This window comes from Streptomyces bullii (genome assembly GCF_042657145.1).
GTDB lineage: Bacteria > Actinomycetota > Actinomycetes > Streptomycetales > Streptomycetaceae > Streptomyces > Streptomyces bullii.
On sequence record NZ_JBHSNY010000005.1, the window covers coordinates 224,693 to 455,378 of the forward strand.

At 72.1% G+C, this 230,686-nt stretch carries 186 protein-coding genes and 7 pseudogenes (2 of these 193 cut by a window edge); 71 read left to right on the forward strand and 122 right to left on the reverse strand.

Features of this window, described 5'->3' with window-relative positions; all coding sequences use genetic code 11:
• From ACFPZJ_RS15715 to ACFPZJ_RS15730, 4 genes are all read right to left on the reverse strand, one after another.
• A protein-coding gene (locus ACFPZJ_RS15715; RefSeq protein WP_381021619.1) for a hypothetical protein crosses the window boundary here: on the reverse strand, positions 1-41 show its start. 283 nt of this gene lie to the left of the window's left edge; the window shows 41 of its 324 coding nt (coding positions 1-41); it begins with the start codon at positions 39-41; its stop codon lies beyond the left edge, outside the window.
• The gene (locus ACFPZJ_RS15720; RefSeq protein WP_381021620.1) at positions 38-406 is read right to left on the reverse strand and encodes a WhiB family transcriptional regulator; all 369 of its coding nucleotides are present in this window, start codon (positions 404-406) and stop codon (positions 38-40) included. Before ACFPZJ_RS15720 ends, ACFPZJ_RS15715 begins: the two co-directional genes overlap by 4 nt.
• A 175-nt stretch (positions 407-581) precedes the next feature.
• Positions 582-902 (reverse strand): hypothetical protein, encoded by a 321-nt coding sequence (locus tag ACFPZJ_RS15725; protein WP_381021621.1) that lies wholly within the window; start codon positions 900-902, stop codon positions 582-584.
• A 163-nt stretch (positions 903-1,065) separates the two neighbouring features.
• Positions 1,066-3,321, reverse strand: a complete 2,256-nt coding sequence (locus ACFPZJ_RS15730) for an ATP-dependent DNA helicase UvrD2 (protein ID WP_381021623.1) — start codon at positions 3,319-3,321, stop codon at positions 1,066-1,068.
• 124 nt (positions 3,322-3,445) lie between these two features.
• Between ACFPZJ_RS15730 and ACFPZJ_RS15735 the strand changes: the two genes are divergently transcribed.
• The gene (locus ACFPZJ_RS15735) at positions 3,446-3,688 is read left to right on the forward strand and encodes a mycoredoxin (RefSeq protein ID WP_110630344.1); all 243 of its coding nucleotides are present in this window, start codon (positions 3,446-3,448) and stop codon (positions 3,686-3,688) included.
• A gap of 42 nt (positions 3,689-3,730) precedes the next feature.
• Here ACFPZJ_RS15735 and ACFPZJ_RS15740 read toward each other — a convergent pair whose 3' ends face one another.
• The 7 genes and pseudogenes from ACFPZJ_RS15740 to ACFPZJ_RS15770 form a co-directional block, all read right to left on the reverse strand.
• Positions 3,731-4,096 (reverse strand): hypothetical protein, encoded by a 366-nt coding sequence (locus ACFPZJ_RS15740; protein ID WP_381021624.1) that lies wholly within the window; start codon positions 4,094-4,096, stop codon positions 3,731-3,733.
• A gap of 73 nt (positions 4,097-4,169) precedes the next feature.
• Positions 4,170-4,346: pseudogene (locus ACFPZJ_RS15745) on the reverse strand (methyltransferase domain-containing protein); the annotation flags it as partial.
• A gap of 8 nt (positions 4,347-4,354) precedes the next feature.
• Positions 4,355-5,311, reverse strand: a complete 957-nt coding sequence (nudC, locus tag ACFPZJ_RS15750) for an NAD(+) diphosphatase (protein ID WP_381021625.1) — start codon at positions 5,309-5,311, stop codon at positions 4,355-4,357.
• 144 nt (positions 5,312-5,455) lie between these two features.
• Positions 5,456-6,868 (reverse strand): dipeptidase, encoded by a 1,413-nt coding sequence (locus ACFPZJ_RS15755; RefSeq protein WP_381021627.1) that lies wholly within the window; start codon positions 6,866-6,868, stop codon positions 5,456-5,458.
• Between the two features lie 10 nt (positions 6,869-6,878).
• Positions 6,879-10,505 carry a UvrD-helicase domain-containing protein gene (locus ACFPZJ_RS15760; RefSeq protein WP_381021629.1) on the reverse strand — a complete coding sequence of 1,209 codons (3,627 nt, stop codon included), beginning with the start codon at positions 10,503-10,505 and terminating at the stop codon, positions 6,879-6,881.
• 100 nt (positions 10,506-10,605) lie between these two features.
• Positions 10,606-13,914 carry an ATP-dependent helicase gene (locus tag ACFPZJ_RS15765; RefSeq protein ID WP_381021631.1) on the reverse strand — a complete coding sequence of 1,103 codons (3,309 nt, stop codon included), beginning with the start codon at positions 13,912-13,914 and terminating at the stop codon, positions 10,606-10,608.
• Between the two features lie 257 nt (positions 13,915-14,171).
• Positions 14,172-14,558, reverse strand: coding sequence for an MGMT family protein (locus ACFPZJ_RS15770; protein ID WP_381021633.1), 387 nt, complete (start codon positions 14,556-14,558; stop codon positions 14,172-14,174).
• A 186-nt stretch (positions 14,559-14,744) separates the two neighbouring features.
• On the opposite strand from ACFPZJ_RS15770, the gene ACFPZJ_RS15775 reads away from it, so the two are divergent.
• From ACFPZJ_RS15775 to ACFPZJ_RS15790, 4 genes are all read left to right on the forward strand, one after another.
• A complete protein-coding gene (locus tag ACFPZJ_RS15775; protein WP_381021634.1) occupies positions 14,745-17,558 on the forward strand; it encodes a lysylphosphatidylglycerol synthase domain-containing protein in 2,814 nt (937 codons plus the stop codon).
• A 292-nt stretch (positions 17,559-17,850) separates the two neighbouring features.
• Complete coding sequence (locus ACFPZJ_RS15780) at positions 17,851-19,398, forward strand: alpha/beta hydrolase (protein WP_381021635.1); 1,548 nt, start codon at positions 17,851-17,853, stop codon at positions 19,396-19,398.
• A 139-nt stretch (positions 19,399-19,537) separates the two neighbouring features.
• Positions 19,538-21,028 (forward strand): alpha/beta hydrolase, encoded by a 1,491-nt coding sequence (locus ACFPZJ_RS15785; RefSeq protein ID WP_381021636.1) that lies wholly within the window; start codon positions 19,538-19,540, stop codon positions 21,026-21,028.
• A gap of 220 nt (positions 21,029-21,248) precedes the next feature.
• On the forward strand, positions 21,249-22,124 hold the full coding sequence (locus ACFPZJ_RS15790; protein WP_381021637.1) for a hypothetical protein: 876 nt from the start codon (positions 21,249-21,251) through the stop codon (positions 22,122-22,124).
• A gap of 276 nt (positions 22,125-22,400) precedes the next feature.
• Here ACFPZJ_RS15790 and moeZ read toward each other — a convergent pair whose 3' ends face one another.
• From moeZ to ACFPZJ_RS15825, 7 genes and pseudogenes are all read right to left on the reverse strand, one after another.
• Complete coding sequence (moeZ, locus tag ACFPZJ_RS15795) at positions 22,401-23,579, reverse strand: adenylyltransferase/sulfurtransferase MoeZ (protein ID WP_381021638.1); 1,179 nt, start codon at positions 23,577-23,579, stop codon at positions 22,401-22,403.
• Between the two features lie 62 nt (positions 23,580-23,641).
• Positions 23,642-24,460 (reverse strand): annotated as a pseudogene (locus tag ACFPZJ_RS15800) (spherulation-specific family 4 protein).
• A complete protein-coding gene (locus tag ACFPZJ_RS15805) occupies positions 24,448-25,407 on the reverse strand; it encodes an NAD-dependent epimerase/dehydratase family protein (protein WP_381021639.1) in 960 nt (319 codons plus the stop codon). Before ACFPZJ_RS15805 ends, ACFPZJ_RS15800 begins: the two are co-directional and overlap by 13 nt.
• A 208-nt stretch (positions 25,408-25,615) precedes the next feature.
• On the reverse strand, positions 25,616-26,938 hold the full coding sequence (locus ACFPZJ_RS15810) for a hypothetical protein (RefSeq protein ID WP_381021640.1): 1,323 nt from the start codon (positions 26,936-26,938) through the stop codon (positions 25,616-25,618).
• On the reverse strand, positions 26,935-28,641 hold the full coding sequence (locus ACFPZJ_RS15815; protein WP_381021641.1) for a DUF3492 domain-containing protein: 1,707 nt from the start codon (positions 28,639-28,641) through the stop codon (positions 26,935-26,937). The genes ACFPZJ_RS15810 and ACFPZJ_RS15815 overlap by 4 nt, the downstream gene beginning before the upstream one ends.
• 437 nt (positions 28,642-29,078) lie before the next feature.
• On the reverse strand, positions 29,079-30,683 hold the full coding sequence (locus ACFPZJ_RS15820; protein WP_381021642.1) for a DUF3152 domain-containing protein: 1,605 nt from the start codon (positions 30,681-30,683) through the stop codon (positions 29,079-29,081).
• Between the two features lie 8 nt (positions 30,684-30,691).
• Entirely contained in the window at positions 30,692-31,774 is a 1,083-nt protein-coding gene (locus ACFPZJ_RS15825; RefSeq protein WP_381021643.1) for an alpha/beta fold hydrolase, read from the reverse strand.
• 279 nt (positions 31,775-32,053) lie between these two features.
• On the opposite strand from ACFPZJ_RS15825, the gene ACFPZJ_RS15830 reads away from it, so the two are divergent.
• From ACFPZJ_RS15830 to ACFPZJ_RS15845, 4 genes are all read left to right on the forward strand, one after another.
• Positions 32,054-32,278 carry a hypothetical protein gene (locus ACFPZJ_RS15830; protein WP_381021645.1) on the forward strand — a complete coding sequence of 75 codons (225 nt, stop codon included), beginning with the start codon at positions 32,054-32,056 and terminating at the stop codon, positions 32,276-32,278.
• Positions 32,279-32,485: 207 nt separating this feature from the next.
• Positions 32,486-33,130: a TetR/AcrR family transcriptional regulator gene (locus ACFPZJ_RS15835; RefSeq protein ID WP_381021647.1), complete on the forward strand. Its 645-nt coding sequence runs from the start codon at positions 32,486-32,488 to the stop codon at positions 33,128-33,130.
• Positions 33,131-33,295: 165 nt separating this feature from the next.
• Positions 33,296-33,523, forward strand: coding sequence for a DUF3107 domain-containing protein (locus ACFPZJ_RS15840; RefSeq protein ID WP_030232462.1), 228 nt, complete (start codon positions 33,296-33,298; stop codon positions 33,521-33,523).
• A gap of 209 nt (positions 33,524-33,732) precedes the next feature.
• Positions 33,733-34,002, forward strand: coding sequence for a hypothetical protein (locus ACFPZJ_RS15845; RefSeq protein WP_381021649.1), 270 nt, complete (start codon positions 33,733-33,735; stop codon positions 34,000-34,002).
• 443 nt (positions 34,003-34,445) lie between these two features.
• Here ACFPZJ_RS15845 and ACFPZJ_RS15850 read toward each other — a convergent pair whose 3' ends face one another.
• Positions 34,446-35,201: a ferritin-like fold-containing protein gene (locus tag ACFPZJ_RS15850; RefSeq protein WP_381021651.1), complete on the reverse strand. Its 756-nt coding sequence runs from the start codon at positions 35,199-35,201 to the stop codon at positions 34,446-34,448.
• Between the two features lie 507 nt (positions 35,202-35,708).
• Between ACFPZJ_RS15850 and ACFPZJ_RS15855 the strand changes: the two genes are divergently transcribed.
• Together ACFPZJ_RS15855 and ACFPZJ_RS15860 are read left to right on the forward strand one after the other, a co-directional pair.
• On the forward strand, positions 35,709-38,408 hold the full coding sequence (locus ACFPZJ_RS15855; protein WP_381021652.1) for a DEAD/DEAH box helicase: 2,700 nt from the start codon (positions 35,709-35,711) through the stop codon (positions 38,406-38,408).
• Positions 38,409-38,795: 387 nt separating this feature from the next.
• Positions 38,796-39,674: an alpha/beta fold hydrolase gene (locus ACFPZJ_RS15860; protein ID WP_381021654.1), complete on the forward strand. Its 879-nt coding sequence runs from the start codon at positions 38,796-38,798 to the stop codon at positions 39,672-39,674.
• 116 nt (positions 39,675-39,790) lie between these two features.
• Here ACFPZJ_RS15860 and ACFPZJ_RS15865 read toward each other — a convergent pair whose 3' ends face one another.
• A complete protein-coding gene (locus tag ACFPZJ_RS15865) occupies positions 39,791-40,684 on the reverse strand; it encodes an NYN domain-containing protein (protein ID WP_381021656.1) in 894 nt (297 codons plus the stop codon).
• Positions 40,685-40,912: 228 nt separating this feature from the next.
• Between ACFPZJ_RS15865 and ACFPZJ_RS15870 the strand changes: the two genes are divergently transcribed.
• Positions 40,913-41,065 carry a hypothetical protein gene (locus ACFPZJ_RS15870; protein ID WP_125504360.1) on the forward strand — a complete coding sequence of 51 codons (153 nt, stop codon included), beginning with the start codon at positions 40,913-40,915 and terminating at the stop codon, positions 41,063-41,065.
• A gap of 63 nt (positions 41,066-41,128) precedes the next feature.
• Here the strand turns inward: ACFPZJ_RS15870 and ACFPZJ_RS15875 are convergent, their stop codons facing one another.
• From ACFPZJ_RS15875 to ACFPZJ_RS15885, 3 genes are all read right to left on the reverse strand, one after another.
• Positions 41,129-41,734, reverse strand: a complete 606-nt coding sequence (locus ACFPZJ_RS15875) for a MarC family protein (RefSeq protein ID WP_381021657.1) — start codon at positions 41,732-41,734, stop codon at positions 41,129-41,131.
• Between the two features lie 93 nt (positions 41,735-41,827).
• On the reverse strand, positions 41,828-42,685 hold the full coding sequence (locus tag ACFPZJ_RS15880; RefSeq protein ID WP_381021659.1) for a PHP domain-containing protein: 858 nt from the start codon (positions 42,683-42,685) through the stop codon (positions 41,828-41,830).
• Positions 42,686-42,804: 119 nt separating this feature from the next.
• A complete protein-coding gene (locus ACFPZJ_RS15885) occupies positions 42,805-43,446 on the reverse strand; it encodes a DUF6758 family protein (RefSeq protein WP_381021660.1) in 642 nt (213 codons plus the stop codon).
• A gap of 64 nt (positions 43,447-43,510) precedes the next feature.
• Between ACFPZJ_RS15885 and ACFPZJ_RS15890 the strand changes: the two are divergent.
• A pseudogene (locus tag ACFPZJ_RS15890) lies at positions 43,511-43,878 on the forward strand (MFS transporter); the annotation flags it as partial.
• Between the two features lie 30 nt (positions 43,879-43,908).
• Here the strand turns inward: ACFPZJ_RS15890 and ACFPZJ_RS15895 are convergent.
• Entirely contained in the window at positions 43,909-44,493 is a 585-nt protein-coding gene (locus ACFPZJ_RS15895; RefSeq protein ID WP_381021662.1) for a suppressor of fused domain protein, read from the reverse strand.
• Between the two features lie 509 nt (positions 44,494-45,002).
• Here ACFPZJ_RS15895 and ACFPZJ_RS15900 point away from each other — a divergent pair.
• Together ACFPZJ_RS15900 and ACFPZJ_RS15905 are read left to right on the forward strand one after the other, a co-directional pair.
• A complete protein-coding gene (locus tag ACFPZJ_RS15900) occupies positions 45,003-46,118 on the forward strand; it encodes a magnesium and cobalt transport protein CorA (RefSeq protein WP_381021664.1) in 1,116 nt (371 codons plus the stop codon).
• Positions 46,119-46,142: 24 nt separating this feature from the next.
• Positions 46,143-46,655, forward strand: a complete 513-nt coding sequence (locus tag ACFPZJ_RS15905; protein WP_381021666.1) for a hypothetical protein — start codon at positions 46,143-46,145, stop codon at positions 46,653-46,655.
• A 6-nt stretch (positions 46,656-46,661) separates the two neighbouring features.
• Here ACFPZJ_RS15905 and ACFPZJ_RS15910 read toward each other — a convergent pair whose 3' ends face one another.
• Entirely contained in the window at positions 46,662-47,414 is a 753-nt protein-coding gene (locus ACFPZJ_RS15910; protein ID WP_381021667.1) for a hypothetical protein, read from the reverse strand.
• Positions 47,415-47,615: 201 nt separating this feature from the next.
• Between ACFPZJ_RS15910 and ACFPZJ_RS15915 the strand changes: the two genes are divergently transcribed.
• The 3 genes from ACFPZJ_RS15915 to ACFPZJ_RS15925 are packed head-to-tail and all read left to right on the forward strand — an operon-like array spanning position 47,616 to position 50,662.
• Complete coding sequence (locus ACFPZJ_RS15915) at positions 47,616-48,899, forward strand: magnesium transporter MgtE N-terminal domain-containing protein (protein ID WP_381021669.1); 1,284 nt, start codon at positions 47,616-47,618, stop codon at positions 48,897-48,899.
• Entirely contained in the window at positions 48,889-49,485 is a 597-nt protein-coding gene (locus ACFPZJ_RS15920) for a DUF1003 domain-containing protein (RefSeq protein WP_381021670.1), read from the forward strand. Before ACFPZJ_RS15915 ends, ACFPZJ_RS15920 begins: the two co-directional genes overlap by 11 nt.
• A 43-nt stretch (positions 49,486-49,528) precedes the next feature.
• The gene (locus ACFPZJ_RS15925; protein ID WP_381021671.1) at positions 49,529-50,662 is read left to right on the forward strand and encodes an Mrp/NBP35 family ATP-binding protein; all 1,134 of its coding nucleotides are present in this window, start codon (positions 49,529-49,531) and stop codon (positions 50,660-50,662) included.
• A gap of 102 nt (positions 50,663-50,764) precedes the next feature.
• On the opposite strand, the gene ACFPZJ_RS15930 is transcribed toward ACFPZJ_RS15925, so the two are convergent.
• The 5 genes from ACFPZJ_RS15930 to sigE form a co-directional block, all read right to left on the reverse strand.
• Positions 50,765-51,436 (reverse strand): hypothetical protein, encoded by a 672-nt coding sequence (locus ACFPZJ_RS15930; protein ID WP_381021672.1) that lies wholly within the window; start codon positions 51,434-51,436, stop codon positions 50,765-50,767.
• 256 nt (positions 51,437-51,692) lie between these two features.
• A complete protein-coding gene (locus tag ACFPZJ_RS15935; protein ID WP_381021673.1) occupies positions 51,693-52,124 on the reverse strand; it encodes a sec-independent translocase in 432 nt (143 codons plus the stop codon).
• Positions 52,125-52,351: 227 nt separating this feature from the next.
• On the reverse strand, positions 52,352-54,496 hold the full coding sequence (locus tag ACFPZJ_RS15940; protein ID WP_381021674.1) for a trypsin-like peptidase domain-containing protein: 2,145 nt from the start codon (positions 54,494-54,496) through the stop codon (positions 52,352-52,354).
• A 134-nt stretch (positions 54,497-54,630) separates the two neighbouring features.
• Entirely contained in the window at positions 54,631-55,578 is a 948-nt protein-coding gene (locus ACFPZJ_RS15945; RefSeq protein ID WP_381022134.1) for an anti-sigma factor, read from the reverse strand.
• Between the two features lie 68 nt (positions 55,579-55,646).
• Positions 55,647-56,432 carry an RNA polymerase sigma factor SigE gene (sigE, locus tag ACFPZJ_RS15950; RefSeq protein WP_381021676.1) on the reverse strand — a complete coding sequence of 262 codons (786 nt, stop codon included), beginning with the start codon at positions 56,430-56,432 and terminating at the stop codon, positions 55,647-55,649.
• Between the two features lie 162 nt (positions 56,433-56,594).
• On the opposite strand from sigE, the gene ACFPZJ_RS15955 reads away from it, so the two are divergent.
• Positions 56,595-57,293, forward strand: a complete 699-nt coding sequence (locus tag ACFPZJ_RS15955; protein WP_381022136.1) for an O-methyltransferase — start codon at positions 56,595-56,597, stop codon at positions 57,291-57,293.
• A gap of 93 nt (positions 57,294-57,386) precedes the next feature.
• Here the strand turns inward: ACFPZJ_RS15955 and ACFPZJ_RS15960 are convergent, their stop codons facing one another.
• Both ACFPZJ_RS15960 and ACFPZJ_RS15965 read right to left on the reverse strand, forming a co-directional pair.
• Positions 57,387-57,554, reverse strand: coding sequence for a DUF3117 domain-containing protein (locus ACFPZJ_RS15960; protein ID WP_003966491.1), 168 nt, complete (start codon positions 57,552-57,554; stop codon positions 57,387-57,389).
• A 149-nt stretch (positions 57,555-57,703) separates the two neighbouring features.
• Positions 57,704-57,868, reverse strand: coding sequence for a hypothetical protein (locus ACFPZJ_RS15965; protein ID WP_381021678.1), 165 nt, complete (start codon positions 57,866-57,868; stop codon positions 57,704-57,706).
• A 67-nt stretch (positions 57,869-57,935) separates the two neighbouring features.
• On the opposite strand from ACFPZJ_RS15965, the gene chcB reads away from it, so the two are divergent.
• On the forward strand, positions 57,936-58,739 hold the full coding sequence (chcB, locus tag ACFPZJ_RS15970; protein WP_381021680.1) for a 2-cyclohexenylcarbonyl CoA isomerase: 804 nt from the start codon (positions 57,936-57,938) through the stop codon (positions 58,737-58,739).
• 15 nt (positions 58,740-58,754) lie between these two features.
• Here the strand turns inward: chcB and ACFPZJ_RS15975 are convergent, their stop codons facing one another.
• The gene (locus ACFPZJ_RS15975; RefSeq protein ID WP_381021682.1) at positions 58,755-59,339 is read right to left on the reverse strand and encodes a DNA-3-methyladenine glycosylase I; all 585 of its coding nucleotides are present in this window, start codon (positions 59,337-59,339) and stop codon (positions 58,755-58,757) included.
• A complete protein-coding gene (locus ACFPZJ_RS15980; protein WP_381021684.1) occupies positions 59,336-59,695 on the reverse strand; it encodes a DivIVA domain-containing protein in 360 nt (119 codons plus the stop codon). Before ACFPZJ_RS15980 ends, ACFPZJ_RS15975 begins: the two co-directional genes overlap by 4 nt.
• Positions 59,696-59,868: 173 nt before the next feature.
• On the opposite strand from ACFPZJ_RS15980, the gene folP reads away from it, so the two are divergent.
• Positions 59,869-60,729 (forward strand): dihydropteroate synthase, encoded by an 861-nt coding sequence (gene folP, locus ACFPZJ_RS15985; RefSeq protein WP_381021686.1) that lies wholly within the window; start codon positions 59,869-59,871, stop codon positions 60,727-60,729.
• A 38-nt stretch (positions 60,730-60,767) separates the two neighbouring features.
• Here the strand turns inward: folP and ACFPZJ_RS15990 are convergent, their stop codons facing one another.
• Both ACFPZJ_RS15990 and dapE read right to left on the reverse strand, forming a co-directional pair.
• Positions 60,768-61,526 carry an LOG family protein gene (locus tag ACFPZJ_RS15990; protein ID WP_381021687.1) on the reverse strand — a complete coding sequence of 253 codons (759 nt, stop codon included), beginning with the start codon at positions 61,524-61,526 and terminating at the stop codon, positions 60,768-60,770.
• Between the two features lie 119 nt (positions 61,527-61,645).
• A complete protein-coding gene (gene dapE, locus ACFPZJ_RS15995) occupies positions 61,646-62,725 on the reverse strand; it encodes a succinyl-diaminopimelate desuccinylase (protein WP_381021689.1) in 1,080 nt (359 codons plus the stop codon).
• Between the two features lie 84 nt (positions 62,726-62,809).
• Between dapE and ACFPZJ_RS16000 the strand changes: the two genes are divergently transcribed.
• Together ACFPZJ_RS16000 and ACFPZJ_RS16005 are read left to right on the forward strand one after the other, a co-directional pair.
• Complete coding sequence (locus tag ACFPZJ_RS16000; RefSeq protein WP_381021691.1) at positions 62,810-63,823, forward strand: VldE C-terminal domain-containing protein; 1,014 nt, start codon at positions 62,810-62,812, stop codon at positions 63,821-63,823.
• A 327-nt stretch (positions 63,824-64,150) separates the two neighbouring features.
• Complete coding sequence (locus tag ACFPZJ_RS16005; protein WP_381021692.1) at positions 64,151-64,585, forward strand: ATP-binding protein; 435 nt, start codon at positions 64,151-64,153, stop codon at positions 64,583-64,585.
• Positions 64,586-64,755: 170 nt separating this feature from the next.
• On the opposite strand, the gene ACFPZJ_RS16010 is transcribed toward ACFPZJ_RS16005, so the two are convergent.
• Both ACFPZJ_RS16010 and fdxA read right to left on the reverse strand, forming a co-directional pair.
• Complete coding sequence (locus ACFPZJ_RS16010; protein ID WP_381021694.1) at positions 64,756-65,853, reverse strand: bifunctional succinyldiaminopimelate transaminase/glutamate-prephenate aminotransferase; 1,098 nt, start codon at positions 65,851-65,853, stop codon at positions 64,756-64,758.
• A 125-nt stretch (positions 65,854-65,978) separates the two neighbouring features.
• On the reverse strand, positions 65,979-66,299 hold the full coding sequence (gene fdxA, locus ACFPZJ_RS16015; RefSeq protein WP_014674796.1) for a ferredoxin: 321 nt from the start codon (positions 66,297-66,299) through the stop codon (positions 65,979-65,981).
• A 140-nt stretch (positions 66,300-66,439) separates the two neighbouring features.
• On the opposite strand from fdxA, the gene ACFPZJ_RS16020 reads away from it, so the two are divergent.
• Positions 66,440-67,453 (forward strand): GNAT family N-acetyltransferase, encoded by a 1,014-nt coding sequence (locus tag ACFPZJ_RS16020; protein WP_381021696.1) that lies wholly within the window; start codon positions 66,440-66,442, stop codon positions 67,451-67,453.
• A 57-nt stretch (positions 67,454-67,510) separates the two neighbouring features.
• A complete protein-coding gene (locus tag ACFPZJ_RS16025) occupies positions 67,511-68,362 on the forward strand; it encodes a transglutaminase family protein (protein ID WP_381021697.1) in 852 nt (283 codons plus the stop codon).
• Between the two features lie 75 nt (positions 68,363-68,437).
• Here the strand turns inward: ACFPZJ_RS16025 and ACFPZJ_RS16030 are convergent, their stop codons facing one another.
• The 4 genes from ACFPZJ_RS16030 to ACFPZJ_RS16045 all read right to left on the reverse strand — a co-directional run bounded on the left by ACFPZJ_RS16030 (position 68,438) and on the right by ACFPZJ_RS16045 (position 72,582).
• Positions 68,438-70,888 (reverse strand): hypothetical protein, encoded by a 2,451-nt coding sequence (locus tag ACFPZJ_RS16030; RefSeq protein WP_381021699.1) that lies wholly within the window; start codon positions 70,886-70,888, stop codon positions 68,438-68,440.
• A gap of 156 nt (positions 70,889-71,044) precedes the next feature.
• Positions 71,045-71,458, reverse strand: coding sequence for a DUF6113 family protein (locus ACFPZJ_RS16035; protein WP_381021700.1), 414 nt, complete (start codon positions 71,456-71,458; stop codon positions 71,045-71,047).
• Positions 71,455-72,342, reverse strand: a complete 888-nt coding sequence (mshB, locus tag ACFPZJ_RS16040) for an N-acetyl-1-D-myo-inositol-2-amino-2-deoxy-alpha-D-glucopyranoside deacetylase (RefSeq protein WP_381021702.1) — start codon at positions 72,340-72,342, stop codon at positions 71,455-71,457. Before mshB ends, ACFPZJ_RS16035 begins: the two co-directional genes overlap by 4 nt.
• Positions 72,343-72,387: 45 nt before the next feature.
• Entirely contained in the window at positions 72,388-72,582 is a 195-nt protein-coding gene (locus tag ACFPZJ_RS16045; protein WP_003992731.1) for a hypothetical protein, read from the reverse strand.
• Between the two features lie 177 nt (positions 72,583-72,759).
• Here ACFPZJ_RS16045 and ACFPZJ_RS16050 point away from each other — a divergent pair, with 177 nt between their 5' ends.
• A complete protein-coding gene (locus ACFPZJ_RS16050) occupies positions 72,760-74,880 on the forward strand; it encodes a S9 family peptidase (protein ID WP_381021704.1) in 2,121 nt (706 codons plus the stop codon).
• Positions 74,881-75,030: 150 nt separating this feature from the next.
• Here ACFPZJ_RS16050 and ACFPZJ_RS16055 read toward each other — a convergent pair.
• From ACFPZJ_RS16055 to ACFPZJ_RS16115, 13 genes and pseudogenes are all read right to left on the reverse strand, one after another.
• Positions 75,031-76,064: pseudogene (locus ACFPZJ_RS16055) on the reverse strand (ABC transporter ATP-binding protein).
• The gene (locus ACFPZJ_RS16060; protein WP_381021706.1) at positions 76,057-77,031 is read right to left on the reverse strand and encodes an ABC transporter ATP-binding protein; all 975 of its coding nucleotides are present in this window, start codon (positions 77,029-77,031) and stop codon (positions 76,057-76,059) included. Before ACFPZJ_RS16060 ends, ACFPZJ_RS16055 begins: the two are co-directional and overlap by 8 nt.
• A 9-nt stretch (positions 77,032-77,040) precedes the next feature.
• On the reverse strand, positions 77,041-78,027 hold the full coding sequence (locus ACFPZJ_RS16065; protein ID WP_381021708.1) for an ABC transporter permease: 987 nt from the start codon (positions 78,025-78,027) through the stop codon (positions 77,041-77,043).
• Positions 78,020-78,943, reverse strand: a complete 924-nt coding sequence (locus ACFPZJ_RS16070; RefSeq protein ID WP_381021710.1) for an ABC transporter permease — start codon at positions 78,941-78,943, stop codon at positions 78,020-78,022. The genes ACFPZJ_RS16065 and ACFPZJ_RS16070 overlap by 8 nt, the downstream gene beginning before the upstream one ends.
• A 9-nt stretch (positions 78,944-78,952) precedes the next feature.
• Entirely contained in the window at positions 78,953-80,584 is a 1,632-nt protein-coding gene (locus ACFPZJ_RS16075; RefSeq protein WP_381021712.1) for a peptide ABC transporter substrate-binding protein, read from the reverse strand.
• Positions 80,585-81,853: 1,269 nt separating this feature from the next.
• On the reverse strand, positions 81,854-83,002 hold the full coding sequence (locus ACFPZJ_RS16080) for an ABC transporter ATP-binding protein (protein ID WP_381021714.1): 1,149 nt from the start codon (positions 83,000-83,002) through the stop codon (positions 81,854-81,856).
• The gene (locus ACFPZJ_RS16085; protein WP_381021715.1) at positions 82,995-84,053 is read right to left on the reverse strand and encodes an ABC transporter ATP-binding protein; all 1,059 of its coding nucleotides are present in this window, start codon (positions 84,051-84,053) and stop codon (positions 82,995-82,997) included. The genes ACFPZJ_RS16080 and ACFPZJ_RS16085 overlap by 8 nt, the downstream gene beginning before the upstream one ends.
• A gap of 11 nt (positions 84,054-84,064) precedes the next feature.
• Complete coding sequence (locus ACFPZJ_RS16090) at positions 84,065-85,027, reverse strand: ABC transporter permease (RefSeq protein ID WP_381021716.1); 963 nt, start codon at positions 85,025-85,027, stop codon at positions 84,065-84,067.
• Positions 85,020-85,949 carry an ABC transporter permease gene (locus tag ACFPZJ_RS16095; protein ID WP_381021718.1) on the reverse strand — a complete coding sequence of 310 codons (930 nt, stop codon included), beginning with the start codon at positions 85,947-85,949 and terminating at the stop codon, positions 85,020-85,022. Before ACFPZJ_RS16095 ends, ACFPZJ_RS16090 begins: the two co-directional genes overlap by 8 nt.
• 133 nt (positions 85,950-86,082) lie before the next feature.
• Positions 86,083-87,696 carry a peptide ABC transporter substrate-binding protein gene (locus ACFPZJ_RS16100; RefSeq protein WP_381021719.1) on the reverse strand — a complete coding sequence of 538 codons (1,614 nt, stop codon included), beginning with the start codon at positions 87,694-87,696 and terminating at the stop codon, positions 86,083-86,085.
• Positions 87,697-88,373: 677 nt separating this feature from the next.
• Complete coding sequence (gene typA, locus ACFPZJ_RS16105; RefSeq protein WP_381021721.1) at positions 88,374-90,281, reverse strand: translational GTPase TypA; 1,908 nt, start codon at positions 90,279-90,281, stop codon at positions 88,374-88,376.
• Between the two features lie 187 nt (positions 90,282-90,468).
• On the reverse strand, positions 90,469-91,128 hold the full coding sequence (locus ACFPZJ_RS16110; RefSeq protein ID WP_381021722.1) for a hypothetical protein: 660 nt from the start codon (positions 91,126-91,128) through the stop codon (positions 90,469-90,471).
• A 150-nt stretch (positions 91,129-91,278) separates the two neighbouring features.
• The gene (locus tag ACFPZJ_RS16115) at positions 91,279-93,684 is read right to left on the reverse strand and encodes an ABC transporter family substrate-binding protein (protein WP_381021723.1); all 2,406 of its coding nucleotides are present in this window, start codon (positions 93,682-93,684) and stop codon (positions 91,279-91,281) included.
• Positions 93,685-93,972: 288 nt separating this feature from the next.
• On the opposite strand from ACFPZJ_RS16115, the gene ACFPZJ_RS16120 reads away from it, so the two are divergent.
• The 4 genes from ACFPZJ_RS16120 to ACFPZJ_RS16135 all read left to right on the forward strand — a co-directional run bounded on the left by ACFPZJ_RS16120 (position 93,973) and on the right by ACFPZJ_RS16135 (position 97,919).
• A complete protein-coding gene (locus tag ACFPZJ_RS16120) occupies positions 93,973-94,263 on the forward strand; it encodes a hypothetical protein (RefSeq protein ID WP_381021725.1) in 291 nt (96 codons plus the stop codon).
• A 77-nt stretch (positions 94,264-94,340) separates the two neighbouring features.
• Positions 94,341-95,177, forward strand: a complete 837-nt coding sequence (locus ACFPZJ_RS16125) for a hypothetical protein (RefSeq protein WP_381021726.1) — start codon at positions 94,341-94,343, stop codon at positions 95,175-95,177.
• A 28-nt stretch (positions 95,178-95,205) separates the two neighbouring features.
• Entirely contained in the window at positions 95,206-97,146 is a 1,941-nt protein-coding gene (locus tag ACFPZJ_RS16130) for a fumarate reductase/succinate dehydrogenase flavoprotein subunit (RefSeq protein ID WP_381021727.1), read from the forward strand.
• On the forward strand, positions 97,143-97,919 hold the full coding sequence (locus ACFPZJ_RS16135) for a succinate dehydrogenase/fumarate reductase iron-sulfur subunit (RefSeq protein WP_381021729.1): 777 nt from the start codon (positions 97,143-97,145) through the stop codon (positions 97,917-97,919). Before ACFPZJ_RS16130 ends, ACFPZJ_RS16135 begins: the two co-directional genes overlap by 4 nt.
• Before the next feature lie 3 nt (positions 97,920-97,922).
• Here the strand turns inward: ACFPZJ_RS16135 and ACFPZJ_RS16140 are convergent, their stop codons facing one another.
• From ACFPZJ_RS16140 to ACFPZJ_RS16150, 3 genes are read right to left on the reverse strand one after another with little or no spacing between them, the layout of a single operon-like run.
• A complete protein-coding gene (locus tag ACFPZJ_RS16140; RefSeq protein ID WP_381021731.1) occupies positions 97,923-98,840 on the reverse strand; it encodes a class I SAM-dependent methyltransferase in 918 nt (305 codons plus the stop codon).
• 56 nt (positions 98,841-98,896) lie between these two features.
• On the reverse strand, positions 98,897-99,946 hold the full coding sequence (locus ACFPZJ_RS16145) for a phosphotransferase family protein (protein WP_381021733.1): 1,050 nt from the start codon (positions 99,944-99,946) through the stop codon (positions 98,897-98,899).
• Complete coding sequence (locus ACFPZJ_RS16150; protein WP_381021735.1) at positions 99,943-101,022, reverse strand: glycoside hydrolase family 18 protein; 1,080 nt, start codon at positions 101,020-101,022, stop codon at positions 99,943-99,945. The genes ACFPZJ_RS16145 and ACFPZJ_RS16150 overlap by 4 nt, the downstream gene beginning before the upstream one ends.
• A gap of 94 nt (positions 101,023-101,116) precedes the next feature.
• Here ACFPZJ_RS16150 and ACFPZJ_RS16155 point away from each other — a divergent pair, with 94 nt between their 5' ends.
• On the forward strand, positions 101,117-102,715 hold the full coding sequence (locus ACFPZJ_RS16155) for a hypothetical protein (RefSeq protein ID WP_381021737.1): 1,599 nt from the start codon (positions 101,117-101,119) through the stop codon (positions 102,713-102,715).
• A gap of 126 nt (positions 102,716-102,841) precedes the next feature.
• Here the strand turns inward: ACFPZJ_RS16155 and ACFPZJ_RS16160 are convergent, their stop codons facing one another.
• From ACFPZJ_RS16160 to ACFPZJ_RS16185, 6 genes are all read right to left on the reverse strand, one after another.
• Positions 102,842-105,505: a SpoIIE family protein phosphatase gene (locus ACFPZJ_RS16160; RefSeq protein WP_381021739.1), complete on the reverse strand. Its 2,664-nt coding sequence runs from the start codon at positions 105,503-105,505 to the stop codon at positions 102,842-102,844.
• Between the two features lie 315 nt (positions 105,506-105,820).
• Positions 105,821-106,246, reverse strand: coding sequence for an ATP-binding protein (locus tag ACFPZJ_RS16165; RefSeq protein WP_381021740.1), 426 nt, complete (start codon positions 106,244-106,246; stop codon positions 105,821-105,823).
• A gap of 83 nt (positions 106,247-106,329) precedes the next feature.
• Positions 106,330-106,755, reverse strand: a complete 426-nt coding sequence (locus ACFPZJ_RS16170) for a (deoxy)nucleoside triphosphate pyrophosphohydrolase (protein WP_381021742.1) — start codon at positions 106,753-106,755, stop codon at positions 106,330-106,332.
• Between the two features lie 94 nt (positions 106,756-106,849).
• Positions 106,850-107,041 carry an SPOR domain-containing protein gene (locus ACFPZJ_RS16175; RefSeq protein ID WP_381021743.1) on the reverse strand — a complete coding sequence of 64 codons (192 nt, stop codon included), beginning with the start codon at positions 107,039-107,041 and terminating at the stop codon, positions 106,850-106,852.
• Positions 107,042-107,383: 342 nt separating this feature from the next.
• Complete coding sequence (locus tag ACFPZJ_RS16180; protein ID WP_381021745.1) at positions 107,384-108,136, reverse strand: GntR family transcriptional regulator; 753 nt, start codon at positions 108,134-108,136, stop codon at positions 107,384-107,386.
• 146 nt (positions 108,137-108,282) lie between these two features.
• Complete coding sequence (locus tag ACFPZJ_RS16185; RefSeq protein WP_381021747.1) at positions 108,283-109,431, reverse strand: DUF4190 domain-containing protein; 1,149 nt, start codon at positions 109,429-109,431, stop codon at positions 108,283-108,285.
• A gap of 91 nt (positions 109,432-109,522) precedes the next feature.
• On the opposite strand from ACFPZJ_RS16185, the gene ACFPZJ_RS16190 reads away from it, so the two are divergent.
• Complete coding sequence (locus ACFPZJ_RS16190; protein ID WP_381021749.1) at positions 109,523-109,972, forward strand: hypothetical protein; 450 nt, start codon at positions 109,523-109,525, stop codon at positions 109,970-109,972.
• Positions 109,969-110,121, forward strand: a complete 153-nt coding sequence (locus ACFPZJ_RS16195; RefSeq protein ID WP_381021751.1) for a hypothetical protein — start codon at positions 109,969-109,971, stop codon at positions 110,119-110,121. Before ACFPZJ_RS16190 ends, ACFPZJ_RS16195 begins: the two co-directional genes overlap by 4 nt.
• A gap of 3 nt (positions 110,122-110,124) precedes the next feature.
• Here ACFPZJ_RS16195 and ACFPZJ_RS16200 read toward each other — a convergent pair whose 3' ends face one another.
• From ACFPZJ_RS16200 to ychF, 4 genes and pseudogenes are all read right to left on the reverse strand, one after another.
• Positions 110,125-111,705 carry a S8 family peptidase gene (locus tag ACFPZJ_RS16200; protein ID WP_381021752.1) on the reverse strand — a complete coding sequence of 527 codons (1,581 nt, stop codon included), beginning with the start codon at positions 111,703-111,705 and terminating at the stop codon, positions 110,125-110,127.
• A 192-nt stretch (positions 111,706-111,897) separates the two neighbouring features.
• Positions 111,898-112,272: pseudogene (locus tag ACFPZJ_RS16205) on the reverse strand (Rossmann-fold NAD(P)-binding domain-containing protein); the annotation flags it as partial.
• Between the two features lie 19 nt (positions 112,273-112,291).
• Positions 112,292-114,469, reverse strand: a complete 2,178-nt coding sequence (locus tag ACFPZJ_RS16210; protein ID WP_381021754.1) for a DEAD/DEAH box helicase — start codon at positions 114,467-114,469, stop codon at positions 112,292-112,294.
• A 233-nt stretch (positions 114,470-114,702) separates the two neighbouring features.
• The gene (gene ychF, locus ACFPZJ_RS16215) at positions 114,703-115,791 is read right to left on the reverse strand and encodes a redox-regulated ATPase YchF (RefSeq protein ID WP_381021755.1); all 1,089 of its coding nucleotides are present in this window, start codon (positions 115,789-115,791) and stop codon (positions 114,703-114,705) included.
• Positions 115,792-116,223: 432 nt separating this feature from the next.
• Here ychF and ACFPZJ_RS16220 point away from each other — a divergent pair, with 432 nt between their 5' ends.
• On the forward strand, positions 116,224-116,616 hold the full coding sequence (locus ACFPZJ_RS16220; RefSeq protein WP_381021757.1) for a DUF6542 domain-containing protein: 393 nt from the start codon (positions 116,224-116,226) through the stop codon (positions 116,614-116,616).
• A 364-nt stretch (positions 116,617-116,980) separates the two neighbouring features.
• On the opposite strand, the gene ppgK is transcribed toward ACFPZJ_RS16220, so the two are convergent.
• Entirely contained in the window at positions 116,981-117,727 is a 747-nt protein-coding gene (gene ppgK, locus ACFPZJ_RS16225; RefSeq protein WP_381021759.1) for a polyphosphate--glucose phosphotransferase, read from the reverse strand.
• A 46-nt stretch (positions 117,728-117,773) separates the two neighbouring features.
• Positions 117,774-118,799, reverse strand: coding sequence for a 4-hydroxy-3-methylbut-2-enyl diphosphate reductase (locus ACFPZJ_RS16230; RefSeq protein WP_381021761.1), 1,026 nt, complete (start codon positions 118,797-118,799; stop codon positions 117,774-117,776).
• Positions 118,800-118,908: 109 nt separating this feature from the next.
• Here ACFPZJ_RS16230 and xseA point away from each other — a divergent pair, with 109 nt between their 5' ends.
• From xseA to ACFPZJ_RS16245, 3 genes are all read left to right on the forward strand, one after another.
• Positions 118,909-120,117: an exodeoxyribonuclease VII large subunit gene (xseA, locus tag ACFPZJ_RS16235; protein ID WP_381021763.1), complete on the forward strand. Its 1,209-nt coding sequence runs from the start codon at positions 118,909-118,911 to the stop codon at positions 120,115-120,117.
• Positions 120,118-120,126: 9 nt separating this feature from the next.
• On the forward strand, positions 120,127-120,378 hold the full coding sequence (locus ACFPZJ_RS16240) for an exodeoxyribonuclease VII small subunit (RefSeq protein WP_381021764.1): 252 nt from the start codon (positions 120,127-120,129) through the stop codon (positions 120,376-120,378).
• A 124-nt stretch (positions 120,379-120,502) separates the two neighbouring features.
• Positions 120,503-121,093, forward strand: coding sequence for a malonic semialdehyde reductase (locus ACFPZJ_RS16245; protein WP_381021765.1), 591 nt, complete (start codon positions 120,503-120,505; stop codon positions 121,091-121,093).
• 85 nt (positions 121,094-121,178) lie between these two features.
• Here the strand turns inward: ACFPZJ_RS16245 and ACFPZJ_RS16250 are convergent, their stop codons facing one another.
• On the reverse strand, positions 121,179-121,703 hold the full coding sequence (locus ACFPZJ_RS16250) for a DUF4245 domain-containing protein (protein ID WP_381021767.1): 525 nt from the start codon (positions 121,701-121,703) through the stop codon (positions 121,179-121,181).
• Positions 121,704-121,828: 125 nt separating this feature from the next.
• On the opposite strand from ACFPZJ_RS16250, the gene glpX reads away from it, so the two are divergent.
• A complete protein-coding gene (glpX, locus tag ACFPZJ_RS16255; protein ID WP_381021768.1) occupies positions 121,829-122,863 on the forward strand; it encodes a class II fructose-bisphosphatase in 1,035 nt (344 codons plus the stop codon).
• A 121-nt stretch (positions 122,864-122,984) separates the two neighbouring features.
• Here glpX and ACFPZJ_RS16260 read toward each other — a convergent pair whose 3' ends face one another.
• Together ACFPZJ_RS16260 and ACFPZJ_RS16265 are read right to left on the reverse strand one after the other, a co-directional pair.
• On the reverse strand, positions 122,985-123,362 hold the full coding sequence (locus tag ACFPZJ_RS16260) for a WhiB family transcriptional regulator (protein WP_381021770.1): 378 nt from the start codon (positions 123,360-123,362) through the stop codon (positions 122,985-122,987).
• A gap of 164 nt (positions 123,363-123,526) precedes the next feature.
• Positions 123,527-124,213 carry a DUF1707 SHOCT-like domain-containing protein gene (locus ACFPZJ_RS16265; RefSeq protein ID WP_381021771.1) on the reverse strand — a complete coding sequence of 229 codons (687 nt, stop codon included), beginning with the start codon at positions 124,211-124,213 and terminating at the stop codon, positions 123,527-123,529.
• 146 nt (positions 124,214-124,359) lie between these two features.
• On the opposite strand from ACFPZJ_RS16265, the gene ACFPZJ_RS16270 reads away from it, so the two are divergent.
• The 6 genes from ACFPZJ_RS16270 (at position 124,360) to ACFPZJ_RS16295 (ending at position 132,502) form a co-directional block, all read left to right on the forward strand.
• The gene (locus ACFPZJ_RS16270; RefSeq protein ID WP_381021773.1) at positions 124,360-126,039 is read left to right on the forward strand and encodes a fumarate hydratase; all 1,680 of its coding nucleotides are present in this window, start codon (positions 124,360-124,362) and stop codon (positions 126,037-126,039) included.
• A 380-nt stretch (positions 126,040-126,419) separates the two neighbouring features.
• On the forward strand, positions 126,420-127,829 hold the full coding sequence (locus ACFPZJ_RS16275; protein ID WP_381021774.1) for a class II fumarate hydratase: 1,410 nt from the start codon (positions 126,420-126,422) through the stop codon (positions 127,827-127,829).
• A gap of 82 nt (positions 127,830-127,911) precedes the next feature.
• Entirely contained in the window at positions 127,912-128,604 is a 693-nt protein-coding gene (fomD, locus tag ACFPZJ_RS16280) for a cytidylyl-2-hydroxypropylphosphonate hydrolase (RefSeq protein ID WP_381021776.1), read from the forward strand.
• Between the two features lie 280 nt (positions 128,605-128,884).
• Complete coding sequence (locus ACFPZJ_RS16285) at positions 128,885-131,050, forward strand: SpoIIE family protein phosphatase (RefSeq protein WP_381021777.1); 2,166 nt, start codon at positions 128,885-128,887, stop codon at positions 131,048-131,050.
• A gap of 411 nt (positions 131,051-131,461) precedes the next feature.
• Positions 131,462-131,935: a hypothetical protein gene (locus ACFPZJ_RS16290; protein ID WP_381021779.1), complete on the forward strand. Its 474-nt coding sequence runs from the start codon at positions 131,462-131,464 to the stop codon at positions 131,933-131,935.
• A 69-nt stretch (positions 131,936-132,004) separates the two neighbouring features.
• Positions 132,005-132,502 carry a hypothetical protein gene (locus ACFPZJ_RS16295; protein ID WP_381021781.1) on the forward strand — a complete coding sequence of 166 codons (498 nt, stop codon included), beginning with the start codon at positions 132,005-132,007 and terminating at the stop codon, positions 132,500-132,502.
• 76 nt (positions 132,503-132,578) lie between these two features.
• Here ACFPZJ_RS16295 and ACFPZJ_RS16300 read toward each other — a convergent pair whose 3' ends face one another.
• The 3 genes from ACFPZJ_RS16300 to ACFPZJ_RS16310 all read right to left on the reverse strand — a co-directional run bounded on the left by ACFPZJ_RS16300 (position 132,579) and on the right by ACFPZJ_RS16310 (position 136,022).
• Positions 132,579-133,142 carry a hypothetical protein gene (locus ACFPZJ_RS16300; RefSeq protein ID WP_381021783.1) on the reverse strand — a complete coding sequence of 188 codons (564 nt, stop codon included), beginning with the start codon at positions 133,140-133,142 and terminating at the stop codon, positions 132,579-132,581.
• Between the two features lie 74 nt (positions 133,143-133,216).
• Entirely contained in the window at positions 133,217-133,456 is a 240-nt protein-coding gene (locus ACFPZJ_RS16305) for a hypothetical protein (protein WP_381021784.1), read from the reverse strand.
• A 232-nt stretch (positions 133,457-133,688) separates the two neighbouring features.
• Positions 133,689-136,022 (reverse strand): transglycosylase domain-containing protein, encoded by a 2,334-nt coding sequence (locus tag ACFPZJ_RS16310; protein WP_381021786.1) that lies wholly within the window; start codon positions 136,020-136,022, stop codon positions 133,689-133,691.
• A 243-nt stretch (positions 136,023-136,265) separates the two neighbouring features.
• Between ACFPZJ_RS16310 and ACFPZJ_RS16315 the strand changes: the two genes are divergently transcribed.
• From ACFPZJ_RS16315 to ACFPZJ_RS16335, 5 genes are all read left to right on the forward strand, one after another.
• Positions 136,266-137,201, forward strand: coding sequence for an SPFH domain-containing protein (locus tag ACFPZJ_RS16315; protein ID WP_381021787.1), 936 nt, complete (start codon positions 136,266-136,268; stop codon positions 137,199-137,201).
• The gene (locus ACFPZJ_RS16320; RefSeq protein WP_381021788.1) at positions 137,198-137,455 is read left to right on the forward strand and encodes a type II toxin-antitoxin system antitoxin; all 258 of its coding nucleotides are present in this window, start codon (positions 137,198-137,200) and stop codon (positions 137,453-137,455) included. Before ACFPZJ_RS16315 ends, ACFPZJ_RS16320 begins: the two co-directional genes overlap by 4 nt.
• Positions 137,456-137,560: 105 nt before the next feature.
• Positions 137,561-138,085, forward strand: a complete 525-nt coding sequence (locus tag ACFPZJ_RS16325; RefSeq protein ID WP_381021790.1) for a PadR family transcriptional regulator — start codon at positions 137,561-137,563, stop codon at positions 138,083-138,085.
• The gene (locus ACFPZJ_RS16330) at positions 138,082-138,768 is read left to right on the forward strand and encodes an ABC transporter ATP-binding protein (protein WP_381021792.1); all 687 of its coding nucleotides are present in this window, start codon (positions 138,082-138,084) and stop codon (positions 138,766-138,768) included. The genes ACFPZJ_RS16325 and ACFPZJ_RS16330 overlap by 4 nt, the downstream gene beginning before the upstream one ends.
• Positions 138,765-141,095 carry an ABC transporter permease gene (locus ACFPZJ_RS16335; RefSeq protein WP_381021793.1) on the forward strand — a complete coding sequence of 777 codons (2,331 nt, stop codon included), beginning with the start codon at positions 138,765-138,767 and terminating at the stop codon, positions 141,093-141,095. The genes ACFPZJ_RS16330 and ACFPZJ_RS16335 overlap by 4 nt, the downstream gene beginning before the upstream one ends.
• Before the next feature lie 6 nt (positions 141,096-141,101).
• On the opposite strand, the gene ACFPZJ_RS16340 is transcribed toward ACFPZJ_RS16335, so the two are convergent.
• Positions 141,102-142,049 (reverse strand): LysR substrate-binding domain-containing protein, encoded by a 948-nt coding sequence (locus ACFPZJ_RS16340; RefSeq protein ID WP_381022138.1) that lies wholly within the window; start codon positions 142,047-142,049, stop codon positions 141,102-141,104.
• A gap of 139 nt (positions 142,050-142,188) precedes the next feature.
• Between ACFPZJ_RS16340 and ACFPZJ_RS16345 the strand changes: the two genes are divergently transcribed.
• Both ACFPZJ_RS16345 and ACFPZJ_RS16350 read left to right on the forward strand, forming a co-directional pair.
• Positions 142,189-142,743 carry a peroxiredoxin gene (locus ACFPZJ_RS16345; RefSeq protein WP_381021794.1) on the forward strand — a complete coding sequence of 185 codons (555 nt, stop codon included), beginning with the start codon at positions 142,189-142,191 and terminating at the stop codon, positions 142,741-142,743.
• A 3-nt stretch (positions 142,744-142,746) separates the two neighbouring features.
• The gene (locus tag ACFPZJ_RS16350; protein ID WP_381021795.1) at positions 142,747-143,280 is read left to right on the forward strand and encodes an alkyl hydroperoxide reductase; all 534 of its coding nucleotides are present in this window, start codon (positions 142,747-142,749) and stop codon (positions 143,278-143,280) included.
• 93 nt (positions 143,281-143,373) lie between these two features.
• On the opposite strand, the gene ACFPZJ_RS16355 is transcribed toward ACFPZJ_RS16350, so the two are convergent.
• The 7 genes from ACFPZJ_RS16355 to ACFPZJ_RS16385 form a co-directional block, all read right to left on the reverse strand.
• Positions 143,374-144,726 (reverse strand): AI-2E family transporter, encoded by a 1,353-nt coding sequence (locus ACFPZJ_RS16355; RefSeq protein WP_381021796.1) that lies wholly within the window; start codon positions 144,724-144,726, stop codon positions 143,374-143,376.
• A 136-nt stretch (positions 144,727-144,862) separates the two neighbouring features.
• On the reverse strand, positions 144,863-145,561 hold the full coding sequence (locus ACFPZJ_RS16360; protein ID WP_461095477.1) for an aggregation-promoting factor C-terminal-like domain-containing protein: 699 nt from the start codon (positions 145,559-145,561) through the stop codon (positions 144,863-144,865).
• A gap of 418 nt (positions 145,562-145,979) precedes the next feature.
• Entirely contained in the window at positions 145,980-147,305 is a 1,326-nt protein-coding gene (locus tag ACFPZJ_RS16365) for a PhoH family protein (protein ID WP_381021798.1), read from the reverse strand.
• Between the two features lie 338 nt (positions 147,306-147,643).
• A complete protein-coding gene (locus ACFPZJ_RS16370) occupies positions 147,644-148,417 on the reverse strand; it encodes an isoprenyl transferase (protein ID WP_381021800.1) in 774 nt (257 codons plus the stop codon).
• Positions 148,418-148,555: 138 nt separating this feature from the next.
• Entirely contained in the window at positions 148,556-149,233 is a 678-nt protein-coding gene (locus tag ACFPZJ_RS16375) for a hypothetical protein (RefSeq protein WP_381021801.1), read from the reverse strand.
• Between the two features lie 536 nt (positions 149,234-149,769).
• The gene (locus tag ACFPZJ_RS16380) at positions 149,770-150,567 is read right to left on the reverse strand and encodes a class I SAM-dependent methyltransferase (RefSeq protein ID WP_381021803.1); all 798 of its coding nucleotides are present in this window, start codon (positions 150,565-150,567) and stop codon (positions 149,770-149,772) included.
• A 222-nt stretch (positions 150,568-150,789) separates the two neighbouring features.
• Complete coding sequence (locus ACFPZJ_RS16385) at positions 150,790-151,665, reverse strand: LLM class flavin-dependent oxidoreductase (protein WP_381021805.1); 876 nt, start codon at positions 151,663-151,665, stop codon at positions 150,790-150,792.
• A gap of 165 nt (positions 151,666-151,830) precedes the next feature.
• Between ACFPZJ_RS16385 and ACFPZJ_RS16390 the strand changes: the two genes are divergently transcribed.
• Positions 151,831-152,202 (forward strand): DUF192 domain-containing protein, encoded by a 372-nt coding sequence (locus ACFPZJ_RS16390; protein ID WP_381022139.1) that lies wholly within the window; start codon positions 151,831-151,833, stop codon positions 152,200-152,202.
• A gap of 117 nt (positions 152,203-152,319) precedes the next feature.
• Here ACFPZJ_RS16390 and ACFPZJ_RS16395 read toward each other — a convergent pair whose 3' ends face one another.
• The 14 genes from ACFPZJ_RS16395 to ACFPZJ_RS16460 all read right to left on the reverse strand — a co-directional run bounded on the left by ACFPZJ_RS16395 (position 152,320) and on the right by ACFPZJ_RS16460 (position 164,209).
• Complete coding sequence (locus ACFPZJ_RS16395) at positions 152,320-152,964, reverse strand: OmpA family protein (protein ID WP_381021807.1); 645 nt, start codon at positions 152,962-152,964, stop codon at positions 152,320-152,322.
• 7 nt (positions 152,965-152,971) lie between these two features.
• Positions 152,972-153,550, reverse strand: a complete 579-nt coding sequence (locus tag ACFPZJ_RS16400; protein WP_381021808.1) for a hypothetical protein — start codon at positions 153,548-153,550, stop codon at positions 152,972-152,974.
• A 34-nt stretch (positions 153,551-153,584) separates the two neighbouring features.
• Complete coding sequence (locus tag ACFPZJ_RS16405; RefSeq protein WP_381021809.1) at positions 153,585-154,178, reverse strand: pilus assembly protein TadG-related protein; 594 nt, start codon at positions 154,176-154,178, stop codon at positions 153,585-153,587.
• Positions 154,178-154,375, reverse strand: coding sequence for a hypothetical protein (locus tag ACFPZJ_RS16410; RefSeq protein ID WP_381021810.1), 198 nt, complete (start codon positions 154,373-154,375; stop codon positions 154,178-154,180). Before ACFPZJ_RS16410 ends, ACFPZJ_RS16405 begins: the two co-directional genes overlap by 1 nt.
• A 139-nt stretch (positions 154,376-154,514) precedes the next feature.
• Positions 154,515-155,456, reverse strand: coding sequence for a response regulator transcription factor (locus ACFPZJ_RS16415; protein WP_381021811.1), 942 nt, complete (start codon positions 155,454-155,456; stop codon positions 154,515-154,517).
• Positions 155,457-155,496: 40 nt separating this feature from the next.
• Positions 155,497-157,155 carry a sensor histidine kinase gene (locus ACFPZJ_RS16420; RefSeq protein ID WP_381021812.1) on the reverse strand — a complete coding sequence of 553 codons (1,659 nt, stop codon included), beginning with the start codon at positions 157,153-157,155 and terminating at the stop codon, positions 155,497-155,499.
• 127 nt (positions 157,156-157,282) lie between these two features.
• A complete protein-coding gene (locus ACFPZJ_RS16425) occupies positions 157,283-158,170 on the reverse strand; it encodes a DUF5936 domain-containing protein (protein WP_381021814.1) in 888 nt (295 codons plus the stop codon).
• A gap of 24 nt (positions 158,171-158,194) precedes the next feature.
• Positions 158,195-159,139, reverse strand: coding sequence for a type II secretion system F family protein (locus ACFPZJ_RS16430; protein WP_381021815.1), 945 nt, complete (start codon positions 159,137-159,139; stop codon positions 158,195-158,197).
• Between the two features lie 11 nt (positions 159,140-159,150).
• Complete coding sequence (locus ACFPZJ_RS16435) at positions 159,151-160,488, reverse strand: CpaF family protein (RefSeq protein WP_381021817.1); 1,338 nt, start codon at positions 160,486-160,488, stop codon at positions 159,151-159,153.
• A gap of 60 nt (positions 160,489-160,548) precedes the next feature.
• Positions 160,549-160,902 carry a TadE/TadG family type IV pilus assembly protein gene (locus ACFPZJ_RS16440; protein ID WP_381021819.1) on the reverse strand — a complete coding sequence of 118 codons (354 nt, stop codon included), beginning with the start codon at positions 160,900-160,902 and terminating at the stop codon, positions 160,549-160,551.
• 1 nt (position 160,903) lies between these two features.
• The gene (locus ACFPZJ_RS16445; RefSeq protein WP_381021820.1) at positions 160,904-161,293 is read right to left on the reverse strand and encodes a TadE/TadG family type IV pilus assembly protein; all 390 of its coding nucleotides are present in this window, start codon (positions 161,291-161,293) and stop codon (positions 160,904-160,906) included.
• A complete protein-coding gene (locus ACFPZJ_RS16450; protein WP_381021821.1) occupies positions 161,290-162,543 on the reverse strand; it encodes a CpaE/TadZ family protein in 1,254 nt (417 codons plus the stop codon). Before ACFPZJ_RS16450 ends, ACFPZJ_RS16445 begins: the two co-directional genes overlap by 4 nt.
• Before the next feature lie 6 nt (positions 162,544-162,549).
• On the reverse strand, positions 162,550-163,254 hold the full coding sequence (cpaB, locus tag ACFPZJ_RS16455; RefSeq protein ID WP_381021823.1) for a Flp pilus assembly protein CpaB: 705 nt from the start codon (positions 163,252-163,254) through the stop codon (positions 162,550-162,552).
• 97 nt (positions 163,255-163,351) lie between these two features.
• Positions 163,352-164,209, reverse strand: coding sequence for a hypothetical protein (locus ACFPZJ_RS16460; RefSeq protein ID WP_381021824.1), 858 nt, complete (start codon positions 164,207-164,209; stop codon positions 163,352-163,354).
• 436 nt (positions 164,210-164,645) lie between these two features.
• On the opposite strand from ACFPZJ_RS16460, the gene ACFPZJ_RS16465 reads away from it, so the two are divergent.
• Entirely contained in the window at positions 164,646-166,337 is a 1,692-nt protein-coding gene (locus tag ACFPZJ_RS16465) for a chitinase (protein ID WP_381021826.1), read from the forward strand.
• A gap of 57 nt (positions 166,338-166,394) precedes the next feature.
• On the opposite strand, the gene ACFPZJ_RS16470 is transcribed toward ACFPZJ_RS16465, so the two are convergent.
• Together ACFPZJ_RS16470 and ACFPZJ_RS16475 are read right to left on the reverse strand one after the other, a co-directional pair.
• Positions 166,395-167,711, reverse strand: a complete 1,317-nt coding sequence (locus ACFPZJ_RS16470; RefSeq protein ID WP_381021827.1) for an Nramp family divalent metal transporter — start codon at positions 167,709-167,711, stop codon at positions 166,395-166,397.
• 425 nt (positions 167,712-168,136) lie between these two features.
• Positions 168,137-169,048 (reverse strand): anti-sigma factor RsbA family regulatory protein, encoded by a 912-nt coding sequence (locus tag ACFPZJ_RS16475; RefSeq protein ID WP_381021828.1) that lies wholly within the window; start codon positions 169,046-169,048, stop codon positions 168,137-168,139.
• 437 nt (positions 169,049-169,485) lie between these two features.
• Here ACFPZJ_RS16475 and ACFPZJ_RS16480 point away from each other — a divergent pair, with 437 nt between their 5' ends.
• A complete protein-coding gene (locus tag ACFPZJ_RS16480; RefSeq protein WP_381021829.1) occupies positions 169,486-170,871 on the forward strand; it encodes a M14 family metallopeptidase in 1,386 nt (461 codons plus the stop codon).
• Here ACFPZJ_RS16480 and ACFPZJ_RS16485 read toward each other — a convergent pair whose 3' ends face one another.
• The 5 genes from ACFPZJ_RS16485 to ACFPZJ_RS16505 form a co-directional block, all read right to left on the reverse strand.
• Positions 170,872-171,405 carry a hypothetical protein gene (locus tag ACFPZJ_RS16485; protein WP_381021830.1) on the reverse strand — a complete coding sequence of 178 codons (534 nt, stop codon included), beginning with the start codon at positions 171,403-171,405 and terminating at the stop codon, positions 170,872-170,874.
• 54 nt (positions 171,406-171,459) lie between these two features.
• Positions 171,460-172,947: a GntP family permease gene (locus tag ACFPZJ_RS16490; protein ID WP_381021831.1), complete on the reverse strand. Its 1,488-nt coding sequence runs from the start codon at positions 172,945-172,947 to the stop codon at positions 171,460-171,462.
• 113 nt (positions 172,948-173,060) lie between these two features.
• Positions 173,061-173,480, reverse strand: a complete 420-nt coding sequence (locus ACFPZJ_RS16495; RefSeq protein WP_381021833.1) for a RidA family protein — start codon at positions 173,478-173,480, stop codon at positions 173,061-173,063.
• Positions 173,477-174,238 carry an IclR family transcriptional regulator gene (locus tag ACFPZJ_RS16500; protein ID WP_381021834.1) on the reverse strand — a complete coding sequence of 254 codons (762 nt, stop codon included), beginning with the start codon at positions 174,236-174,238 and terminating at the stop codon, positions 173,477-173,479. The genes ACFPZJ_RS16495 and ACFPZJ_RS16500 overlap by 4 nt, the downstream gene beginning before the upstream one ends.
• Positions 174,235-175,701 (reverse strand): sugar kinase, encoded by a 1,467-nt coding sequence (locus ACFPZJ_RS16505; protein WP_381021835.1) that lies wholly within the window; start codon positions 175,699-175,701, stop codon positions 174,235-174,237. The genes ACFPZJ_RS16500 and ACFPZJ_RS16505 overlap by 4 nt, the downstream gene beginning before the upstream one ends.
• A 151-nt stretch (positions 175,702-175,852) precedes the next feature.
• Here ACFPZJ_RS16505 and ACFPZJ_RS16510 point away from each other — a divergent pair, with 151 nt between their 5' ends.
• Complete coding sequence (locus ACFPZJ_RS16510; protein ID WP_381021836.1) at positions 175,853-177,130, forward strand: amino acid deaminase; 1,278 nt, start codon at positions 175,853-175,855, stop codon at positions 177,128-177,130.
• 11 nt (positions 177,131-177,141) lie between these two features.
• Positions 177,142-178,761 (forward strand): N-acyl-D-amino-acid deacylase family protein, encoded by a 1,620-nt coding sequence (locus ACFPZJ_RS16515; protein ID WP_381021838.1) that lies wholly within the window; start codon positions 177,142-177,144, stop codon positions 178,759-178,761.
• A gap of 27 nt (positions 178,762-178,788) precedes the next feature.
• Here the strand turns inward: ACFPZJ_RS16515 and ACFPZJ_RS16520 are convergent, their stop codons facing one another.
• The 7 genes from ACFPZJ_RS16520 to ACFPZJ_RS16550 form a co-directional block, all read right to left on the reverse strand.
• Positions 178,789-179,715, reverse strand: coding sequence for a S1 family peptidase (locus ACFPZJ_RS16520; protein WP_381021839.1), 927 nt, complete (start codon positions 179,713-179,715; stop codon positions 178,789-178,791).
• A 166-nt stretch (positions 179,716-179,881) separates the two neighbouring features.
• The gene (locus tag ACFPZJ_RS16525) at positions 179,882-181,387 is read right to left on the reverse strand and encodes an AMP-binding protein (RefSeq protein ID WP_381021840.1); all 1,506 of its coding nucleotides are present in this window, start codon (positions 181,385-181,387) and stop codon (positions 179,882-179,884) included.
• On the reverse strand, positions 181,384-181,686 hold the full coding sequence (locus ACFPZJ_RS16530; protein ID WP_381021842.1) for an acyl carrier protein: 303 nt from the start codon (positions 181,684-181,686) through the stop codon (positions 181,384-181,386). The genes ACFPZJ_RS16525 and ACFPZJ_RS16530 overlap by 4 nt, the downstream gene beginning before the upstream one ends.
• A gap of 65 nt (positions 181,687-181,751) precedes the next feature.
• A complete protein-coding gene (locus ACFPZJ_RS16535; RefSeq protein ID WP_381021844.1) occupies positions 181,752-182,795 on the reverse strand; it encodes a 3-oxoacyl-[acyl-carrier-protein] synthase III C-terminal domain-containing protein in 1,044 nt (347 codons plus the stop codon).
• A gap of 58 nt (positions 182,796-182,853) precedes the next feature.
• Positions 182,854-184,158, reverse strand: a complete 1,305-nt coding sequence (locus ACFPZJ_RS16540) for an amidase (RefSeq protein ID WP_381021846.1) — start codon at positions 184,156-184,158, stop codon at positions 182,854-182,856.
• 82 nt (positions 184,159-184,240) lie between these two features.
• Positions 184,241-186,289, reverse strand: a complete 2,049-nt coding sequence (locus ACFPZJ_RS16545; RefSeq protein ID WP_381021848.1) for an MFS transporter — start codon at positions 186,287-186,289, stop codon at positions 184,241-184,243.
• A gap of 195 nt (positions 186,290-186,484) precedes the next feature.
• Positions 186,485-187,480, reverse strand: a complete 996-nt coding sequence (locus ACFPZJ_RS16550) for a LuxR C-terminal-related transcriptional regulator (RefSeq protein ID WP_381021850.1) — start codon at positions 187,478-187,480, stop codon at positions 186,485-186,487.
• Positions 187,481-187,664: 184 nt separating this feature from the next.
• Here ACFPZJ_RS16550 and ACFPZJ_RS16555 point away from each other — a divergent pair, with 184 nt between their 5' ends.
• Together ACFPZJ_RS16555 and ACFPZJ_RS16560 are read left to right on the forward strand one after the other, a co-directional pair.
• Entirely contained in the window at positions 187,665-188,336 is a 672-nt protein-coding gene (locus ACFPZJ_RS16555) for a 4'-phosphopantetheinyl transferase family protein (RefSeq protein ID WP_381021851.1), read from the forward strand.
• Between the two features lie 396 nt (positions 188,337-188,732).
• On the forward strand, positions 188,733-190,148 hold the full coding sequence (locus ACFPZJ_RS16560; protein ID WP_381021852.1) for an ATP-binding protein: 1,416 nt from the start codon (positions 188,733-188,735) through the stop codon (positions 190,146-190,148).
• Positions 190,149-190,184: 36 nt separating this feature from the next.
• Here ACFPZJ_RS16560 and ACFPZJ_RS16565 read toward each other — a convergent pair whose 3' ends face one another.
• On the reverse strand, positions 190,185-191,924 hold the full coding sequence (locus ACFPZJ_RS16565) for an acyl-CoA dehydrogenase family protein (RefSeq protein ID WP_381021853.1): 1,740 nt from the start codon (positions 191,922-191,924) through the stop codon (positions 190,185-190,187).
• A complete protein-coding gene (locus ACFPZJ_RS16570) occupies positions 191,921-192,265 on the reverse strand; it encodes an acyl carrier protein (RefSeq protein WP_381021854.1) in 345 nt (114 codons plus the stop codon). The genes ACFPZJ_RS16565 and ACFPZJ_RS16570 overlap by 4 nt, the downstream gene beginning before the upstream one ends.
• 148 nt (positions 192,266-192,413) lie before the next feature.
• On the opposite strand from ACFPZJ_RS16570, the gene ACFPZJ_RS16575 reads away from it, so the two are divergent.
• Positions 192,414-193,202, forward strand: a complete 789-nt coding sequence (locus ACFPZJ_RS16575; RefSeq protein ID WP_381021855.1) for a thioesterase II family protein — start codon at positions 192,414-192,416, stop codon at positions 193,200-193,202.
• An 87-nt stretch (positions 193,203-193,289) separates the two neighbouring features.
• On the opposite strand, the gene ACFPZJ_RS16580 is transcribed toward ACFPZJ_RS16575, so the two are convergent.
• From ACFPZJ_RS16580 to ACFPZJ_RS16600, 5 genes are all read right to left on the reverse strand, one after another.
• Positions 193,290-194,528 (reverse strand): cytochrome P450, encoded by a 1,239-nt coding sequence (locus ACFPZJ_RS16580; protein ID WP_381021856.1) that lies wholly within the window; start codon positions 194,526-194,528, stop codon positions 193,290-193,292.
• A gap of 55 nt (positions 194,529-194,583) precedes the next feature.
• The gene (locus ACFPZJ_RS16585) at positions 194,584-195,354 is read right to left on the reverse strand and encodes an SDR family NAD(P)-dependent oxidoreductase (RefSeq protein ID WP_381021858.1); all 771 of its coding nucleotides are present in this window, start codon (positions 195,352-195,354) and stop codon (positions 194,584-194,586) included.
• A 60-nt stretch (positions 195,355-195,414) separates the two neighbouring features.
• Positions 195,415-196,527: a guanitoxin biosynthesis L-enduracididine beta-hydroxylase GntD gene (gene gntD, locus ACFPZJ_RS16590; RefSeq protein ID WP_381021860.1), complete on the reverse strand. Its 1,113-nt coding sequence runs from the start codon at positions 196,525-196,527 to the stop codon at positions 195,415-195,417.
• Positions 196,528-196,841: 314 nt separating this feature from the next.
• Positions 196,842-203,333, reverse strand: coding sequence for an amino acid adenylation domain-containing protein (locus ACFPZJ_RS16595; RefSeq protein ID WP_381021862.1), 6,492 nt, complete (start codon positions 203,331-203,333; stop codon positions 196,842-196,844).
• Positions 203,330-209,758: an amino acid adenylation domain-containing protein gene (locus tag ACFPZJ_RS16600; RefSeq protein WP_381021864.1), complete on the reverse strand. Its 6,429-nt coding sequence runs from the start codon at positions 209,756-209,758 to the stop codon at positions 203,330-203,332. The genes ACFPZJ_RS16595 and ACFPZJ_RS16600 overlap by 4 nt, the downstream gene beginning before the upstream one ends.
• A 282-nt stretch (positions 209,759-210,040) precedes the next feature.
• Here ACFPZJ_RS16600 and ACFPZJ_RS16605 point away from each other — a divergent pair, with 282 nt between their 5' ends.
• A complete protein-coding gene (locus ACFPZJ_RS16605; RefSeq protein ID WP_381021866.1) occupies positions 210,041-211,672 on the forward strand; it encodes an AMP-binding protein in 1,632 nt (543 codons plus the stop codon).
• 736 nt (positions 211,673-212,408) lie between these two features.
• On the opposite strand, the gene ACFPZJ_RS16610 is transcribed toward ACFPZJ_RS16605, so the two are convergent.
• Complete coding sequence (locus tag ACFPZJ_RS16610) at positions 212,409-213,425, reverse strand: diiron oxygenase (RefSeq protein WP_381021868.1); 1,017 nt, start codon at positions 213,423-213,425, stop codon at positions 212,409-212,411.
• Positions 213,426-213,605: 180 nt separating this feature from the next.
• On the opposite strand from ACFPZJ_RS16610, the gene ACFPZJ_RS16615 reads away from it, so the two are divergent.
• The 8 genes and pseudogenes from ACFPZJ_RS16615 (at position 213,606) to ACFPZJ_RS16650 (ending at position 224,589) form a co-directional block, all read left to right on the forward strand.
• Positions 213,606-214,457 (forward strand): thioesterase II family protein, encoded by an 852-nt coding sequence (locus ACFPZJ_RS16615; RefSeq protein ID WP_381021870.1) that lies wholly within the window; start codon positions 213,606-213,608, stop codon positions 214,455-214,457.
• Between the two features lie 80 nt (positions 214,458-214,537).
• The gene (locus ACFPZJ_RS16620) at positions 214,538-215,470 is read left to right on the forward strand and encodes a TauD/TfdA family dioxygenase (RefSeq protein ID WP_381021871.1); all 933 of its coding nucleotides are present in this window, start codon (positions 214,538-214,540) and stop codon (positions 215,468-215,470) included.
• Between the two features lie 247 nt (positions 215,471-215,717).
• Positions 215,718-216,983, forward strand: a pseudogene (locus ACFPZJ_RS16625) (condensation domain-containing protein); the annotation flags it as partial.
• A gap of 171 nt (positions 216,984-217,154) precedes the next feature.
• Positions 217,155-218,525, forward strand: a pseudogene (locus ACFPZJ_RS16630) (amino acid adenylation domain-containing protein); the annotation flags it as partial.
• A 3-nt stretch (positions 218,526-218,528) separates the two neighbouring features.
• Positions 218,529-222,638, forward strand: coding sequence for a condensation domain-containing protein (locus ACFPZJ_RS16635; RefSeq protein WP_381022141.1), 4,110 nt, complete (start codon positions 218,529-218,531; stop codon positions 222,636-222,638).
• 136 nt (positions 222,639-222,774) lie between these two features.
• On the forward strand, positions 222,775-222,987 hold the full coding sequence (locus ACFPZJ_RS16640) for an MbtH family protein (RefSeq protein ID WP_381021873.1): 213 nt from the start codon (positions 222,775-222,777) through the stop codon (positions 222,985-222,987).
• 37 nt (positions 222,988-223,024) lie between these two features.
• On the forward strand, positions 223,025-223,396 hold the full coding sequence (gene panD / locus ACFPZJ_RS16645; protein ID WP_381021875.1) for an aspartate 1-decarboxylase: 372 nt from the start codon (positions 223,025-223,027) through the stop codon (positions 223,394-223,396).
• A 53-nt stretch (positions 223,397-223,449) separates the two neighbouring features.
• The gene (locus tag ACFPZJ_RS16650) at positions 223,450-224,589 is read left to right on the forward strand and encodes a glycine amidinotransferase (RefSeq protein ID WP_381021877.1); all 1,140 of its coding nucleotides are present in this window, start codon (positions 223,450-223,452) and stop codon (positions 224,587-224,589) included.
• Between the two features lie 48 nt (positions 224,590-224,637).
• On the opposite strand, the gene ACFPZJ_RS16655 is transcribed toward ACFPZJ_RS16650, so the two are convergent.
• Complete coding sequence (locus ACFPZJ_RS16655) at positions 224,638-225,429, reverse strand: hypothetical protein (RefSeq protein ID WP_381021878.1); 792 nt, start codon at positions 225,427-225,429, stop codon at positions 224,638-224,640.
• A gap of 126 nt (positions 225,430-225,555) precedes the next feature.
• Between ACFPZJ_RS16655 and ACFPZJ_RS16660 the strand changes: the two genes are divergently transcribed.
• Together ACFPZJ_RS16660 and ACFPZJ_RS16665 are read left to right on the forward strand one after the other, a co-directional pair.
• Positions 225,556-226,767: a pyridoxal phosphate-dependent aminotransferase gene (locus ACFPZJ_RS16660; protein WP_381021880.1), complete on the forward strand. Its 1,212-nt coding sequence runs from the start codon at positions 225,556-225,558 to the stop codon at positions 226,765-226,767.
• Between the two features lie 109 nt (positions 226,768-226,876).
• Positions 226,877-227,299: an SCO4983 family protein gene (locus ACFPZJ_RS16665; RefSeq protein ID WP_381021881.1), complete on the forward strand. Its 423-nt coding sequence runs from the start codon at positions 226,877-226,879 to the stop codon at positions 227,297-227,299.
• Between the two features lie 671 nt (positions 227,300-227,970).
• Here the strand turns inward: ACFPZJ_RS16665 and ACFPZJ_RS16670 are convergent.
• Entirely contained in the window at positions 227,971-229,791 is a 1,821-nt protein-coding gene (locus tag ACFPZJ_RS16670) for a phosphoenolpyruvate carboxykinase (GTP) (protein WP_381021882.1), read from the reverse strand.
• Between the two features lie 330 nt (positions 229,792-230,121).
• On the opposite strand from ACFPZJ_RS16670, the gene trhA reads away from it, so the two are divergent.
• Positions 230,122-230,686 carry the 5' portion of a PAQR family membrane homeostasis protein TrhA gene (gene trhA / locus ACFPZJ_RS16675; protein WP_381021884.1) on the forward strand. 149 nt of this gene lie beyond the right edge of the window, so 565 of the gene's 714 nt are visible here — the first part of the coding sequence; its start codon is at positions 230,122-230,124; the stop codon falls past the right edge of the window.

A 230,686-nucleotide genomic window follows, 5' to 3' on the forward strand; every position in this document is an offset into this window, starting at 1 on the left:
TCGTGCGTGAGGGGACGGTCGATTGTTCCTGCGGTGTTCATGCCGTGACCGGGTTCTTGCGCGGGCGGCCACGCGGCCGCTTCCGGGCGACGACGACACCCTGGACGAACAGCTCGCCACCCCAGACGCCCCAGGGCTCACGCCGCTCCTTGGCGCCGGCGAGGCAGGCCTCGATCAGCGGGCAGGTGCGGCACAGGGACTTGGCGTACTCCACGTCCGCGGGCGACTCCGCGAAGAAGACCTCCGGGTCGTTGGAGCGGCAGGGGACGGGGACGCCGAGGTTCTCGATGGCGTCGTCGAGCGCGGTGAGCGCGGTGAGCGGAGTCAAGGTGGAGTCCTCCGTGGGGCCGGGCTTGGGGATCGTTTCGGAAGGCGGTACGGACGGGGCGTGCGCTTCGAGTTGCACGGTTCGTCTTCCTCGTCTGGTCATTTCCGGCCGGTTGGCCGGGGGGCGGCTTGGTACCGGGTTCTTTTCTTGTCCCGAGGCCCCTTCGGTCTGCCGTCCCGCTTGAGGGAAAACAGAAGGGCCGCGGATCCCGGATGGGGTTCCGCGGCCCTGAAGGCGCCGGCCTGATCGGCGATCAGGCTGGATCACTCCAGGGTTCTGGCCCACGGAAGGCCCACATCAGGTGGTGCTGCGTCGTCAGCTTCCGGAATCCGGCACCGGTCGCCGCGAAGGCATAGGCCTGTGCCTGTGCCGCTGCCGCTTCCAGTGCCTTGGTCGGTCGCTCATTGCGCTCACGGGCGACAAGGCCCGCAGGAGCAACGGAGGACGCCGGACGCACGGCACGAATGCCGGACAGACCGGTGCCCAGGTTCGAAACGCCGAGCATGCACAGGGAGACGGCCGAGCGATCGGTCATTTTCACGATGCTGGTGGAGCTGGTGTTGATGCTGATCACTGGACTCGCCTCCTCTCGGCGTCTCGGGGGACCGGATGAACCAGTCCGACGGATATGCAAGTACAACACGGAGCCAGGGCCTTCGAGAAGGCCGCCGCTCTCGTGCCTAGAACCTATGGGGATTGCTGGGGCGTGCGCAAACTATTTTTTCCACGAGTTGGCGTCAGTCCTTTGAGTCGTCCCCGCCGGTGTGCTGGCCTGCGCAGATGGCCAGGACATCGGCTCCGTAGCGGTTGAGCTTGCGCATCCCCACCCCGGGGATGCGGGCGAGCTCGTGCTCGTCCTCGGGGGCGGTCTCGGCGATCGCCATCAGCGTCTTGTCGGTGAAGACGCAGAACGCGGGCTGCCCGCTGTTTCTTGCCTGGTCAGCGCGCCACTCACGCAGCCGTTCGTAGAGGCCCTCGTCCATGTCGGAGGGGCAGTCCTCGCACCGCATCAGCTTCATCTCGCCCGCGTCGGTCAGGGTGCGGCCGCAAACCCTGCAGCGGGCGGGAGTTCGCTGCGTCCGGCGCGGGGCGGTTGCCCCGGTTCCGGTCGAGCCGCGCTCGACACCGGCACCCGAGCCTCCGGTGGCGGGGCGTCCGCCGGTGGCGACCGAACCGGGGCGCAGTCCGTCCAGGAAACGGCTGGGGCGGCGGTTCGGGCGGCCGCCTGGCGAGCGGGCCAGCGCCCAGGAGACATGGAGGCGCTCGCGCGCGCGGGTGACACCGACGTAGAGGAGGCGGCGCTCCTCCTCGATCTGCTCGTCGGTCTTCGCGTAGGTGATCGGCATCATCCCCTCGGCGACGCCGACCAGGAAGACGACGTCCCACTCCAGGCCCTTGGCAGAGTGCAGGGAGGCGAGGGTGACCCCCTGGACGGTCGGGGCGTGCTGGGCGTTCGCCCGCTCGTCGAGTTCGGCGACGAGGTCGGCCAGGGTGGCACCGGGTTTGGCGGCGGCGAAGTCCTGGGCGAGGTTCACCAGGGCGGCCAGGGACTCCCAGCGCTCTCGTACGGCGCCGGAGCCGGCCGGGGGCTGGGGGGTCCAGCCCTCCCCCGACAGCACGGCGCGTACCTGGGAGGGCAGGTCGACGGTGTCGTCGAGGAGGGAGTCGTTGCCGCCGAAGCGGGCCGCGCCGCGCAGGGCGATGCCCGCCTTGCGGACTTCGGGGCGGTCGAAGAAGCGTTCCGCACCGCGCAGTTGGTAGGGGACTCCGGCGTCGGCGAGGGCCTGTTCGTAGGTCTCGGACTGCGCGTTCGTACGGAAGAGGACGGCGATCTCGCCGGCGGGGACTCCGGCGTCGATCAGCTCGCGGATGCGGCGGGCCGCGCCCTCGGCCTCGGCGGGCTCGTCGGTGTACTCGGCGAAGGCGGGCTCGGGACCCGCGGGGCGCTGGGAGACCAGCTCCAGGCGGTGGTCGGCGGCGCGGCCGCGGGCCTGGGCGAGCAGGCCGTTGGCGAGGTGGACGATCTGGGGGGTGGAGCGGTAGTCGCGGACCAGTTTGACGACGGTGGCACCGGGGTGGCGGACGCGGAAGTCGAGCAGGTGGTCGGGGGTCGCTCCGGTGAAGGAGTAGATCGTCTGGCTGGCGTCGCCGACCACGCACAGGTTGTTCCGGTCGCCGAGCCACAGCTCCAGCAGCCGCTGCTGGAGAGGGCTGACGTCCTGGTACTCGTCGACGACGAAGTGCTGGTACTGGGCGCGGACCTGTTCGGCGATGTCCTGCCGGTCCTGGAGGATGGCCACGGTCAGCAGCAGCACGTCCTCGAAGTCGATGACGGCGCGCTCGCGCTTGAGGTCCTCGTAGGCGGAGTACAGCTGCGCGATCTCCGCCGGGTCACGGGGGGCCTCGCGGCCGGCCTTGGCGGCGGCGGGAGCGTAGTCGGCGGGGACGGTCTGGGTGACCTTGGACCACTCGATCTCCGCGGTGACGTCCCTCAGCTCGTTGCGGTCGAGGCGGATGCGGCAGGCGGCGGCCGCGTCGGCGACGAGCTGGATCTTGCGGTCGACGAGCCGGGGCATGGAGCCACCGATCGCTTTCGGCCAGAAGTACTGGAGCTGCCGCAGGGCCGCCGAGTGGAAGGTGCGGGCCTGGACGCCGACGGCGCCGAGCTGGCGCAGCCGGCCGCGCATCTCCCCGGCGGCACGGTTGGTGAACGTGACGGCCAGCACACTGGAGGGCTGCAGGACCCCGGCACGCACCCCGTAGGCGATGCGGTGGGTGATCGCCCGGGTCTTGCCCGTGCCGGCGCCCGCCAGCACGCACACCGGACCGTGCAGGGCGGTGGCCACCTCGCGCTGCTCGGGGTCGAGCCCTTCGAGCACCGCGTCGGCCGAGTCCGGTACCTGCGGGAAGAGCGTGGAGTGCGTTGCTGCTGTCACATGGCCATGCTGCCAGGTCGCCGGAGACGGGTGAGGCGGTTGTCCACAGGCAGGCACCGATTGTCGTACTAATGCGGCAGGCGTCACGTGACGAGGCACCGCCCGTGGGAATGGTGGCCCTTTCAAGTACGTTCCAACAGCGAGCACTCATTCCCCGAACCGCCGAAGGAGCACGAGAGACATGCCGGGCACTGTGACGATGTACAGCACGACGTGGTGCGGCTACTGCCGTCGGCTGAAGAGCCAGCTGGACCGCGAGGGCATCGCGTACACCGAGATCAACATCGAGCAGGACCCGGAGTCGGCGGCGTTCGTCGAGAAGGCCAATGGCGGAAACCAGACGGTGCCGACCGTGCTCTTCCCGGACGGTTCGACGTTGACGAACCCGTCGCTGGCTCAGGTGAAGCAGAAGATCGGCGCGTAGGTGCTCGGCGGCTTCCGCGCGGAAGGCGGTTCCTGAGATTGCTCAGGGGCCGCCTTCTCGCGGTTTGTTCCATACCACGGTGTAGCGCCACAGCAGCCTGCGGCGGAACCGGCAGCCGGCCAGCAGACGGCGGGCGGCGTGCCGGACCTCGCCCCAGGACATGGTCGCGTCCTCCATCGGCATGCCGGCGGGGCCTTGCGTCCCGGCGTGGAGCGGAGCTCCGAACCTGCTCGCGGGCACCCCGCATCCGCTGAACACCCAGTCGAGCAGGGTGCGGTTGCACGCCAGGCCGACGATCGCCAGGCGGCCGCCGGGCGCCAGGAGGCCTACGAGGTGGGCCACCGCGTCCTCGAACACCGTGTGGTGGACGACGGCGACCGCGCTGACGAAGTCGTACGCGCTCGCCAAGAGAAGTGTCGTCGAGGTAGTCCACCTCCAGGAACGTGACGTTCCCGGGCTGGTTCTCGCGCGCGAGGCGGATCATGTCCGGCGAACGGTCCGCGCCGGTGACGGTTTCCGCCCGCGTCGCCAGCTTGCGGGCCGGCAGACCGTCCCCGCATCCCACGTCCAGCGCCGCCCGGCAGCCGTCCGGCACGGCGGCGAGCACCGCCCGGTGGTAGTGGACGTTGTGGTTCCAGTACGGGTCGGTCGTGCCCATGCAAAGTGTCAGGCGACGGTCCTCGTCGGCAGCGGCTTGCCGTACCAAAGCTCGATCAGGCGGGCCGCGATCGAGATGCCGTACGGCGGGAGGACCTCGCCCGACTCGAAGGCCGCGCCCAGTTCGTCGCGGGAGAACCAGCGGGCCTCGTGGATCTCGTCGCCGTCGACGTCGATCTCGGTCGACGTGGCGCGGGCCATGAAGCCCAGCATGAGGCTGGACGGGAAGGGCCAGGGCTGGCTGGCGATGTACTCGACCTGGCCGACGGTGATGCCGACCTCCTCGTGGACCTCGCGGCGCACCGACTGCTCGATGGACTCCCCGGGCTCCACGAAACCGGCGAGCGTCGAGAAGCGGCCCTCGGGCCAGTGGACCTGGCGGCCGAGCAGGATGCGGTCGTCCTCGTCGGTCACGGCCATGATCACGGCGGGGTCGGTGCGCGGGTAGTGCTCGGCGCCGCAGGCGGGGCAGCGGCGGATGTGGCCGGCCGCGGCGATGACGGTGCGCTCGCCGCAGCGGGAGCAGAAGCGGTGGGTGCGCTGCCAGTTCTCCAGGCCAACCGCGTGCACCATCAGGCCCACGTCGCGGGGCGACAGCAGCAGGCCCGCCTCCCGCAGGCCCGCGGGGCGCGCGGAGTCGTCCATGCGGCCGGGCAGGGAGTCCTTCTGGAGGGCGAAGTAGCTGACGCCGTCCTCGTCGATGCCGAGGAAGTAGCGGTGCGCCTCGGTCAGCGGGGCCTCGAACGAGGGGGTCATCACGAGTTCGGTGCGCCCGTCCGCCGTCTCGTCGATGAGGACCTGGCCGCCGGAGACCACGAAGCAGCGCGTCGAGGGGTGGCTCCACGCCGCCGCCAGCCAGGCCTCGTCGAGCCGGTGGTGCGCGGCCCGGTCGATGCCGCTGGGAGCGGTCAGCGAGATCGGGCGGTCGGCGTGGTGGTCGGTCCAGGTGGTCACGGGTGCTTCCAACTCCCCCGGTGGAACGGTTGGTTTCGGCGGGCGGTTCAGCGGGACGTGCGGCGGGATGCGACCGGGTCCGGCCGGGCTCTGCGGTGCGGGGCGGTCCTTCCAGTGTGCCCCGGGCGGTCGGCCGGTTGGGACGGCGCAAGGGGCTCAGGGCGCATGGCGCCAGTGCTCGGCGAGGTCGCCCCACAGGTACGCGGTGGTCTCGACGCCCTTGAGCAGCAGGTCGAGCTCGACCTTCTCGTTCGGGGCGTGCCAGCCGTCGGAGGGGACGGAGATGCCGAGGAAGAGCACCGGTGCGCCGAGGACGTCCTGGAGGTCCGCGGCAGGTCCGGACCCGCCCTCGCGCGTGAAGCGGACGGGTGTGCCGAAGGCGCGCCCCATCGCACGGACGACGGACTGGAGGGCCGGGTGGTCCAAGGGCGTCAGGCACGGGCGCGTGGCCGCGCCGAAGGTGATCTCGCAGCGGATTCCGGCGGGCACCTGCGCCTCGGCCCAGGCGCGGACGGCCTTCTCGACGTGGTCGGGGTCCTGGCCCGCTACCAGTCGGAAGGACAGCTTCACCAGGGCGGAGGACGGGATGATCGTCTTGCTGCCGGCGCCCTGGTAACCGCCGCCGATGCCGTTGACCTCGGCGGTGGGGCGGGCCCAGATCCGCTCCAGGGTGGTGTATCCGGCCTCGCCGTGGGTGGCGTACGACCTGGCGGTGCGCAGCCACTGCTCCTCGTCGAAGGGCAGCTGTGCGAACAGTGCCCGTTCGCGGTCGGTGAGTTCGACGATGCCGTCGTAGAAGCCGGGGATCGCCACGCGCCCGTGCTCGTCGTGCAGGGCCGCGACCAGGCGGGCGGCGGCCGTGGCCGGGTTGGGGACCGCGCCGCCGAAGGAGCCGGAGTGGATGTCCTGGTCGGGGCCGTACAGCCGGATCTCGCACTCGGCGAGGCCGCGCATGCCGGTGCAGACGGTGGGGGTGTCCTCGGACCACATGCCGGTGTCGGAGACGATCACGGCGTCGGCGGCCAGCCGGTCGGCATGCTCCTCGACGAGCGCCCGGAAGTGCGGCGAACCGGACTCCTCCTCGCCCTCGACGAGCAGTTTCAGGTGTACGGCCGGGCTGGTGCGGCCGGTGACGGCGAGGTGGGCGCGGACGCCGAGGGTGTGGAAGAACACCTGGCCCTTGTCGTCGGCCGCCCCGCGCGCGTACAGGCGGTTTTCCCGGACGACCGGCTCGAAGGGCTCGCTGTGCCAGCCGTCCTCGCGGGCGGCGGGCTGCACGTCGTGGTGGCCGTAGACGAGGACCGTGGGCGCCTCGGGGTCGGCGGAGGGCCACTCGGCGAAGACGGCGGGGGCGCCTGGCGTCTGCCAGACCTCGGTGGTCGGGAAGCCGGTCCCCCCCAGCTTGGCGGCGAGCCAGTCGGCGCTGCGCCGGACGTCGGTGGCGTGCTCGGGCTGGGCCGACACCGACGGGATGCGCAGCCACTCGGCGAGGTCGTCGAGGAAGGCGGCGCGGTGCCGCTCTATGTACGTGCGGACGGCGCTGACGGCACTGTCAACGGGCTGGCTCATGTCCACGAGCCTATCGGCCCGCGCCGACGTCCTGATCGTGCGGTTCGTCACCGGACGTCTGACCCATCAGCAGCCGCTCCAGCGCCGCGCGGTCGGGCAGGTCGTCCGGCCGTACGACCTCACCGCTGCGCACGTAGAGGAACGCGGCCGTGACCGACTCCAGGGGCACGCCCTGCTGCTCGGCCCAGGCGAGCCGGTACACCGCGAGCTGGAGGGGGTCGGCGGTGCGGCCCCGGCTCGTCTTCCAGTCGACGATCTCGTACGTCGCCGCCTCTCCCTCGCCCTCCTTGTAGACGGCGTCTATGCGGCCCCGTACGACCCGGCCGGCGAGGGCGAGCTGGAAGGGGGCCTCCACCCGGTAGGGCGTGCGGTGTGCGTACGGGGTGCGCTCGAAGGCGTCCTTGAGGGCTTCCAGGTCGCGCTCGTCGGCGATCTCGGCCTCGCTGCCGGGCAGGTCGTCCGGCTCCAGCATGGGCAGCGTCAGCTCCTCGAATCGGGCCTCGACCCAGGCGTGGAAGCGGGTGCCGCGGCGCGCCGCGGGCTGCGGCGGGCGCGGCATGGGGCGGGCCAGCTCCTGTGCGAAACCGTCCGGGTCGGCGGCCAGACGCAGCAGCTGGGAGGCGGTGAGCGACGCAGGCAGGGGCACCTCGGTGACGCTCTCCCGGGCGCGCAGGAGCTCTCCGGTGAGGGCGTCGAGGTCGCGGTCCCAGGAGGCGACGATTCGGGCCTCCTCCGGGGTGAGGCGGTCCGGCCGCCCGGCGTTCGGGCGCGCGCCCGGGGCGTCCGGTGCCGCCGCCTGGCGGGGGATGGTGGGGCGCTGCGCCGGCCAGGCGTCCGCGTCGGCGGGAGCGTTCTCGAAGGGCGCGGGTTCGATGGACCCGGGGCCGAAAGAACCGGAGTCGGACCGCGCGGAGTCGGAGGAACCGGGGTCGGAGGAACCGGGTTCGTACGGGTCGGTTCCGATGGCGTCGAATCCGACCGGATCAGCATCGAGCGGATCTGCATCGAGCGGGTCGGTTCCGAACGGGTCGGGTTCGTCGTACGGAGGCTCGTCGTCCTCCGGTGGCGGGGGCCAGTCCGGGTCGTCGTAGGTGTCCGGGTCGTGCACGGCCGCGGGGTGGCCGTCCTGGTGGGCGGCGAGGTCCTCCAGGTGGGCCAGGACGGTCGCGGCGGCCGCCCTGCGCCGGGCGAGGGCCGTCTCGTCCAGGGGCAGGGGCCACGCCTGGTCGGCGGTCGCCCGGTGCAGGGCGGGGTTCTCCTCGTCCTCGGCGGGCTCGTCGGCCCAGGCCTCGATCTCGCCGTGCCCGGCGGCGCAGTGGTCGTACAGCGCCCACAGGAACGCGGACGGGCCCCGCGGCTTCTTCTGGGTGGGGCCCCACCAGTGGCCGGAGCCCAGGAGCAGGGAGCGGGGCCGGGTGAAGGTGACGTAGCCGAGACGGAGTTCCTCGGTGTGCTGGTGGTCCTTCATGGCCTCCTGGAAGGCCTTCAGGCCACGCGGGTCCCAGGACTCGACGTCGGGCAGTGTGTCGGCGTCGCCCCGCAGGCCGTGCGGCAGCACCTTGCCCTGGGCGGTCCACTTCTCGCGGCCCTGGGTGCTGGGGAACGTGCCGGTGACGAGGCCGGGCACGACTACGACGTCCCACTCCAGGCCCTTGGACTTGTGCGCGGTGAGCACCTTGACGGTGTTCTCGCCGCCGGGCAGCGCGTTGTCGAGGCCCTTCTCGTACTGGGCGGCGGTGCGCAGGAAACCGAGGAAGGCGAGCAGGGTCGCCTCGTTGTCGCCGGCGGCGAAGGACGCGGCTGTGTCCAGGAAGTTCGACAGGGTCTCGCGGCGGCGGGCGGCCAGGGCCTGCGGGGACGCCGACAGCTCGACCTCCAGGCCGGTGACGGCCAGGACGCGGTGCAGGACGTCCATCAGCGGGTCGGACAGGGAGCGGCGCAGGTCGCGCAGTTCGGCGGCCAGGCGCGCGAAGCGCACGCGCGCGTCGGGTGAGAAGGGCAGCCCGTCGTCGTCCCCGTGGCCGTCCAGCGGCGTCTCCAGGAACGTGTCGAGGGCGTCGGCGAGCGAGATGACCTCGGACGGGTCGACTCCCTCGACGGCCTCGGCGAGCCGCCGGTCCGGGTCGTCGTCGCCGTCCACGCGCGCGTGGGCGACGAGCAGCCGGGCGCGCCGCCCCAGAAGGGCGAGGTCGCGCGGGCCGATGCGCCAGCGCGGGCCGGTCAGCAGCCGCACGAGGGAGGCGTTGGCGCCGGGGTCCTGGAGCACCTCGCAGACGGCGACGAGGTCGGCGATCTCGGGCAGGTGCAACAGCCCGGAGAGGCCGACCACCTCGACCGGGATGTCGCGGGCCACCAGCGCGCCCTGGATCTCGGCGAAGTCGGTCGCCGTACGGCACAGGACGGCGATCTCGCCCGGTGCCGTTCCGGTGCGGACGAGGTGGGCGACGGAGTCGGCGACCCAGTCGATCTCCTCGGCGTGGGTGCGCAGCAGGGCGCAGCGCACGATGCCGTCGTCGTCGGCCCCGGGGGCCGGGCGGAGGGCCTCCACGCCCGCGTGCATGGCGCGCAGGGGTTCCGCAAGGCCGTTGGCGAGGTCGAGGAGGCGACCGCCGCTGCGGCGGTTCTCACTGAGCGCCTGGCGGGTGGCGGGGCGCCCGTCGGCGCGGGCGAAGTGCTCGGGGAAGTCGTCGAGGTTGGCGACGGACGCGCCGCGCCAGCCGTAGATGGCCTGGCAGGGGTCGCCGACGGCGGTCACCGGGTGGCCGGTGCCGCCGCCGAACAGGCCTGCGAGGAGGACGCGCTGGGCGACGGAGGTGTCCTGGTACTCGTCGAGGAGGACCACGCGGAACTCGTCGCGCAGGAGGCGGCCCACCTCGGGGATCCGGGCGAGCTGGGCCGAGAGGGCGATCTGGTCGCCGAAGTCGAGCAGGTCGCGCTCGCGCTTGGCCGCCCGGTAGCGGAGCACCAGGTCGGCCAGTTCACGGCGGGCGGCGGCCGCATCGGGGACCTTGCGCAGGTCGGCGTTGGTGAGCTTGACGTTCTGCAGAGTGCGCAGGAGTTCGGCGTCCCACGCGCGCAGGTCCTCGGGCCGTACGAGGTGTTCGGCGAGCTCGGCGTCGAGGGTCAGCAGGTCGCCGACGAGGTCCGGGAAGGAGCGGGTCAGGGCCGGGTAGGGCCCGGGCGCCTCACGCAGTACGCGCGCGGCGAGCTGGTAGCGGGTGGCGTCGGCGAGCAGACGGGACGTCGGTTCCAGCCCGATGCGCAGACCGTGGTCGGTGAGCAGACGGCCCGCGAAGGCGTGGTACGTGGAGATCACCGGCTCGCCCGGCGGGTTGTCCGGGTCGATCACGTCCGGGTCGGTGACGCCGGCCTTGACCAGTGCCTTGCGGACACGCTCGGCGAGTTCGCCGGCGGCCTTGTTGGTGAAGGTGAGGCCGAGCACCTGTTCGGGGGCGACCTGGCCGGTGCCGACCAGCCAGACGACCCGTGCCGCCATCACCGTCGTCTTGCCCGAGCCGGCTCCGGCCACGATCACCTGCGGGGCGGGCGGCGCGGTGATGCAGGCCGTCTGCTCCGGAGTGAAGGGGATGCCGAGGAGCTCCTTGAGCTGATCGGGATCGGTGAGACGAGCGGACACCCCAGAGAGGCTAGCGGCGGCCACTGACAGCGGGTGCCCGATCACCGGCAGGAGAAGCAGAAGCGCAGCTCAGCACGTGTGGTGCGATGTACCACAGCCGTTACTCGATCACGTGCCGCCCCTCGGGCCGCGCGCTGCACGACGCCCGGAACGCGCAGTGGGTGCAGTGCTGCCCGGCGGTGGGTGTGAACCGTTCGTCGAGAACCTTGCCGGCGGCCGTGGCGAGCAGTTCGCCGATCCACTCCCCCTCCAGCGGCTGCTGCGCCTGCACCTTGGGGACGGTCTCACCGCCGTCCCGCTGGGCGGCGCCCTGTCGCAGGTGGACCAGCTCGGCGCCGCCGGGTTCGGGGCGGACTCCGTCGAAGACCTCGTCGACGGCGCCCTCGCGGACGGCGAGCTGGTAGACGGCGAGCTGAGGGTGACGGGCCACGTCGGCGGCGCTCGGGGCCTGCTTGCCGGTCTTGAAGTCGACGACGTAGGCGCGGCCGTCAGCGTCGGCCTCGACGCGGTCCATCTGGCCACGGATGCGCACCTCGTAGTCGCCCGCTTCGAGGGTGACGTCGAAGTCGTGCTCGCTGGCGACCGGGGTGCGGCCCGCGCGGTCCATGACGTGCCACCTCAGGAAGCGTTCGAGTGCCACGCGCGCGGTCTCCTTCTCCTGCACCGACTTCCAGGGCGCGTCGAAGGCCAGCGCGTTCCACACGGAGTCCAGGCGTTCCATGAGGACGGCCAGGTCGGCCGGGGTGTGTCCGGAGGCGACCTCGTCGGCGAGGACGTGCACCACGTTGCCGAAGCCCTGGGCGGCGGTGGCGGGCGCGTCGGCCTTCACCTCGCGGCCGAGGAACCACTGCAGGGCGCAGGTGTTCGCGAGCTGGTCGAGGGCGCTCCCGGACAGCACGACGGGCTGGTCGCGGTTGCGCAGCGGCACCTTGGACTCGGTGGGTTCGAACATGCCCCACCAGCGGTAGGGGTGCGCGGACGGCACCAGGGGGCGGCCGTCCTCGTCGGCGAGTGCGGCGAGCCGGGCCAGGCGGCGGGCGGCGGCCTCGCGGAGGGTGTCGGACACACGCGGGTCGACCGTCGTGGCGCGCAGCTCCGCGACCAGCGCGGCGACGGACAGCGGGCGGCGCGGGCGGCCGGTGACGTCCTTCGGTTCGACTCCGAGCTCGGTCAGGAAGCGGGAGGGCTGGTCGCCGTCGTCGGCGGGCGCCTTCACGGCGGTGACGACGAGGCGTTCACGCGCGCGCGTGGCGGCCACGTAGAACAGGCGCCGCTCCTCGGCGAGCAGCGCTCCCGGGGTGAGGGGTTCGGCGAGTCCGTCGCGGCCGATGCGGTCGGCTTCCAGTAGGGAGCCGCGGCGGCGCAGGTCCGGCCACAGGCCCTCCTGGACGCCGGCCACGACGACCAGGCGCCATTCCAGGCCCTTGGCGCGGTGCGCGGTCATCAGACGGACGGCGTCGGGCCGTACGGCGCGTCGTGTGAGGGTGTCGGCGGCGATGTCCTCGGCGTCGATCTCCTCCAGGAAGTTCAGGGCGCCCCGGCCGCCGGTGCGCTCCTCCGCGCGCGCGGCGGTCGCGAACAGGGCGCACACGGCGTCGAGGTCGCGGTCGGCGTTGCGGCCCGCAGCGCCGCCGCGCCGGGCGGCTCGCTCCAGGCGGCCGGGCCACGGTGTGCCCTCCCACAGGTCCCACAGCGCGTCCTCCGCCGTGCCGCCGCCGGCCAGGCGCTCGCGGGCCTTGCGGAGCAGCGCGCCGAGACGCTGGGCGCCACGCGCGTACGTGGGGTCGTGCACGGCCAGGCGTTCCGGTTCGGCCAGTGCCCGCGCGAGGAGTGCGTCGGAGGGCGGCGGCAGCGGGTTGCCCGCGGCGCGCTCCTCCTCGCGCAGCGCGCGGCCGAGGCGGCGCAGGTCGGCGGCGTCCATGCCGGCGAGCGGGGAGGTGAGCAGGGTGAGGGCGGTCTCGGTGTCGAGCCAGCAGGAGTCCTGCTCGGGTTCCTCGTCCCCGGGCTGCCGGGCGGCCTCCGCCGTGGCCACCGCCCGGAGCGCCGTCAGCAGCGGTGCCACGGCGGGCTCGTGGCGCAGGGGCAGGTCGTCGCCGTCGACGTCCAGGGGCACGCCGGCCGCGGTGAGCGCCCGGCGGACGGCCGGGATGGTGCGCGAGCCCGCGCGCACCAGGACGGCCATCTCGCTCCAGGGGACGCCGTCCTCCAGGTGCGCTCTGCGGAGGATGTCGGCGATGTTGTCCAGCTCCGTGCCGGGCGTCGGATACGTGTACACCTCGACACGGCCGCCGTCCGTGACCGGGGCGAGTTCCCGGTGGGCGCGGGCCTTGTCGGCGGGCAGACGGGGCAGCGGCATGCGCTGGGTCAGCAGCCGGGTGGCGGCCAGCAGGGCGGCGCCGGAGCGGCGGGAGGTGCGCAGCACCTCGACGGGCGCGGGACGGCCGTCCGCGCGCGGGAAGGCGTACGGGAACTCCAGGATGCCGTTCACGTCCGCGCCCCGGAACGTGTAGATCGACTGGTCGGGGTCGCCGAACGCGACGAGCGTGCGGCCGCCGCCCGCCAGGGCGTGCAGCAGCCGCACCTGGGCCGGGTCGGTGTCCTGGTACTCGTCGACGTAGACGGCGTCGTACCGGGCGGCGAGCACCTCTGCGACGTGCGGACGGTGGGCCAGCAGCACCGCGCGGTGGACGAGCTCCGCGTAGTCGATCACGCCCTGGAGGTCGAGCACGTCGAGGTACTCGGCGAGGAAGGCGGCCGCGGCGCGCCAGTCGGGGCGGCCGATGCGGCGGGCGAAGGCGTCCAGGGCCTCGGGGCCGAGGCCCAGTTCGCGGCTGCGGGCCAGGACCGCGCGGACCTCGTCGGCGAAGCCACGCGTGGTCAGACAGGCGCGCAGCTCGTCCGGCCACCGCACATGCGCGAGACCGAGCCGCTCCAGGTCGGTCTGGCCGGCAAGCAACTCCCGGACGGTGACGTCCTGCTCGGGGCCGGACAGCAGCCGCAGCGGCTCCACGAACAGGTCGCTGTCCTGGTGCGCGCGGACCAGGGCATAGCAGAACGAGTGGAACGTGGTCGCCTGGGGCGCGCGCGCCGCTCCTATGCGCAGCGCCATGCGGTCCCGCAGCTCGACGGCGGCCTTACGGCTGAACGTCAGCACGAGGATCCGCTCGGGGTCCGCGCCCCGGGCGATGCGCGCGGCCACGGACTCGACGAGCGTGGTGGTCTTTCCGGTGCCCGGACCTGCGAGAACGAGCAACGGACCGCTCGGGTGGTCAACCACGGAGCGCTGTGCGGCGTCAAGAGAAGGGGGATCGACTCGGGCCGGCGGGGTACGCACCAGTCGGTAAGCGCCACGGTTCCCCCGTCGCACCTGGGAGTGCGACAGGCCGTTGGTGGAGGAAGAGGAGCTCACGTGGTTCGCCGGTCCTGGTGGGTGTGCTGTGTGCGGGGCCGTCGCGCGGTAAGAGCGGTGGCCGGGGGGTGAGGGGGACAGGTGCGGCCGACGCTACGCCGACGGGTGGAGCGGAAGCAGGGCTTCCGCCTTTCCCCTCCGGGCACTCCTGCCACGCGAGTCCCTCGACTCACGAACGTACGTCATGTCACGGACGTGCCCGCCTTCGCTCAAACGGATCACAGGTCACACAGTGGTCCGTCCGATGGCGGAAGCTGTCAGGTGTGACCCTCCGCGCGTTCACCGCCGTCCCACCGCGCCCGCCTCAGGTCGATGCGCGGCAGATGGCCCTCGGCGGCCCGGCCGGCCTCCTTCAGGGGCGTGCCCTCCGCGCGGTACCGGTCGAGGGCTCTCAGCTCGTGCCCCGGGAGCAGGACGCCGTCCGCGCGCACGACGCGCCACCACGGCACGCCGCCCCCGTACAGCGACATCACGCGGCCCACCTGACGGGGGCCGCCCTCACCCAGCCACTCGGCCACGTCTCCGTACGTCATGACACGGCCCGGCGGAATCAGTTCGGCGACGTCGAGGACCCGCTCGGCGTACTCGGGCAGGGCGTCGGCGTACTCCGCGCGGGCGTCGTCCGGAAGGCTCTCCTGGCTCATCCGGACCATCCTGCCGCACCCCACCGACAATGTGACGCGCTCGCGACCGTGCGTGACCCTCGCCCGGGAGCGGCGCTTCGGGCAGACTGTCCGACCCCGCATGTGCACCCTGATGCCCCCGTGTGTCGGTGCGGCATGCCACCATCGTGCGGGCGGTGACCGGTGATACGAGACCAAGAAGAGACGATGAAGCAGCAGGGTGCGCACCCCGAGGGCACGGAGGGCACCTCTGACGCTTCGTCGCGCCCGGACACCGCGGATGCCCCCGCCGAGAGCCCCGAGGACGTCGGCACGCGGGACGTCGGCACGCGGGACGCCGGCGGCGAGGCAGCCGGGAAGAAGGCCGCTGTGCACGCGGACGACTCCGACACGGCGCACGTCGACGAGGTGGAGGGCGACGAACCGCTGCTCCCCGCGCGCGTGCACCGCCCCTCCGACCTGATGCGGCTCCTGGTGGGCGTGCTCGCCGTCGTCGTGCTGCTCGGGATCGCGGCCTTCGCGCACGGCACCACCTCGGGCCTGGAACAGGACATCAACAAGGGCACCGGCCAGGCACCCGACCTGCTCATCAAGATCGCGGGGCTGGCGTCCAGCATCGCGATCCTCCTGGTGCCCGTGGCCTTCGCCATCGAACGGCTGATCAAACGGGACGGACTGCGCATCGCCGACGGTGTGCTCGCGGCGGTCCTCGCGCACGGTGTGACCCTCGCCACCGACCTGTGGGTCGCCCGGGCCGCACCCGGCTCGATCCAGGAGGCGCTCACCCAGCCCTCGCCCGGCGACATCCACGCCCTCACCGACCCCGTGCACGGCTATCTCGCACCGGTGATCGCGTACATGACCGCCGTCGGCATGTCGCGCAGGCCCCGGTGGCGTGCGGTGCTGTGGGTCGTGCTGCTGCTCGACGCCTTCTCGATGCTCGTCACCGGGTACACGACCCCGTTCTCGATCATCCTGACGGTGCTGATCGGCTGGACCGTCGCGTACGGCACGCTGTACGCGGTGGGCTCCCCCAACGTCCGCCCCACCGGGCGGACTCTCATGGCGGGCCTGCGGACCGTGGGCTTCCGCCCGGTCAGCGCGTCCCGCGAGGAAGCGCAGGACGCCTCGGAGACGGGCGACCGGGGCCGCCGTTACTTCGTGACCCTGGAGGACGGTCCGCCGCTGGACGTGACCGTGGTCGACCGGGAGCAGCAGGCGCAGGGCTTCTTCTACCGCGCCTGGCGCAACCTCACCCTGCGCGGCTTCGCCACCCGCAGCAGCCTGCAGTCGCTGCGCCAGGCCCTGGAGCAGGAGGCTCTGCTGGCGTACGCGGCGATCGCGGCCGGCGCCAACGCGCCCAAGCTGATCGCCACCTCTGAGCTCGGCCCCGACGCCGTGATGCTCGTCTACGAGCACACCGGTGGGCACACCCTCGACTCGCTGCCGGACACCGAGATCACCGACGAGCTGCTGCGCGACACCTGGCACCAGGTGAAGGCCCTGCAGTCGCGGCGTATCGCGCACCGCAGGCTGGTGGGCGACGCGATCCTGGTGGATCGTTCCGGCACGGTGATCCTCACCGACCTGCGCGTCGGCGAGATCGCGGCCGGTGATCTGCTGCTGCGCATGGACATCTCCCAGCTGCTGGTCACCCTCGGCCTGCGGGTGGGCGCCGAGCGCGCGGTGGCCTCGGCGGTGAACGTGCTCGGCCCCGACGCGGTGGCGGACTGCCTGCCGATGCTCCAGCCCATCGCGCTGAGCCGCTCCACGCGCGCGACCCTGCGCAGGCTCGCCCGGGAGCGGGCACAACGCGAGCGCGAGGCGGTGCTGGAGGCCTCCCGGCACACCAAGCAGACCCGCCTGGAGGAGTCGCCCCCGGACGACGGCGTGCCGACCCTCGAGCAGTCCGAGAGAGCCGGCAAGGCCGACAAGGCCGACAGGAAGGCCGCACGCGCGGAGCAGCGGGCCGAGAAGCGGGCCATCGACGAGGCGCTGGAGGAGGCGCGCGAGGAGGATCTGCTCACCCAGATCCGGCACGAGGTGCTGCGCATCAGGCCGCAGGCCCCGGTCGAGCCGGCGCGCCTGGAGCGGGTCCGTCCGCGCACCCTGATCAGTTTCATCGCCGGCGCGATCGGCGCGTACTTCCTGCTGACCCAGCTCACACACATCGAGTTCGGGCCGCTCATCGCCAACGCCGAGTGGGGCTGGGTCGCCGCGGCCGTGCTGTTCTCGGCGGGCAGTTACATCGCGGCGGCGATGGCCCTGCTGGGGTTCGTGCCCGAGCGGGTGCCGTTCGTGCGGACCGTGGCGGCGCAGGTGGCCGGGTCGTTCGTGAAGATCGTCGCCCCGGCGGCGGTGGGCGGTGTCGCGCTGAACACGCGTTTCCTGCAGCGCGCGGGGGTGCGCCCGGGGCTCGCGGTGGCCAGTGTCGGCGCCTCGCAGTTGTTCGGGCTGGGCTGCCACATCCTGATGCTGCTCGCCTTCGGTTATCTGACCGGTACCGAGAAGACGCCGTCGCTGTCGCCGTCCCGGACGGTCATCGCCGGTCTGCTGACGGTGGCGGTCCTCGTGCTCGTGGTGACCTCCGTGCCGTTCCTGCGGAAATTCGTCGTCACGCGCGTGCGGTCGCTGTTCGCCGGTGTCGTCCCGCGCATGCTCGACGTGCTGCAGCGGCCCCAGAAGCTGGTCACCGGCATCGGCGGCATGCTGCTGCTGACCGCGTGCTTCGTGATGTGCCTGGACGCCTCGATCCGCGCGTTCGGCGACGAGTCGACCTCGATCAGTCTCGCCAGCGTCGCCGTGGTGTTCCTCGCGGGCAACGCGCTGGGGTCCGCCGCGCCGACACCGGGTGGTGTGGGCGCGGTGGAGGCGACCCTGACGGTCGGCCTGATCGCCGTCGGCCTCCCCAAGGAGGTCGCCGCTCCCGCCGTGCTGCTGTTCCGGCTGCTGACACTGTGGCTGCCGGTGCTGCCCGGCTGGCTCGCCTTCAACCACCTCACGCGCAAGCAGGCGCTCTAGGAGGGCGCCTCCCCGGTTCACCGCGGGACGGTCCGCGACCTGCGCGCTCCGCGCTGCCCCGCGGAGCGTCAGGGGGCGCCTGTGCGCCCCGCGGCTCACCGCAGGATAGGCACGCGCACACCCCGGGCTTCACCGCAGCGCGGTCCCGAACCGACACACCAGCGCTCACTCCAAGGCGGTCCCGAACCCGCACACCCGCGCTTCACCCCAGGGCGGTCCCGGACCCGTACGCCCGTACCTCCAACGGCCCGTGCCCCGCGCGGCCCGCCCGGCGTGCGCGCAGGATGGGAGCATGCCCAACCCCTTCCGGGCGCGCGCCACTGCCCTGACCCTCACCACCGCGCTGCTGCTGTCCGCGCTGCTCGCGGGCTGCACGGACGACACCGAGGACGAGGACCTGACGCGGCAGAAACTGAGCTGGACGGACTGCCCGGCCCCCTCCGACGAACAGGGCGGAGGCAACGCCCCCTCGCCGCTGCCGAACGGCGGCGAGTGGCAGTGCGCCACCATGAAGGCGCCCCTCGACTGGGACAAACCCCGGGGCGAGACGATCGAGCTCGCACTGGTCCGGGCGCGGACCAGCGGTGACGCGAGTCGGCGCATCGGCTCGCTCATCTTCAACTTCGGCGGTCCCGGCGGTTCCGGCGTCACCGCGCTGCCCGCCTTCGGCGAGGACTACGCGCAACTGCGCACCCGCTACGACCTGGTCAGTTTCGACCCGCGCGGGGTCGGCCGAAGCGCCCCCGTCGTCTGCGAGGACGACGAGCAGCTCGACGAGTACTTCCAGCAGGACGCGACCCCCGACGACGCCGCCGAGCGCACCGAGTACCTGGACGAGACCACGGACTTCAACGAGGCCTGCGAGAAGAACTCCGGGAAGATGCTGCCGCACGTGCGCACCACCGAAGCGGCCCGCGACATGGACCTCATGCGCCAGGTCCTCGGCGACGCCAAGCTGCACTACTTCGGCATCTCCTACGGCACCGAACTCGGCGGCGTCTACGCCCACCTCTTCCCCAGGAAGGTGGGCCGCGCCGTCTTCGACGCGGTCGTCGACCCCACGCAGACGCCCGAGCAGGGCTCGCTCGGTCAGGCCAGGGGGTTCCAGCGCGCGCTCGACAACTTCGCCGAGGACTGTGCGTCGAAGGCCGACGACTGCCCTCTCGGCGACAGCGCCCAGGACGTGAAGGACCGTATCGCCAGACTGCTGAGGGACCTGGAGGCCAAGCCGATCCCGGGCGTCTTCCCACGCGAGCTGACCCAGACGGCGGCGATCAACGGCATCGCGCAGGCGCTGTACTCGCAGGACTTCTGGGAGTACCTCACCGAGGGGCTCCAGCAGGCGTACGACGGCGACGGCAGGATCCTGATGCTGCTGTCCGACTCCCTGAACGGACGCAACGAGAACGGCGAGTACAGCAACCTCGCCGCGGCCAACGTCGCCATCAACTGCGCCGACGACAGGCCGCGCTACGACGTGCGGTACGTGGAGCGGAAACTGCCCGAGTTCCGGGCCGCCTCCCCCCTGTTCGGCGACTTCCTCGCCTGGTCCATGCTCAGCTGCACCGACTGGCCGGTGCGGGGCGCCGCGGTCCATCCCGACGTCAGCGCGCCCGGCGCGCCGCCGATCCTGGTGATCGGCAACACCGGCGACCCCGCCACCCCTTACGAGGGCGCGCGGAAGATGGTGCAGGCACTGGGCAAGGGCGTGGGTGTCGAGCTGACGTACCGGGGGCAGGGGCACGGTGCGTACGACAGCAAGAACAAGTGCGTGCAGGACGCGGTGAACGGCTACCTGCTGGACGGGAAGGTGCCGGCGTCCGGGACCGTGTGCTCCTGACAACCAACCCACGTTCGACATAAAAACCGCAGGTCACAGCGTTATCCACAGGCTGAGGCAGTCGGCGGGCGAGCTGTCTACCATGGCCTGACAGCCATCCGCGGCACGGCGCGGACGGCCTGCGAGGGGGGACGGGCCCATGAAGCGCTTCGTACGGTGGACGGCTCTGGCGGTGGCCGGCGTACTGCTGGGGGCGGGCTGCGGCGGTGGGTCGTCCGGCGACGGCAAGGGCGGCGGACCGCCGTCCTCACAGCAGTTGGACTGGGGGCGCTGCAAGGCCACCCGGGACGGCCCCGCGCCGAGCAGCGACTGGCAGTGCGCGACGCTCAGGGTGCCGCTGGACTGGTCGAAGCCGGACGGCGAGACGATCGGGCTCGCGCTGATCCGCGCCAAGGCGCGGGGCGGCAAGCGCATCGGTTCGCTGCTGTTCAACTTCGGCGGTCCCGGCGCTTCGGGCGTGTCCATGATGCCGTCGTACGCCACCACGGTCTCCCAGCTGCGCGAGCGGTACGACCTGGTGAGCTGGGACCCGCGCGGGGTCGGTGCCAGCCAGGGCATCCGCTGCCGCGACGACAAGGAGATCCAGACCGCCGAGTCGGTGGACGCCACCCCGGACACCCCGGCCGAGGAGCAGGCCTACCTGCGGGACGCCGCCGACTTCGGCAAAGGCTGCCGGAAGACCGCCGGAAAGCTGATGGAACACGTCTCGACCACCGACACCGCCCGCGACATGGACCTCATGCGCCAGGTGCTCGGTGACGACAGGATGCACTACTTCGGCATCTCCTACGGCACCGAACTCGGCGGCGTCTACGCCCACCTCTTCCCGAAGAAGGTGGGCCGGATGATCCTCGACGCGGTCGTCGACCCCACGGCCGACACGGTGGGCCACGCCGAGAACCAGACCCGGGGCTTCCAGCGGGCGCTGAACGACTACCTGAAGTCCACGGGCCAGGACCCCGCACAGGGCTCACGGAAGATCGCGCATCTGCTGCGGCGGATCGACGCGCGGCCGTTGCCGACGTCGTCGCCCGGGCGGAAGCTGACGCAGACCCTCGCGCTCACCGGCATCGTCCTGCCGCTGTACAGCAAGTCCAGCTGGCCGACGCTGACCAGCGCCCTGGAAGCGGCGGAGCAAGGGGACGGCTCCGAACTGCTGGCGCTCGCCGACGGCTACAACGAACGCGACCCGTCGGGCACGTACGGCACCACGACGCACTCACAGCGGGTCATATCGTGCCTGGATGACAGGCGGCGGCCGACGCTCGAGGAGACCAGGAAGCTGCTGCCGCGGTTTGAGAGCATCTCGCCCGTCTTCGGGGCCTTCCTCGGCTGGGACACGGCCGGCTGGTGCCACGACTGGCCGGTGGCCGGCCAGCACGACACCCCGCAGGTGAGCGCTCCCGGAGCGGAACCGATCCTGGTGGTCGGCAACACCGGCGACCCGGCGACCCCGTACGAGGGCGCCCGGAAGATGGCGGACGAGCTGGGCAAGGGCGTCGGAGTGGTGCTCACCTGGCAGGGCGAGGGACACGGTGCGTACGGGAGTGGCAGCGACTGTGTGGACTCGACGGTGAACGCGTACCTGCTCGACGGCTCAGTGCCGAAGGACGGCAAGGTCTGCTCGTGACGACGGCGGCCCAAGTTGCTTCGGGACGAAGCGGTCTCGTCGCCAAGGGTGGTGAGAGGGGGCGGTGCGCTGGCGCGACTGAAATCCCGAGGCGAATGCGGGGACGATGCAGACGGTGTCCGCCAGCCGGTTCACGGTGACGGCCGCTCCCTGGTGGCGACTACGTGGGATGCTTTGAGTGCTCGTGCCACCCCCTCCGGATCCAACGAAAGAGGTCCTGATGTCCCGTCGGCATGAGCCGTCACCGCCGTTGTCGCCACTGCCGTCGATCACGCTGCGTGGGTATGGCGAGACCATGTGGCTGGAGGGCCGGGCCGTAGTGCTGGAGCAGAAAGGGCTGCGGCGGCGGATACCGGTCGAGGCCATGGAGGAGGCGCGGGCCGTGGGCCGGGGGCGGCGCTCGGTCGAGATCGCGCTGTGGGGCGTGGACGGCGCTCCGGGGCCTGTATTCACCATGGAAGGCCGCGACGCCGCCTCGGCGGGCCGGCTCGTCGAGGCGGCCAACCGAGCACGGTCCAGGAGCGGTCCGCCGCAGGGCGGGGCGGCCCTGATCGAGGAGCGGCCGACGAGCACCCCCGGTCGGAAGAAGGGGCTGGGACTGACACGCAGGGAACGCGCCGTGGGGATCGCTCTCCTTCCCGTGTATGTCGGCGGGTTCGCCCTTCTGGCGTGGGCCGGCGAACCGCAGCAGGCGGCGTTGTGGCTGCTCGGGGTGGTGCCCGCCCTCTTCGGTTTGTTGATCGTGGTGCCCTCGCTCCAGTGGGCGTGGAAGCGGTGGACCGTGCGCAGGCGGGGTGTCATGGTCGTCGCGGTGTTCACCCGGAGAGAGCGCAAGCGGACGTTCTTCCGGTACACCGACCTGGAGGGCAGCACGCATGAGATCGAGTCTGACTACGCGGCCAGGGGCATCGGCGGCGACCCGAAACGCATCGAAGTCGTCTACGACCCAGAGCAACCCGACAGAGCTATCTGCTCACTGGCAGCCTCGACCCTGCTGTGGCGCACAGCGGGCGTGACACTGGTCGGCGGACTGCTGCTATCGCTCGCGTTCATCATGATGCCCCTGCAACTGATCCTCCTGGTGCTCTCTGGATGATCTGAATGACATCCAACGCTGACATCAACGGCTACGAGCAGCCGCGGATGTCAGCGGTTGCTCGTGACCCCAGTGCACGCAGGAAGGCCCCACCGTGCCGAGGGCGGATCGAACTCGTAAAGCGGTGCTTCCGAATGGCGCCTCGGCGTGACCTCTGGGCCGTCTCAGGGCCGTCCACGGACACCCGACGCCGACCAACAACGACAGAAGCCCACGGCATCCGACCTGGTCAGAGCCGTGGGCTTCTTCTACCCCGCTGGTCAGCGGAAGGGCCGATCAGTACACCGGCTTCTCCGGCTCGATCTGGTTGACCCAGCCGATCACACCGCCGCCGACGTGGACCGCGTCCGCGAAGCCCGCGGACTTCAGCACGGCCAGGACTTCCGCACTGCGGACACCGGTCTTGCAGTGCAGGACGATCTTCTTGTCCTGCGGGAGGCCCTCCAGGGCAGTGCCCATGAGGAACTCGTTCTTCGGGATCAGACGGGCGCCCGGGATGGAGACGATCTCGTACTCGTTCGGCTCGCGGACGTCGATGATCTCGATGTTCTCGCCGTCGTCGATCCACTCCTTGAGCTGCTTGGGAGTGATCGTGGAGTCGGCGGCCGCCGCCTGGGCCTCCTCGGAGACGACGCCGCAGAAGGCCTCGTAGTCGATGAGCTCGGTGACGGTCGGGTTCTCGCCGCAGACCGCGCAGTTCGGGTCCTTGCGGACCTTGACCTGGCGGTACTGAATCTCCAGGGCGTCGTAGATCATCAGGCGGCCGACCAGCGGCTCGCCGATGCCGGCGAGCAGCTTGATGGCCTCGTTGACCTGGATGGAGCCGATGGACGCGCACAGCACGCCCAGGACGCCGCCCTCGGCGCAGGAGGGGACCATGCCGGGGGGCGGGGGCTCCGGGTAGAGGCAGCGGTAGCAGGGGCCGTGCTCGGACCAGAAGACCGAGGCCTGGCCGTCGAAGCGGTAGATCGAGCCCCACACGTACGGCTTGTTCAGCAGCACGCAGGCGTCGTTGACCAGGTAGCGCGTGGCGAAGTTGTCCGTGCCGTCGACGATCAGGTCGTACTGGCTGAAGATGTCCATCACGTTGTCGGCCTCGAGCCGCTCCTCGTGAAGGACCACGTTCACGTACGGGTTGATGCCCTGGACGGTGTCACGGGCGGACTCGGCCTTGGAGCGGCCGATGTCGGACTGGCTGTGGATGATCTGGCGCTGCAGGTTCGACTCGTCGACCTCGTCGAACTCCACGATGCCGAGCGTGCCCACGCCCGCGGCGGCCAGGTACATCAGCGCCGGCGAGCCCAGGCCGCCGGCGCCCACACACAGCACCTTGGCGTTCTTCAGCCGCTTCTGCCCGTCCATCCCGACGTCGGGGATGATCAGGTGGCGGGAGTACCTGCGGACCTCGTCTACGGTGAGCTCGGGGGCCGGCTCGACCAGGGGTGGCAGCGACACGGGGACTCCGTTGGTCGGTCAATCACTACAGTTGTTTTCCCGTAACACTGCCACGGCCTTTTTCATTCCGAGACACCTGTTCCGACACGCGAGACGATGTCGTCCCAGTAGCCGGGCAGGCTTTCCCAGGGGCCCACGCGGCCGCCGCGATCCGTGCGGTCGGTGAAGTAGATCGTCGCGGCGCCCTGCCAGCGGGCGATGCGCAGCGCCTCGTCGAGGTGGGGGCGGGGCACGCCGTGGACGAAGTGGCAGAAGCGTGCGGGGCTGTGGTCCGCGGTCCACTCGGGCGCCTGCGACCAGCGGTAGTCGCTCCAGGGTCCGGCGAAGGTGACCAGCTGGTCGGCGATCTCGGCGTAGCCGGGGTCCGGGTGGGTGCCGTGGCCGAGGACGATGTGCGCCTCGTCACGGAGGGTGCGGAGCGCGGCGACCGTGCGGCGGATTTCGGGCAGCGCGGCGGGTCCGGTCGGGCAGCGGTCCAGGAGCTATCCGTCGACCAGGTACCACTCGAGGTACCGGTGCGCGTCGGAGACCAGCTCGGCGAAGGTGCGGGCGCCGGAGGTGACGGCGAGGTGGCCGAGCACGCGGACGCCCGCGTTGCGCAGCCGGCCCGCGGCCTCCAGGCAGTGCCCGTCGGGCCGGGTGCCGGGGCCGTCGGCCACGTTGAGGACGACCCAGTCCAGCGGTGTGCCGGGGCGGGTCAGTTCGGCCCACTCGGTGCGGGCGAGGAGGGGGTGGGCATAGCCCGGGATGCCGAGAGCCGTGCGGGTCCCGGTGCCGACGGTGCCTGCGGCGCGGGCGGCGGTGGTCGTCGCCGTGCCGGTGGGGTGGTGCGGGGAGGAGAAGGTCGTGCGGTGGGTGGGTTTCCTGGTCAGATGCGGCATGCCGCCTCCATCCAGATGTCCGCGAGGGACTCTTCGAGGTTGATGCGGGGGCGCCAGCCGAGCCGGTCGCGTGCGGTGCGTACGTCGGCCTGCTGCCAGCTGCCGCAGCCGTCCGGGTACGGGTACGCCACGGGGGTCGCGTGGTCCGAGTCGACGCGGGGGTGTCCGATGGCCGGGCGCAGGGTGCCGGGGGGCGCGTCGAGTTCGTGCAGGGCGCCGCCGTAGCCGGCCACGCGGGCGAGGATCGCGGCGGCGTCGCGCAGGCGCACGGCGCGGCCGGACCCGATGTTGATGACGCCCTGCGCGGCGGACAGCGAGGCCGCGTGGACGGCGCGGGCCACGTCGCGGACGTCGACGAAGTCGCGCTGCGCGCCGAGGCCGCCGAGTTTGAGATCGCCGTCGCCGGATTGCATGGCGCGGCGCAGGGCCTCGGCGAGGCGGCCGAGCGGGGAGCCGGCGGGTGTGCCGGGGCCGACGGGTGAGAAGACCCGCAGGACGACGGCGTCCAGGCCGGAGCCGAGGACGAGCTCGGTGGCGGCGAGCTTGCTGACCCCGTACGGGCCGCCCGGGCGCGGGACCGCGTCCTCCGCCGTGGAGGAGCCGGGCTGGCTGGGGCCGTACTCCGAGCCGCAGCCGATCTGCACGAGGCGGGCGCCGCAGCCGCTGCGGCGCAGCGCCTCGCAGATGGTGGCGACGGCGACGGTGTTGTGGCGGGTCAGTTCCCGCGCGCCGCCCCGTGTCGCGCCGGCGCAGTTGATGACGACGCCGGGGTGGACGGCGTCGAGGAAGCGGGTGAGGGCACCCGGGCTGCCGGTCGCCAGGTCGAAGCGGACGTCGGCGTCGTCGCCGCGGCCCAGGGCGGTGAGCTGGACGGCCGGGTCGGCGAGGAGGCGGTCGGCGACGAAGCGGCCGAGGTAACCGTTGGCTCCGATCAGCAGGACTCTCATCGGGCGGCTCCCTGGGCCGGGGTGCCGGGGTGGGTGATCATGTGGGTTTCTCCTTCGGATAACAGGAGGGAGCAATAGACAGCCAGGAAGAGCGGGACGCGGCCGGCCGGCCCGTGCGGGTGGCCGCGACGGCCGGTGCGGCGCGGGTCGGGGAGGCGCCACGCGCGTGTGCGGGCGCCTGGGGCGTCCCCCCAGGGCGGCGGCGCGGTCATGACGGGCGCTCCGGCTCAGCGTGGGCCGATGCCCTGGGGAGTTTGCGGGCTGCGTGGACCAGGAGGACAAGGGCCGCCGCTCCGCAGGTGAGGGCGGGCAGGCTGCCGGGTCCCCAGGCGGTCACGAGGGTTTCCGTCGGGACGGCCAGCGCGGCGCAGCCGGGGAGGCGGGCCGCGAAGACGGCAGCCAGGGCTGCCGCCTGGGCCGTGGCCGTGGCGGTCAGCACCACGGCCGGGGCATGGGTGAAGCCGTGTGCGGTCAGGAGGCGGGCCAGGAACAGCAGGGCGCCCAGGGTGAGGGTCTCGGCATGGGCGGCAGGCTCGTCGAGGGCTGCGGCGCAGACGGTGAGCAGGGCCGCCAGAGCGCCCAGGAACAGGGCGCACATGGCGAACAGGAGCGGTCGTACGGCGGCTGCGAACTCGGCGAGGCCGCGGCTGGTCGCGAGCCTGCGGCGGGCGCGGACGGCGAAGAGGTGGGCCGTCCAGGCGGCGGGCGCACAGGAGAGGGTGACGGCCAGGACCGGGGCGAGGGTGACGGGCCAGGGGCCGCCGGCCCTGCCGGTGGGCAGGCCGTCGGGGCCTCCGGTGACGGCGGCGTGAAGCAGACCGTTGCCGAGGAGGGCGTAGCCGACGAGCCAGTAGACCCAGGTGGCGGACGCACCGGACGGGCTGCGGTCGGGACGGCTCAGCGGGCCTCGGCGCAGGGCCACGCGCAGGGCCAGGGTTACGGCCGCTGTGCCGACGGCCGCCGCGACGAGCCGGGGCCGGCCGTCGGTGAGGCGCAGGGCCGCCACCGTCGCCGCGCACAGCGTGCCGGGCAGCAGGGTGAGGAGGAGCCAGCCGGCGTGTGGCCGGGAGGCGGTGGCGGGGGCCGGACGCGCCGGGGTGTCTCCGTCACGGGACACGCGCGCGTACATCTCCTCGGCGAGGGAGAAGACGTCCCGGTGGCGGAAGCGTGCGGCGGTCCGGTCGGTGACGCCGTGGGCTTCCAGGCCCGCGGCGATCTCCAGCGGGTCCACGGCGCGTTCGCACAGCTCCCGGTGGTGGTGCATGAGCGCCTTCACGGGATCGGCGCCGCGCCGAGGGCTGACCGGCTTGCGTTCGTACGTCTGGGAGGCGGCCGGGGCGGCCCTGTCCCCGTCCTGGCCGGCGGCGGGTGTCCGCGCCGGGGTCGCCGTCGCGGCCGTCGGCCGCGGCGCGGCCAAGGCGGGCCTGTCGCGCTCGTCCGTCCCGCCCGCTGCCCACTCCTCGGAGCGCGCGTCCCATGCCCCGGGGCTGTTCGGGGTCCCGGGGCGGTCCCGTTCGCCCAGGTCGCTCATCGCGCTCCCTCCGTCGCGGGTACCGCCGTCGCAGCCCGTGCCGTTGTGACCGGCACCGGCGCGTCCGTCGCCCAGCGCGGGCCGCCGCGCGGCGTCGGGTCGGCCCATCGGCCCGGGACATGGGCCTCGGCCGGCGTGGCGAACGGCAGGGGCTCTCCCGCCGCGTCGACCACCATGCGACGGACCGGGCTCCGCGCGACGATCTCCAGGTAGATGCCGTGGAATGCCGCGATGTTCTGCTCGACGGTGAACAGTTCGAGGGCGCGGGCGCGGGCGGCGGCGCCCAGGCGCTCGCGGCGTGCCGGGTCGCGCAGCAGCGCCAGACACGCCTCGGCGAGCGCCCGTGGGTTGCGCGGGGGGACGACGAGGCCCGTGCCTCCGATGACCTCGACGACCGCGCCGACGTCGGTGGAGACCGTCGCCCGGCCGCACAGCATCGCCTCGACGAGGCCGACCGGGAATCCCTCCACGACGCTGGACAGGACGGTCACGGCGCCCGAGGCGTATGCGTCGGCGGTGGTCGGCAGTTCGGGGCCGCCGATCTCCTCGAAGGACACCGGGTTGTCGCCGACGGTGTGCGGGCCGTCGGCCTCGTCGGGGAAGAGCTGCGCGGCCAGTGCCCTGCAGTGGCCGAGGTAGTCCGCGCCCTCGGGACCGGAGGGAGCTCCGACCACCCGCAGGCGTGCCCTCGGCTCCTCTTTCCGGATCTCCGCGAAGGCGTGCAGCAGGGAGATCAGGTCCTTGGCGGGCTCCACGCGGCCGACCCAGACGAGGGTGTCCGGAGCCGCGCACTGCGGGGACTCGCCGACCTCCGCGAAGGGCGTTGCGTCCATGCCGGGGTAGACGGTGCGGATCTTCTCGCGGTCGGCGCCGCAGCGCTCCTGCCAGCGGCGGGCGTGCGCGTTGCCGGGCGTGAGGAACGCGGCCCGTGCGTAGGTCTCGGCGGCGAGTCCGCCGTGGAAGGCGGCGAGCAGGGACCGTACGGCCGGTGAGGCGTCCGGGCGGGTCAGGTAGTGGGTCCGCAGTTGCACGCCGTACTCGGTGACCAGCAGCGGCACGCCGCAGAAGTGACGGGCGAGCAGGCCCGGCAGCGCGGCCGTGCCGCCGGACGCGGCGTGGCACAGGTCGACCGCGCCGAGTCCGTCGTCCTCGTACCAGTCGAGGGAGAGGGGGCGCAGGGCGCGTTCGAGGTACGTGGCGACGGCGAGCAGTTCCGGCACGCGCGCCTCGCGCGCCGTGCGCAGCGCGCCGGGCGCACGACAGGCGCGCTCCAGCGCGCGTACGGCGGTCTCGGAGCGCAGTGCTCCCACGAGTCCGCCCTCGTCCCGGGCGAGTTCGGCGAGACCGTACAGAGCGTTGCCGAAACGGTCCGCCTCAGGAGTCGGCACACCCTCCGCAGCGTCCGCCGGGCCGCCCGTGCAGAGCACGGCCGCCAGTTCGCCGTAGCACTCCGCGAACCGCCGGCGCGCCCGGCGCCCGTACCCGACCCCGTCGTCCTCTGCCGTCCACAGGGGTGCCGTGCGGACCCGGCTGACCTGCGGCGGCAGCGGGAGCCAGCCCTCGTCCTCCTGGCGTTCGCTGCGGCTGAGCGCGTAGACGTCGAACTCGTGCTGCGCGAGTCCGCGCACGAGCCGGTCGCACCAGAGCCTGGCGTCACCGCTCACATACGGATAGCCACCCTCCGTAACCAGTCCAATGCGCACGAGTGCACCCCCGATCTCCCGTATGGGGAGCCGCCGTTGCGTCGGCGGCTCGCAGCGAGGACGAACGTATGCGGACCAGGCGGTGGCGCGACGGACGGTTGTCCGTCGCGCCACCAAAAGGGGTGAACGGTCGTAACTTTCCCGCGCGCATCGCGTTTCGTCGCGCTAGGAGATCAAATAGACACGCACCGTCATGCGGCGGCCAACTCTCGTCGGACCACGTCGTGCGCGGCGAACAGCAGACCCATACCGACTCTCCTCGCGCAGCGAGTGCGCAGGTCGAGGATCTGGACCTGGACGGTCACGGCCGAGCCGGCCGGAGCGTCCGGGGGCGAAGGAGCGCTCGATGCCCTCTTGGTGTCAGCCGAGGTGAGGGGCGCAGGCGCCGGCGCGCGGCCAGGACCTCGCCGCCGGTGCCCCGGCTTCCCCGACTTCGGTCAACTCCCCGGATACGCCCAGGGGTTGGGCCGACAGCGGATCCCGTCATGGTCGAGGAACTTGGTCTGCTGCTGCATGACCGGGGCGAGATCGCCGTTCTTGTCGCAGGTGACGTGGCTGTAGCCGAGGCGGTGGCCGACCTCGTGGTTGATCAGCATCTGCCGGTAGGCGTGGATCTGGTCGCCGTACGTCTTCGAACCCTGCGCCCACCGGTAGGCGTTGATCATCACGCGCTCGGTCGCGGCCGAGTCGCAGGAGACGTTGTCCACGGTGGTGTCCAGACCGGACATGGCGCACCAGTCGGCGGTGGTGCCGGGGCTGGCGAGGGTGATCACGAAGTCGGGCCTGCCGGAGTGGATGCGCTCGAAGGCACGGGCGCCGTTGTGGGCCCAGCTGCGGTCGTCGTTGAGCGTCTTGTGAACGGCCTCGGCGAACAGTTCGCCGTCGAGCCCGAGGCCCTGTTCCACGTCCACGCGGTAGGTGAACTTCTGCCCCGCACCGGGCGCCTCGTCGATGCCGGGGATGGCGTCGAACCTTCCCGGCCCCTTGAGCGTGGCGCTGAGCGGGTACTTCTTGTCCATCTTCTGCTCGTAGGTCAGCGCTGCCGCAGTACCGGGCGCCTCCGAGGGCGCCACCCGTCCGCCCGCACGCGATACGGAGTCCCGGGCGTCGGCCTGGTCGGTGGCGGACTGCGACTGCACGGCGGCGTCGTCGCGGTCGTCGGCGACCTGCCCGGCGACGACGACGGCCAGCACGGTGGTGACGGCGGCGGCCGCGATCCCGGTGAACGTCCGCCCCTTGGCACCCTTGACGGGCGCGGGCGCACCGCTGGGCGACGCACCGTCGTCGTCGGCGTCCTCCTCGACGCCGGTGCCGGCGCCGATGCCGGGACCGGCGCCAGTGACGGTGCCGGTGGTCCAGCCGGTGACGGAGGCGTGGGGATCGGCGGGCATACGGGCCGTGTCGGCACGCCGGGGCACGAAGACGTCGTCGTCCTCGGCGAAGGCGTCGAGGTACTCCTGTCGCGGCCCGCCCGGAGGCGCCTGCCGCTGACGCGGTATGGGAGGGGCGCTCTCGGCGGCGCTGCCGTACCCGCCTGCGGTCCTCCCCCTCAAGTCGCCCCAGGCGCCCCCGGGCTCGCGCTGCTCGGGGTGGGCCCCACGGACTCGGGGCACACCCTGCGCCGGGGTGCCGTCCGGCAGACGCGGGACACCGTCGACGGGAGTCCCCTCCGGCAACCGGGGCACCCCACGCGCGGGCGCACCGTCCGGCAGCCAGCCGTCGGGCAGGCGCGGCGCCCCGTATCCCGGCATTCCGCCGCCCGGCCTCCCGCCTCCAGGCATCCCGGCACCCGCAGGCGTCGGCGCCGGTCGCGGACCGGACAGCGGACCGGACATCCTCGGGCCCGCTCCCGGCGGCGGAGCCGGTGTCCGTCGGGGACCGGGCCCCGGCGGCCAACTCCCCTGTGCGGCACCGGAAGCCGCCCCTGGCGCCGCCTGGCCGCCCCGGGTCTGCTCGTCCGTGCCCGGCCGGCCGTCCTGTACTGCGGTTGTCTGCGCGGCGTCGCCCTTCGGGGCGGGTCCGCGGCGGCTGTGGCGTCCCACGTCGCGCCTCAGCCCCTCACGGTCCGGGCGGCGGCTCCGCCCTCGGCGTCCTGGTCCGGGCGGACGCCCGCCCCAGGGGCACCACTCGCGCCCCGGGCGCGCGGCTCACGAGCGCCGCCCTCGTCCCGGGCACCCGACTCCCCCGCCCCCGCGAGGAGTTCACTGAAGGCCATGGCGACCGTCTCCGGGTACTCCATCATCGCCACGTGGCCGGCGTCCGGCAGGGTCACCAGGCGGGAGTCACGGAAGGCCCGGGCCGCCCTCTGGGCCATGCGGAAGCCGACGAGCTGGTCCCGACCGCCGTAGACGAGCAGCGTCGGGGCGAGCACCCGCTCGGCCTGGCGCCACAGCCCGTGCTGGCCGCCCAAGGTGTAGGCGTTGACGATCCCGCGCGCGGAACGGGCCATCGCGTCCCAGAAGTACGGCAGTCGCATCCGCCGTTCCATCTCCTGGACGGCGTTGCGGAAGCCTTCCGGCGTCACGCGCCCGGGGTCGCCGTAGCAGAGCGCCATGACGCCTCGGACCCGCTGCTCGGCCGTCCAGTCCTTGGTGAGCCGGGTGAAGAGCGGCGCCACTCCGGGCACCGCCAGCAGCCCTGTCGGCACGGCGGAGCGCTGGACGCGGATCTCGGGAAGCGCGGGGGACACGAGCGTGAGCGTACGCACGAGGTCGGGCCGCACCGCGGCGACGCGCGTGGCGACCGCACCACCCAGCGAGTTCCCGAACAGGTGCACGGGAGCGCGTCCGGCGGCGTCGAGATAACGGATGACCGCGCGCGCGTGCCCCGTGATCGAGTAGTCGCCGTCGTCCGGCGGCGGGGAGTCGCCGAAGCCGGGGAGATCGACGGCCTCGCTGTCGACGACATCGTCGAGCAGCGGCATCAGCGCCGACCAGTTCTGCGAGGAACCGCCGAGTCCGTGGACGTACAGCGCCGGTGGCAGCCCGTCACGGGCGGGTGGTCTCGAACGGACCGAGAGGGTGACCCCCGGCAACCGCACCGACCTGAGCCGCTCTCCCTCCGCGACCCTGACGGCCGCCACTTTGGGGAGCACGTTGGCGGGCGGCACGAACGGCAGCTCGGTCGAAGACATGCGGCAATGTTACGAGACGATCACGTAGTGGTTCACGTGTTCGCCGTCACAGGTACCTGTCAACTACGGCGGCACGCGCGCGCGTACCGAGAGCCGCGCGCATGCACGTGCCGAGAACGGCAACCCAGCCTCTCGGACCGCGGCAGGGGATGCGCACCGCGTCACCTCCCGTACGCGGATCGCATAGCGTCCGGATCGGGTGTCTCCTAGGCTCGTACTGAGGGCACCCGCATGTGGCCCCTGCATGTTTCAGGGACGTTCGTAGGAAGGGAGCCCAACATGGCCGTAGACCCCACCGACCCCGAGACGTTCGAGGACGACGACGCCCAGGAGGTCCAGGAATTCGGCGTCGAGGCCCCGGAGGTCGACGCGGCCGAGCAGCACGCGGACATCAAGCCGGACCGCGACGACCCGCTGACCCAGGTGGACCCGGACCGCGCCAACGAGGCCGACCTGGCGGAGCAGGCCAGGATCGTCGCGCTCGACGAGGACGACTACCGGTGAAACGCGGCGACGGGAGGCGGCGCGGGGCGCCGCTGAGCAGGAGAGAGGCCACGTCTTGCCTGCTCTGATCCCCTTTGCAACCTTCTGTGCCGCAGTGCTGACTGTCCGGTCCGTGAAATTCTGCGCTCGCACCGCGCACACCTCGGTTACCGAAAAGTACGATGGCGACGCGGCCGAGACCGCACGTGGACGACTATGGGAGGCGGCGTGACAGCCATCGAGCAGACAGAGGCGGTTCGCCCGCGGGGCACGCGCCTGCCGCGCCGTGCCCGACGGAACCAGCTGCTGGGCGCCGCCCAGGAAGTCTTCGTGGCCCAGGGCTACCATGCGGCCGCGATGGACGACATCGCCGAGCGCGCCGGCGTCAGCAAGCCCGTGCTCTACCAGCACTTCCCGGGCAAGCTCGACCTCTACCTCGCTCTGCTGGACCAGCACTGCGAGTCGCTCATCCAGGCCGTACGGAACGCGCTGGCGTCGACGACCGACAACAAGCAGCGCGTCCGGGCGACGATGGACGCCTACTTCGCGTACGTCGAGGACGACGGCGGCGCCTTCCGCCTGGTCTTCGAGTCCGACCTGACGAACGAGCCCGCCGTGCGCGAGCGTGTCGACAAGGTCACCAACGAGTGCGCGGAGGCGATCTGCGACGTCATCGCCGAGGACACCGGCCTGTCCCGCGCCGAGTCGATGCTGCTCGCCTCGGGCCTGGGGGGCCTGGCCCAGGTCGTGGCACGGTCCTGGCTGCACAGCGACCGCAGCGTGCCGCGCGACCAGGCGGTGCAGTTGCTGACCTCGTTGGCGTGGCGCGGCATCGCGGGTTTCCCGCTGCACGGGAGCGATCAGCACCACTGACCGGCAGTACACCCGTGACCGGCGGTACACCCGGGCTTTTGTTCCCGGCGGCTGTTCGCTGTTGGCGTTCCCGGCGGGAGCGTGTACGTCCCCTCGCCGGGCTAATGTGTGCTGGGTACGGCGCGGAAGGTCGCGCACTTCACTGACCGTCGGAGGGACATAGCCGTGGAGGTCAAGATCGGCGTGCAGCACGCGCCGCGCGAGATCGTTCTGGAGAGCGGTCAGAGCCCCGAGGAAGTCGAGCGCGTGGTGGCCGAGGCACTCGCCGGGAAGTCCCAGCTGCTGAGCCTCGTGGACGAACACGGCCGCAAGGTCCTGGTTCCGGCCGACCGCCTCGCCTACGTCGAGATCGGCGAGCCGGCCCCGCGGAAGGTGGGCTTCGGCGCGCTGTAGGCAGGCGCACCTGACACGGAAGGGCCCAGCGGTCTCGCACCGCCGGGCCCTTCCGTCATGGCCCGCACCTTTGGCCCCCGGTTCACCTACCGTTCTCCTTCACGGATGGAGCACAGGTCCCTCACAGAGGAGGATTGGATTCCGCAGGTCACGGGTAAGACGGGCTACGACCGATGTGGGCAGGCCGGCCATGTGGGAGGAACCCCGACATGCTTTTGGAAGCGCTCAGCTCCGCCATCCTCGGCCTGGCTCTGGCGTGGACGGCGGCGCACCGCCTGCCGCATCGCCTTCCGGCCCGTGCCCTGGTTCTGTCGACGGGTGTCGCCGGAGCCCTCTTCGGCGCCTTCGTCATGCACAGCGCGCTGGACGCCGGGAACCTGCTGCTGATCCTCCTCGGCGCGGCGATCGTCTCCGTGTCGTCGCTGTCGCTCCTGCTGCGCCCCTCGGGAAGACTCGGCCGCCGATCGGCGACGGCCTGAGCCGCCGCCGCGCCAGGCGCCGCCGTTGAGCCCCTTTGACGGGTAGCGGGCCAGGGGCCCGGCCGGAGCGTCCTTCGCCGGCGCCGGTCCACGAGGCCCGGCATTGATCCGCTGGCGGGCATCGGTCCGCGAGACGCGGTGCTGAGTCGCTCATCGGTCACCGCCCTACCGTTCGGTCACCGCTCCCCGGTCGCCGCTCACTGCTCAGCGCTCACCGGTCCGCAAAGCCCGGCAACGGGCTTTGCGGACCGCAAAGCCCGGCAACGGGCCCGTATGTGACCACAGCCCGCAAAGCCCCGCCACGCCCGCTCGCGGTCACCGTCCACAAGGTCCGGCCCCGACCCGCTCCCCGACACAGCACGGCACGCACCGCTCCACAGAACGCGACCTGCCCTCGCCGCAAACCCGGCCGGGACGACCGGCCGCCCAAGCCCACGGAGGGATCAGGCGGCGAGTCCCAGCGCGGCCATGCGCTTGGTGTGTGCCTCGGTGATGCGGGAGAACATCTTGCCGACCTCGGCGAGGTCGAAGCCGTCCGCGACGCCGCCCACCAGCATCGTCGACAGCGCGTCCCGGTCGGCGACCACCCGCTGGGACTGCGACAGGGCCTCCCCCATCAGCCGCCGCGCCCACAGGGCGAGCCGTCCGCCGACCCGCGGGTCCGCGTCGATCGCGGACCGTACCCGTTCGACGGCGAAGCCGGCGTGCCCCGTGTCGTCGAGCACCGCCAGCACCAGGCCACGGGTGTCGGAGTCCAGCCGCGCCGCGACCTCCCGGTAGAAGTCGCTGGCGATGGAGTCGCCGACGTACGCCTTGACGAGACCTTCCAGCCAGTCCGAGGGGGCCGTCTGCTTGTGGAAGCCGTCGTAGGCGGCGACGAACGGCTCCATGGCCGACGTCGGCTCCTCCCCGATCTCGGCGAGCCGGTCCCGCAGCCGCTCGAAGTGGTGGAACTCGGCGGACGCCATCTTCGCCAGCTCCGCCTTGTCCTCCAGCGTCGGCGCCAGCTTGGCGTCCTCCGCGAGGCGCTCGAACGCCGCCAGCTCCCCGTACGCGAGCGCGCCCAGCAGGTCCACGACCGCGGCACGGTACTGCGGGTCGGTGGAGGCCGTCGCCCAGTCCCGGGCCGCGACCCCGGTGTGCTCGGCGTGGGCGTCAGGGGCGTCCGTGGCGTTCTCAGGCGTGTCAGAGCTCGTCATGAAGCGCACAATAGCCCGCTCGCCGCCGGGCGGAAGGGCCTGGTCAACCAGTGTGACGACGACTACGTGACCAAATCGGCCATCGCATGTGCGCGAATCCGGGGTATGGTGGTAATGAGCCTGCTGAGTAGGTCCGTCCGTCCGTGTGGACGCGACGACGTATTCGACGGGCCGCACGTATGAGGATGCCCGGTCGGTGGCCCGATCGGCTCCGACCCGACAGCCCTCCTCGTACGCACGCAGAGTGTGCGTACGGAACCCGGAGGGACACCCTCAGCGGTACGAGCGCTAGAGCGTCGGATGTGGTCCCGTGCCACACGGCCCGCCCGCGTGGGCACGCCTACGTCCCCGGCACGGTCACACGACACGACCCCCGCGTTCGCCTCGCGCCGCACACACAGAAGAGGCAGCACCCTGACTACGACGTTTCGAGAACTCGGGATCCTCCCCGAGACCGCCGAGGCCCTGGAAGCCGTCGGCATCACCACTCCCTTCCCCATCCAGGAAATGACGCTGCCCGTGGCCCTCTCGGGCGCGGACGTCATCGGCCAGGCCAAGACCGGCACCGGCAAGACGCTGGGCTTCGGCCTTCCGCTCCTCGAGCGCGTCACCGTCCCCGCCGACGTCGAGGCCGGCCGCGCCAAGCCCGAGGACCTGACCGACGCCCCGCAGGCGCTCGTCGTCGTCCCCACGCGCGAGCTGTGCACCCAGGTCACCAACGACCTGCTGACCGCGGGCAAGGTGCGCAATGTGCGGGTCCTCGCGATCTACGGCGGCCGGGCGTACGAGCCGCAGGTCGAGGCCCTGAAGAAGGGCGTCGACGTGGTCGTCGGCACCCCGGGCCGCCTGCTGGACCTCGCGGGCCAGAAGAAGCTGAACCTCAAGCACATCAAGTCCCTCGTCCTCGACGAGGCCGACGAGATGCTCGACCTGGGCTTCCTGCCCGACGTCGAGAAGATCATCAACATGCTGCCGGCCAAGCGCCAGACCATGCTGTTCTCGGCCACCATGCCGGGCGCGGTCATCGGTCTCGCCCGCCGCTACATGTCCCAGCCCACCCACATCCGCGCCACCGCGCCGGACGACGAGGGCGCGACGGTCGCGAACATCAAGCAGTTCGTCTACCGCGCCCACTCCATGGACAAGCCGGAGATGGTCGCCCGCATCCTGCAGGCCGAGGGCCGCGGACTGGCGATGATCTTCTGCCGCACCAAGCGGACGGCCGCGGACATCGCCGAGCAGCTCGAACGGCGCGGCTTCGCTTCCGGCGCCGTCCACGGCGACCTGGGCCAGGGCGCTCGCGAGCAGGCGCTGCGCGCCTTCCGCAACGGCAAGGTGGACGTCCTCGTCTGCACCGACGTCGCCGCGCGCGGCATCGACGTCGAGGGCGTCACGCACGTCATCAACTACCAGTCGCCGGAGGAGGAGAAGACCTACCTCCACCGTGTCGGCCGTACGGGCCGCGCGGGCGCGAAGGGTACGGCGATCACGCTGGTCGACTGGGACGACATCCCGCGCTGGCAGCTGATCAACAAGGCGCTGGACCTCGACTTCAGCGATCCGCCGGAGACGTACTCCACCTCCCCGCACCTCTTCACCGACCTCGGCATCCCCGAGGGCACGAAGGGCGTCCTGCCGCGCTCGGAGCGCACGCGCGCCGGGCTGGACGCGGAGGAGCTGGAGGACCTGGGCGAGCCGGGTGGCCGGGCTCCGCGCGGACGCGGCGGCCGAGGCGGCCGCAACGACCGCAACGACCGCAACGACCGCGACGAATCCCGATCCGCCGACCTCGAGCGCCCGGCCCGTACACCGCGTCGCCGCCGCCGTACGCGCGGCGGGGCGCCGATGGACGGCGCTCCGGAATTGGCCGGCACCACCGCGCCGCAGACCACGGTTCCGGAGGCTACCGAGGCGGAGGCCGTCACGGCTCCGCGCACGCCGCGCCGCCGTCGCCGGATGCGCGGCGGGCTTCCGACCGAGGCGGCGCCGGCCACGGCAGCCGCGTCCCCGGCGTCCGAGGCCGCGGAGACCGCTGTGACGACCGCGGAGGGCACGACCCCGGACGCCGCCGAGTCGGCGCCGGCCACGCCGCGCCGCCGCCGTGTCCGCCGGTCCGCTGAGACAGCGGTCCAGTCGGGCGCCACGACCGCCACCGAGACCCCGCTGGCCGTGGACGCCGCGTCGGCCGTGGACACGAACGTGGTCACGGAGACCCGGCCCCGGCCGATCGCGGACATCCCCGCGGCCACGGAAGCCGCGCCGGTCACGGAAGCCGCTCCCGTCGCGGAGGCCGTGGTGGCCGCCGAGCCGGAGGCTCCCGCCGCCAAGCCGCGCCGCCGCACCCGCAAGGCGACCACCGCCGCCGAGACCGCGGTGGGCACGGCCGAGGGCACCACCGAGTCCACCCCGGACGAGGCCGAGGCCAAGCCGCGCCGCCGGACCCGCAAGGCCGCGGTGCAGGCCGAGGCGCCCGCCGAGCCGGCCGAGGCCACGGAGGCCAAGCCGCGCCGGGCCCGCAAGGCCACGGCGAAGGCCGAGGAGGCCGTCGAGGCTGCCGAAGCCACCGAGGCCAAGCCCCGTCGCCGCACCCGCAAGGCCGCCGCCACGGCGGAGACGAGCGTCGACACGGCCAAGGCCGAGGAGGCCGTCGACACCGCCGAGACGACGGAGGCCAAGCCCCGTCGCCGCACCCGCAAGGCCGCCGAGCCCGCCGCAGCCGTCGCCGCCGACATTCCGGCCCAGACGGTTCAGGCCCCGGAGGCCGCCGAGGCCAAGCCGCGCCGCACCCGGAAGACGGCCGCCAAGGCGGAGGCCGGCGCAGACACGGCCAAGGCCGAGAATGCTGTCGACACCGCCGAGACGGCCGAGGCCAAGCCGCGCCGTACGCGCAAGGCGGCCGCCGCGCCGGAGCCCGGGGCCGCCGAGGCCACGCCGCGCCGCACCCGCAAGGCCGCCGCCACCGCTGAGGCCAGCGTCGACACCGCCGAGACGGCGGAGGCCAAGCCGCGTCGCCGCACCCGCAAGGTCACCGAGCCTGCGGACATTCCGGCGCAGGCCGCGCCGGAGCCGGAGGCCGCCGAAGCCACGCCGCGCCGCACCCGCAAGGCCGCCGCCACCGCGGAGGCCAGCGTCGACACCGCCGAGACGGCGGAGGCGAAGCCCAGGGCGCGCCGCATCCGCAAGGCCACGGCCGCCACGGACGCCTGACGGTCCGCCAGACGGCATCCCGAAGGCGCTGACTGCCCGATGGCCCGGTCCCACCCCGTGTGGGCCCGGGCCATCGGCGTCCCTCCGCCGGATGGCATCTCCGAAGGCTGACCGCCCGACGGCCCCACCCCACCCCCGTCCCATCGGCGTTTCCTCACCAGACGACATCCCACGAAGGCTCACCGCCCGACGGCCCGGCCCCACCCCGTCCAGCCCGAGCCATCAGCGTCCCCCACCCCACGACACCCCACGAACCCTGACCGCCCAACGGCCCCACCCCCACCTCCTGTCAGCCCGGGCCGTCGGTCGTTGCACGGTCCCCTCGGACAGCCCCCACCGCCCGCCGGACTACCACCCGGCCCCTCCCCCAGCAGTTACCCTCGCCACGTGACGATCCAGCCCGCCCCCACGCCGCCCCCCAACACCCGCACGTACCGCCTGGCCACATCCCGCGGCGCCTTCGCCGTCGTGGACTCCCCGGCGGCGCCAGGCGCGGAGTTCAAAGGCGTGGCCCTCCTGCTCCCCGGATTCACCGGCAGCAAGATGGACTTCGCGCTGCTGCACGGGCCGCTCGCGGCGCGCGGGTACCGCAGTGTCGCCGTGGACGGGCGGGGACAGCACGAGTCGGACGGGCCGGAGAGCGACGAAACCGCCTACGCGCAGAAGGAACTGGCGCGGGACGTGCTCGCGCAGGCCGAGGCCCTCGGCGCCCCCGTGCATCTCATGGGGCACTCCCTCGGCGGGCAGATCGCCCGGGCCGCCGTGCTGATCGACCACTCCCCGTTCCTGTCGCTCACCCTCATGGCGTCGGGGCCCGCCGAGATCTCCGTCTCCCAGCAGCAACGCGTGAAGCTGCTGCGGGACGCGCTCGCGGTGATGTCGATGGCCGAGGTCTGGGAGGTCATCCAGGCGATGGGCCCGCCCGAGGAGGTCGGCGGCCCGGCCCGTGGCATCGGTGACCAGGAGCAGCTGCGCCGCCGCTGGCTCGGCACCAAGCCCGCCCAACTCCTCGCAACGGGCCGCCAATTGTGCACCGAGCCGGACCGTGTCGCCGAACTCGCCACCGTGCCGCTGCCGTTCCATGTGCTGTCGGGCGCGCACGACGACACATGGCCCGTCGCGCTCCTCGACGACATGGCCGTACGGCTCCACGCGCGCCGCACGGTCATCGCCGGGGCCGAGCACTCCCCCAACGCCGACCAGCCCCTGCCCACCGCCCACGCTCTCGCCGACTTCTGGGACAGCACGCGCCGACAGCAGCCCTAGTACGGACTGCTCGATCACCGACTGCTCGGCGTACCGACTGCTCGGCGGCAGGTCCCGTTCAGAACTCCCCGCCGGCCGGCCCAGCACCGCCCGCCCCTGCCGGCCCGGCCTCAGTCCTAATACTGCGTCTGCAGGTGCTCCCAGAAGCCGTCCCGCAGCGCGCGCCGCAGGTCCGCCTGGCCGCGCAGCGAGTACTGCAGCAGGCCCTCCGCCTCCACCAGCAGGTCCTGGTCGACCGAGCCGGGCAGGTAGGGGTGCCCGGGCAGCAGTTCCACGAGCGTGTCCCGGCCCCGGGCCGCCAGCCACTTCGCGGCGATCTGCGCGCCCACGAAGCGGACGGCCTCGCGGGTGGGTCGGCCCGCCGCCGACTCGTACGCCGGGGCGGTGCGCCGGGAGACGTACGGCTTGAAGAAGTCGAGGTCGAAGGTGCGCTGGCTGTCGACCTCCCAGAGCAGCGGCTCGGCCTGGTTGCGGCCCTCGGGTGCCTCGATGCCCCAGAGGTGGACCCGGGCGCCGTACCCCTGGGCCGCCTCCACCGCCGACACGAGGTCCTCGTCGCCGCCGAGGAGGGCCGCGTCGCTGATCGCGCGGTGCCGGGCCAGTGACTCCAGGTCGGAGCGGATCAGGGAGTCGACGCCCTTCTGCTGGTTGTTGGCGTTCAGGTTCCCCAGCCGCACCTTCACATCCGGCAGTTCGGCGATGGACTGCTGCTCGGCCGTGTGGATGCGGCGCCGGGCGCCGTCGTACCAGTAGACCCGCAGCAGTCTGCTGTCCGCGAAGATGGAGCGGGCCCGGTCGATGAGCGCGTCGATCAGTCCCTCGGCGTCGAGGTCGAAGGCCCGCCGGTCCTCGGTCCCGGCCACGAGCCGCCCGGCCGCCGCGTACAGATAACCCGCGTCGACGAAGATCGCGTGAGTCGAAGGCGTCTTCGCCACCTCGGCGAGCATGCGCTGGAGCAGCTCGTTGGTGCGGTCGATGCGGGCGCTGAGGGCCGCTGGGTCGTCGTTCATCGGTTCCATTGTCCCGGCCGTCACGCTGCGAACACAACCGGTCCCGGTCGGTCCGGCACCGGACACTTACCGGTCAGTATTTAGCCGTTCGAAAAATTTCCTTAGCGTAGGGAATGTTTGTAACACACAGCTCGTTGACTAGCTACGGAACACGGGGCACCGCTGCCCCGTGGGCCACCCACCAGTAGTTCTCCTTCAGGAGGATGACCAGACGAAGGGAGAAGCCCCTTGCGCTTCGAAATCATGCGACTCGACGACGTCGACGGCACGCCCGTGGACACCACCGTCGTGGACGCCGCCTCCGTCAACCGTATCGTTCAGCAGGCCGCCGCCATCGGGCAGCGGCTGTGGATCCGCCCGGCCGAGACCTCGGCGTCGTAACGGCGGAGCCCCTCTACATACGCTTGAGAGCCCCCGGACGCGGATGCCGTACGGGGGCTCTGCTCATGCGCCCCGGATCACCTGGGTGACGCCGTTGATGATCTGCTGCACGGCGATCGCGGAGAGCATCATGCCCGCGAGCCGGGTCACCAGCACCACGCCGCCGTCCTTGATGACCCGGATGATCAGCAGCGAGTACCGCATCACCAGCCACAGCACGATGTGGATGGCGAGGATCGCCGACCACACCGACACCTGCGTGGCGACGCTGTCGGCCTTCTGCACGGCGAGGATCACCGACACGATCGCGCCCGGCCCGGCCAGCAGCGGCATGCCCAGGGGGACGAGGGCGACGTTGACGTCCTTGGTCTGCTTGGGCTCGTCCGACTTGCCGGTGAGCAGGTCGAGCGCGATGAGCAGGAGCAGCAGGCCACCGGCGATCATCAGGGCCGGCACGGAGACGTGCAGGTAGTTCAGGATCTGGTGGCCCAGCAGGCCGAAGACGGTGATCACGGCGCCGGCCACGCACACGGCCTGGAGCGCCATCCGCTTCTGCACCCGGGCGGGCCGCCCACCGGTCAGCGCGAGGAAGATCGGGGTGATCCCAGGGGGATCCATGATGACAAAAAGGGTCAGAAACAGAGAGCCGAAGACGGCGACGTCGAACATGACTGCCTTGCGAGGAGAAGAACGAGGAGAGACGGGCGAAGAGAGGGAGGGGCGACGCACGGAGACGGGCGCAGGCCGACTGAGCGGCGGACCTCAGGCTCCGCCGGCGCCCGGGACGGGGAACGCCCCGAACGCCCGGCGCGTGATCTCCCCGTACACCTCCGGGTCGGTGGTGAACTCCCCGAGCACGCAGGTCTTCCGGCTGCCGTGGTAGTCGCTGGACCCGGTCACGAGCAGGCCGAGCTCCTTGGCGAGCCCGCGCAGCCGGGCCCGGGTGTCGGCGTCGTGGTCCATGTGGTCGACCTCGATGCCGTCGAGCCCGGCGGCGGCCATCTCGGCGATCGCGGACTCCGGCACCGTACGGCCCCGCTTGCTCGCGGCCGGGTGGGCGAACACCGCGACGCCGCCCGCGCCCTTGATGAGCCGGATCGCCTCGAAGGGGTCGGTCTCGTGCTTCTCCACGAAGGCCCGGCCGCCGTCGGCGAGCCAGTCCTGCGTGAACGCGTCGCTCACGGTCGGCACGACGCCCAGTTCGACGAGCGCGGTCGCCACGTGCGGGCGCCCGACGGATCCGTCACCGGCGATCCGCGCCACCTGCTCCCAGGTCACGGGCACGCCCAGCCCCTGGAGCTTGGTGATCATGCCCTTGGCCCGCGGCACCCGGTCGTCGCGGACCAGTTCGCGCTCGGCGAGCAGGGCGGGCTCCTCGGGGTCGAAGAGGTAGCCCAGCATGTGCATGCTGATGCCGTCGGCACGGCAGGAGAGCTCGGCGCCGGTGACCAGCGTGAGCCCTTCCGGCAGCGCGGCGATCGCCTCGGCGTGCCCGCGGGTGGTGTCGTGGTCGGTCAGCGCGACGACGTCCAGGCCGGCCGCCGCGGCCTTGCGCACCAGCTCGGCCGGGCTGTCCGTGCCGTCGGAGGCGGTGGAGTGGGTGTGCAGGTCGATGCGCACGACGCGGACTCCAGGCGGTGACGGGACGGACGGGGACGCTCCAGGATAACCGGGTTCTCGCCCTCCCCTGTCACACCCGCACCTCACGAGCGCCCCCTACGCAGCCCCCCTGACCGGGACTACGGCTGGAGCAGACGCGGGGACAGCGCCCCGCACGGCACGAGCTCCACCTCGGCCCCGGCGTCGCGCAGATCGGTCAGCACCAGCTCGTCGTACATCAGCAGCCCGGACTGCTCGGGCCAGACCACGGCCCACAGCCACATGCCGAGCGCCTCGCCCGCGAAGACGGCACGATCGTCCGGGGTGCCGGTGACGAGCCAGAGAGGGGTCGGACGGCCGGCGGCCAGCACCTTGGTCTGGGCCGGTTTCTCGACGTCCAGATACGGTCCCGGGTCCGGCCCGTCGATGCCCGCGTACCGGGCGCCCAGGCCCACGCCGAGTTCCTCGGCCACCAGGATCAGCTCCCCCATGCCGCCGAGCGGGCCCGGGCCCGAACAGGCCACGGCCGTGGCACGACCGCCGCTGCGGTCGTCGCCCGCGCAGGCCACACCGGTGAACAGCCAGCCGACGGGCAGCGGCCACGGCATCCACACCGGCACCTGCGTGCGGTGCACCACGACGGTGAGGGCGTCGACACTGGGTGGTATCACGGGCTGCACCGGATGCACGGTGCCGTGCACAGCACACTGCCACGAGTCGGAGAAGAGGCCGGGAGCCCTGACCCGGCCACCACACTTCGGGCAACTGGGTTCGCCCCTCATAGGCCCCCACGGTCCTACCACTGTCCCGTCACGTCAAGGACGATCACCCGTCCGGGCGGAGCCGGCCGCCGACGTACTGGTGCTCGGATACGGCGACCGCCCCACGGCGGCCCTCTGCACCGTCCTGTCCGGCGCCTTCATCGGCGTGAACAAGACCGTGTACAGCGAGCCGGCCTCGGGGGCTCGGACGCGCGGCCGGTGGCGAGCGCCGCCACGACTTCGTGCGCTCGGTTCGCGGCGACCGCGGCTCCCTGCCTCGCGCCGAAGATCGAGGAGTGGAGCGACATCCACCTGCCGTTCGTGGTGGCGGCGGTCACCGCGGTCGTCGGCGCGCTGGTGATCGTCGTACGCGGGAAGGCACTGGGGCACCAAGCCGAGGACCTCCCGGTGCGGCACGCGACCGAGGGCGGTGTCACGGTCTTCGCCAACTGACGATTTCCAGCCAGGGGTTGGTGAGGTTCCTCACTCCAGCGGTACGGATCGCCGGGCCGGATCCCTCAGGTCCGTCCCGTGCGTCAGCCAGCGCTCCTGGAGGGCCTGGGCGCCGTGCACCCGCTTCCAAGCGGACTCGTTGGGGGTCATCGGCAACAGCGGCAGGAACCGTACGGGATCCATCGGCGCGTCCAGCTCCAGGTCCTCGACCAGGCCGCCCGGCTCGGCGACCAGGACCGAGGTGAAGGGGGCGCCCGGCCACAGCGGTCCGCCGACGTCGAGGGAGGCGCCGGGGGTCACCACCACGCCCTCCACCTGCGGAGACGCGGCGAGGACGGCCAGTGGGCGAAGCACCTTGTCGGTGTCGGCGAGCCCGGTCCGGACGGAGAGGACCAGCTCGGCGCGCGGACCCTTGACCGGGTCGGCGAGCATCGCCGTGGGGTCCGTCATGGGCTGCGCGGACATGCCGAGCGTCGCGTAGCGGACGATGTCGCCCTCGTGGAAACGGAGCACCTCGACGCGGTCCGTACCGAGGAAGGTGACCGCGGCGCGCGCGTCCGGCTCGCCCAGCGCGGTACGCAACCGGGCCTCGACCAGAGGAAGAACATCAGACATGCGGCGAGCATAGAACTCGTCAGCAGCGGGCAAAGCAGCACCTTGACACCATGGTCGGCTGATACTCTTGCCCGGTGTTCGGGGCAGCACGCAGAAGCGTCGCGATCGAGTCCCGACGCCGTAAACACTCCCCTACGGGGAACCCCTGAAAGGGGAACGATCGTCCCTCACGAGGGACCGGCCGGAGGAGGTGGGGCTGTCATGGATCGAAGTCGACCGTGCAGTACTACCCGCTCTTCCGACCGCTGATCTCGCTGGTCTCGCTCTAGCCGGCTGTCACCTCTCGCATTCGCGTCGTCATCGCGTCTTCGTACGGAAGAGCACTTCGTTTCGTCTTGCCTGATCTGCCTCAGTAGCTGAATCAGTAACGAAGCTCGCCACCGCGACGGTGCGGTGCTCCCCGCTTTGTGGACGCGCCAAACATCCGCATCCAAGGACGTCCCCATTCCGGGTAGTTCCACCCGTCGCCGAGGCGGCCTCTCGTTGCCCGTTGCGAAGGAGCCCTGCCCATGTCGATGATCCGCGACCTGCGCGCCGTGGTCCGTCCCTCCCGTGTCTCACTGCGCAAGGACAGCGGCACGTACGACACCACGCGCGACCGTGCCACGACCTCCGCCGTCGTCGACTGCGCCGTCTACCGCGACGGCCGGCGTCTCGTCACCGAGGAGCCGCTGAGCCCGCAGGAGGCCATGCGGCTGGTGCGCCGCGACGGAGGCTTCGTGTGGATCGGCCTGCACGAGCCGACCGAGGCCGAATTCGCCGGCATCGCCGGGGAGTTCGGGCTGCACCCGCTGGCCGTCGAGGACGCCGTCCAGGCCCACCAGCGCCCCAAGCTGGAGCGCTACGACGACTCCCTGTTCACCGTCTTCAAGACCATCCACTACATCGACCACGACCGGCTCACCTCCAACAGCGAGGTCGTCGAGACCGGCGAGGTGATGTGCTTCACCGGCCGGGACTTCTTCATCACCGTCCGGCACGGCGGGCAGGGCTCCCTGCGGGCCCTGCGGCACCGCCTCCAGGACGACCCCGAACTGCTGTCCAAGGGCCCCTCGGCCGTGCTGCACGCCATCGCCGACCATGTCGTCGACGGGTACATCGCGGTCGCCGACGCCGTCCAGGACGACATCGACGAGGTCGAGACGGAGGTGTTCTCGCCGGGCCGCAAGGGCGCCCCGCGCGGCACGGACGCCGGCCGGATCTACCAACTCAAGCGCGAGGTGCTGGAGTTCAAGCGGGCGGTGTCGCCGCTGCTGCGGCCCATGCAGCTGCTGAGCGAGCGGCCGATGCGGCTGATCGACCCGGACATCCAGAAGTACTTCCGGGACGTCGCCGACCACCTGGCCCGCGTGCAGGAGCAGGTCATGGGCTTCGACGAGCTGCTCAACTCCATCCTCCAGGCCAACCTGGCGCAGGCGTCCGTCGCGCAGAACGAGGACATGCGCAAGATCACCTCCTGGGCCGCGATCATCGCCGTACCGACGATGGTGTGTGGTGTGTACGGCATGAACTTCGACTACATGCCGGAGTTGCGGTGGAAGTTCGGCTACCCACTGGTGCTCGGCGTCACGGCGCTGATCTGTCTCGGCATCCACCGCACCCTCAAGCGCAACGGCTGGCTCTGACAGCCGCCTGGTTAGGCTGAGCCCATGACAAGCGAGCTGCTCGACCAGGCCCTCGTCGAGGAGGCCACCAAGAAGTCCGGCCTCGTCTGGGTCAAGGGACCCGGCGTCCCGGCGCGTGCGCTGTGGCACGTGTGGCACGAGGGTGCCGCGTGCGTCGTGGGCGACGGACCGGGCGAGCAGCCCCTGCCGGGGCTCGCCGACGGGGCCACGGCAGAGGTCACGGTCCGCAGCAAGGACAAGGGCGGCCGGCTGGTCACCTGGACCGCGAGGGTCGTCGAGCTCCGCCCGGGGTCCGAGGCGTGGGAGGCGGCGGTCGCCGAGCTCAAGGGCAAGCGGCTCAACGCGCCCGACGGTGAGGCGGTGCCGCAGCGGTGGGCCCGCGAGTGCCGGGTACTCCGCCTGGAGCCGACCGGGTCCCTGGCACCGCTGCCGGAGGGTTCCCTGGCCGAGGCGCCACTGCCGACGCCGGCGACGACGCGCCGCCCCGTTCCGGCGGGCCTGCCGCGCCTGCTGCTGAAGAGGCGCAAACGCGGGTAGCGGCCGTCAGGACGTCGGCAGCTGCTTGCCGTAGTCCACGGTCTCGTCCTTCGACGGCTTCTTCACGGGGAAGTCCTGGCCCCAAGCGGAGAACCGGAGGGTACCCGCCCCACCGGCCCGCACCAGACGGAGCGGGTACGGCTTGCCCTCCAGGGAGACGTCCAGCGTGCCGCCGGAGCCCTTGTCGCCGGTGATGCGGATCGTGCGGACGCCCGCCTGCTCGTGGTGGCCGTCCGTCTCCAGCGTGCCGTGCAGTGTCAGCAGACCGTCGAGGAGGACGTCCTTGTCCGTGAAACCGCTGAACTTCTGGTACGAGGGGTCGCCCTGCGGCACCTTCACGTACTTGCCGTCGAGCTTGCCGGCCGCTGCCGCGTCCGCCCTGCCGCCGTCCTGGCCGTCGCCATGACCCCAGAACTCCGCGTCCGCCTTGAGGTAGAGCTGCTCGCCGACCCGCAGCAGCTGGAAGGTCGCCCCCTGGGCGGTGACCGACCCGGTCGCGCCGTCGGGCTTCAGCTGCATGTCGAGCGTGTAGGTGCGCCCGCTGCTGACCACGCTGCCGTGCAGACGGACCGCGGTGGCGGACTGGGCGGCCGCACGGGTCCGGCTCTGGATCTTCTCCGCGGACAGTCTGCCGACCCCGTTGGTGCCCTCGTCGGGGTCCTCGGCGCACCCCGCGAGACCCGTCGCCGCCACGACCAGCGCGCACATCGCGCGCACCAGCGCGGCCCTGCGGTTTCGGCCCTGGGGAATCGGAGTCACAGGTGGGGCTGCCTCTCTGACGGAGATCCTCGACGGCGTACCGCAGAGTACCGGTGCCGTACGGGCCGGAAGGAGCCAGTCCGTCCGGACCCCTCGCCGACGCACACACGATCGGGACGGGCTAGCCTGAAGCCCATCCGAGCGGGCAATTCGGAAAACACAGTCACCAGGAAACACCCCGCACGAAAAGGAGCCGCGGCCATGGCAGCGGGCGCCCCCCGGATCTTCGTCTCGCACCTCTCCGGTGCCGCCGTCTTCGACCCGGCCGGCGACCAGGTGGGGCGCGTACGCGATCTGGTCGTCATGCTGCGGGTCGGCCGGAAGCCGCCGAGGCTGCTCGGTCTGGTCGTCGAACTCGCCACCCGCCGACGCATCTTTCTGCCCATGACCCGGGTCACGGCCGTCCAGTCCGGCCAGGTCATCACCACCGGCGTGCTCAACGTCCGGCGCTTCGAGCAGCGGCCCACCGAGCGGCTCGTCTTCGGCGAACTGCTGGACCGGCGCGTCCGGCTCGTCGAGACCGGCGAGGACGTCACCGTCCTCGACCTGTCGGTGCATCAGCTGCCGGCCCGCCGGGAGTGGGAGATCGACCGGATCTTCGTCCGCAAGGGCAGGAAGGGCGGTGCCTTCCGGCGCGCCAAGGGCGAGGCGCTGACCGTCGAGTGGTCGGCCGTGACCGGCTTCTCGCTGGAGGAGCACGGGCAGGGCGCGGAGAGCCTGCTGGCCACCTTCGAGCAGCTGCGCCCCGCCGACCTGGCCAACGTCCTGCACCACCTCTCCCCCAAGCGCCGCGCCGAGGTCGCCGCCGCCCTCGACGACGACCGCCTCGCCGACGTCCTGGAGGAGCTGCCGGAGGACGACCAGATCGAGATCCTCGGCAAGCTGAAGGAGGAGCGCGCCGCCGACGTCCTGGAGGCGATGGACCCGGACGACGCTGCCGACCTGCTCGGCGAGCTGCCGACGGATGAGCAGGAGCGGCTGCTGAGCCTGATGCAGCCGTCCGACGCGGCCGACATGCGCCGCCTGATGCAGTACGAGGAACGCACCGCCGGCGGTCTGATGACCACCGAGCCGATCGTGCTCCGTCCGGACGCCACCGTCGCCGACGCGCTCGCCCGCGTCCGCAACCCCGACCTGTCCCCGGCCCTCGCCGCCCAGGTCTACGTCTGCCGGCCACCGGACGAGACACCGACGGGCAAGTACCTCGGCACGGTCCACTTCCAGCGTCTGCTGCGGGAGCCGCCCTACTCCCTGGTCAGCTCGATCGTCGACAGCGACCTGCAGCCACTGGACCCCGAGGCGGCGCTGCCCGCCATCGCCGGGTTCTTCGCCACGTACGACATGGTGGCGGCGCCCGTGGTCGACGAGGCCGGTTCGCTGCTGGGCGCGGTGACGGTGGACGACGTCCTGGACCACATGCTGCCGGAGGACTGGCGGGAGACGGAGTTCCAGCTGACCGAGGAGGTGGCGACCGATGGTTCCTGAGCGTGAGACCGTCCGCGAGCGCGTACCGGCCGGGGCCACGGCCGCGACCCGGCACCGCACCCGGCTCGACCAGCCGTTGCCGCGGCGGCCGAGGCTGTTCCCGGAGTACGACCCGGAGGCCTTCGGCCGAATGTCGGAGCGGATCGCCCGTTTCATCGGCACCGGGCGGTTCCTGGTCTGGATGACGGTGGTGGTCATCGTCTGGATCGCCTGGAACACCCTCATGCCGCGGCACCTGCGGTTCGACGAGTACCCGTTCATCTTCCTGACGCTCGCGCTGTCCCTGCAGGCGTCCTACGCGGCCCCGCTGATCCTGCTCGCGCAGAACCGGCAGGACGACCGCGACCGGGTCAATCTGGAGCAGGACCGCAAGCAGAACGAGCGGTCGATCGCGGACACGGAGTACCTCACCCGCGAGGTGGCCGCGCTGCGCATCGGCCTCGGCGAGGTCGCCACCCGCGACTGGATCCGCTCGGAGCTGCAGGACGTGGTGAAGGAACTGGAGGAACGGCAGAACGGTCACCGCCGCGAGCACGTCGTATTCCCGGCGGAACGGTCACGGGGACGTGACGCAGACGACCGCTGACGGGCTTCGCCAGGCCCCCGCGCGGCGCCGTACCATCGTCCCTATGGCTACGGAAGACGCGGTGCGCGAGGCACTGGCGACGGTGAACGACCCCGAGATCAACCGGCCCATCACGGAACTCGGGATGGTCAAGTCGGTGGAGATCGGCGCGGACGGGGCGGTCGCGGTCACCGTGTACCTGACGGTCTCCGGCTGCCCCATGCGGGACACGATCACGCAGCGTGTGACCGAGGCGGTCTCGCGCGTCGAGGGCGTCACGCGCGTCGACGTCACCCTGGACGTCATGAGCGACGAGCAGCGCCGGGAACTGGCGGCGGCCCTGCGCGGCGGCCAGGCCGAGCGCGAGGTCCCCTTCGCCAAGCCGGGCAGCCTCACCCGCGTCTACGCGGTCGCCTCCGGCAAGGGCGGCGTCGGCAAGTCCTCGGTGACGGTGAACCTGGCAGCGGCGATGGCGGCCGACGGCCTGAAGGTCGGTGTCGTCGACGCCGACATCTACGGCCACAGCGTGCCGCGCATGCTGGGCGCCGACGGCCGCCCGACCCAGGTCGAGAACATGATCATGCCGCCGTCCGCCAATGGTGTGAAGGTCATCTCCATCGGCATGTTCACCCCGGGCAACGCCCCGGTGGTCTGGCGCGGGCCGATGCTGCACCGCGCCCTCCAGCAGTTCCTGGCGGACGTGTACTGGGGCGACCTGGACGTCCTGCTGCTGGATTTGCCGCCCGGCACCGGCGACATCGCGATCTCCGTGGCCCAGCTGGTCCCGAACGCCGAGATCCTGGTCGTGACGACCCCGCAGCAGGCCGCCGCCGAGGTGGCCGAACGGGCGGGCTCCATCGCCGTCCAGACGCACCAGAAGATCGTCGGCGTGGTCGAGAACATGTCGGGCCTGCCCTGCCCGCACTGCGGCGAGATGGTCGACGTCTTCGGCACGGGCGGCGGCCAGCTGGTCGCCGACGGCCTGACCCGGACCACGGGCACGAACGTCCCGGTCCTCGGCAGCATCCCCATCGACGTCCGCCTCCGCGAGGGCGGCGACGAGGGCAGGCCGGTCGTCCTGACGGACCCGGAGTCCCCGGCGGGCGCTTCCCTGCGGTCCATCGCGGGCAAGCTGGGCGGCCGGCAGCGGGGTCTGGCGGGACTGTCCCTCGGGATCACGCCGCGGAACAAGTTCTAGAGCACGAACTCCCGCAGTGAAGGGGCGCCGGACATCGACGGCGCCCCTTCACTCACGCACCTGCGCCTCTTGACTCACGCCGGCGCCTCTTCGCTCACGCACTCACGCGTACGCGGCGATGTCCTTGACCACGGCGAAGCCGAGCCCGTACGCACTCATGCCCCTGCCGTACGCGCCCAGATGAACACCCGCCGACGTGGAGCCGGCCAGCACCCACCCGAACTCGGACTCCCGGTAGTGGAACGGCGTGGGCACCCCGTCCACCGGCAGCGACAGCGTCGACCAGTCCGGCCCGTCGAGGTCGTCCGCCAGCACCCACGCCGTCTCCGTCTGCTGCTCCAGCCAGTCGTCGCGTAGCGCGTGGTCCATCTGGCCGGGCCAGGTGAAGGACAGCAGCCCGACGCCCGCCAGCCAGGCCGCCGAGGAGACCGAGGTGGCCTCCAGCACCCCCGTGCCGTCCGGACTGCGACGGACGGGATGGGACGCAAGGGTCACCACGACGGCGAACTTCTCCTTGGCGTCCAGCTCGCCCCCGGCCGCGTACTCGCTGCGCACCGAGGGTTCGTCACCATGGCCGATCGAACCGTGTTCCACGGCCCCGTCGGCCGCCGTTGCGACCTGCATCAGCCAGCGCGGTCCCGTGAACGCCTCGTCGAGGCCGTACCACGGGAAGGGCGCACGCAGGTAGCCGTCGACCGTACGCCGGGCGGAGGGAACGTGTTGTTCGCCCTCCGCGGCCGGCGCCTGCGCGACTGCCCGACTCGTCGTCTCCATGTGCCCGGACGCCTCCTCGCTCTCGTCGAACCGGAGCGGCCCGCCCCCCATCGGGCGGCGTTGCTCGTTCAAGTACGGTCCGCACAACAACTTGGCAGCATAGCCACACCGCTCGGAGCAGCAGGGAAACCGCCCGGCGCGTGGGGCGCCCGGGCGCCCGGTTCAGGCCGTACACAGCCCGTGCGGAGTATGAAACGCGTCACGCGCGCCGGGCGTACGCCCGTCCCCGTGCGGGCGAGGGAGACCGCCGTGCGGGTCAGGTGGCGTCCGGGTCGAAGGCCGGGCGGTCGTCGCGGGCCGGGGTCTCGGGCTTCTTGGTCATGTCGACCCGCCCGGAGGAGCCCGAGGCGGACGACGGCTCCGTGTCGCGGCCGTGGACGGCGTCCGTGACCTCGGCCATCTCCTTCTTCAGGTCGAAGCCGTTGCGGATCTCCTTGAGCCCCAGGTCGTCGTTGTCCAGCTGCTTGCGGATGAACGTCTTGGGGTTGAGGTCCTCGAACTCGAAGTCCTTGAACTCCGGCCCCAGTTCCTGCCGGATGTCCTGCTTGGCGCTCTCCGAGAACTCACGGATCTTGCGGACCGTGCGCATCACGTCCTGGATGACCTTCGGGAGCTTGTCCGGACCGAAGACGAGCACGGCGAGGACGATGATCGTCACCAGCTCGAGCGGTCCTATGTCATTGAACACCTGAAGCTCCTTGCGATGTCCGCGGTCCTCGGCCCTCGGTGGTCTGTGCGGGTCTTGCCGTGGTCCGGGCCGGCTCCACGGTACCCGGCCATCCCGTACGACCGGTACTGTCCCGTGGCCTCCGAGTGCCTCGATGCGAGCGCTTTCCCGATTGTTTGCCTTCCTGGTCCAAGGTGGGTCGGGGCGCGGGGCGGTCCGCGTGCCCGGCTGTGAGGCCCCTGTGCGTCTCAGTCGCCGCCGGAGGAGCCGAGCCGCAAAGAGACCTTCCGTTCGGCGCCGTCGCGTCGCAGGGTCAGTTCCAGACGGTCGCCGGGGCGGTGGGCGCGGGTCTTGACGATGAGTTCCTCGCCGGAGTGGACGCGCCGTCCGTCGACCTCGGTGATGACGTCGCCCGGCCTGATGCCCGCCCTGGCGCCGGGGCCGCCCGGGGTGACCGGGGGTCCGCCGTCGCTGCCCTTGGTGCCGACGCGGGCGCCGTCGCCGGTGTAGTCCATGTCGAGGGTGATACCGATCACGGGGTGGGTGGCCCTGCCGGTGTTGATCAGTTCCTCGGCGACGCGCTTGCCCTGGTTGATCGGTATCGCGAACCCCAGGCCTATGGAACCGGACTGACCGCCCTCCGGGTCGGAGCCGGTGTCGGCGGAGCGGATGGCGGAGTTGATGCCGACGACGCGGCCCCTGGAGTCGAGCAGGGGCCCGCCGGAGTTGCCCGGGTTGATGGGCGCGTCGGTCTGCAGCGCGTCGACGTACGACACATCGCTTCCATCGCCCTTCTCGCCCCCGGCCGTGATGGGCCGCTCCTTGGCGCTGATGATGCCGGAGGTGACGGTGCCCGCCAGGTCGAAGGGTGCGCCGATGGCGACGACGGGGTCGCCGACCTGCACGTTCTCAGAGTTGCCGAGCGGCAGCGGGGACAGCCCGCGCACCCCCTTGACCCGCACGACGGCGAGGTCGTAGCCGCTGTCCCGGCCGACGAGGGTGCCCTTGGCGGTGTCTCCGCTGTTGAAGGTCACGGTGATCTCACCGCCGGTCCCTGCGGGCTCCACGACGTGGTTGTTGGTGAGGATGTGGCCGCGTGTGTCCAGGAGGAATCCGGTGCCGGTGCCCTGCTCGTCGGAACCGCTCACATGCAGGGTGACCACGCTGGGCAGGGCCCGGGCGGCGATCCCCGCGACACTGCCCGGAGCCCGCCCGGCGGGTTCCTTCCCGGCCTGCGGCAGTTCGACGGTCCCCACACCGCCGTTGCGCTCCAGATACGCGCCCGCGACGCCACCGACGCCCCCGGACACGACCGCGAGCAGCACGGCTCCGACGAGCAGCGCCTTCCTGGCCCGCCTGCGCCGCTGCTCCGGCGTGGCGACGGCGGCCCCGTTCTGCTGCAGGGGACCACCGGCCGCCTGCGCCGCCCAGGGGTCGTAGCGCTGCCACGGGTTCAAAGCGGTGGGCGTGGGGGGCGGGGCGTCGGCGTAGGGGGGCGGGGTGGGCGCGCCCGGAGGGTGGGGCGCTGCGGGGGTGGCGGGAGCGGGTGCGCCGGATGCGTGGGCCGGCGGGGTGGCTGGGGGCGGGCCGGACGGGGAGGCCGCGGGGGTGGGGGCGGGCGGGGTGGGCACGGCAGCCGCCGGGGCCGCGGTGGGTGCGGCGGTGGTGGGGGCCGCGGCTTGTGTGCCGGGCGTGGGGGCCTGCAGGCCATGCGGCGGCGTCGCCAGGGCCGGCGCCCCGGCAGTCGGCGCCGCAGCAGGCGTACCGGGCGGGCCCGGCACGGGCGCCGCAGGTGCCGGAGCCGGCGTCGCCGTGCCGTGCGTGGGTGTGACCGCCGGGTGCTGGACGGGAGGCGCCGGCGCCCAGGGGCCGGGTTCGCCGTACGGCGGGGTGTTGTACGGGTCCGGGTCGTGCAGGGGCTTCACACGCTCGGCGTCGACAGCCGGCGCGGCGGCTACGGCCTCTGCGCCGACCGGCGTGGTCACCGTGACGGGCGTGGCCGACGTGGCCCCAGGGGTCTGACCGGTGCCGGGAGCCGCCGAGGAGTCTTTCGATGCGGCGTCGCCGTCGGCCGCGACGGGCCGCTCCAACTCGTAGTCGCCGTCGCCGCCCCGAGGCACCAGGGGCCGCGCCAGCTCGTAGTCACCGTCGTCGCCGTCGACCGGGCGAGCAGCCACCCCGGGTGGTTCCAGCCGGAAGTCCCCGCTCGGCTCCGCCTCGGCAGCCCCGGGCGCCGCCTCCTGGGCACCCGTCGCCCCGCTCGGACCCGGCACGCCGGTCTCGCCCGGCACCGTCTCGGCGGACCCCGGCGCAGCCCCTTCCGGCTCCCCTGGAGCGTCCTGCGTGCGAGGACGGCTCCACCACTTCGCCTTCGTGGGCTTCCCCTCGTTCATGCTCTCCCCACAGCTGGCCGTGGCACGGCGCGTCGGCGGTGCCCGCGGCAGTCGACTCGGCACCCGACCGACCGCCTGGCCGTGGGCGCATCCCCGGATTCAATCAGGTTCGCGCGCCGGTGCGCAGAGTGCGGTCAGGGAGCCGGGTGCGAGGACGCGGAGGGAGAGGGCGGCGAGGCCGGGCCGGGGGCCGTCGCGTCGAGCAGGTGGGGGCCGGGGAGCCCTGACGCGGCGGACCACGCGGTCAGCACGAGCGGCGGTGTCGCGGTGAGCGGACGTATCAGGGGGGACACGGCGGCGGCGCCCGCGACGACCGGTGTGGTGAGGGTGTGCAGCACGCCCTGGTCATGCGGTGCCACGGGGGCCGGAATCGGCGCGGGTACGCCGGGCAGCAGCGGGGCGGAGACCTCGGTCGGGGCGACCGGGGTGTGGCCGAGCATGCCCTGGCCCTGCGCCTGTCCGAGCAACGGCCCCACGCCACGGCGCCGCTGATTCTCGGGTGCCGCCGCGGCTCCGGTGCCCTGCGTGCGCATCGGCGTGACGTTGCTCCCGGTTCCGGAGCCACCGCGCGCCTCCGTGTCGGTCGGCATGCCGGCGGTGACCCCACCGAGCGCGACCGCGGCCAGCGACACCGCCCCGGCGGCCACGAACGCGAACCGCAGCCGCGGCGAGGACCTGTCCGTCTCGTGGCGGCCGACGTCGTGGATACGAAAGCCCCGGTGGGCCGACGCGGCCGAGGACGGCAGCACGGGAGCGTGCCGGCGGGTGGGGGCGTAGTCGAACTCGAAACGCTCGCCCCGCTTCACGCCGAAGACTCCCGAGGCTCCGGACTGCCCGAGGCGCCCGGACAGTCCCCCGGGGAGTCCTCCCCCGCCCAGCGGCGTGCCCCCGCCGTCCGGGTCACCTCCCGCGGGAAGGCCCTGGAGACGGGCCAGCAGGCTCGCGGAGGGCGGCGGAGGAGCCGCCTCCGCGAAGACGTTCTTCAGCCGGCGCTGCGCGTCCACCTCCGCCTTGCACTTCGCGCAGGTGGCCACATGCGCCAGCACGCGCTCACGCGCGTCATGACCGAGCTCTCCGTCCACCAGGGCGGAGAGTCGGTCTCCCAGGTGCTGTTCCGCGAGGTGTCCCTCGGATTCGGGCCGTGAACCGCTCACGCGCTCGCGCCCCCTCCTCCCAGTGCGGGAACACGGGGCACGAAGGAGCGGCGCTCGGCGCGCGCCTCCGGTGAGCGGTGCGCGAGGGCCTTGCGCAGCTGGGAGCGCCCGCGGTGGATCCGGGACCGGACCGTGCCGAGCTTCACGCCGAGGGTCGCGGCGATCTCCTCGTACGACAGTCCCTCGATGTCGCACAGGACGACGGCGGCGCGGAACTCGGGCGCGAGGGTGTCGAGGGCCTGCTGGACGTCCGCGTCGAAGTGGGCGTCGTTGAAGACCTGCTGGGGCGTGGGCTCCTTGCTGGGCAGCCGCTCGGCCGCGTCCTCGCCGAGCGCGTCGAAACGGATGCGCTGCTTGCGGCGGACCATGTCCAGGAAGAGGTTGGTGGTGATGCGGTGCAGCCAGCCCTCGAAGGTACCCGGCGTGTACGTCGACAGGGAGCGGAAGACGCGGACGAAGACCTCCTGGGTGAGGTCCTCGGCGTCGTGCTGGTTGCCGGTGAGACGGTAGGCGAGCCGGTAGACGCGGCCGCTGTGCGTGCTGACGATCTCCTCCCACGTGGGCGGAGTCCACGCCTGCCCGTCCGCGTCGGTGGAGAAGGTCGCGGTCTGGGCGCGGCCGACGGCGGAGCCGGCGGCGTGGCTGTGGTCAGCAGCGGTGTCGTTCACGGATTTCGGCCTGCCCGCCGATCCGAGGAAGCGCCGCAGCACTCCTCCGCGATCCTCGGGCGCGGCCGCACCTCCCCTGTCAGCTCTGGTGGTGTCCAGTGGAGCCCCTACCATAGCCACCTCGCCCGTTAGCACCGGATAAGCGGTTTTACGAGAATTTGATCTGGGCTGCCACGGCTCGTACGGCTGCGTCAGCACTTGCTCGGCGTCCCGATCCATCCGCTGCCCCCCGTCACGACCCGTGCCGCTTGCTCACCCCTTCAAACGACCGGTCCCATCTGCGGGTTCCCGCCACCAACGGATACAGTCACGCCCAGGCAACCACGGGGACAGGAGAGGGTCATTACCGGCAACCGGCAGACGAGCTGGGCGTTCGCCGACGCCTATGTCGCCGAGGACGAAGCGCTGCGCTGGGCCCGCGACCGGGCCCGTGAGGCAGGGCTGCGCTCGGTGTCGCCCGGCACGGGCGCCGCGCTGCGGTTGCTGGCCGCCTCCGTGGACGCCAAGGCGGTCGCCGAGATCGGTACCGGCTGCGGGGTCTCCGGTATCCACCTGCTGCACGGCATGCGGCCGGACGGCGTGCTGACCACCGTGGACCCGGAACCGGAGCACCAGCAGTTCGCCCGCCAGGCCTTCCGCGCCTCCGGCTTCGCCAGCAACCGGGCCCGCTTCATCCCCGGCCGCGCCCTGGAGGTCCTGCCCCGCCTCGCGGACGCCGGCTACGACCTGGTCTTCTGCGACGGCGACCGCCAGGAGTACCTCGACTATCTCGCTGAATCGTTGCGTCTTCTGCGGCCCGGCGGGCTGGTCGCCTTCGAGGGCGTCTTCGCGAACGGCCGGACCGTCGACTCCGGTCCGCAGCCCACGGAGGTGCTGCGGCTGCGGGAGCTGCTGCGCACCGTGCGCGAGACCCAGGAGCTGGTGCCGTCGCTGCTGCCGGTGGGCGACGGGCTGCTGTGCGCGGTGAAACGGTAGCCGACGGTGACCGAGCCGGTCGACGCCCCGAAAACAACCGCCCCGGCACCACTGGGATGCCGGGGCAGCTGAAAGGGTATGGTCGCTTGCGCGTCAGCCGACGACCTTCTTGAGGGCGTCGCCGAGGGCGTCGGCCTCGTCCGGGGTCAGCTCGACGACGAGCCGACCGCCGCCTTCGAGCGGAACGCGCATGACGATGCCCCGCCCCTCCTTGGTCACCTCGAGCGGGCCATCGCCCGTCCGCGGCTTCATGGCCGCCATGCTCGTTCCCCTTCCTGAAACCCAGCTCATCGTCAAAGCCGACGACCCACGAAGGGCACGCGCGGTCCTGTCAGCAGGACACGCGTCACCGGCATCGAACACATTGCTTCCAGGCCATTATCCCGCATCTCACGACCCGATGACCAACATCAGTCGGCATCGCTTGGGCAACGCACGCGAGCAAAACCACTCAATTCGGCGATGTGACTGCGATACTGCGCCACCACGCACACGTCCACCGAACGGAAACGCACCGGAATTCTTTGACGCAGGTCACACGCACCCTCCGGTCCACCGCCGGTGATCTCCGTCATGCTGTCCTCCAGACCCGGGACGTACCGGACGGTACGTCCCCGAGCCGCGACACGGAGGGGATACGCCATGGCCGACACCGTGCTCTACGAGGTGAGCGACGGACTGGCGACGATCACGCTGAACCGCCCGGAGGCGATGAACGCGCTGAACATCGAGACCAAGGTCGCCCTCCGGGACGCGGCCCGGTCCGCGGCGGACGACGACGCCGTGCGGGCCGTGCTGCTCACCGCCGCCGGCGACCGGGCGTTCTGCGTCGGGCAGGACCTCAAGGAGCACATCGGGCTGCTGGCCTCCGACCGGGAGACCGGCTCGGGGCAGACCATGAGCACCGTACGCGAGCACTACAACCCGATCGTGCGGGCGCTGGCCGGGGCGGCGAAGCCGGTCGTCGCCGCCGTGAACGGCGTCGCCGCCGGGGCGGGCCTGGGCTTCGCGCTGGCGGCGGACTACCGGATCGTGGCGGACACGGCCGCGTTCAACACCTCCTTCGCGGGGGTGGCGCTGACCGCCGACTCGGGCATCTCCTGGACCCTGCCGCGCGTGGTGGGGCCCGGCCGCGCCACCGACCTGCTGCTCTTCCCGCGCAGCATCGGCGCGCAGGAAGCGTACGAGCTGGGCATCGCGAACCGGGTCGTACCGGCGGCGGAGCTGCGCGCGGAGGCCGAGAAGGTGGCGCGGGCGCTGGCCTCCGGGCCGACGGTGGCGTACGCGGCGCTGAAGGAGGCGGTGGCGTACGGGCTGACGCACTCCTTGGAGGAGACGCTGGAGAAGGAGGACGAGCTGCAGACGCGGGCGGGGTCCTCCGAGGACCACGCGATCGCGGTGCAGGCCTTCGTCGACAAGGAGAAGCCGAGGTACCTGGGCCGCTGACCGTCCCGGACGGCGTCAGGCGCGACGCGCGACACAGGTGCGGAGGTGGTCGTCGACCAGTCCGCAGGCCTGCATCAGCGCGTACGCCGTCGTCGGGCCGACGAAGCGCAGTCCGCGCTTCTTCAGGGCCTTGGACAGGGCCGTCGACTCCGGGGTGACCGCGGGCACGTCGGCCAGGGTCGCCGGGGCCGGGCGGGCGGCGGGATCGGGGGCGTACGACCAGATCAGCCCGTCCAGCTCGCCCGGCGCCCACTCGGCCAGCAGGCGGGCGTTGGCAAGCGTCGCGTCGACTTTGGCGCGGTTGCGGATGATGCCGGGATCGGCCAGCAGCCGCTCGCGGTCCTCGTCCGTGAAGGCCGCCACGGCCGCGATCTTGAAGTCGGCGAAGGCGGCGCGGAAGCCGGGACGTCGGCGCAGGATCGTGATCCAGGACAGGCCGGACTGGAACGCCTCCAGGCTGAGGCGTTCGAAGAGGGCGTCGTCGCCGTGGACCGGACGGCCCCACTCCTCGTCGTGGTACGCCACGTACTCGGCGGCGGACAGCGCCCAGGGGCAGCGCAGCGCGCCGTCCGGGCCCGCGAGGGCGGCACCGTCGCTCACGGCCGGTCCTCCCGCTCCCGGTCGGGCTTGTCCATCGAGAGGTGGGCCGCGGCGGCGCGCGCGCCCGCCAGGGCGGACTCCAGGTCGGCGATGCGGGCGTCACGCTCGGCGAGCTCGGCGCCCAGACGGCTCAGGGCGTCGTCGACGTCCGCCATGCGGTAGCCGCGGGCGGCGAGGGGGAAGCGCAGGCGCTCCACGTCGGCGCGGCCCACGGGGCGGTCGGGCGGCAGCGGGTCCCGCAGTCGCTCGGGGGCGGCCTCGGGCAGCGGGCCGTTCTCGCCGCCGCCCACCACGGCGAGCGTCACCGCGGCGACCACGACGGCGAGCGCGACGACGAGGAACAAGAACATAACCATCGCTGGGTCCCCACGGTCGGTGCCGGCGCGCCTGGGCGCCGACGCGGATGTCTCGAGTCGGATGTGTCAGGCTCCGATCGTGCCATGCGACGCTGACAGTTAGGGTCGCAGGCGGCCGGAGACCGGGGCGTATCCCGGGACGTACCGGGACGCACAACGAGAGGTCACAGGGGATGCTCAGGCTGGGCAGACGGGAATTCGAGCCGCACGAGCCGGTCATCATGGCGATCGTGAACCGGACCCCGGACTCCTTCTACGACCGGGGCGCGACCTTCCGTGACGAGCCGGCCCTGGCGCGGGTGGAGCAGGCGGTGGCCGAGGGTGCCGCGATCATCGACGTCGGCGGTGTGAAGGCCGGTCCCGGCGAGGAGGTGACCGCCGAGGAGGAGGCGCGGCGGACGGTCGGGTTCGTGGCGGAGGTGCGCCGGCGTTTCCCGGACGTCGTGATCAGTGTGGACACCTGGCGGGCCGAGGTCGGGGAGGCCGTGTGCGAGGCGGGGGCCGACCTGCTGAACGACGCGTGGGGCGGGGTCGATCCGCGGCTCGCGGAGGTCGCCGCACGCCACGGCGTGGGACTGGTCTGCACCCACGCGGGCGGCGCCGAGCCGCGGACGCGCCCGCACCGGGTCGAGTACGACGACGTCATGGCCGACATCCTCGAGGTGACGGTCGGCCTGGCCGAGCGGGCGCTGGCGCTGGGCGTGCCGAGGGAGTCGATCCTCATCGACCCCGGGCACGACTTCGGGAAGAACACCCGGCACAGCCTGGAGGCGACGCGGCGGCTGGACGAGATGGTCACCACGGGGTGGCCGGTCCTGGTGTCCCTGTCCAACAAGGACTTCGTGGGCGAGACACTGGACAAGCCCGTCAAGGAGCGGTTGCTGGGGACGCTGGCGACGACCGCGGTGTCGGCGTGGCTCGGGGCGCGGGTGTACCGGGTGCACGAGGTGGCCGAGACTCGGCAGGTGCTGGAGATGGTCTCGGCGATCGCCGGGCACCGGGCGCCGGCCGTCGCGAGGCGGGGGCTGGCCTAGGGCCTGTCGTTCGGCGGCTCCCCCGCCTCGCGCCCCTGCTACCGGCCCGCCTCCTTCGACACCAGCGCGACCGCCTCGTCCACGTCGTCGGTGACGTGGAACAGCAGCAGGTCGTGCTCCGACGCCTTGCCCTGGCCGATCACCGTGTCCCGGAGCCAGTCGACCAGGCCGCCCCAGTACGCGGTGCCGAACAGCACGATGGGGAAGCGGGTGACCTTCTGGGTCTGGACCAGGGTGAGGGCCTCGAAGAGTTCGTCGAGGGTGCCGAGGCCGCCGGGCAGCACCACGAAGCCCTGCGCGTACTTGACGAACATCATCTTGCGGACGAAGAAGTAGCGGAAGTTGAGCCCGATGTCGACGTACGGGTTCAGCCCCTGCTCGAAGGGCAGCTCGATGCCCAGGCCGACCGAGATGCCGCTGGCCTCGCAGGCGCCCTTGTTCGCGGCCTCCATGGCGCCCGGGCCGCCGCCCGTGATCACCGCGAAGCCCGCGTCCACCAGGCCGCGGCCCAGGCGGACACCGGCCTCGTACTCGGCCGAGTCCCTCGGCGTACGGGCCGAGCCGAAGACGCTGATCGCGGGAGGGAGTTCGGCCAGCGTGCCGAAGCCCTCGATGAACTCCGACTGGATGCGCAGCACGCGCCAGGGGTCCGTGTGGACCCAGTCCGACGGCCCGCCGGCGTCCAGCAGGCGCTGGTCCGTCGTGCTCGCGGTCACCTGGCTCCGCCGCCGGAGGACCGGGCCCAGGCGCTGTTCCTCCGGCGGCTGCTTCTTCCCCTCGGGGTTGCCGGTAGCCATGTGCGCTCCCTCCGCTAGCAGTGGTTCCACCTCAGCGTAGATCTACGCGGGTTACGAACGAGGGACCTCAGCATGTCCGCGATGAAGCGCCGTAAACACGCATGGTCACTCGACGCGCTTCACGAGGTCAGCCACGCCCTCAGGCGCTCCTCCCCCGCCAGGACCTTCGCCACCTCCACGCGCTCGTCCCGCTTGTGCGCCAAGTGCGGGTTGCCGGGGCCGTAGTTGACGGCCGGGATGCCCAGCGCGGAGAAGCGTGAGACGTCCGTCCAGCCGTACTTGGGCTGCGGGGTGCCGCCGACCGCCTCGATGAACGCCGCCGCGGCCGGGTGGGACAGGCCCGGAAGCGCGCCCGGGCTCTGGTCCACGACCTCGAACTCCGCCACCCCGCAGTCCGCGAAGACCTCGCGGACGTGCTCCACCGCCTCTTCCGGCGTACGGTCCGGCGCGTAGCGGAAGTTGACCGTCACGACGCATTCGTCCGGGATCACGTTGCCCGCCACGCCGCCCGTGACGCCGACCGCGTTCAGGCCCTCCCGGTACTCCAGGCCGTCGATCACCGGGTAGCGCGGTTCGTACGACGCCAGGCGCGCCAGGATGGGGGCCGCCGCGTGGATCGCGTTCGAGCCCATCCAGCCGCGCGCCGAGTGGGCCCGCTCGCCCTTGGTCTTCAGCAGCACCCGCAGCGTGCCCTGGCAGCCGCCCTCGACCTGGCCGTCCGACGGTTCCAGCAGCACCGCGAAGTCACCGTGCAGCCACTCCGGGTGCGCCTCGGCGACGTGCTTGAGTCCGTTGAGCTCCGCGGCGACCTCCTCGTTGTCGTAGAAGACGAAGGTCAGGTCACGGTTCGGGGCGGGGACGGTGGCCGCGATGCGCAGCTGCACGGCCACGCCCGCCTTCATGTCGCAGGTGCCGCAGCCCCACAGCACGCCGTCCTCGTCCAGCCGCGAGGGGACGTTGTCCGCGATCGGGACCGTGTCGATGTGCCCGGCGAGGATCACCCGCTCCGCGCGGCCCAGCTCGGTGCGGGCCACGACGTTGTTGCCGTGGCGGTCGACCCTGAGGTGGGGCAGCGCGCGCAGCGCGGTCTCGATCGCGTCCGCGAGCGGCTTCTCGGTGCCGCTGACGGAGGGGAAGTCGACGAGCTGCGCGGTCAGCCGCGCCGCGTCCAGCGTGAGGTCAAGCGGGGTATCGGCCATGCCGTCGACCCTAACGCGCCAGGGCCGCCCACATTGTCCACACCCGGCTCAAGGACCCCGCTACTCTCCAGTACCTTGTTGTGCGTGCCAGAGCCGTCCCCCTCTTCCCAGCGTCGCGGCCGCCTCTTCCGTTTCGGGGCGGCCCTCATGGTCCTGCTCGCGGTCGCCGGTTACCTCGCGGTGCAGTACGTCACCGGAGGCACGGGCGGGCCGGGCTGCAAGGTCGTCTCCGGCAAGGGAGACGGCGCGACGTACGAGTTCACGCCCGAGCAGGCGGTCAACGCGGCGACGATCACCGCCGTGGGCACGGCGCGCGGCCTGCCGGAGCGGGCCGTCACCATAGCCCTGGCGACCGCCCTGCAGGAGTCGGGCCTGCGCAACATCGACTACGGCGACCGTGACTCGCTGGGCCTGTTCCAGCAGCGGCCCTCACAGGGCTGGGGCACGCCGAAGGAGATCATGGACCCGGCCTACGCGGCCGAGAAGTTCTACGAGCACCTGGTCAAGGTGCCCGGCTACACGCGGCTGCCCCTCACCGTGGCCGCGCAGCGCGTGCAGCGCAGCGGCTTCCCGCAGGCCTACGCCAAGCACGAGCCGGACGCCACGCTGCTCGCCGCCGCCCTCACCGGGCGCTCGGCGGCCACGCTGACCTGCGCGGGTCGTCCGGCCGCGACCCGGGCGGCGGGTCCGGACGCGATCCGGGCCGCGCTCGTGCGGGACTTCGGGCGCGATGTGGTGGAGCCGGCCGGCGCGCAGGTGAGCGGCGCGGGCGTGAGGGGCGCGGCAGCCACGCCGACGCCCACCGCGAGCGGTCCGGGCGGGTCCGACGGCCGTACCGTGCTGCTGCCCGTCACCGCCGACACCGGTGCCGCCACCGGGCGCAGCCTGCGGCAGCGCGGCTGGCAGCTGGCGCACTGGGCGGTCGCCAACGCCTCCGAGCTGCACATCGCACGGGTCTCGTACGCGGGGCGGGAGTGGACCGCAGGGAACACCGACAGCCAGTGGCGGCCGGCCGAGGGCGACCAGGCCGCGGGTGCGGAGCGGGACGGGGGCGGGGAGCAGGACGCGGGCACGGTCCGGATCGTGACCGCGCAGTAGTACGGGAATGCACTCGCGAGAGGTACACCGGGCACATGTCGGCGACGGTGCGCTCGGCCTTTTCGCCTTCTCGCCCACGAGCCGTGAAAACCCTTGGGAACACACTGCTGTAAGGATTCGGCCGACTTTCGCGCCGGGCGCGCTTTTGCCCGTCTTTATCCACAACCGATAATGCGACGCATTGCCAACTCTTTACGTTGGCCCGCCGCAACCTTCGGGGGTTTCGAGCGGTAGTCACTGCGTCCGAGCCCGCACGATCAACAGCCAGTCGGTCAACTGCCGGGCCCGGGTGGACCATTCACCGTTCTCTCCCGTCGAAGGAGCACCATGTCCCTCCCCCTGACCCGCCGGATCGCCCGTGCCGCGCTGATCGTCGCTGCGGGGGCGGCCGCCGGGGTCGGTGCGGCCGGCTCCGCCAGCGCGGCCCCCGAGCTGCCGGCCGCCCCCACCCTCGGTGGGCTGACCGCCCTGGACGGCGCGGACGCCGCCACCACGGTCGACGGCGCGTCGCAGGGCGTCACCGAGTCCGTGGGCGACACCGGCGGCAAGACGGTCAAGCAGGCGGTCCCGACCGCGGGCAAGGCCGGCGGCAAGACGGTCAAGAAGACCACGCCCGTCGCTCAGAAGGCGGCCGGTGACACGGCCGGCTCGGCCGGCGAGCTCCTCGGGGACACCACCGGGACGGCGACCGAGGGTGGGCTGCCGACGGACTCCCTCACCAAGGGTGGGGTGCCGGCCGCGGACACGCTGCCGCTGGGCTGAGCAGGCTCGACCGACGGACGGGGTCCAGGGGTTTCCTGGGCCCCGTCGTCGTGCGGGCGGCGTGTCGGCAGGGGCCGGGGCCCGTCAGCCGGGTGCTCGGCGCCGCGGGCCGTGCACCCGTCCGCCCCGGCGGACGACCGCCCACGGCGGTCGGTGCCGGTACGGGCGCGCTACTGTCCGAGCCGTTCCACCGCTGCCCGCACCCGCTCGTCCGTCGCCGTCAGCGCCACCCGTACGAACCGCTCGCCCGCCGGGCCGTAGAAGTCTCCCGGAGCGACCAGGATGCCGCGCTCGGCGAGGTGGGCCACCGTGTCCCAGCAGGACTCGTCCCTCGTGGCCCACAGGTACAGGCTGGCCTCGCTGTGCTCGATGCGGAAGCCGTGGCCGAGCAGGGCCGCGCGCAGGGCCGCGCGGCGGGCCGCGTACCGCTCGCGCTGCTCACGGACGTGGGCGTCGTCGCCGAGGGCCGCCACGACCGCCGCCTGGGTCGGGGCGGACGTCATCATGCCGCCGTGCTTGCGGATCTCCAGCAGGGGGCCGAGGACGGCCGGGTCACCGGCGAGGAAGGCGGCGCGGTAGCCCGCGAGGTTGGAGCGCTTGGAGAGGGAGTGGACGGCGACCAGGCCCTCGTACGAGCCGCCGTTGACGTCCGGGTGCAGGACCGAGACCGGGTCGGCCTCCCAGCCCAGCTCGATGTAGCACTCGTCGGAGAAGACCAGGACGCCGTGGGAACGGGCCCAGGCGACGATCCGGGTCAGTTCCTCCTTGGACAGCACCCTGCCCGTCGGGTTGGACGGGGAGTTCAGCCACAGCAGCTTCAGCCCCCGGGGGTCCAGCTCGGTCGGGTCGTCGTAGACCTCGTACTCCGCGCGGGCCAGACGGGCGCCGACCTCGTACGTCGGGTAGGCGAGGCGGGGGTGGGCGACCTTGTCGCCGGGGCCGAGGCCCAGCTGGGTGGGGAGCCAGGCGACCAGCTCCTTGGAGCCGACGACCGGCAGGACGTGGCGGTGGGTGACGTCGCGGGCGCCGAGGCGGCGCCGCACCCAGCCGGTGAGCGCGTCCCGCAGTTCCGGGGTGCCCCAGACCGTCGGATAGCCCGGGGAGTCCGCCGCGTCGATCAGGGCCTTCTGGATCAGCTCGGGGACCGGGTCGACGGGCGTGCCGACGGACAGGTCGACGATGCCGTCCGGATGCGCGGCGGCCGTCTTCTTGTAGGGCTCCAGCTTGTCCCAGGGGAAGGTGGGCAGCCGGTCGGAGACTGCGGACACGGGTTCTCGCTCACTTTCTGGTACGGCAAACGCCTCGGTCCCGTACGACGATCGAGGTGACCGGGACGATCACGCGATCAGGCCGTACGGGACCGAGGCGGCACGACGTGCGGGCCGCTTCGGGATTACTCGCCCTGCGGCGGCAGCGCGGCGACGAACGGGTGGTCGCGCTCGATCAGCCCCAGCTTGCTGGCGCCGCCGGGCGAGCCGAGCTCGTCGAAGAACTCGACGTTCGCCTTGTAGTAGTCCTTCCACTCCTCCGGCACGTCGTCCTCGTAGAAGATGGCCTCGACCGGGCAGACCGGTTCGCAGGCCCCGCAGTCGACGCATTCGTCCGGGTGGATGTACAAGGACCGCTGGCCCTCGTAGATGCAGTCGACCGGGCACTCCTCGATGCACGCCTTGTCCTTGACGTCGACACAAGGCTGCGCGATGACGTAGGTCACGCTGTCGTTCCTCCTCGATAGGGCGCTGGCGGGCCTCCTCAGGCTCCGCCGCCTGGCGCGCGGGAGCGCGGCGTCGTCGATGCCCGCCCCTAGTATCTCCGTTCCTGGGCATGATCCGAACAGGAGGGGTGAACTGACCTGTGGAAATCTCTGCCGCCGGGCGCCTCGAGGTCCGTATCACCGCTGCTGACGTGGGCAAACGGGTTTCGGTACGGAGCTTGACCGAGCATGGCACGCCGGGTGAGAAGTTCACCGATACGGTCGGCGTTCTCACATCATGGGACAACGGTGTGCTGCTGATCACACGGAAGGGCGGCCAGAGCGTCCGCATCGCGGAATCCGCGCTGGTCGCGGGCAAGGTGGTGCCGTCGGCCCCGGCACGCCGCCGCGGCCCGGCCGCCTCGTACGAGGAGCTGGCCCGGGTGGCGGCGCGGGCGTGGCGGCCCGTGGAGAGCGAGCGGCTCGGCGAGTGGGAGCTGCGCGCCGCGGCCGGGTTCACGCGGCGCGCCAACTCGGTGCTGCCGCTCGGCGACCCGGGCGTGCCGCTCGACGAGGCGCTGAGCGTCGTACGGCGCTGGTACGGCGAGCGCGGTCTGCCCGCCTACGTCCAGACCGCGACCGGCGCCGAGGGCACGCAGGAAACCCTGTGCGCGGAGCTGGAGCGGCGCGGCTGGGTGCGGGAGGTGAGCGCCGAGCTGTGGATCGGGGCGGCGGCGCCGCTCGCGGACCGGGGTGAGCCGTCGCGGGTCGTGCTGTCCCGGCAGGCCGACGCGGGGTGGCTGGCGCGGTACCAGCGCAAGGGTGTGAGCGAGGTGGCGCTGCGGGTGCTGGGGAGCGGGCCGTCGGTGTGGTTCGCGACGGTGCCCGGCCCGGTGGAGGGGGCGGCTCCGGCCGCGATCGGGCGGTGCGTGGTCGACGGGCGGTGGGCCGGGTTCGCCGCCGTCGAGGTCGATCCGGCGCTGCGGCGGCAGGGGCTCGGCACGGCTGTGATGGCCGCGCTGGCCCGGCAGGCCCTGGAGGAGGGCGCCTCGGCGGCGTGGCTCCAGGTCGAGACGGACAACGCCGCGGCGCGGGAGCTGTACGCCGGGATGGGTTTCGTCCCGCACCACGCGTACCACCACTACCGCGCGCCCGCGGCACCGGAGCCGGCCTGACGTGCCGGACGCAATCCGCCTGACGTACTGATCGCCGTGAGAGGGCACGAGCCTGCTATGCGTCCCCCCTATCCCCCACCGCCCGAACGGTCCGCCGAGGTGCGGCGGCGGTTCGCCGAAGAGGCCCGGTCCGAACGGCCCGATCTGTCGCTGCTGTGCCTGCTGGCGGCCGCCGAGGCGGACGGAGCGCTGGACGAGGCGGGCCTGGACGCCGCGCAGGTCGAACTGGACCGGCTGGCCGGACTGCTGCCGTACCGGCCCGGCGGGCCGCGCGCCTGGGCGGAGGCGCTGCGGGAGCTGCTGGGTGAGCGGTGCGGTTTCCACGGCACCCCGGCCGACTACCGGCGTGTGGAGTCCTCGCTGCTGCACGAGGTGCTGCGGCGGCGGCGCGGACTGCCGATCCTGCTGTCGGTGGTGTGGATGGAGGTGGCCCGGCGGGCCGGGGCTCCGGTGTACGGGGTGGCTCTTCCGGGGCACTTCGTGGTGGGGTTCGGCGCGGCGGAGGAGCAGGTGCTGGCCGATCCGTTCGACGGTGGGCGGGTGCTGACGGGGGCCGACGCCGAGTTGCTGGTCGTGGGGGCGACGGGGGCGCCGTTGGATCCGTCGATGCTGGCGCCCGCGGCGCCCGTGGAGGTCGTACTGCGGATCCTGAACAACATCCGGGCGTGGGCCGCGGCACGGCCGGAGCGGTCGGATGTGGCGCTGCGGGCCGTCGATCTGTCGCTGCTGCTGCCGTCACGTCCGGCACGGCTGCGGTACGAGCGGGCGCAGCTCCTGGTCCAGCGCGGAGACTTCGTGGGCGGGGCCACGGAGCTGGAGGCGTACGCCGAGGTGGTGGCGGCGGTCGACGAACCGGCCGCGGAACGGGTACGGGGGCAGGCCCGGGCGGCCCGGGCCATGCTCAACTAGGCGCCCGCCCGGCGTTCGGGACCGGCGAAGTGGCCCGCTCCCCCGCGCGTACGGCGTGCGGAGCGGGCCGTTCGGCTACGACGGATCGGTCGGGATGGTCACGACGCGCTCGGCGGGGGTCTTGCCCCGCAGCGCCTTGCCGAGGGCCGATGCCACGTCCTGCGGGCTGACCGGCTTCTTGCTGCCGTCGCCCTTGGTGATCAGGACACCGTCGAAGGCGCCGCCGTAGAGCTCTTCGAGAACCTTCAGGTCGTAGTGCTCGACCAGCTTGCCGCCCACCGGGCGCACGCTGAGGAACTTGTAGATCGAGCGCTCCGGGCTGAACCGCACCACGCCGTCACCCGCACGCACCGTGACCAGGCCCGACATCGCCGGCTCGGCGAACGTGCCCATCATCCGGTCGACCTCGGAGTTCGGGATCGTCGGCTGCTGGGTGGTCGTCGGGACGGTCACCGCGGCGGACGAGCCGGTCTCCACCTGGGTGCGGTAGGCCTCCTCGACCGTCTCGGTCGCCCTCTTGACGTCGATGCCCTTGCCGGCCTTGCCGTAGACGGGGACGGCCTTGCCGGGCTGGAACTTGATGGTGCCCTCGGTGACCGAGCCGGAGCCACCGGCCGCGTTCCGCAGGGCGGCGTGCAGCTTCTCCTCGTCGACGGGCATGTCCGGAGCGACCACACGGTGGTTGCCGAAAAGGGAGCCGACCACCGACACCGGGTTGTAGTCGCTCTTCGCGGCGGCGTCGACCGTGGACTGCGTGTCGAACTGGAGCCCCGCCTGTTCCGGTTCGAGCGAGACGGTCCTGCCGCCGACCGACAGCTTCAGCGGCTTGTCGACCCGGCCGTCGAAGGCGTCGTTGAGCTTCTTGACGGCCTCGTCGCGGGTGCTGCCGCCGATGTCGACGCCGAGCACGGTGGTGCCCTTGGGCACGTCGGTGCGGTTCATCAGCAGGCCGGCGCCGTAGACGCCACCGGCGACGACGACCAGGCCGACGCCGAACAGCACGAGCTTGTTGCGCCCCTTCTTCTTGGGCGGCTTCGAGGAACTCGCCGGGGGCGGCGAAGCGGGCTCGGGCAGCTTGGGAGGCGTGTGGGTCAGCGGGCCGTCCGCGGAATCACCCGGGCCGAACGGCGTGCCGCCGGACGGTACGACCGGGATGCCGCTGGTGACGGTGTGCCCGGAGACGTTGTCGTGACGGGGGCCGTAGCCGGGGCCGTCCGGTTCGGGGACCGGCTTCTGCGGGGTGAGGATCGCGGTGTCGTCGCTCATGCCGCCGCCGGGCGCGTGGTGGCCCGGACCGCCGGGTCCTGCGGTGGGAGCGCCGGGAACCGTGCCCGGGACACCGGGGCCACCGGGTCGGCCGGGCTCGTCGTAGGCGCCGGGGCCACCGGGTCGCCCGGGCTCGTCATAACCGCCGGGAGCGCCCGGCCGGCCGGGCTCGTCGTATCCAGGCGGCCCGGCGGGACCGCCGGCGCGGCCAGGACCACCGTGACCGCCGGGCCGGCCCGGCTCGTCGAAGGGGACCGGGCCACCGGGACCGCCGACCATCGGCCGTGCCAGCGGGGCGTCGCCGGTGACCGGGCCGGTCGTCGGGCCGGCCGGACCGCGCTGCGGGCCGCCGTGCTCGTGGAGGCCGTTCGCATTGCCCCGACCGCCGTAATCCGCCTGCCCCTCGTGGCCGTTGTGGCCGTCGAGGGCGCCGCGCGTGTTGTGCGCGTCGGGTCCGCCGCCCGCGTCATCCGAGAAGTACGGCAGGTCGTCGCGGCGCGTCTCGCCGCCGCCCGTGCCCGTGCGGGAGCCGTTGCCCAGCGAACCCGCCGCGAGCGCCTCGGTCACGTCGAAGGAGCCCGTGCCGCCGCCGTGCCCTGGCGCGACGGGGCCGCCGGTCGGGCCGCCGGGTCGGGAGGCACCCCCGGCGCTGCCCGGCCGGGAGCCGCCCGGCACGCTCATGGAGCCGACCACGCCTCCGGGACGCCCGGCCCCCGGCCGCGTGCCACCGGCCGCATGGGAACCGGCACCGGACGCACCCGCGCCCGGGCCCACGGGGCCCGTACCGGCACCGGACGTGCCCGAACCACCGGACATTGCGGCCCCGTTGCTGGAACCGCCGCTCTGAGGGCCCTTGGCGCCCGAGGACTTGCGTGGCGCGAACCAGTCGCTGGGCGCCTTCTCCTCGGCGGGCCGGTCCGACTGGACGGGCTCGGCGGGAGGTTCGACGGTGCCCGTGGACGTCGTGGCACCCGGCGAGGGCGCCTCCGCTTCGGTGCCGGAGCCGTTGGCGGCCTCGGTGTCCGCGACGGGCTTGCGCACCACGACCGGCGGAATCGGCCGCGAACCGGGGATGTTGATCCGGATGCGGGTCGTCAGCGTGGTCTCGGTCTTGCGTTCCTCCGGCCGCGTGCCCGAACGGCCCGCGTCCGTACCGGCGCCGGAAGCCGTCGGAGTCCCGTAGGGCGGCGTACCCGACGGGTAAGCGGCTCCGCCGCGCCCGTCGGGCCCGGAGGACGGCGTGTCAGTTTCACGACTCAAGGCAGGTTCTCCCGGTTGGCTCCGCCGCCCCACACGACCTCACGCGGGCAGCTCGGCGGCGCGCACCACCATACTGGCCACTTCTCACCCGTATTCCACGACCGCTGGGGAAACCCACACCGGACCCGCACGCGCACGCTGTGGCGAAGTGGTACGTCACTTGCCAAGTCGGACGGGTCGGCCGTCCGGTTGCCGCCCCGGTGCGAGGGTGGCGCACATCACAGCGACGGCCATGCCGCCGAGCAGGAACAGATACGAGCCGCCGCCCGCCGCGAAGACGAAGTCCCCTTCGGGACGGCTGGCGGTGAGCACGATGACGGCGAGCATCCAGCCGCCGGCGGGCGCGACGGCCCCGGCCCGGCTGCGGGCTGCGCGGGCCGCGCCCAGACAGAGCCCGGCCTCGCCCGCGAGGGCGAGCAGCAGCCCGCCCGGGAACCACGCGGGCTGCACCAGCGCCCCGGCCACTCCCACGACCGCACCGAGCAGGAACAGCCCCAGGTAGGCGGCGATCCGTCCCGCGGAGGGCGGCCGCAGCGGCTGTGCGAGCATCGAGGCGGTCCGGTCGCTCATGACGCCTCCCCGCCGCCGGCACCGCCGATACCGAGGCCCAGACCGGCGAAGAGGTCGCTCTCCCGCACGCCGGAGCCGCGTTCCCCGCGCACCAGCTCGTAGTACTCGGTGGTGAAGATCGGCTGCGCGAGCTCGTTGGAGAGCACGAAGTAGGGCTCGGAGACCGTGATCTGCGTGGCGTGGGCGCGCATCGCGTCGGCCTTGGCGGCACTGTGCGCGGTGCCGTCGATCTCGGTGGTGATCCGGTCGTCGTCGACGACGCCGGGTACGTCGTCGATCGTGGCCGTCTTGGTGAAGGGGAGGCCGGGCAGGTCCTGCTGGAGGCGGGCGAAGGACCGTTCGGCGACGGAACGCGGGACGCGGTTCCAGTAGATCTTGGCGATGCCGCAGCCCGCCTCGTCGGCGAGTTCGGCGGCGCGCATGGCCACGCGGTGGGCCTGGATGTGGTCGGGGTGGCCGTAGCCGCCGTCGTCGTCGTAGGTGACGAGGACCTGGGGGCGCACCTCGCGGATCACGTCCAGGAGCCGCCGGGCCGCCTCTTCGACGTCGGCCTGCCAGAAGCAGGCGGGGTCGTCGTTGTCGGGCAGGCCCATCATCCCGGAGTCCGCGTAGCGTCCCGGGCCGCCGAGCAGGCGGTGGTCCCGGACGCCGAGCGCGCGCATCGCGGCGGTGAGCTCGCCCTGGCGGTACCGGCCCAGGGCGGCGCCGGTGAGGTGGGCGAGCTCGGGCGGGATGACTTCGCCGCGCTCGCCGAGAGTGCAGGTGACCAGCGTCACATGGGTACCCTCGGCCGCGTACCTGGCCATGGTGGCGCCGTTGTTGATCGACTCGTCGTCCGGGTGCGCGTGCACCAGCAGCAGACGCCGGGCGGGCAGTTCCGTCATGGTCACCACCCTACGAGGCGCCACCGGTGGCGGCCCGCGGCCCGGTCAGAACTTGATGCTGCCGATCATGCCCGCGATGTTCGTCGTCAGCTCGCTGATCGTGGGAGCGACGGTCGAGGAGGCGAGGTAGAACCCGAGCAGCATGCACACGATGGCGTGCCCGGCTTTCAGTCCTGACTTCTTGATGAGCAGGAACACGATGATCGCCAGCAGCACCACCGCCGAAATCGAGAGTGCCACGGCGGCTCACCTCCAAAGATCCCAGGGGCGCGGGGGGTCGGACGATGGGGGCAGATAAATCCGTACAGCAGCCAGCAGGCTCATACCCACTATGCGCTAGTGATCATAACTATCCGTGCGTGCGCATCGATCGGCGCACGGCCGCACAAGGGGGCGCATGGCCAATATGGTCGGGTCATGCAGACCGAGCCTGACTCCTTCCCTCGACGGCACGCCCGCACCCAGCGTTTCTCGCTCGGCGCGCCGCGTTCGTTCACCGTGGCGCCCGACGGTTCGCGTGTCGTGTTCCTGCGCTCCAGTTCCGGTACGGACCGGGCGAGTTCGCTGTGGATCCTCGACACGGAGGAGGGCGAGGAGCGCGTGGCCGCGGACCCGCGCGCCCTCCTGGGCGGCGCATCGGAGCACCTCTCGCCCGAGGAGCGGGCGCGGCGCGAGCGCAGCCGCGAGGGCGGCGCGGGCATCGTCGGCTACGCCACCGACGCTACCGTGGAGTTGGCGTCTTTCGCCTTGTCAGGGCGGCTTTTCACGGCCGAGCTGCGGGCCGGTACGGCACGGGAACTCGCCGCCCCGGGGCCGGTGATCGATCCGCGTCCGTCGCCCGACGGACGGCACGTCGCGTACGTCGCGCAGGGCGCCCTGCGGGTCGTCGGCGCCGAGGGCGAGGAGGAACGGGCCCTCGCTGAGCCCGAGTCGGAGAATGTCTCATATGGTCTGGCCGAGTTCATCGCGGCCGAGGAGATGGGACGTTCGCGGGGCTACTGGTGGGCTCCGGAGTCGGACCGGCTGCTGGTGGCGCGCGTGGACGACACGCCGGTGCGCCGGTGGTGGATCTCCGATCCGGCGCATCCGGACCGCGAGCCGCAGCGGGTGGCGTATCCGGCGGCGGGCACGGGCAACGCGGACGTGCGGTTGTTCGTGATCGGCCTGGACGGGGTGCGCACGGAGGTCGCCTGGGACCGGGCGCGGTATCCCTATCTGGCGCATGTTCACTGGTCAGCGGCGGGTGCCCCGCTGCTTCTGGTGCAGGCGCGCGACCAGCGCAGCCAGCTGTTCCTGGCCGTGGACCCGGAGTCGGGGACAACCCGCCTGGTGCACGCGGACGAAGATCCAACATGGCTTGATCTTTTCGCTGGGGTGCCGCGCTGGAGCCCCTCGGGACGGCTGGTGCGCGTCGCGGACGAGGGCGGCGCGCGGGTGCTGACGGTCGGGGATCGCCCGCTGACGGGACCGCAGTTGCACATCCGCGCGGTGCTGGACGTCTCGGACGACGACGTGCTGGTCTCGGCGTCGGCGGGCGAGGCGGCGGCCGAGCCGGAGACGGGCCAGGTGCACGTCTACCGGGTGAACGAGCTCGGGGTGGAGCGGGTGTCCCAGGAACCCGGCGTGCACTCGGCGGTGCGCGCCGGGGGCGTGACCGTCCTGGTCTCCGCCACGCTCGACCGGCCAGGCGCGAGCGTGCGGGTCCTGCGCGACGGACAGCAGGTGGCGACCATCCCCTCGTACGCCGAAGATCCCGGTACGTCCCCGCGCGTGACCCTCACCGAGGGGGGCGCACGCCGCATCCCGTGCGCCGTGCTTATGCCTCGGGACTACGCCGGTGACACCGCGCTCCCGGTTTTGATGGATCCCTACGGCGGTCCGCACGGCCCGCGGGTGCTGGCCGCGCACAATCCGCACCTGACCTCGCAGTGGTTCGCCGACCAGGGTTTCGCGGTGGTCGTCGCCGACGGCCGGGGCACCCCGGGCCGCTCCCCCGCCTGGGAGAAGGCCGTCCACCACGACTTCACCGTGTCGCTGGACGACCAGATCGAGGCGCTCCAGGACCTTGCCAAGACCCACCCCCTCGACCTGTCCCGGGTCGCCATCCGCGGCTGGTCGTACGGCGGTTACCTGGCCGCGCTCGCCGTGCTGCGCCGCCCGGACGTCTTCCACGCCGGCATCGCGGGCGCCCCGGTGACCGACTGGCGGCTGTACGACACGCACTACACGGAGCGGTACCTCGGCGACCCGGCCGAGCACCCGGAGGCGTACGCGAGGAGTTCCCTCGTCACGGACGAGGGCCTGTCCTCCCCCGCCGAGCCGCACCGCCCGCTGATGATCGTGCACGGTCTGGCCGACGACAACGTGGTGGCCGCCCACACGCTGCGCCTGTCCTCGGCCCTGCTGGCCGCCGGCCGCCCGCACGAGGTGCTGCCGCTGTCCGGCGTCACGCACATCACCCCGCAGGAGCAGGTCGCGGAGAATCTGCTGCTGCTTCAGGTCGACTTCTTGAAGCGGGCCTTGGGGACGACCGGCTGAGGGTGGCAACGGGCCGGGGCGACATGGCGCGCCCCGGCCCGTTTACGGCACCCGCACGGCCGTACGCCGTTCAGCGTGCCGCGTCCGTATATCGGGCGCGGGTCGGCGAAGTTGCCTGCATGTTAACGCCGTTCGTGCACATTTGTGCGGCTATGGGCCGTCGACCGGTACGACGAGTCTCTCCTCCGCGAAGTGACAGGCCGAGTCGTGGGCCACCGGCCCGCCCCTTCCCCGGAACTCCGCCGGCGCCTCCAGCGCCGGCGCCTCCAGCGCGCAGCGCTCCCGCGCCTTCCAGCAGCGGGTGCGAAAGCGGCACCCGGAGGGGACGGCGGTCGGGGAGGGCACGTCGCCGGAGAGGATGATCCGCTCCCGGCGCTCGCGCGCCTGCGGGTCGGGCACGGGCACGGCGGACAGCAGCGCCTGGGTGTAGGGGTGCGTCGGATGATCGTAGATCTCGGTGTCCGAGCCGGTCTCCACGATCCGCCCGAGATACATCACCGCGACCCGGTCGGAGATGTGCCGCACGATCGACAGGTCGTGCGCGATGAAGACGTACGAGAGGCCGAACTCGTCCTGGAGCCGCTCCATCAGGTTGACGACCTGCGCCTGGACGGACACGTCCAGCGCGGACACCGGCTCGTCGGCGACGATGACCTCCGGGCGCAGTGCCAACGCCCTGCGATGCCGATGCGTTGCCGCTGCCCGCCGGAGAACTGGTGCGGGTAGCGGTTGACGTGGTCCGGGTCGAGGCCGACCACGTCGAGCAGGTCCTGGACCCGGCGGCGCCGGTCGCCCCGGGGGGCCGCCTCGGGGTGGATGTCGAAGGGCTCGCCGACGATGTCGCCCACCGTCATCCGCGGGTTGAGCGAGGTGTACGGGTCCTGGAAGACCATCTGGATGTCGCGGCGGACCGCCTTGAGGGCCTTGCCGGAGAGCCTGGTGATGTCCTCGCCCCGGAACCGGACCGATCCGGCGGTCGGCCGCTCCAGATTGCACAGCAGTCTGGCGACCGTCGACTTGCCGCAGCCGGACTCGCCGACGATGCCGAGCGTCTCGCCCCGGCCGACCTCGAAGTCCACGCCGTCGACGGCCCTGACCGCGCCGGCCTGCTGCCTGAAGAGGACCCCCCGGGTCAGCGGATAGTGCTTGACCAGGCCGCTGACCTCCAGCACCGGCTCAGCCATACAGGCACTCCCTCCAGAAGTGGCAGGCACTGCCCCGGTTTTCGGAGACCTCGTACCGGGGCGGCGCGTCGGTCCGGCACACGTCCCGGGCCGTCGGGCAGCGGGGGTGGAAGGCGCAGCCCGACGGGATGTCCAGGAGGCTGGGCGGCAGGCCCTTGACGGCGTGCAGCTCCCGGCCCTTGTGGTCCAGGCGCGGGACGGAGTCCAGCAGGCCCCTCGTGTAGGGGTGGGCGGGCGTCTGGTAGATGTCGTGGACCGGGGCCGACTCGACGATCCGGCCCGCGTACATGACGGCGATCCGGTCGGCCACGTCCGCGACCACGCCCAGGTCGTGGGTGATCAGGACGAGCGCCATGCCGTACTCGCGCCGGAGCTCCGCGAGCAGGTCCATCACCTGGGCCTGGACCGTCACGTCGAGGGCGGTGGTCGGCTCGTCGGCGATGATCAGGGCCGGTTCCAGCGCCATCGCCATCGCGATCATGACGCGCTGGCGCATACCGCCGGAGAACTGGTGCGGGTACTGCCTGACCCGTTCCTTCGCCGCCGGGATCCGCACCCGGTCCATCAGTTCGACGGCCTTGGCCCGGGCGTCCTTGCGGGACATGCCCCGGTGCACGACGAACATCTCGCCGAGCTGGTCGCCGACGGAGAGCACGGGGTTCAGCGCGGACAGCGCGTCCTGGAAGATCATCGCCATCCCGGCGCCGCGGATCGCGCGCCGTTCCTCCTCCTTGAGCCGGAGCAGGTCCCGGCCGCGGAAGAGGATCTCCCCGCCGGTGATCCGGCCGGGCGGTGTGTCGAGGATGCCCATGACGGCCTGCGCGGTCACCGACTTGCCGGAGCCGGACTCACCGAGCACGGCCAGCGTCTCGCCCGCGTCCACGCCGTAGCTCACGCCGTTGACGGCCTTGGCGACGCCGTCCCGGGTGCGGAACTCCACGTGCAGGTCGCGCACTTCGAGCAGCATGACGACGGTTCACCTCAGCTTCGGGTCGAGGGCGTCGCGCACCGCGTCGCCGAGCATGATGAACGCCAGGACGGTGACCGCCAGCGCCCCGGAGGGCCACAGCAGCGCGTGCGGGGCGTTGCGGACGTAGGGCGAGGCGGCGGAGATGTCGATCCCCCAGGACACGCTGGGCGGCTTCAGGCCGACGCCGAGGTACGACAGGGTCGCCTCCAGGGCGATGTACGTGCCGAGCGCGATGGTCGCCACGACGATGACCGGCGCCACCGCGTTGGGCGCGATGTGCCGCAGCAGCAGCCGGGTGTTCGAGGCGCCCAGCGCCCGGGCGGCCTGGACGTAGTCGTGCTGCCGCGCGGTGATGACGGAGCCTCGGGCGATGCGGGAGATCTGCGGCCAGCCGAGCAGCACCATGAACCCGATGACCGGCCAGACGGTGTTGCTGGTGACGACGGACAGCAGCACCAGTCCGCCGAGCACGACCGGGACCGCGAAGAAGACGTCGGTGATCCGCGACAGGATCGCGTCCCACACCCCGCCGAAGAACCCGGCGAGCCCGCCGAGGACGCCGCCCAGGACGGCGACGCCGAGCGTGGCCAGGACGCCGACCGTGACGGACGTACGGGCGCCGTGGACGGTGCGGGTGTAGACATCGCAGCCCTGCCCGTCGTACCCGAAGGGATGGCCGGGCTGGGGGCCCTGCCGCGCCTTGGACAGGTCGCACGTCAGCGGGCTGCCGGGGGCGATCAGCGAGGGCCACAGGGAGATGAGGACCAGGAAGAGGATCACCAGGCCCGAGACGACGAAGACCGGGTTGCGGCGCAGGTCGTGCCAGGCGTCGGACCACAGCGAGCGCGGCCTGCTCTGCGGAAGACCGCTGCCCTCCGGGGTGGGGTTCGGCGCCGTCTCCGGGGCCGTCGCCTCGCTCACCGCGAGGTCCGTACGGCCGCCCGTGCCGGTCCCCGCGAGGGCGCGTTCGGGTTCGTACGGCTGCTCAGGCATAGCGGATCCTCGGGTCGAGTACGGCGTACAGGAGGTCGACGAGGAGGTTGGCGACCAGGAAGACGAGGACGAGGACGGTCACGAATCCGACGACGGTCTGGGTGTTCTGGCGGAGGATGCCCTGGTAGAGCTGGTAGCCGACGCCGTGGATGTTGAAGATCCGCTCGGTGACGATCGCGCCGCCCATCAGGGCTCCCACGTCGGCGCCGACGAAGGTGACGACCGGGATGAGCGAGTTGCGCAGCAGGTGCCGGACGATGACGCGACGGCGCGGCAGGCCCTTGGCGACAGCCGTGCGGACGTAGTCCGAACGGAGGTTCTCGGCGATGGAGGTGCGGGTCAGCCGGGTGACGTAGGCGAGGGAGACGGAGGCGAGGACCAGGCCGGGCAGGAGCAGCTCGTCCAAGGGCGCCTCGGAGGACACCGACGGGCTGATCCAGCCCCACTTCACGCCGAGCAGCAGCTGGAGCAGCAGGCCGGTGACGAAGGTGGGCACGGAGATGACGACGAGGGTGAACAGCAGCACCGACGTGTCGACCGGCCGGCCGCGCCGCAGCCCGGTGACGACGCCCAGCGTGACCCCGATGACGACCTCGAAGAGGATCGCGACGACGGTCAGCCGGACGGTGACCGGGAAGGCGGAACCCATCAGCTCGGTGACCTGCTGGCCGTTGAACGCCGTGCCGAAGTCGCCGGCGAAGACGTTCCCCATGTAGGTCAGGTACTGCTGCCAGACGGGCCGGTCGAGGCCGAACTCCCTTCTGAGCTGCGCGGCCGTCGCCGGGTCGCACTCGCGCTCGCCGCACAGGCCCGCGACGGGATCGCCCATCACGTTGACCATGAGGAAGATCAGCAGGGTGGAGCCGACGAAGACCGGGAGCATCTGGAGCAGCCGGCGGACGACGTACCGTCCCATGACGCTGCCTCAGCCGACCTTGATCTGGTCGTAGACGGGGACGCTGAAGGGGTTGAGCCGCACGTCGCTGAGGCGGTCCGACCAGCCGGCGCTGCCGTTCTGGTACCACAGCGGGATGGCCGCCATGTTGTCGCGGACGACCTCCTCGGCCTGCTGGAACAAGGCGGCGGCCCGGGCCGGGTCGGTCTCCTCGTTGGCCCGGTCGACGAGCTCGTCGAACTCATCGCTGGACCACTTGCCGTCGTTGGAGGAGGCGTTGGTGTAGTACAGCGGCTGGAGGAAGTTCTGGATCAGCGGGTAGTCCATCTGCCAGCCGGCGCGGAACGGGCCGCTCATCTTGCGGTGGGTGATCCGGTTGCGGAAGTCGGCGAAGGTGCCGACCGGGTTGCCGACGCAGGCGCGGTCGTCGCCGAGCGCGTTGTTGACGCTGTTGCAGACGGCGTCGACCCACTGCTTGTGGGAGCCGGTGTCCGCGTTGTACGTGATCTTGAGCTGCCCACCGGGCAGGCCGCCGCCCTCCTCGATGAGCTTCTTGGCCCGGTCGGGCCGGTAGGCGCAGGCCTCGCCGCACAGACCGTCGCGGTAGCCGCCGTCCTCGCCGAGGACCGGGGAGGTCCAGTCAGTGGCCGGTGTGCGGGTCCTGGCGAAGATCGTGTCGGTGATCTGCGCGCGGTTGATCGCCATGGACAGGCCCGTGCGGACCTTCTCCATGCCCGGCTTGTTCCAGTTCCTGTCGTAGAAGGGGAAGGCGAGGGTCTGGATGATGCCGGCCGGGGTGTTGAGGTAGCGGTCGCCGAGGTCGCCGCGGACGTTCCTGAGCTGGGCGGCGGGCACGTCGTCGACCAGGTCGAGGTTGCCGGCCATCAGGTCGGTGTAGGCGGTGTTGTTGTCGGTGTAGACCTTCAGGTCGACACCGCCGTTGAGTGCCTTGTCGGGGCCGGGGTAGGCGTCCCACTTCCGCAGGGACATCCTCGAGCCCTTGACGTACGACTGGACGAGGTACGGCCCGTTGCCGACCGGATTGCTGACCCAGGCTTCGTGGTCGTCGAAGAAGGCGGGGGGCAGCGGGGCGAAGGCGTTGTAGCCGAGGGTGTCGGGGAAGCCGGAGAACCTCTGGCTGAGCCGGACGGTGAAGGTCCGCTCGCCGGTGACCTTCAGACCGGCGAGCGTGGCGGCGGACTGCTTGCCGCCGTCCTCGGGGTGGACCTCGTCGTAGCCGTCGATGTAGCTGAAGAAGTAGGCGTTGCGCTGGTTGCTCCGCAGACTCGCGCCGTAGTTCCACGCGTCCACGAAGGACCGGGCGGTGACCTTCTCGCCGTTGCTGAAGGTCCAGCCGTCCTTGACGGTGATGGTGTAGTTCTGCGAGTCACTCGTCTCGATCCTCTCGGCGAGCATGTCCTCGGCGGCGCCGGTCTCGGGGTCGTAGCGCTTGAGTCCCCGGAAGATCATGTCGAGGACCTTGCCGCCCTGCACCTCGTTGGTGTTGGCCGGCTCCAGCGGGTTCTGCGGGTCACCCCAGGAGGCGCTGAGCACCGCGTCGGCGTCGCCGCCCGTGCCACCGTCCCCACCTCCGCAGGCCGTCGCCGCGAGCGCTGCCGCCACCGCGCAAGCGGCCCATCGGGCGTGCGTGGCTCCGCGCATGGAGTGCCTCCTTCATGACCTCTTGGCCGCGCCGTGCACCAGCGCCTGGACGCTGATCCTTTACGGGCCAATATCGGCGCAAAGGGGTCACATCGCACATGTGCCGGGCCTGTGGGGGCGGGACTCCCACCGGATGTACGTATGCCGGGGTGGGCGCGCGGGCCGGGCCGGCCCGGTGGGGCCCCGGGGCCGGGGAGTCGGGTGGGCTGGTGAACTCGGTGGGCTGGGGCGCAGCGTGGGCCGTCATAGGCAGCGTGGGTCACTGGCGGGGCCGCTGGGCTGGGTGGGTCCGGTGAGCCGGTGGGCCGGTGAGCCGGTGGGCTGGGGGGCTGGAGGCTCTGTTGGCTGGTGGGCCGCCTGGGCCCGGTGGGCCAGGGGCCCTGTGGGCCGGGGTAGCCGTGGGCCAAGGGGCGGGGTGGGCCCGGTAGGCCCCGTGGCCAAGTAGGCCCGGTCGATCCCGTGTGCCGCATGGGCCCGGTGGGTCCGGTCGCGTCACGCGGGCCAGGGGCCCGGTGGGCGCGTGGCCACGTGGGCATGGTGGGCCTGGTGGGCCTGGTGGGCCTGTTGGCCACGTGGAACCACTGGGCCGACTGGCCCGTGGGCCATGCGGGCCCGGTGGGCCGTATGGGCCCGGGGCCATGTGGGCCCGGTGGGCCGTATGGGCCCGGGGCCATGTGGGCCCGTGGGCCGTATGGGCTCGGTGGGCCCGCATGGGCCTTGGGTCATATGAGACCGGTGGCCGGGAGCCGCGTGCGCCAGGGGCCGCGGGGGCCAGTGGGCCAGTGGCCTCGGTGGGCCGGTGGGCCGGTGGGCCGGGCCGGGTAGCCGACGTGGGCCAAGGGGCCAGCGTGGACCGGGTGGGCCCGGTCGGGCCGCGCGGGCCAGGAGCCCCGTGGGCCGGGCGGGCCGGAGGCCACGGGGGTCGGGAGCCGCGTGCGCCGGGAGCCACGAGGGCCAGGGTGCCGCGTGGGCCGGGCGGGCCAAGCGGGCCGGGTGGGCCCGGTCGGGCCGCGCGGGCCAGGAGCCCCGTGGGCCGGGCGGGCCGGAGGCCACGGGGATCGGGAACCGCGGGTCGGGAGCCGCGTGCGCCGGGAGCCACGAGGGCCAAGGTGCCGCGTGGGCCGGGTCTGGTCCGCGGGCCCTCCTCGCGGAGAGCGGGGCCCCGCCCCGTCCTCTCCGGCCCCGCACCCGCACGTGGGGTGCCGGAAAACGCCGGTTCCCGGCACCCCAGGTGCGGGGGCCGGGAACGTGAGGTGTGCCGTGCGGCCGTCAGGCCGCGTGCACCACGTCCTTCTCCTCGGCGAAGTGGCAGGCCGACTCGTGGGCCGCCGGGGAGTCCGAGCCCTGGAAGCGCTCGGGGATCGCCAGCAGCGGGACCTCCTCGGCGCACTTGTCCTGCGCCTTCCAGCAGCGGGTGCGGAAGCGGCAGCCCGAGGGCGGGTTGGCCGGGGACGGGACGTCACCGGTGAGGATGATCCGCTCGCGCCCCTCGCGGGCGTCCGGGTCCGGGACCGGGACGGCGGAGAGCAGCGCCTGGGTGTAGGGGTGCGTGGGGTGGTCGTAGATCTCGGTGTCGGTGCCGATCTCGGCCATCTTCCCGAGGTACATCACCCCGACGCGGTCGGAGATGTGCCGGACGATCGACAGGTCGTGCGCGATGAAGAGGTAGGACAGGTTGAACTCGTCCTGCAGCTTCTCCATCAGGTTGACGACCTGCGCCTGGACGGAGACGTCCAGCGCCGACACCGGCTCGTCGCAGATGATGATCTCGGGGTTCAGGGCCAGGCCACGGGCGATGCCGATGCGCTGGCGCTGGCCGCCGGAGAACTGGTGCGGGTACCGGTTGATGTACTCCGGGTTCAGGCCGACCACGTCCAGCAGCTCCTGGACCTTGCGGCGCCGGTCGCCCTTCGGGGCCACCTCGGGGTGGATGTCGAAGGGCTCCCCGATGATGTCGCCCACCGTCATCCGCGGGTTGAGCGAGGTGTACGGGTCCTGGAACACCATCTGGATGTTGCGGCGGACCGCCTTCAGGGCGCGCCCGGACAGCTTGGTGATGTCCTGGCCCTTGTAGAAGATCTCGCCCGCGGTCGCCGTCTCCAACATCATCAGCAGCTTGGCGACGGTGGACTTGCCGCAGCCGGACTCGCCCACGATGCCGAGGGTCTCACCCTGGTAGAGGTCGAAGGAGACCCCGTCCACGGCCTTGACCGCGCCGATCTGACGCTTGAACAGGATGCCCTGGGTCAGCGGGAAGTGCTTGACCAGGTTGCGGACCTGGAGGATCGGCTCGCCGCGCTCGACGGGGGCCTCGATGGCGGCCACGGCCTCCTCGTCGGAGGCGGCCTCGACCGTCTCGACCTCGGTGACGTTGGGGGTGGCGTCCATGGCCTCGTCCGTCTTTTCCAGGTCAGCCATGGATCGTCTCCTTCCAGAAGTGGCACGCGCTGCCGCGGCCGGGGAGCTCGCCGCCGTCCCGCTCGGTGACCGGGTGCAGCGCCGGGACGTCCGTACGGCAGATGTCCTGGGCCTGCGGGCAGCGCGGGTTGAAGGCGCAGCCGGACGGGATGCGGGTGAGGTTGGGCGGCAGGCCCTTGATCGCGTACAGCTCCTGGCCCTTCTGGTCCAGGCGCGGGATCGAGTCGAGCAGGCCCTTGGTGTAGGGGTGCGCGGGCCGCTTGTACAGCTCGTGCACCGGGGCGGTCTCCACGATCCGGCCCGCGTACATCACGGCGATCTTGTCCGCGACGTCGGCGACGACGCCGAGGTCGTGGGTGATCAGGATGAGGCCCATGTTGTACTCGCGCTGGAGTTCCGCGAGCAGATCCATCACCTGGGCCTGGACCGTCACGTCGAGGGCCGTGGTCGGCTCGTCGGCGATGATCAGGTCCGGCTCCAGGGCGAGCGCCATGGCAATCATGATGCGCTGGCGCATACCGCCGGAGAACTGGTGGGGGTAGTCGCCCACCCGCTCCCTGGCGGCCGGGATCTTCACCCGGTCCATCAGCTCGATGGCCTTGGCCTTGGCTTCCTTCTTGCTCAGGCCCTGGTGGACGCGGAACATCTCGCCGAGCTGGTAGCCGACGCTCAGGACCGGGTTCAGCGAGGACAGCGCGTCCTGGAAGATCATGGCGATGTGCCGGCCGCGGATCTTGCGGCGCTCCTCGGCGGACATCTTCAGCATGTCCTGGCCGCGGAAGAAGATCTCGCCCTGCGGGATCCTCGCGGGCGGCATGTCGAGGATGCCCATGATGGCCTGGGCGGTGACGGACTTGCCGGAGCCGGACTCGCCGAGCACGGCGAGCGTCTCGCCCGCGGAGACGGAGTAGTTGACGCCGTTGACGGCCTTGGCGACCCCGTCGCGGGTGTGGAACTCCACGTGCAGGTCGCGGACTTCCAGCAGCGGGCGCCCGGCGTCCCCCGAGCCGTCCGGGGCGGGCCTCTCGGCCACTTCATCGATGATGGTCACGTACGCCTCCCTCAGCGCAGCTTGGGGTCGAGGGCGTTGCGGACCGCATCGCCGAACATCAGGAACGAGAGCACCGTGATCGAGACCATCACCGACGGGATGATCAGGGTGTGCGGGGCGATACGGAGCTGCTCGCGTCCACGGGCCACGTCGCCGCCCCAGGATATCGCCGAGTCACCGAGACCCACGCCCAGGAAGGACAGGGTGGCCTCGGCCGCGATGTAGCCGCCGAGCGCGATGGTCGCCACGACGATGATGGGCGCGAGCGCGTTGGGCAGGATGTGCCGGAACAGGATGCGGGACGTCGAGGCGCCGAGTGCCTTGGCGGCCACCACGTAGTCCGACTGCTTGATGGTGATCACGGCACCGCGGGCGACACGGGCGATCTGGGTCCAGCCGAGGAAGGCGAGGGCCATGATGACGACCCAGACGGTGCGGTTGTCGAAGGAGTTGAGCACCACCAGGGCGCCGAGCAGGAACGGGATGCCGAGGAAGATGTCGGTCAGCCGCGAGAGCAGGGTGTCGGTCCAGCCGCCGAAGTAGCCGGCGATCATGCCGATGACCGTGCCGAGAATGGTGACGGCGATGGTGACACCCACACCGACGGTGATCGAGGCGCGGGCACCGTAGACGACACGCGCGTAGATCGAACGGCCCTGGACGTCGTAGCCGAACCAGTCCGCGGCGAAGACGTGCCCCCAGTTCGGCTTGCCGAGGTAGTGCTTGGCCAGATCGGCGTCGCGCGGCGAGGCGCTGGTGAACAGTCCCGGCCAGATCGCCATCAGCAGCAGGAACAGGATCAGCACGGCCGATATCACGAACAGCGGGTTGCGCCGCAGGTCGTGCCAGGCGTCGGACCACAGGCTGCGCGCCTTGTCGGGAGCCGGGCCGGAGTCGGTCACGACCACGCCCGCGGTGCTCACGGTGTCACCGGGAAGGGCTTCGACCTTCTTCTCGACGGTCTTGTCAGGCATACCGGATCCTCGGGTCCAGGACCGCGTAGAGCAGGTCGACGATCAGGCTGGCGGCGAGGTAGATGAGCACCATCAGCGAGGCGATGCCCACGACCGTGGCGCCCTCGCGCCGGGTGAGCGCGTCGTAGACCTCGAGGCCGACACCCCGCACATTGAAGATGCCCTCGGTCACGATGGCTCCGGTCATCAGGCTGCCGATCTCGATACCGAGGAAGGTGACCACGGGGATCAGCGAGTTGCGCACCAGGTGGACACCGATGATGCGGCGGCGCGGCAGTCCCTTGGCCACAGCGGTGCGCATGTAGTCGGAACGCAGGTTCTCCGCGATCGACGTGCGGGTCAACCGGGCCACGTAGGCGAGGGAGAGCGACGCCAGCACGATGGCGGGGAGCACGAGCTGGGAGAAGTCCGTCGAGTCGGTCACGGTGGGCGTGGTGAGCTGCCACTTGAACGCGAACTGGTACTGCAGCAGGAAGCCCAGCACGAAGGACGGCATCGAGACGAGGAACAGCGTCAGCGTCAGCAGTCCGCGGTCCCGCAGCGTGTCGGGGCGCAGCCCGGCGACGAGGCCGAGGCCGATGCCCACGAGCGAGACGAAAGTGAAGGCGAAGAGCGTCAGCCTGATCGTCACCGGGAACGCATCGAGGATGATGTCCTTGATGGGCCGCTGACTGGCGATCTGCGTACCGAAGTCGCCCTGGAACAGCCCGGTCATGTAGTTCACGTACTGCTGAAGGAGCGGCTGATCGAGGCCGAGTTCCTTCTTGATGCTCGCGACCACCGCCGGGTCGTACGCCTGATCCCCCATCATCGCCCGGACGGGATCGCCGGGCAGGGCGTACATCATGCAGAAGATGATCAAGGTTGACCCGATGAACACCGGGATCATCTGGAGCAGTCGTCGTGCGACATAGCGCCCCATAGGTGCCTCCGTGAGGGGTTAACGCAGGTGCGGGGGCCGTCTCCTGGTGATGAGACGGCCCCCCGCACCTCCCGCCGCCGCCTGAAACGGCGGCGGGCTTACGGCCGAGTGGGAAGAGCCCGGAAGGCTCCTCTTACTTGGTGGTGACGGCCCACACTTCGAGGTCACCGTGGAAGTCGACGTTGACGTTGTCGACGTTCTTACCGTGGCCGCCGTTGATGCGGTAGTACCAGAGCGGGATGGCCGGCATGTGCTCGACCAGCTTCTTCTCGACCTCCTGGAAGGCCTTCACCGACTCGTCCAGGGACTTGGCCTTGTCCGCCTTGTTCATCAGCGAGTCGATCTCCTTGTTGGAGAAGCGACCGTTGTTGGCCTCGGCGGTGGAGTGGTACAGCTCCTTCATGAAGTTGGCGTTGACCGGGTAGTCGGCGACCCAGCCACCGCGGTACATGCCCTTCACCTGGTCGTTGTCACGGGCCTCGAGGTCCGTGGCGAAGTCCGGCTTCGGGTCGCCGACGCACTCGACGCCGGTGGCCTTGCGGATGGACTCGCAGACCGCGGTCACCCACTCCTTGTGCCCACCGTCGGTGTTGTACTGGATGGTGAACTTGTTGCCCGGAACGCCGCCGCCCTCTTGGATGAGCTGCTTGGCCTTCGTCGGGTTGTACGTGAACACGTCGGTGTCCAGGTTCTGGTAGCCCTTGACGCCCGGGGGCGTGAAGCCCTTGGCCGGCGTGCGGGTGTTGTTCAGAACCGTCTTGGTGATCGTGTCGCGGTCGATCGCCATCGACAGACCCTGCAGGACCTTCGGGTCGATGCCCTTGAAGGTCTTGGAGTAGAACGCCGGGGTCAGCGTCTGAATGGCCGCGTACGGCTGCTCGATGGCGCCGTCGCCCAGGTCCTGCTTGTACTTCGGCAGGTCCGTCGGGCCGACCTGGCGGATCATGTCCAGGTTGCCGGAGACGACGTCCTTGTAGGCGGCCTCGAGCGTCGTGTAGGCCTTGAACTGGACGCCCTTGTTCTTCGCCTTGTTCGGGCCCTTGTAGTCGTCCCAGGCCTTGACCTGGATGAGCTTCTTGTGGTCCCACTTCTCGAAGGTGTAGGGACCGTTGCCGATCGGCTTCTGACCGAAGGCCTTCGGGTCGTCGTAGAAGACCTTGGGCAGCGGAGCCCACGTGGTGTAGCCGAGCTTGTAGTTGAAGTACGGCATCGTGTACTTCAGCTCGATGGTGAAGGTGTGGTCGTCCACGGCCTTCAGACCGGACATCGTGTCGGCCTTCGGCTCGCCCTTCTCCGGGTGGACGTCGTCGTAGCCCTTGATGTCCTGGAACCAGAAGGAGTTCTGCTGGTTGTTCTTGATGTTGGCGTACCAGTTCCAAGCGTCGATGTACGACTTGGAGGTGACTTCTTCGCCGTTGTGGAACTTCCAGCCCTTCTTGAGCTTGACCGTCCACGTCTTGGAGTCATCGGTGGTGACCGACTCCGCGTTCGTGTAGACGATGTCACCCTTGGCGTCGAAGTCCAGCAGCTGGGTGAAGAGGGACTGGATGACGTACGAGCCGTTGCTCTCGTTGGTGTCAGCCGGGATCAGCGGCTTCTGCGGCTCGCCGACGTCGATCGAGACGTAGCCCGCGGGTCCGGAACCCTTGGTTTCGCCCTCACCGTTACCGTCGCCGCCGCAGGCGGTGGCGGCCAGGGCGACGACTATCGCCCCCGCGACCCACTTGGCGCTCTTGGCACCGCGCATGGGTTCCTCCTCATGAGTCATTGGTTCACCGCAAAGGGAGCACACGACAGACCACCGCCACCGCCCGTCGCCGGTGCCGGAGATAGTCAGGTGCCCCCGCGCTCGTGAGTCGGCGCCGCCTCCAGCGCGTGACCCGTTCATCCGAGCTCTACGCGCCTAACTATCTGCCATGCGCCAGAGCCGAACCACACCCACGAGGTCTCGGTTCGATCACAGCTGAAGCCAACATCTTCCAAAATCCGGACAAAGGGTTTGGTGAAAGATCCCTGCGAAACGGACTTGTTACACATCTATCGGTGGCAGGTGTCCGCATTCCGGACGCTTGAGAGAGAAAAATGAATTGCGAGTAGCGTGGCCGCCGTGCAGAGTCCGTTCGGGACCCGTCGGCTTCCAACCCGCTTTCAGGGAAAGGCTGTTCGGTCTCCGGCGCCGAGCGCCTGAGCCGGGACGGCGGACACACCGTCACGAGCCATTTCCGCAGCAGGGTAATCGGACCTCTGCGCCCCTGACGGCCCACGCGGGCAAATCGAGGGTTTTCCCTACCCGCGCGTTTGCGCACCCTCCCCCACCGCTGTCCGCACGGCCTGCCCGGCGGCTTCCCGCACGACCTCCCGAACGGCGACGGCCGCGCCGGGCACCCCTCGCGGGATACCGGCGCGGCCGTGGCGCAGCGGGTGTCAGGCGTGCTTGGCGCGGCTCGCGGCCCGCGCGCGCTCACGCTGGTCCAGGACGACCTTGCGGATGCGCACGGCCTCCGGGGTGACCTCGACGCACTCGTCGTCGCGGCAGAACTCCAGGGACTGCTCCAGCGACAGCTTGCGCGGCGGGACGATCGACTCCGTCACATCGGCCGTCGACGACCGCATGTTGGTGAGCTTCTTCTCCTTGGTGATGTTGACGTCCATGTCGTCGGAGCGGGAGTTCTCGCCGACGATCATGCCCTCGTACACCTCGGTGCCGGGCTCGACGAACAGCACGCCGCGCTCCTGGAGGTTGGTCATCGCGAACGCGGTGACGGCGCCGGAGCGGTCGGCGACCAGGGAGCCGTTGTTACGGGTCTGGAGCGGGCCGAACCAGGGCTCGAAGCCCTCGTGGATGGAGTGCGCGATGCCGGTGCCGCGGGTCTGCGTCAGGAACTCCGTACGGAAGCCGATGAGACCGCGGGAGGGCACGACGAACTCCATGCGGACCCAGCCGGAGCCGTGGTTGGACATGTTGTCCATCCGGCCCTTGCGGACGCCCATGAGCTGCGTGACCGCGCCCATGTGCTCCTCGGGCACGTCGACCGTCATGCGCTCGACCGGCTCGTAGACCTTGCCGTCGATCTCGCGGGTGACGACCTGCGGCTTGCCCACGGTCAGCTCGTAGCCCTCGCGGCGCATGGTCTCGACGAGGATGGCGAGGGCCAGCTCGCCGCGGCCCTGCACCTCCCAGGCGTCGGGCCGGTCGGTGTCCAGGACGCGGAGGCTGACGTTGCCGATCAGCTCGCGGTCCAGGCGGTCCTTGACCTGGCGGGCGGTGACCTTGCGGTCCTTGACGGCCGCCTTCGCGTCGGCGCCCTTGCCGGTGCCGCCGCGGCCGACCAGCGGCGAGGTGTTCGTGCCGATGGTCATGGAGATGGCCGGCTCGTCGACCGTGATCAGCGGCAGCGCGACCGGGTTCTCCGGGTCGGCGAGGGTCTCACCGATCATGATGTCCGGGATACCGGCCACGGCGCAGATGTCACCCGGCCCGGCCTTCTCGGCCGGCTTGCGGGTGAGGGCCTCGGTCATCATCAGCTCGGAGATGCGGACGTTGGAGACCGAGCCGTCGCGCTTCATCCAGGCGACCGTCTGTCCCTTCTTCAGCTCGCCCTGGTGGACGCGCAGCAGGGCGATACGGCCGAGGAAGTTGTCGGCGTCGAGGTTGGTGACGTGGGCCTGGAGCGGGGAGCCCTCGTCGTAGGTGGGGGCCGGGATGTGCTCCAGGATCGTGGAGAAGAACGGCTCCAGCGAGTCGGAGTCGCCCGGGACCGTGCCGTCCTCCGGCTTGGTCAGCGAGGCGACGCCGTCGCGGCCGCAGGCGTAGACGATCGGGAACTCGATCTGCTCCTCGTCGGCGTCCAGGTCGAGGAAGAGGTCGTAGGTCTCGTTGACGACCTCGTCGATCCGGGAGTCCGGCCGGTCCGTCTTGTTGATGCACAGGATGATCGGCAGCCGCTGCTGGAGCGCCTTGCGCAGCACGAAGCGGGTCTGCGGCAGCGGGCCCTCGGAGGCGTCCACCAGCAGCACCACACCGTCGACCATCGACAGACCGCGCTCGACCTCGCCGCCGAAGTCGGCGTGGCCGGGGGTGTCGATGATGTTGATGGTGATCGGGTCCCCGCCGTCCTTGGGGTGGTACTTCACCGCCGTGTTCTTGGCGAGGATCGTGATGCCCTTCTCACGCTCCAGGTCGTTCGAGTCCATCATGCGGTCGTCGACGGAGTCGAGCTGGTGAGCGGCGAAGGCGCCGGCCTGCTTGAGCATGCCGTCGACGATGGTGGTCTTGCCGTGGTCGACGTGGGCGACGATGGCGACGTTGCGGATGTCGTGGCGCGTGGCCATAAGTAGGCGTACTCCCGGAGTGCTGAGGAATGCCCTGCGCTGGCGTCGGTGGTGCGCGGGCCCTGCCGGGCTGAACATGCCACGGCCTCACCCCATGGTACGGGTGCGCGGCCGCTGGGCTGTGCCGGGATACGTCGGTGCAGCTCAGGGGCCCTGTGAGGGCTTGTCGCCGGTGCCGGGCGACGGGTTACCCGCAGGAGCGCGCCGCAGCCTCGCGGGCGAGGCCCGTCTCGGGGGGCTCGGTGCAGTCGAGGAGGCCGCCGATGTCGACCGTCCAGTTCCGCGCGTGGCCCGTCGTGGTCCTTCCGTCGGGGCAGGTGTAGCGGAAGTCCGCCGCGACGTACCTCACCCCGGCGTACTGGACGAACTCGCCTGCGGCACCAGGGGAGGAGCGGTCGTCGTCGAGGTCCGGGGCGGAGGCGTCCAGGTCGGTGAACGCCCAGGTGTCCCCCGCCTCCGCCAGGGTGCGTGCGTCGGATTCGATCTCGCCGATCTTCTTGCCCAGAGAGAAGAGGACCTCGGCGGCTGCCGGCGCCGGACCGTCGGCCCGTACCGACGGGCGAGGGGTGTACACCCGCTCGACGGGGTTGCGCAGGGTGCCACCGCCCGTGCCCAGCCGCTCCGGCTTCGAGACGCCGGTCAGCCGGTCCCGCCGCGTCACGTGGGACCACGTGTACGTCCCGTCAGCACAGGCCGTGGCCGCGGCCCCGCCGGAGTCACCCGTCCGGCCGGCCCCGGCCCTGGTGTCCTTGCCGCCGCCCGAGTCGCTCGTGCAGGCCGTCAGGGCCGCGACCAGGGCCGCGGTGGTCAGTGCCGCCGCCATGGACCGTCGTGCGGTGCCGCGCATCCGCCGGCTCCCCTTCCCCCTGTACGGCCGCCCGGCGTCCGCACCATGATCGTGAGGTGTTTCATGGTGGGGGCGCCGGGCGGGGGTGGCAAGCGTTTTGAGTTCTCCCTGAGCTACCGGGCCGAGACAGGGTCCGGGGCCGTCGGCCGGTCAGTCGCGGGCCGACGGCCCGGCCGCCGGCTTCGCGCCCTTCTTCAGGAAGCCCATGTCCTCGTAGACCGGCGTCCGGAACCCGAACGCGCCGGCGTTCACGAGGTTCTCGCGGGCGGCCACGAGCTGCGGCCGCTGGTAGAGCGGGATGGAGCCGGCCGCCGCCCAGATGCGGGAGTCGGCCTTGCGCAGCAGGGAGCGGGCCTCGCCCTCGTCGAGCGTCGCGATGGCCTGGTCGAAGAGCTGGTCGACCTGGTCGGTGCCGACGCGGGTGTAGTTCTGCTCGATGCTCAGCGAGCCGTCGGCGGCCGGGACCGGCTTGGCGTAGACGGGCCGGGCGTCGGTGGCGGGGAAAGCGGTCGCCGGCCAGGAGTACAGGGCGAGGTCGTACTGGCCGGAGGCGATGTGGTCCTTGAAGTACGACTCGTCGGAGACCCGGGAGATGTCGGTGCGGATGCCGACCCGCTCCAGCATGCGGGAAATGCGGTCGGCGACGGTGCGCAGGGGCTCCGTGCCGGAGCCGGAGGGCAGGACGAAGCGGAGGACGAGCGGCTTGCCGTCCTTGGCGAGCGGGGCGGCCGCGGCGCCCGCCGGGGCGGCGGTGCCCTTGGGGGCGTAGGCGCCGGGAGCGCCGCCCTGCCGCGGGTGCTGCTTGCCCTCCTGCGCGAGCTGGTCGCCGTGGTCCGCCCGGTGACCGGCCTCGCGATGCGCCTTGTCGTCCTGGGTGCCCTCCGCCTTCTTGGTGCCCTCGGTCTCGGCGCCGTCGGTGTCCTTGGTGTCCTTGGTGGCCTTGGTGTCCTCGCCGACGATGTACGTGCCGTCGTCGCCGCCCTCTGACTCGTCCTGCGCGGCCTTCTTCCCCTCGCCGCCGGCCGCCTTCTCCGCCTTCTTCTCCTCCTTGACCGGGCCGCCCGGCACCCACCCCGCGTCCGCGAGCAGGGCCTGTGCCGCCTTGGTGTCCTGGCCGCCGAGGGCGCCGCTGTTGTCGGCGTAGGCGGCCTGGCCGGACAGGGCGAGGTGGCTGCCGACGGGCTTGGCGGGCAGCCCGAGCGGTTTCAGGACGGCCTCGGCCAGGTCCGCGCGGTCCAGAGCACGGGCCACGGCCCGGCGCACGCGCTCGTCGGCGAGCGGACCGCCGACCCCGTTGAGGGCCAGTTGCGTGTAGGCGGGCTCCAGGGACTTGCGCACCTCGTAGCCGCGCAGGGCCTGCTGCTGCCGGGCGTACGCGGTGGTGGCCCGGCGCAGCTTCTCGCGGGCGGTGCTCTCCTCGTCGGCGGCCTCCTCGTCGGAGCCGTTGGCGACGGCCCAGGAGCGCAGCGCCTCCGCCGGGGTCCGGTCCGCGCCGGAGCCCATCAGCGGCGTGCTGCTGCCGCGCGGGGGCGCGGCGACGGCGATGCGGCGTGCGGCGGTCGGGTCGATCTCGGCCAGGTCGACGGTGCCGGCGACCAGGGCGGCGGTCCGCTCGTCGCGGGGCACGGCACGCAGGACGATCTTCTCGAGCCTGGCCGGCTCTCCCCACCAGCGCGGGTTGCGGGTGAGGGTGACCTCGTCGTCGTCGCGGTCGACCTCGTTCAGGACGAAGGGCCCGGCGGTGATCTTCAGCTTGCGGCGCGCCCCGTCGTTGAAGGAGTCCGGGGTGCCCATGACCTCCTTCGGGTACAGCGGCGTGAACAGGGACTTCCAGTCGGCGTAGGGCCGGCTGAAGGTGACCTTGACCTCCAGGTCGTTCTTGCCGCGCTCGATCTTCTCGATGCGGTCGTAGCCGGCGTTGCGGGCGGTCCAGTACGCGGTGTCCTTGCCGGACAGGGCGCGCCACTGGGCGGCGAAGTCGGCGGCGCCGATCTCGCGGCCGTCGCTCCAGACGGCCTGCTGGTTGAGCTTGTAGAGGACGACCTGCTTGGGCTCGGTGTCGACGACCTCCGCCGACTCCAGGTAGGCGGTGTTGCGCTCCGGTCGGCCGCGCGCGTCCATCCGGAACATCGACGGCAGGACGGCCTGCGCGACGCGGGTGGTGGTGGCGTCGGCGTCGGACTGGAAGGTGTTCAGGGTCTCGGGCACGGAGTCCACGGCCCAGCGCAGGGTGCCGCCGTCGGCGATCCTGTCGCGTCCGGCGGGCGCGATGTCCTGCCCGGCGAGCGGTTTGCCGGCCGGGTCCTCGGCGGCGCAGCCGGCGAGCGCGGGCACCGCGAGCACACCCGCGGTGAGGAGGGCGACCGAGCGCGGAACGCCGCCGGACCCGCGGGTCGCTCTCCCGCCCTCCGCCCGTACGACGGCCCGCGCGGCGGCGTCCGGTGCGTGCGGCCGCGCGGCGGAGGAGGCCGTGACATCAGCGGCTCCCGCCGCGGGCGCCGAGCGGCAGGCGGGAGATCGGCGAGAGGGCCGGGGTCCGACGCCGTCGTGGGACATCTCTGGGTACCTCCGGGAAGCCGCGGGCGTTATGATCACGTTTGGCGGTATTTGGAGCTCATCTGATGTATGCGGCCACTGAAGAGGAAAGGGTTCGGCAGCGCAGGGCGACACGGCGGGCACGGGCGGCAAGGCCACCCGTGTGGCGCAACGCACCGGAGAATGCACCCACACGCCTCGGCCAATCGGTGCACATCCCTTCACAGCACAAGGTGTGACGCGCAACACTCGCAGGCGCATGAACGTTGCCGCCTCGGTCCTCGACGGACCCGGAAGTGAGGGCAAGTCATGTCCGTGCACGACGACCTGACGACAGTCCAGCGCTGCCTCGACGACCTGTTCCGGTCGGTGGGGCGTCTGGAGAAGCAGCTCGGCAGCGGCGGGCTGGAGATGCGCCGCGTCCGCGCCGACGCCGATCACCTGCGCGAGAGCGTCGCCCTGCTGCGCCAGGCGGCGGCCTCTCCGGCCGCGCCCAAGCGGCCCGACCTCGTCACCATCTCCGACGCCCCGTACGACCCCTCGCTGTGGGTCGACACGGACGACGAGGGCCTGGGCGCCCGCGACCGGCGCGCTCCCTGATCCGGCGGGGACCCCGCACCGGGGTCCCCGCACAGCCGAGCGACCGGCACGTCCCCCGAACCCGACCGGAGTCGCAAGTGGCCACAGGTACGGAACCCCCCGCCACACAACCCCAACCCCCAGGCGGCGGCGTACGGGCCGCTCCGCGCGCCGCGATCGACGCCCCGCACCTGCGGACCGACCGCTGGTGGCTGGCCCCGGCCGTCACCGTCGCCGGTCTGCTGGCGTTCGTCGTCTACTCGACCTGGCGGGCCTTCGCCAACGCCGACTACTACGCGGCCCCGTACGTCTCGCCGTTCTACTCCCCGTGCCTGGCGGAGAACTGCGAGCCGATGAAGGCCGGACCGAACTGGGAGATCTTCGGCAGCTGGTGGGGCATCTCGCCCGCGATCATCATCCTGATCTTCCCGCTCGGCTTCCGCCTGACCTGCTACTACTACCGAAAGGCCTACTACCGGGGCTTCTGGGCCTCCCCGCCGGCCTGCGCGGTGGCCGAGCCGCACCGCACGTACACCGGCGAGACCCGCTTCCCGCTGATCCTGCAGAACATCCACCGGTACTTCTTCTACGCGGCGATCCCGGTCGCGGGAATCCTGACGTACGACACCGTGCTCGCCTTCCGCGACGAGCGCTACGAGTGGGGACACATGGGGCTCGGCACCCTGGTCTTCCTGGTCAACATCGTGCTGATCTGGGCGTACACGCTGTCCTGCCACTCCTGCCGGCACATCGTCGGCGGCAAGCTCAAGCACTTCTCCCGGCACCCGGTGCGCTACCGGATGTGGCAGTGGATCGGGAAGCTGAACGCCCGGCACATGCTGCTCGCGTGGTCGTCGCTGGTGAGCGTGGCGCTCGCCGACTTCTACGTCTACCTCGTCGCGTCCGGCGTCTTCGACGATCCGCGCTTCTTCTGAAATCCGTTCCGATGAGTGAGGCCTTCTGATGACCGTGGTCGACCGGCAGGAGTGGGACGTCGTCGTGGTGGGCGCGGGCGGCGCGGGCCTGCGCGCCGCCATCGAGGCGCGCGAGCGGGGCGCCCGTACGGCCGTGATCTGCAAGTCGCTGTTCGGCAAGGCGCACACGGTGATGGCCGAGGGCGGCATCGCGGCGGCGATGGGCAACGTCAACGCGGGCGACAACTGGCAGGTGCACTTCCGCGACACCCTGCGCGGCGGCAAGTTCCTCAACCAGTGGCGGATGGCCGAGCTGCACGCGCAGGAGGCCCCGGAGCGCGTCTGGGAGCTGGAGACCTGGGGCGCGCTGTTCGACCGCACGAAGGACGGCCGGATCTCGCAGCGCAACTTCGGCGGCCACGAGTACCCGCGGCTCGCCCACGTCGGCGACCGTACGGGCCTGGAACTCATCCGCACGCTCCAGCAGAAGATCGTCGCGCTCCAGCAGGAGGACTTCAAGGAGACCGGGGACTACGAGTCCCGGCTGAAGGTCTTCCAGGAGTGCACGGTCACCCGGGTGCTCAAGGACGGCGAACAGGTCTGCGGGGTCTTCGGCTACGAGCGCGAGTCGGGCCGCTTCTTCGTGCTGGAGGCGCCGGCCGTCGTCATCGCGACCGGCGGCATCGGCAAGTCCTTCAAGGTCACGTCGAACTCCTGGGAGTACACCGGCGACGGCCACGCGCTGGCGCTCCTCGCGGGGGCGCCCCTGCTGAACATGGAGTTCGTGCAGTTCCATCCGACCGGCATGGTCTGGCCGCCGTCGGTGAAGGGCATCCTCGTCACCGAGTCGGTGCGCGGCGACGGCGGTGTGCTGCGCAACTCCGACGGCAAGCGGTTCATGTTCGACTACATCCCCGACGTCTTCAAGGAGAAGTACGCCGAGACGGAGGAGGAGGCCGACCGCTGGTACGACGACCCGGACCACAACCGGCGTCCCCCCGAGCTGCTCCCCCGCGACGAGGTGGCCCGGGCCATCAACACCGAGGTGAAGGAGGGGCGCGGATCCCCGCACGGCGGTGTCTTCCTCGACGTGTCGACGCGAATGCCCGCCGAGGTGATCAAACGGCGGCTGCCCTCCATGTACCACCAGTTCAAGGAGCTGGCCGACGTCGACATCACGGCGGAGCCGATGGAGGTCGGGCCCACCTGCCACTACGTGATGGGCGGCGTCGCGGTCGACTCGGACACGGCGGCGGCGCGCGGCGTGCCCGGGCTCTACGCGGCCGGTGAGGTGGCCGGCGGCATGCACGGCTCCAACCGGCTCGGCGGCAACTCGCTCTCGGACCTGCTGGTGTTCGGACGCCGGGCGGGCTGGCACGCGGCCGAATACGCGGCGGGCGCGGCCGGGGCACTACCCCGGGTGGACGACGTCCAGGTCGACGCCGCCGCCGCGGAGGCCCTGCGCCCCTTCTCGGCCGAGGCCGAGGTCGAGGAGCCGGCCGGAGGGCCGCCCGAGAACCCGTACGCCCTGCACCAGGAACTCCAGCAGACGATGAACGACCTGGTCGGCATCATCCGCCGCGAGACGGAGATGAAGCAGGCTCTGGAGAAGCTGGCCGAGCTGCGGGTACGGGCACGCCGGGCCGGTGTCGAGGGGCACCGGCAGTTCAACCCGGGCTGGCACCTCGCCCTGGACCTCAGGAACATGCTGCTGGTCAGCGAATGCGTGGCGCGGGCCGCGCTGGAGCGCACCGAGTCCCGCGGCGGGCACACCCGCGAGGACTTCCCGTCGATGGACCGCAAGTGGCGCCGGATCAACCTGCTGTGCCGGCTCACCGACCCGACGGGCGGCCTCGCGGCCACCGACCCGGTGCGCGGCCAGATCACGCTGGAACGCGAGACCACCGACCCCATCCGCCCGGACCTGCTCAACCTGTTCGACAAGGAGGAGCTGGTCAAGTACCTCGCCGAAGAGGAGCTGTACGAGTGAGCAGCTACGAGGCCCGTTTCAAGGTGTGGCGGGGCGATGCGGGGGGCGGCGGCCTGGAGGACTTCGAGGTCGAGGTCAACGACGGCGAGGTGGTGCTCGACATCATCCACCGCCTCCAGGCCACCCAGGCCCCCGATCTGGCCGTGCGCTGGAACTGCAAGGCGGGCAAGTGCGGTTCGTGCTCGGCGGAGATCAACGGCCGGCCCCGGCTGATGTGCATGACCCGCATGTCGGTGTTCGACCGCGAGGAGACCATCACGGTCACGCCCCTGCGCGCCTTCCCGGTCGTCCGCGATCTCGTCACGGACGTCGGCTTCAACTACGCCAAGGCCAGGGAGGTCCCGGCCTTCGCGCCGCCGCCCGGGCTCGGTCCCGGCGAGTACCGCATGTTCCAGGAGGACGTGGACCGGCCGCAGGAGTTCCGCAAGTGCATCGAGTGCTTCCTGTGCCAGGACACCTGCCATGTGGTGCGCGACCACGAGGAGAACAAGCAGGCGTTCGCGGGCCCTCGGTTCCTGATGCGGATCGCGGAGCTGGACATGCACCCGCTGGACGCGGCGGCGGAGGCGGGCCTGGACCGCAAGACGACCGCCCAGGACGACCACGGCCTCGGTTACTGCAACATCACCAAGTGCTGCACCGAGGTCTGCCCCGAGGGCATCAAGATCACGGACAACGCGCTGATCCCGTTGAAGGAGCGGGCGATCGACCGCAAGTACGACCCGCTGGTGTGGTTGGGGAACAAGATCCGCCGGAGGTCCGCGTCCTCCTGACCCTCAGGTCCGCGCCCGCAGATAGCCCGAGTGCGCCACCTGGCCGAGGAAGGTGAACCGGGTGGCGGTGGCCCTGTGCTTGTCGAAGGCCTCCTTGATGCCGGGCCACTTGGGGTGCCCGAAGTCGTCGAGGACGACGATGCCGCCGGGCGTGACGATCTCCTCCGCCCACCGCAGGTCCGCGGCGACACCGGCGGCCGAGTGGTCGCCGTCGACGACGATCACGCCGTAGGACCGGTCGGAGACCAGGGCCCGCACCTCGGGGTCCTCGGAGAAGCCCTGCTGGATGCGGGTGGCGGCGCCGGCCGCACCGGCCAGGGCGAGGTTGGCCCGCACCGCGGCCTCGCGCACCGGCGTGCCGGTCACGTCGCCGCCCATGCTGGTGCCGGGCTGGAGCTGCTGCCCCGCGAGCGGGTCGACGATGGTCAGGCGCGGGTCGCGTCCGGTGCGCTCCATCATGCGGATCAGGGCCGCGCCGAACATGCCGTACAGGGTGCCGATCTCCAGGATCTCGTCGTTCGGCGGGTCGAGCAGCGGGACGGCCGCGAGTTTGCCGCAGATGTTCATGGTGCCGCCGGCGATCCGGCCGACCCCGAGCGCTTCCAGGGCGATGAGCAGCCGGAACGCCTGGGCGACAGCGCGTTCGGCGTGCTCGTCGTTCCCGGTCACCCGCGTCAGTTCGGTGATCGTGCGGTGCAGATGGGGCGCGGACGGCAGTCGGGACGCGCCGCGTCCGGTGCCGTCGAAGAACAGCTCCAGGGGGCGCTGACGGTTGCGCAGCGTCGTCAGCTCCTGCCGCAACGCGTCCTGGGAGCCGTTCGCCAGGGCGCGGCGGACCTGGCGCTCTATGCGCTGGTCGATGAGATCGACGATCGGGCGCAGGCCGCGTCTGGCGACCTTGCTGGTCAGTAACGCTCGCATGGGTCGGTAGTCCTCCAGGAAAGGGAGGTGAGGACCGTAGAACGTTCACACACCGTTCACAACAAACGCGAGCGTCCCTCGGGGGAAAGCTCGGATGACGGCTGCGTGACCAGTTCCAGGACCCTGCCCAGGTTGAACTCGGCGATCGCCCGCATCGGTGCGGGGTCCGGGAAGTCGCCTTCGAGGAGGCGCAGCGGGCCCGCGGCCAGGCCGAGGTGCATGGCCAGGCGGTACAGCCGCACACGGGGCTCGTCGAGCTCCGTGCCAGGCGGGCACAGGGTGTCGTAGTGCGGGCCGAAGCGCAGGCGGAGGAAGACGTGCTCCCACTCCACGTCGCCGTACATCAGGCCCTCGACGTCGATCAGGGCCGGTGCTCCGTCGGACGTCAGCAGGACGTGGTCGGGGCCCAGTTCGCCGTGGACGAGGGTGTGACGGGCCCGGGGCCGGACCTCGGCGGCCAGGCGGTGCAGCAGGTCCGTCAGCTGGGCGCGGACGGCGGCCACGCGCGGTTCGCGGACGGCGGCCTGCTCGACGGAGCGCAGCGCGCCCTCGGTGATCCGCGCCTCGCTCGAACCGCTCGCCGTGGAGCCGCCGTTGTCGACGACGGCGACCCTGCCGGGGCGGGGGCCGGTGTGGGAGTGCAGGGCGGCGAGCAGCTCGGCCAGGTGCCGCAGTGCCTCGCGGGCCGTGCGCGGATCGTGGGCGAGCGCCTCCTCCAGGCTGCCGCCGGGCAGGTCCTCCACGATCGCCGCGTCCGCCGGGAGGTGCGTGTGCGTGGCGTCGGCGTACAGCAGGCGGGGGGTGCGGACGCCGGCGGCGGCCAGGCGGTCGTGGGCCGCCGTGAACAGGTCCAGGCCCGTGCCCTGGAAGGGGTCGCGGGGGTCGGCGGGTCCGGCGTCCCAGTAGTCCTCGTCCGCCGACCAGACGTAGGCGACGGCTGTGGAGCCGTCGTCGAGGATGAGCCGGTAGACGCCCTTGCGCGAGCCGCCGCGCAGCCGCTGGACGCCGGTGAGGCAGCGGCCGGGGCCGAGGGCGGCACGGCACAGGGGGGCGAGGGCGGCGCGGGTGAGGGTCGTACGGCTTCGGTTCGGTCGGTCGCTCGTCACCGCACCCAGTCTTCCTGGTACGCCCGCCAGTCGGCCTCGGTGGCCGCGAAGTCCACGTACAGGGCGACACCGAAGCGCTCGCGGTCCGCGTCCGTCCGGGACAGACCGAGGCGGACGCCCCGGACGGCGGCGGGCACGGTCTCGGCGTGGTTCCAGTGGCCGAAGCGGTTCTCGTGGAAGAACGGCAGGCCCATCAGCAGGTCGGTTCCCGGCGGGGTGACCTCCAGGGCGAGGGAGGTCTGCTGGGCGACGTACCCGCCGTAGGTGCTCTCCAGCGGCTGCATCGTGTCGTACGACATGACGGCGATCTGGTCGACGCGGCGCGCCACCTGGCCGAAGAACTCCTGCGACCACCACTTGGGGTGCCCGGTGACCGTGCCCCAGAGGGAGTGGAAGGCCGGGAGCGGGTCGATCTGGTGGGCGGCGACGGACAGCTGGGCGTTCCTCGCGCGGGTCTCGCGGCGCAGGGCGTCGAGCAGGGTGAGGTAGTGCCGGTCGCCGGAGTGCAGGGGCTCAAGGTCGAGGTGGACGCCGTCGTAGCCGGTGTCCAGGATCTGGCGGGTCGAGCGCCGCACGGCGGCGCGGGTCGCCGGGTCGTCCAGACGCATGCCGTCCGGGCTCTCGGTCGCGAGCACGTCGCCGAGGAACGCCTGCACCCGCACCCCGGGCAGTTCACGGTGCACGGCGCCCAGGAACCAACGGGCCCTGGGGTACGCCGACCTGGGCAGCGTGCCGTCGTGCTCCAGGGGGCCCGAGTGGACGTACAGGTCGCGGACGCCGGTGTCGCGCAGACGCCGGGCCAGGGCGGTGACGTCGGCGTCCTTCTTGCGTCCGTCGACCAAGGCGTGCCCCAGCCAGAGCGCGTCACGGTCGCGGGTGTACGTGCCCTCGGCCGGATCGCCCAGGTAGTTGACGCGCAGAGCGGTCTCGGCGGCCAGCAGGGGAACGAGGAGGACGAGCACGAAGCCGAGAGCGGTACGGCGCAGCCATCGGCGACGGGGCCGGTAGGGCGCGGGCCCGGCGTCCGCCGCGGCCGGCTCCTCCCGGCCCGCCTGCGTCTGCTCCGTGCTCTCCATACCGGCTGCCCCTCCCGCCTCGGCCGACCACACCGGCCCCGCCACGGGCGCACCCCGGTCGCGCGGCCGCATACCTGCTCATACGCTCCGAAAGGTGACGCCTTCCTCGCTCCGGAGCCGGCCGCGCCGCGCCACGCCGCACCTGTCCGCGCGGGTGGTGCACGCGGTGCTGGGCGGTGCGGCCGGGGCGGTGTGGCTGGTGTTGCCGGGAATGACGACGAACCCCGGCGCCCCGGTTGCGATCTCGGCGGACCGTCCCGTCGCGGTCGCGCCCGCGCAGGAGGACGGCGAGACGTCCGCCGCCGACCTCGTACTGCCGCTGGTGGTGGCGGGCGCGGCGGCCGCGGCGGCGGGATACGGCTACGTACGGCGCGCCCGGCGCCTCCGGACCCGTACGACGCCCGGCGGCGCGCCGGTGCGGCCGGCCGGGCCCCCGCCGGACGCACGCGACGCACTCTCCGAACTCGACGCACGGGCGCGGGCGCTGCTGACCGAGGCGGACGACTGTGTGCGCACCAGCCGGGAGGAACTCGGCTTCGCCGAGGCCCGGTTCGGCGCGGCGGAGGTCGCACCGTTCGCGCGGGCCCTGCGGGAGGCGGAGGCCGAACTGGCGGCGGCGTTCCGGATGCGGCAGCAGTACGACGAGGAGGTCCCGCGGGACGACAGCGCCCGGCGGCAGACGCTCGCGGGGATCGTGGGCCGCTGCCAGGAGGCGGGGCGGCTGCTGGACGCGGAGGCCGCCGGGTTCGACCGGCTGCGCGGGCTGGAACGGGAGCGGGAGCTGGGCGAGGCGCTGGTGGTCGCGGAGAACCTGTTCCGGGACCTCACCGCCCGTACGGTGAGGGCGCGGAGCCAGTTGGCGGACCTGCGCGCACGCCACCCGGCGTACGCGACCGCCCAGGTCACCGGACACGCCGAACAGGCCGAGGACCGGCTGTTGTTCGCCACCTCCCGCCTCAACCGGGCCCGCCGGCGCGTGGACCGGGGCGAGACCCACCGCGCGATCGGCCATCTACGGGCCGCCGAGGGGGCGATCGCCCAGGCAGCCGTGTTCGTGACCGGCATCGACCGGCTGGCCGCGGAGCTGGCGACGGCCGCGGGGATGGTGCCCGCGGCGCTGACGGGGGCGGAAGTGGAGATCGCCGGGGTACGGGAGCGGGCGGCGGCCGCGGACCGCCCGGACGCGGTGCCCGCCGGTGAGCTGCGGGCGCGGATCCTGCACGCCGACGCCGTGCTGGCCGCCGTACGGGAGGAGGTGACCGGCGGGCCGTACGACCCCCTCGACGTGCTGCGGCGGATCGTGCGGGCGGTGCTGCCGGTCGCCGACGGGCGGGCCGGGGTGCTGCCCGCCGCCGCGCGGCTCGTCGCGCGCAGCGCCACCGCCGACGCGGCCGACTACGTCACCACGCACCGGGGCGTGGTGGGCAGCGCGGCCCGCACCCGGCTGGCGGAGGCGGTACGGCTGCTCGGCTCGGACGCGCGGGCCGAGCAGCCGGCGCGCCGGGCACGCGAGCTGGCCGAGCAGGACGTACGGGTCCACGGCACGCCGCTCGGCACGGTGGCCGGGCACGAGAGCGGCGCCGGTGGCGCGCTGCTCGGCGGGATCCTGCTGGGCGGCACGCCGGCTGGCGGCCCGCCCGCGAGCTTCGGCGGGCCCCGCACCCGCGCGCGGCGCGGGGCGACCTCCCCCTGACGGCCGACCCCCGACGGCCACGGTCGCCCACGGCGGAACGGGGACGCGCCAGGGCCTCAGCACGGATTTCGGTACCGCCCAGTACGGATCGCCGTAGGGATCGCCGTAGGGACGTCGGAAAGAGCCTCAGAACAGGCTCAGCAACGCCTCCGCCGGATCGGTCAGGCCGGTGTCGCCGCCCGGCAGGGGCAGTTCGAACCACACCGTCTTGCCGCGCGGCGTCCGGCGGGAGCCCCACGCCGCGCTGAGCAGACCGACGAGCTGGAGTCCGCGGCCGCCCTCGTCGGTGTCGCGGGCCCGGCGCCGGCGGGGCTGGACCAGGCCGGAGTCCCAGACCTCGCAGACCAGCGTGCGGTCCAGCAGCAGACGCAGCCTGATCTCGCCCTCGCCGTAGCGGAGGGCGTTGGTGACCAGCTCGCTGACCAGCAGCTCCGTGGTGTCGACCAGCGGCTCCATGTCCCAGGCGAGCAACTGGGCGCGGGCGTACTCACGGGCCCGTCCCACGCTGCGCGGCTCGCGCGGCAGGGTCCAGTCGCCGACGGACTCGGCGGGCAGACCCTGTACACGTGCCATCAGCAGCGCGATGTCGTCCTCGCCGTGGTGCGTGTCGAGGGTGTTGAGGACGTGGTCGCAGACGTCCTCCAGGGGCTGGGCCGGGTCGGCCAGGGCACTGACGAAGGCCTGGAGGCCCTCGTCCAGCGGATGGTCGCGGCTTTCGACCAGTCCATCCGTGTAGAGCGCGAGCAGGGCGCCCTCGGGCAGTTCGACCTCGACCTCCTCGAAGGGCTCCCCGCCGACGCCGAGCGGCATGCCCGGCGGCACGTCCAGCATCAGCGCCTGTTCGCCCGGCTCGACCAGGACGGGCGGCAGATGGCCCGCGTTGGCGAAGGTGCAGCGCCGGGTGACGGAGTCGTAGACGGCGTACACACAGGTCGCCAGATACACCTCCGAGAGGTCGGCCTCGCGGGGCCGGCGGGCCGCGCGCGTCGCCTGCTGGACGCCGCCCGGCGCGCCGAGGCCGCGCGCGATCTCGTCCAACTGGGAGAGTACCTCGGCCGGTTCGAGGTCCAGCTGGGCCAGGGTCCGTACGGCCGTGCGCAGTTCGCCCATCGCCACGGCCGCCCGCAGGCCGCGGCCCATGACGTCGCCGACGACCAGGGCGGTGCGGTGCCCGGGGAGCTCTATGACGTCGAACCAGTCGCCGCCGACCTCGCTGGGCCGGCCGGTGGCCGCGTTGCCGGGCAGGTAGCGGCAGGCGATGTCCAGGCCGGAGGCCTCCGGGTCGCCGGGCGGGAGCAGGGACCGTTGCAGTATCAACGCGCGTTCGTGTTCGCGCCGGTACAGGCGGGCGTTGTCGATGCAGACGGCGGCGCGCGCGGCCAGCTCGACGGCGAGGTCGCGGTCCCGTTCGCCGAACGGCTCGCTGCCCTTCGTCCGGGCGAACTGCACCAGTCCCACGACCGTGTCGTGGGCGACCATCGGCACGGCGAGCGTGGACTGCACCAGACCGCCGTCCTGCGCGGGGACGGTCTGCGTACGGGCGGTGCGCAGGGCGTCCGCGCAGGGCGAGTTGAAGGGGTAGTGGTGGACGGCGCCGACGGCGACGGGCTCACCGCTGCCGATGAACGGCGCGTCGGAGACGGCGCTGGCGAAGGCGACGCGCCGCAACTCGGCGCTGCCGTCGGCGAGTCCGGGCGGCGTCTCGTCGCCCACCAGCAGGCCCTGGTAGAGGTCGACGGTGGCCAGGTCGCAGAAGCCGGGCACGACGACGTCGAGGAGTTCGCGTGCGGTGGTCTCCAGGTCGAGGGAGTTGCCTATGCGGGCCCCGGCCTCGTTGAGGAGGGCGAGGTTGCGCCGTGCGGCTGCGGCCTCGCGGGCGGCGGCGCGCCGGGAGGTGATGTCGATTCCCAGCCACGCGATACCGATGGGGCGCCCCGAACCGCTGTGGACGCGGTAGAGGTTGACGGACCAGTGCCGGCGCTCGTCGGAACCCGGCAGGAAGCCGGTGATGTGCATGTCCGTGATGGAGTCGCCGGTCTCCAGGACGCGGCGCAGGGTCGCGGAGACCCGGTCGGCCTCGCCGCGCGGCAGGTAGTCGTGGACGCCCCGGCCGCGGTGGTCGTCGGGTGTGCCGCCGAAGGTGGAGGCGAAGCGCTGGTTGGCGCGGCGGACCCGCAGGTCGGCGTCGATCAGCAGGAAGCCGAAGGGGGATTGACCGAAAATCGCCTGTGAGGCGGCGAGGTCGGTCTCGATGCTGCGCAGCGTACGGACGTCGACGACGATGCAGACGGCGGCCTTCTCGCCCTCCTCTGTGCGGGTGGGCATGACGTAGACCTCGGCGAGGCCCTCCTTGCCGCGTCCTCCGTCGGGCGCGTCCGGCAGCCGGAAGGGGACCACGCCGGTCCACTCCCGGCCGTCGAGGATCTCGGCCATCTTGCGCTGGCCCTGCTCGCGCTGGTCGGGGTCCATGAAGGCGGCGATGGGATCCATGCCGACGGCGTGCTCGGCCGGGATGCCGAAGAGCTGCTCGGCCCGCAGGCTCCACTGGTCGACCAGGCCGTCGGGGCCGATGGAGAAGGACGCGACCTTGATGTAGTCGTAGATGGAGCCGGGTGGGCTGCTCTGCCACATGGCGTCGCCCGCGGAGACCTGCCCGGACCACGTCCGGTCGTACGCCTGACCGGAGACCCGCCCGGACGAGACCTGACCGGACGGCCTCTCGGCGGCCTTCGGCCTCGCGCCCTCCGACGGGTCCTCGGACTCCGTGGCCTTCGCTGGTATCTCGCTCACGCGAACCGTCCCCTCCAGCTCACCGCGTCCGGCACCGTCACCGATGGCGGCTGACCCGCAGTATCCAGCACTACGGCGCCGCACGACACGGTGTTCACGATCACAGCACGGTTCCGGCGGTTTTCGGCCCCGGCCGTGAGAACACTTCCAGTCTTCTAACCAGGGAACACGGCCTCGAATCACCCAGTTCCACAACCGTCACGGGCCTGAACCGGCTGGTCGACAGGGTGGGTACGGCCGTACAGCGGCGAACCCCGGCTGCGCGGGGCCGGTTCGGCGCGGAACCGGTGGCTCAGGAAACCGTGAGGCGGGGATTCAGGGCACCGGCAGCTCGAACCAGACCGTCTTGCCCGCGCCCCCCGGGCGGGTACCCCAGCGGCGGGAAGTGGAGGCCACCAGTTGCAGGCCGCGTCCGCTCTCGTCCTCCAGGCGGGCGGCACGTTCGCGGGGCGGGTCCGGGAGCGGGTCGGAGACCTCGACCAGCAGGACGCCGTTGAGGGCGGAGGGCCGTACCAGGCGGACGCCGATGGGGCCGGTGGCGTGCCGGAGGGCGTTGGTGACCAGTTCACTGACGAGCAGGGCCGTGACGTCGCCGACGCTGTCGAGGTTCCAGGTGCGCAGTTGAGCGCGGACGGCCGAGCGGGCGGTGCGGACGGCGCCCGGGTCCGCCGGAAACGTCCACTCGGCGCGGTCGCCGTCGGTGTCGATCACGCCGATCACTTCCCGGGCAAGCGATCCCACTCATGTCCGAATTCATGGGGTTAATGGGCACATACCCGATATCCGGGGCACAGTATCGCCCGGGAGCTCTCCAGACTTAGCTCTTAGGCGCCCCGCGCCTTTTCGGCGGTGAGACCGAGGTGGGTCAGGGTCGCGCGGACGGCCGGTACGTCCTGGTCGAGCCAGTCGACGTCCCAGATCTCGGCGGGGGTGAGCCAGCGCAGCCGGTCGTGGTCCTCAAGGGGCTCGGGGGCGGCGGAGCCGGGACGCAGCCGGGCGGTCCACACGTGCAGCACGTACGGCGCCTTCAGGGGCCACTCCCCCGGGACGCGCTCACCGGGCTCGGCGTCGACACCGAGTTCCTCACGCAGTTCCCTTACGAGGGCCGCGTCGGCCCTCTCCCCCGCCTCGACCTTGCCGCCGGGCAGCTCCCAGCGGCCGGCCAGCTCGACGGGCGCGCTGCGGCGAGCGGCGAGCAACCGCCCTCCGTCCACCAGGGCGGCCCCCACGACCACGATCCGTTCCACCACACGGGGAGCCTACGCGAGACCGACCGCGCCCCCTCCACCCTCACCCACGACGTGACCGGCCGAGCGTCGCACACCCCGTTCGAAGCCGACCGTCTCAGTCGACGTCCGCCCCGCCCTTCTGTCCCAGCCTCTCGACCCAGTACAGCTGTTTGTGGCCGCGGGCGTCGAGGCTGTCCGCGATCTTCTGGGCCTCCGCGCGGGTCGCGTACCTGCCGACGCGGTAGCGATTGCCGTTGTCGTCCTGCCGGATCACGAGCCAGGGAAGAGTGACCGTGCCGTCGTTCATCGCGCCCCTCCGCTTCCCGCCCGCGGCCTGCACCGCGCCCCGCCCTCTAAGGAAACCGCAATCCGCATATGCCCGAGCCTACGCCTTACCTTCACGGAGCGAATACGGCTTTTCACAAAGAGGTACGCAACCGGCCAGTACGCAGGGGGCGCACGGCGTCGGACACGCCACCCGCCCCTGTCGACGCATCCGGTCAGGGGTAGGGCGCGCACCCGGGCGCACCTCTGGAGCGACCTGCGAGAACGGCCAGATTGCTACGGCGCCGGGACGGACGCCGAGGACCGCACGCCTGGGGGCGGCGGCGCACGAGGGGCGTGCGGGAGGCGTGCGAAGAGGTGTTCGCTACTTGACCGGCAGGTGGTAGGCGACCCGGTAGCGGTCGGCCGGGATCACCACGTCGGCCGTCTCGACCGGGCGGCCGGAGGCGTAGAACGTGCGCTGGATGACCAGCACGACGTGCCCGGGGACGCCGCCGAGCAGGAGCAGTTCCTCGGCGAGGCCGGGGCGGGCGCCGACCTCCTCGGTGACGTTGTCGACGATCACGTCGATGGCGCGCATCCGCTCCACGACGCCCATGCCGCCGAGCGGGCCCTCCTCCGGCAGCATCACCGGGGTGCGGCCGGTCACGGCCAGCGGCTCCCAGGAGGTGGAGAGCATCATCGGCTCGCCGCCCTCCCGGTAGAGGTACTTGGTCCGCATCACACGGTCGCCGGGCTCGATGGCGAGCCGCTCGGCGATCGCCCCGCCGGCCTCGGCCTGCTCGCTGCTGGACTCCCAGGTGCCGCGCACCTCGCCGTCGGCCTGCTCCTGACGGAAGGGGGTGGCCCCGCCGCTCGGGCGGTAGCCGGAGCGGGCGATCCGCCGGGGAACGGGCCGCTCGCGCACATAGGTGCCCGAACCGGAGCGGCCCTCCACCAGCCCCTCCGCCATGAGCACCTTGCGCGCCTCCAGGGCGACCGTGTCGGAGACGCCGTACTCCTCGCGGATCCGGGCCTGGGAGGGGAGGCGGGTGTGCGGTGGCAGCGAACCGTCGACGATCTTCTTGCGGAGATCACCCGCGACGCGCAGGTACGCCGGCTGCTCACCGAATGTCACTGGCCGCTCCCATCAGGTTGTACAGACAGCAACAGCGTGGCAACCGAAGGTTGTGACAGGCAAGCAAAGGCCAGAGAATCACTCGATGTGATGACATGTGCCGTCGGAGGGCTTACGCAGGCACTTTCTCCCCGCTATGGCCGTCGTCACACCTCGGCGCCCGGCTCTTCGCCCTCACTGCCGCTGTCGTCCTCGTACGCCGGCGGAGTCGTAGCCAGACCGAGAGCCTTGCGCGCGGTGACGGTCGTCGGGCCGTCGACGTCCTCGTACCCCCGGTCGTAGTGCTCGAAGTAGGTGTCGACGTCGTCGGCCCCGGCCGCCTTCGCCCAGGCCTCGCGCGCCTCCTCCATGTCCTTCACGAGATCGGCGACGGGCCGCTTCGCTCCGGCCGGCCAGGAGTGTCCGCGCAGTGCCTCGATCTGTGCGCCGAGCACGCCGTGCACCCGCTGCGCCCAGGCCGTGGCAGCCGCCAGGTCGTCCTCGGGATGCTCCTCCGGCTCCTCGTACAGCACCGCGTCGACGGCGCCGGTCGCCTTGAGGAAGGCCACCTGGTCCGTGTCGAGCGTGGTCGCGTCGCTGCGCAGCGAGCCCTTCAGACCGCCCTTGCCGTCCGTGCTGCCGAACAGGCAGGTGATCTCACGGTCGCCCAGGCGCCAGCTGTCCCGGGACGGCACGAGGTAGTACACGTCCACGTTCTCCGGCAGGGCCCAGGTGTCCATGGCGTAGCGGTCCTGGAGCGTGTAGCACCGGTCGTCGGCCAGGTCCGTCACCTTGGCGTCCCCCGGGAAGGAGCCGCCCGGCAGTTCGATCACGGCGAAGACCTCGCCGTCGTGCTCACGGGCACAGGGCACCTCGTCGACGTCGTAGGCGTCGCCCTCCAGGGAACCGCCCGGCGCGTCGAAGCAGTCGCCCTTGGCGAGGGCGTAGGCGGTGCCCTCGCCGGTCGCGCTGTCCTTGATGCCCTGCCAGGCGTCGGCGACGACACCGGTGGACAGCGACACCACCCACAGGACGAGCCCGACGGTGGACAGCGCGGCACCGGCGACCGCCATGCCCCTGCCGCGCTCGCCCCGGCGCTTGATCTGCCAGAGCGCGACGAGGCCCAGGACGAGTCCCACGGCGGGCAGGAAGCAGAGGATGCCGAGCACGAGCGCGGCGATGGCGACGCCGTTGAGACCGGGCTGGGCACCGTACGGTCCGTATCCGTAGGGGCCGTACGGGCCGTTGCCCTGGCTCCAGGGCTGGGGGTGCTGCCCTTGCGGCTGGTGGGGCCCGGGGGCCGGGGGTATCGACACGGGTACCGTGCTCCTGAGGCGGGCGCTGGCGCTGGGCGGACGGACGACTGGGCGCATCGTAAGCGCGCCGGGGAGCGTGGGTGGTACGCGGGTGACGAATGCGGCGATCCAGGCGGTGAACGGCCTGACCGCGCGCTGGGCGTCGCAGGTGTCCGCGAGCACGGTGGTCTCGGCGGCCGGGGCCCGGCCCCTGCTGGGCTTCCTGGCCGACGGGGCCGGGGGCGAGGGACGGGCCGAACTGGCGGCCGTTCTCGGGGTGCCGGTGCGTCAGGCCGCTTACGGGGCACGGGAGTCGACCGCCGCGCTGGAGGAGGTGGACGGAGCTGTTCGGCCTGTCCACGGCCGCCGGCGGAAGTGCGCCGGGGCGCACTTCCCCGGCATCGGCGCGGCACCGCTCGCCCTGCGCGCCGGGCGGCAGGCGGCAGGCGGCGACGGCGGCGTTCAGCGCGGAGGGGCTCCCGGCGGCCGCCGTGACGGCCAAGGAGGTGATGGGGCTGGGCGGGCCAGGAGCAGCCGGAACCGGCGTACGAGACGACCGTGACGTACGCCGTCTTCGACCGGCCGTTCGGCTTGCTCGCCGTGCACCGCGCAATGCGCCTCGTCCTCGCGGCGGGCCGGGTCACCGAACCCGAGCCCCTCCGCGAGGACGAGTACGACCGGCCGGCGGACTGCCCGCCGGTCACCGGGTGAGCGTCAGAACTGCAGCGCCCAGGCGTCGATGCGTCCGGTGTCCAGCCGCGCGTTGTCGCTGACCCGCAGCTTCCACGTGCCGTTCGCGACCTCGGAGGAGGCGTTCACGGTGTACGTGGTGTCGATGTTGTCCGCGCTGCCGCCGGTGCCGTACGCCTTCAGCGTGTACGCCGTGCCGTCGGGGGCGACCAGCTGGACCTGGAGGTCACCGATGTACGTGTGGACGATGTGCACCTCGACGGCCAGGGCCGAGGGCGCGTTGCCGGTGACGCCGGAGACGGTCACCGGGGACTCGGCGGTGGAGTTGTCGGCGATCGCGTAGTCCGCGGTGTTCTCGAAGCGCGGGCCGGGCGGGGTGGTCGTACCGCCGCCGACGTACAGGAGCCGGTTGGGCGAGCCGGTGCCCGGGTTGGTGACGACGCCGCTGGTGGCGGCGGTGGTCAGCGCGCTGGAGACCTGGGCGGGGGTGGCCGTGGGGTTGTCGGCCAGGTACAGCGCGGCGGCTCCGGCGACGTGCGGGGTCGCCATCGACGTGCCGGAGATGGTGTTGGTGGCCGTGTCGCTGGTGCTCCACGCCGAGGTGATGGAGGAGCCCGGCGCGAACAGGTCCAGCACCGAGCCGTAGTTGGAGTAGCTGGCGCGGGCGTCGCTGGACGTCGTCGCACCGACCGTGATCGCCTCGGTGACACGGGCCGGGGACCGGGTGGAGGCGTTGGTGGACTCGTTGCCGGCCGCGACGGCGAAGGTGACGCCGGAGGCTATGGCGTTGCGGACGGCGGTGTCGATGGCCGTGTCCGCGCCGCCGCCGAGGGACATGTTGGCGACGGCCGGCTTGACGGCGTTGCGGGCGACCCAGTCGATGCCGGCGACGACCTGGGCGGTGGTGCCCTGGCCGGAGTTGTTCAGCACGCGGACGCCGACGACCTTCGCCTTCTTGGCCACGCCGTAGGCGCCGCCGGCGACCGTGCCGGCGACGTGCGTGCCGTGGCCGTGGCCGTCCTGGGCGGTGTTGTCGTTGTCGACGGCGTCGTAGCCGTAGGAGGCGCGCCCGCCGAAGTCGCTGTGCGTGATGCGGACCCCGGTGTCGATGACGTAGGCCGTCACGCCCTGACCGGCCGAGTCCGGGTACGTGTAGGAGCTGTTGAGCGGGAGGTTCTTCTGGTCGATGCGGTCCAGGCCCCAGGAGGGCGGGCTGGGCTGGGTCGCGGTGATGCGGAAGGTCCGGTCCTGGACGACGGAGGCGACGGCCGGGTCGGCGGCGAGACGTTCCGCCTCGCTCTCGGAGGCCTCGACGGCATATCCGTTGAGGGCCTTGGTGTACGTCCGCTCGATGTCGGCGCCGTACTTCTTCGCCAGGGCCCGGCCCTCGGCGGATCCGGCCTTCGTCCCCTTGAGGGTGACGATGTAGCTGTCGGCGACGGCGTTCGCGGCGCCCTCGTACTGGATCCGGCCTTCGGGTGCCGCCGGTGCGGCGCCCGCGGGGAGGGCGGAGACGAGGCCCGCGACGAGTGCCGCGGTGGTCGCCGCGCCGAGCGCGGCCAGTCTTCGCCGGGTCGTCGGCCGGGGATGACGCATCACTGCCATCTGAGGGGTCCTCCTCGATCGGTGGTGCACGTGTGGGGTTGGTGCACGACCACCGGTAGCCGCACCGACACCTAAGACATGGTCATGTCAATCCGGCGCCGAGTCGACTCCTGTGCGTCAGCGAAAGATTGAGGCCTCCACAGGAATTGCACAAGGGCCCTGCACCGACGCGCAGGGCCCTCGCACCGGCCGTCAGTCGTCGAACGCCGTGGCCCGGGTCCGCTTCTCCCAGGCCAGGACCTCGTCGCGGACCTGGTCGAGGTGGCCGAGGACCGCGCTCACGCCGTCGTCGCCGAGCGGCAGTCGCAGCGGGGTGTGCTCCGCCTCCAGCGCGGCCCGGATCACGGCCGCGGCCTTCGCCGGGTCGCCGGGCTGACTGCCGTCGCCGCCGGCGACGAACCCGCGCGTCTCGCTAGCCTTGGGAGACAGACCGCTGTCCGCGCTGGCACCGGCCCGGCCCGTCCCGAACAGCCCGGTGCGGAACGCCCCCGGCTCCACGATCAGCACCTTGACGCCGAGGTCCCGCACCTCGTCCGCGAGCGCCTCGGACATGCCCTCCAGCGCGAAACCGCCCCGCGCGCCGCACTCACGCGTGTGCGTCCGCCCCGGCGTCCGTCACCCCCAGCCGTGCCTGCTCCTCCTCCACGATGCGCCGGGCCAGCGCGACGTCCGAGACGTCGACGGCGTCCGGCGTCGACTCGGCGACCGCGCTGCGCCGCGCGTAGGCGTCGAACAGCCGTTTCTTGTTCTCCAGCATCCGCACCATGCGCTCGTCCACGCCGCCCGCCGCGAGCAGCCGGTGCACCTGGACCGGGCGCACCTGGCCCATGCGGTGGGCGCGGGCCACGGCCTGGTGCTCGATGGTCGGCTTGACCTGCGGTTCGCAGAGGATGACGACGGACGCGGCCTGCATGTTGAGCCCGACCCCGCCGGCCTCGATCTGCGACAGCAGTACCGCGTGGCCGGGCGCGGCGGAGAACTCGTCCACGAGCTGCTGCCGGCGGCCGGGCGGGACACTGCCGGTGATCGGCCCGAAGACCCGCCCGGTGCCGGCGCCGAGCGCGTCCCGTACGACGTCGAGGACGTCGCGGAAGGCGGAGAACACCACCACCTTCAGCCCGCTCTCGGCGGCCTGGCCGACGAGCTCCCGAAGCCGCTCCAGCTTCGCCGACCCCTGCGGTCGCGCGTACGCCGCACGCCGCATCGCCATGAAGTTGCCGGCCCGGACGGCCTCCCGGTACGCCTCCTGGTCCGCGGCGCTCAGCTCCTCCCACTCGTCAGTGTGCTGGAGCAGGGGCAGTTCGGTGAGCACGTCCTGCTGGTTGCGGCGCAGATAGACGGGCGCGACCGCCTTGCGGAACGCCTTGGAACCGGCCACCGAGTCCTGGTCGTCGACCGTGTCGGCGAAGTCCGGCCGGAGCACCCGCACCAGGTTGCGGAACTCCGCGACCCGGTTCTCCATCGGGGTGCCGGTCAGGAACAGCACCCGCTCGCAGCGCTCGGCCCACGCGGCGACCGCTCCGGCCCGCCGGGTGTGCGCATTCTTCACGTAGTGCGCCTCGTCGACGACGAGCATGCCGAGTTCGCCGCCGCCCGGCGTGGGGAAACCGCGCAGCGCGTCGAAGGTGGTGACCGCGACACCGCCCCGGCCCTTCCAGTCGGCGAACGCCTCCTGCCGGTCCGGCCCGTGCAGCGGCATGGCCCGCAGGGTGCTGCGCGACTCGATCTCCCGGGTCCAGTTGATCAGCACGCTCGCCGGGCACACCACCAGGAAGTGGCTCTGCCCCTCGGCGGCGAGGTGCGCGATCGCGGCGATGGCCTGCACGGTCTTGCCGAGCCCCATCTCGTCGCCGAGCAGGACCCGGCGCTGGGCGAGGGCGAAGCGGGCACCGAACGCCTGGTAGCCGCGCAGCGAGACCCGGCAGTGCGCGTCGTCCAGCCGCTGCTCCCGCACCTGCCCGGCCACCTCGTCGGGCAGATGGCCCTCGGCCGCCGCGGTGTCCGGTCCGCGACCGGAGATCTCCGCCAGCAGGCCGTAGTACTCGGCCGAACGCAGCTCGTAGTCGACCCAGGCGGCGAGCTCGCTCTCGGGGCGGCGCAGCAGGTCGACGGAGGCCTGCGCGAACTGCTCGGGCACGGCGTCCCGTTCGGCCTCCTCGGTCAGCCGCCGCAGCTCGGCGAGGGCCGCCAGCGCCCGCTCCCGCCCCTCGCGTCCGGCGAGCAGCATCCGCCAACGCCCCACGGCGGGCCGGGCGTCGGCCAGCAACGGCCCGAGCCGCGCCGCCAGCGCCGCCCCCGCCTCGGCCGCGCGCCGTGCCCCGGGACCGGCCTCGACCAGCACGTGCAGGGCTTCCACCAGCGCGGTGATCCGCGGCTCGCCGCGGTCCCGGTCCACGTCGATGCGTACGGCGACGGACTCGCGGACCGCGTCCGCGATCTGCCGGGCCGCCGCGACCGCCTGGTCCGCGGTGCGCTGCCCGACCCCGGGCGTCTGCCGGAGCCGGTAGGTCCCGGCGTCCAGCACGTCCTGGACGGTCCGGAAACCGCCCTTCTCCAGCCCCGCGAACCGCAGTCGTCCCTCGGTGACGTCCCGCAGCCGCGCGACGGGAATGCCCGTCAGCTCCCGCTCGGCCAGCCCGTCGTGAATCGGCCGCAAGGCCTCCCGTACGGCACCGACAGCCCGCGCGTGGTCCTCGGCGACCCGCGCCGCAGCCTCGGCCAGCCGCACCCCCCGCCCGGCCACCTCACGCTCGGCACGCCCCATCCCGCCCCGCCTTCCTCCCCATGCTCAGCACATGGTGCCACTGCGGAACGGGGAGCCGGCCGCGGGCAACGGCCGGGGAGGGAAGGGGCAGGGTCCTGGTCCTGGCCCGCGCAGGGAGACGCAGGGCACCGAGCCGACCCGTCGACGTCGCCGAAGGGGTCGGACTCCCCAGCGTCCGACCCCTTCTGACCTGCATGGTTGCCCGGTCAGCGACCTGGCGTCGTGTCATCCGCTCACACGTTGAAGCGGAACTCCACCACGTCCCCGTCCTGCATCACGTAGTCCTTGCCCTCCATGCGGGCCTTGCCCTTGGCGCGGGCCTCCGCGACCGAGCCCGCTGCCACCAGGTCGTCGAAGGAGATGACCTCGGCCTTGATGAAGCCCTTCTGGAAGTCGGTGTGGATGACACCGGCGGCCTCGGGGGCGGTGGCGCCCTTCTTGATGGTCCAGGCGCGGGACTCCTTGGGGCCCGCGGTGAGGTACGTCTGCAGGCCGAGGGTGTCGAAGCCGACCCGGGCGAGGGTGGCGAGGCCGGGCTCGTGCTGGCCCACGGACTCCAGCAGCTCCAGGGCCTCCTCGTCGGAGAGCTCCGCGAGGTCCGCCTCCAGCTTGGCGTTGAGGAAGATCGCCTCGGCGGGGGCGACCAGCGCGCGCTGGTCGTTCTTGAAGTCCTCGTCGACCAGCTCGTCCTCGTCGACGTTGAAGACGTAGAGGAACGGCTTCGTCGTCAGCAGGTGCAGGTCGTGCAGCAGCTCGGCGCGCTCGCTGCCCTGGACGATGCCGTGCGCGAAGAGCGTGTCGCCCTTCTCCAGGATCTCCTTGGCCTCCTCGACGGCCTTGACCTTCGGCGCCACGTCCTTCTTGATCCGCGACTCCTTCTGGAGGCGCGGCAGGACCTTCTCGATCGTCTGGAGGTCCGCCAGGATCAGCTCGGTGTTGATCGTCTCGATGTCGTCCTTGGGCGAGACCTTGCCGTCGACGTGCACGACGTTCTCGTCCTTGAACGCGCGGATGACCTGGCAGATCGCGTCGGACTCACGGATGTTCGCGAGGAACTTGTTGCCCAGTCCCTCGCCCTCGGACGCGCCGCGCACGATGCCCGCGATGTCGACGAAGTCGACCGTCGCCGGAAGGATCCGCTCCGACTTGAAGATCTCGGCCAGCTTGGCCAGCCGGGCGTCGGGCACGCCCACGACGCCGACGTTCGGCTCGATGGTGGCGAACGGGTAGTTGGCCGCCAGCACGTCGTTCTTGGTCAGGGCGTTGAACAGGGTCGACTTGCCGACATTCGGCAGACCGACGATTCCGATCGTGAGCGACACGTTGCGACTTCCCGTACATGAGGATGAGGACTGGAGGGTGGGGCCTGGCCGACGGGGCTGCGTGGGCCGATCCACCAGTCTACGGCGTGCCCGGCCCCGGCCCGCCGACGTGTCGAACACCTGACCAAGCCCACCAAGCTCGCCTCTCCGGCGTGTCAGACGGGCTATTCGGCACATAAACCGACCTAAGTTGGTCCAATGGAGCAACACAGGACGCGACCCGCGCAGCACGAACCGCGACAGGACAGGCCGAGGCCGCCGCTGCCCTCGCAGACGGGACGGGCGGCACGGGACGGCTCGGCGGGCCCCGCGCGGTCGCCCGGCACGGCGGCACGGGTCGGGGCGCAGCGCCCCCCGGCCGCGGCACGGCGGCCCCCGGCGGCGGTACGTCGGCCACCGGCGGGGGTACGGCGCCCTCCGGCGCTGCGGCGGATGCCGAACCCGCGGTTGACGGGTCTGGGCGGAGGGCTGTTCTGCGCGGCGGCGATGTTCCTGCTCGGCTGCCTCGACGCGCTGCTGTTCGGGGCGTCCCTGCCGGTGTACGGCGTGCTGTTCCTGCCCGTGTGCGCGCTGACCGCGCTGTGGATGCGCAGGGCGGATCTGCTGACCGCGCCCGTCGTGGTGCCGATCGCCTTCGCCGCGGGACTGGTACCGGTCGCCGACGGCAACGCGGGGAGCGGGAGCCGCCTGATGGGCCTCGTCACCGCTCTGGCCACGCAAGCGGTATGGCTCTACGGCGGCACCCTGATCACGGGCCTGATCGTGCTGGTCCGCAGAATCCGCCTGCACAGCCGCGGCAGGCCCTCCGGCCGCACCGCCCCCTGACCCCACTGCTCCCCGCCAGCCCCTCCGCCGGCGCGGGAGTCGGTACAGGGTCGGTGCGGGAGCCGCCGCCCCGCCGGTGCGGGAGTCCATGCTCCGCCCGTGGACATCAGCGCCCCCGCCGGTGATGGGGTCAGCGCCCCGCCCGTGGGGAGCAGCGCCCCGCCGGGAGTCGTCTCCGCCCGTGGGAGCAGCACCTTGCAGGTGCTGAGACCAGCGCCCCGCCGGTTCGCGAGCCAGCGCCCCGCCCATGGCGATCAGCCCCGCCGGCGTCGCAGTCAATGCTCCGCCCGTGGGCATCACCGCCCCGCCGGTGCGGGCATCAGCACCCCGCCCGTGGCGATCAGCGCTCCGCCCGTTGCGGCGCTCAGCGCTCCGCGGCGGCCCGCATCGCCGCACCGACGATCCCCGCGTTGTTCTGCAGCTGCGCCGGGACGATCTCCGCCTTCACACCCTGGATGAGCGGCAGGAACTTGTGGGCCTTGCGGCTGACACCGCCGCCGATGATGAACAGCTCCGGCGAGAAGAGCATCTCGACGTGGGCGAGGTACTTGCGCACCCGGCGCGCCCAGTGCTCCCACGTCAGGTCGTTGTCCTCGCGGGCCTTGCTGGAGGCACGCTTCTCCGCGTCGTGGCCGTCCAGCTCCAGGTGGCCCAGCTCCGTGTTGGGGACGAGGACGCCGTCGACGAACAGGGCGCTGCCGATGCCCGTGCCGAAGGTCAGCAGGATGACCGTGCCCTTGCGGCCCCGGCCGGCGCCGAAGCTCATCTCGGCGACACCCGCCGCGTCCGCGTCGTTGACCACCGTCACCGGCAGTCCGCCCAGCCGCTCGCCGAGCAGCACGCGCGCGTCGGTGTCGATCCAGCTCTTGTCGACGTTGGCCGCCGTACGGATCGTGGCGCCGCCGGTGACCACGCCGGGGAACGTGATGCCGACCGGCCCGCTCCAGCCGAAGTGGTCGACGACCTGCCGGACGCCGTCGGCCACCCCGTCGGGCGTGGCCGGGATCGGGGTGAGCACCTTGAACCGCTCCGCCGCCAGGTCGCCCTGCTCCAGGTCCACCGGGGCGCCCTTGATCCCGGATCCGCCGATGTCCACGCCGAAGATCTGCATGGCCCTACGTTACGACGTACGACTGACCGTCACGCCCGGGGTCCGCTCACTCCCCGGAATCCTCACCGGTTCCGGCGCCGCCGCGCTCGGCCACCAGCGCTGCCGCCTCCTCGCGCAGGTCGCGGCGGAGTTCCTTGGGCAGGGAGAAGGTGATGGACTCCTCGGCCGCCTTGACGAGCTCCACGTCCTCGAAGCCGCGCTGGGCGAGCCACTCCAGGACCTCCTCGACCAGCACGTCCGGCACGGAGGCACCGGAGGTGACACCGACCGTGGAGACGCCCTCCAGCCAGGCCTCGTCGATCTCGTGGGCGAAGTCCACCAGGTACGACTCGCGCGCGCCGGCCAGCTTGGCGACCTCGACGAGCCGCTTGGAGTTGGAGGAGTTGCGAGAGCCGACGACGATCACCAGGTCGGACTCGGCACCCATCTGCTTCACGGCCAGCTGACGGTTCTGCGTGGCGTAGCAGATGTCGTCGCTGGGCGGGGAGATCAGCTGCGGGAACTTCTCCTTCAGCGCGTCGACGGTCTCCATGGTCTCGTCGACCGACAGCGTGGTCTGCGACAGCCACACGACCTTCGACGGGTCGCGGACCTCGACCTTCTCGACATCGCCCGGTCCGTCGACGAGCTGGATGTGGTCGGGGGCCTCGCCGGAGGTGCCGATGACCTCCTCGTGGCCCTCGTGCCCGATCAGGAGGATGTCGTAGTCCTCGTTGGCGAACCGGACCGCCTCCTTGTGGACCTTGGTGACCAGCGGGCAGGTGGCGTCGATGGTGGCGAGCCGGCCGCGCCGGGCCTCCTCGTGGACGACGGGCGCCACGCCGTGCGCCGAGAACATGACGATGTTGCCCGGCGGCACCTCCTCCGTGCGCTCGACGAAGACGGCGCCCTTCCTCTCCAGGGTCTGCACGACGTACTTGTTGTGGACGATCTCGTGCCGGACGTAGACGGGAGCCCCGTACTGCTCCAGGGCTTTCTCGACGGCGATCACGGCGCGGTCCACACCCGCGCAGTAGCCCCGGGGGGCGGCGAGCAGGACACGGCGGCCAGACGAAGCGGTCATGCGTCCCATCGTAAGGCCGCCTCCGGGGGCCCGAAGATCGCGTCCGCGCGCGGTCACAGGCCCTTCACCTCGTCCGGCTTCGCGCCGTGGTGTCGGTGCCGGCCGTTACCCTCGCGGCATGGCTGTGAACACGTCTCCCGAGTCCCCCCTGCCCGTCGGTGAGGTGTCGCGGCTGATCGGGGGGTGGATCGACCGGCTCGGCGCGGTGTGGGTCGAGGGGCAGATCACGCAGCTGTCGCGGCGGCCGGGGGCCGGGGTCGTGTTCCTCACCCTGCGGGACCCGTCGTACGACATCTCCGTGAGCGTCACCTGCTACCGGCAGGTCTTCGACGCCGTCGCCGACGTCGTCGGCGAGGGTGCCCGGGTCGTCGTCCTCGCCAAGCCCGAGTGGTACGCCCCGCGCGGTCAGCTGTCGCTGCGGGCCGCGGAGATACGGCCCGTGGGGGTCGGGGAACTGCTCGCACGGCTGGAGCAGCTGAAGAAGTCGCTGGCCAGGGAGGGGTTGTTCGCCCCGGAGCGCAAGAAGCCGCTGCCTTTCCTGCCGCAGCTCGTGGGGCTGGTGTGCGGCCGGGCCTCCGCCGCCGAGCGGGACGTCCTGGAGAACGCCCGGCACCGCTGGCCCGCCGTCCGCTTCGAGGTGCGCAACGTCGCGGTGCAGGGTGTGCACGCCGTGCCGCAGGTCGTGCAGGCCGTCAAGGAGCTCGACGCGCTCGACGCCGTGGACGTGATCATCGTGGCGCGGGGCGGCGGGAGCGTGGAGGATCTCCTGCCGTTCTCCGACGAGCAGCTGATCCGGGTGGTCGCGGCCTGTCGTACGCCCGTGGTGTCCGCCATCGGGCACGAGCCCGACAACCCGCTGCTGGACTACGTGGCCGATCTGCGGGCTTCGACCCCGACCGACGCCGCCAAGAAGGTCGTGCCGGACGTGGGCGAGGAGTACGAGCGGGTGCGGCTGCTGAGGGACCGGGCGCGGCGGTGCGTCCAGGCGCTGATCGAGCGGGAGGAGCGCGGGCTGGCCCACGCGCTGGCCCGGCCCTCGATAGAGGATCCGCACCGGATGATCGACGTGCGGGCCGAGGAGGTGACGGCCCTGTTGGAGAGGGGCCGGCGCTGTCTGCGGCACCAGCTCGACCGGGCCGACTCCGAGCTGACCCACACGCACGCGCGCGTGGTGGCCCTCTCCCCCGCCGCGACGCTGAAGCGCGGCTACGCCGTGCTGCAGCGCTCCGACGGGCACGCGGTCCGCGCCCCGGACGAGGTGGAGCCCGGGGAGACGCTGCGGGCGCGGGTCTCCGAGGGTGAGTTCTCCGTACGAGTGGACACATAGGGTGGGTGGATGACCAGCGAGGTTGAGCAGACGCCGGGCGTGAGCGAGGCGCTCGGGTACGAGCAGGCACGGGACGAGCTGATCGAGGTCGTACGACGGCTGGAGGCGGGCGGTACGACGCTGGAGGAGTCCCTGGCGCTGTGGGAGCGGGGCGAGGAGCTGGCCAAGGTCTGCCGGCGCTGGCTGGACGGGGCACGGGCCCGGCTGGACGCGGCCCTCGCCGAGGAGGCGGAGGCGGAGCAGGCCGGGGACGCCGAGTAGCCGAGGGCGGCACCGCTGTGAAGCGGATCACCACGCCCCCTATTTGGTTGAACGTTGAACTTCTATCGCGTACGGTCGATGCCGCCAGCCGATCTTCGGACCGACGTCGCGAGAAAGTTCACCCATGTCCCTCGTTCTTGACCCCGCCACCCAGGACCTGCTCTTCCGCGAGGCCCGCACCGCGAACACCTTCACCGACGAACCGGTGACCGACGAGCAGGTGCAGGCGATCTACGACCTGGTCAAGTACGGCCCGACCGCGTTCAACCAGACCCCGCTGCGCATCACCCTGGTCCGCTCCCCCGAGGCCCGTGAGCGCCTGGTCCGGCACATGGCCGAGGGCAACCAGGCCAAGACGGCCGCCGCTCCGCTGGTCGCGATCCTCTCCGCGGACATCGAGTTCCACGAGGAGCTGCCGCACCTCTTCCCGGCCTTCCCGCAGGCCAAGGACGTCTTCTTCGCCGAGCGCCCGGCGCGCGAGAACGCCGCCGCGTTCAACGCCGCCCTGCAGGCCGCCTACTTCATCGTCGGCGTCCGCGCCGCCGGCCTGGCCGCCGGCCCGATGACCGGCTTCGACTTCGAGGGCGTCCGCAAGGAGTTCCTGGACGACGACCACACCCCGCTGATGGTCGTCAACATCGGCCGGCCGGGCCCGGACGCCTGGTACCCGCGCTCGCCGCGCCTGGCCTACGACCAGGTCGTCACGACCGTCTGAGCCACGCGAGCAGCACAGGCGAGAGACCCGAAGGCCCCCGGCACACCGCCGGGGGTCTTCGCGTACGGACCACCGCGGACGGCGCTCACTCCATGCGCAGCGCCTCGGCCATCCTCGTCAGCTCCGCGAACGACGCCGAGCCGGTCACGACCGTCGTCGAGCCCTCGGTGTCCTGGAGGACCAGCGCGTCGTACCGGCCGCCCTCGTACCGCTTCCACGTCCGGCCGTCGATCTTCTGGGTGACGTCGGTCTCCTCGGCGCCCTGGCTCGCCTCGTCGATGAACACGGCGGGCTTCTCGGTGGACTGCTCGATGCCCACGTACTGCCCCTCGGGGCTGTGGAAGCCGAGGTGCCAGGAGTCGGAGTCGTCACCCCGGTAGCGGACGGAGGTCGCCTTCCAGCTCTGCGGCAGGCCCTCGGGCGCGGCCACCGGGTACGGCGCGGCACGACGCGCGGTGAGCAGCTCGACGCGGTAGTCGACCCGCTTGAGCTCGGGCTCACTGTCGTCGTGCGGGATGAAGAGGTAGATGACGAGCCCCACCAGGACGATGACCCCCAGGGAGAGGATCATGTCCCGTGCCGTCTTCTGCTTGCCGTTCGTGCCTGCCACGCCCCCTATCGTCGCAGGTCTGCCGAGTGCTCATCCGTGGGGGCCCCTGCTCATTTTGTCTGCCTAACGATAGAGTCGGCCCATCACCCTCATCCGGCCGTCGTCGTACAGAAAGGTGCGCTCCGATGACCGAGCATCATCACTTGCCGTCCGAACTGGATGTGCCCTCCGAGGCCCCCGACCGCAACCTCGCCCTGGAACTGGTCCGGGTGACGGAGGCAGCGGCGATGGCCGCGGGCCGCTGGGTGGGGCGCGGGGACAAGAACGGCGCCGACGGTGCCGCGGTGCGCGCCATGCGGACCCTCGTCTCGACCGTCTCCATGAACGGCGTCGTCGTCATCGGGGAGGGCGAGAAGGACGAGGCCCCGATGCTGTTCAACGGGGAGCGCGTCGGCGACGGGACCGGGCCCGAGTGCGACATCGCCGTCGACCCGATCGACGGCACGACACTGACCGCCAAGGGCATGACGAACGCGATCGCGGTGCTGGCCGCCGCCGAGCGGGGCTCCATGTTCGACCCGTCGGCCGTGTTCTACATGGACAAGCTGGTCACCGGGCCCGAGGCGGCCGACTTCGTCGACATCAACGCGCCGGTGTCCGTGAACATCCGCCGGGTCGCCAAGGCCAAGCGGTCCACGCCCGAGGACGTCACCGTCGTCATCCTCGACCGGCCCCGGCACGAGGGCATCATCAAGGAGATCCGGGAGACCGGCGCGCGGATCAAGCTGATCTCCGACGGCGATGTGGCCGGATCGATCCTGGCGCTGCGCGAGAGCACCGGCGTCGACCTGCTGCTCGGCATCGGCGGCACCCCCGAGGGCATCATCTCGGCCTGCGCCGTGAAGTGCCTGGGCGGCACCATCCAGGGCAAGCTGTGGCCGAAGGACGACGAGGAGCGCCGGCGGGCGATCGACGCCGGGCACGACCTCGACCGCGTGCTGACCACGGACGACCTGGTCTCCGGCGAGAACGTCTTCTTCGTGGCCACCGGCATCACCGACGGCGAACTGCTGCGCGGCGTGCGCTACCGCTCCGAGACGGCGACGACCGACTCGATCGTCATGCGCTCGAAGTCGGGGACGGTCCGCCGGATCAACTCCGAGCACCGGCTGAGCAAGCTGCGGGCCTACAGCGCGATCGACTTCGACCGGGCCAAGTAGGGGTCCGCCGGTCGGGCCGGGTTCGCGCGGGCCGTGTTCCAGGGCCCTGATGCGTCGCACGGCCCGCTGACGTCACGAGGGGCGCCCCCGGTGCGGAGGGGGCGCCCCTTGTCCGTACGTGCTAGCCGGCCGCGGCTATGCGGTTCGTCGCGCGGGCCGCCTTCTTCAGTTCCAGGTCGCGGCGGCGGCGCCGGGCCAGGACCACGCGGCGTTCGGCGGCGGTCAGGCCGCCCCAGACGCCGTACGGCTCGGGCTGGAGCAGCGCGTGCTCGCGGCACTCGACCATCACCGGGCAGCGTGCGCAGACCCGCTTGGCGGCCTCCTCGCGGGAGAGCCGGGCGGCGGTGGGTTCCTTGGAGGGTGCGAAGAACAGGCCGGCCTCGTCGCGTCGGCACACCGCCTCGGTGTGCCACGGGGCGTCTTGGTCCCTGTCTCGCGCCGGCACCCGCTGGGCCGGAACGGCGGCTACCTGCAGGGACGAACGCGGCGGTTGCAGCACGGTCTACTCCTGACGACGGCTTCGCGAGCGAGAGACGATGCAGCAAGGCCTACCCGCTGTGCGCGCGCCTATGCACTGAGTTCCCAACCGCTGGATCGCGGGGCGGCGCTACGCGCCGCCGTCACCGGACCGGGCCGCTCCGGATCCGGCCGGCTTCACAACCGTCAACGGTCCGGATGCCTGCGCAAACCGCCGTCGAGCTTGCGCCGCACACGGTCGAGGATGTCCGCCACGACCTTGCCGCGCCTGGGCCGCGCCTCGACGCTGCCCAGGACCGCCCAGCCGTCCACGTAGATCACGGGGGCCTCGGCGTCGTCCGCGTCGCGCGTGTCCACCTCGAAGCTGCCGAACACGCCGCCTCCCATGCCGCGCAGCGACACGTTCTCCGGGACCCGGACCTCGACGCTGCCGAAGACCGAGAACGCCTTGATCACGACCTGCTGGTGGTCGAAGAGCGCCTCGCTGAGGTCGATCTCGACACTTCCGAAGATCGCGTACGCGTGGATACGGCGCCCGGCGCGCCAGCGGCCCCTGCGGACGGCGGCGCTGAAGACCGCGACCACGTTGTCGTCGGGGTCCATCGGTATCGCGCCCGCCGTGGGGCGGTGCGGAGCCGGGGTGTGCGTCGGTGCGGCGCCCTGGCGGTGACCGGCGGGCAGGTCCCGCAGGAAGACCTCCAGTTCGCCGACCGTCTTGGCGTTCAGCACCCCCTCGACCCGCTCGGCGTGCTCGTCGGCGGTCAGACGGCCCTCGGCGAGGGCCTCACGCAGGAGGTCGGCGACACGGTCGCGCTCGGCGTCCGAGGCACGCAGGTCGGTAGCGCGCGGGTCGGTGTGCTTCTGAAGGTCCACGGCAGCAGCGTACCCAAACGCGATAGATCGCGACTAGGGGGCCGGGCCGCCTACTGAGCCTTACCTCACAAGCTCGCCGTCGGGGCCAGGTTCTACGCTGGTGAGCGCCCGCCAACGGAGGCGGGCCGCAGTCCGTCGAGTGAGGAATGGGCGAGATGCCTGAGTTCGCGTACACCGATCTGCTCCCCACGGGAGAGGACACCACCCCGTACCGGCTGGTGACCTCCGAGGGTGTCTCCACGGTCGAGGGGCCGGACGGGCGGACGTTCCTCAAGGTCGAGCCCGAGGCGCTGCGCAAGCTGGCCGAGGAGGCCATCCACGACATCCAGCACTATCTGCGCCCCGCGCACCTCGCCCAGCTGCGCCGCATCATCGACGACCCCGAGGCGTCCTCGAACGACAAGTTCGTCGCCCTGGACCTGCTGAAGAACGCGAACATCGCGGCGGCGGGCGTGCTCCCCATGTGCCAGGACACCGGCACCGCGATCGTCATGGGCAAGCGCGGCCAGAACGTGCTGACGGCGGGCCGCGACGAGGAGGCCCTCTCCCGCGGCATCTACGACGCGTACACCAGGCTCAACCTGCGCTACTCCCAGATGGCCCCGCTGACCATGTGGGAGGAGAAGAACACCGGCTCCAACCTGCCCGCACAGATCGAGCTGTACGCCACGGACGGCGGCGCCTACAAGTTCCTCTTCATGGCCAAGGGCGGCGGCAGCGCGAACAAGAGCTTCCTTTACCAGGAGACGAAGGCCGTCCTGAACGAGTCCTCCATGATGAAGTTCCTGGAGGAGAAGATCCGTTCGCTGGGCACGGCCGCCTGCCCGCCGTACCACCTGGCGATCGTGGTCGGCGGTACGAGCGCGGAATACGCTTTGAAGACGGCGAAGTACGCCTCCGCCCACTACCTGGACGCCCTGCCGACCGAGGGCTCGCCGCTCGGCCACGGCTTCCGGGACAAGGAGCTGGAGGAGAAGGTCTTCGAGCTCACCCAAAAGATCGGCATCGGGGCGCAGTTCGGCGGCAAGTACTTCTGCCACGACGTCCGCGTCGTCCGCCTCCCCCGCCACGGCGCCTCCTGCCCGGTCGCGATCGCGGTGTCCTGCTCGGCCGACCGTCAGGCCCTCGCCAAGATCACGCCCGAGGGCGTCTTCCTGGAGCAGCTGGAGAAGGACCCGGCGCGCTTCCTGCCGGACACGACGGACGAGCACCTGGAGTCGGAGGGCGACGTCGTACGGATCGACCTCAACCAGCCGATGGAGCAGATCCTGGCCGAGCTGACGAAGTACCCGGTGAAGACCAGGCTGTCGCTCACCGGCCCCTTGGTCGTGGCCCGCGACATCGCACACGCCAAGATCAAGGAGCGGCTGGACGCGGGCGAGGAGATGCCGCAGTACCTCAAGGACCACCCCGTGTACTACGCGGGCCCGGCCAAGACCCCCGAGGGCTACGCCTCCGGCTCCTTCGGCCCGACGACGGCCGGCCGCATGGACTCCTACGTGGAGCAGTTCCAGGCGGCGGGCGGCTCGAAGGTGATGCTCGCCAAGGGCAACCGCAGCAAGCAGGTCACGGACGCGTGCGCCGCGCACGGCGGCTTCTACCTCGGCTCGATCGGCGGCCCGGCCGCCCGCCTCGCCCAGGACTGCATCAAGAAGGTCGAGGTCGTCGAGTACGAGGAGCTCGGCATGGAGGCCGTCTGGAAGATCGAGGTCGAGGACTTCCCGGCGTTCATCGTCGTCGACGACAAGGGCAACGACTTCTTCCAGGACCCGGCCCCCCAGCCCACGTTCACGTCGATCCCGGTACGCGGCCCCGGCCTGGCGTAGCCCCCAGCAACGGGCGACCGCCCGCCTCCCGGCCAGGGTCGTATGTCCGCCGACCTGCGAGCCGGCCGGAAGGCGGGTGGTCACGGCCCGTTCACGGCCCGGGCGGCCCGGGGCGGCCTGCGAGCCCGTCAGCCCCGGTCGGCCACATGACAGGCCGTCACCGCCGACTGCCTTGGTCCCGCCCTCCGCAGAAGCGGGCGGCCCGGCGAGCGCCGGGCACCGCGCCGCCCACGGTCCGCCGACACACCATCCATCCCCACGGCGACCACCGCCGCCACCGCACGCCCACCCCCCATCCTGGGAGCGGAAACGGGAACGGGAACAGCGACGGGAATACCCCCCACCCATCCCCGTGCTCTTGATCCCGGAGGTTGACGACGATGACGACCAGCGAAGCAGGCGGCGGCCAGGACTACCGCGTCGAGCACGACTCCATGGGCGAGGTGCGTGTCCCCGCCGAGGCCAAATGGCGTGCCCAGACGCAGCGTGCCGTCGAGAACTTCCCCGTGTCGGGGCAGCGGATCGAGCGGGCCCACATCGAGGCCCTCGCCCGTATCAAGGGCGCCGCCGCCAAGGTCAACGCGGCACTCGGGGTGCTCGACAAGGACATCGCCGAGGCGATCCAGGAGGCGGCTCGGGAGGTCGCCGAGGGGCAGTGGGACGCACACTTCCCCGTCGACGTGTTCCAGACCGGGTCCGGGACCTCGTCCAACATGAACACCAACGAGGTCATCGCCACGCTGGCCAGTGAGCGGCTGGGCCGGCCCGTACACCCCAATGACCACGTCAACGCGTCGCAGTCGTCCAACGACGTCTTCCCGTCCTCCGTCCACATCGCCGCCACCGCCGCCGTCATGCGCGACCTCGTCCCCGCCCTCGACCACCTCGCGGCAGCGCTGGAGCGCAAGGCCGAGGAGTTCGCCGACGTCGTGAAGTCGGGGCGTACGCATCTCATGGACGCCACGCCCGTCACCCTCGGCCAGGAGTTCGGCGGCTACGCGGCCCAGATCCGTTACGGCGTCGAGCGGTTGAACGCCTCCCTGCCCCGGCTCGCCGAACTGCCGCTGGGCGGTACGGCGGTCGGGACCGGGATCAACACCCCGCCCGGCTTCTCCGCCGCCGTCATCGAGGAGGTCGCCCGGGCCACCGGGTTGCCGCTGACCGAGGCCCGCAACCACTTCGAGGCGCAGGGCGCCCGGGACGGGATCGTCGAGACGAGCGGACAGCTCAGGACGATCGCCGTGGGACTCACCAAGATCGCCAACGACCTGCGGTGGATGGCCTCCGGGCCGCGCACCGGCCTCGCCGAGATCAACCTGCCCGACCTGCAGCCGGGATCGTCGATCATGCCCGGCAAGGTCAACCCCGTCATCCCGGAGGCGGTGCTGATGGTGTGCGCGCAGGTCGTCGGGAACGACGCCGCCGTCGCCACCGCCGGTGCGGCCGGGAACTTCGAGCTCAACGTCATGCTGCCCGTCATCGCCAAGAACGTGCTCGAGTCCGTCCGGCTGCTCGCCAACGCCTCCCGGCTGCTCGCCGACCGCACCGTCGACGGCATCACCGCCAACCGCGAACGGGCCCGTGAGTACGCCGAGTCGTCGCCGTCGGTGGTCACGCCGCTCAACAAGTACATCGGGTACGAGGAGGCCGCGAAGGTCGCCAAGAAGGCACTGGCCGAGCGGAAGACGATCCGTCAGGTCGTCGTCGAGAACGGGTACGTCGAGCGCGGCGACCTCACCGAGGAGCAGCTCGACGAGGCGCTCGACGTCCTGCGGATGACGCACCCGTGACCGTTCGGGACCCGGCCGCTCCCGCGTGTGAACCGTGCCGCGCGACGCAGCGTCGTATGCCCATGGCACCTAATATCTGTGCATGGCAGACGGTGGAGCGGTGAGACACGTGGAAACGGGTGGTGCGGCGGGCTTCTGGGAGCCGGGGACCCAGATCCTGTGGCGGTACCGGGAGAACGGCGGCGCGCGCTGTCACATCGCGCGTCCCGTCACCGTCGTACGGGACGATCCCGAGCTGCTCGCCGTGTGGATGGCGCCCGGCACCGAGTGCGTGAAGCCGGTGCTCGCCGACGGCACCCCCGTGCACCTGGAGCCGCTGCACTCGCGCTACACCAAGCCGCGGACCGTGCAGCGCGACCGGTGGTTCGGCACGGGCGTGCTGAAGCTGGCACGCCCGGGCGAGCCGTGGTCGGTGTGGCTGTTCTGGGAGCCGGGCTGGCGGTTCAAGAACTGGTACGTGAACCTGGAGGAGCCGCTGGTCCGCTGGGAGGGCGGTGTCGACTCCGTCGACCACTTCCTGGACATCTCCGTGCACCCCGACCGCACTTGGCACTGGCGCGACGAGGACGAGTTCGCGCAGGCCCAGCGGGACGGACTGATGGACGAACGGCTCGCCGAGCGGGTGCGGCGGGCCGGGGAGAGGGCGGTGGAGGTGATCCGCGCCTGGGGCCCGCCGTTCTCGGACGGCTGGCAGCACTGGCGCCCGGATCCCTCCTGGGAGGTACCGTCACTGCCGGAGGACTGGGACCGCACACCCGCCCATGTGTCCTCATGAGACCCTTGATGCGCCCCCGGGCAAGAAACGTAGGATCGTCCTCCGCAAGAGCGCTCGGCGGCAACTACGGGAGCACGCGCTGGGCTTGACCGATCGTCACCGAGGGGCGGCAGGACGTGAGCGAGAGGTACGAGGGCAACGCCGGTACGGGCCGCAGACGGTCCGCCGGTGGCACAGGCACAACCTCTGACCACGCGGGAATTCCGTTCCTGGGGCACGTATTCCGGGTATCGGAGTTTCGGCGGGACGAACTGCGCGCCCGGCGCGCGGCCCCGGACGGATGGATTCGACACGCGTGACGGAGCAGCCGACCTCCTTCGAGCACCCGCAGACGGGCGCCGACCCCGCGGACCCCCGCGGGGCGCTCGTGCGTACCTCGACGCCGACGCATACGCCCGGCGCAAGCGCTTTACCCGCACAGGGCCGCTCCGGCGGTGAGAGCACCGGCCCGGGCACGACCACGTCTCCGGGCACGGCGGGTACAACCACGCAGGGCACCCCGGGTTCGGCCGCGCCCTGCGGCAAGGGCATGGACGGTATGAACCCCGCGAGCAACCCCGGCTCCGAGCACTCCCAGCCGGGTGCCGAGCAGACCGCCGAGCCCGACCCCCACCGGCCACGGCCGGTGCCGGAGGGCATTCCGGTCCAGCCGGCCGCCGAGCCGGACCAGCCCGCACCGGGCCCCGACGGGCAGGACCGCCGCACCGGGCAGGCATCGCCGCCCGGCCGGCCCACGCCCATGCGACGGGACGGTGACCGGCTGAGGTTCGTGGGCGCCGCGACGCGGCGGATCGCCCGCGGCATCGACCTCGACGAGATCGTGATGGGGCTGTGCCGGGCCACCGTGCCCACCTTCTCCGACGCGATCCTGGTCTATCTGCGCGACCCGCTGCCGGTCGGCGACGAGCGGCCCACCGGCCCGCTGTTGCTGCGGCTGCGCCGCACCGACCGGATACCGGCCGAGCGCGACACGGAGAACGGTTTCATGCCGGCCGTCCAGCCGGAGCCCTCCGAGCTGGACTCGGTCGGCAGCGAACTGTGCGAGGTGCGGCCCGGCAGCGCCCTCGCCGAGGTGCTGCGGGGCGTGCGACCGGTTTTCACGGACGCGCCCGCCGCCCGCGCGGCGCTGCCCGAACTCCTCGGCGACGGCGGCGAGCACGCGGTGCCCGGTGGACAGCGCGCGATCCTCGCGCCGCTGCGCGGCCGGCGCCGGGTGATCGGCGCGGCGCTGTTCCTGCGCCGCCCGGAGCGCATCCCCTTCGAGGCCGACGACCTGCTGGTCGCCGCCCAGCTCGCCACGCACAGCGCGCTCGGCATCGACAAGGCCGTGCTGTACGGGCGGGAGGCGTACATCGCGGACGAGTTGCAGCGCACCATGCTGCCCGAGACGCTGCCCCGCCCGACGGGCGTGCGGCTGGCGTCCCGCTATCTGCCGGCCGCCGAGACCGCGCGCGTCGGCGGTGACTGGTACGACGCGATCCCGCTGCCCGGCAGCCGGGTCGCCCTGGTCGTCGGCGACGTGATGGGCCACTCCATGACCTCGGCGGCGATCATGGGCCAGCTGCGGACGACGGCCCAGACCCTGGCCGGGCTCGACCTGCCGCCGCAGGAGGTGCTGCACCACCTCGACGAACAGGCCCAGCGACTCGGCGTGGACCGCATGGCGACCTGCCTGTACGCGGTGTACGACCCGGTCTCGCACCGCATCACCATCGCCAACGCGGGCCACCCGCCGCCCATCCTGCTGCACCTGGGCGGCCGGGCGGAGGTGCTGCGGGTGCCGGCCGGCGCGCCCATCGGCGTCGGCGGGGTCGACTTCGAGGCGGTGGAACTGGACGCGCCCGCCGGGGGGACCCTGCTCCTGTACACCGACGGCCTGGTCGAGTCGCGCCTGCGCGACGTGTGGACCGGCATCGAGCAACTGCGCGAGAAGCTCGCCGCGACCGCGCAGCTCACCGGCCCCGACCATCCGCCGCCGCTGGAAGCCCTGTGCGACGAGGTGCTCGACATGCTCGGCCCAGGCGACCGGGACGACGACATCGCGCTGCTCGCCGCCCGCTTCGACGGGATCGCGCCGAGCGACGTGGCGTACTGGTTCCTGGAGCCGGAGGACGCCGCGCCCGGTCGCGCCCGCCGGCTGGCCCGCCGCGCGCTGACCCGCTGGGGCATGGAGGACCTCACCGACTCGGTGGAGCTGCTGGTCAGCGAGGTCGTGACCAACGCCGTACGGTACGCGACCCGGCCCGTCACGCTGCGGCTGCTGCGCACCGACGTGCTGCGCTGCGAGGTCGGCGACGACGTGCCGCAACTGCCCCGCCTGCGGCAGGCCCGCGCCACGGACGAGGGCGGACGCGGCCTGTACCTGGTCAACCGCCTGGCACGACGCTGGGGCGCGACACGGCTGAGCACGGGAAAGGTCGTCTGGTTCGAACTGAACCGCAACTGACACAGACGCCCCGACGGACGACACGGAACCGGGGCTGAGACAGGGGCCCCGTTGCACGAGGCGGACCGCACCGGGGCTGAGACAGGCGCCCCGGCGGTCAGCGCACGGCTGACGCACGCGCCTTGATGGCGGTCAGCGCGCGGCTGCCCCCCGGCGAGCGCCCGGCCGATGCCTGCCCAGCCCGGTACAGGCCGACCTCCCCGGGCGCGCCCGTGTGCGGCGCACCCCGCCGCCCGAAGCGCCGTACGAACGGCCGGCGGTGCCGGGCTCCGTCGCTTCTTTCCGCCCTCTGTTCGAGTGGCATTTGGGGTCCCTGGCGCAAGGCGCGTTGCGCCACGGGGTTGCGCCGCCTGGAATGCTCGCCAGTGCTCCTGAGGTCCGAGCACGCACTGCCACCCCCCGGGAGGATGCATGCCCTTGTCCACCGTCCGCCGTGCCGTGACCGCCGGCGCGCTGACCGCCGCGGTCACCCTGTCACTGTCCACGCCGGCCCTGGCAGACGTCGGGGACGAAGACGTCGTACAGATCAAGTTCGTCGGCATCACCACGGAGAGCTCGGGTCCCCGGTTCCTCCGTCCGGGCGACAGCTGGACCACCTACCAGCACCTGTACACCCCCGAGAAGAAGTTCGCCGGCGACGCCAGCTCGCGCTGCACCGCCGCCAAGATCGAGCGCGGCCGGCTGACCGCCCAGTGCACGCGGGTGCTGCGCCTGAAGGACGGGGAGATCACCCTCCACGACATGATCAGCCGCGGACGCGGCGAGCGCGTCACGGCGAAGACCTCCATCGCGGGCGGCACCGGCATCTACAACGACGCCGAGGGAGAGGGCTACATCACCCTCGAGGGCAACCGCGTCCTGTTCGACCTGTACGTCGACGACTGACCCACCTTCCTGGATTGACCCGCCCATGCTCCGGAAGGCCTGGGGCACCTTGTTCGGCCTGGAGGTTCCGTGATCACAACGGCTGTCCGTGGTGTGGTCGTCACCGCCCTCACCACGACGCTCGCCCTTCTTCCGACGCTGGCTCAAGCCGAGGGGAAGGACAAGGACAACGACATCGAGAGGGTCGAGCTGACCGGCGTCAGCCGACTCGTCAAGTCACCCCCGCGCATCCGGGAAGGTGGCAGCTGGACCACCCATCTGGAGCTGTACAAGACGGAGAAGACGAAGACGAACGAGGAGCGGACGCGGCACGTCGGTGACGGTGAGTCGGACTGCAGTGCGGTCAAGGTCGAACGCCGCTACGTGACCGCGCAGTGCACCCGCACCCTGCGACTGAAGGAGGGAACGCTCACGCTCAGTGACATGATCACCAGCCGTCCCGGGGAGCGTGTGACGGCCAAGACCGCCATCATCGGCGGCACGGGCCACTACCGCTCCGCCTACGGCGACGGCTACATCACGCTGGACGGCCGGCACGTCCACCTGGAGCTCAACGTAGACGAGTGACGTGCGACGACGGAAACGGCGCCGGGGCGGGAGAGGCGTTTCGCGTCTCCCGCACCGGCGCCGCCTTTCGTCGCCTTCATTCGCTGATGCCGGAGGTCTTCTCGATGAGGCGGGTGAACACGATGAGCGCTCCGAGGGCCGGAAGGAGACTGGCCAGGGTCCACAGAATGCAGAATCCCGCCGTCGCCGCGACCATCATGCGCAGCCCCGTCGGCCCGTCATCGGGTATTCCGGCCAGGACCAGCAGGAAGACGGTGGACAGAATGCCCATGGCGATGATGGTGAAGAACGGCCACAGGTAGTTGGTGACGGGCAGGATGCGCGCTTTTCTCGCCTTCCTGAGAAACGTGTTGTCACAGGCCCTCGTGATCATCGCCAGGATGGCGAACACGGACCCGATGATGACGCCCACCATGGAGACGGCGACGCCCAGCACCTCGTCGATCGGCAGGTCGTCGTCATGCCCGAGCCAGGCTCCCCCCACTCCGCCCAGGGCCGCTCCCAGCGGCTCTCCCCACCACCAGCTCCGCAGGCTCACGTGCACCAGCCTGGTGAACTCCTTGAAGTACTTGTCCCCCAGGGTGCGCCCGCTGGGTTCCTCCGGGTACGAGTCAAAATTCGTCCACTGTTCCGTGCCCATCAAAACCCCACCCACTGGTGGCCGTTCTCACCGAGCCGCATCCGTGCGTCTCGGTGGCTGTCGGATCAGCCTCTTCACGGGCCGCGCAGGTGCCCGTCGCCGTCACAGACCCGTTTTTCCGCTTGCCGCGCCGATCCGTAGGAGCTCATGTCCCGTATGGCGTCGTACAGCGAAGCACAGTGTTCCTCAGCGGATGCGGCTTCCGGTTCGGCATCCGCGACCCGGGCGTGGTCGAACCGCGGCAGGGCGATCCTGGGATTGAAGTCCTGGGTGCCGACCTTGCGCTCACCGAGTTCTCGGAGAGAAGGATCCATGGTTCGTGCCACCTTTCGTGCGCGTGCCGGACACGGCACTCGGAATGGGGCTGAAACATGGGCCAACCCTAAGCCGGTGCTCTGTACCCGGCCCGTCCTGGCGACATTTGGGTGAACATCAGGTGAACACCTTGATCTGTTCCCCCGTCCGGGACACATTGTTCCGTTTGGACTTTCCTCGCCGTACCGCGCGCCAGGGCGCCCGGTGTTCACCGGGCGCCCTGGCCGTCGGCTACTGATCGGCCTCCGGGTCCGCCGTGTTCTCCGGGATGCCGAAGGTGGGCGGCGGTGCCGACGGCGTCGTCGGCGGACGGGTCGTCGGCGCCTGGGACGGCGGCGGGCTCGTCGGGGTCTGCGACGGGGTCTGCGACGGCGGTGGTGAGGAGGTCGGGGCCTCCGAGGTCGGTTCCTCGGTCGGGGGCTCGCTCGTCGGCTGCTGGGTGGCGGTCGGCGTCCGCGTCGGCTTCACGGCCGCGCCCTGCCGGGTGTCCAGGTCGAACTTGGTGACCTCGTCCATCACGCCGAAGGTGTAGGCCGCCCAGATCTGCGCCGGGAAGCCACCGCCGTTGATGCGGTCCTCGCCGACCGCCTTGTACATCGGGACCTGCGCGTACGTCTTGGGGTCCTCGCCGAACAGGCCGACCGAGGTGACCAGCTCGGGCGTGTAGCCGGTGAACCACGCCGACTTGTTGTTGTCGGAGGTACCGGTCTTGCCCGCGACCTGCTGGCCGTCGCGCAGCGGGTTGTTCCGCACCGAGGCCTGGGCCGTACCGTCGTCGACCACGCCGGTGAGCACCGAGGTCACCGTGTCGGCGGCCTCCCTGCTGATGACCTGGTCGCCGATCGGGTCGGGCATGGTGACCTTGCGGTGCAGGTGCTCCGCCGACTTGACGATGGTCGGGGTGACCTTCTCGCCGTGGTTGTCGAGGGTCGCGTAGACGCCGGCCATCTCCAGCGGGCTCGCGCCCATGGAGCCCAGCGTCTGGGCGGGCACCGCCTGCATGCCCTCGGTCTCCATGCCGAGCTTGCCGGCGACGTCCACCACTTCGGTCATGCCGACGTCGACGCCCATCTGCGCGAAGACGGAGTTGACGGACTTGTTCATCGCCGTCTGGACGGTGATCTCGCCGTAGTTTTCGTCGTCCTCGTTCTCGGGGGCGAACCCGACCTTCTCGCCGTTGTCCACGACCGGCCGCTTGCTCGTGCCGTCGTAGATGGTGTCCGCCGTGATCGGCTCGCCGTCCTGGGTCTCGGCGTTCTCCTCCAGGGCGGCTGCCAGGATCACCGGCTTGAAGGTGGAGGCGGGCTGGTAGTCGTCGCGCGTGGCGTTGTTGGTGTAGTGCTCCAGGTAGTTCACGCCGCCGTACATCGCCACGACCGCGCCCGTCTTCGGGTCGACGGACACCGCGCCGGCCTGGACGCTGCCGTCCACCTTGCGCTTCTTCGGGTCGAGTTTGCTGGTCAGCTGCGTCTTGACGGCCTTCTCCAGCGCCGTCTGCTTCTTCTTGTCGATGTTGAGCGTGACGGTCCAGCCGCCGGCCTTGACCATCGCCTCGGCCTCCTTGGTGTTCCCGGCGGCGCCCTCGGCGATCAGCTGCCTCTCCAGCGCGGCGTTGGCCGCCTCCACCAGGTAACCCTTCTGGCCCTCCAGTCCGGGATCGCCCTTGGGCGGCTCGGGCACGGGGAACTTCATGTCCGCGCGCTCGGAGGCACTGAGCCAGCCCTCCTCGACCATGTTGTCCAGGACGTAGTTCCAGCGGTTCTTCACCAGCTTCTTGCCGGTCTCGGAGGCGACCGCCCAGTCGTACTGGCTCGGTGCCTGGAGCAGCGCGGCGAGGTAGGCGCCCTGCGCGACGTCGAGGTCCTCGGCGTCGGTGCGGTAGTAGGCCTGGGCGGCGGCCTGGATGCCGTAGGCGTTGCGGCCGTAGTAGCTGGTGTTGATGTAGCCGGCGAGGATGTAGTCCTTGGACTTCTCCCGGTCCAGCTTCAGGGAGATGATCAGTTCCTTGAGCTTGCGGGTGACGGTCTGTTCCTGGGACAGGTAGTAGTTCTTGACGTACTGCTGGGTGATCGTCGAACCGCCCTGTGCGCCCTTGCCGGTCAGCGTGTTGAACAGACCGCGGGCCGTGCCCTTGAGGTCGACGCCGGCGTCCTTGAAGAAGGTCTTGTTCTCGGCGGCGACGAAGCTGTACCGGACGTCCTTGGGGACCTTGGCCAGGTCCACGACCTCGCGGTTGACCTTGCCGTCGCGGGCCATGATCGAGCCGTCGCGGTACTTGTAGATGTTGCTCTGGCGCTTGGCGTCGGCGTTCCCCTCGGGGATGTCGATCACCATGTACAGCACGATGAAGGCGCCCATGCCGAGCAGACACAGCCCGAAGAACGTGCCGAGGATCTTCTTCCACGTGAACAGGCGGCCTATGCCGCTCCTGCCACCGCGCTTGGCCGCCCTGCGGGCCGCGGCGCGGCCTCCCCCGACGCCGGCCGACGGCGTGCCGGACGAGCGCCTGGACGCCGCGCGGCGGCCGGCGCTCTGTCGCGCGCGTCTCTCTTCCGCTCGTCCCATCGGTCCGTTCCGCTCCGCTTCGCTCATGTGTGCCCGTACGTCACACAGGTTCGCCGCTCAGGTCAGCTCAGAAAGCTAACACCGGGAGATATGACAAAGGACTGCCGATCCGGTCTTTTACGGACGTGACAATCAGCACCTGTCCCACCGGAACCGACGCCCGAGGGGGGCGGAGGGTTGCCGTGACGCGGTAAAGTGATATCACTTAGCTAGAAGAGCGATAGACGAGAACGGGGATCACGCATGTCCACACAGGACTCCCAGATCACGGCCGACGTGCCCGAGATGCCGGCCCCGCGCGTGCGGGAGTTCCCCGCGCACAGCATCGGCGGTGGGTTCGCCCTGCTGCTCGGCCTGCTCGGGCTGCTGATCGGCGCCGCCCTGATCGTCAGCGCCACGGCCGTCTCGGGAGGCGGCGCCAAGGCCGCGCTGATCATCCCCGGCATCGTGATCGGACTCGCGGCCGTGCTGGCCATGTGCGGGCTGAACATGGTGGCGCCGGGCGAGGCCCGCGTCGTCCAGCTCTTCGGCCGGTACCGGGGGACGATCCGGCAGGATGGTCTGCGCTGGGTGAACCCGCTCACCTCGCGCACCAAGATCTCCACGCGGGTCCGCAACCACGAGACCGCGGTCCTGAAGGTCAACGACGCCTACGGCAACCCGATAGAGCTCGCCGCGGTCGTGGTGTGGAAGGTGGAGGACACCGCCCAGGCCATCTTCGAGGTGGACGACTACATCGAGTTCGTCTCCACCCAGACCGAGGCGGCCGTGCGGCACATCGCCATCGAGTACCCCTACGACGCCCACGAGGAGGACGGCCTCTCCCTGCGCGGCAACGCCGAGGAGATCACCGAGAAGCTCGCCGCGGAGCTGCACGCGCGCGTGGAGGCGGCCGGGGTGCAGATCGTCGAGTCGCGTTTCACCCACCTCGCGTACGCTCCGGAGATCGCCTCGGCGATGCTCCAGCGGCAGCAGGCCGGAGCGGTCGTCGCGGCGCGGCGGCAGATCGTGGAGGGCGCCGTGGGCATGGTCGAGATGGCGCTCACCCGGATCACCGAGCAGGACATCGTGGAGCTGGACTGCGAACGGAAGGCGGCGATGGTGTCGAACCTGATGGTGGTGCTGTGCGGCGACCGCTCCGCGCAGCCGGTCCTCAACACGGGAACGCTCTACCAGTGACGGGCCCCACGCAGTCCTCGGGGGGTCCGGCCCCCCGGCGTCGGCCGCAGCAGCGCAAGCAGGTGCTGCTGCGGCTGGACCCCGCCGTGTACGAGGCGCTGGCCCGGTGGGCGTCCGACGACCTGCGGTCGGCCAACGCGCAGATCGAGTTCCTGCTGCGCAGGGCGCTGGCGGAGGCGGGCCGGCTGCCCGGTGACGCGGGCCCGCTGCCGCGCCGCGGCCGGCCCCCCGGCGAAACGCCCAAGCGCCAGTGACAGAACCGTGACAACCGCCCGCCACCAGGGCGTCCGTGCCCCGCGCCGCGGCCTGCACACTCGGTGTATACATCAGGCGTATACACCGTGTGTACAGTGGCCTCCATGTCCATCGGTCACACTCTCCTGGGACTCCTGGAGTCCGGCCCGCGGCACGGTTACGACCTGAAGCGGGCCTTCGACGAGAAGTTCGGTCACGACCGGCCGCTGCACTACGGCCAGGTCTACTCGACGATGTCCCGCCTGCTGAAGAACGGCCTCGTCGAGGTCGAGGGCATCGAGCCCGGCGGCGGCCCCGAGCGCAAGCGGTACGCGATCACCGAGGCCGGCATCACCGACGTCGAGCGCTGGCTCGCCACGCCGGAGAAGCCCGAGCCCTACCTCCAGTCGACCCTGTACACCAAGGTCGTCCTCGCCCTGCTCACCCACCGCGACGCCGCCGACATCCTCGACACACAGCGCTCCGAGCACCTGCGCAGCATGCGCATCCTCACCGACCGCAAGCGCAAGGGCGACCTGGCCGACCAGCTCATCTGCGACCACGCCCTGTTCCACCTCGAGGCCGACCTGCGCTGGCTGGAGCTGACCGCGGCGCGCCTCGACAAGCTCCGTGCGGCGGTGACCTCATGACCCCCGCCGGTTCCCTGCTCGCGGCCGAGGGGCTGCGCAAATCGTACGGTCCGACCACCGCGCTGGACGGCGCCGAGTTCTCCATCCACCCCGGCGAGGTCGTCGCCGTGATGGGGCCGTCCGGGTCGGGCAAGTCGACCTTGCTGCACTGTCTCGCCGGGATCGTCACGCCCGACGAGGGCACGATCACCTACGCCGGGCGGGTGCTGTCCGCCATGAGCGACGCCGAGCGCAGTGCGCTCCGGCGCTCCGAGTTCGGGTTCGTGTTCCAGTTCGGCCAGCTCGTGCCGGAGCTGACGTGCGTGGAGAACGTCGCCCTGCCGCTGCGGCTGAACGGCACCGGCCGCAAGGAGGCCGAGCGGACCGCCCTCGCCTGGATGGAGCGGCTGGAGGTCGACGACGTGCGCAAGAAGCGTCCCGGCGAGGTGTCCGGCGGTCAGGGGCAGCGGGTCGCCGTGGCCCGGGCCCTGGTGACGAACCCGCGGGTGCTGTTCGCCGACGAACCGACCGGGGCGCTCGACTCGCTCAACGGCGAGCGCGTGATGGAGCTGCTCACCGACGCCGCCCGGTCCACCAACGCCGCCGTCGTCCTCGTCACGCACGAGGCGCGGGTGGCGGCGTACTCCGACCGGGAGATCGTGGTACGGGACGGCAGGTCCCGGGACATGGAGCGCGTCGTATGAGGGGGTGGGTCAGGGATCTGGCCATGGGGGCCCGGTTCGCCTTCGCCGGCGGACGCGAGGGCTGGATCCGGGCCGTGCTGACGGCCGTCGGCGTCGGGCTCGGGGTGGCGCTGCTGCTGCTCACCACCGCCATCCCGAACGCGCTGGCCGAACGGCACCGGCGCGAGGAGGCGCGCAGCGACCACACCTACAGCCAGCAGGAGATACCGAAGGCCGACGACACCCTGATCGTCCTGGACTCGGACACCATGTTCCGCGACAAGGACGTGCGCGGGCGCATGCTGGAGGCGGAGGGGCCGCGGGCCCCGCTGCCGCCGGGGGTCTCGGCGTTCCCGGCACCGGGCGAGATGGTCGTCTCCCCCGCGCTGCGGGAACTGCTGGCCTCCGACGACGGGAGGCTGCTGCGGGAGCGGCTGCCCTACCGGATCACCGGCACCGTCGGCGAGCAGGGCCTGATCGGCTCGCAGGAACTCGCCTACTTCGCGGGCGGCAAGGGGCTGGCGGACCGGCTGGACGAGACCAGCGGGGCCCGGATCGACAGCTTCGGCAACCCGGACCTGACGCCGTCCGACCCCTGGGACCCGGTCCTGCTCCTGCTGATCCTGGTCGTGTTCGTGGTGCTGCTGATGCCGGTCGCGGTGTTCATCGCCGCCGCCGTGCGGTTCGGCGGCGAACGGCGCGACCGGCGCCTCGCGGCGCTCCGGCTGGTCGGTTCCGACAGCCGTATGACGCGGCGGATCGCGGCCGGCGAGGCGCTCGCCGGGTCGGTGCTCGGACTCGTCCTCGGCCTCGGCTTCTTCCTGATCGGGCGTGAGATCGCGGCCTCCTTCGAGGTGTTCCGGGTCAGTGTGTTCCCGAGCTACCTCAACCCCTCGCCCGCGCTGGCCGCGCTCGTCGCGGTCGCCGTGCCGGCCGCCGCCGTCCTGGTGACCGTCCTCGCGCTGCGCGGGGTGGTCATCGAGCCGCTCGGCGTGGTCCGTACGGCCAAGCCCGCGCGGCGCCGGCTGTGGTGGCGGCTGCTGCTGCCGCTGGCCGGGCTGGCGATGCTCTACCCGATGGTCGGGCAGGGCAGCGAGGACGGGGAGTTCAACCAGTACCTGGTCGTCGGGGGTGTCATGCTCCTGCTCGTCGGCGTCACCGCGCTGCTGCCGTGGGGCGTCGAGACGGTCGTCGCCCGCCTCGGCTCGGGAGGCGTGGCCTGGCAACTGGCGTTGCGGCGGCTGCAGTTGAGCAGCGGCACGGCGGCCCGCATGGTCAACGGCATCGCGGTGGCGGTGGCCGGGGCGATCGCGCTGCAGATGCTGTTCGCCGGGCTGGACGACGTCTACACCAAGGCGTCGGGTTACGACGTCTCACGGGCCCAGATGCAGGTGCGCGTGCCGGACGGCGCGGAACTCGCCTCCACCGCCGAGAAGTTCCGCGACACCAAGGGTGTACGGAAGGTCACCGCGCTGACCGAGGGCTACCTCGGTGACCGGCGCGGTGAGCCCGAGGCCATGGCCCAGATCACCGTCGGCGACTGCGCGTCGCTGCGCGAGGTCGCCACGCTGCCGTCCTGCCGCGACGGCGACGTCTTCGCCGTCCAGGGCGGGGAGTACGACACCGACACGGCCAAGGTGGCCAAGCCCGGCAAGACCCTGTGGGCCGACCCGGAGGACACCGGCCGGGCCGGCGAGCGCTGGGTCTCCTGGACCCTGCCGCAGGACATCCGGCAGGCCCGGTCCCGCGAGGACCCCACCGGGGTCAAGCGTGGCGGCATCCTGATCACGGCCGGCGCCATGCCCGGGACACTCGGGGCGTTCACCTCCGGACAGCTCTACCTGAGCCTCGACCGCTCCGTGGCGGACGCGCCGGAGCACGTGCGCAACACGGCCGCGCGGATCGACCCGGCGTCCTCTCCCATGACCTGGTCGGCCACCGAGCGCACCGAGCGCTACGAGTCCATCCGCACGGGCCTGTTCAGCGGTGCCGCCTGTGTTCTGGCGCTGATCGGCGCGAGCCTGCTGGTCTCCCAGCTGGAGCAGCTGCGCGAACGCCGCAAGCTGCTGTCGTCCCTGGTCGCCTTCGGCACCCGGCGCCGGACGCTGAGCCTGTCGGTGCTCTGGCAGACGGCGATCCCGATCGGCCTGGGGCTGCTGCTGGCCTCGGCGGTGGGCATGACACTGGGCGCGGTGCTGCTGCGGATGACGGACACCTCGGTCCGGGTCGACTGGGCGAGCGTGCTGTCGATGAGCGGCATCGGTGCGGGCGTCGTCCTGGTGGTAACGCTGATGAGTCTGCCGCCGCTGCTGAGGATGATGCGGCCCGACGGGCTGCGCACGGAGTAGGAACCGTCAGGCGTCGCCGTCCAGGACCCGGACGGGCAGCGGCCGCAGCGCCTGGCGCAGGGCGGCCGCCAGCTCCTCGTACTCGGCGCCGCGCGCGGCCCCCGTCCGCATCGCCAGGGCGACCCGGCGGGTGGGGGCCGGGTCGGCGAAGTAGCCGGTCAGCAACTGGTCGCTGCGGGACGTCTCGAGGGGGAGGGCCGTACGTGGCAGCAGGGTGCAGCCGAGGCCGCCGGCGACGAGCTGGACGAGCGTGGACAGCCCCGCGGCGGTCGTGGTGACCGGGGCGTCCTCGCGTCCGGCCTCCCGGCAGATGTCGAGCGCCTGGTCGCGCAGGCAGTGCCCTTCGTCCAGCAGCAGCAGGTTCAGCTCCTTGAGCGCCTCGCGGGGTATCCCCTGCCGCCCGCCGAGCCAGTGGTCGGGCGGGGTGACGAGCACGAAGTCCTCGTCGAAGAGCGGCAGTTCGACCACGCCGGGCACGCCGAGCGGCACGGCGAGCAGCAGCAGGTCGAGCCGTCCGCTGGTGAGCCCGTCGATGAGGTTGGCGGTCTGCTCCTCGTGCACCTGCAGATCGAGGTGCGGATACCGGTCGTGCACCAGCCGCAGCACGGTGGGCAGCAGGTACGGCGCGACGGTCGGGATGACCCCGAGGCGCAGCACGCCCGTGAAGGGCGCCCGGACCGCCTCCGCCTCCTCCATCAGCGCCCCGACCTCCTCCAGAACCGCCTTGGCCCGTACGGCGAGCCGCTCGCCGGCGGGTGAGAGCAGCACCTTGCGGGTCGTACGCTCCAGGAGCGTGACACCGAGTGTCTCCTCCAGCGCGGAGACGGCGCCGGAGAGGGCGGGCTGGCTCATGCCGATCGCGGCGGCGGCGTCACGGAAGTGCAGATGCTCGGCGACGGCGGCGAAAGCGCGCAGCTGAGCGAGACTGGGCTGTCGGCGCTTGCCGTTCCCCATGGTCACTGATAGCCACCTCCGATCAACTCGACCAAGTGTAGCTATTTCCCGTATCAATGCACCCTGTGCCAACATCGACAACGTCCAACCCATGGGAAAAACCCGCACAACGGGTGATTCTTCGCTGCAAGGAGAGCGTGTGCTCACTGTCGGTGACAAGTTCCCCGAGTTCGAACTGACCGCCTGCGTCTCGCTGGAGAAGGGCAAGGAGTTCGAGACGATCAACCACAAGACCTACGAGGGCAAGTGGAAGATCGTCTTCGCGTGGCCGAAGGACTTCACCTTCGTGTGCCCGACCGAGATCGCGGCCTTCGGCAAGCTGAACGAGGAGTTCGCCGACCGCGACGCCCAGATCCTCGGCTTCTCCGGTGACTCCGAGTTCGTCCACCACGCCTGGCGCAAGGACCACGACGACCTGCGTGACCTGCCGTTCCCGATGATGGCCGACCCCAAGCACGAGCTCATGCGGGCGCTGGGCATCGAGGACGAGGAGGGCTACGCCAAGCGCGCCGTCTTCATCGTCGACCAGAACAACGAGATCCAGTTCTCGATGGTGACCGCGGGCTCGGTCGGCCGTAACCCCAAGGAGGTCCTGCGGGTCCTGGACGCCCTGCAGACCGACGAGCTGTGCCCCTGCAACTGGACCAAGGGCGAGGAGACCCTCGACCCGGTCAAGCTGCTGGCGGGTGAGTGAGGCATGTCCCTCGACTCCCTGAAGTCCCGGATACCGGACTACGCCAAGGACCTGAAGCTCAACCTGGGCTCGGTCATCGGCAACAGCGACCTGCCGGCGCAGCAGCTGTGGGGCACGGTCCTGGCGACGGCGATCGCCTCGCGCTCCCCCATCGTCCTGCGCGAGCTGGAGCCGGAGGCGAAGGCGAACCTCTCGCCGGAGGCCTACACGGCCGCGAAGTCCGCCGCGGCGGTCATGGCGATGAACAACGTCTTCTACCGCACGCGGCACCTGCTGTCGGACCACGAGTACGGCACCCTGCGCGCGGGTCTGCGGATGAACGTCATCGGCAACCCCGGTGTCGACAAGGTCGACTTCGAGCTGTGGTCCTTCGCGGTCTCCGCCATCAACGGCTGCGGCATGTGCCTCGACTCCCACGAGCAGGTGCTCCGCAAGGCCGGCGTCGAACGGGAGACCGTCCAGGAGGCCTTCAAGATCGCCTCGGTCATCCAGGCGGTCGGCGTCACGCTGGACGCGGAGGCGGTCCTGGCGGAGTAACTCCTCCAGCGAGCGCTCGACAAACGGGACGGAGCCCGTCCACCCACGAGGTGGACGGGCTCCGTCGCGCTGTCCGGTTCGCGCGGGGATCCCTCAGCCCGCGGTCTCGGGCGGCGGCTCCTGCCGCGGCGCCTCGGGGGACTGCGCCGGCGCGGCGTCCGACGCCGTCGCGCCCCGCGGTTGCGGCGCGTGCCGTACCGCCGCCTCGTGCGAGTACGCCCGCAGATACCCGGCGACCGTGTTCGTCACGGCGACCAACGGGACCGCGACGACCGCGCCACCGATTCCGGCCACCATCCCGCCCGCGGCGACGGACAGCACCACCGCGAGCGGATGCACCCGCACCGCCCGCCCGAGGATGAACGGCTGCAGGATGTGCCCCTCGATCTGCTGCACGGCCAGCACCACCGCCAGCGTCATGACGGCCGTGAACACCCCCTGCGTCACCAGCGCCACCAGCACCGCCAGCGCGCCCGAGGCCACCGCACCCACCAGCGGAATGAAGGAGAACAGGAAGATGAACACCGCCAGCGGCACGGCCATCGGCACGTCGAGGAAATAGATGCCGAGGCCGATGAAGATCGCGTCGATCAGCGCGACGATCACCGTCCCGCGGACGTACGCCGTCAGGGTCCGCCACGCCCGCGGCCCCGCCCCGGCCACCCCGGGCCGCGCCGCCGCCGGCACCAGCTTCAGCGTCCACTCCCAGATGCGCCGGCCGTCGTAGAGCAGGAACAGCGTCGAGAAGACCGTCAGCAGAATGCCCGCCAGGGCCTCCACCACGACCGTGACGCCCTCCAGCCCCGCCGAGGTGATCTCGTCCGTGTTCGCCCCGACGGCCTCACGCAGGTTCCTGGCGATCTCGTTGATCTGTTTGTCCGTGACGTGGAACGGACTGTTCAGCAGCCAGTTGCGCAGCTCGTCGATGCCGTCCTGGATCTGGTCGGAGAGGTTGCCGATGTTCTCCATGACCTGCCAGGTCACGAACCAGCCCATCAGCCCGATCACGACGAACCCGAGGATCGCCGTCAGCGAGGTGGCCGGTCCCCGCGGCACGCCGTACCGGCGCAGCCGCGCCACGGTCGGCTGGAGCAGCGCGGTGATCAGCAGCGCGGCGGCGAACGCCAGCACCAGCAGCTGTACGGCGCTGATGATCCGCATCAGGACCCAGACCGTGCCCGCGAGCACCAGCAGCCGCCAGCCGGCCTCGGCCGCGACCCGGACACCCCACGGCACGGCCTGCGCGGGGTCGGGCCGGGCCGACACCGCGGGCGCGTAGCCGGGGGGCGGCGGCACCCGGTCGTCGTCGGGCGGCGGCGATGCCTCGGACTCGGCTTCGGCCCGGGCGCGCTCCCGCTCCACCGCGGCGCGACGCTCGTTCAACCGCTCGCTCATCCCGGTCAGTCCGGCTCCGAGCCGGCCGAGCCACCCTGGCACTCGCGACATGATCCGTCCTCTTCCCCCGTCTCTCCCCACCACTCCCCCCTGGAGTCGTCCGTCCGACCGTACAGGGCGACAGCCCCTCTCCGTAGGACGGGGAGGGGCTGTCGGGGGTTGAGAGGCGGGGCCGGGGCCCGCGGACTCAGTACCAGTTGTTGGCCTGCCAGAACGACCACGCGTCGCAGGGGCTGCCGTAGCGCTCGTTCATGTAGTTCAGGCCCCACTTGATCTGGGTCATGGGGTTGGTCTGCCAGTCCGCGCCGACGGACGACATCTTGGAACCCGGCAGGGCCTGGAAGAGACCGTAGGCGCCCGAGGACGGGTTGACGGCCCGGTAGTTCCAGTCGGACTCGTGGTCCACGATGTTGCTGAAGCACTGGAACTGGCCGCTGGGGACCATCTGACGCGCCATCGCCTGGATCTCGGCGATGGTGTAGGAGCTCTTGACGGCGACGTCGACGTTGGTGCTGCGGTCCGCGTCACGGCTGGCCGCGGCCTTGGCCTCGGCGCGCTCCTTGGCTTCCCTGGCCGCCTTCTCGGCGGCCTCCTTCTTCGCGATGGCGGTCTCGGCGGCGGCCTTGCGGGCGGCCTCCTCGGCGTCCTTCTTCGCGCTCGCGTCCGCGGCGATGGCCTGTACGTCGGCCTGCTGCGTCAGGGACGCGGTCTGCACCTGGGCCTGCTGCCCCGCGGGAATGTCCGCCAGCAGCGTGGTGCCGGCTGCCGTGGCTTCGGCGTCGTTGTTCTGCGCGGTGCTGCCCGAGGCAACGCCGACGACGCTTCCGACAGCGGTGACCGCCGTGGCCGAGGCCACTGCGAATCCCCGGACCGAAATCCGGCTCACACGGTTTCCTTCCAGCATCGCCCGCTTCGGTGACCCTGGCGGACGCAATCGTGCCCCTGGCACTGGCCTCCCCAACTACGGGGTCACGGGAGGCGCGGGCCCGGTGGGCAACTCCCGCGAGGGGAGCGCCGCGTGGTGCTCGGGCGGCATACGACGACGCTATGGAGTTGGCTGTGTTCTCACGGGTTCCGTACCGCTGGGGGTACAGGTGTGTCGTATGCGGGGCCTGACAGGAGTGAGACTCTGCCGCAATCGGACGCCGCAAGGCAATTCTGCGTTGCGTGTGAAAGCTCACACGTCGTTTGTCCCGAGTGTTTCCAGGAAACCGGCAGACGCGACGACGCCGCCCGGCTAGGCTCTACGCCTTTTCCGGACGGCGCCAACTGTCGTTTAACCGGCCCTGGTCAGGGCGCTCCGGTCAGATCTGACCGTCTTCGAGCATTTCGGTCACAAGGGCGGCGATCTGGGACCTCTCGGACCGCGTCAGGGTCACGTGCGCGAACAGCGGATGCCCCTTCAGCTTCTCCACGACGGCGACGACACCGTCGTACCGTCCGACACGCAGATTGTCCCTTTGTGCCACGTCATGGGTGAGAACGACCCGTGAATTCGCGCCGATTCGCGACAGAACGGTAAGAAGAACGTTTCGCTCCAGCGACTGGGCCTCGTCCACGATCACGAACGCGTCGTGGAGCGAGCGGCCGCGGATGTGGGTGAGCGGGAGGACCTCCAGCATCCCGCGCGCGGTGACCTCCTCGATGACCTCGCGGCTGGTGACCGCCGAGAGCGTGTCGAAGACCGCCTGGGCCCAGGGACTCATCTTCTCGGCCTCGGTGCCGGGCAGATAGCCGAGCTCCTGCCCGCCCACCGCGTACAGCGGACGGAAGACCATGATCTTCTCGTGCTGACGGCGCTCCAGCACCGCCTCCAGACCCGCGCACAGCGCCAGCGCCGACTTGCCGGTGCCGGCCCGGCCGCCCATCGAGACGATGCCCACGTCGGGGTCGAGGAGCAGGTCGAGCGCGATGCGCTGCTCGGCGCTGCGGCCCTTGACGCCGAACGCCTCGCGGTCGCCGCGGACCAGGCGGACGTTGCCCTCAGGCGTCACCCGCCCGAGCGCCTTGCCGCGCTCGGACTGGATGGTCAGGCCGGTGTGCACGGGCAGGTCCGCGGCCTCGGGGACGTGGATGTGCCCCTCGTCGAAGAGGATGTCCACCTGTTCGCCGGACAGGGTCAGTTCGGACATCCCGGTCCAGCCGGAGGAGTCCGTGATGGCGAGCTCGGCGCGGTACTCCTCGGCGAGGAGTCCGACGGAGGACGCCTTGATCCTGAGCGGCAGGTCCTTCGACACGACGGTGACGTCGAACCCCTCGGCCTGCAGGTTGCGGGCGACCGCGAGGATGCGGGAGTCGTTGTCCCCCAGGCGGTAGCCGCTGGGCAGCACGCTGGGGTCCGAGTGGTTGAGCTCGACACGGACCGTTCCGCCGAGGTCCCCGGTCGGAATGGGGGCGTCCAGACGGCCGTAGCGCACCCGGAGGTCGTCCAGCAGGCGCAGGGCCTGCCGGGCGAAGTAGCCGAGTTCGGGATGGTGCCGCTTGGCCTCCAGTTCCGTCACCACGACGATGGGGAGCACGACCTCGTGCTCGTCGAAGCGGGTCGGGGCGTTCGGGTCGGCCAGCAGGACGCTGGTGTCGAGGACATAGGTGCGCCGGTCTGGCTTGTGGCGCTTTGTGCTGGTCACCACGGAAGGACGTACCCCCTCGGATGAGGTCGGGGAGCGACGGAGTGGAATGCCGGGTTGGGCTGGGCGGGAAGAATCCCGGCCGGTCGACGGCCCCGTTGCACGGGCCGAAAACCGGCCCTCCGCCATGTCTTCCGCGCAGTCACCGCACGGTCGGGCTGGTGCAAAGGGCCTCCCGGGCGGACGGCCCCGAGCCGTCCGCTGAGATCCGACACCCGTGGTTCGGGTGTCGACCTGTTTGGTTTATGCCCTCGAACAAGCGCCGCCATGCCACGGCATATGACGGCGTCGCGGTGAACTCCGCGTGACGTCCGTCCCCGACAGGGGTGCGAAAGGTGCGGTCAGCCGCCGTAACGCCGGTGGCGGGCCGCGTAGTCGCGCAGCGCGCGCAGGAAGTCGACCTTGCGGAAGGCCGGCCAGAAGACCTCGCAGAAGTAGTACTCGGAGTGGGCCGTCTGCCAGAGCATGAATCCGGACAGCCGCTGCTCACCGCTGGTACGGATCACGAGGTCCGGGTCGGGCTGGTCGCCGGTGTACAGGTGACGCCCGATCATGTCGACGTCGACGGCCTCGGCGAGCTGCTCCATCGGAGTGCCCTTCTCGTGGGCGTCGAGCAGCATGGAGCGCACCGCGTCGGCGATCTCCTGGCGGCCGCCGTAGCCGATGGCGACGTTGACGAGTATCCCGTCGACGTGCGCCGTGGTCTCCTCCGCTTCCTTGAGGGTGCGCTGCATCCCGGACGGCAGCAAGTCGAGCGTGCCGACGTGGTGCACGCGCCAGCGGCCGTCGGCGGCCAGGGTGCGGACGACGTCCTCGATGATGCCGAGCAGCGGAACGAGTTCCTCCTGCGGCCGGTCGAAGTTGTCCGTCGACAGCAGCCAGAGGGTGACGACCTCGACGTCCGTCTCGGTGCACCAGCCGAGGAACTCCTCGATCTTGTGCGCGCCGGCCCGGTGGCCCTGGGCGGTGGTGGAACCGGCGGCCTTCGCCCAGCGCCGGTTGCCGTCCATGATGACGCCGATGTGCTTGGGCACCTGAGCGTGGTCCAGGTGGCCTTCCACCCGGCGTGCGTACAGCCTGACCAGCAGGCCGCGCAGCTTGTCGCGCAGGTTCACGTGATTGTCAGCCCCTCCGTACGGATCGGACAGGCCGCGGCGTGCGGCCCGGTCTCGGCCGCGGGCGGTCCCTGTCCGTTGTGGCAGTCCCCGGAGGCGAAGCCTACCCCCGCCGGCCCCGGGAACGGCCAACGGGTGTCACGCGTACGGCTGTGGCGGCAGGTCCGTGGCACGGGGCCGCTGGAACCACTGTCCCGCCGAGCCCTGGCTGAGCAGGACGATGACGGTGATGGCGCCGGCGAGGGGCAGGATGCCGCCCGGCGTGCCGTTCGTCGTCGCGCCGAGCGCGAAGAGGATCTGGACGGCGGACAGCACGATCGAGGCGACACGGACGCCGCTCCCGGCGGTCCCGTACCGGAAGGCCAGGACGAGGAGCGCCCAGGCCGTCAGATACGAGGAGAAGAACCGGCCGGCGGCCTCGGCGCCGGACGCGGCGCCGACGACGAAGGTGAGCAGCAGCCCGAGCCCGGCGACCACGAAGATCACCACCTGTGCGGCGCGCACGGTGGAGGGCATGGCGGACGGCGGGGGCGGGGGCGGGCCATAGGCGGGGAAGGGGTGCGGGACCGGGTCTTGGGGTCCGTTGTAGGGCCCGGGCTGACCGGGTGGGCCGTACGGGGCAGGGTGCCCGGGTGGGCCGTACGGGGTGCCGGGCTGGGCGGAAGCGCCGTACGGGCCGGGGCCGGGGGGTGCGCCGTACGGGCCCGGCTGGGCGGGGTGAGCGTGGGGGTCCGGGTGGTCGTAGGGCCCGGGCCGGCCGGAGCCTCCGGGGTGGCCGGGCCAGGGGTCGGGCTGCGTCGGATGCTCGTTCGGCATGTCCCGGGACTCTAGTCCGGGGACAAAGAAAAACGGGCCGGTCCGTGGGGGGGATACGGACCGGCCCGAGGGGGGGCTTCCACCATAACCCTTCGTAAGTGATGCCGCGCGCATCGGCGTGCCACAACTACTCTCCGCAATCATCCGGCGACGCGGCGGTGTCCGCGGAAGCCGCCGTTCCTGGCGGACGCCTGGCGGAAACACGGTGGATGCGGGGCGAACGGGTGACAGGGGGGTGAGATCGACGGGTCTCGGGATCCGCTCGGTGCGCCCTGCCGCCCCTTCCCCCCGACGGGTGACACCGGCCACGAACGCCCGCTTGACCCGGTCGCGGCCGGGGTCGGCGGCTCGGGCACGGCGCAGCCCCTCCCCTGCGCGGTACCGCCGGCAAGGCTTTGCTGACGCGCATTTCCTTGTGCTGGACTTATCCCGGGGCGGGGGCCGGAAGCGAGCCGCACGGGACAACGATGCGGAAACCCAGCCCCGCGTCCGTGCGGGTGCGAGGTGGCGGTGGGCGGGCGCTCCCCGCCGAGCCCTCAGCGGCGGGGCTTGCGGGCCTCGAACAGATGCCGGGCGCTGTGGGCGACGAAGGGGCCCTCGGCCTGGATCTGTTCGTGCAGGGCGCGCAGCCGCGGCTCGTACGCCTCGACGGTGAAGCCGGGGACCATCCAGACCACCTTGCGCAGGAAGTGGACGACGGCGGCGATGTCGTGGAACTCCATGCGGAGCCGTTCGGCGCGCAGCTCGACGACCTGCAGGCCGGCTGCCTCGGCATCGGCGCGTTCGCGGTCGGGACGGCGGGCGTCGCGCACGTCGTCCGGCTGCGGTCCGAGGAAGTGCTCGACGAGCTCGAAGGCGCTGCTCGGTCCGACGTGCTGGGCGAAGTAGGTGCCGCCGGGCTGGAGGACGCGGGCGATCTCCGCCCAGTGCGGGCGGACCGGGTGCCGGCTCACGACGAGGTCGAAGGCCCCGTCCGCGAACGGCAGCGGCGCGTCCTCGGGCGAGGCGACGACGGCGACGCCGCGCGGACGGAGCAGGGCGGTGGCCTTGGCCACGTTCGGCGGCCAGCCCTCGGTGGCGACGGCGAGCAGGGGCCGCCGCGGGGCCTTGGCGAGGGCGAAGTCCAGCACCTCCCCTCCCCCGGTCTGGATGTCGAGCGCGGCACCTGCGTCGCCCAGCCGCCGGGCCATCGACGTCGCGTACCCCCAGGAGGGCCGCGCCTCGGTGGCCCGCCCCTGGAACCAGGAGAAGTCCCAGCCCTCGGTGGGCACGGCGACGCCTTCGGCGACCAGGTCCTCGTAGCTGCGCGGCTCGTCGTCGGGATTCGCTGCCATGCGCTGATCGTCGCAGGGGACCACGGTCGACCGCTGCGTATTTTCTTCCCGACGAAGGGACTTGACACGTCGGGCACGTGTGGCGTGCACCGGTCCCGGTGGGTCACCGTGTGCACCGGTCGAGAGGTCCAGGGGCGCACCGGTCGGGGCGGGTGCTCTCCTGGCTGCCGCTCCGCCCGGTGGTCACGACGGCTCGGTGGGATGGGCGGACGGCTTCGGCCCCTACGGCACCAGAGGGCGTACCTGCTCCGCCACGAACCGTACGAACCCCTCCGGGTCCGGCTCGTCTCCCGTGGGCTGCAGGATCACTTGGTCGGCGCCGGCCTCGGCCAGTCGTTCGACGGCCTTCGCCACGGTGCCGGCGTCACCGGCGACGCCGAGATCGGGCACGGTTCCGAGGCCCTCCGCGTCCAGTTCGGCGCGCAGCCGGGCGGTGGCGTCGGCTCCGGTGGCGGCCAGGAGGTAGACGACCACCGTGTGGGGGTCGCCTCGGCGACCGGCCGCCTCCCGTCCCTCGTCGATGAGCCGCCGCGCCCGCCGTACGCCGTCGGGCGGCGTGGCCGCGGTGAGGACGGTGCCGTCCGCGGCCTCCCCCGCGAGCCGCAGCGAACGCGGCCCGGTGGCCCCGGCGAACACCTCGACGTCTCCCTCCGGCGGCCAGTCGAGGGCGACGTCGTCCAGCTTGACGTACCGTCCGTCGGTCGTGATCCGCTCGCCGCGCAGGAGCGCGCGCAACGCGGCGAGATGCTCCCGCAGCAACGTCAGCGGCGACTCCGCCCGCGCCCCGACCTGGCCCATCCAGTCCTGCACACCGTGCCCGACGCCGACGACGGCGCGGCCCGGGAACATCCGGTGGAGCGTGGCGGCCTCCATCGCGGTGACGGCGACGTTCCGCAGCGGCACGGGCAGCAGCCCGACCCCGATCCGCACCCGCTCGGTCCACGCGAGCGCGGCAGCGGCGGCCGAGATCCCGCCCTCCCGGAAACAGTCCTCCCACAGCCACAGCTCTTCCAGCCCCGACTCGTCGGCGACTCGCGCGACGGAACGGAGTCGCTCGGGGGCGAGTTGGGGGCGGAACACGGCGCCGAGTCCAGTCATGACTGTTTCCTATCCGGCGGGGCGAGGCGACACAACTGGTTTGATCCGACCAGCGGTTGACGGCCCGGCACTCCACTTCCACGACGTCCCGGATGCGGCGAACGTGCCGTCGGGGAGGTCACCGCACGCTTGCGTGACCCGGTCATCGTCGTGCATACCTGCGGTATGGGCGAGCGGTGGCGTGACGGCCGGGGCAAGTTGATCGTGCACGGGGGCGGTGGGGTGGCGCCCGTGTGTGTTCCGCTGGAGGTCGCCGCGTCCTATCGGGCACGCACCAAGGGGCTGTTGGGCCGGGAGTCCCTCAAGGGGGCGATGCTGCTGTCGCCGGCCAACAGCGTGCACACCTTCCGTATGCGGATGCCGATCGATGTCGCCTATCTGGACCGGAACCTGCGTGTCATCGCCGTACGCACCATGCGGCCGGGGCGGTTGGGACTGCCCCGGCCGCGGGCGCGTCACGTGCTGGAGGCGGAGGCCGGGCGGATGGCGGAGTGGGGGGTGGGGGTGGGGGTCCGGGTGGAGGTGACGGAGGAGTAGGCGGAGCAGGCGAAGCAGGAGGGCCGGCCGGGCGGTCGGCCGGGAGTGGGAGGGCCGCCGGGGGCCTTGTTCCTCGCTGAAGAGGAGGCCCGTGACCGCGTTTCCGTAGTGCGCCTCTCAGCTCTCCGTGCGCGGGAAGGAGACCTCCACTCGGCGGTTCTTCTTGCGGCCGGACTCCGTGGAGTTGTCGGCGATCGGGTACTGCTCGCCGTAGCCGCGTACCTCGTAGGTGATGCCGGAGTCGTCCAGTTCCTGGACGAGGACGTTGTGCACGGCGTTGGCGCGCCGTCGGGACAGGACGTCGCCGTGCGCGGAGGAGCCGAGGTTGTCCGTGAAGCCGAAGACGCGGACCTTCGTGGCGTTCTGGGTCTTGATCTCCTCCGCGATGGACGCGATACGGGCCTTCGCCCGGGCGCTGAGCTTCGCACTGTCCTTGCCGAAGAGGACTTCGGCCTGGAGGGCGAACTTGACGTCGGCGTTGGTGTCCTCACGGCGTTCGTCACCGCTCTGGTCTTCGACGACCTGTTTGATGTCGAGGACTTTGGGCTCGGCGAGGGTGGCGCCTTCGGGGAGCTTGAGATCCGTGTCGTTGGCGTCGAGCTGGACAGGGGCCGATGCGGTGGCCTCTGTCCCGGGAGGGACGCTGGGGCCGTCCTCGGCATGTGCCCTCCCAGCGCCATAAAGCTGTGTGGTGAGCAGGACAGCGGCGGCAGCGACGACGGCCAGGCGCGGAGCCACCAATCGGTGTGAGGAGTACGTCATGCCAGCCTCACCCGGAGATCTTGATGGTGCCGCTGGAAAACGTCGGCACCTGGAAGGTGACGTCAGTCGTGCTGGTCGGCGGGGCCGGGAACTGCAGGAAGACGGCGAGCGCTTCCCCCGACTTGAGTGAGGAGAAACCCGTTGTGGTGAGCGGACGGCCGTCGGTGTCTCGCAGCACGTAGTAGCGCTTCTTCTCCTTGCTGTCCACCAGGGTCGCACCGCCGAACGACATGCCGTGCCGGAGGATCTCCGTCTCGTCTCCCCTTATCGCAGCAGGTACGGTGATGCGTTTGGCGCCGTCGTTCTTCAGCGTGCCGCTCACGGTGACGAAGCCGCCGGAATCACGCTCCGCAGAGGTGATCTGGAGAAGCAGACCGTCGGACCCCCTCAGCTCCGCCATGGGTGCCTTGGACTGGCCTTCTTGGGCACTCGGACCGGAACCACCACTCTTGGAGGCGGAAGCCGAAGCCTCCGGCTTCTTCTCGTCGCCGCCTCCGCCGCAGCTGGTCACCCCGATGGAGAGCCCCGCCGCCACGGTCAATGCGACCAACCCCCTACGGGCCTTCGCAGTGAACCGAATGCTCATCGCTCCGCTTCCTTCATCACTCGTCGTTCGCTTGTCAGTCGGCCAGGTGGACGTCGAAGAGATCCTCGGGTTTGGGGAGGATGGTGAGATCGTCCGGGCTCAACTCCCAGTTGTTCCCGTCCTCGCACTCCAGCTCCGGCAGCACGTCGTCGCCCCCGCCCTCGGTGGGCAACTCGAACGTGCAACGCGGCTCGATCACGGCAGCGGCGGACGCCTGTGATCGCTGGGTCTCCGTGCCCGGCACGATGGAGTCACCCACGGGCTCGTTCGCCTGCACTTCGACCTCGTAGCGCAGGGGGCCTGTCCGCCGGCAGCCCTGCCCAGAGGCGTCGTTCTGGGCAGCGAGCTGGTACGCGCGCCAGCAGGAGTCCCCCGGCATGCCGCCGTTGAAGATGTCCTGCCACTTGTTCGGGTCGAGTACGTTCTCCACCCACGCGCCCGCGAGTTGGTCTCGTGTGTCCTGGGCGGCCGCAAGGGCTGCCGCGTCGGCGGCTGTCTGGGCGCCGTTCCGATTGACCGCGGCCTGGCCGACCGCGAAGTAGGCGAACGCGAGAAAGAGCAGGCCACCCACCACAGTGATGTAGATGGGAAAAGCCTGCCCTGCGTCGCGGTACCTACAGGGCCGCATCAGCCGCCGATGACCTCGTTGATCTGGTCCGTGATGGCGGTGTAAATCGTGTTGCCGATGTCCGTACCGACGATCGCCAACACGATCGCCACAACCACCGCGATGATGCCGAGGTACTCCACTGCGGTCTGGCCTTTGTCGTTCCGGGTAGCGCGGGCCTGCAGGAACGCGACCGTGGTGTTGATCCAGTTGCTCATGGTGTTCCCCTCCGGGTTCGGCGATGCCGCTCTCGACCTGCGCAACGTACGCCGGAACACCCCGCTTGCCAAAGGGTCCCAGGGCCCAATTCCGGACCCAACGAGAGACCCGGCCCTCCCCACTGAACGTCACCGTCGGTCACCCCGCCCCTCGGTCCGAACCCGGAGCCGTGCCCAGCCATTTGGCCGCCGCTTGCGAGCGGCTGGTGCTGTGGAGCTTGGCGAAGATGCGGTTGATGTGGTTCTTGACCGTCTTCTCGCTGATGAAGCAGGTGGCGGCGATCTGCTGGTTGTTCATGCCGGACGCGATGAGGTCCATGATCTCCGCCTCTCTCGTACTCAGCTGGAACCGCGACCTGTCGGGAGCGGCCGGTCGGCGGGTCGTCCACCCCGACGACGACTGTCCCACACTCCGTTGCATCTGCGAAAGTACCTTGCGGGGAATGGGTGAAGGCGGAGTGTGCAGTTCCGGTATATGCGCTGGCAGGTCGGCCTGTTGGGGGTTCTTATGCCGTTCGCTTTTTTTGGCATTTCCGTATGCAGTCGCATCGAGTCCGCCCAGACTCTCGGGAAGCGGCGGGCCCGGTGGGGTGGGGTCCTGGCGGAAGCGGGCCAGTAGGGCGCCCGCCGCCGTGGGGGTGAAGTGGGGCCGGCCCTGCTTGATGTCCCTGACGGCCGTGATCAGTTGGTCCGCGGTGAACTCGCCGTGGACCAGGTAGCCGCTCGCCCCTCGGCGCAGCGCTTCCTGTACGATCTCCGACTCCCTGCTGTACGTCAGCATGATCACCGGGGCGATCCCCACCAGGTACGGCAGGGCCGAGATGCCGTCCACGCCGGGCATGCGGACGTCCAGGAGGACCACGTCGGGGCGGTGCTGGTGGGTCGCCTCGCACGCCTGGTGGCCGTCCTGGGCCTCCGCGACGACCATGATGTCCTCGCGGCCGGAGAGGAGCGCCGTGAGGCCGGCCCGGACGACCGGGTTGTCGTCGGCGACCACGACCCTGAGGGGCGGTGAGGGGGCGGGCGGCGGTGGTTGCCGACCGGCTGGGTGGGGTGTCGTGCGGTGGGCCTCGTCCGGCATCGGGCGGCCTCCTTCCTCGACGGGGTCACGGGGCACGGGGTCACGTCATGGGGGCACTGGGCGGGGGTGTCAGGGCGGCGAGGGGGAGTTCCAGGCGGACCTCCGTGCCCTTCGGGTGGGTGCCGCGGCCGATGTGGATGCGGGCGCCCACGGAGGCGGCCCGTTCCACCATGCCGACCAGGCCGAAGTGGCCCGTCCGGCGGAGCTGTTCGAGGGTCGTCCCGGGCGGGAGGCCGTGGCCGTCGTCGTACACGCTGATGCGGAGCAGGCCGCCGTGCGCGCCGGCGCGTACGTCCACGTGGGTCGCTTCCGCGTGGCGGTGGGCGTTCTCCATCGCTTCCGCGGCGATGGTGAGGAGTTGGCGGGCCACGGCGGGTGGAAGGGGGAGTACGGCGTGTTCGCCTGTGGTGCGGTAGTGCGCGGGCAGGCCGGTGCGGGTGCTGAAGTCGCGGGTGCGGGCGGCCAGTTCCAGCAGGACGTCCGTGCCCTCGTCCGGGTCCGCCTCGCGGCGCAGGTCGGCCAGGAGCTCGCGGGATTCGGCGGCGGCTCGGCGGGCCGAGCGGGCGACGAGTTCCGCCTGCCGTTTCACCAGTGCCGCGTCCATACGGTCCGCGCCCGCAGAACCGGCCAGGCCGTCGGCGGCCAGGGCAACTCCGTGCAGGGTCTTGGCCACCGAGTCGTGCATCTCGCGTGCGAGACGGGCGCGTTCGGCGCAGACCGCCTCCGCGACCGCGAGGCGTGCCTGCACCGTGGTCAGGGCCTGGGTGGCCTCGCCGAAGCGGAGCATCAGGCCGCGGAGGCTGGAGCCCACCGCTCCGGTGATGACGCACAGGCCGGGGAGGAGAGAGGCCTCGGCGACGGTCGCGGACACGTCCTTCCGGCTCGCGTAGACCAGCAGGAGGATCAGCGACTGGAGGGAGGCGAAGCAGGCGGCTCCTCGCCAGCCGTAGACGATGCCGGCGAGGAGGGGAGTGCAGACGCTGACGTAGGCGAGGGTGGTCTCCGGGCCCGCGGAGATGAGGAGCAGGGAACCGAAGAGGGTGTCCACCGCGAGGAGTGTGGGGTGGCGCAGAAGGAGGGGGCCGAAGCGTTCCCAGTCTCTGAACAGGACGTACGAGGCCATGAAGGTGACGACCACGGCGCTGCCGACCAGGCGGGCGCCCCAGCCCGGGTTCGCGTTGATGAGGGCTGCGGGGGCGGCGAGGGCGATCATGGCCAGCCGGAAGCCGAAGACCTGACGGCACATGGCTTGCAGGGCGTTCACCTGGAGGGTGAGCGCGGGGGCGGGTGGTGCGGATGGATTCTTGTGGAAGCCCTCGGCGCCGGCGCGCTCGCCCCTGCGGCCTTTGCCGTCGGCCCGCTCGCCCCTGGCGCCCTCGCCGTTGCCCCACTCGCCCCCGGCACCCTCGCCGTTCACCGACGACGGCCCCGGCTGCAGCCACCGAGGCACAGGCACCGCCGCCACCCCTTCCGCCGCCACGCCTTCCGCTAACGGCCGTTCCGCTAACGGCCACTCCACCGACGGCCCCTCCACCGACTCCCACCCCGACGGAAGCGCGGGAGTCACGGACGTCACCTGGACGTCCGGGGCACCGGTCCTGACGTGGTCCGGCAGGACCGTGCCCGCCGGCGGCATGGTGATCTTCGGCGGCCTGGGGCGGCGGCGCAGCAGCCCCGTTCGCTCTCTCGTCGTCTGCATGGCCCTCACCCGGCTCCCTCCTCGTCCCCGCTCGTCGCTGCTCATCACCGCTCGTCGCCACGCGTCGGCCACTCGTCCCCGATCGTCCCCACCCGTCGCCGCTCATCCCACTCCTCGCCACGCATCACTACTCACCGGTGATCGAGCCGAAGTCGGTGCCGGAGCCGAGGATGAGGCCGGCGCCGAGGAGGAGCATGGTGGCCGGGACCATGAACGTGGTGATCATCATGGTGGCCTTGGGGACCGCGCGGGCGGCCTTGCGGCGGGCGTTCTGGGCGTCCGTGCGGCGCATGTCCTTCGCCAGGGCGACGAGCGTGTCGACGATCGGCGCGCCCAGTTCCTCGCCCTGCTGGAGCGCCGTCACGAACATGGCGACCTGCTCGGAGTCGTTCCTGCGCCGCAGCTCCGCGAAGGCCTGGCGGCGGCTCATGCCGAGGTCCATCTGGCGCAGGGTGATGCGCAGTTCGTCCGCCCACGGGCCCTCGTACCTCGACGCCACCCTCTCCAGTGCCTGGCGGAAGCCCAGGCCCGCACTGACCACGACGGCCAGGACGTCCAGGAAGTCCGGCAGGGTCCGTTCGATCTCGTCCTTGCGGATCCGGATCGCCGACCAGATGCCGACCTCCGTCCAGAACGCGCCGAAGGCGAGCAGGAGCAGGGCGACGAGGTACTGGCCTCGCATCAGGAAGACCAGGAAGCCCAGGGCGCCCAGGAAGCCGTACACGGCGCGGCGGGCCGCGTAGCGGTCGATCGTCAGGCCGCCCGGGTTGCCGGCGAGGTCGATCTTGCGGCGGTACCTGGCCACCTGCTTGGGGCCCATCAGGCGCAGGACGGCGGGTGCGTACCGCATGCCGAGGCGGTCGACCAGCGAGTCGACCGCGCCGGTGCGGCTGGAACCGACCTCCAGCGCCACCGCGAGGTCGCCGGGCAGTTTGACCTCGGCGCGGTACATGCGCAGGCCGGCGAAGACGCCCCAGACGCTGAGGCCCATGAGCAGTGCGAGCAGCAGTCCCATCGGGTGTTCTCCCTCCCCGGCCGCTCAGACGTCGACGCGGGACAGGCGGCGGATGAGCAGGAAGCCGACGGCGTAGAGGGCGAAGGCGACGATGACGGCCGCCTGGCCCACCGGGGAGCCGGTCATGCGCTCCAGGGCTCCGTCCTTGACGCCGTTCATGAGGAGCAGGGAGCCGACGCCGAGCACGGGGACGGCGTACGAGGTCATGGTCACCTGGGAGAGCTGGGTGCGGACCTCGCGCCGGGTCTCCTTGCGTTCCTCCAGGGTCTCCGTCAGGTTCCGCAGGGCGCTGACCACCTGGCCGCCCGCCCGGTTGGACAGCACCAGCGTCGTCACCAGGACGACCAGTTCACGCGAGGGCAGGCGGTCCGCCATTTCGCCGAGGGCGTCGTCCATGGAGGCGCCCATCGCCAACTGGGCGGAGACCTTGCCGAGTTCCTCGCCCGCCGGCGCCTCCAGCTCCTCCGCCGCCATGCCGATCGCCGTACGCAGCGCGAGGCCGGCGTGGGTGGCGTTGGCCAGAATCCGGGCCATCTCCGGGAGCTGGTTGATGAACTTCTCGATGCGTTTGTGCCGCTGCCAGTTGAGGAACTGCACGGCCACCCACACGCCCATCAGCCCGGCCAGCGGGCCGAAGAAGGGGGCCAGGGCGGCGTGGCCGACCAGCCACAGGCCCGCGACGGTGGCGAGCATGGAGACGAAGAACTCGCCGGGGGTGACGTCCAGGCCCGTCGCCGCCAGGCGTAGCTCCAGCTTCCTGCCGAGCTGGGTGCGGCGCAGGCGGCGGTCCAGGCCGGGGAAGGCGCGTCGGCGGCCGGCGTCCGGTGCCCGGCCGGTGGACGACAGCCGGTCGACCAGTGCCCGCCGCTGGGCCCTGCCCGTGGCGTAGGAGTGCACGCCCACGACGGCCAGGACGCACGTCAGCAGCGCGATGCCGGTGGTGAGCGTGATCAGGGACTGCAGTTCCATGGCGGCGACACCTATCTGGCTTCTCGGGTGGCGAGCTGGTCCGCGGACTGGGCGACGCCGAAGGCCTGCGGGATGGGCTGGCTCGCCATGTAGAGGCGGTCGGCGGTGCGGCGCGGGAGCGGGAAGTACTCGAACGTCCCGTGGATGCGGCCGTCCGCGGCCATCGGCCGGGCGTTGAAGCGGGCGACCGTGACCAGCCGGTACGGCTCGCCGCCGTGGCTGTCCAGCAGGGCGATCTCGGTGATGCGGCGGGCGCCGTCGGCGAAGCGGGTGAGCTGCACGAGGACGTCGACGGCGCTGTTGATCTGGTCGTGCAGCGCCACGAAGGGGATCTCCACGTCCGACATGGAGGCCAGGGTCTGCAACCGCGTCAGCGCGTCCTCCGCGCTGTTGGCGTGCACCGTCGCCAGCGAGCCGTCGTGGCCCGTCGACATGGCCTGGAGCATGTCGAGCGACTCGCCGCCGCGGACCTCACCGACGACGATCCGGTCGGGGCGCATGCGCAGCGAGTTGCGGACCAGGTCGCGGATGGTGACCCGGCCCTTGCCCTCCACGTTGGGTGGCCTGGACTCCAGCCGGATGACGTGGGCCTGCTGGAGCTGGAGTTCGGCCGAGTCCTCGATGGTGATGATGCGTTCGCCGTCGGGGATCAGCCCGGACAGGGCGTTGAGCAGTGTCGTCTTGCCGGTGCCGGTGGCGCCCGAGACGATGACGTTGAACTTGGCCTGCACCAGGCCCGCCAGCAGGTACGTCATGTGCTCGTCGAGCGAGCCGAGGCCGATCAGCTCCTGGAGCGTGAAGGACCGCGGGAAGCGGCGGATGGTGAGGATCGCGCCGGTCAGGGACAGCGGCGGGATGATGACGTTGACGCGTTCGCCGGAGGGGAGACGGGCGTCGACCATCGGGTTGGACTCGTCGACGCGGCGGTTGACGGTGGAGACGATCCGCTCGATGGTCTGCATGAGCTGGTCGTTGGAGGCGAAGCGCAACGGCAGTTGCTCGACCCGGCCGCCCCGCTCCACGAAGATCGCGTCGGGGCCGTTCACCATGATCTCGGTGATCGACGCGTCCTCCAGCAGCGGTTCGAGGATGCCGAGGCCCAGCGCCTCGTCCACCACCCGGCGGATCAGCTGGGAGCGCTCCACCGTCGACAGGACCGGGCCCTCGCGGCTGATGATGTGCCCGAGCACCCGCTCCAGCCGCGCCCTGCGCTCGGCCGCGGCCAGCGAACTCATCTCCGCGAGGTCGATCTCCTCCAGGAGCTTGGCCCGGTAGGAGGCGACCAGATGGCCGTCCTCACCCCGGCTGCCGTGCTCCTCGGGGGAGTTGATGCGTGCCCGCAGGCTCATGGGTCCGGTGCTCCTCGTTCGTACGGGAAGGGGCGGTCGGGACGGGCGGTCCAGAAGGGCTCAGTGGTCCATCGGCATCGTGGCCGTCTTGCGCGCCGGGTCGAAGGTCCAGCCGGGGACGATGGACGGGATCTCCACCGTGGCGGTGACGGTGACCTCGTCGCCGCCGGGAGCCGCCACGCAGGTGGTTCCGTCGGCGAGCCAGCCGCTGACCGCGTTCGCGCACGCCTCCTGCGCGCTGTCCTGCAGGGCGGCGCTGCGCGCCCCGGCCCGGGCCGCGGTGCCCGCCTGCTGCGCGGTGTACGCGATCAGGCCCAGCTGCACGGCCGCCATCGCGACGAGCAGCAGGATCGGCAGGAAACCGAGGTACTCGACGGCGACCTGGCCCCGGTCATGGCGTCGACGGTACGGCATCTCAGTCCTTCTCCTCCTCGACCGCGCCCGCGTGGCCCTCGACCGTGAACGGGAAGGAGACCGTGCCCGGGAAGAGGACGGGGACCTGGAGCGTGACGTCGGCCGTCACGAAGCCGGTGCCGCCGCAGTCCACCTGAGCGCTCCCCCTCCACGCCGCCGACAGGTGTGCGAGCCCGGCGGCCCGGCACGCGCCGTCGCGCTCGCCCGGCGCCACCGCCGTGCCGGCCCGCACCGCCTCGTCCGCAGCATTCCCCGCGAGCGTGTACGTGTATCCCACGAGCACGAGCTGCCACAGCACCACCAGCGTCAGGAGGATCGTCGGTGTCATGCCGAGGAACTCGATCGTGACCTGGCCCCGGTCACGGTGCCGTGCGAGCACGCGCGTGGTCATCCCCCACCGTCCTTCCGCCTCCGGAAGCTCACCGACCCGCGGTCGCCCCGGAACCGGCCCGCCTTCTGGGCGCCCTCGCGGGCCTTGACCAGTCCCAGTTCGCCCGCCAGCCCCCACAGGGCCTGTTTGACCGCGCTTCTGCTCTCCAGCTCGTGGACCCGGCCCGCGTCCACGACGCTCTGCAGTTCCTTGAAGTTGGCGGGGATCGCGGTGGCCGCGACCGCCGTGCCGGTGATCTTCTGGATGAGGGGCGGCTGGATCTCCGTTCCGCGGGTGTGGCGGTTGACGACCACGGTCGTCTCCTCCGCCTTGCGGATCTGGAGCCGGTCCCACATCCGCACCGCGCGTTTGGCGCCCCGTACGGCGACCACGTCCGGCGTGGTGACCAGCAGGGCCGTGTCGGCCATCTCCACGGCCGCCGCTCCCGCCCCGCTCAGCTGGGCGCCGCAGTCGACGACGACGACCTCGTAGCGGGAGCGCAGGGCGCTGACGACCTGGCGGGCGGCGCGGTCGGTGACGTCCTCGCCGCGTTCGCCCTCGGCAGGGGCGAGCAGCAGGGCGACGCCGGTGTCGTGGCGGAAGACGGCGTCGGCGAGGACGCGGGGCGAGATGTCGGTGATGGTGGCCAGGTCCACCACGGACCGGCGGAACTGGACGTCCAGGTAGGAGGCGACGTCGCCGGTCTGGAGGTCCATGTCGACGAGGGCGGTGGCACGGCCGGAGGCCTGGGCGGCGAGCGCCAGTTGGATGGCCGTCAGGGTCGTGCCGACGCCGCCCTTGGCTCCGCTGACGGTGACGACCGTGCCGCCGACGCCGGTGAACACGTCACCGCCGGAGCCCAGGTGCCGTCGTACGCCGACCGACCACTGGGCGACCGCCTGCACCCGGCTGGCCAGTTCCTCGTAGCTCAGCGGCAGGGCGACCAGGCCGCGGGCGCCGTAGTCCATGGCCGCCTGGAAGAGGCCGGGACCGGCGTCGGAGGTGACGAGGATGACGCCGACGGCCGGGAAGCGCAGGGCGACCTCACGGATCAGTTCCAGGGCGGGGACCGGGCCGATCCGCTCGTGCACCACCACGACCTCGGGCAGCTCGTCGACGGACTCGGCGGCCAGCCGCGCGAGGGTGTCGATGAGCTGGGTGGAGTCGACCACCGGGGCCACCGGTTCGGCGTCCGGGAGCTGGCTGAGCAGGGTGGTGATGGAGCGGACCGCGTCCGCGTCGCCGACGGCCGGGAGGATCCTGGTGGGCATGCGGCCTCACTTGTCCTTCGCGAGTTCGTACGTCCGGTCCTGCTCGGGGACGGTGCCGCCGCCGGGCGCGACCAGCGCGAGCCGGACCCGCTGGGCGAACGACTCGGCGTAGGTGATGCGCTGGGCGTCGATGGTGGACAGGGCGAAGGTGATGGGGACGGCGTCGGTGGGCTGCCGGCCCCGGTCGTTCTCGTCGGGCTGGAGCGCGGTCAGTTCGCCGACGTCCAGGACCTTGGCGTTCGTTACGATGATCTTGGACTGAGCGGGGTCACCCTCACGCTCTCCGTCGAAGGTGGCATACACGTTGACCGTGGATCCGGGCGTGATCTTGCCCGCCACGCCGGTCGCCGCGTCGATCATGATGGCGACCTCCTGCTGCCCGGGCTGCAGAGCGGGCTGGTTCACGACCATGTCGCTCTGCAGCAGGGAGCCCGCCTTCAGGGTCGTCACCGCGATCTTGCCCCGGATCTCGGAGAGATCGGTGACCGCGTTCTTCGACAGCCACCGTTGCGGCATCTTGATCTTCTCGAACCGGGCCTCGTCGAGAGCGGTGTAGGGCGCCACGTCCGACTTCAGCCGGTACGCGGTGACCTCGGGGCCGACCTTGGACTTCACGTCGCTGATGACGGACAGCACGCCGGCGAACGCGCCAAGGGCGCACAGGACCGACAGGAGCAGGAGTATCACGCCGCGGCGCTGACGGGAGTTCATGAACCGTGCAACCTCGTTGGGGAGATCGGTCGAGCGGAATCGGTGGGTACGACGGGTGCGGAAGGCGGGTCGCGTCGCGTGTCCCGGGGGTCGTGACTCATGCGACGGGCGTCCGGTTCTCGCGAGGGCTCTCCTGGACCGGTGGCAGGGCCGAGCAGAACACGCACCGGTCGCCGATGACGTCGATGCCGCACCAGTGGCAGGTGCCGCGCCGCACCGACGTGACCAGCTGGTAGAGGACCGACAGGTCGGGCAGGTAGGAGCAGAACTCGATCAGCTTGCCGGTCCCCCACCAGTCGGGGGACTCGGCGGGCAGCGGGGTCTCGCGCAGCCCGAGCACGTTCCAGGCGGGGGCCAGGGTGGTGGTGACCCAGTCGGACGGGAGCTGGCCCTTGGCGACCAGCATCCAGGTGCCGAACTCCGGGCCGTTCAGCGTCGCCTCGGGGCCGCCGAGCTTCACGAGCTGCGGCTGCGGATGGGCGAGGACGGCGAACTGGCTGCCCGGCATCCAGGACTTGGCGTGCGACGTCAGGCCGACGGGGACGCGGTCCAGCCGGGCGACGGAGTTGAGCAGTGCGCCGGAGTGGATGTAGTGGGTGAGCAGCCGGCCGGCCGAGGCGAGCACGCCGGGACTGAGGTCGCAGGAGGCCAGCTGCCGCAACTGGCGGGCCAGCACGGCCAGTCCGAGCGGCGGCAGATCCGGGCAGAACAGGGCGATCCGATCGCTTTCCAGGAGGGAGCGCAGGGTGTGCAGCCGCCGCCGGACGGCGACGGGCGCGGCCTGTGAGCACACCACGATGACGTGGCCGTGCTGCTCGACCAGTGCCTGCAGGTCGGCCAGGGCCCGCTCGAGCGGCCGCCGGTCGATGTCCTGCAGCACGACGGCGGGCAGCGTTCGTTCGTCATGCGGCGGCAGCGCCAGGTCGGCGCTGGTCACGGCAATGGCAGTTGGCACGCGCAGCTCCCCGTTTCCCCATGCCCGTCGGCCCACCGGGCGTTCCTCCGGCGCACCCTGATGACTTCACTGCGTGACTACCTCAGCACTGTATCCACGGCGCTGTGACCGGAGAACAGCGTTTGGGCAGCCGGCCAGCAACTCTCGTTGCACAAGCCGCGTCAAAACGGGGCAGGTTGAGCATCTTGCCGGTCTCGATCCGACCCCGGCCGGTGGAGGTCCTGTGCATCGGCTTGACGCCGGGGCTCGCACCAGACCCGCACGGTCCACCCGTGCGCCCGAACCGCGCGCCCGAACCGCGCGCCCGGGCCGCGCGTCCAGGCCGCGCGTCCGGGCCGTCTCGGCCGCACCCATTGACAACTGAATTGGTCTGGACCAACTTGTACGTCCAGCGGTGGCCACCGTCCCCATCCCCACTCCCCCACCGGAGGCCCCAGTGGACCGCGCACGCAGACGGATACGGATCTGGGCGGGAACCGTCACCGCTGCCCTCGCCCTCTCCCTCACGACCGCCCACCAGGCAGCGGCGGCGGACGTCAACAACGCGAAGAACGCCGGCTTCGAGGCCGGCCTGAACGGCTGGACGTGTTCGGCGAACAGCGGGACGACGGTCTCCTCGCCGGTGCACGGCGGCTCGGCCGCGCTGAAGGCCACCCCGTCCGGGCAGGACAACGCCCGCTGCACCCAGACGGTCGCGGTGCGGCCCGACTCGACGTACAGCCTGAGCGCGTGGGTGCGGGGCGGGTACGCCTACCTGGGCGTCACCGGCACCGGCACCACCGACGTGTCGACCTGGACCCCGGACTCGTCGACCTGGAAGCAGCTGACGACGAGCTTCACGACCGGGTCGGCGACGACCTCGGTGACCGTGTACACGCACGGCTGGTACGGCCAGGCGGCGTACTACGCGGACGACCTGTCGGTGTACGGCCCCGACGGGGGCGGCGGCGGTGACCCGGACCCGGCGGTCCCGGCCGCACCGGACGGTCTGCGGGTCTCGGGTACGACGCCCTCGTCGGTGTCGCTGGCGTGGAACCCCGTGCCGGGCGCCACGGGTTACACCGTCTACCGGGACGGCACGAAGGTCACCGCGGTGTCGGGCACCTCGGCGACGGTGACGGGCCTGGCGGCCTCCACCTCGTACGGCTTCCAGGTCACGGCGACGAACGCGGCGGGCGAGTCGGCGAAGTCGGCGACGGTGACGGGGCGGACGACCGCGCCGGACACCGGAGGCGGCAGTGGCCTGCCGAAGCACGCCGTGACGGGCTACTGGCAGAACTTCGACAACGGGGCGAGGGTACAGCGGATCTCCGACGTGCCGTCCCAGTACGACATCATCGCGGTGGCCTTCGCGGACGCGACCCCGACGCCGGGCGCGGTGACCTTCACCCTGGACTCGGCCGGGCTCGGCGGCTACACCGTCGACCAGTTCAAGGCCGACGTCAGAGCCAAGCAGGCGGCGGGCAAGAAGGTCGTCATCTCGGTCGGCGGCGAGCGCGGCACGGTCGCGGTGAACGACGCGGCGTCCGCGAGGAACTTCGCCGACAGCGTGTACTCCCTGATGCAGACGTACGGCTTCGACGGCGTGGACATCGACCTGGAGAACGGTCTCAACGCCACGTACATGACGCAGGCGCTGCGCGCGCTGTCGGCCAAGGCGGGCCCGTCGATGATCCTCACGATGGCGCCGCAGACCATCGACATGCAGTCGACGTCGAACTCCTACTTCCAGACCGCGCTGAACGTCAAGGACATCCTCACGGTCGTCAACATGCAGTACTACAACAGCGGTTCCATGCTGGGCTGCGACGGCAAGGTGTACAGCCAGGGCTCGGTGGACTTCCTGACCGCGCTCGCCTGCATCCAGCTGGAGGGCGGCCTCGCCCCGTCGCAGGTGGGCCTCGGCCTGCCTGCCTCGACCCGCGCCGCGGGCAGCGGCTACGTCTCCCCGTCCGTGGTGAACAACGCCCTGGACTGCCTGACCAAGGGCACCAACTGCGGCACCTTCAAGCCGTCGCGGACCTATCCCGGCCTGCGGGGCGCGATGACCTGGTCGACGAACTGGGACGCGACCGCCGGCAACGCGTGGTCGAACGCGGTGGGCCCGCACGTGCACGCGCTGCCGTAGGCGGCCGGGAGACCACCGCGCCGACGAGGCCCGCGGCGGCGGGACCTGCCGCGACCGTCAGAAGAACTCCGACCACGGCTGGTCCCAGATCTGCTTCAGGCACAGGACCAGGAACAGCAGGCCCGCGGCGGCGAGCATCGCGTTGCTCACCGGTCCGTTGCGCCACTCGCGCGGCGTGCGGGAGGAGTTCAGCAGCCACATCAGGGTGCCGGCGAGGAAGGGCAGGAAGGCGGCACCCAGCACGCCGTAGAGAATGATCAGTCGGAACGGCTGGCCCTCGAAGAGCAGGATCATCGGGGGGAAGGTCAGCCACAGCAGGTAGGCGCGGAAGGGCCAGGAGCGCTCGCGCTCTCCGGAGGCGACCTCCTCGGCCCTGGCCTGCGCCTTGCTCCGCTGCCGCGCCACGAAGTCGGCGAACATCAGGCTCACGCCGTGCCAGACGCCGATCAGCGAGGTGAAGGACGTGGCGAAGAAGCCGATCAGGAAGAACTTCGCGGTCGCGGTGCCGTACTCGCGCTCCAGGATGTCGCTCAGCTGGATCAGGCCCTTGTCGCCGCTGGCGATCGCGATGTTCGCCGAGTGGAGCAGCTCCGCGCCGACGAAGAGCATCGCCACGACGAAAACGCCGGTGGTCGCGTAGGCGACGCGGTTGTCCAGGCGCATGACCTTCATCCAGCCGGTGTCGGTCCACCCCTTGGCGTTGACCCAGTAGCCGTACGCGGCCAGCGTGATGGTGCCGCCGACGCCGCCGATCAGGCCCAGGGTGTTGAGGACGGAGTCCTTCTCGTCGGGCAGGACCGGCAGCAGGCCCGCGAACACGTCGGGGAGGTTGGGGGTGACGCGGATCGCCAGGTAGACCGTGACCAGGAACATGACGCCCACCAGGACCGTCATGACCTTCTCGAAGACCGCGTACTTGTTGAACCAGACGAAGACCAGGCCCACCAGGCCCGAGGCGATGGCCCACCACTTGAGGTCCATCACGTCCGGGAAGAGGGCCTGCAGGGGCAGCGCGCTGGACGACATCGCCGCCGCGCCGTACACGAAGCCCCAGACGACGACGTAGACCGCGAAGAAGTACGTCGTCCAGCGGCCGAGGCTGGCCCAGCCGTCGAACAAGGTGCGTCCGGTGGACAGGTGCCAGCGGCCCGCCGCCTCGGCGAGGGAGATCTTCACCAGGCAGCCGACGACCGCGGCCCACAGGAGCGTGTAGCCGAAGTTGCTGCCCGCGATGAGCGTGGCGACCAGGTCGCCCGCGCCGACACCGGTCGCGGCGACGACGATGCCCGGGCCGATGTACTTCCAACTCGCCTTGCGGGGCCGGGGGTCGTGGGGAGCCTCGGTGCCTTGGGTGTTTCCTGTGGTGTCCGCCATGCAGGTCAAGAAAGCCCAAAGGCGCCGGTCGGACAAGAGGGCGTGCGGGGATCTTCACTCGATGCCCCTACGGGCTGGGCGGGGTGGCGGGGGCCCGGCCTTCTGGTGTACCGCCGGGGCCCGCCCGGCGGAGCGTCACGGCTGTCGCCGACCGCAGCCGCCCGGCCCGCCGGCGCCGAGCTCGAACCCCAGGCGGTCCGGTGCCCGCGTCCAGCGCCCGCGGGGCGCGCCCGTCCGCGTCCCGCGGTCGGGCAGGGATCGTGCGCGGCGCTCAGGCGACCGGACCCCAGCAGTGGCCGGGGAAACGGGAAGTACCGGGCGCCGGGGCCCGATGGCCCCCCTCGGAGAGTTGCGGCGTGGGCCCAGGAAGGCGCGCCGGGGCGGGGGCTCGCAGGGGAGGACACCTGCTTGTGCACCCGCGTCCGTCACGCGTACTGCAGACGCACCGTCGCTTCCGCGCCGACGTCCCGGATGTCGACGTACGCGCACACCTGACGCGCGTACCACAGGCCCTGGCCGGGCTCCAGGTCGGTGGTGGGCGGCGGGACGAAACCGGCGAGCGGGTCGTCGAAGCGGCGCGTCGAGCGCAGTTCGCAGACACAGCCGGGCGGTTCGCCCCACAGCAGGGCGGCGCCGGTGAGCGGGGCGAGGGCCGCCGCGGTCTCGGTGACGGCCGTGGCGAAGAGCTCCGCGTCCGCGACGGGCAGGCCCCGGGCGACGGCCCAGGCCTGTACGGCGTCGGCCTGCGGCTCGAACAGCGGATCGGCGTCGACCGGGGGCAGCGGCAGCGGTACGCCGTCCAGTTCGGCCACGAGCCGCACCGGGTCCTCGTACACGTCGGTGTCCGGATGGGCACGGCGGGCCGCGGCGACGACGGCGGGGCCGGCGGTGCGGGTGTCGTAGGCGCACAGGGCGGTCGTGGCCGCCGGTGCGAAGAGGAGGTTGACCAGGGCCTCGTAGCGGATCCACTCGGTGGTCTCGCGGGCCGATCGCCCGGCACGGCCGCTCCACACGGGCTCCATGAGGAGGTGGGCCCGGCCGCCGGGGCCGGCGTGCCCGGCGAGGTGACCGGCAACCTGGGCCACCGCGTTGGCGGCGGAGCCGGTGTACCAGTCGGTGTGCGGGACGCAGGTGATGTTCCTGGCCTCGCTGCCGAGCGCGTCGCGCAGGAGGTCGAGGTTGGCGGGGGCGGCGATGGCCACGGGTGGGGGTTCGCCGTCGGCTGCGAGCCCTTCGGAGAGGAAGGGCAGGGCGGCGGCGAGGAAACCGTCGTCGGTGTCGAAAACGGCCATGCGGTGGTCGAACGGCCGGTGCGTGGAGGCTTGTCGGGTGGTCACGGGGTCCCCTCGGTGGTGGCGTGGGGTGGTCGGGTCGTCAGCGCTGTGCCGACACCCGGGCGGCGATCCGACGGCGGTTGCCGAGGCCGAGCTCGCTGAGGATGCGATCCACATGCCCCTCGGCGGTGCCGCGGGCGATCACCAGGCGGTCGGCGATCCGCTGGTCGACCCGGACGCTCCGGCCCCCCTTGCGCGAACCCCCACTGTCGCCCGGGACTTACATATATGCACGTCCGAGTCACACCCGTGAGTGGACTTCCCCCGGGACGGCACCGCTCCTCCGGGGCCCGCGTACACTGCGCGGCTGATTTCCGCAGGGTTCACGCCATCACTTCCCGGCTGTCTATTGACCTGCTCATGCCACGAGCTGAACGATGAGCGCCACACCCGCACCACGTACGTCGCAGAAACAACCCCACCTCCCACAAGGAGATTTCATGCGACTCCGCATACGAGGCTCGGCAACACGAGGCGCAGGGACGGGCGGCTCAGGCGCCCGCTCCGGCAGACGTACCGCCGCCCTGGCCGCCCTTCTCGCCCTCGCCCTCGCCGCTCCCCTCTCCGCGACGGCGACGGACGCCACCGCCGACAGTGCCCGCAAGGCGGCTCCGTCGGCCGACGACGTCCGGCAGTACGAGATCCATCAGCACACGACTCCGGTGACCCGTACGGCCATCCAGCAGACGGGTGTCACCGTCGACGAGGCCGACGAGGAGACCGTGGTGATCTCCGGCCGCGCGGACCAGATCCGCAAGCTGCGCCAACTCGGCTACCACGTCACGGCGTTGGGCACGGCACCCGACCGCTCGTCGAGCGCGGACGACGTCCGGCTCTTCGACTTCCCCTCGGCCGACTCCCGCTACCACAACTACGCCGAGATGAACGCGGAGATCGACCGGCGGCTCGCGTCGTACCCGAACATCATGAGCAAACGGGTGATCGGCAAGTCCTACCAGGGCCGGGACATCGTCGCCATCAAGATCAGCGACAACGTGGCGACCGACGAGAGCGAGCCCGAGGTCCTGTTCACCCACCACCAGCACGCCCGTGAGCACCTGACCGTGGAGATGGCGCTGTACCTGATCCGCGAGCTGGGCGCCGGATACGGCAGCGACTCACGTGTCACCAGCATGGTGAACAACCGCGAGATCTGGATCCTGCCGGACATCAACCCGGACGGCGGCGAGTACGACATCGCGTCCGGGTCCTACCGCTCGTGGCGCAAGAACCGGCAGCCCAACAGCGGCAGTTCGTACGTCGGAACGGACCTCAACCGCAACTGGAACTACCGCTGGGGCTGCTGCGGCGGCTCCTCGGGCTCGACGTCCTCCGAAACGTACCGGGGTTCGGCGCCCGAGTCCGCGCCCGAGGTCAAGGTGGTCGCCGACTTCGTGCGCAGCCGGGTGGTCGGCGGCAAGCAGCAGATCCGGGCCGGTGTCGACTTCCACACCTACAGCGAGCTGGTGCTGTGGCCGTTCGGGTACACGTACTCCGACACGACGACCGGGATGACGGCGGACGACCACGCCGCGTTCAAGGCGGTCGGGCAGAAGATGGCCGCGAGCAACGGGTACACGGCGCAGCAGTCCAGCGACCTGTACATCACGGACGGGTCGATCGACGACTACCTCTGGGGTACGCACAAGATCTTCGGGTACACCTTCGAGATGTATCCGCGGTCCAGCTCCGGAGGTGGGTTCTACCCGCCCGACGAGGTGATCGAGCGGGAGACCTCCCGTAACCGGGACGCGGTGCTGCAACTGCTGGAGAACGCAGACTGCATGTACCGGTCGATCGGCAAGGAAGCCCAGTACTGCGGCTAGTTACTCGGCGTCCTCCTCGAAGTAGGCGTCCAGTACCGCGTCCAGCCGCGCGTCCCACTCCGTGAAGTGGCTCCTGGCCGGTGCCTCGATCTCGATCGGGTACCAGCGCCGGTCAGGAGTGTGCACGGTGACCGTGTACCGCTTGCCGAAGCGGGCGGTCTCGGTCTCGACCGCGCCGATCTCGTCCCAGCGGAAGTCGCACTCCTGGTCGTCCAGGGACAGTCGGACGCCCCTGTGGTCGGCGACGATTCTCGCGCGGCGGTCGGACGCCTCGAAGACCGGTCCGTCCAGGGCCTCTTCGGACGCCTCCTCGGCGGCGCTCTCCTCCGTCGCCTCGGGCTCCACGGAGTCCTCGGCGTCCTCGGCGTCCTGGGAGTCCTCGGCTTCCTCCGGTGCCGCCTCGGCGTCCTCCGTCTCCTCGGAGACCGGTGCGGTGAGCCCGGGGACGAAGGCCGGGTCGAACCCGGCGCCCTTCAGGGCCTTCAGGGGCTCGCCCTCCAGGGGCTGGCTGCTCGAACCTATGCGCTGCTCCACAGCGGAGCAGTATGGTCCACGATCCTGTGCCGCACACAGCCGGCCCCTGCATCGTTATACGAAGATGCTCAACACGGCGGCCACCGCGAAGCCCGCCACCGACAGCACGCTCTCCAGCACGGTCCACGTCCTGAGCGTGTCCCGCTCACTGATGCCGAAGTACTTGGCCACCATCCAGAAGCCGCCGTCGTTGACGTGGGAGGCGAAGATGGAGCCCGCCGAGATGGCCATGATGACCAGGGCCACGAAGGCCTGGGAGTGGTCGCCCTCGGAGAGCAGGGGCGCCACGATGCCCGCCGTCGTGACGATCGCGACCGTCGCCGAGCCCTGGGCGACGCGCAGGACCACGGAGATCAGGTAGGACAGCGCGATCACCGGCAGGCCCACGTCGTTGAAGGTGTCCGACAGGGCCTGGGCGACACCGCTGGCCTTCAGGATCGCGCCGAAGACACCGCCGGCGCCGACGACCAGCAGGATGTTGCCGACCGGCTTGAGCGACGCCGTGGACACGGTCTCCAGGGACGTGCGGGACCAGCCGCGCCGGACACCCAGCAGGTAGTACGCGAGGAACAGGGCGAGGGTCAGCGCCACGAACGGGTTGCCGAAGAACTCGATCACCGAGCGGAGGACGGACGGGTCGAGCGCGATCGAGGAGAACGTCGCGGCGAGGATGAGGATCAGCGGCGTGCCGATGATGCCGAGGACGGTGCCCAGCGCCACGGGCTGTTCACGCGGCTCGGCCCCGGCCGCGCGCTGCTCCTCGACGACCGCCTGCCTGGCCTCCTCGGCCGCCTCCACCATGTCCTGCGGTACGGCGACGAAGATGCGCCTGCCGATCCACGCCGCGTACACCCAGGCGGCCACCACGGCCGGCAGACCGCACACGACGCCCATCAGGATGACCCAGCCGAGGTCGACGTGGAGAAGGCCGGCGGCGGCGACCGGGCCGGGGTGCGGCGGCAGGAAGGCGTGGGTCACCGACAGGCCGGCGAGCAGCGGCAGGCAGTACAGCAGGATCGACTTGCCCGAGCGTTTGGCGGCGGCGTACACGATCGGCGCGAGGACGAAGATGCCGACGTCGAAGAAGACGGGGACGCCGAAGACCAGGCCGGTGAGGCCCATCGCGAGCGGGGCGCGCCGCTCGCCGAACAGTCCCAGCAGCCGGGAGGCGAGGACCTCCGCGCCGCCGGAGACCTCCAGGATCGCGCCGAGCATGGTGCCCAGGCCGATGATGATCGCGACATGGCCGAGGATGCCGCCCATGCCGGACTCGATGGTGGACACGGCGTCCGACCGCTGGACGGTGCCGAAGAGTTCGGTGACCGACAGGCCCGCCAGCAGGCCGACGGCTATGGAGACGGCGAGCAGGGCGACGAACGGCTGGAGCCGCACCTTGATGATCAGGAAGAGGAGCAGCACGATCCCGAGGGCGGCGACGGTCAGCAGGCCCGCCGTGCCGTCGATCAGGAGGAGCAGGCCGCCGGTGTGGGGTGGGGTCTCAGCGGGGACGGACGCGGCGAGCGGGAGGGACGGATGGGACATACGGGGGTCCTCTGCGTAAACACATAGAGCTTTCGGGCAGGGGGGATCGCGGCACGGCGCCCCGTGACGGGGGCCGTGCCGTGTCGGCGTGCGGGTGGGGGGGTGGCGGGGCGTCAGCCCAGGACGGCGAGCGCGTCGATCTCGATGAGGAGCCCGGCGGGAAGGCCGACGTAGACGGTGGTGCGGGCGGCGGGCGGCTGGGTGAGGCCCTGCGCCTCGAAGTAGGCGTTGTAGATCTCGTTCATCTCGGCGAAGTGGGCCACGTCGGTCAGGTAGACGCGGATCATCATCACGTCGTCCCAGGTGGCGCCGCCCTCCTCCAGGACCGCCTTGACGTTGGCGAGGGTCTGGAGGGTCTGTTCGCGCAGGGTGGGGCCGACGGGTGTCGGCGGCTTGCCCGGTTCGGCGGGGAGGAAGCCGACCTGGCCGGCGACCTGGAGGATGTTGCCCTTCCGCACGCCGTGCGAGAACTTCGCCGGCGGGGTGGTGTGCGTCGCCGGGGTGAGCGCGGTCTTCTCTGTCTTCTCTGTCATGCGGTGCCCTTCACTGGTGTTCTGCCGGAGTACTCGCCGCTGATGGCGTCCGCCGTACGGCGCACCAGCGGGAGCAGGGTGAGGAGTTCGTCGGCGGTGACGACGACGTTCGGCGCGGAGACCGACATGGCGGCGACGACCCGGCCGTCGGCGCCGCGGATCGGGGCGGCGACACAGTTGATGGACTCCTCGTGGCCGCCGAGGTCGGTGGCCCAGCCCTGTTCGCGCACCTTGGCCAGTTCCTTGAGGAACGCCTCTGCGTTGGGTGTCGAACGGGGCGTGTACGCCGGGTAGTCGAGCTTCTCCGCGACCGCCCGCCGCTCGTGCTCGGGCAGATCGGCGAGCAGCAGCTTCGCGACGGCGGCGACGGTGATGGCGACGGGCTTGCCGATCCGCGAGTACATGCGCACCGGGTAGCGGCTGTCGACCTTGTCGATGTAGAGGACCTCGTTCTCCTCGTACACGGCCAGGTGCACGGTGTGGCCGCACCGTTCGTTGAGGCGGACCAGGTGGGGATGGGCGATCTCGCGCACGTCGAGGTTCTCCATCGCCTCCTGGGCGAGGGCGAAGAGGCGGGCACCGAGGCGGTAGCGCTGGTCGGACTGGCGGTAGACGAGGCCGTGCTCGTGCAGGGTGCGCAGCAGCCGCAGGGCGGTGGACTTGTGCACGCCGAGGCGGTCGGCGACCTGCCCCAGGTCGGCGGGGCCCTCGGCGAGCAGCGGCAGGATGCTCAGCGCGCGGTCGACGGTCTGGCTCATGGCGTACGTACCTCCTCCTCGGCCCGGTCCACGGCGTCGGTCCACCCGGGGCCGAGTCGAAGTCTCCCCCACGCGGCGTCGTCGAGGGCGGCGAGGCGGTCGGCGGGCCCGCGGGCGGGCGGTGCGGCGAGGTCGCCGGGGACGGTGAGGGCGGCCGCCGCCATGAGGTGCCCGTGCCGCAGCCGGTCCCGCAGGGGCAGACCGCGCAGGGTGGCGGAGAGGAAGCCGGCGGCGAAGGCGTCACCCGCGCCGACGGCGGCGAGGACGTCGACCTGGAGGGCGGGCACGAAGATGGCGGCACCGGTGTCGTCCTCGCCCCGGCCGCCCGGGCCGTGGCGGCCCGCACCCCGGCCGTCCGCGTTCTCGGCCCGCGCGCCGTGACCGCCCGCGTCCTGGGCGTCCGAGCCCCGGCCACCCGCCTCCCGACCGCCTGCGCCCCGGCCACCCGGGCCGTGGCCGCCCGCACCCCGGCCACCTGTGCCGTAGCCCACCGAGTCCCCACCACCCGAGCCCCGGCCATCCGGACCGTGGCCCCCCGCACCCCCGCCATCCGCGTCCTGGGCGCCCGTTCCCCTGCGGACCGGGTCCCGACCGCCCGTACCCCGGCCGCCCGCGCCGTGGCGGCCCGGGCCCCGGTCATCCGCGTCCCGGACGTGTGTCCACTGGCCGTCCGTGGACCGGCCGCCCACGTGCCGGCCGTCCGTGTCCCGGCCGAAGGCCGTCGCCCCGCTGCTGCCCTGCTTGACCACGACGAGCTCCGGCTCCGGCAGGGCGTCGCGGACGGCGCGTGCGTCGTGCAGCCCCCAGGCGGCCCGTGCCTCGTCGGCCCCGACGAAGACGAGGTCGGCGCGGCGGGCGAGGTCGAGCAGCACCCGGGGGCCGTCGGCGTCGCGCCACAGGCCCGGACGGAAGTTGACGTCGAACGACACGAGAGGCCGCTGCGGTCCGGGGGCCGTCAGCTCCCACAGCAGGCCGAAGCAGTCGTCGGACAGGGCAGCCGTGATCCCGGACAGGTGCAGGACGCGTCCAGCGCGCACCGCCGTCAGATCCGTGTTCTCCACCGCCATCGCCGACGCGGCCGACCCCGTCCGGTAGTAGGCCACCTCGTGGGCGTCGGTGGCCCGGTCCCCGGCCGTGCGGAAGTAGATGCCGGTGGGGCGGGCCGGGTCCCGCCGTACGTACGACACGTCGACTCCGTATGCCCCGATCGCCTCCACCAGGTGGTCGCCGAACCCGTCGGCGCCGACCCGGCTCACCCACCGTGTGGTGTGCCCGGCGGCGGCCAGCACGCAGGCCACGTTCGACTCGGCGCCCCCGATGCCCCGCTCGAAGGACGGCACGTCGGCCAGCCTGCCCGGCCGGCCGGGCAGGAAGGTCACCATGGACTCGCCGAGCGCGACGACGTCCACGACACCGGGGACGTCGGGGACGCCGGGGACGTCGCGGGGTCCGGTGGTGGTCACGATGCTCGTCGCTCCTCGTCGGCGGTGCGGGATGGCCGGATGTGCGGGACGCGGTTCCGTTGACCCCGCGTGGCCGAGATGTTAGACAGCGGTGAGCAAGACACGCAATGGATGTTGCACAGCATGCAACTAACCTGATCAGGGAGGCCTCATGGCTGCAGAGCCCGGCACCGACGCCCTCACCCGCCTCGCCGCGGAACGCGTCGACCACCGCTTCAAGGGCCTCCCGCCCGACGCCGACGGGCTGACCGTCGGCGAGCTGGCCGCGCAGCGCCGCAACCTGTTCACCGGCGGGTTCGCCACCCCCGTGCTCGCCCTGTCCGCGGAGCGTCTGGAGCACAACCTGGAGCTGATGGAGACGTACGCGGCCCGCCACGGCCTCGCCTTCGCCCCGCACGGCAAGACCTCGATGGCCCCGCAGCTCTTCCACCGCCAGATCGAGCGCGGCGCGTGGGGCATCACGCTGGCGGTGCCGCACCAGGTGCGGGTGGCGCGGGCGTTCGGCGTCCGGCGCGTCTTCCTCGCGAACGAGGTCGTCGATCCGGCGGCGCTGCGCTGGATCGCCGCGCAGCTCGACGCCGACCCGGACTTCCGTCTCGTCTGCTACGTCGACTCCGTGCGCGGGGTGCAGCTGATGGACGCGGCGCTGCGGACCGCCTCCCGCCCCCTCGACGTCGTCGTCGAGCTCAGCGCCGGTGAGGGTGCCCGCACGGGCGTGCGGACGGAGGCGGAGTGCGCGGCGGTCGCGGACGCGGTGGCGGGCGTGGCGACCCTGCGGCTGGTCGGGGTCGCGGGTTACGAGGGCGAGGTCCCGCAGGCCGACTCGGCGAAGGTGCACGCGTGGCTGCGGCAGCTGGTGGCCCTGGCCGTGGAGTTCGACAAGGCGGGGCGCTTCTCGGCGACGGAGGAGATCGTCGTCAGCGCGGGCGGCAGCGCCTGGTTCGACGCGGTCGCCGACGTCTTCGCCCAGATCCCCGAACTCTCCCGTCCGGTCCTGCGGCTGCTGCGCTCCGGCGCGTACGTCTCGCACGACGACGGCCACTACCGCCGGCTGACCCCCTTCAACCGCGTTCCGGAGGAGGGCGCGCTGGAGCCCGCGTTCCGGCTGTGGGCGCAGGTCGTCTCCCGGCCCTCGGCCGAGCAGGCCTTCGTCAACGCCGGCAAGCGGGACGCGGCGCACGACCTGGACCTGCCGGTCGCACAGGTCGTGCGCCGGGACGGCGTCGAGCGCCCGGCGGCCGGCATCGACGTCACCGCGCTGTCCGACCAGCACGCCTGGCTGCGGACGGCGCCGGAGGCGGACCTTGAGGTGGGTGACTGGGTCGGCATGGGCCTGTCCCACCCGTGCACGTCGTTCGACAAGTGGCCGCTGATCCCGCTCGCGCAGGCGGACGGCACGGTGGTCGACTACATCCGCACGTTCTTCTAGGGAGGGCCGGCGTGGAAGAGCTCGTCATCCGTGACGCGGACGTGGTGGACGGCAGCGGCGCGGAGTCCTACCGCGCCGACGTCGTGGTCGACGGCGGCCGGATCGTCTCGATCGTCAAGGAGGCGGCCGCGGCGGGCTGCCAACGCCCCCGGGCCCGGCGGCAGCTGGACGCGGAGGGACTCGTGCTGTCCCCCGGCTTCATCGACATGCACGCCCACAGCGACCTGGCGCTGCTGCGCGACCCCGACCACAGTGCCAAGGCCGCGCAGGGCGTCACCCTGGAGGTCATCGGCCAGGACGGGCTGTCGTACGCGCCCGTCGACGACCGCACGCTCGGCGAGGTGCGCCGGGCGATCGCCGGCTGGAACGGGTACGGCGACGACATCGACTTCGACTGGCGGTCGGTGGGCGAGTACCTGGACCGGCTCGACCGGGGCATCGCCGTGAACGCGGCCTACCTCGTCCCGCAGGGCACGGTGCGCGCGCTCGCCGTCGGCTGGGAGGACCGGGAGGCGACCCCCGAGGAGCTCGACCGGATGCGCCGCTTGGTCGCGGAAGGCCTGGAGCAGGGCGCCGTCGGCATGTCGTCCGGTCTGACGTACACGCCGGGCATGTACGCCAAGGACGCCGAACTGACCGAGCTGTGCCGGGTGGTGGCCCGGTACGGCGGCTACTACTGCCCCCACCACCGCTCGTACGGGGCGGGGGCGCTGGAGGCGTACGAGGAGATGGTCCGGCTGGCCCGGGAGGCGGGCTGCGCGCTCCATCTCGCGCACGCGACGATGAACTTCGGGGTGAACAAGGGCCGGGCGCCCGACCTGCTGGCGCTGCTGGACGAGGCGCTGGCCGCCGGTGCCGACATCAGCCTGGACACCTACCCCTACACGCCCGGCTGCACCACGCTCGTGGCGATGCTGCCGAGCTGGGCGAGCGAGGGCGGCCCGGAGGCGGTCCTCAGGAGGCTGGCCGACGACGAGACCGCCGAACGGATCCGCCACCACCTGGAGGTCGTCGGATCCGACGGCTGTCACGGGGTGCCCATCGAGTGGGACACGATCGAGATCTCCGGCGTGGGCGACCCCGCGCTCGCGCCCTATGTGGGCCGTACGGTGCGGGAGTCGGCGGACCTGCGCGGCGAGACCTGCTGGGCCGTCGCCCGCCGGCTGCTGATCCGGGACCGCCTGGCCCCGTCCATCCTCCAGCACGTCGGCCACGAGGAGAACGTACGGGCGATCATGCGCCACCGCGTCCACACCGGCGGCTCGGACGGCATCCTTCAGGGCAGCAAGCCGCATCCGCGCGCCTACGGCACCTTCCCGCACTATCTCGGCGGGTACGTGAGGGAGTTGGGCGTGCTGTCGCTGGAGGAGTGCGTCGCGCACCTGACCTCGCGCCCGGCGGCCCGGCTGCGACTGCCGGACCGCGGGCTGGTCCGCGAGGGGTACCGGGCCGACCTGGTGCTCTTCGACCCGGGGACGGTGGCCGCGGGCGCCACCTTCGAGGAACCGCGCACCCTCCCGACGGGACTCCCCTACGTGCTGGTCGACGGGCGGTTCGTCATCGAGGACGGGCGGCGTACCGGCGTCCTGGCGGGGCGGGCGGTCCGGCGCACTCCCGTACGACCCGGCTGACCGCCCGCCGACGCGCCCTGCCCTGCCCTACGGCTTGGGCAGGGTGCACCCGCTCGCGCTCAGGTCGAGCTTGTTGTCGACCCCGAAGCAGGCCGCGAACGGGTAGGTCTGCTGGGCGTAGTTGATGCCCTTGCGGACCGTGACGGTGCCGTTCTCGTCGACCTCGCACGGGTTGTTCACCGTGCAGCGCTCGCCGTCCTCGTTGCCGGTGTTGTTGACGGCGACGACCTTGCCGGTGGCGGTGTCGACGACGGGCGAGCCGGAGGTGCCGCCGATGGTGTTGCAGGCGGAGGTGTAACGGACCGAGTCCTTCCAGGTCCAGTCGCCCTCCTTCAGGCGGTACACGAACCCGTCTATGGAGCAGTTGTAGATCCGCTTCCAGTAGCCGGAGACGACGCTGATGGCGGTGCCGGCGGCCGGACGGGTGCCCTGGAGGGTCAGCGCGTCGATGCCGTACGCGCTCTTGATCTGCCCGTAGGTGCGGGTGAGCTGGTAGACGGCCGCGTCGGTGTCGGTCATCGTGGCGTACGCGATCTTGCTGGCGCGCAGGGTCGCGACGCGTGTGCCGGCGGAGTTGAGCAGGCCGAAGGAGCGGCTGGAGGCCTGGTCGACGATGACCTGGCCGGGCCTGGGGAAGCCGCTCTCCAGGCAGTGGCCGTTGGTGAGCACGAGCGCCGGGTCGTCGTCCTGGGAGTTGGACATGCGCACGACGGAACCGGAGCAGTTGCTGAGGGAGACGGTGCCGGCGAAGTTCACCGCCTGGGCCGACGGCGACGCGCTCCGGGCGAGGTTCTCCGTGGTGGACGTGACCACGTCGTGGACCACCGACGTGACCGTGTCCGGGTCCGCGATCGGTTCCGAGCCGCCGGCGACGGGCTCGGCCGCGAGCGCGGGAGCCGCACCCACCCCGGACATCGCCAGGGCCAGGAGTGCGGCGGCGAGAGGTTTTCTCATGTGGGGGGTCCCCTCTTGCGACGGGGGCGGCCGGAGAAGCCGACCGCCCACACATTTGTCATGTGCATTGTGAGCACACGCAGCAAGGGGGATACAAGATCCGGTTCCGGATCATAGGGCTTTCCCTGCCGGGGAACACGCGCGGCCCCCGCCGCCTCACGGTCCGTCAGACAGCGCCCACGGCGGCCGTCACGGACTCCCTGACCCGGTTGCGGTCGACCTTGCCCGTGGACGTCTTGGGCAGCGGATCGGTCCCGAGGTCGAACGAGGTGGGGACGGCAGCGCGTACCGTGTGCCGGGCGCAATGGGCGCGCAGCGCGAGGCTGTTGACCGCGTCCGGTGCCGTCAGCCGCAGACAGGCGTGCAGGCGGTTGCCCGCCACGGGGTCCGGCAGGGCGATCACCGCGGCCTCGGTGACGGCGGGATGGTCCAGGAGGATCTGCTCCACGCTCTGGGTGCTGATCTGGAAGCCGCGCACCTTCACCATGAAGTCGGTACGGCCGAGCACGCTCAGGGTGCCGTCGTCGTGGCGGGTCACGACGTCGCCGCTGCGGTAGTAGACCAGGCCGGGCACGCCGTCCGGATGCGGCCCGAACTTCCGCTCGTCGGGCACGTTGAGGTAACCGGCCGTCTGGAAGGGCGTGTTGACCAGCAGCTCACCCTGGCCGGAACCGGTCACCGCGCGCCCGTCCGCGCCGACGACCAGCCAGGACACCCCCGGCAGCGGACGCCCGATCGGCAGCGGGGCACGCACCGGCCGGTCGCGGTCCACCTCGTGCAGGAAGCTGTTGTTGGTCTCCGTGCAGCCGTAGTTGTTGTACCAGCGCGCCTTCGGGAAGACCGGGGCGAGGCCGTCCAGGATGCGGCCCGGGGTGCTCTCCCCCGCGAAGACGACGTGCTCCACGGTGGTCAGGGGGCCGGTGCCGGCCGTCCCCTCGATGAGCATCTGGAAGAGCAGCGGCACGCCCTGGACCACGGTGACCCGGTGCCGCGCGACCAGGTCGCGCAGGTACGCCGGCGCGGCGCCCCGCTCGGGATCGCTGAGTACCACCGTGCCGCCGTACGCGAGCGTCGTCCACACGTCCAGCATGCACAGGTCGAAGTTGAGCGGCGCGTAGTTGAGCACCCGGGTGCCCGTGGAGATGCCGAAGGTCCTGGCGGCCCACGCCGCGAACCGGGCGACGCCTCCCGACGGCAGCGGCACGATCTTGGGCAGGCCGGTCGAGCCGGAGGTCGTCAGCATGAAGCCGGTCGCGTCGTCGGGCACGGCGGCCGGCGGCCGGACGGGCCCCTTCTCCTCCGCCGGGCCCTGGGCCACGTCCACCACGTGGTCGACCAGCGGGCCGTCGGCCGTTCCCAGGACCGCCGAGCAGCCCGCCTGCCCGTACAGGGTGCGCAGCGGGGCCTCGGGCAGCTCGTGCGAGGGCAGCAGGAAACCGCGCCCGGCCATGAGGCAGCCGAGCACCAGGGCGACCGCCTCCGGCGACTTGCGCACCAGCAGGCCCACCGGCCGCGAGGTGTCGGGCACCAGCGCCTCGATCCGGTCGCGGGCCCGGGCGGACATGGCGTACAACTCGCCGTAGCCGACCGGCCGGTCCTCCCAGATCAGCGCCGGGACCGAGGGCCGGTCGGCCGCGCGGGCCGCGAAGGACTGAACCAGTGACGGACTCATGCCTGCCCGCCCCCGGTCGCCGCGGCCCGCTCGGCGGTGAGGCGGATGGCGCGCACGGTACGGAAGTTGCGGCCCGTCAGCTCCGCGTCCGCCAGCTCGATGCCGTACCGCTGTTCCAGCCAGGCGGCCACGTGCAGCACGGCGAGGCTGTCGATGACGGCGGTGGCCAGCAGGTCGTACTCGGGGTCGAGTTCGCCCGCAGCCACCCCGGGCAGGAACCGCTCGACGACGAAACCGGCGATGTCCCGCTCACTGAGGGAGACGCCCGCCGCTGATGCCGTTCGGGGCTGGGTGGTCATGATGTTTCCTCTCACAGATCCCTGACGCCTGACGGCGGGCCGGGGCAGTCCGGTCCGCTGCGGCCTCACACCTCGATGAGCGTGCAGAGCCAGTGCATGCCCGGTGCCGCCACGCCCGCCAGGGCCACCAGATCGCCCAGCGCGAGCTCCCCGGACTCGATGTGCCGCCACAGGCACACCAGTTGGTCGGCCGCGCCCATGTGGCCCAGTTCCCGGGCGAGCGCGGCGTTGCTGCGCTCGACGGGCAGCCCCACGGCGGTCGCGGCCTCGTGGATCGCCTTCTGGTTGTCGTTGATGAAGATGAGCCGGGCCAGTTCGCCGCGCTTGCGGCCGGCGCGGGCCAGCGCCGTGTCGACCACGTCCGACAGCCGGTCGCGGATCTCCTGCTCGAACGCCTCGAAACGCCACGGGTCCCGGCCGAAGTACTGGTAGACCGCGATCTTCGGGTCGATGTCCAGGTTGCCGCGGCCCTCGGGCGCGACGGGCGCGGCCGAGCCGCCGTACTCGATGCGGAACAGGTCGGCGTACTCGGGGTTGGTGACGTGCGCCGAGGCCAGCCGGCGCAGCCGTGGATGCCCGCGGCGCAGCACGGCCGCGACCGCGCCGTCGCTGGCGATGGTGGCGTTGAAGTCCATGCGGTTGGCGTGCGCCTCGCTGACGGCGTTGACCAGGACCAGCAGCACGGTGTCCGTCTCGGGGGAGAGGGCCATCGCGCCGGCGGCGTGGTCCAGGGCCGGCGACCAGGCGGCGCACGACTGTGTGAACAGCACGGTGGGGGTGGAGCGGGCACCGAGCGCCCGGGCCACGGCGGCCGAGGTGTCCCAGCCCAGGTACTCCTGGACGTCGGAGTGGCCGACCAGGACGAGGTCCACGTCGGCGACGGAGAGGTCGGCGTTCTCCAGGGCCTCGCGGGCCGCGCGCGCCGCGAGATCGGTCGCCGTCTCGCCGTCGCGCAGCCGGTGGTACGACTCGTAGCCCATGCTCAGGGCGACCGCGGGGTCGACCCCGTACTCGCCGGCGGTCTCCGCCACCGCGACCTGCTCGCCGAAGGCCATGCCCACGGCGACGATGCCCATCTCCACTGCGGGTTCCTCCCGTCGTCCTTCCACCTCTCCCCCCTCCACGAGTCCCGGGCCGCTACCGGGTGCGGCGCGTGGCGCCGTGCCGCTACGCCGGCAGCGCGCTCTCCAGGTCCCGCGCCCAGCGCAGCAGGCGCTCGTCCTCGCCCGGGCGGCCCGCGCACTGCAGGCCCAGCGGCAGCCCGGCCGCCGAGCGGCCCGCGGGCAGGGTCAGGCACGGCAGGCCCGCGCCGCTCCACGGCAGGGACATCACCGAGTCGCCCGCGCTGTCGAGGCCGTGCGGGGCCGGCCCGGTGGCCGCGGGCGCGATCCACAGGTCGATGCCGTACCCGGCCGTGGCCCGCGCCAGGCGGTCGCGGAACACCTCCCGTTCGCGCAGCGCGTCGGCGTAGTCGGACTCACGGGCGCCGTGGCCCTGCCGGATCGCGTCGGCGGTACGGGGGTCGTAGCGGTCCTCGTAGCGGGCGAACCAGTCGGCGTGGGCGCGGGCCAGTTCGTAGAGGTTGACGACGAACAGGGCGAAGGCGTCCTGCTCGAAGGTTTCGAACAGGGGCACCTTCTCCACCTCGTAGCCGGCCTCGCGCAGGGCGGTGACCTGCCGGTCGAAGGCGGCCAGGGCCTCCGGTTCGGCGCAGCCGAGGTAGGGGCCGTCGGGGATGCCCAGCACCGGACGGCCGGGCGTGGCCCGCTCGGGCCGCCAGTCGTCGCAGAGGACGGAGGCGGCCAGGGCGGCGTCGGCGGCGGTGGCCGTGAAGGTGCCGAGGGTGTCGTACGTCGGGGAGACGGGGAGCACGCCGTCGGTCGGGATGCGCCCGTGGCTCGGTTTGAAGCCGACGACGCCGCAGTACGCTGCGGGCCGGATGAGCGAGCCGATGGTCTGGGTGCCGATGGCCAGCGGGACCAGGCCGGCCGCCACGGCCGCCGCCGAGCCGCTGCTGGATCCGCCGGGGGTGTGGTCCGGCTGGTGCGGGTTGCGGGTCGGTCCGGGGGCGGCGACGGCGAACTCGGCCGTCACCGTCTTGCCCGCGATCAGCGCGCCGGCCCGCAGCAGCCGGTCCACGACCGTGGCCTGCCCGCCTGCCAGGACCTCGGCGGGCAGCGTCGAACCGGCCCTGGTGGGCAGCCCGTCGACGTGGACGATGTCCTTCACGCCCACGGGCACCCCGTACAGCGGGGGGTGTCCGTCCGGCCCGGGGTCGCGCCGCGCGAGGTCCCGGGCCGCCGTGACCAGACGGTCCGTCCGGCCGGGCTCCGCCACGAACGCCTGGACGACGCGGTCCACCTGGGCGATGCGCTCCAGGGTCCGCGTCACGTTCTCCCGTACCCCGCTCGCCCCGGCGCGCAGTCGTTCGGCCGTGTGCGTCAGAGACGTGGACTGAACAAGATCTCCCATGGCTTCCTTCGTGTCCCGCCCGGCCGGCGGACCGTGTCACGCGGTGGCGCGGCGCGCCACGGCCTGGTCCGCCGGACGGGCCCTAGTGCTGGGGAGGACTCCCCATCGCCTTGGTCTTGGTGACGACACCGCCGAACATGGCGACGCCCTTGATGACGACGCGCGGAGTGCCCGGCTTGCCGATCTTGCGGGCGGCTCGCTTGCCGAAGACGCCGAACAGCCCGAAGCCCTTGACCTCGACCTCGATGTCGTCGGGGATGACGATCTCCGTGCCGCCCCACAGGGCGACGGCCCGGATCACGGTCTCCTGGCTGCTGAAGCGGGCCTCGGACAGGTCGAGCCGGCCGCCGCCCCACATCGACCAGGCGGTGAACTTCGGGGGCACGACCCACTCGCCCTCGCGCTCGAAGCCGCCGAACATGCCCAGCGCGAAGCGGGAGGTCGGGGCGCGGTCCACCACGAGGGCGTCCCTGGCACCGAGCTGCGGCAGACCACGGCCGGCCGCCTCCAGCTCGCCGTGCGTCCTGGCCTCGTACACCTGGGCGAGCCGTGTGTCCAGCTCCCCCAGCTCCAGGCGTCCGTTGGCGACGGCCGCCCGCACGCGCTCGGCGACGCGGTTGCGGTCCTCGTCGGAGGCCAGGAGGTCGTCCGAGGCCGATCGTGCGACCTGCTTGTGTTCGGAATGTCCGGAGTGTTCAGTCATGCGGTCAACCTTTCCACACCCTGCTTCCTCGCCGCGCTCACTCATCGGTGAACTGGCTTCATCTGAACGGTCGTTGACGCTGACGGGCGCCGCGGGAACCGACCCGTGCGGAACCGGCGGGTCCACGGGGACGGGAGTGAGCTCCCGGACCTCGGCCAGCGGGAGTTCCAGGACCCGCAACCGGCGCCGTGCGCCGTGCAGGGCGATCGCCAGGGCGACCATGGCGGCGGCGAGGATCAGGATGGCCTCGCGCACCCCCGCGGCGTCGGCGAGGAAGCCCGCGCCCAGGGGGCCCACCCACTGCACCGCCTGCACGCAGAACCGGTTGGCCGCGGCGACTCTCCCGAGGTAGGCGTCGGGGACGAGCCGGACCTGGTAGGACTCGGTGACCACGTTCAACGGCACCATGCTGGTCATGGCCACCAGCAGCACCAGCCCGATCTGCCACGGCCGCGGCATCCACACGACGGTGGCGAAGCACGCCACGAAAAGCCAGACGGCCAGCAGCATCACCGTCCGGGCACCCAGTCCGCGCATCAGCGCCGGCCCGGCCACGGAGCCGAGCAGGCCGCCGACGAGTGCGAGCGAGGTGGCGGTGCCGACCTCGGTGGGACCGCCGCCGCGGTACTGCACGAGGACGACGAAGAGCAGCGTGAAGCCCTCCGTGACCGCGTTGAGCAGGGCGCCCCAGATGATGGTGAACACCAGGTAGTCGCTGCGCCGGATCACGCGCATGCCGTCGGCCATGTCGGCGAACAGGCCGGGGCGCGGCCCCTGCCCGGCGTGCCGGTCCGGCCCGAGCGGCCTGCGGATCAGGGCCGCGGCGCAGGTGACGAACAGGAAGCTGAGCGCGTCGAACAGGAACGGCAGCCAGCGGGTCATCGAGTACAGCAGGCCGCCGAGGGGGCCGCCGACGAGGTGGGCGACCATGTCGCGCCCCATGCCCTGCGCCGTCGCGGCGGACACCTGCTCCTTGGGCACGATCCGCCGCAGCGCGGACATCGACACACCGCTGCGCAGTCCCGCGGCCAGGCCGCCGACCAGCGCCAGGGCGTCCAGCGCGAGGATCGAGGGCGCACCGCGGAACACCAGGGCGGCCACGAGGCCCATGGCCAACGCCTGCACGAGCGGGGAGACGATCATCAGGGCCCGGCGCGAGACCCGGTCCGCGAGGGCCCCGCCGACCGGCAGCGTGACGAGCGTGCCGATCATGTGGCAGGCGGTGATGCTGCCGGCCTGCGCCACCGAGCCGGTGGTGTTCAGGACCAGCAGCGGGAAGGCGAGCGTGGTGACGCTGGTGCCCAGCGTGGACACGCCGTTCCCGGTCCACCAGTACATGTAGTCGCGGTTGCGCCACAGGGAGCGCGGCGGGTCGGGCGCCGGCCCGGACTCCTCGCCCTCGCGGGGGCGTGGCTGTGCCGTGGTCATGCGCTCTCCCCCCCCTGCCCGTGCTCGCCGTACCGTCGGGAACCCGTGTCGCGTTCTCCTCGACGATGCTGTTCGACGGGGCAGGACCGGGCCAGGCATCACACCGGCAACTCTGACCGGAAATTGCCGCCGGGCGCGGTGATCCGGGTCGGGGGCCGGCGGCCCGGACCCACCACATCCGGCCAGGGCGACCCCTCAGATCCACCCCCGCTTGGCGGCCCGGTAGCCCACCTCGAAGCGGCTCTCCGCGCCGAGGCGGGCCGAGAGGTCTGCCACGACACGGCGGACGGTGCGCAGGGAGACTCCGAGGCGGCGGCGTACCGCCTCGTCGGTGAGGCCGCGCGACAGCAGTCGGAGCAACTCCCGCTCCTGCGGGCTCAGTCCGTGCTCGTCGGCCTCCGTGTCGGTGCCGAGCGCGACCGCGTTCTCCCACACACTCTCGAAGAGCGCCGACAGCGCGGCGAGCACACCGGGCGCCGTGATCTGGGTGACGCTGCGCCAGGGGTCGTCGGGGTCGACGGGCAGCAGCGCGAGTTCACGGTCGACCAGGAACATGTGGACCGGCAGCGACGGCACCGTCCGCACCGGCCCGCCGAGTTTCTCGCAGCGGGCGGCCCGGCGGGAGGCCCGGGCGTCGCCGCGGATGCTGTCGGTGTAGACGGTGCGGCTGTGCACGCCCCGCCGCCGGACCTGCAACTCCAGCGCGGAGGCGGCATCCAGCCAGCTGCCGGTCCTGCCGCCGCCGGGGATGAAGGCCAGCCACTCGGTCTGCGCGGAGCCGGCCAGTTCGCGCAGCCGTTCGGTCACGGCCTCCTGGCCGGTCACGTACGCCTCGTCGGCGCCGAGGCCGCCGGGGTGGCGGTCGGCGAACTGGTCGAGGAGGTCGAGGACGGCGGCGCGGTCCTCCTCGAAGTCCTTGAGGCGGTCCTCTATGCCCGCGATCTGCCGCAACAGCAGGGTCTTGAGCCCCAGATGGGGGTCGACGAGCAGCCCGAGCCCCTCGCCCTGCGGGCGCAGCAGGTCCAGTTTCTCCAACTGGTCCAGCGCCGCCTGCACTTGGGCCAGCGGCAGGCCCAGCTGCTTCGCCAGGTCCTCCACGTCCTGGGGGCTGCCGGTGATCAGCTTTCTGTAGACGGCGTCGGTAAGGTTGTCAAACCCTAGTCTTCCCAATTGTCCGAGTCGTCCCAGCATGGAGAGACGATCCCCCTATCCCCGTTACCTACGGCACACACCTCGCGTGGTCAGTCGCACAGGCGTGCACCCGGATACGAGCTTTTTACCGGACGGGGCTTCCCTCTGACACCGGGGATGTGAAATGAGACGTGCGATCGGGTTCGTGATCGTCCCGTGACGTGGTCTTGTGAGGAGCGTGAAGGTGATCGCCGGTCTGGTCCCCGCCGGGGTATACGCCAAGGACGCCTTCGGCGACCGCGGCCCTCTGGCCGACGTGACACTCTTCCCGGCCGAACTGACCGCGGTCCAGGGGGAGTCGGAGGACCGCCGCAGGGAGTTCACCACCGTCCGGGGCTGCGCCCGCGCCGCCCTGGCGGAACTCGGGGTGGCTCCGGCACCGCTCGTGCCGCGGGCCCTGGGCGCACCGCGCTGGCCGGCCGGCGTCGTCGGCACCATGACGCACTGCCGGGGTTACCGTGCCGCCGCCGTGGCCCGCGCCGCGCGGTTCGCAGCCCTCGGGATCGACGCCGAGCCGCTGGAGCCGCTGCCGCCGGCGGTCGCGGCACGCATCGCCAACGCGCGTGAGTCGGCGTGGCTGCGCGACGACTTCGCCCCGGCCGGACCGCCGCCCGAGCGACTGCTCTTCAGCGCCAAAGAAGCGTCCTACAAGGCGTTCTCACCCTGGCTGGGCGATCGTTTCGGTTTCCGCGACTTCACGGTGCGCATCCGGCCGGACGGCACGTTCCGTGTGACACCGCCGGATTCGGGCACCCCCCTTCCTGCAACGGTGGACAAGGATCTGACCGGTTATTGGATCGCCCGGCACGGATTCGTGGTGACCGTGGTGGCGGTGCCCGGCGGCCGGCCCTCTTGATGACACGTGCACGTGGTATTCCAGCGGGTTCGGATCAGCAGGCCCGGCGTGCCTCGGCCGGGTTTCTGGTCGAAATCCCAGACGGCATTCGGGATACCGGCACCGCTGGCACCATGCTGCCAGGCAGCACTTGCTGCCATTGCCGACGGCCTTTTGGCAGATATCCTGTTCGAGCAGCGTCTGCGACGAAACCGCAGGCGCTGCTCGACCGTTCGGAAAGCGCACCACGATTAACTCGACAAGCGCGCATCCGGGACCACCCATATCCTGCCGCACCGATGGACCTTCCCCCGGGGTCACGGCGCGCCGCCGGACGTTCACCGGCAGGTCGCCGCCGATTCGCGTGCGCGCTGCGCGCGGCATATCGCACGAGATATCCGGAGGGAATTCTTCCACATGCAAATTCCCAGCGAGTCCTTCCCCTTCCACAGAACGGATATGCACAGCCTGCGGGACTTCCTGCTCCACCAGCGCAGGGTGTCCGGCTGGACGCAGGAAGAACTCTCCGAGAGGTCCGGGGTGAGTGTCCGCACCATCCGGAACCTGGAGACGGGGGCCAACACCAATCCGCGCCGCAGCTCGGTGGCCCTGCTGCTGAGCGCGTTCGGCGCCTCGACGGCCGCGCTGACCGAGGTGCCTCCCCTGGAGGGCGGCTGGCCGGCCGGACCCGCACCGCACGCGGACCTGCCCAGGCCCGGCCCCTCCGGACCGCCACCGTGGCGTGGGCCCCGCCCGCTGCCGGACCCCCTGGTGGGACGCCAGGCCGACGTACGCCACGTGCTCGCCGCCGTGCAGCGCAGCAGGCTGGTCGTCCTCACCGGCACCTGCGGTGTGGGCAAGACCCGCCTGGCCCTCGCGGCGGCGGCCCGGCTGCTCCCGCTGTTCTCCGGCGGCGTCGCGGTCGCGGAGCTGCACGACTGCCCGCCCGAGCACGTCGACCCCCACCTCGCGGCCCGCGAGCTCGACAGAATCACGGGGGAACTGACCGATTGGGACGGCTCTACGCGCGATGACCCCAGTGCGCGCAGGCAGCTGCTGGTCCTCGACAGCGCCGAGCACGTCGTACAGCAGACCGCGAGGGTCGCCCGCAGGCTCCTCGACGAGCACCCGGGCCTCCACCTGCTGGTCACCTCGCGCCGCACCCTGGCCGTGGGCGCCGCCGAGACCTGGGAGGTCGAGCCGCTCCGCGCCGACCTCCAGGGCGGCGGGGACGCCTCCGTGCCGAGCGCGGTGGAACTGCTCCTGCGCCGCGTCCAGTCCAGCCTGCCCACGCTCGACCTGAGCAGCCGTCTGCCACTGGTCAGCAGGTTGTGCGGGCTCCTGGACGGCATACCGCTGTCCATCGAGATAGCCGCCCAGCGGCTCCGCTCCCTGCCGCTCACGTCCCTTCTCCACGACGGGACGCTCTTCCACCTGCTCGACCACGTCGACGCCGGCGACCTGTCCCGGCACCGCACACTGTCGGGCAGCGTGCGGTGGAGCTACGAGCTGCTGCCCGCCGCCCACCGCGAGCTGCTGCACCGGCTGGCCGCGCTGCCGGACCCCTTCTCCCTGGACGACGCGCTGACGGTGCGGCAGCCGGCCGGTCCGGCCCGGGCCCCGCACATCGCCCATCTGCTGGCGGAACTCGCGGACGCCTCACTGGTGCAGATCCACCGCGAGAGGCAGTACACGTACCGGATCCCCGCACTCGTACGGCACTTCGTGGCCCAGCTGGACGGGACGCCGAAGAGCTCCGCTCCCCAGCGCGTCCTGATCCCCGAGCGTCACCGGTCCCTCGCAGACGACGGCGCCTGGCGCTCCGCCAGTTGACGGAGCGCCAGGCGAGGGGTCACTCACCGGCCCGCCTCACCCGCCGGCGGCGGCCTTGACGGTCCGGAGCGAGAAGTACTCCGGGCCGTCCAGACCGGCGAGGACCCGCTCCTCCAGCCACGGCAGGAACGTCTCGTCGAGGTCGACGGCGGGGTCCAGGCGCTGCAACAGCCGCTGCAGGACCAGCACCAGCCAGCCGGTGCCGCCCGGCCGGGCGCGCTCCGCCCCGAACGAGTGGAGCCAGGTGTACAGGCAGGAGGCCGCCGCGTGGTGCACGCAGTGCTCCGCCGCCAGGTCCTGGCCCTCGGTGGAGACCGCGTCGAACGCGTCGGTGTCGACGCGGGCGTAGCAGGCCGCCCGGCGGTCGCTCAGCGCGCCGAGGACCTTCATCAGCGCCGCGCCCTCCTCGGCGGGCAGCTCGCGCTCCGCCAGCCGGCCCGCCTCGGCGACCGCCGCGGACCAGCCGCGGGTGATCTCGTCCTCGGCGGCGTTGGTCAGCCGCAGCGCGCGCCCGGAGGGCTCCCACCGCGGAGCCTCCTCGGACCAGTCGAACAGACGGCGCAGCAGCTCGTCGCCGCCGCGGGCCGGACGGTCCGCCACCCGGGCCACGGCCCGCAGCTGCGCCGCGATGCCGTGCAGGTTGACGTGTGTGGTGCCCTCGAAGATGCTCGCGATCGCGTGGTCGCGCTGGAGCTTCTGGAAGGCCCCGTGCGCCACCCCCTCGCGCAGGTAGCTGCGGGCGCCCAGGACGCGGGCGGCCTCCTGCACGACCTCCTCGCCGAGGGTGGGCACGAGGTACTTGACGACCGAGGACCACAGGCTGAGCCGGGACGGTGCCACGGTCAGCGAACGCGCCACCGGCAGCGCCGTGCACTCGGCGATCAGCAGGTCGAGGTAGCCGCGCAGCAGATGCCGCCGGATCACGGGGATCCGGTAGATCTCCTGCCCGTACAGCACCCGCTCCCGGGCGTGGCGCAGGGCGATGCGCAGCACCGAGTCCATCGTGCCGAGGGACAGCGCGCCGATCGCCGTGCGGGTGATCTGCAGGACCTGGAGCACCTCGGCCAGGCCGGCGCCGGGGCGGCCGAGCAGGGCGCCGGCGGGCACCCGGGTGTCCCGGAAGGTGATGCCGCTCAGGTCGTGGCCGCGCAGGCCGACCGTGCGCACGAACGGATGGTTGTCCCAACTGGCCTCGTCCAGGTCCCGCTTGTCGAGCAGCAGCAGCGAGGAGCCTGCCCCTTCGAGGTGCGCGTAGACGGTGACGAAGCGGCCCCGGGTGGCGTTGCCGACGGGCCACTTCTCGCCGTTGAGGACGTAGCCGTCGCCGGCGAGGGCCGCCGTCGTCTCGTTGGTGCCGAGGTCGCTGCCGTGGTCCGGTTCGGAGACGGCGAAGCAGGCGAGGTCGCCGGAGAGCAGACCCTGGGCCACCTCGGCGCGCTGCTCGTCGTCGCCCCACAGCCACACGGAGTTGACCCCGAGCACGGCGGAACCGAACATCACCGCGATCGTCAGGTTGCGGCGGGAGAGCGAGCGGGTCAGCAGGAACAGCTGCTCCAGGTTGCGCAGCCGGCCGCCGAACTCCTCGGGCACCAGGTGTTCGGCGAAGCCCCACTGCCGGACCAGGTCGACCGCGCCCGGCGGCAGGGACCCGTTCTCCTCGTGCTCGACGATCTCGGCGAAGCTGAACGGGCCGCTCGGCGCGTCCGTGTCCCCCAGCGCCCGGTCCAGGTCCGCGGCGAGGGCGAAGGCGGGGCGGTCGAAGGGCTGCCCGGTCATGCCAGCGGGCTTTCGACGCCGTAGCGGGCGAAGACGTCCGAGACGACCTCGTCGTCGGCGAGCTGGGCCCGGCCCTCGGCGATCTCGGTGCGGACCAGCTCGATCACGTCGCTGACGCGCTGGAGCTTCATGGCCTCCTCGGGGTTGAGCGACCTGAGGCCGTACAGCTCCTCCAGGTTGTAGCCGAGTTCGGCGAGCACGAGGGAGTGGAAGCCGAGGTCGCCGATGAGGCGCAGGTCCGGTCCGGCCTGCTCGACCTTGCGCGGTGCGATCAGCTTGACCATACCGCTCACGATGGTGGCGACGGCGTCGGTGCCTATGGCGGCAGGAGTGTTCGTCATGCGCGTCACGCTAGGCGCGGGCGACCTCGCGCCCCAGGCAATCGACCCGGCAGGGACGCGGCAACTCCCGTGCTTGACCCACCGATTCGGACGAAGTTGCCGCGGCGCTGCCTGGTCGGCGCCGACCGCAGTACCGAGGCTGGCCTTCATGAGCCCATCCGACGCCACCACCACGAACGCCGCCTGGATCAGCGCCCGGTACGCCGCCGGGCCGCCCCGGTCGCGGCTGATCTGCCTGCCGCACGCCGGAGGAGGCGCCGGCTCCTTCGGCTCCTGGCGGCCGCACCTGCCCGAGGGGGTCGAGCTGGCGCCGGTCGAGCTGCCCGGCCGCGGCTCCCGTATCGACGAACCGGTGCCGCGGGACTTCGACGCGCTGGTGGACGCCCTCTTCGAGGGGCTGCGGGGCGAGTTCACGCTGCCGTACGCGCTGTTCGGGCACAGCTACGGCGCGGTGCTCGGCTACGAGCTGACCCGGCGGATCGAACGGGAGATAGCGGGGGGCGCGGCCCTGCGGGCACCGCGCGCCCTGCTGGTGTCGGGGTCGCGCGCACCGCACGTGCCGCTGTACCGGGAGCCCGTCGGGGAGGGTGACGACGCGTCGCTGATCGCCTGGCTGCGGCACAGCGGCGGACTGCCGGAGGAACTCCTCGGCTTCCCCGACTTCCTGCGGGAGCTGCTGCGCGCGGTCCGTGCCGACATGCGGTTCGCGGAAGGCTACCTCGTGCCGCGGCCGGTCGCGGTGGGCTGCCCGCTGGTCGCGCTGGCGGGCGCCGAGGACACGGTGTCGCCGGTGGACCGGGTGGAGCCGTGGTCCCGGTACACGACGGCCGCGCACCGGATGCGCGTCCTGCCCGGCGGGCACCACTTCCCGCAGACCCATGCCCGGGCCACGGTGTCCGCGGTGCTGGAGGAACTGGCCGCCCTGGCGCCGCTGTAGGCGGCATGCGCGGCATGCGCGGCACTTGCGGCCCGGACGGCCGTACGGCCCCGCCGGTGGCGCGGCGGGGCCGTACGGGGAGGCGGTCTAGCGTTCCGGTACGAGCGTGACCGGCAGGGACGACAGGCCGCTGAGGAAGTTGGAGTAGACGTACCCCGGCTCGCCCGCCGGCTCCGCCACGGCGACCCGCTCGCACAGGCTCTCCAGCAGGGCCGTCAGCTCGGCCCGGGCCAGGAACGCGCCGAGGCAGAAGTGCGGCCCGTGCGCGAACGTCAGGTGCTTGTTGGGGGTGCGCGCCAGGTCGAACACCTCGGGCCGGTCGAAGAGTCTCTCGTCGCGGTTGGCGGAGGCCATCCAGGCGGTGACGATGTCGCCCTCCTCGACGAACTGGCCGCCGAGGAACACGTCCTGGGTGGCGGTACGGCCGCTGTGCAGGGCGGGCGTCGTCCAGCGCAGCACCTCCTCGACCGCCGAGGCCGTGCTCACCTGCCCGGTCTTGAGCGCCTGCCACTGGCCGGGCCGCTCCATCAGCGCCCGCAGGCCGCCGATCATGGCGAACCGGGTGGTCTCGTGGCCGCCCATGATGATGCTGTAGCAGTTGAAGACGATCTGCTCGTGCGTCAGCGGCCGGCCGTCGATCTCCTTGGTCACCAGGAGGCTGACCACGTCGTCGAGGGGCTTGGCGCGGCGCGCGGCGGCCAGTTCCGAGAAGTAGAACAGCAGGCCGTTGCGCGACGACCAGGTCGCCTCCTCGGTGGGCGCGCCGTCCGCCGAGGACAGGGCGGAGGAGGTGAGGTCGATGATGTGCTGCCGGTCCGACGGCGGCACGCCGAGCAGGTCGCAGATCGCGGCGAGCGGGATGTGCGCGGCGACGTCCGCGGCGAAGTCCACCGTGCCCCGCCGCACCGCCTCCTCGACCAGGCCACGGGTGCCGCGCCGCACGCTGTCGACGACGACGTCGAGCGCGCGCGGCGAGAACGGCTTCAGCAGGGCGCTGCGCAGTGCCTTGTGCGGCCCGCCGTCCGTGACGGCGAGCATCTTCCCGGCGGCCGAGTCGCCGCCGGCGAGCAGCGTGTCCAGCACGTTGCCGCGCTCGGAGGTGAAGGTCGCGGTGTCGTTGAGCACCGCCACGACGTCGTCGTAGCGGCTGACCACCCAGAACCCGGGCTGGTCACCGCGTTCGGGCTGCCAGTGCACGGGCGCTTCGGTGCGCAGGCGGTGCCACAGCGGGCCCAGGTCGTGGCGGGCGTGCAGCAGCGGGTCGGCGAGGTCGACGTCGTCGAGGGCGTCCGGGGCGAGCGCGGGTCGGGTGGTCAGGGCGGTCATGGGCGTCCTCCGGCTGAGGTCCGAACGCGGGCGGGGAGGCGAGGGGCGGGCACGGTCACGACGGCGCCTCCAGGGGGCCGGGGAAGAACGCGGTGGTGGCTCCGGCGGTCTCGGCGCCGTCCACCGTGAACTGCTGCCCGGAGACGAACGACGCCTGCGGGGAGGCCAGGAAGTGGAAGACGTCGGCGATCTCCTCGGGCCGGGCGTGCCGGCGGGCCGGGATGCGCTCGTTGACCTCGTCGAGCATGGCGTCGGTGTACTCGGCGCGCTGCATGGGCGTCAGCACGGCGCCGGGCGCGACGCAGGCGGTGCGGATCAGGGGCGCCAGTTCGATGGCGAAGGTCTGGCACAGCGAGGCCACACCGGCCTTGGAGGCGTTGTAGTCGGCGTACAGCGGGTAGCCGCGCGAGCCGTTGACGGACGCGGTGGCCAGCAGCACGCCCCCGCCCTGGCGCAGCAGGTGCGGAACGCTGTGCCGCCACAGGGCGAGGACGCCCATCAGGTTGACGTCCAGGGTGCGCCGGGCCTCGGCCTCGGTGAGGTCGAGGATGCCGTGCCGCACGCTGATGCCCGCGTTGGCGATGACGACGTCGAGCCGGCCGCGCTCGGCCCGCACCTCGTCGACGGCGGCCCGCACCCCCTCCCAGTCGGCCACGTCCCGCTTGATCCAGCGCAGGTGCCCGCCGCCCTCGCGGGGGCCCTGCACCGTCTCCGGTGGCGGGGGCTGCACGTCGAGGTTGACGACGTGGTCGCCGGAGCGGGCGAAGCGCTCGGCGGTGGCGTGCCCGATTCCGCTGGACGCGCCGGAGACGATGACGGTTCGCACGGGTTGCTGCCTTTCTGCACGGCGGTACGACGGGTCGAGGAGAACGAGGTCGGGCGCGGCTCAGACGATGACGCGGTGGTGGTCGAGGGCATAGCCGCTGAAGTTGCGGCGCAGGTTGCGGCTGACGGTGAGCTTCTTGAGCCAGCGGTCGGTGCCGTCGTAGCGGGCGGTGAAGGGCCGACGGCCGTGCACCGCGCGGTAGTTGTCGACGACCAGCAGTGAGCCGGGGCCCACCACGACGTCCTGCTGGACGCGCTGCAGCTCGGCCATCAGCCGGTCCAGGGCGGCCTCGGCCTCGGTGTCGCCGGGCAGGACGTTCATGAAGGGCCGGTCGATGCGCAGATACGGGTTGAGCCGGTCGCCGGAGAGCACGGCGGTCGGCACGGGCCGGTCCCGCATGCCGCGCAGCCGGGGCAGCGCGGGGTGGCCGGGGGCGTACGTCTCCAGCTGCCGGATGTGCTCGGTGTCCGGCATGATGTGGAACCGGTCCTCGGCGAGGACCGTGCGGTCGCGGGCGTCGAGCCGCACGTCGCGCACGGACGCCACGATGGTCGGCACCCGGTCGGGGTTGCGCAGCCCGAACAGCAGCAGGTAGTCGCAGCGGTTGGGATGGAAGCCGTCCTCGGTGTGGAACTCCAGGAGGGTCTCGCTGCCGTGGCCGCTCTGGCGGTCCTCGTCGCCGCGGATGGGCAGGATGTTCTGGATGATGCGGCCGTCCTGGAGGGTGGCCCAGCCGAACGGGTCGCCGAGCGCCAGACCGCACAGGGCCAGCCACAGCTCCTGGGCGCGGGCGCTCTCGCCCTGGACGGCGTCGCGCCAGTGCCGGGGGGTGGGGCCGATCCGCGCGTCGTCCACCGGGAAGCCGTGCACCAGGCAGGCGGCGGACCGCTCGGTGCGGCGGTACGTGGTCAGAAAGGTGCGCAGCCGGGCGGGGAGCAGTTCCTCGGCGGCCTGCGCCTGGTCGTAGAAGTCCGGCAGGGTGGGCGTCGTGCAGGTCTCGCCGAGCTTGTGCGCGGCGGCTTCCAGTTCGGCCACCTCGTCGGCGTCGAGGTGGAACTCGGCCGGCGCGTCGAGCGGGCCCGGGGTGGCCGCGGCCGGGCGGGACGCGCGGGGGGTCGGAAGGGTCTGGGTCATGTCGGTGTCCTCACCGGTCGGGACCACGAGGGTCGTCATGGGCGTTCGGTCCTGTGCGGTCCGCGCCCGTGGCGGGCCGGATCGCGTGGCGGTACGCGCCGGACCGGCCGAGCAGGGTCCCGGCCTGGGTGTGGTCCAGCGGTGGTGCGGGGTGGTGTGCGTGTGTGGTCGTGCGGGTGTGGTGCGTGGCGGCCGTGCCGTGATGCCTGCACGGTCGCGCGGTGGTGCGTGTGCGGCCGTGCCGTGGTGCCGGTACGGGTGGTGCTGTACGGGTGCGGGTGCGGGCGCGGGCCCGCGTCACCGGGCGGGGCGGTGGGTGTCCCGGGGGCCGGCCGGCCCCCGGGGGGTCCCGCTCAGCCCCGCCAGTCCTCGGCGAACTCGGCGAGTTCGTCCTGGTCGAGGGTGATCAGAGGCTCCTCGGCGTCGACGGCCTCGTCGGCCGGGGCGAGGTCCTTCACGGAAGTGGCGAGCGCGGCCACGGTCTTGTGCGTGAACACGTCCCGGGGCGTCATGTCCAGGCCCTCCGCCCGGGCCAGCGTGACGAGCCTGATGGAGACGATGGAGTCGCCGCCCAGGTCGAAGAAGCTGTCGTCGATGCCGATCCGTTCCGTCCCGAGGGCCTTGCCGAACAGCGCGCACAGTTGCTCCTCGCGCGGGGTGCGCGGGGTGCGGCTGTCCGCGGCGGCGGTGAAGTCCGGCGCGGGCAGGGCGTCCCGGTCGAGCTTGCCGCTCGGCGTGACCGGCAGCCCGTCCAGGGTGACCACGGCCGCGGGCACCATGTACTCGGGCAGTGCGGCCCCGACCCGGCCGCGCAGCGCCGCCGGGTCCGGCCGCTCGCCGTCCACGGGCGCCACGTACGCCACGAGGCGGCGCACGCCGGGCTGGTCCTCGCGGACCACCACGGCCGCCTGCGCGACCGCCGGGTCCTCGGCCAGGACGGCCTCGATCTCCCCGGGTTCGATGCGGAAGCCGCGCACCTTCACCTGCCGGTCGGCCCGGCCCAGGTACTCCAGGGTGCCGTCCGGCCGGCGGCGGGCCAGGTCGCCGGACCGGTACATGCGCGCCCCGGGGTCCCCGTAGGGGTCGGCCACGAAACGCTCGGCGGTCAGCCCGGCCCGGCGCAGGTACCCGCGTGCCAGGCCCTCGCCCGCGAGGTACAGCTCGCCCGGAGCGCCCACCGGTACCGGCCGCAGCGCGCTGTCCAGCAGGTACACCCGGGCGCCGACGACAGGTTCGCCCAGCGGCGGGGCGGCCCGGCCCGCCAGAGGGCGGCTCATCGTCACCATGACGGTGGCCTCGGTCGGGCCGTAGGCGTTGACCATGCGCCGCCCGGCCGACCAGCGTTCGACCAGGTCGGGCGGGCACGCCTCGCCGCCCACCACGAGGGTGACCCCGTCGGGCAGCCCGCCCTCGGGCACGACGGCCAGCGAGGACGGCGGCAGCAGCAGCGTGGTCACGCCGTGCCGGGCCACCGTCGCCGCGAGCGCGGGACCGGGCAGCAGGTCGTCGGCGGGCGCGGTGACCGCGGCGGCCCCGGTGAGCAGCGCGGTGGCCAGCTCCCACACCGAGGCGTCGAAGCTCGGCGAGGCGAACAGCAGGACCCGCTCGTCCGGGCGCAGGGCCAGTCCCCGGCACTGCTGGGCGACGAGGGCCGCGAGGCCAGCGTGGGGCACCAGCACACCCTTGGGCCGGCCGGTGGATCCCGAGGTGTAGATGAGGTACGCGGTGGTGCCGGGCCGCAGCGGCGCGGTGCGCTCCTCGTCGCCCAGGTCGGCGTCGGACCGTCCCGCCGTCAGCTCCGGCGCGATACCGAAAGGTTCGTCCGGGCCGGGGGTGACGCCGCCGTCGCCGTCCAGGCACAGGGCCGCTCCGGCCCCCGCCTCGGTCATCAGCGCGGCGCCCTCGGCGGTGGTCAGGACGAGGTCGGGCCGCGCGTCGGCGAGGACGTACCGCAGCCGTTCCAGCGGATAGCCGAGGTCCAGCGGCAGGTAGGCGGCTCCGCTCTTGAGGACCGCCAGGACGGCCAGGACGGACCGCGCCGACCTGGGCACCGCGACCGCGACGACGCTCTCCGGGCCGATGCCGCGGGCGGCGAGGGCCCGGGCGAGCCGGTTGGCCCGCGCGTTGAGCTCGCCGTAGGTGACCTGGTGCGGGCCGTCGTACACGGCGACGGCGTCCGGCCGTTCCCGCACCCGCTGCTCGAAGAGCGCGGGGAACGTCGTGCGCGACGGCGAGGCCTCGTCCGGTTCGGCGGCGGCCAGGAGGTCGGCGCGTTCGGCCGGGGTGAGCAGTTCCAGGCGGCCTACGGGGGTCGCCGGGTCGTGGACGAAGGTGTCCAGGACCACGCGCACCCGGTCGAGGAGCCGGCGGGCCGTCTCGGCGGTGAACAGGTCGGCGCGGTAGGTCAGTTCGAGACTGAGCCGCTCGCCGGGCACGACGACCAGGCTGAACGGGTAGTGGGACGCGCCGGGCGCGGGCTCGTCGTCGACGGAGATCCGCAGCCCGGGCACCTGCTCCTGGACGGAGTCGCGGTCCACGGGCGTGTTCTCGAAGCCCACCACGGTGTCGAAGAGCTCGCCGAGCCCGGCCACGCGCTGCACCTCGGCGAGCCCGAGGTGCTGGTACGGGCGCAGTCCGGCCTGCTCGGCCTGCAGGGCGGCGAGGGCGTCCTGGAGCGGCCGTGCCGGGTCGAGGGCGACGCGGACGGCGACGGTGTTCATCAGCAGGCCGACCATCTCCTCGGCGCCCGCCAGCTCGGGCGGACGTCCGGCGACGGTCGCGCCGAACACGACGTCGTCACGGCCCAGGAACTGCCCCAGCGCGACCGCCCAGGCGCCCTGGACGAGGGTGTTGAGGGTCAGGCCCGCGGCGCGTGCCGCCGTGGCGAGGGTCTCGGTGGCCCGCGTATCGAGGGCGGTGGCGACCAGCTCCGGCAGGGTGGCGGTGGCCGGCTCGGAGCCGGGCGCCACCAGGGTCGGCTCCTCCAGCCCGGCCAGGGCGTCGCGCCACGCCTGGACGGCCCGTTCCTCGTCCTGGGCGCCGAGCCAGCGCAGGAAGCCGTCGAACGGCACCGGACGGCGGTCCGGCCCGGCCCCGCCGCGGGCGTAGAGGGCGAACAGGTCGCGGAAGACCAGGGGCAGCGACCAGCCGTCGAGGAGCATGTGGTGGTGGGTCACCAGCAGCACGTGCTCCCGCTCCGCGAGCCGGATCAGGGCGACGCGCAGCAGCGGCGGCCGGTCCATGTCGAAGCGCCGCACCCGGTCCTCGGCCAGCAGCTCGGCGAGCCGCGCGCGCCGCGCCTCCTCGTCCAGGCCGGTCAGGTCGATCTCCTGCCAGGGCACGGTGACGTCCTCGTGCACGACCTGCACCGAGCGGCCCGAACCGAGTGACACGAACGAGGCGCGCAGGGCGGGGTGCCGGGCGACCAGGGCGTCGCACGCGGTGCGCAGGACGGCCGGGGACAGCTCCCCGGTGAGCCGCAGCGGCCGCTGGGTGACGTACACGTCGATGGCGTCGGTGGCCATCAGGGCGTGGAAGTGCATGCCCTGCTGGAGCGGGGTGAGCGGCAGGACGTCGGCGATCCGCCGTCCGTCCGGGTCGAGTTCGGCGCGCTCGGCGTCGTCGAGGACGACCAGCGGTCCGGCGGCGGGCGCGGCGGTGCCGTCTTCCGGCCGGTCGGCGTCCGGCACGTCCTGGGCGACCTCGGCGAGGCGGGCGACGGTCCTGTGGACGAAGATGTCCTTGGCGGTCAGCAGCAGCCCGGCCCGGTGGGCGCGGGCGGCCAGCCGCATCGAGGTGATCGAGTCGCCGCCCAGGTCGAAGAAGCTGTCGTCGACGCCGATCTCCTCCCGTCCCAGCACCTCGGCGAACACCTCGTGCAGCAGCCGCTCGCGCGGGCTGCCAGGTGCCCGGTAGGCCTGGGTCCCACCGAAGACGGGGGCGGGCAGGGCCTTGCGGTCGACCTTGCCGTTCGGGGTGAGCGCGAACGCGTCCACCACCATCACCTGGGCCGGGACCATGTACTGCGGCAGCGCCCGCGCCACCCGGGCGCGCAGCTCCTCGGGGTCCGGCCGGGCGTCGGCGGCGGGGCGCACGTAGCCGACGACGTGGCGGGTGCCGGCCTCGTCGGCGGGCGCCGCCACCACAGCCTGGGCGACGCTGTCGTCGGCGGCCAGGACCGCCTCGATCTCACCGAGTTCGATGCGGTGGCCGCGCACCTTCACCTGGAAGTCGGAGCGGCCCCGGTACTCCACCGTGCCGTCCGCGCGCCGCCGCCCCAGGTCCCCGGTGCGGTACATGCGTGCCCCGGGCGGGCCGACCACGTCCGCCACGAACCGTTCGGCGGTCAGCGCCGGACGTCCCAGGTAGCCCCGCGCCACCCCGTCACCGGCGATGTAGATCTCCCCGACCACACCGTCCGGGACCGGGCGCAGGAAGTCGTCCAGTACGTACACCCGGGTGTTGTCGGCCGGGCCGCCCAGGGAGGGCCGGTCCGCTCCGTCGGCGTGGCAGAACATCGCGTCCACGGTGCACTCGGCGGGGCCGTACAGGTTGTAGAGGGACAGCCCGGGGACGGTGCGCAGTTCGGCCCACAAATCGTCGCCGACCTCCTCGCCGCCGAGGGCGAGGGTGGACACCCGGTGCCGTGCGCTGTCGAAGACGCCGGCGGCCAGCAGCTGCCGGGCGACGGAGGGCGTGGTGTCGAGGACGTCGACGGCCGCGTCGGCCACGTAGCCGACGAGGGCCAGGGCGTCCTTGCGCACGGTGTCGTCGACGATGTGCAGTTCGTGACCGGCGACCATCCACAGCAGCTGGCTCCAGGAGGCGTCGAAGCCGAGCGAGTTGGTGAGCGCGGCGCGCAGCCGCCGGCCGCCCGCCCCGGCCCGCTCGGGCTCGAAGTAGTTCGCCCGGTGGCTGTGGAACATGTTGACGAGGTTGCGGTGCTCGACGGCGACGCCCTTGGGGCGGCCGGTGGAGCCGGAAGTGTGGATCACGTAGGCCAGGTCGGTGGGGTGCAGCGGCCTGGTCCGGTCGTCGTCCGTGAGGTCCGAGTCGTCCTCGGGCAGCTCGGCCTCGTCGACGAGGAGCGCCGGGACGCCGTCCGGCAGGGCGTGCGCGGTCGGGGCTGCGGCCAGGACGAGGGTGGGTGCGGCCTCCGCGCAGAGCGCGGCGATCCGCTCGGCGGGGTGGCCGGTGTCGATCGGGAGGTATCCGGCGCCCGCCTTGAGCACCGCGAGGATCGCGGTGACCGTCCCGGTGGTGCGGGGCAGGGCGATGCCGACGAGCCCGCCCGGGCCGGCGCCGTGCGCCCGCAGCAGCCGGGCGAGCCGGTTGGCCTCCGCGTTGAGCCGTCCGAAGGTCAGGCCGGTGGTGCCGTCGACGGCGGCAAGGGCGTCGGGGGTGCTGCGGGCCTGCTCCTCGAACAGGTCGGGCAGCGTCCGCGGCGGGTGGGCCGCGGTGCGGCCGGTGGCCGTGCGCAGGAGGTCGCACAGGCCGTCCTCGGTCCACACGGGCAGCTGCGCGGCGGGCCGTTCGGGCCGTTCGGCGATCTCCACCAGGACGGTGCGCAGCCGGTCGAGGACGGTGGTCGCGGCCTCGGCGGTGTAGACGTCCTCGCGGTAGTTGAGCTCGAAGCGGAGGCGTTCGCCGGGGTAGACGGCCAGGCTGAGCGGATAGTGGGTGCCCTCCGGCGTGTCCTCCACGGCGTCGCGCAGCACGGTGACGGTGAGCCCGGCCACCGAGGCGCCCTGGGCGGCCTGCTCGACGGGGAAGTTCTCGAACGCCAGGGTGGTGTCGAAGAGTTCGCTGACGCCGACGGCCTTGTGGATGTCGGACAGGCCCAGGTACTGGTGGTCGGCGAGAGCGGTCTGCTCGTCCTGGACACGGGCCAGCAGACGGGTCACCGGTTCGGCCGGGTCCACGCGGACCCGCGCGGGCACGGTGTTGATCAGCAGGCCGACCATGCGGTCACTGCCCGCGAGCTGCGGGGGGCGTCCGGCGACGGTGTTGCCGAACACGACGTCCCGGCGTCCGGTCAGGGAGGTCAGCAGCAGCGCCCAGGCGCCCTGGACGAGGGTGTTGACGGTGAGTTCGCGGGCGCGGGCGGCGGCCGCGATCCGGGCGGTGGCCGCCTCGGGCAGCTCAGCGACGACGCGCCGCTGGCCGCGGTCGGAGGCACCGGTGCCCGCTCCGCCGGCCACCAGGGTGGCGCCCTCCACGCCGGACAGGGCGGTGTGCCAGGCGCGTTCGGCCTCGCCGCGGTCCTGGGCGGAGAGCCAGCCCAGGTAGTCGGCGAACGGCACCGCCGGCTCCAGGTTCCCGGCCGTGCCGCCGTCGCGGTAGATGCGGAACAGGTCGCTGAGGACGAGCGGCACCGACCAGCCGTCGAGCAGGATGTGGTGGTGGGTGAGGACCAGGACGTGCCGGTCGGGCGCCATCCGGACCAGGGTGAACCGCAGCAGCGGCGGCCGGGCCATGTCGAAGCGGCGGGCCCGGTCCTCGGTCAGCAGCCGCGACAGACGCACCTCGCGCTCGGACTCGCCGAAGCCGGAGAGGTCGACCTCCTCCCAGTGCGGCTCCACCGCTCGGGCGACGGCCTGGACGGCCTCGCCCGAGCGGCGCCTGAGGAACCCCGCGCGGAGGCTCCCGTGGCGGTCCAGCAGTGCGGCGCTGGAGCCGCGCAGCACCTCCGTGTCGAGGGCACCGACGAGTTCCAGAGGTGTCTGCACGTTGTAGAAGTCGACGTCGTCGCCATCGACCCGTCCGCCGTCGAAGAGGGCATGGAAGAGCATGCCCTGCTGGAGCGGGGTCAGCGGCAGGACCGCTTCCAGGGACGTCTGTCTCACGGTGTTGTCTCCCACTGGGCTTCGAGCTCGTCGAGTTCGTCCGCGTCGATCCGCACCAGGCCGTCGCCGCTCGGGGCGTCGGCGGCGGGGTCGATGTCCTGGGCGACGCCGGCGAGGCGGGCGATGGTCTTGTGGACGAAGATGTCCTTGGCGGTCAGCAGCAGCCCGGCCTGATGGGCGCGGGCGGCCAGCCGCATCGACACGATCGAGTCGCCGCCCAGGTCGAAGAAGCTGTCGTCGACGCCGATCTCCTCCCGTCCCAGCACCTCGGCGAACACCTCGTGCAGCAGCCGCTCGCGCGGGCTGCCAGGTGCCCGGTAGGCCTGTGCGGCGCGGAAGGACGGGGTGGGCAGGGCCTTGCGGTCGACCTTGCCGTTCGGGGTGAGCGCGAAGGCGTCCACCACCATCACCTGGGCCGGGACCATGTGGTCGGGAAGCGTGCGGGCGACCCGCTCGCGCAGCTCCTCGGCATCCGGCCGGGCTGCGTCGGCGGGGCGTACGTAGCCGACGACGTGGCGGGTGCCGGCCTGGTCGGCGGGCGCCGTCACCACGGCCTGGGCGACGGTGTCGTCGGCGGCCAGGACCGCCTCGATCTCGCCGAGTTCGATGCGGTGGCCGCGGATCTTGACCTGGAAGTCGGAGCGTCCGGAGTACTCCACCACGCCGTCCGCGCGCCGCCGTCCGAGGTCCCCGGTGCGGTACATCCGCGCGCCCGGCGGGCCGGACACGTCCGCCACGAACCGCTCGGCGGTCAGCCCCGGACGCCCCGTGTAGCCCTGGGCCACCTGGGCGCCGGCGATGTAGATCTCCCCCACCACACCGGGCGGCACGGGCCGCAGGAAACCGTCCAGCACGTACACCCGCAGGTTGGCGAGAGGCGTGCCGACCGGTACGGCGGTCAGGTGCTCGTCGGCCGAGGCCGGGCCGGTGGTGGTGTAGACGGACACCTCGGTCGGGCCGTACTGGTTGTGCAGTTCGGCTCCGACCACGGCGTGGAAGCGGTCGGCGAGGGCCCGGGTCAGCTGCTCGCCGCCGACGAAGACCCGGCTGAGGCTGTCGCACCGGTCACTGCCGGGTTCGCGCAGGAAGACCTCCAGGGTGGAGGGCACGAACTGGGCGACGGTGACGCCCTCCTCGCGGATCAGGCCGGGCAGATAGCCCGGGGCGTCCTCGCCGTCGGGCCGCGCCACGACCACGGCGGCGCCGTGCAGCAGCGGCCAGAAGATCTCCCACACCGACGGGTCGAAGCTGAGCGAGGTGCGCTGCAGCACCCGGTCATGCGCCCCGAGCGGGTGGCGTTCCTGCATGCCGGCCAGGTAGTTGGCGACACCGGCGTGGGTGACGACGATGCCCTTGGGCCGGCCCGTCGAGCCCGAGGTGTACACCACGTACGCCGGGTGCTCGGGCAGCAGGCGCGGGGCCGGAGCGGGCGCGTCGGCGACCGGGCCGAGGGAGGCCAGGAAGGCGTCGTCGACGACGAGGACGGGCCGGGCCTGGTCCAGCATGTGCCGGATGCGCTCGGCCGGGTAGTCCGGGTCGAGCGGCAGGTAGGCGGCGCCCGCCCGGTGGATCGCGTGCAGGACGACGACGGTCTCGACGGAGCGGCGCAGCCGGACCGCGACGACCTGGCCCGGGGCCGCGCCCTTGGCCGCCAGGGCGGCGGCCAGATCGCGGGCGCGGGCGTCCAGCTCGGCGTAGCTGACGCGTACGCCGTCGCAGACGACCGCGACGGCGTCCGGGGTGCGGCGGGCCTGCGCGGCGAACAGCTCGGGCAGTGTGGCGGCCGGAACGGGGCGCGCGGTGGCGTGGACGGCGTCCGCCAGGTCGCGCCGCTCGGCGTCGGTGAGCAGCCGCGTCCGGCCGACCGGGCGATCCGGGTCGGCGACGAAGGTCTCCAGGGCGAGGCGGAGCCGGGTGGCGCAGTCCTCGGCGTCGGAGGCATCGAACACCTCGCCCCGGTAGGTGAGTTCGAGGCGCAGCCGCTCGCCGGGCACCACGGAGAGGCTGAGCGGGTAGTGCGTGCCGCCGGTGGGGTCGGACTCCTCGACGGTGATGCGCAGCGCCCTCGCCTGGTGCAGGATGCGCGCCCGGTCGATCGGCGCGTTGCCGAACACCACGGAGGTGTCGAAGAGTTCGCCGTGCCCGGCGAGCCGGTGCAGGTCCGGCAGGCCGAGGTGGTGATGGTCGGCGAGTTCCGCCTGCTCGCCCTGCACCCGGGCCAGCAGCCCGGCCAGGGGTTCCTCGGGCCGCAGCCGGACCCGGACGGGGACGGTGTTCATCAGCAGGCCGACGATCTCGTCCACCCCGGCGAGCCGCGGCGGACGGCCGGAGACGGTACCGCCGAATACGACGTCCTCGCGCCCGGTGAGGGTGTGCAGCAACAGCGCCCAGGCGCCCTGCACCACGGTGTTGAGGGTCAGGCCGCGGGCCCGGGCGGCGCGTTCCACGGCGGCGGTGAGCCCGGCGGGCAGTTCGGTGACCAGCAGGCGCGGCAGGGCGTCGATGCCGCCGGGCCGGGCCGGGGCCACCAGGGTGGGGCCGTCCAGGCCGGCGAGCACGTCGCGCCAGGCCCGCTCGGCCGCGTCCCGGTCCTGCCGCGCGGCCCAGGCGAGGTAGTCGCGGAACGGTACGGGGGCGGGCAGTGCCGCGCCGTCGTCGTGGAGGAAGGCGAGCAGGTCGCGCAGGACGAGCGGCAGCGACCAGCCGTCGAAGAGGATGTGGTGGCTCGACAGGACGAGCAGGTGCCGTTCGTCCTCCAGCCGGACCAGGCTGAAGCGCAGCAGCGGCGGGTCGGCCAGGTCGAAGCGGGTCCGCTTGTCCCGGGCGAGCAGTTCGGCCAGGCGGGCGTCCCGTTCCTCCGCCGCCAGGGCGCGCAGGTCGTGGTGGTGGACGGGCACCGTGACGTGCCGGGCGACGAGCTGGAGCGGTTCGCCCGCCGCGGACTGGGCGAACCCGGCGCGCAGTGCGGTGTGCCGCTCCACCACGGCCTGGCAGGCCCGGGTGAAGGCGTCGGCCGACAGCGGTCCGGCCAGGCCGAAGACCTTCTGCACGGTGTAGGCGTCGGCGCCGTCGGTGAAGCGGGCGTGGAAGAGCATGCCCTGCTGCAGGGGGCTCAGCGGCAGCACGTCCTGGAGGCCGCTGACGCCGTCGGCGCCCGGGGCCCGCCAGGTCCGCTCCAGCCGGGCCCGCTCCTCGGCGGGCAGCGGAACCAACCGCGCGTCGGGCTCGGTCGGTTGGTCCTGTGAGGTCTGCCCCGACGGTTCGGGCGCCTCGGCCGCCGCGTGCTCGGCCAGCGCTGCCACCGTCTTGTGCGCGAACACGGCCTGCGGGGTCAGCGGAAGGCCGGCCCGGGTGGCCCGGGAGGCGAGCTGGGCCGCGACGATGGAGTCGCCGCCGAGTTCGAAGAAGCTGTCGTCGATGCTCACGCCGGTCGCGCCGAGCAGTTCGGCGAACAGCCCGCACAGCAGCGTCTCCCGCTCGTCGCGCGGGGCGCGTCCGGCCGCGGAGCCGGTGTACTCGGGGGCGGGCAGCGCCCGGTGGTCCAGTTTGCCGCTGGGGGTCAGCGGCAGGTCGGGCAGGACCACCACGGCGGCCGGGACCATGTACGAGGGCAGTGCGCGGCCGACGAGGTCCCGCAGGGCAGTTGGGTCGGGCTCGGCGGCACCGGGCGCGGGGACGACGTAGGCGGCCAACTGGCGTACGCCCGGCCGGTCCTCGCGGACCACGACGCTGACCCGGCCGACGGCGGGGGCCTGCGCGAGGACGCTCTCGATCTCGCCGAGCTCGATGCGGAAGCCGCGCACCTTGACCTGGCGGTCGGTGCGGCCGAGGTAGGCCAGCTCGCCGTCCGGGGTCCAGCGGGCCAGGTCGCCCGTACGGTACATGCGGGTGCCGGCCGGACCGTAGGGGTCGGCGACGAACCGCTCGGCGGTCAGGCCCGGGCGGCTCAGATAGCCGCGGGCGAGCCCGTCGCCGCTCAGGTACACCTCGCCGGCGACGCCGGGCGGCACCGGCCGCAGGGCGGGGTCGAGCACCCGGACCCGCGTGCCGGGCACGGTGCGGCCCATGGGCGGGACGGTCCGGCCGGACAGCGGCGGCGTCTGGGTCGCGATGACCGTCGACTCGGTGGGGCCGTACGCGTTGACCATCCGCCGGCCCGGGGACCAGCGGGCCACCAGCTCCGGCGAGCAGGCCTCGGCGCCGACGACCAGCGTGACGCCCTCGGGCAGCCCGTCCGGTGGCATGGCGGACAGCGCGGAGGGCGCCATCAGCAGGCAGTCGACGCCCAGTTCCCGCACCAGGCCGGCCAGCAGCGGCCCGGGGGTGAGCCGGTCCGCCGGGGCGACGACGAGGGCGGCGCCGGTCAGCAGCGCGGTGACCAGCTCCCACACCGAGGCGTCGAAGCCGGGCGACGCGAACTGCAGCACCCGGGTGTCCGGGGTGACGTCCAGCAGCGCCTTCTGGTGGGCGAGCAGCCCGGCCAGGCCGGTGTGTGTGACGACGACGCCCTTGGGGCGGCCCGTCGAACCGGAGGTGTAGATGACGTACGCCGGGTGCGCGGGCCGCAACGGCGCCCGGCGGTCGCCGTCGCCGAGGTCGGTCTCCGGCAGGTCGGGCAGGGGCCTGCCGGTGGGGCTGTCCGCGTCGTCGAGGTACAGCCGCTCGACCCGCGGGGCGAGGTCGGGGTCGTCGGTGGCGCGGGTGGTCAGCAGGATCATCGGTGCCGTGTCGTCGAGCATGGCGGTGACCCGCGACCGCTGGTAGGCCAGGTCGATCGGCAGGTACGCCGCGCCCGACTTCAGCACCGCCACGACGGCCGTGACGGCGGCGATGCCGCGCGGCAGGGCCACGGCCACCACCCGCTCGGGTCCGGCGCCGCGCGCGACGAGCGCGCGGGCCAGCCGGTTGGCGCGGGCGTTGAGCTCGGCGTAGTCGACCGTGCCGGCCGCGCAGACCACCGCGGGACGGTGCGGGGTGGCCCGGACCTGGGCCTCGAACAGCTCGGCGAAGGTGCGGGCGGGCACCGGGGCGGTGTGGCCGGCGAGCTGTCCGGCGGCGAGCACCTCGGTGCGCTCGGCGCCCGTCAGGACGTCGATGCCGGCGAGCGGCATGTCGCCCGGCGCGCCGAGGAAACGGGTCAGGAACGCGGTGAACCGGTCCTGGTGCGCGGCCAGTTCGGCGGCGGTGTAGCGGTCGGGGTTGGCCTCGAACTCGATCCGCATGCCCCGGCCGTCCGGTCCGGGGTGGCAGGTGAGGTTGAGGTCGGTGACCGGGCCGCCGGACAGCGCGGTCAGAGTGGCCTCGCGGCCCGCGAAGTTGCTCTCGGAGCCGGACGGCATGATGTTGACCAGCACACCGAACAGCTGCTCGTTCGATCCGAGCATGCGCAGGTCGCGCCGCAGGTCGTCGTAGGGGTGGCGCTGGTGTGTGAGGAGTTCGCCGAGCCGCCGCGCGACGTGCCGGACCAGCTGGGTGCGGCCTGCGGCGGGGTCGACGCTGAGCCGCAGCGGAAGCGTGTTGGAGAGCATGCCCGGCACGTTCTGGGAGCGCGCGCCGAGCCGCGCCGTGACGGGGACGCCGAGGGTGAGGTCGCCGGCTCCGGTCATGCCGTGCAGATAGGCGGCGACGGCCGCCAGCATCACCACGGTCCACGGGGCGCGGGCGTCGCGTCCGGCGGTGCGCAGCGCCGCCTGGTCGGTCTCGGGCAGTTCGGTGGTCGCGGCCAGCGCGATGGTGGAGGCGCCGGTCGGCACGCCGGCTGCGAGGCTGACGGTCTCGGGCCGGTCGCCGAACCGGCCGGTCCAGTACGCCTTGTCCGTCTCGTACTCCGCGGACGCGCGGTATTCGGCCTCGTCCGCGAGGATGTCCGTGAGCGGGCCGAGCGGACGTCCGGACAGTTCCTCGCCGGCGCTGAGGGCCTCGTACACCTCGGCGATCCGCCGCGAGTGCAGCACCGATCCGAAACCGTCGGACAGGATGTGGTGGCTGCGCTGGTACCAGAGGTAGTGGTCGTCGCCGACGCGCATCAGGACGTGCGCGGACAGCGCGTCGGTGAACAGGTCGTTGGCGGTGCGGCGGTCGCGGTCCATCAGCGCGTGGGCCGCGGCGAACGGGTCAGGTTCGGCGCTGAGGTCGAGCTCCTGCCACGTCGAGCAGCCCGGGGCGACCGGGCGCTGGTAGGGACCGTCGGGCAGTTCGACGAACTCGACGTCGAAGCTGCCGCTCTCCCCCTCGGCCTGGCGGACCGCGCGGGCCAGCAGCGGGCCGTCCACCGGGCCACGGATCTCCATGACGACCACGGTGTTGAAGGCCGGGTTGCCCGGATCGAGCCGCTGGGCGAAGAAGACGCCCCGCTGGGCAGCCGTGAGCGGGAGGAGCCCGCTGCCCGCGGGACGGGGTGAGGTCTCTGCGTCACGTGAAGTCATTCGCGTCGTCAACCGCTCTCTCGTGAACCGCTCTGTCGTGCGCTCGAAGGGCCGGGAGCTGGTAATGCGCGACGATGCTGCCCCGGTCGCGCGGCCCCTCACCAGGCAACCGACCGGCAATCGCGGTGCCCGGTGAAGATGCCGCCCGACGCCGGTCGAGTTACCGGCCGCTTGCCTGGCGGACCGGTCGGCGGCGCGGTGAGGATGCGCGGAGTCCGGTGCGCCCACCACCCCCGACGGGCGCACCGGACCGGCCCTGAAACCCCGGAGAGGACGAGGACGTTGGGAATCCCGGACCGAGGTCTGCTCGAGTGGCTGGATGAGGCGTCCACCGAGCGTGGCCTGTACTACGCGAACAAGGACGACGGCTGGGACTTCTGGTCCTACCGTGATCTGCGCGACCTGGTGCTGCGCACGGCCGCCGCCCTGCGGGCGGACGGTGTCCGAGAGGGCGACGTGGTGGCCTTGGTCCTGCGGTCCAGCCCCGGCTTCGTGGCCGGGTTCTTCGGCGCGCTGGCCGCCGGTGCGACGCCGTGCTCCATCGCGCCGCCGTTCGCCTTCCAGCGGGCGGACGAGTACGAGAAGCACGTGGCCCGCCTGTTCGAGACGGCGAACCCGCGGCTCACCCTCTGCGACGACGAGTCGCTGGAGCGGATCCGCAAGCTCTCCGCGGGCCTGGACCTGCCCGAGCCGGTGGTGTTCGACGACCTCGTCGAGGACGTCGAGCCGCTGGCGGGCCCGCTGCCGCTGCCGGAGACGGCGCTGCTGCAGTTCACGTCCGGGTCGAGCGGGTTCTCGCGCGGTGTGCTGATCTCCGCCGAGGCGCTGCGGGCCAACCTGACCGGGATGCGCCGCTGGATCGGCTGGACGCCGGACCTGCCGGGCATCTGCTGGCTGCCGGTCCACCACGACATGGGCCTGGTGGGGTACCTGCTGAACGTCGTCGTCACGGGCAGCGACGGCTGGATGTTCCAGCCCGACGACTTCATCCGCTCCCCGCTGCGCTACCTGCGCTGCATGAGCGAGAACCGCGCGGCCGTGACGGGCATGCCGAACTTCGGGCTGGCGTACATCCTGCGCCGGGTCCGGCCGGCCCAGCTGGAGGGGCTGCGCTTCGACGCGGTACGAGCCGTGATCATCGGCGCGGAGCGGGTCGATCCGCGGGTGCTCCAGGAGTTCCACGAGCGGTTCGCGCCGCACGGCCTGGACCGGGGTGCCCTGCTGCCCGCGTACGGCGGCGCGGAGGCGACCCTCGCGGTGACCGGGCTGCACCCGGGCCGGGGCTGGACGACCGAGGTGCCGGACGCCGGCGACGCCTCCGCCCTGGCGGGGACGGCGGTGGTCGGCTGCGGCACACCGCTGGAGGGCCGTACGGTGACGATCCGCTCCGAGGACGGGCAGGAGCTGCCGGACGGCCAGGTCGGCGAGATCGTCGTCACCGGCGTCTCGCTCGCCAGCGGCTATGTCGGTGACACGAGTTCCGCCTCCGGCACCAGCATCGGCGAGGAGGGGCTCAGCACCGGTGACGCCGGGTTCGTCCGGGACGGACAGCTGTTCGTGATCGGCCGGCTCGGCGACGGGCTCAAGGTGAGCGGGAAGATGGTCTTCGCCGAGAGCCTGGAGACCCTGCTGCACCAGCGGGGCATACCCGAGCGCCAGGTGGCCGTGCTGCTGGGCGTGCGCGACGGCGTGCCGACGGGCGTGGCCGTCTTCGGCGGCGTGCAGCCCGGTTGGCGCGAGCTGGCCCGCGAGGTGCTGTCCGAGTGGCTGGGCGACGCGCGGCTGCTGGGCGTCGAGGTGCCGCGGGGCGGCATCGCGGTCACGTCGAGCGGCAAGCCGCGCCGCCGTGTCATTTGGAAGGCCCTGTGCGCGGGCCGGTACGAGGACGTCACGGCACCACTGACCGCGGGGTGATCCGGCCAACCCGGCCACCCCGCCCAGGGGACCGGCGCGCGATCCGCGCCGGTCCCCTTTCGCACGCGAGTCGGCGACCGACCGCCCCCTGCGCGTACGAGCCGGACGACCGCCGAACACCACCGAGCACCCCGTCATGACATGCCGGGCCCGCTCCCGACGGACGGGATGGCGACCGGCCCGGCAAGGGGGTACGCGACCGAAGAGGGTGAGCGGGGAGAACGAGCGGAACGGCGAGCGGGAACGGCGAGCGGGCGTGGACACGGGCACGGCAAGCAGGACGGCAAGCGGGCACAACGACCGGCCCCGGTAGCCGGACACGGCAACCAGGTACGGCAAAGGGGCGGCGACCTGGCACAACAACCAGGCGCGGCAAGCGGACGACGCCCAGGCACGGCAAGCAGGACCAGCACATCGAGCAGGCGCGGCAAGGAGGCTCCACCACTCGACCGAGGCGGCGCGGCACGCGGACGGCGACAGGGCGCGGCAAGTGGGCGCCGGCCGGGGCACGGAAACCAGGAACGCCAAGCGGGCAGCGACCGGCCACGGAAGTGGGAAGGGCAACCAGGCGGCAACCGGGCACGGCACGCGGGCGCCGGCCAGGCACCGAAACCAGGAACGCCAAGCGGGCGGCGTCCGGCCACGGCAGGCGGGCGCCGGCCCGGGGGCCCGCGGGGACGTGGTGTCTCCGTCGGGGCGGCCGGGGCGGCGCCCGCTGGGTCAGGGCGGTCGCGGCTCAGCTCAGTTGCATGATTTCCGGGCGCACCAGGTTCTCGTCGAGCAGGAGTTCCTTCACCTTGTCCGACAGCATGCCCAGCTGCCGCAGCACATGGATGATCTGCTGGAACAGCATCTGCCGGTACGCGGCCATCATCGGGTTGTGGCGGGCGAACCGCAGGCCCCGCTCCACGTCCAGGTCCATCCGCTCCCAGATCTCGCGCAGCATGAACCGGCGGGACATCAGCCGGATCGCCTCCAGCAGGAAGTCCTCCCGCTCCCGCAGCTCCGCCGCGGTGACGTCGGCGTACATGCCGTTGAGGGCGGTGACGCCGAACGCGATGTGACGTGCCTCGTCCTGCGCCACCATCTTGGTGATCTGCCGGATGACGGGGTCGCCGAAGCTGCTGCTGGCCAGCCGGAGCGCGGTGATGGCCAGGCCCTCGACGACGACCTGCATGCCGAGGTAGACGATGTCCCAGCGGGACTCCGACAGCAGGTCGTGCAGCAGGGTCCGCAGCCCGGGGTTGATCGGGTAGACGACGCCGAGCTTCTCGTCGACGTAGCGCGCGAACGCCTCGACGTGCCGGGCCTCGTCGGCCACCTGGGACGCCGCGTAGGTCTTGGCGTCGATGTCGGGGACGGTCTCCACGAGGCGGGCCGTGGTGACGAGCGCGCCCTGCTCGCCGTGCAGGAACTGGCTGCACATCCAGGCCTGGTACTCCCAGCGGAAGTCGGTGAGCAGTTCACGCGGCACCGGGCTGTCGTCGCCCACGACGAAGGAGGCCAGCTTGGCGCCGTTCTCTTCCGACAGCTCCGCACCGAACCGTACGTCGTGGTCCCAGTCGATGTCGGTGGTGGCGTTCCACTGCGAGACCTTGTTCTTCTCGTAGAGGCTCCACACACGGCTGTCTCGGTGCCCGTAATTCCAGTTCATGCAGGCCCGGAACACGGCGTCGACTTCCATGAGTTCGGCCGTGACGGAATCCAGAGTGAAGAACGTCGCGTCGGACGCCTCGTCGGGAACAGTGGTCATGGCAGTGAGTGTGCGGGGCGCGTCGTCCCCCTCTCCAGGAACCGGCGGGGCAACTCGGCGGCAGCCCGGTTGCCGGTCCTCGTGCCTGGTCACGTCCCCGTCGCCTGCCCACGATGAGCGGGACGGACGGCCGCGCGGAACGAACGCCGGCCCGGGCGACGAGAGGAAACGGGGAGCCTGATGCGCACGCACGCCGCCGCACAGCTCGCATCGGAGCGGGTCCTGGAGCGCGCCCCGGACCCCGGCCCGCGCGACGTCGCACCACGGACCGAGGGCGCGGCCGTACGGGTCGGGGCCGCGGACCGTCCGTGGATCGTCGGCCGGGTCACCACACCGCACTCCCGGCTGCGGCTGATCTGCCTGCCCCAGGCCGGCGGCAGCGCGGGATCCTTCGCGCCCTGGCGTCTCGCGGCGGAACAGCCCGGCGTCGAACTGGCCACCGTGGAGCTGCCGGGCCGGGGCGTGGGCAGCACCGAGGAGCTCCCGGCCACGCTGGAGGAGCTCGCCGACACGGTGATCGACGGCATCGCCGACGAGTTGGACGGGCCGTACGCGCTGTTCGGCCACAGTTTCGGAGCGCTGCTGGGCTACGAGATCGCGGTGCGTGTCACACGGCGCGGCCTGACCCCGCCGACCGCTCTGGTGGTCTCGGCGTCGCGGGCGCCGCACACGCCGGTGCGCCGGCACGTCTCGCACCTGGAGGACCGGGAGCTGCTGGCGTGGCTGGAGGGCTTCGGCGGGTTCCCGCCCGAGCTGTCGCGCTATCCGGCCTACCTGCACTACGCGTTGCGCACGGTCCGCCGGGACCTCGCCCTCGTCGAGGGCTACCGGGCGGCCGCCGCGGTGCCGGTCGGCTGCCCGCTCCATGTGTTCGGCGGCGCCGGCGACCCGCTGGTGAGCGGGGAACAGCTGGAGCGCTGGCGGGAGTGCGCGGGCGGCGAGTTCACCGCGCGGCTGCTGCCCGGCGGGCACGACTATCTGTTCACCGGGGCGCCGGCCATGCTCGACGCCCTCGCCTCGGCGCTGCGCTGACCGGCCTCGACCGCACGGACGTCCGACCGCGGCGTCGGCCCTGCCGCCCTGTCGCTTGGTTTCCAGGGGAGTTGTGAGAGTTGAACGATCTGACCGGTATCAGCGTGCTCGAGGCGGACGGCGCGGGCCTGGAGCCCTTCACGCGCCGGCACGCCCAGCAGATCGAGGAGGCCGTCGCCGAGAACGGCGCGGTCCTGATCAGGGGGGCCCGCGCCGAGGGCACCGAGGACTTCGGGCGGGCCCTGAAACACCTGGGCTTCGCGCCCCTGGCCTACACGGAGCGCTCCACGCCGCGCAGCGAGGTGGACGACGGGGTGTTCACGTCGACCGAGTACCCGGCGCGTGAGGTGATCCCGCAGCACTGCGAGTCCTCGTACGCGGGTGCCTGGCCCGGACGGCTGGCGTTCTTCTGCGCGGTCCCGGCCCGGACCGGCGGCGCGACCCCGATCACGGACGTCTCGAAGGTGCTCGACGCCGTCCCGGCGGAGGTCGTCGAGTCCGTGGAGCGGCGGGGCCTGCGCTATGTGCGCAACTACGGCAGCGGCGTCGGTCTCGACTGGCGCGACGCCTTCCAGACCGACAGCCGCGACGACGTGAACCGCTTCTGCGCGCAGAGCGGCATGGAGTGGGAGTGGCTGGAGGACGACTGCCTGCGCACCACCCGCCACGCCCCGGCGCTCGCGGTGCACCCGCGCACCGGGCGGCGCCTGTGGTTCAACCACCTGGTGCTGTTCCACCAGTCGTCGCTGCGCCCGGAGGTGCGGGAGGCCCTGGTGGCGGTGCTGGGCGAGGACGGGCTGCCCAACGACGTGCTCTTCGGGGACGGCTCGCCGATCCCCGACGAGACGGTGGCCGCGGTCCGGTCGGCGTTCGACCGCTGTCAGCGGCGCTTCGACTGGGAGCTGCACGACCTCATGGTGATCGACAACATGCGCTGGTCGCACGGCCGGGAGGCGTTCACCGGGGAGCGCCGCGTCCTGGTCTCCATGACGGACCTGATCACCCGGAGCTGATTCCCCGGGCCAGCCTCGGGAGGAAAGTTGCCGGTCCCCTGCCTGGCCCGTGCCCCGGCCGTACGACAGCATCGCTGCGTCGACCGCGTCGGCCTCCCCCCTCCCCCGCCGGCCGACCCACCGTCTTCTGCCCTGCGCGCCCGCGCGCAGCCGACCCCTGCCTGCTTCCGGGGAGGACCCACCAGTGAACGAAGTGACCCAGTCGCCGATCGAGTCCGCGCTGCCCCTCACCCCGCTGCAACAGGGCATGCTCTTCCACGCGCTGTACGACACCGACGCGGTGGACGTCTACACCATCCAGGCGCCCTTCGAACTGCACGGGGAGGTCTCCGCCGAGCGGCTGCGCGCCGCCTGTGACGCCACGCTCGCGCGCCACCCGGTGCTGCGGGCCGGCTTCCGGCTGCGCGCGAACGGGCAGCCGGTGCAGCTGGTCCGGCGCTCGGTGTCGGCCCCGTGGACGGAACTCGACCTGTCCGGGCGGCCCGAGCGGGAGCGTCGGGCGCGGCTGCTGGCCTTCCTGGAGGAGGACCGGCTGCGCCGCTTCGACATGGCGGCGCCTCCGCTGATGCGGTTCGCGCTGGTACGCCTCGCCGAGGACCGGCACGTCCTGGTGCTGACGTACCACCACATCCTGTTGGACGGCTGGTCGTTGCCGCTGGTGCTGCGGGATCTGTGCGTCCTGTACGGCTGTGCGGACCTCGGTGCCGGCGGCGATCCGCAGGCCGGTCTGCCGCCGGTCACCCCCTTCACCGACTTCCTGCGCTGGCTCGGTCGGCAGGACCGCGACGCCGCCCGGCAGGCGTGGCAGGAGGCCCTGCGCGGGCTGGAGGAGCCCACGCTGGTGGCCCCGGGCGCGGTCGCGGCGGGGTTCGACGCGATGCCGGCGATGCTGCCGCTGACGCTGTCGCAGGAGGCGACCGAGGCGCTCACCGCCACCGCCCGGGCCCACGGCCTGACCCTCAACACCGTGGTGCAGGGCGCCTGGGCGCTGCTGCTGTCGGTCCTGACCGGGCGCGACGACGTGGTGTTCGGGCAGACCGTGCACGGTCGGCCGGCGGGGCTCGCGGGCGCCGAGTCCGTGGTCGGCCTGCTGATGAACGCGGTGCCGGTGCGGGTGCGGATCTCCCCCGGGGAGTCGCTGGCCGCGCTGTTCGCCCGTGTCCAGGACGAGCAGCTCGCGCTCGACCCGCACCAGCACCTGGGCCTGGACGAGGTGCAGCGCGTGGCCGGGCTCGGCGCGCTCTACGACACCTCGACCGGTTTCGGGAACGCGCCCTTCGACTGGGGGTCGGTCGAGGAGATCGCGCCCGGCCTGCGGCTGGCTCCGATGACGGAGGACGCCGCCGCGGCCGAGCAGCAGATCAGCGGCTCCACCCACTACCCGCTGAGCGTGGTCGCGGTCCCCGGGCCGCGGCTCAGGCTCGAACTCAACCACCGCACCGACCTGTTCGACTCCGGGCGGATGGAGCTGGTCGCCTCCCTGCTGCGCCTGCTGCTGGACACCTTCACGCACGCCCCCGCCACTCCCGTCGCGGCCGTCGCGCTGCTGACGGACGAGGAGCGCGAGCGGATCGTCGGCGTCTGGGGCCGCCGTCCCGGAGCCGGGGAGACGGCCGGGCGGCGGGCGGTGACGCTCGTCGAGCGGTTCGAGGCGCAGGTGCGCCGGAGCCCGGACGCGCCGGCCGTGGCCGACGCCCGCACCACGCTCGGCTACCGGCGGCTGGACGAGGCCGCGAACCGTCTCGCCCGGCTCATGCTGCACCGCGGGGTGCGGCCCGGGGACCTCGTGGCCGTGGCGCTGCCGCGCGGAGCGGACCTGGTCGTGGCCCTGCTCGCCGCGCTGAAGACGGGCGCCTGCTACGTGCCGGTCGATCCCGACTACCCCGTGGAACGGGTCGCGTTCATGCTGTCGGACGCGGCTCCCAGGCTCGTCGTGTGCGCCGACGCCGCCCATCCGGCGCTCCGGGAGCACCCGTCGACGCTGCCGCTGGGCGACCCCGCCGTCGAGGCCGAGCTGACGCTGTTGCCGGGTCACCCGGTGGACGACGCCGAGCGCGGCAGGCCGCTGCGGCCGGAGGACCTGGCGTACGCCATCTACACCTCGGGGTCGACCGGCCGTCCCAAGGGCGTCGCGGTGGAGCACCGCACGGTCGACGGCTACCTCGCCTTCGCCCGCACGGCCTACCCCGGCCTGGCCGAACAGGCGCTGGTGCACTCGCCGCCGTCCTTCGACCTGACCGTCACCGGGATCTTCGGGCCGCTCACCGCGGGCGGACTGGTCCGTGTCGTCGACCTCCAGGACGGTCCCGACGACGAGGCGGAGGCGGCCGCCGACGCCCCGGCCGACGGCCGGCCGGCGTTCGTGAAGGCCACGCCCAGCCACCTGCCGATCCTGGTGGCGGCCGAGGACTGGCTCTCACCCGTCGGCGAACTGGTGCTGGGCGGCGAGCAGTTGACGGGTGAGGCGCTCGCGGAGTGGCGCTCGCGCCACCCGGACGTGACGGTCGTCAACGAGTACGGCCCGACCGAGGCGACCGTGGGCTGCATGGAGTACCGGCTGGAGCCCGGGGACCCGCTGCCGGGCGGTGCCGTGCCGATCGGCGTGCCGCTCCCCGACGCCCGGATCTACGTCCTGGACGGCTTCCTGCGCCCGGTGCCGGCGGGTGTCCACGGCGAGCTGTACATCGGCGGTGACGTGCTCGCCCGCGGCTATGTCAACCGGCCGGGACTGTCGGCGGCGCGCTTCGTCGCGGACCCGTTCGGCGCGCCGGGCGCCCGGATGTACCGCACCGGGGACATCGCCTGGTGGCGGCCCGACGGGGTGCTGATGTACGGCGGCCGGGTCGACGACCAGGTCAAGGTCCGCGGCTACCGGATCGAGCTGGGCGAGGTGGAGAGCGCGGTCATGGCCGACCCCGCCGTCGCCCAGGCCGCCGTGGCGGTGCGCGAGGACCGGCGTGGGACGCCGCAGTTGGTGGCGTACGTCGTGGCGGCCGCCGGCCAGGAGACCGATCCGCGGGCGCTGGCGGAACGGATCGGGGCACGACTGCCCGCCTACATGGTCCCGGCCGCGTTCGTCCCGCTGCCCGCGCTGCCCGTGACCCGCAACGGCAAGGTGGACCGGGCGGCACTGCCCGCGCCGACAACGGCCCAGGCCCAGGCCCACACGCAGGGCCAAACCCGGACCTCGGCCCAGACCCAAGCCCAGACGCCAGCCCGGACACAGGCACAGCCGCAGGCACCAGCGCAGACGCCGGCCGAAACCCGGACCCCGGCTCAGGCCCGGACACAGGCCCAGGCCCAGGCCCCTGCTCCGCCCCCGTCACAGCAGGGACGGCAGGATCAGCCCGACCACCGCCCGGGCCACGACGACCGACGGCAGCCGAAGCGGGAACAACGGCTGCCTCAGGAACCGGGGGCGGCGGCCCCGGCTGCCGCCGCGCCCGGGCAGGACGGCACCGCGGCGGCCACCGGGCCACGGCCGACCGCCGGGTCCGAGCCCGCCGCAGAGCCCGGACAGGGCGTCGCGGACACCCTCGCCCGCCTGTTCGCTCAGGTGCTGAACCTGGAGGGGTCCGAGGCCGGGGACGACTTCTTCAGCCTCGGCGGGGACTCCATCACCGCCATCCAACTGGTCGCCCGCGCCCGCAAGGCCGGCCTGCGCCTCACCCCGAAGCACATCTTCACCCACCGCACCGCGGGCGCCCTCGCCGACTTCCTCCAGCAGAACGGCAGGCCCGCACCGGAACGCCCCGAGGGCCGGTCCGAGGAGAGACCGGGCGAACGGCAGGCGACCGCGCAGGCCCCGAGCGCCGAGCGCACCGACCACTCCCAGGACGCCGACGCCTCCGACGACGCCACCGACGTCGAGGACGTCATCAGGACCCTGGTCGACCTGTTCGGGCAGGTGCTGAACCTCGACGACGCAGGGGCCGGGGACGACTTCTTCAGCCTCGGCGGGGACTCCATCACCGCCATCCAACTGGTCGCCCGCGCCCGCAAGGCCGGCCTGCGCCTCACCCCGAAGCACATCTTCACCCACCGCACCGCGGGCGCCCTCGCCGACTTCCTCCGGCAGAACGGCGGCGCCGGGAAGGCCAAGGACCGGGACGCCCGGGGGCAGGAGAGCGAGCCCGCCCGCCCCGCGGCCACGGAGCGGGCCGACGGCGGCGCCGAACCGGAGACCGACGCGTCCGCCGCACCGCTGGCCACGCCGATCATGCACTGGCTGCACACGTCCGGCGGCGCCATCGACGCCTTCCACCAGTCGACGCTGCTGCGGGTCCCGCCGGGCCTCGGCACCGTTCCCCTGACCCGCGCCGTCCAAGCCGTGATGGAGCGTCACGAGTCGCTGCGCGGACGGCTCGTCGCCGACGGCGGGCTGGTGCCGGAACCCGTGGACCCGGCCGCCGTACGGGGCGCCGTGCGCCGCGTCGACGTCTCGGGACTCGCGGAGGACGCCCTGCGCGCCCGGATCACCGCGTGCGCCCGGCAGGACGCGGCCGCGCTCGCCCCGCGCGACGGCGCCCTGGTACAGGTCACCTGGTTCGACGCGGGCCCGGACCGGCCGGGCAGGCTGCTGGTCACCGTCCACCACCTGGCCGTCGACGCGGTCTCGTGGCGCATCCTGCTCACCGACCTGTACACCGCGTGGGAGAGCGCGACCACGGGCACCGTGCCGCCGCCGGAGCCGGTGCCGCTCTCCCTGCGGGAGTGGACCGAGCGGCTGCGGGCGGCGGCGCACAGCCCCGAGGTGCTGCGCGAACTCCCGTACTGGACCTCGACGTTGAGCGGGGACAGCATCCGGCTCAGTGAGACCGCGCTCTCCCCCGCCCACGACATCTACGCCACGGCCGGGGAGGTCGTCCTCACGCTCCCCGCCGAGCTGACGTCCCCGCTGCTCACCACGGTCCCCGCCGCGCTCGGCACCCGCACGAACGACGTCCTGCTGACCGGACTGGCGCTCGCGGTCGCCGCCTGGCGGCCCCGGGCGGACGGCGGCACCGCCGTCCTCGTCGACATCGAGGGGCACGGCCGGGAGCAGCTCGACGAGGACGCCGACCTGTCCGGCACCGTCGGCTGGCTGACCTCGCTGTACCCGGTGCGGATCGACGCGGGCGCCCCCGGCTGGACCGCCGACGGCGACCCCGGGGACCCGTGTCTCGGGGAGGCCCTGCGCAGGGTCACGGCCCAGCTCGCCGAGGTGCCGCAGCACGGTCTCGGCTTCGGCCTGCTGCGCCATCTGAACCGGGAGACGGCCGCCGAACTGGCCCCCTGCCCGGCACCGCAGATCGGCTTCAACTACCTGGGCAGGCAGGGCGGTACGCAGGACGAGGACTGGAACGTGGCACCCGAGTCGGACGCCCTGCCGCTCGGCGCGGACCCGCGGATGCCAATGCCGCACGTCGTCGAGGTGAACGCGGCGATCGACGACGGCCCGTCCGGACCACGCCTGGTCGCCCACTGGCTGTGGGCCCGGCTGCACCTGACGGACACCGAGGCCGCCGAACTGGCCCAGCTGTGGTTCGCCGCGCTGCGCGCCCTGGTGGCGCACGCGGCGACCAGGCCGGCGCCCGCCCGGCCGGCGGCGACCGGCGAGGTGGACACCGAGGAGCTGGCCCGGCTCGACGCGCTGACGGGCCTGTCCGTCAGCCGGGTGCTGCCCATGACACCGCTTCAGCAGGGGCTGCTCTTCCACGCCCGGTACGACAGCCGCGACCTGGACGTCTACAACGTGCAGATCGCGCTGGAGGTGCGCGGGCGGCTGGACGTACCGCGGTTGCGGGACGCCTGTGATGCGCTGCTGCGGCGCCATCCCATGCTGCGCGCGGGCTTCGTGCAGCTGCGGTCCGGTGAACCGGTGCAGGTGGTGCCCGAGGAGGCCCGTATGCCGTGGCACACGCACCACCTGGCGGGACTGGGCCCGCGGGAGCGGGAGGAGCGGCTCGCGGCCCTCCTGGACGCCGACCGGCACCGCCGCTTCGACCCGGCGCGGCCCCCGCTGCTGCGCTGCGCCTGGATCGGACTCGGCCCGGACCACCAGCAGGTGGTGCTGACCATGCACCACCTGCTGGTGGACGGCTGGACCACGTCGCTGCTGCTGCGCGACCTGCTCGCACTGTACGACCACGGCGACGACAGCGCCCTGCCGGCGCCGCCCGACTACCGCGCCTACCTGACCTGGCGGGCCGCGCAGGACGAGGGCGAGGCGCGGCAGGCGTGGTTCGGCGCGCTGGCCGGTCTCAAGGAGCCGACGCTGCTCAGCGCGGACGAGGACACCGCGCGGGTGCGGGCGCTGCCGCGGAGCCTGGTCATCGAGCTGTCCGAGGCGGAGACGACGGCGCTGCACGAGGCGGCACGCCGGCAGGGCGTCACGTCCAACACGCTCGTCCGGGCGGCGTGGGCGCTGTGTCTGCACCGGCGCACGGGGCAGCGCGACCTCGTGTTCGGCGCCACGGTGTCCGGCAGGCCGGCCGAGCTGCCGGGCGTGGAGGACATGGTGGGGCTGTTCATCAACACCGTTCCGGTGCGGGTGCGGCTGCATCCGGCGGAGCCGGTGGCGGACCTGCTCGCCCGGATCCAGGACGAGCACGCCGAGCTGCTGCCCTACCACCACCTGCCGTTGACGGACATCCAGCGGGTGGCGGGACTGGGGACGCTGTTCGACAGCTGCGTGGTCTTCGAGAACTTCCCGACGGCACAGGCCCTGCCGAGCGGCCCGGACGACGGTCTGCGGCTGGTGGAGGTGACGGGGTACGACGGCTACCACTACCCGCTGAAGCTGATGGTCGCCCCCGGCCCGCAGCTGCGCCTGGAGGTCAGCCACCGGCCCGACCTGCTCGACGCGGGGTTCGCCCGGCAGGTGGGCGCGGGGCTGCGGGAGCTGCTCACCGAGCTGCCCGCGGCGATGGACGCCCCGACGGAACGCTTCCTGGTGCCCGAACCGGCCGCCGCGCGCGGTCTGCGCCGGCAGCTGTGCGAACTGATCGCGCAGGTGCTCGGCCGGGACTTCGTCAGCGCGGACGACGACGTCTTCGCCCTGGGCTGCGACTCGTTGACGGCGCTGCGCCTGGCGGGCCGGCTGGAGACGGCCCTGGGCCGTCCCGTCGACGTCGAGACCGTCTTCCGCTGCCGCACCGCGCGCGCCCTGGGCAACGCCCTGGCCTGAGGCGTCCCGAGGGGGCGCGCCCTTCGGTTCCGCAGGGACCGAGACACGACCGAGACACCGACAACCGAGACACCGAGACACCGAGACACCGAGACACCGAGACACCGAGACACCGACACACCGAGGACGGATCCCCATGACCAACCCCTTCGACAACGAGGACGGCACGTTCCTGGTGCTCGTCAACGAGGAGCGCCAGCACTGCCTGTGGCCCGCGTTCGCCGCGGTGCCGCAGGGCTGGGAGGTCGTCGTGACCGAGACCGACCGGCAGAGCTGCCTGGATTACATCGAGCAGAACTGGACGGACATGCGTCCGGCGAGTCTCGTCGACGCGGTCTCCGCCGCCTGACCGTCCTGCCCCGCACACCCAAGAGGAGTCACGTGCCATGCAACGGATCATGCTCAAGTCGAAGATTCACCGGGCCACCGTCACCGAGGCCAACCTGCACTACATCGGTTCCGTGACGGTCGACCGCGACCTCATGGACGCGGCGGACCTGCTGGTCGGCGAGCAGGTGCACATCGTGAACGTCAACAACGGGGCCCGGCTGGAGACGTACGTCATCGAGGGCGAGCGCGGCTCGGGCGTCATCTGCCTCAACGGCGCGGCGGCCCGGCTGGTGGCCCCGGGCGACATCGTCATCGTCATCGGTTACGCCGCCGTGGACGACGCCGAGGCCGCGGCGCTGGAGCCGAAGGTGGTCTTCGTCGACGAGCGCAACCAGGTCGTGAAGCTGGGCACGGACCCGGCCTCCTGACCCCGCGCAGGGTCCCCGACACACAGCCGACCACCAACAGACAGGGACATCACATGCAGCACAGCGCCCCGGTCGTCAATTCGTGGAACGAGTGGGATCAGCTCCAGGAGATCGTGGTCGGCTCCGCCGACAACGCCTGTTTCGAGCCCACCGAACCCGGTAGCCGCCCCTCGATCCGCAACCACCCCGACACCCCGTTCCCGACCGGCCCGAAGTCCAAGGAGGCCATCGACCTGGCCAACGAGGAACTCGCCGGTCTGACCCGGCTGCTGGAGTCCCAGGGCGTCACCGTGCGCCGGCCGGAAACCCACGACTTCTCGGCGCCCGTCCGCACCCCGGACTTCGAGGTCGAGAACCAGTACTGCGCGGTCTGCCCCCGCGACGTGATGATCACGCTGGGCAACGAGATCATCGAGGCCACCATGTCCCGCCGGGCGCGGTACTTCGAGTACCAGCCCTACCGCAAGCTGGTGTACGAGTACTGGAACGCCGATCCGCGCACCCAGTGGACCACCGCGCCCAAGCCGTCGATGTCCGACGGCATGTACCGCGAGGAGTTCTGGGAGTGGCCGCTGGAGCAGCGGCACGAGCGCATGCACTCCTTCGAGTTCTGCATCAACCAGGACGAGGTGGTCTTCGACGCCGCCGACATGAGCCGGCTCGGGCGCGACATCCTGGTGCAGGAGTCGATGACCACCAACCGGGCCGGGATCCACTGGCTCAAGCGCCACCTGGAGCCCAAGGGCTTCCGGGTCCACCCGGTGCACTTCCCGCTGGACTTCTTCCCCTCGCACATCGACTGCACCTTCGTGCCGCTGCGTCCGGGTCTGATCCTCACCAACCCGGACCGGCCGCTGCGCGAGGGCGAGGAGAAGATGTTCCTCGACAACGACTGGCGGCTGGTCGAGGTCCCGCAGCCGGTGCTGACCAACGAGGAGATGCCGCCGTACTGCCAGTCGTCGAAGTGGCTGTCGATGAACGTGCTCAGCATCTCGCCGACCAAGGTGATCTGCGAGGCCCAGGAGAAGCCCTTGCAGGACATGCTGGCGGACCTCGGCTTCGAGGTCTTCCCCGTCCCGTTCCGCAATGTGTTCGAGTACGGCGGGTCCCTGCACTGCGCCACCTGGGACGTCCGCCGCGACGGACAGCGGGAGGACTACTTCGGCAACCTGGACTACCGGCCCCTGGCCTGAGTCCCGCCGCTCCGTCCTCCCCCACCGCGCCCCTGCCGGGGCGCGGTTCTATTTGGGGCCCTTGGTGCCGCCCTGACCGTGTCCGGGCCTGCCCTTGCCGGGAGCCGACTCGGTGGGGGCGGTCGGTGCGGCCGGGGCGGTGGCGGAGGTCGGGGCGCCGGTGGTGACGGTGGCGGTGACCGGGGGCTCGGTCGTCGCCTGCTCGGAGGCGGCGGGGCTCTCAGAGGCGGACGGGCTCGCGGACGCCGCACGGGACGGCCCGTCGCTGTCCGAGGTCAGGGCCTCCGCCGCCGGGCCTGCGGAGGACGCGGGCGCCGAGGGCGCGGGCGTGGTGGGCGGCACCGGGTCCGCCGCCGTGGACCCCGTGCGGTCGGTCCCGCCCGGCGTCCCGTCCGCCGGCGCGTCCGAGAAGGAGAAGCCGGCGATCAGCGCGGCCGCCGACACCGCCCCGACCGCTGCGGCGGCCACGGTGACGCGGCGCGAGCGCCAGGGGCCGGGCGCGTGGCGCCCGTGCCGGCGCCGGCCGGGCCCCGCCCCGGCGCCGTCCTCGCCACCGGCCCACACCCCGTCCGTCCGCGCGGGCGGCTGCTCGTAGGGGCCGTCGGTGATCCGGGGCAGCTCGGCCGTCCGGTCGTAGGCGTTCTGCCAGCCGTGTGCCGCCGCCGGGTCGGCGTAGGCGTCGTACGCCGGGGGTGGAGCGGCCTGCGGGTGGTACACGTTCGGCGGCACCGGGCCGCGGCCGTCCCCCGGGTGCGCGCCGCCGGCGTCGTACGTCCCGGACACGCCGGTCGCGTCGTCTGCGCCGTACGCCCCGTTCTCGTACTGAGGTGGCCTCGACATGGCGGCGCATTGTAGAGACGGGAGGGCCCCCTGGGACAGCGCTCGGCGATATCCACCCAAACCGCCGCGTCTCACGTGGCGGAAAACACGGCCCGCCCGGCGTCAGGCGGCCGTAAGCTCCCAGACATGCAGGTGATCCAGTCGACCAAGCTCGCCAACGTCTGTTACGAGATCCGGGGTCCGGTGCTCGAGGAGGCGATGCGGCTGGAAGCGGCCGGTCACCGCATCCTCAAGCTGAACACCGGCAACCCGGCGGCGTTCGGCTTCGAGTGTCCGCCCGAGATCCTGGAGGACATCCTCCGCAACGTCTCGACGGCGCACGGCTACGGCGACGCCAAGGGCCTGCTGGCCGCGCGCCGGGCGGTCGTCATGCACAACCAGACCATCGGCATCGAGACCGACGTCGAGCACGTCTTCATCGGCAACGGCGTCTCCGAGCTGATCGTGATGGCGATGCAGGGCCTGCTGGACGACGGCGACGAGGTCCTCGTACCGGCCCCGGACTACCCGCTGTGGACGGCGGCCGTCTCGCTCTCCGGCGGCACGGCGGTCCACTACCGCTGCGACGAGCAGTCCGACTGGATGCCGGACCTGGCGGACGTCGAGCGCAGGATCACCGACCGCACCAAGGCGCTCGTCATCATCAACCCGAACAACCCGACCGGCGCGGTCTACGACGAGGCGGTGCTCAAGGGCCTGACCGACATCGCCCGCCGCCACAACCTGCTGGTCTGCTCCGACGAGATCTACGACAAGATCCTCTACGACGGCGCCGCCCACACGCCGACCGCGGCGGTCGCCCCGGACCTGCTGACGCTGACCTTCAACGGGATGTCGAAGGCGTACCGGGCGGCCGGCTACCGGGTGGGCTGGCTGTCGATCTCCGGCCCGCGCGCCCACGCCGACTCCTACATCGAGGGCCTGACGATCCTGGCGAACATGCGGCTGTGCGCGAACATGCCGGGCCAGCACGGCGTGGTCGCCGCGCTCACCGGACGGCAGTCGATCAACGACCTGGTGCTGCCGGGCGGCCGGCTGCGCGAGCAGCGGGACGTGGCGTACGAGCTGCTGACCCAGATCCCCGGCGTGAGCTGCGTGAAGCCGAAGGGGGCGCTGTACCTCTTCCCGCGCCTCGACCCCAAGGTCTTCAAGATCAGGGACGATCGCCGGATGGTCCTGGACCTGCTGCGGCGCGAGAAGATCATGGTGGTCCAGGGCACCGGCTTCAACTGGCCCGAGCCGGACCACTTCCGGGTGGTCACCCTGCCGACGGTGACGGACCTCAGGGACGCGGTCGGCAGGATCGCCCGCTTCCTGGACGGCTACGGCCAGTCGTAGCCGCGCGCCGCTCACGCTGTGTGTACACGGCGTCCGGTCTTGTGAGCAGCTCAACTTTAGACGAAATCTAAGCTAGGATGGCTTCCTGTAGAACTCAGGAGGCCATCTCATGTACGAGCCGATCCGCACCAAGTCGGTCCACAGCACGATGGCCGGCGAGTCCACCGACTTCCCCCACCGTTCCCGTGAGGAAGAGCTGGACATCCAGCTCGCGGGCCATCTCGCCGCGCTGCTCGCCGTCACGGACGAGTTGCGGGCGCTGCAGCCGTCGGCCGACCTGGACGCGGCCGCCGAGCGGCTCGCCGAGCAGGTGGCCAGGCTGAGGGGCGGACGCTCGCCGGCCCGCGCGGCGGTGAGCGGTACCCGGCGTGAGCCGAGCGTGCCGGCACTGCACCGGCGCGCCCACACACTGGCGGGCCGGGCGCTGGTCGTCGCCGCCTCCCGCGCCGACACGGCGGCCGCGATCCTGGCCGCCGAGCGGATGGACGCGCACACCGCGGCCCTGGAACCCCGCGAACTCGCGTCCCGCTGAGCCCTCTCACCCCAGGGCCCCTCGACGGCCCCGGTCCGCGTGCACCGCAGCGACGCGCGGACCGGGCGCCACACACCACCGCGCCCCGGGCCGTGCCCCGGGGTGCCCCTTCTCCCCCCTGCGGGCACCCCGGGGCACGCCCGTCTCCGGTGACCACCGCCGGACGTACACCGTCGCCTCCGCCGACGACCCGGTGCGCAGGTCGTCGCCCGGCCGGCTGACCGAGTGGGTCACATCGCGCCGCACGCGCGGGATGTCGTCGACGGTGAGCGTGCGCCGCCGCGCGGGGCCGGCCGCCGGGGCCGTGGTCGTCGCGCGACGGCGCGCCCCGGCGACCCGGCCGCCGAGGACCGGAGGCTTCGCGGCGACGCGGCCGACGACAGCACCCGGCGCCTAGGCTGTCGGTCCGCCGCGCCCTGAGCACCGCCCGGTCCGGCAGCGCCCTGCGCGGTGAACGTGCCGGCGATCCCGACGCCCGTGCTCAAGACGCTGTGGAGGGCGCGATAACCGGCGTGCAGATCCCCCGGGCAGGGGGGCGCGCAAGACCGGGCCCCGCACGCCGTTGTGCGGGGCCCGGTCTGCACCTGGTGCTGGCACCGCGGCCGGCCGTGACGATGTAGCTGGTCAGGGCACTGTCGGTAGACCGGCCGCGGAGTATTCGGCGGGCTGTCTCAGCCCAGGCGCTCCACCAGAGCGCGGTACTGGTCCCACAGCTCCTTGGGCGTGTGGTCGCCGAAGGTGTTCAGGTGCTCGGGGATCAGGGCGGCCTCCTCGCGCCACACCTCCTTGTCCACCGTCAGCAGGAACTCCAGGTCGGAGTCGGCCAGTTCGAGGCCGTCGGTGTCCAGGGCACCCTTGGCCGGCAGGACCCCGATCGGGGTCTCGACGCCCTCGGCCTTGCCCTCCAGGCGCTCCACGATCCACTTCAGGACGCGGGAGTTCTCGCCGAAGCCGGGCCAGACGAACTTGCCGTCGTCGCTCTTGCGGAACCAGTTGACGTAGTAGATCTTCGGCAGCTTGGACTGGTCCTTGTCCTTGGCCACGTCGATCCAGTGGGCCATGTAGTCGCCCATGTTGTAGCCGCAGAACGGCAGCATCGCGAACGGGTCGCGGCGCAGCTCGCCGACCTTGCCCTCGGCGGCGGCGGTCTTCTCGGAGGCCACGTTGGCGCCGAGGAAGACGCCGTGGTTCCAGTCGAAGGACTCGGTGACCAGCGGTACGGCGGTGGCGCGGCGGCCGCCGAAGAGGATCGCCGAGATCGGCACGCCGCTGGGGTCCTCCCACTCGGGCGCGATGATCGGGCACTGCGAGGCCGGCACGGTGAAGCGGGCGTTGGGGTGGGCGGCCGGGGTCGGCGACTGGGGCGTCCAGTCGTTGCCCTTCCAGTCCGTCAGGTGGGCCGGGGCCTCCTCGGTCATGCCCTCCCACCACACGTCGTTGTCGTCCGTCAGCGCCACGTTGGTGAAGACGGAGTTGCCCCACAGCGTCTTCATGGCGTTGGCGTTGGTGTGCTCGCCGGTGCCGGGCGCGACGCCGAAGAAGCCGGCCTCGGGGTTGATGGCGTACAGGCGGCCGTCCTCGCCGAAGCGCATCCAGGCGATGTCGTCGCCGATGGTCTCGACCGTCCAGCCGGGGATGGTCGGCTCCAGCATGGCGAGGTTGGTCTTGCCGCAGGCGCTCGGGAAGGCGGCAGCGACGTACTTGGACTCGCCGCGCGGCGGGGTCAGCTTGAGGATCAGCATGTGCTCGGCCAGCCAGCCCTCGTCACGGGCCATGACCGAGGCGATGCGCAGGGCGTAGCACTTCTTGCCGAGCAGGGCGTTGCCGCCGTAGCCGGAGCCGTAGGACCAGATCTCGCGGCTCTCCGGGAAGTGGGAGATGTACTTGGTCTGGTTGCAGGGCCAGGGCACGTCCTCCTGGCCGGGCTCCAGCGGGGCGCCGAGGGAGTGCACGGCCTTCACGAAGAAGCCCTCGGAGCCGAGCTCGTCGAGGACCGCCTGTCCCATGCGGGTCATGGTGCGCATGGAGACGGCGACGTACGCCGAGTCGGTGATCTCGACGCCGATCGCGGACAGCGGCGAGCCGAGGGGGCCCATGCAGAAGGGCACGACGTACATGGTCCGGCCGCGCATCGAGCCGCGGAAGAGGCCCTGGTCACCGGCGAAGATCTCCCGCATCTCGGCGGGGTCCTTCCAGTGGTTGGTGGGACCGGCGTCCTCCTCCTTCTCGGAGCAGATGAAGGTGCGGTCCTCGACGCGGGCGACGTCGGTGGGGTCGGAGGCGGCGTAGTAGGAGTTGGGGCGCTTGATCGGGTCGAGTTTCCGGAAGGTGCCCTTGTGGACGAGCTCCTCGCACAGTCGCTCGTACTCGGCTTCGGATCCGTCACACCAGACCACGTTGTCCGGCTGCGTCAGTTCTGCGATCTCGTTGACCCACGAAATCAGTCCCTGGTGGGCGGTGGGGACGGTGGGAGCCGCGATGTCGCGCGCCACGATTGCTCCTAAATGAGGGATTTTTTGGTTTGGAGGCCCCGTGGGGGCTGCGACCCGGATGCTTCACGGTTGGATCTTCGGCGCTCATCCGGTGCCGACCGCACTCATTTGATCATCCGACGATAGCGCCCATCTGTCCAGAGCGCCTCACAAGTGAGCGACGTGATGATGGCCACGGTTTCCTCCGTGACTTTGCGAGCACGTTGAGTACACCTGACCGTCTCTTTGCGTGACGACACGCCGGGGGAGCCATGAGATGTGGACCACATCCGCGCCGGGCAATTCGCCGCATTGATCCGTGACTTACGCTTCCGTAGCTACCATCGACACATGACTGCGTTCGCCCCCGACGCGCCCACGGACACGCCGGCCGACGGCCGCGGTCCGCAGGCGCTCCACCTGCCGCATCCGGCCAAGCCCAAACTCCGCGGCTGGCTCCACCTCGGCATGTTCCCCGCCGTCCTGGTCGGCGGCCTGGTGCTCACCGCCCTCGCCGACTCGCCCCGGGGGCGCCTGGCCTGCGGGATCTACGCACTGACGGCGTGCCTGCTGTTCGGCGTGAGCGCGCTGTACCACCGGGGCGACTGGAGCCCGCGCATGGACGGCATCCTGCGCCGCCTCGACCACTCGAACATCTTTCTGATCATCGCGGGCACCTACACGCCGCTCACGATGCTGCTGCTGCCGAGCGACAAGGGCCAGTGGCTGCTGTGGGGCATCTGGGCCGCCGCGGCGGCCGGCATCGTCTTCCGGGTCTTCTGGGTCGGCGCCCCGCGCTGGCTCTACACGCCCTGCTACATCGCGATGGGCTGGGCGGCCGTGTTCTTCCTGCCCGACTTCATGCGCACCGGCGGCATCGCCGTCCTGGTCCTGGTGATCGTCGGCGGCTTGCTCT

What these genes read in the sequence shown, in the direction of transcription:
- xseA (WP_381021763.1), top strand. Translation starts at nt 118,909, where the DNA reads ATGGCTGTGAACACGTCTCCCGAGTCCCCCCTGCCCGTCGGTGAGGTG.
- ACFPZJ_RS16550 (WP_381021850.1), bottom strand. Translation starts at nt 187,480, where the DNA reads ATGCTGGGACGACTCGGACAATTGGGAAGACTAGGGTTTGACAACCTT.
- ACFPZJ_RS16140 (WP_381021731.1), bottom strand. Translation starts at nt 98,840, where the DNA reads ATGCGAGCGTTACTGACCAGCAAGGTCGCCAGACGCGGCCTGCGCCCG.
- ACFPZJ_RS16285 (WP_381021777.1), top strand. Translation starts at nt 128,885, where the DNA reads ATGGATTCGACACGCGTGACGGAGCAGCCGACCTCCTTCGAGCACCCG.
- ACFPZJ_RS15930 (WP_381021672.1), bottom strand. Translation starts at nt 51,436, where the DNA reads ATGGAGACGACGAGTCGGGCAGTCGCGCAGGCGCCGGCCGCGGAGGGC.
- ACFPZJ_RS16065 (WP_381021708.1), bottom strand. Translation starts at nt 78,027, where the DNA reads ATGCCTGAGCAGCCGTACGAACCCGAACGCGCCCTCGCGGGGACCGGC.
- ACFPZJ_RS16660 (WP_381021880.1), top strand. Translation starts at nt 225,556, where the DNA reads ATGCAGGTGATCCAGTCGACCAAGCTCGCCAACGTCTGTTACGAGATC.
- fomD (WP_381021776.1), top strand. Translation starts at nt 127,912, where the DNA reads ATGGCAGACGGTGGAGCGGTGAGACACGTGGAAACGGGTGGTGCGGCG.
- ACFPZJ_RS16545 (WP_381021848.1), bottom strand. Translation starts at nt 186,289, where the DNA reads ATGACCACGGCACAGCCACGCCCCCGCGAGGGCGAGGAGTCCGGGCCG.
- ACFPZJ_RS16025 (WP_381021697.1), top strand. Translation starts at nt 67,511, where the DNA reads ATGCGTCCCCCCTATCCCCCACCGCCCGAACGGTCCGCCGAGGTGCGG.
- ACFPZJ_RS16115 (WP_381021723.1), bottom strand. Translation starts at nt 93,684, where the DNA reads ATGTCCCACGACGGCGTCGGACCCCGGCCCTCTCGCCGATCTCCCGCC.
- ACFPZJ_RS16390 (WP_381022139.1), top strand. Translation starts at nt 151,831, where the DNA reads ATGGGCGAGCGGTGGCGTGACGGCCGGGGCAAGTTGATCGTGCACGGG.
- ACFPZJ_RS16005 (WP_381021692.1), top strand. Translation starts at nt 64,151, where the DNA reads ATGTCCCTCCCCCTGACCCGCCGGATCGCCCGTGCCGCGCTGATCGTC.
- ACFPZJ_RS15855 (WP_381021652.1), top strand. Translation starts at nt 35,709, where the DNA reads ATGACGCTGCCCGTGGCCCTCTCGGGCGCGGACGTCATCGGCCAGGCC.
- ACFPZJ_RS16495 (WP_381021833.1), bottom strand. Translation starts at nt 173,480, where the DNA reads ATGACAGAGAAGACAGAGAAGACCGCGCTCACCCCGGCGACGCACACC.
- ACFPZJ_RS15990 (WP_381021687.1), bottom strand. Translation starts at nt 61,526, where the DNA reads ATGGCTACCGGCAACCCCGAGGGGAAGAAGCAGCCGCCGGAGGAACAG.
- ACFPZJ_RS16570 (WP_381021854.1), bottom strand. Translation starts at nt 192,265, where the DNA reads ATGACGAACACTCCTGCCGCCATAGGCACCGACGCCGTCGCCACCATC.
- folP (WP_381021686.1), top strand. Translation starts at nt 59,869, where the DNA reads ATGCTCAGGCTGGGCAGACGGGAATTCGAGCCGCACGAGCCGGTCATC.
- ACFPZJ_RS16665 (WP_381021881.1), top strand. Translation starts at nt 226,877, where the DNA reads ATGTACGAGCCGATCCGCACCAAGTCGGTCCACAGCACGATGGCCGGC.
- ACFPZJ_RS15895 (WP_381021662.1), bottom strand. Translation starts at nt 44,493, where the DNA reads ATGTCTGATGTTCTTCCTCTGGTCGAGGCCCGGTTGCGTACCGCGCTG.
- ACFPZJ_RS16615 (WP_381021870.1), top strand. Translation starts at nt 213,606, where the DNA reads ATGCGCACGCACGCCGCCGCACAGCTCGCATCGGAGCGGGTCCTGGAG.
- ACFPZJ_RS16355 (WP_381021796.1), bottom strand. Translation starts at nt 144,726, where the DNA reads ATGTCGCGAGTGCCAGGGTGGCTCGGCCGGCTCGGAGCCGGACTGACC.
- ACFPZJ_RS16315 (WP_381021787.1), top strand. Translation starts at nt 136,266, where the DNA reads ATGTCCACACAGGACTCCCAGATCACGGCCGACGTGCCCGAGATGCCG.
- ACFPZJ_RS16290 (WP_381021779.1), top strand. Translation starts at nt 131,462, where the DNA reads ATGCCCTTGTCCACCGTCCGCCGTGCCGTGACCGCCGGCGCGCTGACC.
- ACFPZJ_RS16405 (WP_381021809.1), bottom strand. Translation starts at nt 154,178, where the DNA reads ATGCGGCCCTGTAGGTACCGCGACGCAGGGCAGGCTTTTCCCATCTAC.
- ACFPZJ_RS16095 (WP_381021718.1), bottom strand. Translation starts at nt 85,949, where the DNA reads ATGGGGCGCTATGTCGCACGACGACTGCTCCAGATGATCCCGGTGTTC.
- ACFPZJ_RS16375 (WP_381021801.1), bottom strand. Translation starts at nt 149,233, where the DNA reads ATGCCGAACGAGCATCCGACGCAGCCCGACCCCTGGCCCGGCCACCCC.
- ACFPZJ_RS15905 (WP_381021666.1), top strand. Translation starts at nt 46,143, where the DNA reads ATGACAAGCGAGCTGCTCGACCAGGCCCTCGTCGAGGAGGCCACCAAG.
- ACFPZJ_RS16100 (WP_381021719.1), bottom strand. Translation starts at nt 87,696, where the DNA reads ATGCGCGGTGCCAAGAGCGCCAAGTGGGTCGCGGGGGCGATAGTCGTC.
- ACFPZJ_RS16035 (WP_381021700.1), bottom strand. Translation starts at nt 71,458, where the DNA reads ATGAGCGACCGGACCGCCTCGATGCTCGCACAGCCGCTGCGGCCGCCC.
- ACFPZJ_RS16580 (WP_381021856.1), bottom strand. Translation starts at nt 194,528, where the DNA reads ATGACCGCCCTGACCACCCGACCCGCGCTCGCCCCGGACGCCCTCGAC.
- ACFPZJ_RS16415 (WP_381021811.1), bottom strand. Translation starts at nt 155,456, where the DNA reads ATGCCGGACGAGGCCCACCGCACGACACCCCACCCAGCCGGTCGGCAA.
- ACFPZJ_RS16640 (WP_381021873.1), top strand. Translation starts at nt 222,775, where the DNA reads ATGACCAACCCCTTCGACAACGAGGACGGCACGTTCCTGGTGCTCGTC.
- ACFPZJ_RS16600 (WP_381021864.1), bottom strand. Translation starts at nt 209,758, where the DNA reads ATGACTTCACGTGACGCAGAGACCTCACCCCGTCCCGCGGGCAGCGGG.
- gntD (WP_381021860.1), bottom strand. Translation starts at nt 196,527, where the DNA reads ATGACGACCCTCGTGGTCCCGACCGGTGAGGACACCGACATGACCCAG.
- ACFPZJ_RS16060 (WP_381021706.1), bottom strand. Translation starts at nt 77,031, where the DNA reads ATGCTGCTCGAAGTGCGCGACCTGCACGTGGAGTTCCGCACCCGGGAC.
- ACFPZJ_RS15980 (WP_381021684.1), bottom strand. Translation starts at nt 59,695, where the DNA reads ATGGTTATGTTCTTGTTCCTCGTCGTCGCGCTCGCCGTCGTGGTCGCC.
- ACFPZJ_RS16340 (WP_381022138.1), bottom strand. Translation starts at nt 142,049, where the DNA reads ATGGGGAACGGCAAGCGCCGACAGCCCAGTCTCGCTCAGCTGCGCGCT.
- ACFPZJ_RS16220 (WP_381021757.1), top strand. Translation starts at nt 116,224, where the DNA reads ATGCCGAACCCGCGGTTGACGGGTCTGGGCGGAGGGCTGTTCTGCGCG.
- ACFPZJ_RS16380 (WP_381021803.1), bottom strand. Translation starts at nt 150,567, where the DNA reads ATGGCAGCGAATCCCGACGACGAGCCGCGCAGCTACGAGGACCTGGTC.
- ACFPZJ_RS16560 (WP_381021852.1), top strand. Translation starts at nt 188,733, where the DNA reads ATGCAAATTCCCAGCGAGTCCTTCCCCTTCCACAGAACGGATATGCAC.
- ACFPZJ_RS16530 (WP_381021842.1), bottom strand. Translation starts at nt 181,686, where the DNA reads ATGACCACCCAGCCCCGAACGGCATCAGCGGCGGGCGTCTCCCTCAGT.
- ACFPZJ_RS16450 (WP_381021821.1), bottom strand. Translation starts at nt 162,543, where the DNA reads ATGCCCACCAGGATCCTCCCGGCCGTCGGCGACGCGGACGCGGTCCGC.
- glpX (WP_381021768.1), top strand. Translation starts at nt 121,829, where the DNA reads ATGACCGAGCATCATCACTTGCCGTCCGAACTGGATGTGCCCTCCGAG.
- ACFPZJ_RS16565 (WP_381021853.1), bottom strand. Translation starts at nt 191,924, where the DNA reads ATGACCGGGCAGCCCTTCGACCGCCCCGCCTTCGCCCTCGCCGCGGAC.
- ACFPZJ_RS15785 (WP_381021636.1), top strand. Translation starts at nt 19,538, where the DNA reads ATGAAGCGCTTCGTACGGTGGACGGCTCTGGCGGTGGCCGGCGTACTG.
- ACFPZJ_RS16305 (WP_381021784.1), bottom strand. Translation starts at nt 133,456, where the DNA reads ATGGATCCTTCTCTCCGAGAACTCGGTGAGCGCAAGGTCGGCACCCAG.
- ACFPZJ_RS16445 (WP_381021820.1), bottom strand. Translation starts at nt 161,293, where the DNA reads ATGACCACGCGCGTGCTCGCACGGCACCGTGACCGGGGCCAGGTCACG.
- ACFPZJ_RS16275 (WP_381021774.1), top strand. Translation starts at nt 126,420, where the DNA reads ATGACGACCAGCGAAGCAGGCGGCGGCCAGGACTACCGCGTCGAGCAC.
- ACFPZJ_RS16510 (WP_381021836.1), top strand. Translation starts at nt 175,853, where the DNA reads ATGGCTGCAGAGCCCGGCACCGACGCCCTCACCCGCCTCGCCGCGGAA.
- ACFPZJ_RS16075 (WP_381021712.1), bottom strand. Translation starts at nt 80,584, where the DNA reads ATGCGCGGAGCCACGCACGCCCGATGGGCCGCTTGCGCGGTGGCGGCA.
- ACFPZJ_RS16430 (WP_381021815.1), bottom strand. Translation starts at nt 159,139, where the DNA reads ATGGAACTGCAGTCCCTGATCACGCTCACCACCGGCATCGCGCTGCTG.
- ACFPZJ_RS16325 (WP_381021790.1), top strand. Translation starts at nt 137,561, where the DNA reads ATGTCCATCGGTCACACTCTCCTGGGACTCCTGGAGTCCGGCCCGCGG.
- ACFPZJ_RS16310 (WP_381021786.1), bottom strand. Translation starts at nt 136,022, where the DNA reads ATGGGACGAGCGGAAGAGAGACGCGCGCGACAGAGCGCCGGCCGCCGC.
- ACFPZJ_RS15825 (WP_381021643.1), bottom strand. Translation starts at nt 31,774, where the DNA reads ATGTCTTCGACCGAGCTGCCGTTCGTGCCGCCCGCCAACGTGCTCCCC.
- ACFPZJ_RS16335 (WP_381021793.1), top strand. Translation starts at nt 138,765, where the DNA reads ATGAGGGGGTGGGTCAGGGATCTGGCCATGGGGGCCCGGTTCGCCTTC.
- ACFPZJ_RS16610 (WP_381021868.1), bottom strand. Translation starts at nt 213,425, where the DNA reads ATGACCACTGTTCCCGACGAGGCGTCCGACGCGACGTTCTTCACTCTG.
- ACFPZJ_RS15885 (WP_381021660.1), bottom strand. Translation starts at nt 43,446, where the DNA reads ATGAGGGGCGAACCCAGTTGCCCGAAGTGTGGTGGCCGGGTCAGGGCT.
- ACFPZJ_RS16435 (WP_381021817.1), bottom strand. Translation starts at nt 160,488, where the DNA reads ATGAGCCTGCGGGCACGCATCAACTCCCCCGAGGAGCACGGCAGCCGG.
- ACFPZJ_RS15790 (WP_381021637.1), top strand. Translation starts at nt 21,249, where the DNA reads ATGTCCCGTCGGCATGAGCCGTCACCGCCGTTGTCGCCACTGCCGTCG.
- ACFPZJ_RS15775 (WP_381021634.1), top strand. Translation starts at nt 14,745, where the DNA reads ATGAAGCAGCAGGGTGCGCACCCCGAGGGCACGGAGGGCACCTCTGAC.
- ACFPZJ_RS15865 (WP_381021656.1), bottom strand. Translation starts at nt 40,684, where the DNA reads ATGAACGACGACCCAGCGGCCCTCAGCGCCCGCATCGACCGCACCAAC.
- ACFPZJ_RS15915 (WP_381021669.1), top strand. Translation starts at nt 47,616, where the DNA reads ATGGCAGCGGGCGCCCCCCGGATCTTCGTCTCGCACCTCTCCGGTGCC.
- ACFPZJ_RS16395 (WP_381021807.1), bottom strand. Translation starts at nt 152,964, where the DNA reads ATGACGTACTCCTCACACCGATTGGTGGCTCCGCGCCTGGCCGTCGTC.
- ACFPZJ_RS15965 (WP_381021678.1), bottom strand. Translation starts at nt 57,868, where the DNA reads ATGACGGAGATCACCGGCGGTGGACCGGAGGGTGCGTGTGACCTGCGT.
- ACFPZJ_RS15940 (WP_381021674.1), bottom strand. Translation starts at nt 54,496, where the DNA reads ATGAACGAGGGGAAGCCCACGAAGGCGAAGTGGTGGAGCCGTCCTCGC.
- ACFPZJ_RS16420 (WP_381021812.1), bottom strand. Translation starts at nt 157,155, where the DNA reads ATGCAGACGACGAGAGAGCGAACGGGGCTGCTGCGCCGCCGCCCCAGG.
- ACFPZJ_RS15755 (WP_381021627.1), bottom strand. Translation starts at nt 6,868, where the DNA reads ATGAGCCAGCCCGTTGACAGTGCCGTCAGCGCCGTCCGCACGTACATA.
- ACFPZJ_RS16050 (WP_381021704.1), top strand. Translation starts at nt 72,760, where the DNA reads ATGCAGACCGAGCCTGACTCCTTCCCTCGACGGCACGCCCGCACCCAG.
- ACFPZJ_RS16080 (WP_381021714.1), bottom strand. Translation starts at nt 83,002, where the DNA reads ATGGCTGACCTGGAAAAGACGGACGAGGCCATGGACGCCACCCCCAAC.
- ACFPZJ_RS15735 (WP_110630344.1), top strand. Translation starts at nt 3,446, where the DNA reads ATGCCGGGCACTGTGACGATGTACAGCACGACGTGGTGCGGCTACTGC.
- ACFPZJ_RS16130 (WP_381021727.1), top strand. Translation starts at nt 95,206, where the DNA reads ATGACCGTGGTCGACCGGCAGGAGTGGGACGTCGTCGTGGTGGGCGCG.
- ACFPZJ_RS16520 (WP_381021839.1), bottom strand. Translation starts at nt 179,715, where the DNA reads ATGAGAAAACCTCTCGCCGCCGCACTCCTGGCCCTGGCGATGTCCGGG.
- ACFPZJ_RS16350 (WP_381021795.1), top strand. Translation starts at nt 142,747, where the DNA reads ATGTCCCTCGACTCCCTGAAGTCCCGGATACCGGACTACGCCAAGGAC.
- ACFPZJ_RS16470 (WP_381021827.1), bottom strand. Translation starts at nt 167,711, where the DNA reads ATGGCGGACACCACAGGAAACACCCAAGGCACCGAGGCTCCCCACGAC.
- ACFPZJ_RS15830 (WP_381021645.1), top strand. Translation starts at nt 32,054, where the DNA reads ATGGCCGTAGACCCCACCGACCCCGAGACGTTCGAGGACGACGACGCC.
- ACFPZJ_RS16410 (WP_381021810.1), bottom strand. Translation starts at nt 154,375, where the DNA reads ATGAGCAACTGGATCAACACCACGGTCGCGTTCCTGCAGGCCCGCGCT.
- ACFPZJ_RS16330 (WP_381021792.1), top strand. Translation starts at nt 138,082, where the DNA reads ATGACCCCCGCCGGTTCCCTGCTCGCGGCCGAGGGGCTGCGCAAATCG.
- ACFPZJ_RS15770 (WP_381021633.1), bottom strand. Translation starts at nt 14,558, where the DNA reads ATGAGCCAGGAGAGCCTTCCGGACGACGCCCGCGCGGAGTACGCCGAC.
- ACFPZJ_RS16210 (WP_381021754.1), bottom strand. Translation starts at nt 114,469, where the DNA reads ATGGGGCGTGCCGAGCGTGAGGTGGCCGGGCGGGGGGTGCGGCTGGCC.
- ACFPZJ_RS16425 (WP_381021814.1), bottom strand. Translation starts at nt 158,170, where the DNA reads ATGGGACTGCTGCTCGCACTGCTCATGGGCCTCAGCGTCTGGGGCGTC.
- ACFPZJ_RS16490 (WP_381021831.1), bottom strand. Translation starts at nt 172,947, where the DNA reads ATGTCCCATCCGTCCCTCCCGCTCGCCGCGTCCGTCCCCGCTGAGACC.
- ACFPZJ_RS15925 (WP_381021671.1), top strand. Translation starts at nt 49,529, where the DNA reads ATGGCTACGGAAGACGCGGTGCGCGAGGCACTGGCGACGGTGAACGAC.
- ACFPZJ_RS16440 (WP_381021819.1), bottom strand. Translation starts at nt 160,902, where the DNA reads ATGCCGTACCGTCGACGCCATGACCGGGGCCAGGTCGCCGTCGAGTAC.
- ACFPZJ_RS15850 (WP_381021651.1), bottom strand. Translation starts at nt 35,201, where the DNA reads ATGACGAGCTCTGACACGCCTGAGAACGCCACGGACGCCCCTGACGCC.
- ACFPZJ_RS16655 (WP_381021878.1), bottom strand. Translation starts at nt 225,429, where the DNA reads ATGTCGAGGCCACCTCAGTACGAGAACGGGGCGTACGGCGCAGACGAC.
- typA (WP_381021721.1), bottom strand. Translation starts at nt 90,281, where the DNA reads ATGGCCACGCGCCACGACATCCGCAACGTCGCCATCGTCGCCCACGTC.
- ACFPZJ_RS16240 (WP_381021764.1), top strand. Translation starts at nt 120,127, where the DNA reads ATGACCAGCGAGGTTGAGCAGACGCCGGGCGTGAGCGAGGCGCTCGGG.
- ACFPZJ_RS16175 (WP_381021743.1), bottom strand. Translation starts at nt 107,041, where the DNA reads ATGAACGACGGCACGGTCACTCTTCCCTGGCTCGTGATCCGGCAGGAC.
- ACFPZJ_RS15805 (WP_381021639.1), bottom strand. Translation starts at nt 25,407, where the DNA reads ATGAGAGTCCTGCTGATCGGAGCCAACGGTTACCTCGGCCGCTTCGTC.
- ACFPZJ_RS16480 (WP_381021829.1), top strand. Translation starts at nt 169,486, where the DNA reads ATGCGACTCCGCATACGAGGCTCGGCAACACGAGGCGCAGGGACGGGC.
- sigE (WP_381021676.1), bottom strand. Translation starts at nt 56,432, where the DNA reads ATGGTAGGGGCTCCACTGGACACCACCAGAGCTGACAGGGGAGGTGCG.
- ACFPZJ_RS16120 (WP_381021725.1), top strand. Translation starts at nt 93,973, where the DNA reads ATGTCCGTGCACGACGACCTGACGACAGTCCAGCGCTGCCTCGACGAC.
- ACFPZJ_RS16575 (WP_381021855.1), top strand. Translation starts at nt 192,414, where the DNA reads ATGAGCCCATCCGACGCCACCACCACGAACGCCGCCTGGATCAGCGCC.
- ACFPZJ_RS15845 (WP_381021649.1), top strand. Translation starts at nt 33,733, where the DNA reads ATGCTTTTGGAAGCGCTCAGCTCCGCCATCCTCGGCCTGGCTCTGGCG.
- ACFPZJ_RS15960 (WP_003966491.1), bottom strand. Translation starts at nt 57,554, where the DNA reads ATGGCGGCCATGAAGCCGCGGACGGGCGATGGCCCGCTCGAGGTGACC.
- dapE (WP_381021689.1), bottom strand. Translation starts at nt 62,725, where the DNA reads ATGGCCGATACCCCGCTTGACCTCACGCTGGACGCGGCGCGGCTGACC.
- ACFPZJ_RS16110 (WP_381021722.1), bottom strand. Translation starts at nt 91,128, where the DNA reads ATGCGCGGCACCGCACGACGGTCCATGGCGGCGGCACTGACCACCGCG.
- ACFPZJ_RS16070 (WP_381021710.1), bottom strand. Translation starts at nt 78,943, where the DNA reads ATGGGACGGTACGTCGTCCGCCGGCTGCTCCAGATGCTCCCGGTCTTC.
- ACFPZJ_RS16090 (WP_381021716.1), bottom strand. Translation starts at nt 85,027, where the DNA reads ATGCCTGACAAGACCGTCGAGAAGAAGGTCGAAGCCCTTCCCGGTGAC.
- ppgK (WP_381021759.1), bottom strand. Translation starts at nt 117,727, where the DNA reads ATGCAGATCTTCGGCGTGGACATCGGCGGATCCGGGATCAAGGGCGCC.
- ACFPZJ_RS16635 (WP_381022141.1), top strand. Translation starts at nt 218,529, where the DNA reads ATGGTCCCGGCCGCGTTCGTCCCGCTGCCCGCGCTGCCCGTGACCCGC.
- mshB (WP_381021702.1), bottom strand. Translation starts at nt 72,342, where the DNA reads ATGACGGAACTGCCCGCCCGGCGTCTGCTGCTGGTGCACGCGCACCCG.
- ACFPZJ_RS16385 (WP_381021805.1), bottom strand. Translation starts at nt 151,665, where the DNA reads ATGACTGGACTCGGCGCCGTGTTCCGCCCCCAACTCGCCCCCGAGCGA.
- ACFPZJ_RS16525 (WP_381021840.1), bottom strand. Translation starts at nt 181,387, where the DNA reads ATGAGTCCGTCACTGGTTCAGTCCTTCGCGGCCCGCGCGGCCGACCGG.
- cpaB (WP_381021823.1), bottom strand. Translation starts at nt 163,254, where the DNA reads ATGAACTCCCGTCAGCGCCGCGGCGTGATACTCCTGCTCCTGTCGGTC.
- ACFPZJ_RS16150 (WP_381021735.1), bottom strand. Translation starts at nt 101,022, where the DNA reads ATGGAGAGCACGGAGCAGACGCAGGCGGGCCGGGAGGAGCCGGCCGCG.
- chcB (WP_381021680.1), top strand. Translation starts at nt 57,936, where the DNA reads ATGGCCGACACCGTGCTCTACGAGGTGAGCGACGGACTGGCGACGATC.
- ACFPZJ_RS15810 (WP_381021640.1), bottom strand. Translation starts at nt 26,938, where the DNA reads ATGAGCGACCTGGGCGAACGGGACCGCCCCGGGACCCCGAACAGCCCC.
- ACFPZJ_RS16245 (WP_381021765.1), top strand. Translation starts at nt 120,503, where the DNA reads ATGTCCCTCGTTCTTGACCCCGCCACCCAGGACCTGCTCTTCCGCGAG.
- ACFPZJ_RS16500 (WP_381021834.1), bottom strand. Translation starts at nt 174,238, where the DNA reads ATGAGCCAGACCGTCGACCGCGCGCTGAGCATCCTGCCGCTGCTCGCC.
- ACFPZJ_RS16300 (WP_381021783.1), bottom strand. Translation starts at nt 133,142, where the DNA reads ATGGGCACGGAACAGTGGACGAATTTTGACTCGTACCCGGAGGAACCC.
- ACFPZJ_RS16400 (WP_381021808.1), bottom strand. Translation starts at nt 153,550, where the DNA reads ATGAGCATTCGGTTCACTGCGAAGGCCCGTAGGGGGTTGGTCGCATTG.
- panD (WP_381021875.1), top strand. Translation starts at nt 223,025, where the DNA reads ATGCAACGGATCATGCTCAAGTCGAAGATTCACCGGGCCACCGTCACC.
- ACFPZJ_RS15780 (WP_381021635.1), top strand. Translation starts at nt 17,851, where the DNA reads ATGCCCAACCCCTTCCGGGCGCGCGCCACTGCCCTGACCCTCACCACC.
- ACFPZJ_RS16270 (WP_381021773.1), top strand. Translation starts at nt 124,360, where the DNA reads ATGGGCGAGATGCCTGAGTTCGCGTACACCGATCTGCTCCCCACGGGA.
- ACFPZJ_RS16650 (WP_381021877.1), top strand. Translation starts at nt 223,450, where the DNA reads ATGCAGCACAGCGCCCCGGTCGTCAATTCGTGGAACGAGTGGGATCAG.
- ACFPZJ_RS15900 (WP_381021664.1), top strand. Translation starts at nt 45,003, where the DNA reads ATGTCGATGATCCGCGACCTGCGCGCCGTGGTCCGTCCCTCCCGTGTC.
- ACFPZJ_RS15920 (WP_381021670.1), top strand. Translation starts at nt 48,889, where the DNA reads ATGGTTCCTGAGCGTGAGACCGTCCGCGAGCGCGTACCGGCCGGGGCC.
- ACFPZJ_RS16200 (WP_381021752.1), bottom strand. Translation starts at nt 111,705, where the DNA reads ATGGCAGTGATGCGTCATCCCCGGCCGACGACCCGGCGAAGACTGGCC.
- ACFPZJ_RS15875 (WP_381021657.1), bottom strand. Translation starts at nt 41,734, where the DNA reads ATGTTCGACGTCGCCGTCTTCGGCTCTCTGTTTCTGACCCTTTTTGTC.
- ACFPZJ_RS16230 (WP_381021761.1), bottom strand. Translation starts at nt 118,799, where the DNA reads ATGGGACGCATGACCGCTTCGTCTGGCCGCCGTGTCCTGCTCGCCGCC.
- ACFPZJ_RS16540 (WP_381021846.1), bottom strand. Translation starts at nt 184,158, where the DNA reads ATGGGAGATCTTGTTCAGTCCACGTCTCTGACGCACACGGCCGAACGA.